This window comes from Sphingobacterium sp. UBA5789 (genome assembly GCF_002418355.1).
GTDB lineage: Bacteria > Bacteroidota > Bacteroidia > Sphingobacteriales > Sphingobacteriaceae > Sphingobacterium.
Window position 1 is genome coordinate 147982 of sequence record NZ_DIDX01000007.1, and the last position, 230686, is coordinate 378667.

191 protein-coding genes, 2 tRNA genes and 2 pseudogenes are annotated in these 230686 nt (G+C 39.3%); 62 read left to right on the forward strand and 133 right to left on the reverse strand.

All coding sequences use genetic code 11. The annotated features are described in order from the left end of the window. The 18 genes from B4B65_RS18040 to B4B65_RS18125 form a co-directional block, all read right to left on the reverse strand. Positions 1-6290 (reverse strand): MBG domain-containing protein (locus B4B65_RS18040; RefSeq protein WP_293917570.1); only part of this gene is annotated, 6290 nt, incomplete at its 3' end. A gap of 36 nt (positions 6291-6326) precedes the next feature. Further along, positions 6327-7256, reverse strand: coding sequence for a 5'-nucleotidase (locus tag B4B65_RS18045; RefSeq protein ID WP_293917572.1), 930 nt, complete (start codon positions 7254-7256; stop codon positions 6327-6329). A 51-nt stretch (positions 7257-7307) separates the two neighbouring features. Continuing rightward, the gene (locus B4B65_RS18050) at positions 7308-7892 is read right to left on the reverse strand and encodes a phage tail protein (RefSeq protein WP_293917574.1); all 585 of its coding nucleotides are present in this window, start codon (positions 7890-7892) and stop codon (positions 7308-7310) included. A gap of 7 nt (positions 7893-7899) precedes the next feature. Then, positions 7900-8490, reverse strand: coding sequence for a phage tail protein (locus B4B65_RS18055; RefSeq protein WP_201678678.1), 591 nt, complete (start codon positions 8488-8490; stop codon positions 7900-7902). Positions 8491-8493: 3 nt separating this feature from the next. Beyond that, on the reverse strand, positions 8494-9093 hold the full coding sequence (locus B4B65_RS18060; RefSeq protein WP_293917576.1) for a phage tail protein: 600 nt from the start codon (positions 9091-9093) through the stop codon (positions 8494-8496). Positions 9094-9100: 7 nt separating this feature from the next. After that, positions 9101-10045: a formyltransferase family protein gene (locus B4B65_RS18065; RefSeq protein WP_293917578.1), complete on the reverse strand. Its 945-nt coding sequence runs from the start codon at positions 10043-10045 to the stop codon at positions 9101-9103. Then, positions 10042-11181: an ABC transporter substrate-binding protein gene (locus B4B65_RS18070; RefSeq protein WP_293917581.1), complete on the reverse strand. Its 1140-nt coding sequence runs from the start codon at positions 11179-11181 to the stop codon at positions 10042-10044. The genes B4B65_RS18065 and B4B65_RS18070 overlap by 4 nt, the downstream gene beginning before the upstream one ends. 425 nt (positions 11182-11606) lie before the next feature. After that, complete coding sequence (locus tag B4B65_RS18075; protein ID WP_293917583.1) at positions 11607-12155, reverse strand: hypothetical protein; 549 nt, start codon at positions 12153-12155, stop codon at positions 11607-11609. A 26-nt stretch (positions 12156-12181) separates the two neighbouring features. Next, complete coding sequence (locus tag B4B65_RS18080; protein ID WP_293917585.1) at positions 12182-13171, reverse strand: phytanoyl-CoA dioxygenase family protein; 990 nt, start codon at positions 13169-13171, stop codon at positions 12182-12184. Next, positions 13149-13700, reverse strand: coding sequence for an adenylyl-sulfate kinase (gene cysC / locus B4B65_RS18085; RefSeq protein ID WP_293917587.1), 552 nt, complete (start codon positions 13698-13700; stop codon positions 13149-13151). Before cysC ends, B4B65_RS18080 begins: the two co-directional genes overlap by 23 nt. Before the next feature lies 1 nt (position 13701). After that, positions 13702-14643 (reverse strand): hypothetical protein, encoded by a 942-nt coding sequence (locus B4B65_RS18090; protein WP_293917589.1) that lies wholly within the window; start codon positions 14641-14643, stop codon positions 13702-13704. A 3-nt stretch (positions 14644-14646) separates the two neighbouring features. Continuing rightward, positions 14647-15324, reverse strand: coding sequence for an aspartyl/asparaginyl beta-hydroxylase domain-containing protein (locus tag B4B65_RS18095; RefSeq protein WP_293917591.1), 678 nt, complete (start codon positions 15322-15324; stop codon positions 14647-14649). Positions 15325-15497: 173 nt separating this feature from the next. Continuing rightward, positions 15498-16067: a hypothetical protein gene (locus B4B65_RS18100; RefSeq protein WP_293917593.1), complete on the reverse strand. Its 570-nt coding sequence runs from the start codon at positions 16065-16067 to the stop codon at positions 15498-15500. 212 nt (positions 16068-16279) lie between these two features. Further along, the gene (locus B4B65_RS18105; protein ID WP_201678668.1) at positions 16280-17749 is read right to left on the reverse strand and encodes a TlpA family protein disulfide reductase; all 1470 of its coding nucleotides are present in this window, start codon (positions 17747-17749) and stop codon (positions 16280-16282) included. A gap of 75 nt (positions 17750-17824) precedes the next feature. Then, positions 17825-19252, reverse strand: a complete 1428-nt coding sequence (locus tag B4B65_RS18110; RefSeq protein ID WP_201678667.1) for a RagB/SusD family nutrient uptake outer membrane protein — start codon at positions 19250-19252, stop codon at positions 17825-17827. Positions 19253-19260: 8 nt separating this feature from the next. Next, positions 19261-22518 (reverse strand): TonB-dependent receptor, encoded by a 3258-nt coding sequence (locus tag B4B65_RS18115; protein ID WP_293917597.1) that lies wholly within the window; start codon positions 22516-22518, stop codon positions 19261-19263. A 166-nt stretch (positions 22519-22684) separates the two neighbouring features. Beyond that, positions 22685-23698, reverse strand: coding sequence for a FecR family protein (locus B4B65_RS18120; RefSeq protein WP_293917599.1), 1014 nt, complete (start codon positions 23696-23698; stop codon positions 22685-22687). A gap of 108 nt (positions 23699-23806) precedes the next feature. Next, positions 23807-24376, reverse strand: coding sequence for an RNA polymerase sigma-70 factor (locus B4B65_RS18125; protein ID WP_293917601.1), 570 nt, complete (start codon positions 24374-24376; stop codon positions 23807-23809). Between the two features lie 215 nt (positions 24377-24591). Here B4B65_RS18125 and B4B65_RS18130 point away from each other — a divergent pair, with 215 nt between their 5' ends. Together B4B65_RS18130 and B4B65_RS18135 are read left to right on the forward strand one after the other, a co-directional pair. Beyond that, a complete protein-coding gene (locus B4B65_RS18130) occupies positions 24592-25233 on the forward strand; it encodes a CatB-related O-acetyltransferase (protein ID WP_293917604.1) in 642 nt (213 codons plus the stop codon). 12 nt (positions 25234-25245) lie between these two features. Then, on the forward strand, positions 25246-25959 hold the full coding sequence (locus B4B65_RS18135) for a DUF2071 domain-containing protein (RefSeq protein WP_293917606.1): 714 nt from the start codon (positions 25246-25248) through the stop codon (positions 25957-25959). A 123-nt stretch (positions 25960-26082) separates the two neighbouring features. On the opposite strand, the gene B4B65_RS18140 is transcribed toward B4B65_RS18135, so the two are convergent. Further along, on the reverse strand, positions 26083-26955 hold the full coding sequence (locus tag B4B65_RS18140) for a DUF808 domain-containing protein (protein ID WP_293917609.1): 873 nt from the start codon (positions 26953-26955) through the stop codon (positions 26083-26085). A gap of 113 nt (positions 26956-27068) precedes the next feature. Between B4B65_RS18140 and B4B65_RS18145 the strand changes: the two genes are divergently transcribed. Further along, positions 27069-27647 carry a hypothetical protein gene (locus B4B65_RS18145; RefSeq protein ID WP_293917611.1) on the forward strand — a complete coding sequence of 193 codons (579 nt, stop codon included), beginning with the start codon at positions 27069-27071 and terminating at the stop codon, positions 27645-27647. A 10-nt stretch (positions 27648-27657) separates the two neighbouring features. Here the strand turns inward: B4B65_RS18145 and B4B65_RS18150 are convergent, their stop codons facing one another. From B4B65_RS18150 to B4B65_RS18175, 6 genes are all read right to left on the reverse strand, one after another. Next, positions 27658-28338: a hypothetical protein gene (locus B4B65_RS18150; protein ID WP_293917613.1), complete on the reverse strand. Its 681-nt coding sequence runs from the start codon at positions 28336-28338 to the stop codon at positions 27658-27660. 248 nt (positions 28339-28586) lie between these two features. After that, on the reverse strand, positions 28587-29861 hold the full coding sequence (locus B4B65_RS18155) for an MFS transporter (protein WP_293917615.1): 1275 nt from the start codon (positions 29859-29861) through the stop codon (positions 28587-28589). A 205-nt stretch (positions 29862-30066) separates the two neighbouring features. Further along, the gene (locus B4B65_RS18160; RefSeq protein ID WP_293917618.1) at positions 30067-30417 is read right to left on the reverse strand and encodes a hypothetical protein; all 351 of its coding nucleotides are present in this window, start codon (positions 30415-30417) and stop codon (positions 30067-30069) included. Continuing rightward, a complete protein-coding gene (locus B4B65_RS18165; RefSeq protein WP_293917621.1) occupies positions 30398-31048 on the reverse strand; it encodes an XAC2610-related protein in 651 nt (216 codons plus the stop codon). The genes B4B65_RS18160 and B4B65_RS18165 overlap by 20 nt, the downstream gene beginning before the upstream one ends. A gap of 18 nt (positions 31049-31066) precedes the next feature. Further along, positions 31067-31765, reverse strand: a complete 699-nt coding sequence (locus tag B4B65_RS18170) for a hypothetical protein (protein ID WP_293917622.1) — start codon at positions 31763-31765, stop codon at positions 31067-31069. Position 31766: 1 nt separating this feature from the next. Next, entirely contained in the window at positions 31767-32984 is a 1218-nt protein-coding gene (locus B4B65_RS18175) for a hypothetical protein (RefSeq protein ID WP_293917624.1), read from the reverse strand. 652 nt (positions 32985-33636) lie between these two features. On the opposite strand from B4B65_RS18175, the gene B4B65_RS18180 reads away from it, so the two are divergent. The 3 genes and pseudogenes from B4B65_RS18180 to B4B65_RS18190 all read left to right on the forward strand — a co-directional run. Continuing rightward, positions 33637-33861: a VF530 family protein gene (locus B4B65_RS18180; RefSeq protein ID WP_293917626.1), complete on the forward strand. Its 225-nt coding sequence runs from the start codon at positions 33637-33639 to the stop codon at positions 33859-33861. A gap of 124 nt (positions 33862-33985) precedes the next feature. Next, the gene (locus B4B65_RS18185) at positions 33986-34435 is read left to right on the forward strand and encodes a KTSC domain-containing protein (RefSeq protein ID WP_293917628.1); all 450 of its coding nucleotides are present in this window, start codon (positions 33986-33988) and stop codon (positions 34433-34435) included. Positions 34436-34719: 284 nt separating this feature from the next. Beyond that, positions 34720-34908 (forward strand): annotated as a pseudogene (locus tag B4B65_RS18190) (OmpA family protein); the annotation flags it as partial. A gap of 141 nt (positions 34909-35049) precedes the next feature. Here the strand turns inward: B4B65_RS18190 and B4B65_RS18195 are convergent. The 6 genes from B4B65_RS18195 to B4B65_RS18220 form a co-directional block, all read right to left on the reverse strand. Continuing rightward, positions 35050-36270, reverse strand: a complete 1221-nt coding sequence (locus tag B4B65_RS18195) for a DEAD/DEAH box helicase (RefSeq protein WP_293917630.1) — start codon at positions 36268-36270, stop codon at positions 35050-35052. A gap of 375 nt (positions 36271-36645) precedes the next feature. After that, on the reverse strand, positions 36646-37980 hold the full coding sequence (locus B4B65_RS18200) for a DUF5125 domain-containing protein (RefSeq protein WP_293917632.1): 1335 nt from the start codon (positions 37978-37980) through the stop codon (positions 36646-36648). An 8-nt stretch (positions 37981-37988) separates the two neighbouring features. Next, positions 37989-39464 carry a glycoside hydrolase family 30 protein gene (locus tag B4B65_RS18205; RefSeq protein WP_293917634.1) on the reverse strand — a complete coding sequence of 492 codons (1476 nt, stop codon included), beginning with the start codon at positions 39462-39464 and terminating at the stop codon, positions 37989-37991. A gap of 39 nt (positions 39465-39503) precedes the next feature. Next, positions 39504-41024 carry a RagB/SusD family nutrient uptake outer membrane protein gene (locus B4B65_RS18210; protein WP_293917636.1) on the reverse strand — a complete coding sequence of 507 codons (1521 nt, stop codon included), beginning with the start codon at positions 41022-41024 and terminating at the stop codon, positions 39504-39506. An 11-nt stretch (positions 41025-41035) separates the two neighbouring features. Further along, entirely contained in the window at positions 41036-44020 is a 2985-nt protein-coding gene (locus B4B65_RS18215; RefSeq protein WP_293917638.1) for a SusC/RagA family TonB-linked outer membrane protein, read from the reverse strand. A gap of 211 nt (positions 44021-44231) precedes the next feature. Continuing rightward, positions 44232-45872 (reverse strand): DUF6377 domain-containing protein, encoded by a 1641-nt coding sequence (locus B4B65_RS18220; RefSeq protein ID WP_293917641.1) that lies wholly within the window; start codon positions 45870-45872, stop codon positions 44232-44234. A 471-nt stretch (positions 45873-46343) separates the two neighbouring features. Here B4B65_RS18220 and asnA point away from each other — a divergent pair, with 471 nt between their 5' ends. Both asnA and B4B65_RS18230 read left to right on the forward strand, forming a co-directional pair. Next, on the forward strand, positions 46344-47351 hold the full coding sequence (gene asnA, locus B4B65_RS18225) for an aspartate--ammonia ligase (protein WP_293917643.1): 1008 nt from the start codon (positions 46344-46346) through the stop codon (positions 47349-47351). Between the two features lie 62 nt (positions 47352-47413). After that, positions 47414-47893: a GNAT family N-acetyltransferase gene (locus tag B4B65_RS18230; RefSeq protein WP_293917645.1), complete on the forward strand. Its 480-nt coding sequence runs from the start codon at positions 47414-47416 to the stop codon at positions 47891-47893. An 81-nt stretch (positions 47894-47974) separates the two neighbouring features. Here the strand turns inward: B4B65_RS18230 and B4B65_RS18235 are convergent, their stop codons facing one another. The 5 genes from B4B65_RS18235 to B4B65_RS18255 all read right to left on the reverse strand — a co-directional run bounded on the left by B4B65_RS18235 (position 47975) and on the right by B4B65_RS18255 (position 58625). After that, positions 47975-49885, reverse strand: coding sequence for a class II glutamine amidotransferase (locus B4B65_RS18235; RefSeq protein ID WP_293917647.1), 1911 nt, complete (start codon positions 49883-49885; stop codon positions 47975-47977). A gap of 156 nt (positions 49886-50041) precedes the next feature. Then, a complete protein-coding gene (locus B4B65_RS18240) occupies positions 50042-51355 on the reverse strand; it encodes an ammonium transporter (protein WP_293917649.1) in 1314 nt (437 codons plus the stop codon). Between the two features lie 199 nt (positions 51356-51554). After that, positions 51555-51872 carry a thioredoxin gene (trxA, locus tag B4B65_RS18245; protein WP_003001286.1) on the reverse strand — a complete coding sequence of 106 codons (318 nt, stop codon included), beginning with the start codon at positions 51870-51872 and terminating at the stop codon, positions 51555-51557. 121 nt (positions 51873-51993) lie between these two features. After that, positions 51994-56418, reverse strand: coding sequence for a DNA polymerase III subunit alpha (gene dnaE, locus B4B65_RS18250; protein WP_293917653.1), 4425 nt, complete (start codon positions 56416-56418; stop codon positions 51994-51996). Between the two features lie 248 nt (positions 56419-56666). After that, positions 56667-58625: a sensor histidine kinase gene (locus B4B65_RS18255; protein ID WP_293917655.1), complete on the reverse strand. Its 1959-nt coding sequence runs from the start codon at positions 58623-58625 to the stop codon at positions 56667-56669. Between the two features lie 267 nt (positions 58626-58892). On the opposite strand from B4B65_RS18255, the gene B4B65_RS18260 reads away from it, so the two are divergent. Further along, positions 58893-59222: a ubiquitin-like protein gene (locus B4B65_RS18260; RefSeq protein WP_293917657.1), complete on the forward strand. Its 330-nt coding sequence runs from the start codon at positions 58893-58895 to the stop codon at positions 59220-59222. A 310-nt stretch (positions 59223-59532) separates the two neighbouring features. After that, on the forward strand, positions 59533-60264 hold the full coding sequence (locus B4B65_RS18265; protein WP_293917659.1) for a sensor histidine kinase: 732 nt from the start codon (positions 59533-59535) through the stop codon (positions 60262-60264). A gap of 1556 nt (positions 60265-61820) precedes the next feature. Here the strand turns inward: B4B65_RS18265 and B4B65_RS18270 are convergent. Next, complete coding sequence (locus B4B65_RS18270) at positions 61821-62621, reverse strand: hypothetical protein (RefSeq protein WP_293917661.1); 801 nt, start codon at positions 62619-62621, stop codon at positions 61821-61823. 132 nt (positions 62622-62753) lie between these two features. Here B4B65_RS18270 and B4B65_RS18275 point away from each other — a divergent pair, with 132 nt between their 5' ends. Next, a complete protein-coding gene (locus tag B4B65_RS18275; protein WP_293917663.1) occupies positions 62754-63008 on the forward strand; it encodes a PLDc N-terminal domain-containing protein in 255 nt (84 codons plus the stop codon). A 45-nt stretch (positions 63009-63053) separates the two neighbouring features. On the opposite strand, the gene B4B65_RS18280 is transcribed toward B4B65_RS18275, so the two are convergent. From B4B65_RS18280 to B4B65_RS18290, 3 genes are all read right to left on the reverse strand, one after another. Beyond that, the gene (locus B4B65_RS18280) at positions 63054-63575 is read right to left on the reverse strand and encodes an OmpA family protein (RefSeq protein WP_003001299.1); all 522 of its coding nucleotides are present in this window, start codon (positions 63573-63575) and stop codon (positions 63054-63056) included. Positions 63576-63655: 80 nt separating this feature from the next. Beyond that, positions 63656-64489 carry a 4,5-DOPA dioxygenase extradiol gene (ygiD, locus tag B4B65_RS18285; protein WP_201678630.1) on the reverse strand — a complete coding sequence of 278 codons (834 nt, stop codon included), beginning with the start codon at positions 64487-64489 and terminating at the stop codon, positions 63656-63658. Beyond that, complete coding sequence (locus tag B4B65_RS18290; protein WP_293917667.1) at positions 64486-66636, reverse strand: glucoamylase family protein; 2151 nt, start codon at positions 66634-66636, stop codon at positions 64486-64488. Before B4B65_RS18290 ends, ygiD begins: the two co-directional genes overlap by 4 nt. Before the next feature lie 204 nt (positions 66637-66840). On the opposite strand from B4B65_RS18290, the gene B4B65_RS18295 reads away from it, so the two are divergent. The 3 genes from B4B65_RS18295 to B4B65_RS18305 all read left to right on the forward strand — a co-directional run bounded on the left by B4B65_RS18295 (position 66841) and on the right by B4B65_RS18305 (position 71885). Then, the gene (locus B4B65_RS18295; RefSeq protein WP_201678629.1) at positions 66841-67794 is read left to right on the forward strand and encodes an acetyl-CoA carboxylase carboxyltransferase subunit alpha; all 954 of its coding nucleotides are present in this window, start codon (positions 66841-66843) and stop codon (positions 67792-67794) included. 633 nt (positions 67795-68427) lie between these two features. After that, entirely contained in the window at positions 68428-69729 is a 1302-nt protein-coding gene (locus tag B4B65_RS18300) for a BamA/TamA family outer membrane protein (protein WP_293917669.1), read from the forward strand. Positions 69730-69803: 74 nt separating this feature from the next. After that, positions 69804-71885 carry a TonB-dependent receptor gene (locus tag B4B65_RS18305; protein ID WP_293917671.1) on the forward strand — a complete coding sequence of 694 codons (2082 nt, stop codon included), beginning with the start codon at positions 69804-69806 and terminating at the stop codon, positions 71883-71885. Here B4B65_RS18305 and B4B65_RS18310 read toward each other — a convergent pair. The 3 genes from B4B65_RS18310 to B4B65_RS18320 are packed head-to-tail and all read right to left on the reverse strand — an operon-like array spanning position 71882 to position 73110. Further along, positions 71882-72223, reverse strand: a complete 342-nt coding sequence (locus B4B65_RS18310; RefSeq protein WP_293917673.1) for a hypothetical protein — start codon at positions 72221-72223, stop codon at positions 71882-71884. The genes B4B65_RS18305 and B4B65_RS18310 overlap by 4 nt on opposite strands. 3 nt (positions 72224-72226) lie before the next feature. Next, entirely contained in the window at positions 72227-72763 is a 537-nt protein-coding gene (locus B4B65_RS18315; RefSeq protein WP_293917674.1) for an RNA polymerase sigma factor, read from the reverse strand. Between the two features lie 8 nt (positions 72764-72771). After that, on the reverse strand, positions 72772-73110 hold the full coding sequence (locus tag B4B65_RS18320) for a DUF6249 domain-containing protein (protein ID WP_201678625.1): 339 nt from the start codon (positions 73108-73110) through the stop codon (positions 72772-72774). Between the two features lie 106 nt (positions 73111-73216). Here B4B65_RS18320 and B4B65_RS18325 point away from each other — a divergent pair, with 106 nt between their 5' ends. Further along, positions 73217-76576: a DEAD/DEAH box helicase gene (locus B4B65_RS18325; RefSeq protein ID WP_293917675.1), complete on the forward strand. Its 3360-nt coding sequence runs from the start codon at positions 73217-73219 to the stop codon at positions 76574-76576. A gap of 62 nt (positions 76577-76638) precedes the next feature. Beyond that, positions 76639-77418 (forward strand): Cof-type HAD-IIB family hydrolase, encoded by a 780-nt coding sequence (locus B4B65_RS18330; RefSeq protein ID WP_293917702.1) that lies wholly within the window; start codon positions 76639-76641, stop codon positions 77416-77418. On the opposite strand, the gene B4B65_RS18335 is transcribed toward B4B65_RS18330, so the two are convergent. After that, positions 77415-78026, reverse strand: a complete 612-nt coding sequence (locus B4B65_RS18335) for a histidine kinase (protein ID WP_293917704.1) — start codon at positions 78024-78026, stop codon at positions 77415-77417. The genes B4B65_RS18330 and B4B65_RS18335 overlap by 4 nt on opposite strands. Positions 78027-78222: 196 nt before the next feature. Between B4B65_RS18335 and B4B65_RS18340 the strand changes: the two genes are divergently transcribed. Genes B4B65_RS18340 through B4B65_RS18350 form a run of 3 tightly spaced genes read left to right on the forward strand, consistent with a single transcriptional unit; the run spans position 78223 to position 83567 of the window. Further along, entirely contained in the window at positions 78223-80709 is a 2487-nt protein-coding gene (locus B4B65_RS18340; RefSeq protein WP_293917706.1) for an SEL1-like repeat protein, read from the forward strand. Between the two features lie 3 nt (positions 80710-80712). Next, the gene (locus B4B65_RS18345) at positions 80713-82488 is read left to right on the forward strand and encodes an HSP90 family protein (protein ID WP_293917708.1); all 1776 of its coding nucleotides are present in this window, start codon (positions 80713-80715) and stop codon (positions 82486-82488) included. An 11-nt stretch (positions 82489-82499) separates the two neighbouring features. After that, positions 82500-83567 (forward strand): hypothetical protein, encoded by a 1068-nt coding sequence (locus B4B65_RS18350; protein WP_293917710.1) that lies wholly within the window; start codon positions 82500-82502, stop codon positions 83565-83567. A 57-nt stretch (positions 83568-83624) separates the two neighbouring features. On the opposite strand, the gene B4B65_RS18355 is transcribed toward B4B65_RS18350, so the two are convergent. Both B4B65_RS18355 and B4B65_RS18360 read right to left on the reverse strand, forming a co-directional pair. After that, the gene (locus tag B4B65_RS18355) at positions 83625-84221 is read right to left on the reverse strand and encodes a DUF502 domain-containing protein (RefSeq protein ID WP_003001351.1); all 597 of its coding nucleotides are present in this window, start codon (positions 84219-84221) and stop codon (positions 83625-83627) included. 52 nt (positions 84222-84273) lie between these two features. Next, on the reverse strand, positions 84274-86715 hold the full coding sequence (locus B4B65_RS18360) for a bifunctional UDP-N-acetylmuramoyl-tripeptide:D-alanyl-D-alanine ligase/alanine racemase (protein WP_293917713.1): 2442 nt from the start codon (positions 86713-86715) through the stop codon (positions 84274-84276). A gap of 72 nt (positions 86716-86787) precedes the next feature. Here B4B65_RS18360 and B4B65_RS18365 point away from each other — a divergent pair, with 72 nt between their 5' ends. Both B4B65_RS18365 and smc read left to right on the forward strand, forming a co-directional pair. Then, complete coding sequence (locus B4B65_RS18365; protein ID WP_293917715.1) at positions 86788-87273, forward strand: regulatory protein RecX; 486 nt, start codon at positions 86788-86790, stop codon at positions 87271-87273. A 116-nt stretch (positions 87274-87389) separates the two neighbouring features. Beyond that, positions 87390-90932 carry a chromosome segregation protein SMC gene (smc, locus tag B4B65_RS18370; protein WP_293917717.1) on the forward strand — a complete coding sequence of 1181 codons (3543 nt, stop codon included), beginning with the start codon at positions 87390-87392 and terminating at the stop codon, positions 90930-90932. A gap of 84 nt (positions 90933-91016) precedes the next feature. On the opposite strand, the gene B4B65_RS18375 is transcribed toward smc, so the two are convergent. The 3 genes from B4B65_RS18375 to B4B65_RS18385 form a co-directional block, all read right to left on the reverse strand. Continuing rightward, positions 91017-92525 carry a carbon-nitrogen hydrolase family protein gene (locus B4B65_RS18375; RefSeq protein ID WP_201678615.1) on the reverse strand — a complete coding sequence of 503 codons (1509 nt, stop codon included), beginning with the start codon at positions 92523-92525 and terminating at the stop codon, positions 91017-91019. Between the two features lie 263 nt (positions 92526-92788). Then, on the reverse strand, positions 92789-93100 hold the full coding sequence (locus B4B65_RS18380) for a DUF3467 domain-containing protein (protein ID WP_201678614.1): 312 nt from the start codon (positions 93098-93100) through the stop codon (positions 92789-92791). Positions 93101-93145: 45 nt separating this feature from the next. After that, positions 93146-94264: a M42 family metallopeptidase gene (locus B4B65_RS18385; RefSeq protein WP_293917720.1), complete on the reverse strand. Its 1119-nt coding sequence runs from the start codon at positions 94262-94264 to the stop codon at positions 93146-93148. 478 nt (positions 94265-94742) lie between these two features. Between B4B65_RS18385 and lgt the strand changes: the two genes are divergently transcribed. Further along, the gene (gene lgt, locus B4B65_RS18390; RefSeq protein WP_293917722.1) at positions 94743-95573 is read left to right on the forward strand and encodes a prolipoprotein diacylglyceryl transferase; all 831 of its coding nucleotides are present in this window, start codon (positions 94743-94745) and stop codon (positions 95571-95573) included. A gap of 48 nt (positions 95574-95621) precedes the next feature. Continuing rightward, positions 95622-96827, forward strand: a complete 1206-nt coding sequence (locus tag B4B65_RS18395; protein WP_293917724.1) for a multidrug effflux MFS transporter — start codon at positions 95622-95624, stop codon at positions 96825-96827. Between the two features lie 62 nt (positions 96828-96889). Here the strand turns inward: B4B65_RS18395 and aroQ are convergent, their stop codons facing one another. Both aroQ and B4B65_RS18405 read right to left on the reverse strand, forming a co-directional pair. Further along, entirely contained in the window at positions 96890-97306 is a 417-nt protein-coding gene (gene aroQ / locus B4B65_RS18400) for a type II 3-dehydroquinate dehydratase (protein ID WP_293917726.1), read from the reverse strand. Positions 97307-97339: 33 nt separating this feature from the next. Beyond that, positions 97340-98980 (reverse strand): gliding motility protein RemB, encoded by a 1641-nt coding sequence (locus B4B65_RS18405; RefSeq protein ID WP_293917728.1) that lies wholly within the window; start codon positions 98978-98980, stop codon positions 97340-97342. Between the two features lie 190 nt (positions 98981-99170). On the opposite strand from B4B65_RS18405, the gene B4B65_RS18410 reads away from it, so the two are divergent. Together B4B65_RS18410 and murI are read left to right on the forward strand one after the other, a co-directional pair. Beyond that, entirely contained in the window at positions 99171-100589 is a 1419-nt protein-coding gene (locus B4B65_RS18410) for a glycoside hydrolase family 125 protein (RefSeq protein ID WP_293917730.1), read from the forward strand. A gap of 55 nt (positions 100590-100644) precedes the next feature. After that, positions 100645-101472 carry a glutamate racemase gene (gene murI / locus B4B65_RS18415; protein ID WP_293917732.1) on the forward strand — a complete coding sequence of 276 codons (828 nt, stop codon included), beginning with the start codon at positions 100645-100647 and terminating at the stop codon, positions 101470-101472. A gap of 568 nt (positions 101473-102040) precedes the next feature. Here the strand turns inward: murI and B4B65_RS18420 are convergent. From B4B65_RS18420 to B4B65_RS18450, 7 genes are all read right to left on the reverse strand, one after another. Continuing rightward, positions 102041-103495: a LuxR C-terminal-related transcriptional regulator gene (locus B4B65_RS18420; RefSeq protein WP_293917734.1), complete on the reverse strand. Its 1455-nt coding sequence runs from the start codon at positions 103493-103495 to the stop codon at positions 102041-102043. Between the two features lie 180 nt (positions 103496-103675). Then, on the reverse strand, positions 103676-104422 hold the full coding sequence (locus B4B65_RS18425) for a succinate dehydrogenase/fumarate reductase iron-sulfur subunit (RefSeq protein WP_201678606.1): 747 nt from the start codon (positions 104420-104422) through the stop codon (positions 103676-103678). Positions 104423-104440: 18 nt separating this feature from the next. Continuing rightward, positions 104441-106357, reverse strand: coding sequence for a fumarate reductase/succinate dehydrogenase flavoprotein subunit (locus B4B65_RS18430; protein WP_293917736.1), 1917 nt, complete (start codon positions 106355-106357; stop codon positions 104441-104443). A gap of 19 nt (positions 106358-106376) precedes the next feature. Continuing rightward, the gene (locus B4B65_RS18435; RefSeq protein ID WP_201678604.1) at positions 106377-107033 is read right to left on the reverse strand and encodes a succinate dehydrogenase cytochrome b subunit; all 657 of its coding nucleotides are present in this window, start codon (positions 107031-107033) and stop codon (positions 106377-106379) included. 13 nt (positions 107034-107046) lie between these two features. After that, positions 107047-108477, reverse strand: coding sequence for an anion permease (locus B4B65_RS18440; protein ID WP_201678603.1), 1431 nt, complete (start codon positions 108475-108477; stop codon positions 107047-107049). A gap of 23 nt (positions 108478-108500) precedes the next feature. Next, positions 108501-109676: a porin gene (locus B4B65_RS18445; protein ID WP_293917739.1), complete on the reverse strand. Its 1176-nt coding sequence runs from the start codon at positions 109674-109676 to the stop codon at positions 108501-108503. A gap of 225 nt (positions 109677-109901) precedes the next feature. Continuing rightward, positions 109902-110261 carry a winged helix-turn-helix transcriptional regulator gene (locus B4B65_RS18450; RefSeq protein ID WP_293917741.1) on the reverse strand — a complete coding sequence of 120 codons (360 nt, stop codon included), beginning with the start codon at positions 110259-110261 and terminating at the stop codon, positions 109902-109904. Between the two features lie 95 nt (positions 110262-110356). Here B4B65_RS18450 and B4B65_RS18455 point away from each other — a divergent pair, with 95 nt between their 5' ends. The 3 genes from B4B65_RS18455 to B4B65_RS18465 all read left to right on the forward strand — a co-directional run bounded on the left by B4B65_RS18455 (position 110357) and on the right by B4B65_RS18465 (position 112382). Then, complete coding sequence (locus B4B65_RS18455) at positions 110357-110995, forward strand: peroxiredoxin-like family protein (RefSeq protein WP_293917743.1); 639 nt, start codon at positions 110357-110359, stop codon at positions 110993-110995. Beyond that, the gene (locus B4B65_RS18460; protein WP_293917745.1) at positions 110992-111801 is read left to right on the forward strand and encodes a DNA alkylation repair protein; all 810 of its coding nucleotides are present in this window, start codon (positions 110992-110994) and stop codon (positions 111799-111801) included. Before B4B65_RS18455 ends, B4B65_RS18460 begins: the two co-directional genes overlap by 4 nt. A gap of 62 nt (positions 111802-111863) precedes the next feature. Further along, entirely contained in the window at positions 111864-112382 is a 519-nt protein-coding gene (locus B4B65_RS18465; RefSeq protein WP_293917747.1) for a ClbS/DfsB family four-helix bundle protein, read from the forward strand. 29 nt (positions 112383-112411) lie between these two features. Here the strand turns inward: B4B65_RS18465 and B4B65_RS18470 are convergent, their stop codons facing one another. The 17 genes from B4B65_RS18470 to B4B65_RS18550 all read right to left on the reverse strand — a co-directional run bounded on the left by B4B65_RS18470 (position 112412) and on the right by B4B65_RS18550 (position 140443). Next, positions 112412-112852, reverse strand: coding sequence for a carboxymuconolactone decarboxylase family protein (locus B4B65_RS18470; protein WP_293917749.1), 441 nt, complete (start codon positions 112850-112852; stop codon positions 112412-112414). Between the two features lie 84 nt (positions 112853-112936). Next, positions 112937-113512 (reverse strand): Crp/Fnr family transcriptional regulator, encoded by a 576-nt coding sequence (locus tag B4B65_RS18475; protein WP_293917751.1) that lies wholly within the window; start codon positions 113510-113512, stop codon positions 112937-112939. Positions 113513-113614: 102 nt separating this feature from the next. Then, positions 113615-117259 (reverse strand): DUF7507 domain-containing protein, encoded by a 3645-nt coding sequence (locus B4B65_RS18480; protein ID WP_293917753.1) that lies wholly within the window; start codon positions 117257-117259, stop codon positions 113615-113617. Positions 117260-117488: 229 nt separating this feature from the next. Next, complete coding sequence (locus B4B65_RS18485) at positions 117489-119465, reverse strand: hypothetical protein (protein ID WP_293917755.1); 1977 nt, start codon at positions 119463-119465, stop codon at positions 117489-117491. A gap of 54 nt (positions 119466-119519) precedes the next feature. Beyond that, entirely contained in the window at positions 119520-121247 is a 1728-nt protein-coding gene (locus B4B65_RS18490; protein WP_293917757.1) for an alkaline phosphatase family protein, read from the reverse strand. A gap of 14 nt (positions 121248-121261) precedes the next feature. Continuing rightward, entirely contained in the window at positions 121262-123259 is a 1998-nt protein-coding gene (locus tag B4B65_RS18495) for a M60 family metallopeptidase (RefSeq protein WP_293917759.1), read from the reverse strand. A 10-nt stretch (positions 123260-123269) separates the two neighbouring features. Continuing rightward, the gene (locus tag B4B65_RS18500) at positions 123270-125060 is read right to left on the reverse strand and encodes a LamG-like jellyroll fold domain-containing protein (RefSeq protein WP_293917761.1); all 1791 of its coding nucleotides are present in this window, start codon (positions 125058-125060) and stop codon (positions 123270-123272) included. A gap of 24 nt (positions 125061-125084) precedes the next feature. Beyond that, complete coding sequence (locus tag B4B65_RS18505; protein WP_293917763.1) at positions 125085-126698, reverse strand: DUF5008 domain-containing protein; 1614 nt, start codon at positions 126696-126698, stop codon at positions 125085-125087. 8 nt (positions 126699-126706) lie between these two features. Then, positions 126707-127432: a hypothetical protein gene (locus B4B65_RS18510; protein ID WP_201678589.1), complete on the reverse strand. Its 726-nt coding sequence runs from the start codon at positions 127430-127432 to the stop codon at positions 126707-126709. 11 nt (positions 127433-127443) lie between these two features. Continuing rightward, entirely contained in the window at positions 127444-129030 is a 1587-nt protein-coding gene (locus tag B4B65_RS18515) for a RagB/SusD family nutrient uptake outer membrane protein (RefSeq protein ID WP_236581958.1), read from the reverse strand. Positions 129031-129049: 19 nt separating this feature from the next. Beyond that, the gene (locus tag B4B65_RS18520) at positions 129050-132220 is read right to left on the reverse strand and encodes a SusC/RagA family TonB-linked outer membrane protein (RefSeq protein ID WP_236581948.1); all 3171 of its coding nucleotides are present in this window, start codon (positions 132218-132220) and stop codon (positions 129050-129052) included. Between the two features lie 17 nt (positions 132221-132237). Then, the gene (locus B4B65_RS18525; RefSeq protein ID WP_293917768.1) at positions 132238-133236 is read right to left on the reverse strand and encodes a DUF5007 domain-containing protein; all 999 of its coding nucleotides are present in this window, start codon (positions 133234-133236) and stop codon (positions 132238-132240) included. A gap of 7 nt (positions 133237-133243) precedes the next feature. Then, positions 133244-133900 carry a fasciclin domain-containing protein gene (locus B4B65_RS18530; RefSeq protein WP_201678585.1) on the reverse strand — a complete coding sequence of 219 codons (657 nt, stop codon included), beginning with the start codon at positions 133898-133900 and terminating at the stop codon, positions 133244-133246. Between the two features lie 11 nt (positions 133901-133911). Further along, positions 133912-135447: a RagB/SusD family nutrient uptake outer membrane protein gene (locus tag B4B65_RS18535; RefSeq protein WP_236581931.1), complete on the reverse strand. Its 1536-nt coding sequence runs from the start codon at positions 135445-135447 to the stop codon at positions 133912-133914. Positions 135448-135469: 22 nt separating this feature from the next. After that, complete coding sequence (locus B4B65_RS18540; protein ID WP_293917772.1) at positions 135470-138442, reverse strand: SusC/RagA family TonB-linked outer membrane protein; 2973 nt, start codon at positions 138440-138442, stop codon at positions 135470-135472. Positions 138443-138785: 343 nt separating this feature from the next. Then, entirely contained in the window at positions 138786-139205 is a 420-nt protein-coding gene (locus B4B65_RS18545; protein WP_003001411.1) for a SufE family protein, read from the reverse strand. Between the two features lie 14 nt (positions 139206-139219). Continuing rightward, a complete protein-coding gene (locus B4B65_RS18550) occupies positions 139220-140443 on the reverse strand; it encodes a cysteine desulfurase (RefSeq protein WP_293917776.1) in 1224 nt (407 codons plus the stop codon). Between the two features lie 190 nt (positions 140444-140633). On the opposite strand from B4B65_RS18550, the gene B4B65_RS18555 reads away from it, so the two are divergent. The 4 genes from B4B65_RS18555 to gap all read left to right on the forward strand — a co-directional run bounded on the left by B4B65_RS18555 (position 140634) and on the right by gap (position 144528). After that, positions 140634-141629, forward strand: a complete 996-nt coding sequence (locus B4B65_RS18555; protein ID WP_003001415.1) for an acyl-ACP desaturase — start codon at positions 140634-140636, stop codon at positions 141627-141629. 87 nt (positions 141630-141716) lie between these two features. Continuing rightward, on the forward strand, positions 141717-142781 hold the full coding sequence (locus B4B65_RS18560) for an AI-2E family transporter (protein WP_201678581.1): 1065 nt from the start codon (positions 141717-141719) through the stop codon (positions 142779-142781). A gap of 115 nt (positions 142782-142896) precedes the next feature. Beyond that, positions 142897-143508, forward strand: a complete 612-nt coding sequence (locus B4B65_RS18565; RefSeq protein ID WP_201678580.1) for a peroxiredoxin family protein — start codon at positions 142897-142899, stop codon at positions 143506-143508. 3 nt (positions 143509-143511) lie between these two features. After that, positions 143512-144528, forward strand: a complete 1017-nt coding sequence (gene gap / locus B4B65_RS18570; RefSeq protein WP_293917781.1) for a type I glyceraldehyde-3-phosphate dehydrogenase — start codon at positions 143512-143514, stop codon at positions 144526-144528. A 136-nt stretch (positions 144529-144664) separates the two neighbouring features. Here gap and B4B65_RS18575 read toward each other — a convergent pair whose 3' ends face one another. The 5 genes from B4B65_RS18575 to proS all read right to left on the reverse strand — a co-directional run bounded on the left by B4B65_RS18575 (position 144665) and on the right by proS (position 150629). Further along, positions 144665-146026 (reverse strand): hypothetical protein, encoded by a 1362-nt coding sequence (locus tag B4B65_RS18575; RefSeq protein ID WP_293917783.1) that lies wholly within the window; start codon positions 146024-146026, stop codon positions 144665-144667. A gap of 220 nt (positions 146027-146246) precedes the next feature. Then, positions 146247-147023 (reverse strand): TIGR02757 family protein, encoded by a 777-nt coding sequence (locus B4B65_RS18580; protein WP_293917785.1) that lies wholly within the window; start codon positions 147021-147023, stop codon positions 146247-146249. A gap of 121 nt (positions 147024-147144) precedes the next feature. Continuing rightward, complete coding sequence (locus tag B4B65_RS18585; protein ID WP_293917787.1) at positions 147145-148290, reverse strand: cystathionine gamma-synthase; 1146 nt, start codon at positions 148288-148290, stop codon at positions 147145-147147. 31 nt (positions 148291-148321) lie between these two features. Further along, entirely contained in the window at positions 148322-149107 is a 786-nt protein-coding gene (locus tag B4B65_RS18590) for an NAD-dependent epimerase/dehydratase family protein (protein ID WP_293917789.1), read from the reverse strand. Between the two features lie 49 nt (positions 149108-149156). Beyond that, complete coding sequence (gene proS / locus B4B65_RS18595) at positions 149157-150629, reverse strand: proline--tRNA ligase (protein ID WP_293917791.1); 1473 nt, start codon at positions 150627-150629, stop codon at positions 149157-149159. Between the two features lie 181 nt (positions 150630-150810). On the opposite strand from proS, the gene B4B65_RS18600 reads away from it, so the two are divergent. After that, a complete protein-coding gene (locus B4B65_RS18600) occupies positions 150811-151935 on the forward strand; it encodes a hypothetical protein (protein ID WP_236581929.1) in 1125 nt (374 codons plus the stop codon). Between the two features lie 77 nt (positions 151936-152012). Continuing rightward, positions 152013-153575, forward strand: a complete 1563-nt coding sequence (locus tag B4B65_RS18605) for an OmpP1/FadL family transporter (RefSeq protein WP_293917795.1) — start codon at positions 152013-152015, stop codon at positions 153573-153575. A 77-nt stretch (positions 153576-153652) separates the two neighbouring features. Here B4B65_RS18605 and B4B65_RS18610 read toward each other — a convergent pair whose 3' ends face one another. Further along, the gene (locus B4B65_RS18610; protein ID WP_293917797.1) at positions 153653-155005 is read right to left on the reverse strand and encodes an NfeD family protein; all 1353 of its coding nucleotides are present in this window, start codon (positions 155003-155005) and stop codon (positions 153653-153655) included. Between B4B65_RS18610 and B4B65_RS18615 the strand changes: the two genes are divergently transcribed. Genes B4B65_RS18615 through B4B65_RS18625 form a run of 3 tightly spaced genes read left to right on the forward strand, consistent with a single transcriptional unit; the run spans position 155004 to position 157394 of the window. Further along, a complete protein-coding gene (locus B4B65_RS18615; protein WP_293917799.1) occupies positions 155004-155798 on the forward strand; it encodes a hypothetical protein in 795 nt (264 codons plus the stop codon). The two genes, B4B65_RS18610 and B4B65_RS18615, sit on opposite strands and share 2 nt — an antisense overlap. A gap of 16 nt (positions 155799-155814) precedes the next feature. After that, positions 155815-156738, forward strand: coding sequence for a DPBB and LysM peptidoglycan-binding domain-containing protein (locus B4B65_RS18620; protein ID WP_201678569.1), 924 nt, complete (start codon positions 155815-155817; stop codon positions 156736-156738). 17 nt (positions 156739-156755) lie between these two features. Then, positions 156756-157394 (forward strand): uridine kinase family protein, encoded by a 639-nt coding sequence (locus tag B4B65_RS18625; protein WP_293917802.1) that lies wholly within the window; start codon positions 156756-156758, stop codon positions 157392-157394. 32 nt (positions 157395-157426) lie between these two features. Here the strand turns inward: B4B65_RS18625 and B4B65_RS18630 are convergent, their stop codons facing one another. From B4B65_RS18630 to B4B65_RS18640, 3 genes are all read right to left on the reverse strand, one after another. After that, positions 157427-161062 (reverse strand): ABC transporter permease/M1 family aminopeptidase, encoded by a 3636-nt coding sequence (locus B4B65_RS18630; protein ID WP_293917804.1) that lies wholly within the window; start codon positions 161060-161062, stop codon positions 157427-157429. Next, on the reverse strand, positions 161055-161939 hold the full coding sequence (locus B4B65_RS18635) for an ABC transporter ATP-binding protein (protein ID WP_293917806.1): 885 nt from the start codon (positions 161937-161939) through the stop codon (positions 161055-161057). Before B4B65_RS18635 ends, B4B65_RS18630 begins: the two co-directional genes overlap by 8 nt. Positions 161940-162268: 329 nt before the next feature. After that, a complete protein-coding gene (locus B4B65_RS18640; protein WP_293917808.1) occupies positions 162269-163504 on the reverse strand; it encodes an MFS transporter in 1236 nt (411 codons plus the stop codon). A gap of 107 nt (positions 163505-163611) precedes the next feature. On the opposite strand from B4B65_RS18640, the gene B4B65_RS18645 reads away from it, so the two are divergent. The 4 genes from B4B65_RS18645 to B4B65_RS18660 are packed head-to-tail and all read left to right on the forward strand — an operon-like array spanning position 163612 to position 165657. Continuing rightward, positions 163612-164145: a DUF4442 domain-containing protein gene (locus B4B65_RS18645; RefSeq protein ID WP_293917810.1), complete on the forward strand. Its 534-nt coding sequence runs from the start codon at positions 163612-163614 to the stop codon at positions 164143-164145. 11 nt (positions 164146-164156) lie between these two features. Then, positions 164157-164588 carry a transposase gene (locus tag B4B65_RS18650; RefSeq protein ID WP_293917812.1) on the forward strand — a complete coding sequence of 144 codons (432 nt, stop codon included), beginning with the start codon at positions 164157-164159 and terminating at the stop codon, positions 164586-164588. Positions 164589-164594: 6 nt separating this feature from the next. Then, positions 164595-165230 (forward strand): SCO family protein, encoded by a 636-nt coding sequence (locus B4B65_RS18655; protein WP_293917814.1) that lies wholly within the window; start codon positions 164595-164597, stop codon positions 165228-165230. 1 nt (position 165231) lies between these two features. Beyond that, positions 165232-165657, forward strand: coding sequence for a c-type cytochrome (locus B4B65_RS18660; protein WP_293917816.1), 426 nt, complete (start codon positions 165232-165234; stop codon positions 165655-165657). A 113-nt stretch (positions 165658-165770) separates the two neighbouring features. On the opposite strand, the gene B4B65_RS18665 is transcribed toward B4B65_RS18660, so the two are convergent. After that, the gene (locus tag B4B65_RS18665; protein ID WP_293917818.1) at positions 165771-166457 is read right to left on the reverse strand and encodes a hypothetical protein; all 687 of its coding nucleotides are present in this window, start codon (positions 166455-166457) and stop codon (positions 165771-165773) included. A 627-nt stretch (positions 166458-167084) separates the two neighbouring features. On the opposite strand from B4B65_RS18665, the gene B4B65_RS18670 reads away from it, so the two are divergent. From B4B65_RS18670 to B4B65_RS18685, 4 genes are read left to right on the forward strand one after another with little or no spacing between them, the layout of a single operon-like run. Further along, positions 167085-167693 (forward strand): TetR/AcrR family transcriptional regulator, encoded by a 609-nt coding sequence (locus tag B4B65_RS18670; RefSeq protein ID WP_293917820.1) that lies wholly within the window; start codon positions 167085-167087, stop codon positions 167691-167693. Further along, complete coding sequence (locus B4B65_RS18675) at positions 167680-168993, forward strand: TolC family protein (RefSeq protein WP_232279630.1); 1314 nt, start codon at positions 167680-167682, stop codon at positions 168991-168993. The genes B4B65_RS18670 and B4B65_RS18675 overlap by 14 nt, the downstream gene beginning before the upstream one ends. Positions 168994-169016: 23 nt before the next feature. Continuing rightward, positions 169017-170165, forward strand: a complete 1149-nt coding sequence (locus B4B65_RS18680; protein WP_201678558.1) for an efflux RND transporter periplasmic adaptor subunit — start codon at positions 169017-169019, stop codon at positions 170163-170165. Between the two features lie 26 nt (positions 170166-170191). Next, positions 170192-173362 (forward strand): efflux RND transporter permease subunit, encoded by a 3171-nt coding sequence (locus B4B65_RS18685; RefSeq protein WP_201678557.1) that lies wholly within the window; start codon positions 170192-170194, stop codon positions 173360-173362. A 278-nt stretch (positions 173363-173640) separates the two neighbouring features. Here B4B65_RS18685 and B4B65_RS18690 read toward each other — a convergent pair whose 3' ends face one another. From B4B65_RS18690 to B4B65_RS18710, 5 genes are all read right to left on the reverse strand, one after another. After that, complete coding sequence (locus B4B65_RS18690; protein ID WP_293917825.1) at positions 173641-174123, reverse strand: ecotin; 483 nt, start codon at positions 174121-174123, stop codon at positions 173641-173643. Positions 174124-174205: 82 nt separating this feature from the next. Next, a complete protein-coding gene (locus B4B65_RS18695) occupies positions 174206-175024 on the reverse strand; it encodes a M48 family metallopeptidase (RefSeq protein WP_201678554.1) in 819 nt (272 codons plus the stop codon). Between the two features lie 45 nt (positions 175025-175069). Next, a complete protein-coding gene (gene plsY / locus B4B65_RS18700) occupies positions 175070-175720 on the reverse strand; it encodes a glycerol-3-phosphate 1-O-acyltransferase PlsY (protein WP_003004220.1) in 651 nt (216 codons plus the stop codon). Between the two features lie 31 nt (positions 175721-175751). Further along, positions 175752-176609 carry a carboxylating nicotinate-nucleotide diphosphorylase gene (gene nadC, locus B4B65_RS18705; RefSeq protein ID WP_293917829.1) on the reverse strand — a complete coding sequence of 286 codons (858 nt, stop codon included), beginning with the start codon at positions 176607-176609 and terminating at the stop codon, positions 175752-175754. A gap of 71 nt (positions 176610-176680) precedes the next feature. Continuing rightward, on the reverse strand, positions 176681-177085 hold the full coding sequence (locus tag B4B65_RS18710) for a DUF4783 domain-containing protein (protein ID WP_201678552.1): 405 nt from the start codon (positions 177083-177085) through the stop codon (positions 176681-176683). Positions 177086-177232: 147 nt separating this feature from the next. Between B4B65_RS18710 and gpmI the strand changes: the two genes are divergently transcribed. The 4 genes from gpmI to B4B65_RS18730 all read left to right on the forward strand — a co-directional run bounded on the left by gpmI (position 177233) and on the right by B4B65_RS18730 (position 181642). Continuing rightward, the gene (gpmI, locus tag B4B65_RS18715; protein ID WP_293917831.1) at positions 177233-178807 is read left to right on the forward strand and encodes a 2,3-bisphosphoglycerate-independent phosphoglycerate mutase; all 1575 of its coding nucleotides are present in this window, start codon (positions 177233-177235) and stop codon (positions 178805-178807) included. A gap of 15 nt (positions 178808-178822) precedes the next feature. Continuing rightward, positions 178823-179371 (forward strand): hypothetical protein, encoded by a 549-nt coding sequence (locus tag B4B65_RS18720; protein ID WP_293917833.1) that lies wholly within the window; start codon positions 178823-178825, stop codon positions 179369-179371. A 198-nt stretch (positions 179372-179569) separates the two neighbouring features. Continuing rightward, a complete protein-coding gene (locus B4B65_RS18725) occupies positions 179570-180760 on the forward strand; it encodes an MFS transporter (RefSeq protein WP_293917835.1) in 1191 nt (396 codons plus the stop codon). 3 nt (positions 180761-180763) lie between these two features. Further along, complete coding sequence (locus B4B65_RS18730; protein WP_293917837.1) at positions 180764-181642, forward strand: DUF72 domain-containing protein; 879 nt, start codon at positions 180764-180766, stop codon at positions 181640-181642. Between the two features lie 82 nt (positions 181643-181724). Here the strand turns inward: B4B65_RS18730 and B4B65_RS18735 are convergent, their stop codons facing one another. The 3 genes from B4B65_RS18735 to B4B65_RS18745 form a co-directional block, all read right to left on the reverse strand. Next, complete coding sequence (locus tag B4B65_RS18735) at positions 181725-182804, reverse strand: tetratricopeptide repeat protein (RefSeq protein WP_293917839.1); 1080 nt, start codon at positions 182802-182804, stop codon at positions 181725-181727. 36 nt (positions 182805-182840) lie between these two features. After that, positions 182841-183467 (reverse strand): hypothetical protein, encoded by a 627-nt coding sequence (locus B4B65_RS18740; RefSeq protein WP_293917841.1) that lies wholly within the window; start codon positions 183465-183467, stop codon positions 182841-182843. A 113-nt stretch (positions 183468-183580) separates the two neighbouring features. Further along, positions 183581-184387, reverse strand: a complete 807-nt coding sequence (locus B4B65_RS18745) for a C40 family peptidase (RefSeq protein WP_293917843.1) — start codon at positions 184385-184387, stop codon at positions 183581-183583. A gap of 125 nt (positions 184388-184512) precedes the next feature. On the opposite strand from B4B65_RS18745, the gene B4B65_RS18750 reads away from it, so the two are divergent. Further along, positions 184513-184986 carry a universal stress protein gene (locus tag B4B65_RS18750; RefSeq protein ID WP_201678546.1) on the forward strand — a complete coding sequence of 158 codons (474 nt, stop codon included), beginning with the start codon at positions 184513-184515 and terminating at the stop codon, positions 184984-184986. A 1-nt stretch (position 184987) separates the two neighbouring features. Here the strand turns inward: B4B65_RS18750 and B4B65_RS18755 are convergent, their stop codons facing one another. The 6 genes from B4B65_RS18755 to B4B65_RS18780 form a co-directional block, all read right to left on the reverse strand. Continuing rightward, positions 184988-186160, reverse strand: coding sequence for an RsmB/NOP family class I SAM-dependent RNA methyltransferase (locus B4B65_RS18755; RefSeq protein ID WP_293917845.1), 1173 nt, complete (start codon positions 186158-186160; stop codon positions 184988-184990). A 26-nt stretch (positions 186161-186186) separates the two neighbouring features. After that, positions 186187-187473: an ABC transporter substrate-binding protein gene (locus B4B65_RS18760; RefSeq protein WP_293917847.1), complete on the reverse strand. Its 1287-nt coding sequence runs from the start codon at positions 187471-187473 to the stop codon at positions 186187-186189. Continuing rightward, entirely contained in the window at positions 187430-188980 is a 1551-nt protein-coding gene (guaA, locus tag B4B65_RS18765) for a glutamine-hydrolyzing GMP synthase (RefSeq protein WP_293917849.1), read from the reverse strand. The genes B4B65_RS18760 and guaA overlap by 44 nt, the downstream gene beginning before the upstream one ends. Before the next feature lie 209 nt (positions 188981-189189). Then, positions 189190-190023, reverse strand: coding sequence for an orotidine-5'-phosphate decarboxylase (gene pyrF / locus B4B65_RS18770; RefSeq protein ID WP_003004260.1), 834 nt, complete (start codon positions 190021-190023; stop codon positions 189190-189192). Positions 190024-190064: 41 nt separating this feature from the next. After that, entirely contained in the window at positions 190065-190664 is a 600-nt protein-coding gene (locus B4B65_RS18775) for a TlpA family protein disulfide reductase (RefSeq protein ID WP_293917852.1), read from the reverse strand. Positions 190665-190679: 15 nt separating this feature from the next. Next, positions 190680-191423 (reverse strand): RluA family pseudouridine synthase, encoded by a 744-nt coding sequence (locus B4B65_RS18780; protein ID WP_293917854.1) that lies wholly within the window; start codon positions 191421-191423, stop codon positions 190680-190682. A 135-nt stretch (positions 191424-191558) separates the two neighbouring features. Here B4B65_RS18780 and panB point away from each other — a divergent pair, with 135 nt between their 5' ends. Next, on the forward strand, positions 191559-192374 hold the full coding sequence (gene panB, locus B4B65_RS18785; protein WP_201678541.1) for a 3-methyl-2-oxobutanoate hydroxymethyltransferase: 816 nt from the start codon (positions 191559-191561) through the stop codon (positions 192372-192374). Between the two features lie 19 nt (positions 192375-192393). Further along, positions 192394-192996, forward strand: coding sequence for a hypothetical protein (locus tag B4B65_RS18790; RefSeq protein WP_293917856.1), 603 nt, complete (start codon positions 192394-192396; stop codon positions 192994-192996). An 83-nt stretch (positions 192997-193079) separates the two neighbouring features. Here B4B65_RS18790 and obgE read toward each other — a convergent pair whose 3' ends face one another. The 4 genes from obgE to B4B65_RS18810 all read right to left on the reverse strand — a co-directional run bounded on the left by obgE (position 193080) and on the right by B4B65_RS18810 (position 195105). Next, complete coding sequence (gene obgE, locus B4B65_RS18795) at positions 193080-194078, reverse strand: GTPase ObgE (RefSeq protein WP_201678539.1); 999 nt, start codon at positions 194076-194078, stop codon at positions 193080-193082. 46 nt (positions 194079-194124) lie between these two features. Then, a complete protein-coding gene (locus tag B4B65_RS18800) occupies positions 194125-194694 on the reverse strand; it encodes an adenylate kinase (protein WP_201678538.1) in 570 nt (189 codons plus the stop codon). Between the two features lie 64 nt (positions 194695-194758). Continuing rightward, a tRNA-Arg gene (locus B4B65_RS18805) sits at positions 194759-194832 on the reverse strand. Positions 194833-195031: 199 nt separating this feature from the next. Next, positions 195032-195105: transfer RNA gene (locus B4B65_RS18810), tRNA-Arg, on the reverse strand. Between the two features lie 183 nt (positions 195106-195288). Here B4B65_RS18810 and B4B65_RS18815 point away from each other — a divergent pair. After that, a complete protein-coding gene (locus tag B4B65_RS18815) occupies positions 195289-196125 on the forward strand; it encodes an alpha/beta fold hydrolase (protein WP_293917859.1) in 837 nt (278 codons plus the stop codon). On the opposite strand, the gene B4B65_RS18820 is transcribed toward B4B65_RS18815, so the two are convergent. Next, positions 196111-196905, reverse strand: coding sequence for a patatin-like phospholipase family protein (locus B4B65_RS18820; protein WP_293917861.1), 795 nt, complete (start codon positions 196903-196905; stop codon positions 196111-196113). The genes B4B65_RS18815 and B4B65_RS18820 overlap by 15 nt on opposite strands. A gap of 124 nt (positions 196906-197029) precedes the next feature. Between B4B65_RS18820 and B4B65_RS18825 the strand changes: the two genes are divergently transcribed. Further along, entirely contained in the window at positions 197030-197629 is a 600-nt protein-coding gene (locus B4B65_RS18825) for a TetR/AcrR family transcriptional regulator (protein WP_293917863.1), read from the forward strand. Positions 197630-197637: 8 nt separating this feature from the next. Then, positions 197638-198270 carry a nitroreductase family protein gene (locus B4B65_RS18830; RefSeq protein WP_201678534.1) on the forward strand — a complete coding sequence of 211 codons (633 nt, stop codon included), beginning with the start codon at positions 197638-197640 and terminating at the stop codon, positions 198268-198270. Positions 198271-198364: 94 nt separating this feature from the next. Here the strand turns inward: B4B65_RS18830 and B4B65_RS18835 are convergent, their stop codons facing one another. Next, positions 198365-199795: a Gfo/Idh/MocA family oxidoreductase gene (locus B4B65_RS18835; protein WP_293917866.1), complete on the reverse strand. Its 1431-nt coding sequence runs from the start codon at positions 199793-199795 to the stop codon at positions 198365-198367. Positions 199796-199971: 176 nt separating this feature from the next. On the opposite strand from B4B65_RS18835, the gene B4B65_RS18840 reads away from it, so the two are divergent. Beyond that, positions 199972-201363: a 3-keto-disaccharide hydrolase gene (locus B4B65_RS18840; protein WP_293917868.1), complete on the forward strand. Its 1392-nt coding sequence runs from the start codon at positions 199972-199974 to the stop codon at positions 201361-201363. 55 nt (positions 201364-201418) lie between these two features. Here B4B65_RS18840 and B4B65_RS18845 read toward each other — a convergent pair whose 3' ends face one another. The 4 genes from B4B65_RS18845 to B4B65_RS18860 form a co-directional block, all read right to left on the reverse strand. Then, the gene (locus B4B65_RS18845) at positions 201419-202342 is read right to left on the reverse strand and encodes a PKD domain-containing protein (protein WP_236581917.1); all 924 of its coding nucleotides are present in this window, start codon (positions 202340-202342) and stop codon (positions 201419-201421) included. Positions 202343-202470: 128 nt separating this feature from the next. Beyond that, positions 202471-203142 (reverse strand): head GIN domain-containing protein, encoded by a 672-nt coding sequence (locus B4B65_RS18850; protein WP_293917870.1) that lies wholly within the window; start codon positions 203140-203142, stop codon positions 202471-202473. A 192-nt stretch (positions 203143-203334) separates the two neighbouring features. Next, positions 203335-203832 (reverse strand): hypothetical protein, encoded by a 498-nt coding sequence (locus B4B65_RS18855; RefSeq protein ID WP_201678529.1) that lies wholly within the window; start codon positions 203830-203832, stop codon positions 203335-203337. A 144-nt stretch (positions 203833-203976) separates the two neighbouring features. Then, entirely contained in the window at positions 203977-205110 is a 1134-nt protein-coding gene (locus B4B65_RS18860; protein WP_293917874.1) for a serine hydrolase domain-containing protein, read from the reverse strand. 79 nt (positions 205111-205189) lie between these two features. Here B4B65_RS18860 and B4B65_RS18865 point away from each other — a divergent pair, with 79 nt between their 5' ends. Beyond that, positions 205190-205768 carry an O-methyltransferase gene (locus tag B4B65_RS18865; protein WP_293917876.1) on the forward strand — a complete coding sequence of 193 codons (579 nt, stop codon included), beginning with the start codon at positions 205190-205192 and terminating at the stop codon, positions 205766-205768. Positions 205769-205811: 43 nt separating this feature from the next. Here the strand turns inward: B4B65_RS18865 and B4B65_RS18870 are convergent, their stop codons facing one another. The 3 genes from B4B65_RS18870 to B4B65_RS18880 form a co-directional block, all read right to left on the reverse strand. Continuing rightward, positions 205812-206480 carry a sterol desaturase family protein gene (locus tag B4B65_RS18870; protein WP_313271040.1) on the reverse strand — a complete coding sequence of 223 codons (669 nt, stop codon included), beginning with the start codon at positions 206478-206480 and terminating at the stop codon, positions 205812-205814. 279 nt (positions 206481-206759) lie between these two features. Beyond that, on the reverse strand, positions 206760-207488 hold the full coding sequence (locus tag B4B65_RS18875) for a DUF3307 domain-containing protein (RefSeq protein WP_293917877.1): 729 nt from the start codon (positions 207486-207488) through the stop codon (positions 206760-206762). Next, positions 207470-208093 (reverse strand): hypothetical protein, encoded by a 624-nt coding sequence (locus B4B65_RS18880; protein WP_201678525.1) that lies wholly within the window; start codon positions 208091-208093, stop codon positions 207470-207472. The genes B4B65_RS18875 and B4B65_RS18880 overlap by 19 nt, the downstream gene beginning before the upstream one ends. A 166-nt stretch (positions 208094-208259) precedes the next feature. Between B4B65_RS18880 and B4B65_RS18885 the strand changes: the two genes are divergently transcribed. Both B4B65_RS18885 and B4B65_RS18890 read left to right on the forward strand, forming a co-directional pair. Beyond that, on the forward strand, positions 208260-208850 hold the full coding sequence (locus tag B4B65_RS18885; protein WP_201678524.1) for a YceI family protein: 591 nt from the start codon (positions 208260-208262) through the stop codon (positions 208848-208850). 162 nt (positions 208851-209012) lie between these two features. Continuing rightward, a complete protein-coding gene (locus B4B65_RS18890) occupies positions 209013-209897 on the forward strand; it encodes a PPK2 family polyphosphate kinase (RefSeq protein ID WP_293917881.1) in 885 nt (294 codons plus the stop codon). A gap of 33 nt (positions 209898-209930) precedes the next feature. Here B4B65_RS18890 and B4B65_RS18895 read toward each other — a convergent pair whose 3' ends face one another. From B4B65_RS18895 to B4B65_RS18910, 4 genes are all read right to left on the reverse strand, one after another. Beyond that, the gene (locus B4B65_RS18895; RefSeq protein WP_293917883.1) at positions 209931-210719 is read right to left on the reverse strand and encodes an SDR family oxidoreductase; all 789 of its coding nucleotides are present in this window, start codon (positions 210717-210719) and stop codon (positions 209931-209933) included. Between the two features lie 18 nt (positions 210720-210737). After that, on the reverse strand, positions 210738-212612 hold the full coding sequence (locus B4B65_RS18900; RefSeq protein WP_293917885.1) for an Nramp family divalent metal transporter: 1875 nt from the start codon (positions 212610-212612) through the stop codon (positions 210738-210740). Positions 212613-212735: 123 nt separating this feature from the next. Further along, a complete protein-coding gene (locus B4B65_RS18905) occupies positions 212736-213122 on the reverse strand; it encodes a hypothetical protein (protein ID WP_293917887.1) in 387 nt (128 codons plus the stop codon). Positions 213123-213180: 58 nt separating this feature from the next. Further along, entirely contained in the window at positions 213181-215703 is a 2523-nt protein-coding gene (locus tag B4B65_RS18910; protein ID WP_293917889.1) for a phosphocholine-specific phospholipase C, read from the reverse strand. A 145-nt stretch (positions 215704-215848) separates the two neighbouring features. Between B4B65_RS18910 and B4B65_RS18915 the strand changes: the two genes are divergently transcribed. The 3 genes from B4B65_RS18915 to B4B65_RS18925 are packed head-to-tail and all read left to right on the forward strand — an operon-like array spanning position 215849 to position 217513. Beyond that, positions 215849-216508 (forward strand): HAD family hydrolase, encoded by a 660-nt coding sequence (locus tag B4B65_RS18915; protein ID WP_201678518.1) that lies wholly within the window; start codon positions 215849-215851, stop codon positions 216506-216508. A gap of 1 nt (position 216509) precedes the next feature. After that, on the forward strand, positions 216510-217268 hold the full coding sequence (locus B4B65_RS18920; RefSeq protein WP_293917892.1) for a sulfite exporter TauE/SafE family protein: 759 nt from the start codon (positions 216510-216512) through the stop codon (positions 217266-217268). Positions 217269-217309: 41 nt separating this feature from the next. Then, entirely contained in the window at positions 217310-217513 is a 204-nt protein-coding gene (locus tag B4B65_RS18925) for a YqaE/Pmp3 family membrane protein (RefSeq protein WP_201678516.1), read from the forward strand. A gap of 139 nt (positions 217514-217652) precedes the next feature. Here B4B65_RS18925 and B4B65_RS18930 read toward each other — a convergent pair whose 3' ends face one another. The 17 genes and pseudogenes from B4B65_RS18930 to B4B65_RS19005 all read right to left on the reverse strand — a co-directional run bounded on the left by B4B65_RS18930 (position 217653) and on the right by B4B65_RS19005 (position 230514). Then, a complete protein-coding gene (locus B4B65_RS18930) occupies positions 217653-219911 on the reverse strand; it encodes a DUF4954 family protein (protein ID WP_293917894.1) in 2259 nt (752 codons plus the stop codon). Positions 219912-219927: 16 nt separating this feature from the next. Next, positions 219928-221766 (reverse strand): glutamine--fructose-6-phosphate transaminase (isomerizing), encoded by a 1839-nt coding sequence (gene glmS, locus B4B65_RS18935; protein WP_293917896.1) that lies wholly within the window; start codon positions 221764-221766, stop codon positions 219928-219930. A 257-nt stretch (positions 221767-222023) separates the two neighbouring features. Beyond that, entirely contained in the window at positions 222024-222434 is a 411-nt protein-coding gene (locus tag B4B65_RS18940) for a hypothetical protein (RefSeq protein WP_293917898.1), read from the reverse strand. Positions 222435-222445: 11 nt separating this feature from the next. Further along, positions 222446-223147, reverse strand: coding sequence for a hypothetical protein (locus tag B4B65_RS18945; protein WP_293917900.1), 702 nt, complete (start codon positions 223145-223147; stop codon positions 222446-222448). Positions 223148-223168: 21 nt separating this feature from the next. Beyond that, positions 223169-223294 (reverse strand): annotated as a pseudogene (locus B4B65_RS18950) (hypothetical protein); the annotation flags it as partial. A 178-nt stretch (positions 223295-223472) separates the two neighbouring features. Continuing rightward, positions 223473-224075 (reverse strand): hypothetical protein, encoded by a 603-nt coding sequence (locus B4B65_RS18955; RefSeq protein WP_293917902.1) that lies wholly within the window; start codon positions 224073-224075, stop codon positions 223473-223475. Positions 224076-224324: 249 nt separating this feature from the next. Further along, positions 224325-224930: a hypothetical protein gene (locus tag B4B65_RS18960; RefSeq protein WP_293917904.1), complete on the reverse strand. Its 606-nt coding sequence runs from the start codon at positions 224928-224930 to the stop codon at positions 224325-224327. Between the two features lie 199 nt (positions 224931-225129). Further along, on the reverse strand, positions 225130-225735 hold the full coding sequence (locus B4B65_RS18965) for a hypothetical protein (protein WP_293917905.1): 606 nt from the start codon (positions 225733-225735) through the stop codon (positions 225130-225132). A gap of 96 nt (positions 225736-225831) precedes the next feature. Beyond that, the gene (locus B4B65_RS18970) at positions 225832-226161 is read right to left on the reverse strand and encodes a hypothetical protein (RefSeq protein WP_293917907.1); all 330 of its coding nucleotides are present in this window, start codon (positions 226159-226161) and stop codon (positions 225832-225834) included. A 32-nt stretch (positions 226162-226193) separates the two neighbouring features. After that, on the reverse strand, positions 226194-226742 hold the full coding sequence (locus tag B4B65_RS18975) for a hypothetical protein (protein ID WP_293917909.1): 549 nt from the start codon (positions 226740-226742) through the stop codon (positions 226194-226196). Between the two features lie 288 nt (positions 226743-227030). Continuing rightward, positions 227031-227225 (reverse strand): RHS repeat-associated core domain-containing protein, encoded by a 195-nt coding sequence (locus tag B4B65_RS18980; protein WP_201681732.1) that lies wholly within the window; start codon positions 227223-227225, stop codon positions 227031-227033. Between the two features lie 187 nt (positions 227226-227412). Continuing rightward, complete coding sequence (locus B4B65_RS18985) at positions 227413-227841, reverse strand: hypothetical protein (RefSeq protein ID WP_201678511.1); 429 nt, start codon at positions 227839-227841, stop codon at positions 227413-227415. Next, the gene (locus B4B65_RS18990) at positions 227823-228179 is read right to left on the reverse strand and encodes a polymorphic toxin type 24 domain-containing protein (RefSeq protein WP_293917911.1); all 357 of its coding nucleotides are present in this window, start codon (positions 228177-228179) and stop codon (positions 227823-227825) included. The genes B4B65_RS18985 and B4B65_RS18990 overlap by 19 nt, the downstream gene beginning before the upstream one ends. A 37-nt stretch (positions 228180-228216) precedes the next feature. After that, positions 228217-228855, reverse strand: a complete 639-nt coding sequence (locus B4B65_RS18995; protein ID WP_293917913.1) for a hypothetical protein — start codon at positions 228853-228855, stop codon at positions 228217-228219. Between the two features lie 137 nt (positions 228856-228992). Then, positions 228993-229427 (reverse strand): zinc-dependent metalloprotease family protein, encoded by a 435-nt coding sequence (locus B4B65_RS21710; protein ID WP_414712297.1) that lies wholly within the window; start codon positions 229425-229427, stop codon positions 228993-228995. A 194-nt stretch (positions 229428-229621) separates the two neighbouring features. Beyond that, positions 229622-229813: a hypothetical protein gene (locus tag B4B65_RS19000; protein WP_236581915.1), complete on the reverse strand. Its 192-nt coding sequence runs from the start codon at positions 229811-229813 to the stop codon at positions 229622-229624. A 188-nt stretch (positions 229814-230001) separates the two neighbouring features. After that, positions 230002-230514, reverse strand: coding sequence for a hypothetical protein (locus tag B4B65_RS19005; protein WP_201678507.1), 513 nt, complete (start codon positions 230512-230514; stop codon positions 230002-230004). Between the last annotated feature and the right edge of the window lie 172 nt (positions 230515-230686).

A 230686-nucleotide genomic window follows, 5' to 3' on the forward strand; every position in this document is an offset into this window, starting at 1 on the left:
AATTTAGCTCCATCTTCATTGCGCACACGAAGTTCACGGGTAACCGCATCAGCTGCGATATAGTTTGCATCTCCGGCCTGCTCTGCACGGATAAGGGCAAGACCTACTCCTCTCACGGTCACCTCCTGATTACCTGTAACTTCAGCAACTAAGGTATTGTCACTGTAGATACGGATCGGCAGCGGACTGTTGCTGGTAATATCAAGTGTCAATTGACCCGCATCGCGGTACACCGCAGGGATTTCTTTGAAGCTGATCACCTGTTTGGCTTTATTGATCTTCAGTGTAGCCTGCAGAGAGAGGTTATTATAATTGATACCTCCGTCTATATTAGCCGTAACCGGATAGCTGCCGGCAGCTGTCTGATTATTACCGGTGTAACTCACGGTTGTACCTGAAGGAAGAGTACCAGTTATAAGAATAGATTTAGAGCTGCCATCGTAAGTGACACTGGCATCGCTTAACGTAATACCTGTAACAGTTGCCTTCGTAATGGTAAGATTGGCTCCTATATAGGTGATCGTGTAGTTAGAAGCGGTCAGATCGTTATTACTGATCGCATACGTTCCTACATTTTCACCAGCTGCACGTTTCAATGTACCCGTCACTACAGTAGCTGCGTCATTGTTGACCATACCTGTCACTTTATAGGTCAGAGCAGGATCTGCTGTTCCAAACACCTTAGTCTTCGCTTCTGCCGTAACCGTTAAGTTCGCTTTAGTGATCGTAAGATCTGCTCCTGCATAAGTAATCGTGTAGTTAGAAGCAGCCAGATCGTTATTACTGATCGCATACGTACCTACATTTTCACCTGTTGCACGTTTCAATGTACCCGTCACTACAGTAGCTCCATCATTGTTGACCATACCTGTGACTTTATAAGTCAGCGCAGGATCTGCTGTTCCATAGACCTTAGTCTTCGCATCAGCCGTAACCGTTAAGTTGGCCTTGGTAATCGTCAGATTAGCTCCTACATAAGTAATCATGTAGTTAGAAGCGGCCAGATCGTTATTGCTGATCACATACGTGCCTACATTTTCACCTGTTGCACGTTTCAGTGTTCCTGTCACAACAGTAGCCAAATCATTATTGACCAGACCTGTGACTTTATAAGTCAGCGCAGGATCTGCTGTTCCGTAAACCTTAGTTTTCGCATCAGCCGTAACCGTTAAGTTAGCTTTAGTGATGGTCAGGTTAGCTCCTGAATAGGTAATTGTGTAGTTAGAAGCGGCCAGATCATTATTACTGATCGCATAAGTACCGATATTCTCTCCGGTTGCACGTTTCAGTGTTCCTGTCACTACAGTAGCCGCATCATTATTGACCAGACCTGTTACTATATAGGTCAAGTCTGGATCTGCTGTTCCATAGACCTTAGTTTTCGCATCAGCTGTGACCGTTAAGTTAGCTTTAGTAATCGTAAGATCTGCACCCACATAAGTAATTGTGTAGTTAGAAGCGGTCAGATCGTTGTTACTGATCGCATACGTTCCTACATTCTCACCTGCTGCACGTTTCAATGTACCTGTTACCACAGTAACTGCATCATTGTTGACCAGATCTGTTACTTTATAGGTCAGAACAGGATCTGCTGTTCCATAAACCTTAGTTTTCGCATCTGCTGTAACCGTTAAGTTCGCTTTAGTGATCGTAAGATCTGCACCCACATAAGTAATTGTGTAGTTAGAAGCGGTCAGATCGTTGTTACTAATCGCATACGTACCTACATTCTCTCCGGTTGCCCGTTTCAATGTACCTGTTACCACGGTAGCCAGATCATTGTTGACCATGCCGGTAACTTTATAAGTCAGAGCTGGATCAGATGAACCGTAAACCTTAGTTTTCGCATCAGCCGTAACCGTTAAGTTGGCCTTAGTGATGGTAAGATCTGCTCCAACATAAGTGATTGTGTAATTATCTGCACTCAGATCGTTATTACTGATCGCATACGTACCGATATTTTCTCCGGTTGTACGTTTCAATGTTCCAGTCACTACGGTAGCTGCATCATTATTGACCATACCTGTAACTTTATAAGTCAGAGACGGATCTGTTGTTCCGTAAACCTTAGTTTTCGCATCAACTGTAACCGTTATGCTGGCTTTAGTGATGGTAAGATCTGTTCCAACATAAGTGATCGTGTAATTATCTGCACTCAGATCGTTATCACTGATCGCATACGTACCGATATTCTCTCCGGTTGCCCGTTTCAATGTTCCGGATACGACAGTAGCCTCATCATTGTTGACCAAACCTGTGACTTTATAGGTCAGAGCCGGATCAGACGAACCGTACACTTTGGTTTTCGCATCAGCTGTAACTGTTAAGTTCGCTTTAGTAATTGTAAGATCTGCTCCAACGTAAGTGATTGTGTAGTTAGAAGCGGTCAGATCGTTATCACTTATTGCATATGTACCGATATTCGCTCCTGTTGCACGTTTCAGTGTTCCAGTCACCACAGTAGCTGCATCATTGTTGACCATACCTGTGACTTTGTAAGTCAGGGTCGGATCATTCGCTCCGTAGACTTTTGTCTTCGCATCGGCTGTAACAGTAATAACAGCTTTTGCCACTGTTAATGTACGACTCACAGGAGTTGCAGGATTATTGTTCTGATCTCCCGCCTGTGTTGCTGTGATCGTTGTTGTACCGGATTTCAATATAGTAGCCTGATTCCCGGTAATACTTACAACTGTAGGATCCACCGCGGTATACGTGATCAATAATCCTCTGTTTGTATGTGTATCTCCGAGATCAAACGATGCATCACCATATGTTTTAGAAGGGATAGCATTGAAACTGATCTGCTGATCATATTTAAATGTGGTAAATTCTTTAACAGCTCCATAGCTAACTATTCCGTTGACAATCGCATACGCTCTGTAACGATACAGTGTATTTACTGTCAAACCACTAATATCTACTGAGAACGTACCACTTCCGCTTCCTCCTATTATTTTAATATTGGATGGTGTTGGTAATGCATTTGTTCCATAGACAATACCTTTTTCTATCACACATGCACCATTTGGAACATCACCTCCAAGCGTGACTGTCTGTGCAGCCACATCTACTGCATCAGATGTCGACACCACCACAGTAGCAGAAGGCTCTCCGACAGTTGTAGTACGTGTTATGAAACATCCGTTATTATCTGTTATAGTAACTGTATATGTACCTGCAACCAAACCAGTCGCTGTTGCCGCTGTACCTCCGCTAGGCGCCCAACTGTAGGTAAGTGTTCCCGTTCCGCCTGATGCTAAAACAGTTGCTGTACCATTAGTTCCACCATTGCAACTTACATCTGATTTACTAATGGTCGCTGTTAAAGCAGGAGGTTCTCCAACCGTAACTGAGGCCGTTGTCTGACAAGCATTCGCATCTGTTACCGTCACCGTATAGGTTCCTGCTATAAGACCAGTAGCTGTTGCCGCTGTACCTCCGCTAGGAGCCCAACTGTAAGTATATGAACTTGTACCACCTGTTACTGCAACAGTGGCTGTACCATTGGTGCCATTAAAGCAACTTACATCTGTTTTGGTAGCTGTTGCTGCCAAAGCTGCTGCAGGTTGTCCGACAGTAACTGTACGGGTGATCTGACAGGCATTCGCATCTGTTACCGTCACCGTGTAGGTACCTGCTGCAAGACCCGTGGCCGTCGCTGCTGTACCTCCGCTTGGTGCCCAACTGTAGGTATATGAACTTGTACCACCTGTTACTGCAACAGTGGCTGTACCATTATTGCCATTAAAACAGCTTACATCTGTTTTGGTAGCTGTTCCCGTCAATGCGGCAGCAGGTTGTCCTACCGTCACTGTACGTGTAATCTGACAGGCATTCGCATCTGTAACCGTTACCGTATAGGTACCTGCTGAAAGACCTGTGGCTGTCGCTGCTGTACCTCCGCTTGGTGCCCAACTGTAAGTATATGAACTTGTACCACCTGTTACTGCAACAGTGGCTGTACCATTATTGCCATTAAAGCAACTTACATCTGTTTTGGTAGCTGTTCCCGTCAATGCGGCAGCAGGTTGTCCTACCGTCACTGTACGTGTAATCTGACAGGTATTCGCATCTGTAACCGTTACCGTATAGGTACCTGCTGAAAGACCTGTGGCCGTCGCTGCTGTACCTCCGCTTGGTGCCCAACTGTAAGTATAACCGATGGTACCACCTGACGCTACAACAGTAGCTGTACCGTTTGTTCCATTAAAGCAACTTACATCTGTTTTGGTAGCTGTTCCCGTCAATGCGGTTGCAGGTTGTCCTACCGTCACACTACGCGTAATCTTACAACTATTTGCATCTGTTACCGTCACCGTATAAGTACCTGCACTTAGTCCTGTAGCAGTAGCTGCTGTACCACCACTCGGTGCCCAACTGTAGGTGTAAGCTCCTCCACCTCCTGAAGCGACGACAGTAGCCGTACCGTTTGCACCATTATAGCAGCTCACATCTGTTTTGGTAGCTGTCCCCGTCAAAGCGGTAGCAGGTTGTCCCACAGTTACTGTACGGGTGATCTGACAATTATTCGCATCTGTAACTGTCACCGTATAAGTCCCTGCTGAAAGACCTGTCGCTGTAGATGCTGTACCACCACTCGGTGCCCAACTGTAAGTATATGCTCCTGTTCCGCCTGACGCTACAACAGTAGCTGTACCGTTTGTACCATTAAAGCAGCTTACATCTGTTTTGGTAGCTGTACCTGTCAATGCGGCAGTAGGTTGCCCCACAGTCACTGTACGTGTAATCTGACAGGTATTCGCATCTGTAACCGTCACTGTATAGGTACCTGCTGAAAGACCTGTAGCGGTAGCTGCTGTACCTCCGCTTGGTGCCCAACTGTAGGTATAACCGCTGGTACCACCTGTTACCGTTACCGTTGCTGTACCATTGCTCCCGTTAAAGCAACTTACATCTGTTTTGGTAGCTGTTGCTGCTAAAGCTGCAGCAGGTTGTCCGACAGTAACTGTACGGGTGATCTGACAGGAGTTCGCATCTGTAACTGTCACCGTATAAGTACCTGCTGAAAGACCTGTAGCGGTAGCTGCTGTACCTCCGCTTGGCGCCCAGCTATAGCTGTAAGAGGTGGTACCACCTGTTACGGAAACAGTTGCTGTACCGTTGCCTCCGCCAAAACAACTTACATCTGTTTTGGTAGCTGTTCCCGCCAATGCTGCTGCAGGTTGTCCCACAGTCACAGTACGGGAAATCTGACACGCATTCGCATCTGTAACCGTCACGGTATAGGTACCTGCTGAAAGACCTGTAGCGGTAGCTGCTGTACCTCCGCTTGGTGCCCAACTGTAGGTATATGATCCTGTTCCGCCCGACGCTACAACAGTAGCTGTACCATTGCCTCCGCCAAAACAACTTACATCTGTTTTGGTAGCTGTTCCCGCCAATGCTGCAGCAGGTTCAGTAATTACAATTGTTTTATTAGCTGTACAGCCCATATTATCCGTAACTGTAACAGTATATGTACCGGCCGTAAGATTGGAAGCGGTGGCTGCTGTTCCTGCTCCCAGAGTCCAGCTGTATGTATATGGGGCTGTACCTCCGCTTGCTACTATAGTAGCACTACCTGTAGCTGTCCCCTTACATGCTACATTTAATTGCGACTGCGTATCAATAGTTATAGTAGGACACACATATTCCAGTTTCCAGGTCAATGCATCCATACACACATATGTAAAAGGTTCGGTCGTACTGATTTCCAGTTCGTCGATAACCTTTGTACTGTTATTAGCTCCGCCAAATGTGGTGAGATCTATAGGTGTAAATCCGTTATTTGTTGCTGTAGACTTAATAAAACCGGTAGATGCAGTAGCTGTAAAAACAGTAGCTCCACCTAATTTACCCGTAATGGTAACAGTTCCTGAATTGTACTGTTCGGCGTTATGATCCGCTAAAAAAAGATAAAACTTTTTCACCGAATACGTTAATCCGGCTTCTATTTTTATAGAAAAACTTTGATCAATAAAAGCCTTTACCGTACCGTCATTGTCAATATACTTATTATCTGGACCAGTTCCGTTCCATCCTGTAACCGGATAAAGATCCTGAATATCAAATTTCCCTGATTCAGCTTTACTAATAATAGTAAATGTCTTTCCTCCACTTGTAAAAGTCGACGCTCCTGCCGCCGCTGATTCAAATGTTTCTGTTATTTCGGTTTGCCCCCAGGCTTTTCCGAAACAGAGTATAAGGGATAACAGGAATAACAGGTATCCCTTTTTCATATCCTTGATACTTTTCAAAATTTCAATGTAATAATTGGAGCTTTTCATTCTCTTGGTTATTTATTTTTCTCAGGTATATGAAATTTATGTGTTTTGTTGTTTTATCCCACTTAACTCCCGATAGATCTCCTTATTCGTTGCGTATTGATTAGCCGGCATGAGATACTGATGATCATAAGTATGCCAGTTATTCTGCGCATCATAATTTAATATGTTTTTCGACAAAAGCTTTCCTTCCTTTAAAGCCTGACTAAGAATGACTTCCTTTCCGGCTTTGTTTTTTAATACCATCGCTCCCTTTACCTTGCCTTCAGCAGAGCTGCTAAGTATCAGATCTACACAATCTGTTTCCTGTGCGAGATCATAGCTGTTCCAGTGATTTCTGTTCATACCCAATTGGGACAGGCAAATCACCAAATCACAGTTTTCCTTCTCTTTAAGACGTTTCCCCAGTTTTTCTACGGCCTCATACGGATGACAAACTTTCACATTATGAATTTCAGCTTTTTGGGCGACTGCAATAATTCCGATTTTCTGTCCTTTAGTCTGAATAATCATATGAGGTGCTATTCTCTGTTGAAGTTTAGCATTGGAAAACTGATAATTACAGTTGATCATTGGGAAATCGATCGTGGAAAGTAAATCTGCGAGTTCCTGTTCGCCTTTGTGCAGATAAATACTACTCAGAGCAGCGGCATGAAAACCGATTTTATTCAACTTCGCTATCCGGGATTTATTTTCTGCCTGATCTGCAGAAATGTCAAATAAATTACCGGCATCCAATAAAAGTCCTAATGTTGGCTCAGCTTCTATGGATTGGAGTATCTCTTTGTATCTGCTCCAAAAGTTTATGGAAGCAAGGTCATTTGTCTGGTATATTATGAGTCTTTTATTATCAGCGAATGAACTGATTTTTTTGCTGGAATTAGCTGCACCTGCAAGAGGCTTGGCAAGCAGGATACTACTCAATAGTACCGAGCTTCTTTTCAAAAACGACCGTCGCTGATTAGTCATGGTAGTTTATATTTAGGTTATTTCGTTGGAGATTCATTTTATATTCAGCTGTTAATTTCTGGCTGGAAAATATCCGTAAAGACATATTATAACATTCATCGCGATACAAGGTTGCAAATTATTATGTGGTGAGTTGCTTCCCTTTACGTCTGTACTAAAGGTTATATTATTAGTTGCTGCTTCAAGTGCGGTATCTGCCGGAGCAGAAATAAATCCCAAAGTTGAGACAAAATTAGGTCCTTGTATGTATCCAGGTCTGGCAATAGACATACCATTGACGGGTGTAGCAACTGTCGCATCTGCAGAACTGATCTTAAGCTTAGGGGCACCATTTCTGGTTACGATATGATTATGCGCATTTATTTCCGGCAAGGTCAGCATAACATTTGCAGCACCACCTTGCTCACCTATATCTCTTGGTGTAAGTCCCGGTCCCGGTCCAGCACCTATCATTGTTCTTCCCTGAAAGTCAGGAAGTCCAAATGTTGTTGTTCCGTTGCCCCCATAATAAGTACCTATAATAGAAAATAAAGCCGTATTAGTTCTGACTGCTATAAGTTGCCCTTGACAAAACGCCCAGTTTTTTGGTGCAAAGGTCCCGGCAAAAAGTCTGATTTCTCCTATTGTTCCGTCCATAATGTTATTAATTTCGTGAAGGATATATTCCTTCAGCACATATAATATAATTTGTTGTTAAAAAAGGTTGCATATTTTCGTGAGGCAAGGAGCTTCCCATCGTTCCCGTAGTCACAGTTAATCCACTCGCATTCAACGAGCTATCACTCATTGTCTTATCCGGATTAGCTGAAGTATATCCCAATGTAGGGGTACTGTCAGCCATCGGTTGCCCCAATTGTGAGCCTGTCGCTGCTGCATGAAGAGTCGCTGCTGCCGGGCTTACTTTTATCGCAAACGGAACATTTGCGGCATTCACTACTGCATTATGCGTGTGTACAGGCAATTGCGCAGACGATAATGTAACTGTCTCCGTTCCCATTACCTGTCCCAGTACAACATTTGTTAATCCAAGACCTTGCCCTGTACCAATAGGTACCCTTCCTCTGAGATCAGGTACGCCAAATGTGTTAACACCATCTCCGCCATAAGTTGTTCCTATCACTGAGTACAAAACCTGATAATCATTTATACTTAATAATTTTCCGTCACAAAAAAACCAGCCAGCCGGAGGAAAATTTCCGGCAAAACCTCTTACTTCTGCTATGTATCCTTCCATAATTTAATTTCTTGATGGATAAATTCCTTGTAAACAAATAATATAATTCATTCCTAAAGCAGGTTGAAAGTTACTGTGAGCATTATTAGTATTGCCGACAGGTGCCAATGTCAATGTCATACCTGTGAGATCTATACTTGCCGGATTTAAGCTGACTGAACCGGCCTGACTGTTGTATCCTAATGTTGGTGTTTTTGCTCTTCCTGCCGAGCGTGCGGGAGCAGCAAGTGACAGTCCGTCAATAACGGTACTCTTATCTGCAATACTTTTACTTACAGTCAGAGGTAATGTTCCGCTTATAATGACCGGATGAGAATGGGCTGGAAGATTACTTTCAAGAAGTGTAACATTTTCTGTACCCACCTTTGAACCTAAAGGTAGTGTCAGACCTGCAGTACCGAAAGCTCCTGTTCCTACCGGAATTCTGCCCCGAAAGTCAGGAAGCTGAAAGTTGGTAGTTCCATTTCCTCCATACGTTGTTCCCAGTAATGAAAAAAGAGCCTGATTTGTACTAATCGCTAAAGTTTGTCCTGCACAAAAAGCCCAATACTTAGGTGCAAAGTTTCCAGCAAACAGCCGTATCTCTGCCATAGTTCCTTCCATAATATTTTTAATTTAGTTGTTGTCCTTTTACTAATCCCATTGTAAATAATTTAGATCCGGAGAAATATCCTTCCTGCATACTGACAGTCAGTATACGCAGATACGCTCCATTCCTACATGCTACAATTACTCCATACAAGCTGTCAGCATATACAATTTCACCAGCTCTATATGTAGCTTTTTCTTCCAGATTAATGATTTCAGCCTCCAGAATCCGTATTTCCTGCCTACCATAAAAAGCAGTTGCTCCTCCGTATTTAGGATTACAGGCTTGTGCCAGAGCCCGGATTTCTGAGGCTGACTGCGCTGACCAATGTATCTGTAAATCTTTCGCAGCAGGCTTTTGATCGAAAGCCTGATCAGTACTTATGTCTTGTTCTCTGCTGGTCAATGTACCTTCCTGCAATCCCTTATACCACTGCTGAATATAGCTTATGACTTCTACTCGTAGCCGGGCACTTAATAATCCATAGTTTTCGGCTGCATGCAAAGGAGTAAACGCTTCTATTACTAAAGGTCCATTATCGATAACTGCCGTCATTTTATGTATACTTATACCTATTTGCTGTTCCTGATTTTTAATCTGCCAGAATAAAGGGTCAGCCCCTTTGTAGACAGGCAAAGTACCCAGATGCAGGTTGTATATGCCATGAGGAGGAAGATCTAGAATATGCTGAGGTATGCAATAAGGAAAAGCAAAGACTAAAGCTACATCTGCTTTTATCACAGCCAGCCAATCCGCCAGTTGTTCTTTCCAGGAAGTAGTATGAATTACCTTGATATGGTTTTCACTGACTCCTGCACTGGCAAAAATCTGTTTGAAATATATCGCATTTGTATCCAGAACTGCAATCCCTGCCAGTATATTTTCCGCAGCTAATTGTGCTGCCGCAGCAGCAGCAATATCTGTGTTACAGATCAGTCCAATGCGTATATTATTTGGAGCGATCATCGGGTCAAATAGCTATTTGTCCATGCTGAATTTATATCTGTCAGCAAACTTAATAATGATTCGTTTCCGGCATCAGGAGGAGTAACATGATAGACTATATTCTTCTCTCCAACTGAATCATCCGCTTTAGAATTTTTCCGGTTTATCACGATATCTGCGGCCAACTCCTTTAGCTGCCATGTCCCTAATAATTCTTTTGATGAGGACTGAAGTTTCTGAACACTTTCTTCCTGACTACTGAATATATTATTAACCAGTATGGCCAGGTTCTTTCCCCAATTACTATATATACTATCTACTGTATCAGCAGACAAAATTGAAGAAGTATACGCTCTTATATTTTCAGGAGTTGAAGTACCGTTATCCAGCAGAAATGGTAATCCTACTAAAGGAATATTAGCATATAAAGAATTTGCAAACGCATCTAAAAAACGGCCGGCCTGCGCTCCGTTTAAACTGGAATATATAAAATCAGGTCTATCGTGCTCCAGTAAGTTGAATAAAGCAGTCATATCCAGACTGCCTTCCTGCGTATTTGAAAGCATATGAAACGATAGCTTACTTTCAGGGCTGTCTTGTTTCATGCCCAGATCAAACATAGCACCAAACGCATATCCGCCATCGTAGAGATCATAAATAAACAATCCCTTTGGACCTAACGTTGAAGCAGTCCAACGGCCCAGCGCCCATACATGTTGCCACACGGACAAACTGTATACGTACAGATAAGCATATTTTTCAGTATAAAGAGGCAGATGCTCTCCCAAATGACAGGCAATAATAGGTTTTTTAAATTTTTCAGAAAGTTTAGCTATGGCTGATACTTCATGTGTCGAGAAAAAACCGATAATGAGATCGACCTCTTCAAATTCAAATAATTTGGAGACAGCTTCAGTATATCTGGCTAAGGTAGACTGCGCGACTAATTCCGTTGAAATCTGAACGTCGGATTCTTTTGTGTTTTCTACAATTGACTTTACTCCGTTTTGAAAATATTTTGCAATCCGCTGTTCTGTATTTACTGGCAGGATCATACCTATATGGAAAGAACAAACTTCTCTTTTAGCAGAAGAATGGCTATGCTCCATTACCGAATGATTATTCATATCAGGAATAAAATCGACAGACTTGTTCATATAAACTCTGAGGTTAATGACCAACATTCCGAATATCAATCCAAGCATCTGCGACGCTCAAAACGATCCCGGAAAACAACGAATAGAAAAATCTATCTGTTAATGATTGGTTTGTTTTTCTATATTATATAGGTATGCGTTAATAATTTTGGTATACAAATATAATATTATTCATTTCACATAATTGCAAATTTTTATATTTTTTATTAAAAATTATTTTTACTAAAAAAATATGCAATTATACTTTATACAATTTTACATAATTGAAGTGTTTCTGAGGGTAAAATCAGGGGGGACAAAAAGAGGACAAAAGGTAAATATATAACCTGCAACCTGTTACCAGGTCCTGCATATACAACCAGTAACTAAAATTATATCTTTATCAGGATGTAAAATATAAGTTTTCACAGCAGAATCTTCCTTAATTATTCACGTATCCACTTTAACATATGCGGATAGGGAGCTACCTGATGAAGCACTGCATTTTTGATTTCGTAGCAGAGTCCGTAATACTGAAGCAGCGGAGTAAACAAGTAATTACCCTGTTCAAAGTTTTCGATGAGCATGTCAGCGTCTCCCTTATATCCTTTATCATGAAAAACAAACGATGCGGGAAGATTCAGAAAGGCACAAGCCGCATAACTCCACGCTATAGCAGATAATTCATAGCCTTCCAATGCATTTTTATCTATATGCTCAAATAAGTCTCCGGATGACAGCCGTCTTTCTTCAGCAGACATCACTGCAATATGACCGGCTTCATGGAGAATATCGCCGGGGTGTAAAAGTTTTGTCCGGTCAATCAGAAGTCGTCCTTTATCAATATATATACCCGGCAAAAAGCTTTCCTGCTTATTTTCCTGCTCCAATACCGGAATCCCGATCTCATTCAGAAAATTAATAACACGTATCGTTTCTTCCTGAAATTCAGTTTCTGTCTGGAAACTATTCAGGTTATCTGCTGTATTTTTCATAAGTATTATAACGTATAAGATCCTTATTATCTGCCGAAGTTAATATATTGTACAAAGCGAGGATTATCAGATTTATTAGCGGTAGCTGCATGCGGAAGGGATTCTATCCACAAAATAAGATCTCCCTTTTTACCACTGATGTGTTTTTCCAGATTTGCACCAGCCAGATATTGCATTGCAGCTTCCGGAGAACCATATTCTTCCAGTAACCGATCAATTTGCTTATGATACCCCGGAACAAGGCTAAATGCTCCGCCATGCTCCGGAACATCATGCAAATAAAGCAGCCCTTGTATATGATAGCGCGGACCTATTGAAAAATCAATATCCCAGTGAATACGACTTCCTCTGAAGGCGTATCCCATACTTTCGGGTGGGTTATATCCTAATGGCAGAATATTAGGAAAGATTGCATCACTTTTGTACAGATCAGCAAATACGGCTCTTACAGCTGTATTGTTTCGGACTTTTTCCACTGCAGCACCAACTGCATCAGGTAACATAATCCCCTGCAGAGCGTATTGTTCCTGATACCAGGTCTCCGGTTTTTCTAAATTTATGGATAATACCGAACAAATATGATCTACAACAGCATCACAGTCCTCTTCGGATACCAATCCCGAGATTTTCAGATATCCCTGTTCTTCCCAATACTTTAATTGTTCTTCTGTCAGTACTTTACTGCTATAATTTTCTGTTTTAACATCCCGCTGTATTTCCCATTCTTCAAATTTCAGGCGTGCACTCTTATAAAATTCCACGCCTTTTTTACATATAATCCATTGCCTGAAACTTTCCACATCTGTATACTCGTTAAACAGAAAATTAATCGTATCAAAAAGCCCAAGCTCAAAAATAGCTAAGAACGCATTTGAAGTGCGTGCAAAAGATTCATCAGTAGCCCTGTTATGTGCTTTTCTTTCCAGATGAAATGCGGAGTAAGCCGATAGAAAAGCGAATGGTTCTTCAGACAATGGCTGTTCGGTTTTGAAATTATTGGGTTCGGAATGATTCATCTTTAACTTTACTATGTGTCAATACAAATACTTTTAACTGTGCAATACATTCTTCAGGAGAAGTATCTGCAGTATCTATTATCAGTGCAGGGTTTTGTGGTAGTTCGAATGTATCGCTCACTCCTGTAAACTGATGCAGTCTATCGGGATGCTCTTCCGGCAACAGTGCCCGCTTATACAATCCTTTAGGATCCCGCTCTATAAGTGTCGGGAGATCACATTTAATATAGACAAGTTGACTGTTATACTTCAGCAAGAGGTTTCTTCCCTCTTCGTAGGGATTGATAGCAGCAACAATAACAACATCATTTTGTTTACTCAGCTCTGCAGCGACGGCCCCCAGTCTTCTTATATTCTCTATACGGTCTGCTCTGCTAAAACCCAGATCTTTACATAAGGTCGCCCGGTAAGTATCGCCATCGACTAAGGCCACCTGGTAATCATCTTCTTCAAGTGCTGTTTTGAGCATTTTGGAAAGTGTTGTCTTACCAGATCCCGAAAGGCCGGTCATTTGGATTAAAAATGCCATATTATTTTTGTGTCAACTGATTCAAGGCCTGTCGATATGCCTTTTGAGTATGTTCAAATGTGCTGGTATTATGCAACGGTTCCTCTGCCTGAAAAACCTGCTCCGGATATTTACTATGATGCATTAGCCTGGAACGCATTCCCTCCAGATCGCCTAATGTATTTCCAATCGCTTCATTAAAATCAGCTATCATTTCCGATACCCCCCATCCATAATCGTAGTAGTAATTGAGAGGGTGGTCCGTATTTTTTATGGTACTGATACCGAAATAGAACTGCTGCAGTACATCGGCAGTAAAGCTATCAAAGTTTTCAAAATGTCCCGGATGTACAGGTACTTTCAATAATTTCTCATTAATATAGCCCGGAATGCAATGTATTCCTCTTCTCTTTTTCTGTGAAGCAATAATAGCCTCCGGCTCTCTTGTCAAAAAATAAAATGGAACGTCCGGGTACCAGCTCCTTAAAAGATCATAAAAATGAATATGCCAGCTATCCAGCTTTATAAAGTATTTTGTCTGAAAAGCTAATCTTTTCTGCCCCATCAGTTTCACTACAGCTTTGAATAGCTGTTCCTTTAACGGCAACAGCGTAAAGTCAAATTCTTCTATTCTTAATATTTCGTCCAGAATAGGTGCTTCCGGTATCACAACATTGCTGTGATCTGTGGCCAAACACTGGGAAAGTAATGTAGACCCGCAGCGCGATACATGAAATACAAATGCAGTAGGTGCTATATTCTCCAGCTCATCTGCTAGCTTCAGAATGTATTCTACAGCACTTTGCGGTTGATATTTTGAACGGTTACGCATATAGATGCGTTGATTTAGGATGGTTTCATCAAAGAAAGATTCCTGAATAATATGATCTGCAAGATCCAGCCAAAGAACTTTCCATTCGTTTTCTTCCCACTTCAGAGAATAAGGGATCCAGTTATACAGCATAGCTCAATCTTCCTCTTTTAGCTGTTTGATAATCTCCCTGGCCGTATCGGTATCCATCAGTTCTAACTGAGCGATCATAGCCAACTTTGTTTTTTCATCATATACAGGTTTTTCATATGATGGTATACCGTGCTCCGCAAAGATATCATCCATATATCCATTGCTCTTTCCATCTATCACCAGATGTACCCGTACGGTATCACTTGCATTTTTGATCCAGTGCACTTTGGAAAAATCAATGTACCAGCAACTCCCCTCTTCCAGCTTCATATCTTCTCCATCCACATTAAACTGTACCAATGGATGTGTTACTACAGGAATATGCAGTCTCAAAGCTCCATCCTGATAACGACAGCCCGGATCACGATGTGGTTTGATCTCACTTCCCGGATAGAGCGCCATTAAACGTATACTTTCTTTTTCAAAATTCCAGCTGTCAATAATGGATTTTACATAAGGCATATGCTGCAATACAGCGGTATCCTGAAAAGTATTGTTGCCCGGATGTGAACGGATATCCTCTTCTTTTCCAGATTCGGATCGTAAAGAAATACATTCCCACCGCCCCTGATAATCATTGGTATTAAAGTGATCAGTCCAAACTTCTTTTAAGCAATAAGCAAGTTCCTTCTGCAACTGTGCAACATCATACTGCACATCAAATTTGATAAAGTTTTTCACGTGATATAAAATCAGGTTAATATTATTCGTCTGTCAACGGTGCTGACGAAGGATATGGTACAGCGAATTTAAGTTATTTCAGCCAATAAATAACTATTAGATAGCATAAATAATTACAGCTATATTATCCTTATGCTGACCGCAATATCAAATAGAAAAAAACCTTATGAATATTACTGTGGCTGTAATACAATTTTGGAATAAGACGTCCGGACATCAGTTGTATCTACCAGCGAAAGGTAATCATATCTGATATGCTTTTGATATTTCATAAAGTCATCAAAATCTCTGAGTTCTGATAATTTAAATGCATTATAGTAATGAATATGATCCCGGATTATATAGGCAAGACTATCATCCTCAAAAGCTATATTCTTAGTTTGTGAATAGAAGACATTTGTGTTATCCAAAATATACTGATCTCCGTTTGATAAGCGGATATACATTTTGTATTTTCCCTTTTCTTCTACGCCATCGTGTTTTTCAGCAGAATTTTCCTTCTCTGTAAAACGCTTGTTTATTTTATTAAAAAGGGATGAGTCGATCTGCAGTTTGCCGAGATCTCTGATCTGCTGTGGACTATTCTGCTCTATTTTTTCAAATTCCGGAACTTCTGCTTTATTCGTCAATGTACCTTCATTTTCAAAATAAATCTCTATAATATCTTGTTTGGAGACTCCATTACAAGCAGAAAAAGAAGTAATACATAATAAAAGAACAAACAGGAAGAATGTATATTTCATAATTGATATGACTTTATATAATAACAGTAAGCAGCTTAATAGGATTAAAGATAGTTAAAATGACTCTTATGATCTGCAAGATCACACAAACTTCTACAGTCACAATAAGAATATGCCTGTCAACAACAAAAGCCAAACCGGATTATCCTGATTTGGCTTTTGAGGCGCACTCTTTTCTGTTTATTCTTATGAAGTTCAACAGAATGTTATTCTTATAACCTATTTTCAGAGTTTTTCAATAATTTATCTAACTGCAGGCGAATCCGCTTATCTGATGGTCGAAGCGCATTGGCATCTACAATATTTCCCTGCGGATCAAGTAGCAGAAATCTGGGTATCTGCAGAATATTCAGAGCCTGGGATACACTTTTATGATTTTCAGGATCAGCCCAGAGCTGTATACCTTCTAATTTCTTATTATCGACAAAATCTTTCCACTTTTGCTGGTCTTTTTTACTGTCAAACGAGATACTTACGAACGTAATCGGTTTATCCTTATAGTCATGTCGCAAGGAGTCAAGAGCCGGAATCTCCTGAATACATGGGCCACACCAGGTCGCCCAGAAATCAACATAGATATACTGTCCCTTCCATTTGCTCCAGGTAATTTTATCTCCTGTAAGATTTTCAAAAACAGCCTGTGGAGCCGGATTACCTTCCAGCATTCCTTCCAGTTTACCATATTTTTCCCTGACACGTTTTGCCAGATCAGGAAACGGACTTTTTGTACCAAACTTATCGTAGAGTTTTTTCTTAAAATTCCCTGCTAATGCAAAAGCATAATACTCATACAAAGGACGCCCCGATAGTTTAGTAGCCACAAAATCTATATAATCATCATCTGTGTCTGCAAGACGATATTCTTCTTTAAAAAGATAGTCCAGAAAGTAAAAATAAGCGATCCCGTTATCATTTCCGGACTGATCCAGTGATACTTCATTCAGAAAATCATAATAACCTGCAGGAGCTGTATAATTATCTTTTCTATAGCTTTCTCTCATCTTAGGATAAAGAAGTCTGGCCAATATAGCATCGCCGTACAACACCGTTTCGCTGGCCTTTTTGAGTTGTTTGGTCAACTTATGTTTTTGAGCGAAATGGGTTAAGAATTCCTGTCTTTTCCTTCTTCTGTCTTCGACATATTCAAGGTATTGTTCCGGCGAATAGTGGAAGTAGCCAAAATAATTTTTAAGGTGTTTATCTTTATACTGGTTGAAATTCCAGTCTTCCTCATTCAGATACAGACTGTTGTCGGCATATTTACCTGTCAATTTTAATGTACCGGGGATATTCGTTGCATCAACCTGTAAAGTTTGTTTGTCGCCCGGCATCAGATAAAAATAGATCATCTGCGACCGGTTTGTATTACTGGAAACAGTCGTATCCCGGCCATCTCCCTTTTTGAGTACAAATGTTTCCTCTACAGGTGTAGTTCCTAATATCAGAAAAGCACGGGCAGGTCCGTTGATTTCAAATTCAAACCGGAATGTGCCGTCTTCCGAAAGCTCTGCATTGATTTTATTTTGTGCAGCCATTACCCTGTACTCCTGCACATTCAGTTCCAGTGTTCCAGCCTTTACTCCTGATATTTTACCGGTCAGCACAGTTTTCCGGGGAGCTGCATTGCTGTTAAAAATTATCGCAATGACACAAATCAGAGATAATAGTATTCTTTTTAACATGATCGTTGGATTGTTTCGCTTATCACGAATAGGATAAAAAGTGTACCGGAAATAATTTCCGGTACACTGGGTTCTTTAGTTTTGTACCAGATTAGGATTGGTACGTAAAGCTACGTCCGGCAAAGGGAAGTAAATAGCTTTTGACTGCCATTTGGGTTTAAGTGCCGGTAATATATCGTCGGCTCTTGTTTTACCCTCCTGTCCGGTTTCACTTGGCCAGCGTCTCAGATCGAGCCAGCGGTGTCCCCACTCCCCGAACAATTCCACACGACGCTCCTGCTCCAGTGCTTTACGTAATGCCCCGGCATCATCGCCCAATGTAAGTCCTTGTAATCCTGCACGCGTACGGATAGCATTAATGTCCTCCTGTGCCAGACTCCATTTATTTTGCATCAGACGTGCCTCTGCACGTATCAGATATTGTTCTCCCAGTCGCAATACCATGGTGTATTCTTTAGCGGGAGTCACTCCTGTACGGATTTTGTATTTGTACGGATAGCGATGCGTCACACCGGCAGCAGTCGTCATACTTCCTACCCAACGGGTTAAACGCTGATCACCATTTTCGAATGCATCATACAGGTATCCCGGAATAAGGCGAAATAGCGGAGCACTGGTCGGTGCTGCAGGAACGATCAGAAATCCTTCCCATGTATTACGGCCACCGGCAGTATTTACAACCTGAAGCTGCCATATTGCTTCCTGATTATTGGCCTGAAATACTTTATCCAGATCTGCTGTCGGCAATAACTTATATTGTGTAGTACCGATAACTTCTCCGGATTCCTTTTCTGCCAGATCCCATTGTTTGGTATAGAGATAAGCACGGGCCAGCAATGCGGAAGCAGCACTTTTATTGGCACGTATACGTTCTCCGTTAGCATCTGCTTTATCTACCTGAGGATAACCCGGAAATAGTTTTTCTTTGGCATCTTTAAGGTCTTCGATAATAGCGGCATAGACTTCTGCCTGAGGTGTTCTGGGTTTAGTATTATTTTCCATCACATTTGTACCCCGAATCAAAGGTACATCACCAAAATAGTTGACCAGATAAAAATAACAGAATGCCCGTAGGAACTTAGCTTCTCCCAATAACTGGCTTTTAACTTTAGGACTAAGATTTGTAGAAGCTTCCAACCCTTCCACACAGAGATTAGCCTGTGCAATATAAGTATAGGGCTGCGACCACAATGTAGTCACATTAGAATTGGAAGACAGTACAGCATTATTTTTAAATTCATCATATGGTGCTGAAGCTACTGCATAGACAAATTCATCTGCTGACATTGCAGGCAGTATCATTGATAGTACATTGGCAAATTGATAATTCAACTGATTCATGCGGGAAAATACGCCTGTCACAGACGCTGTAGCCGTCTTATCGTCAGAAAAAGCCAGTTCAGAAGGCATCTGATCTTTAGGAGGACCTGCGTCCAGATAGCTTTCACAAGCAGTAAGACTACAGATAATAAAGCCAATAAATATATATAGATATGATCTCATGGTCGTAATTAATAAGTGAAACGAATGCCTAAAGTATAATATTTCAATGGAGGTACTACATAACCTCTTGTTTCGGGATCAAAACCATCATATCCAGTGATAGTAAACAGATTCTGCCCCTGTGCATACAAACTGATGCGCTGTGTCTTAAGTACTGATAACAACGAAGTAAAATCATAACTGACCATTACATTCTTTAAGCGGATGAAGGAAGCATCTCCCCATTGTGCGTCAGAATGTCTGTAAAAGGTATTGTATGTCTTATAACCGTCATCTGTTGCTAAAGCTGCAGCTCGTGGAATATCTGTTACATCGCCCTGATTTCTCCAACGTCGCAACGCTGATTTGTCAAAATTGGCCAGTGATCCCAGACTCGCCGGCGACATATATCCGAAATTCAGCATCTCTCCTTCTTGTTTTACAAATTGGAGCAGAAAACTTACATCCAGGTTTTTATACCGGAAACTGTTACTCAATCCACCGAAAAACTTAGGAAGATGCGTCCCCAATACATATTGGTCTCCAAGATTATTATCAACTTTTCCATCTCCATTCAGATCTGCAAACTGTGCAAGACCTGTCTGTGGATCTACACCTGTAAACTGAAAACCGAATACAATATCCAGGGGCTGACCAATGGCAAATCGGCCTTCCTCCCCTGACCCTACAAGTCCGGGATAAGCGACCAGTTTATTGCGTGAGATTGTCAGGTTGGCATTTGTTTTCCATTCAAAATCATCCGTTCTGTAATTGGTAGAACCAATTTCAAACTCCCAGCCTCTGTTTTCAACAATACCAGGCATATTAGCCGTATATCCGGAAAATCCGGTTTGTGGAGACAATGTTGAACTGATAAGCTGATTGTCCGATTTATTGTAATAGTGATTGATATTCAGAGTCAGCCGGCTGTTCCAGAAAGCAAGTTCCAGTCCGCCTTCCAACTTACGGTTTCTTTCCCAGCTGTATGTAGGATTGGCAACACGTGTAGGATACAAACCAGCTACTCCTCCATATGGATAATTCAGATAACTCCAGCTATCCATAAATCCATAATCTCCAATCTGATCATTACCTGTGGAACCGTAACTTCCGCGTAACTTTCCGAAATTCATAAACGGAACGGCTTCCTTAAACCAATTTTCTTCTGTGAATACCCATGCAGCGCCTACAGACCCAAAATTACCTACACGTTTGTCCGGACCAAATCGGGATGAGCCATCACGACGGAAGGTTGCATTCAGTATGTATTTGTTATTATAGTTATAGGTAGCACGTGCGAAAGCGGCCTGATATCTGTATTTGGAATAATTGAATGTACGCGGTCGGATTGTCACAGCTGCATTGATATTATCCAGTTGTGAGTCTGAAGTAAAATCTTCTGCCTGTAAAAACTGACCATCCCGTACACTTTGCTGCCATGTAGTACCTGCCAGAACATCAAAAGTTCCCTTTCCGAGTTGGTACGTATAGCTGGCCTGTGGTTCTATGCTGTACGAAGAGATGCTGCTGTTACCAAAATAGGACATGCTTACGGTAGAGTTTTGCGGATTAAAACTTCTTTTAGGGTACATTTGCAACTGATTCAATGCAGTATGATTATAACCAACCGTAGCAGAAAGATTCAATCCTTTCAACGGGCTGTACCGTATAGTTCCGCTGGACAACAAAGCTTTATTACGAGATTCTGATTTACGATCCAGAAAAGCATATGGATTCTGTATATTTCCGTACCAGTAATAATCACCTGCATCATCATAAATTGGCAAATTTGGGGACAGGTTAAAATACTGACTTATGTCGGTAGCCAATGCATCGTTCAAATCGCCTGTGTAATTAGCTGTTGCAGATATAGAAAACTTATTATCACTCGACCTGTGATTGATCGACAACATTCCGGCTCCTTTCTTATATCCGTTATTTCCGGGCTGTACAGTAGTTTCATTTCTAAATGTTCCACTCATCAGGAAAGTAGTCAGCTCAGATCCTCCTGAAGCCGAAAAATTAGCTTCCGTAAGTTTACCTGTATTTCCCATTAGCAGCTTCTGCCAGTTCTGATCTTCAGTCTGATTCCATTGGAACAGATCAGGAGTTTCAGGGTCGGGAGTTCCACCGGAATTGGCAAAAGCTTCCCGGCGCAATTCCAGGTATTCAGCAGTACTTAACATTTCCAGATTATTGGATACTTTGCCTGCACCAGTGTAAGCATTAAAACTAACCTGCGTTTTACCTGTCTGTCCTTTTTTTGTGGTAATCAGAATGACTCCATTCGCTCCTCTTGATCCGTATATTGCAGTTGCATCCGCATCTTTGAGCACATCAATCCGTTCGATATCAGCAGGATTAATAGCTGCCAGCGGACTTTGTGAACCGTTATCTCCGGTGAATACATTTAAGGATTCAGAAAAATACGGCACACCATCCACAATATAAAGGGGAGCATTCGCATTTTCATTCAGGGAATTAATACCTCTTAATCTCACATTAAAGGAGGCTCCTGGCAATCCATTGGAACTGTTGACTTCAAGACCTGCAATACGCCCCTGTAAAGCCTCTAAAGGATTGTTTACCGGTGCTCGTTGTATAATATCACTGGAAATACCAGCTGTAGATCCGGTACTTACGCGCTTACTTGTAGTACCATAACCTATGACTGTTACTTCATCCAGATTTCCCAGATCAGGTTGAAGACGAAGTTCTATTCCTTCAGCAGATGAAGAAGTATAGGCTTGCTCAAGTAACTGATATCCGACATAAGACACAATAAGGACGGGTTGGGTGGCAGGTGCTCCTGAAAATTCAAAGTAACCATTTCCATTGGTTGATGTCACCAGATTAGTTCCTTTTAATCGTACTGTAACTCCGGCCAGTTTATTACCCTTTTCATCGAGAATATGTCCTTTTACAGGTTGCTGTTGATTGCGAGCTGTAATTTTTTCAGAGCTGTTCCTTTCGGAATTTTCTTTTTTAATAATGATGGTTTGGTTGATCACCTGATATTGTAAATCTGTGTTTTGCAACAGGTCATCCAGGATATCTGCCAGATTGGTACGCTTACCATTTGTATGCACAGTTTTTTGGTTGACATCACTGCTCATATAGGTAAATCTGATTTTCGTCTGCTTCTCCAGCTGACGAAGTGCATCCTTTAGTTTGAGTGTCTCCGACGGCAGAGAAGCTTTTACATCCCTTAGGTTTTGGGCGTTGGAGCTATAGGCTGCGAAGGTCGTGACACATGTCAGTATAAGGGCTAGTAAGGATATTTTCATTAATAATCTCCCATTGCACTCTTTTGGAATTAAATGCATAATTTTGATAACGATTTAGTATGACGTAACTTGTTTATTGAATCCATGAGCCATCTTCGGGGACCAGCCGGGATGGCTTAATTTCATTATAGGTCTTTCTATTTCATAAGCTGTTTTTATTTAGGTGTTAATAAATGATATAGTTTGTTTTATCTGTTTTCAAACGGCTCTCTGTGAGCGCACACAGGATCTCCAACACTTGCAAAGAGCCGCTGTCTTTTCGTACGGATAACGTCACAGCTTTGTCTGCAATTTCCTTTTTCTCTAATATTATTTCGATCTGATAGATGCGTTGCAAATCCAGAAGCACAGATGCTATGCTTTCGTCTTCGTATTCCAGATAACCGTCTTTCCAGTTACCCGCCATCTTATCCGTGAGGATATGTTCTTCCATTTGCTGTACTGGTGCTATGACAGGCACTCTTAATTCCTGATCTTTCTGCAATACAGCAAGTAATTTATCATTCTTACTGACTTTTACTTTGCCGTTTTTAACTGCTACCATGACATCCTTCATTCCAGGATATGCTTTTACATTAAATTCCGTTCCAACCACCGTTGTACTGATGGTGCCGGTATGTACAATAAATGGCCAGTCAGCAGCTTTATGAACTTCAAAATAGGCTTCGCCGATAAGGGTAACTTCTCTGGGTTTACCTTTCTCAAAATTTTGAGGATACTCCAGACGCGATGATCCGTTCAGCCAGACTGTAGTACCATCTGCCAGATGAAGTACTTTATTCTCATCATTTGCAGCTTCTTTGATAACCTGTACATATTCCCCGGGCTTTTCGCTTTCTGTATGTCCCCATATCCGATAAGCTCCCCAAGAGAAAAACAAGACAACAAGAGCTGCCGACAGACCAACCATCCACCTTTTTAAAGAAGATACAGCAGATACTTTATCCGTTGAGGATTGGACTCTGTCCCTATCCGGAAGTTCCATAAGATTACCCTCCGCATCAACAAAAGTGAGAGAAGGATCTTCACGCTTCAGCTCCTCATATAATTCTTTAAGTAATACCGATAATTCGTCATCATATTGCGCACTACGAACAATATCAAAAAACTCAACAAGTTCCTGATGGGTAGCATGATTATAAAAATAACGGCGCAGCAAATAACGAATACGTGTCTTCATATGGGGTGTCTCTAAATAAAGACGGAGCAAGCCTGCCTGTGTCCTATCCGAAGAATTAATTTTTCTCCAATAAAATCACAACACACTGTAAAACAGGAAAATAATTTTTCAGAAAGAAAGGAAATTAGAAAAAACTTTGCGAATGGATTTCATAGCGGCTGATATCTGATTTTTCACCGTATGTCTGGAAATATCAAATTCATCTGCGATTTCCTGATAATTATATCCTTCATCCCGCATCAGATAAATGGCTTTACGTTGTTCCGGAAGATTATCCACAGCCTTACGTAGAATTTCCTTATACTCTTTGTATTCTACCGGAGGAGGCTGATTATCAACTATATTCTGCATAGATTCCCAGATAGCCTGCCTTAACCTTGCATCAGATGCCACTTTACGGAGATGATCCATAATTTTATTTCGAGTCATCGTAAACAGAAAGGATTCTATAGATTTGATTTCGTGGAGCTGTTGACGGATTTCCCAGAGTTTCAAAAATACATCATGCACAATATCATGTGCAACATGTTCTTCTTTACAGGTATTTAACGCTAATCTGAAAAGGGCCTTTTCATAGGTATAGAAAACATCATTGAACAACAATCGCAAAGGTTCTTCTTCCTTTGCACGATACGTATCCCGTGATTTATTTTCATCTGACCTTTTCCCTGTTGACATAATCAAAACAAAAATAGACAATTGTTTAAAATCAATCAACATCAACCCTTAAAAGATTAAATTATATCAAAACAAACAAAGTTTAGCCTGTAATTTTACAATTATATACTTTAATCGGCTCCTTAATAAAAATAATATTCTGTTAATCACACCTGCTTTTCACTTCCTAAACCGTGAATAAAGGGTATATTCGTGGTTGATCTGAATATTATAGCATGAAAGAGGGGAAACAAAAACATTGGTCAATAGTCGAATATTTGCATGAAACCGTAACCAATACCAATATTCATATAAAAGGTACCAAAAGTTATTACAGTGCTGCATGGACAGGATCTTTTGAAGAATCTGTCGTGCGTTATCTCTATGGAGATGCCTACAGTCTGAAAACCTGGGAACCACAGTGGAAAATTGATCAGCTCTATATCGGTAATTACGTATGCATCGGGGCGGAAGTCATTATCCTGATGGGTGGTAATAATACTCACCGTTCGGATTGGTTTAGCTTATATCCTTTCGTGGAAACATTGGAAACATCATATAAAACAAAAGGAGATACACATATCTGTGACGGAGCGTGGCTGGGCATACGATCGGTCATCATGCCGGGTATTCGTATTGGTGAAGGCGCTATTGTGGCCGCAGGAGCTATTGTTACTAAAGACGTAGCGCCCTATAGCATTGTCGGAGGAAATCCTGCAAAACTGATCGGTTACAGGTTTCCGGAAGAAACAATAGCAAAACTATCAGAAATGCAATTGTACTCCTGGCCGGAAGAAAAATTTGAAGCACTGAAATCTTACATCTGCGCTAGTGACATTGATCAATTGGTGAAAGCGGAGCAGGAATATAATCTCTAATACGATTGCAATATGAAAATACCTGTCATACACGGCTATATTGAACGAAGATTGCTTATCAATTATACTGCAGATCCTGAAATTATATCAGGTATCTTACCAACCCCATTCAGACCCAAACTTTATAAAGGAAAAGCGATTGTGGGTATCTGTCTGATTCGATTAAAGCATATAAAACCAAAAGGACTGCCTGATATTTTAGGCATAGGATCCGAAAATGCTGCACATAGAATTGCTGTCGAATGGGATGAAGGAGATATTATTAAAGAAGGAGTATATATCCCCAGACGGGACACTTCTTCAAGGATTAATTCGATAGCAGGTGGGAGAATATTTCCGGGAAAACATCACCTTGCAACGTTTGAAGTTAAAGAAAACCGGCACGCTTATCATATTGATATCTTAAGTTCAGATCAGACCTCTGTATCCATCTCCGCAGAGGTAGCGTCTGCTTTTACTAAAGAATCGATATTCGGTACACTGGATGAAGTTGCTGATTTTTTTGAAAAGGGATGTGATGGATATTCTCCCAATGGGAAAGGCTTTGACGGATTACGACTTCACACGTATCAATGGAAGGTAACACCTCTTACAGTAGGACAGGTATCGTCCAGCTTTTTTGAAAATCAGAGCATATTTCCAGAAAACAGTATTCGTTTTGACAATGCAATCTTAATGGAAAATATTGAGCATGAATGGCACTCTTTACCAGTCAAAATAAAGTAAATCCATTTCTACAAGCGGGACTTATCTTGGTACAAGCGGGGTAAATCCATTTCTATCTTGGTACAAGCGGCACACTTGCACCAGCTTTTGAGAAAGTAGAAAAAGTAAGCTGTACTAAAAAAATTAATCCGCTGTACGGAACATACCGAACAATTTTTTGCCCGCTGTCACTAAAGCCACTACGAGAAGCCCTGCTATCAATCCGATTGATACTTCTTTTACAATGGATGGAACATTCGGAGCTATATGATGTAAATAGTCTATATTATGAACAAAAATCCCACCTGATACCAGGATTAAGGCTACCGTACCTACTACAGCAAGACATTTGATAATAATCGGAAGTGAACTTACCAGCAATTGGCCTACTTTGGACAAGAAACCTTTATTGTTGGAATGCTTGATGAGTTTATAACCGGCATCATCCATTCTCACAATCAGTGCAACGATACCATATACCCCGACTGTAGCCAGAATAGCAACAACAGAAACAGTTATAATCTGCAGTGTCAGACTTCTGTCCAATACTGTACCCAAGGCTATAATGACAATCTCTACAGAAAGAATAAAATCTGTTGTAACTGCAGATTTTATTTTAGCTTTTTCAACATCCCCATTATTCTCCTGCCTTTCTTCAATGACTTCATGGCCTTTTTTGGATCGATGAAAAAAGTATTCAATAATTTTTTCTACTCCTTCATAAGCCAGATAAAATCCGCCCAAAACTAGTATAAACTTAATCGCTACCGGAAAAAACACATTAAGAAGCAAAGCAATGGGAACTATTATGAGTTTATTGATAAAGGATCCCTTTGTGATTGCCCATAGTACGGGCAATTCGCGTGAAGATAGAAACCCTGTCGCTTTTTCTGCGTTGACAGCCAGATCATCTCCTAATATTCCTGCAGTTTTTTGTGTAGCTATTTTACTGGTTACTGCTACATCGTCCATTAAAGCAGCTATATCATCCAAAATCGCAAAAATACCTGATGCCATGTGTTATATTTTAGTTGTACGGGTATAAAAATATAAATTAAATTCATACAACCCGTAATCTGTTTTTTCTTTCTTTCCGGAACAAAATTTCATTGCAAATGTTATTATGTACAATGAAGACTTTGATTAGTTTCCTTTTGAGTTTTATTCTGATACCCGTAGACGCTCAGACTGGTGTGTATCGTCTCAGCAATAAAAACGGGGCATCCTGTACAATAGCAGTCCGCAAGAATAATTCGCAAATAACAGGAGATGTATTTGCGTGGTGGAATACTCCGTCGGGTACACACGGCACATTTAGTGGTCAGGGTACATTGAAAAATAATGTATGCCTGCTGACCTCACAGGAGCAAAGTTCTTGCAAAATAAAACTTGACTTCGAAAAGAACAGCCTGAACGCAGTTTTTTATGATTGTATTGCTGAAAATCTGCCGGCAGATTTTAAAGGTAATTATCAGAAAATAACAACTCAAATACCTGGAGATTACCTGATCAAAACAGATAAAGCTTACTTTTATAAAGCGACCAAAAGTAATTCCCGCCTTCAGACTTATCTCCTAAAAAGTGACAAGGTACATATCGATCTTGAGAATATAATCGATGATAAATGGGTATTCATTAATTATACAAACACTTCAGGAAAAACTTCCAGCGGGTACATGCTTTGGCAGGAAATTAAGACATATCCCTGAAGACTGAAACTTACTGAGGACCTTCATTATCAAAGTCAAACGATTTTTTAATTGCCCCACTCACGTTGATCTGACTTCCTTTGAGTAAGTCCGGATTCACCTTTCCTTGTTTTGAAGCATTAAATTTCAATATTAAGAAGCTGATTGTAGATGTAGAATCCGAAAAATAAGATACCGGAACGGTAAAATTACCATCTGCCGGTATCTTATGGGTTTCTTCTTCACTATACTCGTGCATTTGCTCCAGAGGAGTAGATTTCTTAAGAAGGACACTTTTTGAAACGGACAATTCATGTATTTCTTTCAGATTATTCCATTTTATGTGAAAATCTTTCTCCCGATCAGTCTGTTTATCTGTAACAATATCTTCCTCATTTACTTTCGGAATAAGAGCGACACTGCCTAATGCGTACCATTTACCACTTAGATTTATTGTCAGGTGATACCCTTTATCAACAGGAATATCAGTACTGTAATATCTGGTCTCATTAGTATAATATAAGCCTTGTCTTTTCTGAAGCTCAAGATCTACCCCATTAAGTTTGATCTGCACACTATCATTACTAATGATATCGCCATTTTTGTCAAATAGTTTTACAGAGACTTCATTCTCATTTTTATCTGTAAGGTTTTGTGATATAGCAATATCCGCTCCTATCCATGAAAGATCTGTAATTTTTTCCTTTGACAATTTTGAATCATTACAGGACATAAACAACAAAAGACTGAAAATCAGACAAAAAAGTGATGTAAGTTTTCTGTGTTTATTTTTGTGTAGGGTCATATCAGCATTTCTTTGTCAGCAAAGCATATTATCAATGGATCTAAAATTAGTGATTTTGCCTGATGAATGATATATACACATATAAATTTCATAAAACTAAGAGCTCTTAAAGCTGCTACTCATAACGTATTTAAGATAAATCTGAAAATGATATTTTATACTTTGGAAGTCTGTTGCGATTTCCTTAAATACCTCATATACAATACTAGTCCTGAAAATGCAAAAATCAATACGACAGGAAGAATCAATGTCACCTGAAGTACTTCCGGACCGGCGAGGTTCCTGGCTGTTGAAAATGCAGTAGCTTCCACTGAGCCCTCCACCGCAGTACTGTATTCCTGAAGATCTGCCCCTTCTGGTAAATGTCTGATGATCAAACCATCATAAAAATTACCCATAAAAATCGTATATAGAGATACGGCAAACATACCAGCTCCACCTAAAAGGTTAATTCCCAGCGCCCCCGATTTAGGAATATTTTCCGCTACAAAACCAATCATTGTAGGCCAGAAATAGCATACCCCAATACCAAATATAAGTGCAGCAAAAAACACAGAATTTCCGGACAATGTACTTAACAGATATAACCCGAGAGCTGCAAAAACAGCTGAAAACAGTAAAACTCCCTGTGGAGCCAGCTTTTTTACAATGGGTTTTGCAAAAGCACGCCCCACTACCATAATACCTGTTGTAATTGTCAACAGTAAAATGGCATTGTCGGTCACATTTTTTAGCAGAAGGCTGATCCACTGCCCCGTGAATAGTTCTGTTATAGCGGTCATAAACATACAGACAAACATGAATAAAAATAAAGGACTGAAAACAGCTTTGTACATATCTGCACTAGAATAGCCGGAAGATACGCGCTCCGTTACCGGAAACTCAAGTTTTAAGAAAAGGTAACCATAAATCAAAGTTGGAATCAGCATAGTGGCGACCTGAAATTGCCAGCCTATTCCCAGATGAACAAATAATGTCACCAACAGTGTTCCTATGACAATCCCTCCGGGAAACCATAAATGAAAATAATTAAGACGTGTCGTTTTTTCTTCCGGATACAATGCTGCAACTAAAGGATTACAGGCTGCTTCTACTGTTCCATTGGCAATACCAATCAATAGTGTCGAGAAAAACAAACTCCAATATCCCTGTGCGAATATGGTCAACACAATTCCTGTTAAATGGAATAAAAATGCCATGACCAGTAGACGCTTCATTCCGATGATATCTACTACAAAACCACCGACTACAATAGCAAGCGGGAATCCCCAGAATGCTGTAGCTGTAATCGTTCCGAGTTGTGTAGCATTTAACTGGAAATCTACACCTAATTGATTCATCATTCCGGCGCGTATCCCAAAGGAAAGAGACGTGACCAGTAAAGCCAGACAACTGGCCGTAAAAAGTTTGGTTGATTTAATAGTGCTCATAATTAGTTGTGATTAAGTTGAAGTGAAATTACAAATTTCCACAACGAATTCTATTCTACAGTAAGTAAATTTTAATCACTTTATTGAAAAATATTTTTCAAAACAAACTTAAACACGAAACAAATAGGACTTAGAAGAAATATCTTAAGAGAAATCTTAAAATGAGACTCAGATATAAACAGACTGTTTGAGAAGGACGAAACTTCTATTTTTTTAGTTGTTTACGAACACCTATGCACAAAAGTATAAGTGTAAAAAGGAGTATAAATTCTGCTGTTATCGTATATATATCCTGATCACTCCAATGTTTTGTAAGTACAAAATCATCATATATGGCTTTTTTTATCTTCAGCTTTTCAGGAAAATCCGGAGGCATATCATCCATCCCTAGAGGCGATTCAAAATAGAGCTGTACAGTCGGGCGGTACTTTAAGAAAACACGATATTCATTGAACTCATCATCTTTACTTATTCCGACCATAAGCCAGACAATCACCACTAATAACAATGCAACAAGAAGATAAGCATTAATACCCTTATTTTTCTTTTGTGACATGCAGAATGGTTTTAATTTGTTTTTCAAATTCATCCGAATCACTCTCCGGATCATCCTCAAATGCATCTCCTAACTGATGAATAACATTGTCTTTGTCAATTCTATAAAGAATATAATAGTTTTTCCCGGCATAAGCATAACTCAGAATAACATTATATTCAGGGAGATATTGGGCATTTGGTATCACTTCAAATCCGGGGACTTTCACCAAAGTATGTTTCTGCGGATCTTTTATATACAAATAGTATAATTCATTTGCTCCCCGTGCTCCGGTACCACCATAGATAAGCACGTCTTCCAAACCGTCGCCATTGAAATCTTCAGACCGAAACTCAATCCATTCAGGCAGATAAAGAAGTTCTTTCCATAATACGGTAGTTTTATTATCTGATTCTTTTTGTATGTATAATACTGTATCCTCAACATCCGGATCAAGTGCAACCCTGATAGAAAGAACATAAGAACTATCCTCAAAAGGATAATAATCTGATACGGTATCCGCACTGACATTTATCAAATGATTGTTAACAGATGTGCCCTTACTGGTGAAACGTATATAGTTGTTTACAGTACTTGCAGAAGCACATATAAATAAAAATAAAAGACTTAAGAGAATCGGAAACTTTCGCATAATTTTTCTTAGCTAAGACTATAATTCTGCCAGATAATATAAGTAAGTAACTTTATCCGAGTTATTTTCCTTACTGACAACACGTGCTTTCACGATAATAGTATGGTCATCTTTCCATCTGACTTCTTCTACTGCCCAGTCTTTGGTCTGAAAGCTCATCTTCTCAGATAACAGTTTTTCCGGTGCAGCTGTTTTATTGACACGCAATACCCCCAAAAAGCAGCTGTTATTTTCATATATATAATTATAATAATACAGCAGATAATTTCTCTCAGGAGATGGTACAGGAACTTCTACAGCATCATCACCGATCGAAACAATAGCATACTGATATCCGCTTGTGCTATCTATGAGTATTCTGTCACTGAACCCTATATGCTCGGCTACATGTATACTATTCACCACATACATCCCTAATCTGGGAAAATAACCGGAATACTCATAACCTTTAAAATCTTCTTTGGCCTTATCCGTATACTTCTGCAACCTGACGATTCCCTGCTTTGTAGGCAATAGCATATTCCCTTTCTCTTCCTTCAAAACTAAAGAAGTCGGCTTTATAGCTGGCTTGCATAAGTCATATTTTTCCTTTGTCGATTTTTTAAATTTGATCGTCGGCAGATTATCATAAGTATCTGCATATCCTACAGCTATCTCATTTTTCTTCTGCGCCTGAGCAGTCAGGGATATCAGTAACAATAAAATTAAAATCCTCATATTACTTAAGTTTTTGTTTTAGAGTATAGTATATCTGCCCGTTTAATCGAATCAAATCAAAATTCATGCCTCTGCATACAAAATATTCAACTCTCTGTTCAGCACATTCTTCTCCTCCCCTGTTATGGCTATATACATGGTCTATCTTGAAACGCACAGTATCGCTTCCATACGCAACGGAATAGTATCGTGTACCGTTCCATCTTACACTATCTTCATTAGCACATTGAATTTTAGATGTTTTGTAAAAATGATCTGTTTTAAGTTGATCCTGATCGGGAGTTAATATGCGAATACTCCATTCGTTAGGAGCAGAAAGACTGTTAGCACTGCGAAAACTCTTATTTCCGTCCAATATCCAGGTGGTCAATTCCCTATTATTTCCTGATCTGATGTATCCGTTTTCAAATGTAAATGGGCCATCTGTGGCAGAAAATTGCGTATCCATATCCAGATCTGCTATAATCTTACCTTCTTTGTCCACTTTATAGCTTTTATGCAACGGAGGATTTTTATTTGAACTTTCGGCTAACACGTTAATAATAAGCTCTTTTTTTTCCGGTAAAAAATAAGGCTCACTTGCATGATGCTCTGTCCCTGCATCCAGCAGCAACTTTACTTCCACCCCATCCAGATCAAACTGATTATCTAAAGTTTGGTACAACATAAATCTTGTATCCAGATCAGGTTGCTTGATAAGTTTAGTCCAATACAGCAAAAAAACACTGACGACAAATACTCCGGCAACACCTAATGCAAACTTTATATTACTGTAAAATAACACATTAACATTTAGCTTTTGCAAGTGAAAAGGCCACGACAACCCAATTGCCAGAATAATACTGACACCTGCTATATAAGGAAGATGTAGTCGTAAAAAATGCTTTAATAATGCAGTAAACTGATAGGAATAGCCAAAGCTGCCGATATAAAATATTCCATACCCTAACCAAAACAGCGATAGCAAAACCAGAAAAGGTTGTAAAAAGCGAAATATTAGGTGAGGATAAATAATCTCTGATACAACCAGGTGACCTGCTAATCTCACCATACCTGCACATAAAAGAACGACGACAATACCAACAATCCATCCCAATACTGCTGTCCCAAAACTCAAGAATGTCAGTTGTTGATTCGCATAATACCAATACGTAAAAGTCAGAATAAGCAACGACAAGATCACTGCCTTGATATTAGCCGGAGACATCAGGTTTTCCATTTGATTAGTTAAAAGTTTAATAAAGATAAGTGCTATCCTTCAATAAACTGTATACTCAGCATATAAAACTATCTGCACTCAACAGCTTCTCCCTGTTCATTGACAATACGTCCGGAGAGTTCTTGCTGGCCTATTAAAGAATTAGTTATTCTTAGTGGATTATTTTTATCAAAAGGCTTGATGTAATTGACGATCTTATCAGGGATAGATTTCCATCACTTGCATAAGAAGTATTTGCAAGTAACAATAAGGAAAATCCCCATGAAAAAACTTTTTTTTCTGAATATTGACCTTATAGCCATATTCGGAGGAATAATTAGATGTTTTCATTTAGAACTAGATTTAACAGGTTATTGATACTACTTTTTAGCTGTTAAAATAGATCCAACTTTTTGTGAAATTGTAATTCAGAACAAGCTGTCTAATGCATAAACAGCGCTAAAAGTTTACCTCCTTTCATAAATTTGATTTATCATAAAGATAAGTGGCATTGTAAGACCAGATATCTGTAACAGGTTTATTTGTAATCATAAATATATTTAAAAAAGTTTAATATTAATAAACTTTTAACATTTTAAAAATACAAGTTGAGATAAACAAATCTTAAAGGAAGAATACTTTTTATTTTTTTTATATTCCTTACATTTACGCTATGAAAGAGCAACCCAATAATCCTTTACACGGAGTCCGGCTGGATACTATTATTGAATATCTGGTTGATCATTTCGACGGCTGGGAAGGTCTGGGCAGACGTATCCCAATTCGTTGCTTTAATGAAAACCCCAGCCTGAAATCTTCTCTTACATTTTTGCGGAAAACACCTTGGGCGCGACAGAAAGTAGAAGATTTATATGTACAGATTACCAGTAAAAAATAACATAACCTTCTGTAGTCATTAAAGCCTTATTTGTCGGTATTTTATTTCATTGACTTACCAATGCTACAGGATAATTAGCTTGTGAATAGCAGATTATCGTTAAAGAATGTCTACCTTTGCAGCCATGAAAAAAATTGCAGACTACAGAAGACTTTTGGACGTAGATAAATCGGTTGATCTTAAAACATTAAAATCGACTTACAGAACGATAATGAAAGAGTGTCATCCGGATAAATTTGTGAACGATGAAGAGGGAAGGATAGCCGCTGAGATCAAAAGTAAAGAAATGATAGAAGCATATCATTTTCTAGTCAGTATCTGTCCGGAAACACTGGAAAATCAATTACCTATATATACTTCGACTATAGCCAACTCTGCTATCGCCGATTTTGACTGGAAAGCACAGGTATTGGTTATTACTTTTCATGATGGAAGTCAGTATGAATATTTTGGTGTAGCAAAAAACGATTATATTAAGTTTATTAATGCCGATTCTCCGGGACGTTTTGCAAGAAGACATATTTTTCATTCCTACCCGTACAGAAATGTATTGAAGACTTCTGAACCCGTCTGATTACCCTGCGATCAGTACTTCAAAATTTAAAAAAAAACGCCTTTTAGAAAAAAACTAAAAGGCGTTTTTTTTGACATCTTTCCTTCAAAAAATTTATTAACAGACATCTGCGTTTATCCATCTTCCTACGCTGGATACTGTTTGTAATAACACCATCTCAACTTAGAAATCCCGAATTCAGCGAAAAAAAAACATTAGACAACAATATGTAGTTATATTTCCTCTAAAAAGGACAAGATATTCATTTGTGAAGTATCTAAAGTAGGACTAAAAGCGAATTATAAAGCCATACGGACAGCAGAGCTACAGCTAAATATAACATAAAATTATCTCAAAACAGAGCACAATCTGCCGTAGATTATATAGTAAGTCGCGGAATAGACCGAAACCGGCTTATTGTTAAAGGTTATGGAGAAACTAAATTGGTAAATAACTGTAAAGATGGTATTAACTGTACAGAAGCACAACATTAGGCTAATCGACCTACAGATATAAAAATACTGGATTATTAACTAACATTGAAGGTAAGATCTTTTATATTCTGTTAAAGACTATAAATAAAAACACGAACTTTTATGTCTGTAAAAGTTCGTGTTTTTATTTATCAATTCCTTTTAATCCTGTTTCTTAGCTACTTTCCTGAACGGCTTCTTTTTCCGGTGGAATTTCTTTTTCGCAGGCCGGCTTTTCGGGTCATATACAGGTCCCTCCGAAAATCCGTCAGGTAAAGGTATTTTTTCAATTTCATTACCTATCAATGCTTCAATTCTGCCAAAACGATTCTGGTCTTTCGTATTAATAAACGTTATAGCCGTACCTGTGGTGGCAGCTCTGGCAGTACGGCCTACTCTATGTACATAATCCTCCGGATCCGGAGGTACATCATAATTGATCACCAGACTTATTCCCACAACATCAATCCCTCTTGATATCACATCCGTTCCGACAAGTACACTCAGACGCTTACCTTTAAACTTGTTCATGACCTCTTCACGCTGAGTCTGCTCCAGATCGGAATGAAATGCTTCTGCAGCTATTCCCTTTTTTTGCAATTCATGGGTCAGCCTTTTTACAATTTCCTTCTTAGATGCAAAAATAATAACACTGGAGTAGCTATCATCAGAGAGAATAGTTTTGATCAATTCCGTTTTTTGTTCATCGTACACCAGATAGGCTTGTTGCTTTATGCCGTCTGAAGGTTTGGATATCGCTATATTTATTTCTGTAGGTTCATGAAGAATCTGTTTGGCCAGAGAACGGATCTTTGGAGGCATAGTAGCCGAAAAAAGTAAGTTCTGACGCTTGGCTGGCAAATAACTAATAATCCGCAGAATATCTTCATAGAATCCCATATCTAACATACGGTCAGCCTCATCGAGAATAAGATGTTCCAGTTTAGAAAAATCAAATTTGCCTGATGTCATGTGAGCAATTAATCTTCCCGGAGTGGCTACAATAATGTTTACCCCTTCCCGGATTGCTCTTTTCTGCTGCTCGTATCCCATTCCGTCACCTCCACCGTATACAGCAATAGATGTTGCTCCTGTGAAATAAGCAAGTCCCATAATCTGCTGATCAATTTGCAAGGCTAATTCACGTGTAGGAGCTAAAATCAAGGTATTGACATGTTCCGATTTACGGACTTCAATTTTATGTAATATAGGCAAGAGATAAGATGCGGTTTTGCCCGTACCTGTCTGCGCACAGGCAATAAGGTCTTTATCTTGGAGAATAACAGGAATAGCCTGTTCTTGTATAGGAGTTGCATCAAGATAACCCATACTGTCCAGCCCCTCCTCCAATAGAGGAGCCAAACCAAATTCGGTGAATTTCAAACTTTTATTTTATCGTTATACTGTAAAAACAGCATAATTTAGTGTTTTTTTCTCAAAGAAAGAAATTACAGAAGTATATATAACGGAATGCGTATTTAAAAATTCAAAAACAAACTTTGTTAAATTGTTGGTGAGGACACCAACAGACGCTGACAAGAAAGCAAAAAGCTGGTGCAAGAGTGTTACTCATACTAAGATAATAAAGGCAAAGCTGGTGCGAGCGTGCCGCTCGTACCAAAACCAAATTAAAAAAGTGACAAGCGGAGGCTTCAGCCAGTCATAGCCAGTTCAGCGACACTAACAAAAACAAGATCCCCTAATCTGCCAACCGGCAGATCAGGGGATCTTTTCCTTACTTTCGTTATTCCAAAGTAATTATTTAGCCTGCACAGTCAGCACAGCAGCTGTATTACCTGCACTGACATCCACGGTCAGGACATATGTTTTTCCATCTTCCAGTGTTTTACCAGTCACCAGTCCCAAATTGCCGGAATCTCTTCCGTTAGTTCCATTACCAATAAAAATCAGGTCTCCGGAGGTCTTTATAGCTGCAGCACCAAATTCACCACCCCATCCCTTTTGATGGAAAAATTTAAAGTTGATATTATCAAGCTTGATCGTTTCCTTTCCTTTAAATGTAATCTGATATCTCTTATTTCCGATTGGTGCCAGGCAAAGCGCTTTATCTGTATTCCAGCCAACCTGATTATTTACTACAGACGGTTTCCCTACTCCTTCTCCGATAATCCATATTGCTCCTGTTCCGTCTGCTTTCAGGGAAGCATAATTACTTCCATCCAGCGCTTCGACAATAAAATATTTATTCGGAAAATTGGCTGTAATTCTATAATTACCATTTATGGCATTAAAGGTGAGTTTTCCATTACTATCTTTCGTAAAGAAATCCGGATCTATCCACCAGTCTTTAAGATCCGAAAATCCATCGATAGTTACCTGATCTCCTTTGTTTATGGTCAGATCTGTTCTGAAATTATCATCATTAACCCGATTCAGGACTTTCTGATTAATCGCATAAGCAATAATAAAGGGAGATGCTTCGTAATTAAAGGTATTAAATGCAATAGTATAGGTACCTGATGAGGAGTTGGAAAAAGGAATCAGCGAAGTAGATCCAAGCGCTATTGCATTACTTTCCCATCCAAAGTTTATTTCATTACCATTTGCCCCCACTTTTGGAGCTTTGATGTACCCCTTAACAGAAAACGGAAAAACCTCTGTTGCAGCATATTGATTTGCTGCCTTTTTCTGCATCTTATATTCTTTCCCATCCGTAATCAGAGTCAGGTAAGGAAAATCAGGACGACTCACAACAAGGTCAAGAGATTGCTCTGTAATGGTCTTATTTATATTCTGCAGGACCAGTTTCAAGGTCGCTGTGCCATCAGGTACATTTTTGTAAAACGGGATAAAGATCTTACCGGAATATGTACCGTTATCTTTTGTCCGTATGACCGTTTCAGACACCTGATCATCTGTATAATACAGTTGAGCTTTAAGTGTAGATAAGGGCACAGCAGGATCAGACACCTGTATTTCAAAAGAAAGACTATCACCGAATAAAGCCGTTTTCAGTTCTGATTTCAGCGTCATCACCGGATTCCCGGGAGTTAATTTTTCATCCTTTTTACAGGAATAAAAGATTCCTATGCTATGCAGCAATAAAAATCCCGCTAATATACTTTTCTTCATGATTACTGTTATTTAGAAGTCCAACGATAGGAAACCACTGATTTTGCAGGTACCTGATAACTGAAATGATTCTTATTGTCATTGAATGTAATCGCACGGTTTTCATTTGAATTATTCAATAATACGACAGCATAACTGCCATCTACATTCTGGAATGCAGAATACTGTAATCCATCAGCAGTATATCCGGATGCTCCAATGCGTGTCGCTCCCGGTTTTACAACCGATGACAGATGTCCGATAATGTAGTAATGAGAATTACGGGTAATCGTTTTATAATTCGCCGAGTTGATATCTACAGCACCATAGCAAGTCTGACATCCCCCCTCACGGTTTGGTCCCTTCTCTGTATCCAACATCAGATTCCAGACAATAACCGCTCTGCTCCAGTTATTAACGGTACCCAATGCCACTTCCTGCATATCTTCCATCAACCTTGTAGACAGGTTACGTCCATCATTCCATGTACCTATAGAAGTCTCTGTAAAGATCAACTCTTTATCAGGTCTTTGCTGATGAATATCCAGCAGTTCCGATTTATTACCGCCATAATTGTGATAAGCTGCTCCGGCAAAGTAAGGTGCCGCTTCCTGATCTTTATAGATATTAACCGGGTAATCATTCTGACTCGCAATATTATCATAGTTATAATTATGATCGAAGGCATATATTTTTGTCTGCAGACCTGCAGCTCTCAATTGTGGTCCCAGCGCCTGTTTTACAAAGGCTTTCTGCTCCTCCCAGGTCATATACAAAGAAGCTGAATTACCTTTGTTCAACGGTTCATTCTGAGGCGTAATCGCGTCCACTTTTATTCCCTGAGCCGCCATAGCTTGTAGCCATTTGACAAAGTACGTTCCATAATTCTGATAATGCGCCGGATTAAGCTGACCTCCTGTCCATGAATTGTACGCTTTCAACTCCGTCAGATTGTTTACTTTCATCCAACGGGGACTTGTCCACGGTGATCCTATGATTTTCAGATCGGGATTAATAGCGAGTATCTCTTTTAATACCGGAATAATATAATCTTTCTCTTCCGATTGCAGTCCAAAGTTTTCTATTCCGGGCGTATCCCAGCAGGTATATTCACTCAATGAAAAATCTGAACATCCGATAGCTATACGGATGTAACTCATCCCCATACCCTCCTTATCTGAAAATGTTTCCTTCAGGAAAGCTGTCCGGTCTTCCTTTTTCATCTTCATCAGATTATAACAGGTGGATCCGGTTATTGCCGCACCAAATCCATCCATAGTCTGAAATTTGACGGCAGGATCCAATGTAATCGTATTGGGGGACATATTAAATTTGGTACTGAATGTTTTGTATTCCTTTTGGAAATCATAACTACGATTGTTGGTCGTTATATATACAGTGACATCTCCGCTTTCTGCAGAAGAAGAACCTTCGGAAGGGGTGTAGCTTTCGCGGTTGCATGAGCTTATAGTCAGCAAACACGAAAACAAAAATGTTAGAATCATATACTTATTATTATACTTGTTCATCTTTGATAGAGTTAATTAATATCCCGGATTTTGTACCAGATTCGGATTTTGATCAATTGCTGCCTGCGGCACAGGTAAACGGTATGAATTTGTATTAAACGGATAAACCAGAGGTTTGCGTCCGCTGTCTTTTGCAAATACAGCATTCATAACTTCTTCCACCTTATTCAGTCTGACCAGATCAAACCAACGTTGCCCTTCAAAAGCCAGTTCCAGACGTCTTTCTTTAAGAAGAGCGGTCAACATCGTTTCTTTTGATGCTTTTGCTGCTGTAGTAAGTTTAGGCAGTCCTGCGCGTACACGAATACGATCGATGATCTCAGCAGCAGCTGACAAGTCAGAACTCCCCTGCTGAATCAGCGCTTCAGCCTTCAGCAGCAATACATCTGCATATCTGTATTTGATAATACTGCTATTGGCGGAGCGCAGTTTATACATAAATGGATAATTGCTGGCCGGATAATAATTACTCCATTTGGCTACATAATACACAACAGACTGATTGAACCGTATTTGATCTCCCTCCTCCTGAAAAGCTTTGATCAGATCACGTGAAGGTGTAACCCACTTGGCCCAAGTAAAATTATTATCGTAATTGATCAGATCACGTCCAAACATCCAGGTGGCCCAGTTACCACTCCCCGGAAAAAACTGCGCTTCCAGAATAGATTCTTTTGTATTACGCATTTTCGCGTCTGTATTTCCGGCATTCATTCCAAACAGATCGCTAAAATCAGAAACCAGATCAAATCCGTCTGCAGTTACAGCATCGCAGTACTGAATAGCTTTGGCATAATCACGAAGCGGTTTTTCAACATAGATCTTGGCAAGCAATGTCTTGGCTACAGATTTAGAAAACACCGTTTTGTCTGAAGCAACACTATTAGGTGCATCCTGCAGCGCAGCAAGACAGTCTTTTTCAATTTGTTGATAGGCCTCCTGCTCGGTAGCCTGCTTTGGAAAGTACTGCGGGTAGACCTCTTCGAGTGTCTCTGATGTAATATCAGCTGCTTCTGTCGTAATCACAGGAATGCTTCCCCATATTCGTACCATATCGTACATAATCATCGCTCTGAAAATCATCGCTTCTGCCTTGTATTGCTTGCGTTCCTGTGCAGTGAGCGTATTATCCTTCACACTGTCAATGTTAACAATAAGTCGGTTTGCACGACCTATATCCTGCAAATACCGGTTCCAGTCCCGATTGACTACAGAGTTCGAACCTTCTATGGCATTATTCTCAAACGGAATAACCTCCGCTCCGGTTGTTCCGGCATACGCATTGTCCGCATGTGATTCTGCAATCAGCAACAGATCCAGATACCAGTGTTCCTGTCTGTCTCTCATCTGTTGATAAAGCGTCTTCATATGACTCAATACAGTTGCCTTATCTTTAAACACTACTTTTTTTCCTGTCTCCGTTACTCCTTCAGTGACATCTGAATAGGTATCTAACGGATCTCTGTTTAATGAACAGGACATCATTGTACATCCCATACAGCTCAACAAGAGAATTAATATATATCTTGATATCATAATCTTAACTATTAAAATCCAACATTTAATCCGACTACAAAGGAACGGCTGTGCGGATAAGTTCCCCAGTCAATTCCCTGTATTGCGCCATTATTTCCCCATTGATTGACTTCCGGATCCATTCCTGTATAATTTGTCCAGGTCAGCAGATTACTTGCCGATACATAGGGTTGCAGCTTGCGAATACCGATACGTCTGAGCGACTCAGATGTGATATTATAGCCAAGCGAGATATTCTTAAGACGCAGATAACTTCCGTCTTCAACGAAGTATGTAGAATTTTTGATATTAAATCCGGCTTTAGGGACATCTGTAATCTGTCCGGGGATCTGCCATCTGTCCAGCACACGTGTCGTCTGATTCTTACCATCATACATTCCCTCCGTCTCTATACGGCTGGCATTATAAATATCATTTCCATAAGCGCCTTGTATAAAAATACTCAGGTCTATATTCTTCCATGAAAAATTGTTCGTCATCCCATAGGTAAACTTCGGATTAGGATCTCCGATATAGGTCCGGTCCGAAGGAGATAATCTGCCGTCATTATTGAGATCCCGGTACATCAGCTCACCTGTTTCCGGATTTACACCATCGCTGATATACCCATAAAAACCACCCATTGAACGGCCTGGCTCATTCCGCACAACGGCTTCATTCACAACTCCGCTTGTAACAGCATCATTATAGATCTTCTGCATTTCCAGTTTCTCTAAGCGGTTACGATTAAACGAAATATTGAAATCCGTTTCCCACTTCAGTTCACCTGTCAGGTTCTTACTTCCTACAGTAGCTTCAAACCCTTTATTGATCATTTCCCCTTCGTTACGGGCAATATTACCTACGGCAGCAGAACCAGCCGGAAGTACCAGGTACATCAGCATATCCCGGGTATGTTTATAATAATAATCCAATGCAACATTCACACGAGCGTTGAATACCGACAGATCCACTCCAACATTTGATTGTCTTGTTGTCTCCCACTTCAGATCGGGAGTCCGCAGATTAGCCTGAGATATGGTCGGAAGAGCATTTTGCTGACCTTCTTTGAACCATTCGATCCGGCCAATATCATATCGTTGCAAATAGGCGTAGTCCCCTATCCCCGATTGATTTCCGGTCTCTCCCCATCCTCCCCGGATTTTCAGATCATTCAGCCATTCAGTATCAGACAGAAAATCCTCTGCAGACAGTCTCCATGCAGCAGATACAGAAGGAAATATTCCCCAGCGATTGTCCGGATGTATCTTTGATGATCCGTCTGCACGCACATTTGCAGTGACCAGATATTTACTGTCAAAGTTGTACATGACACGTGCAAAGTAAGACATGATTGCCCATGCTGAAGCACCTGATCCTGTATTATTCCAGGATATTTTATTTGCTGCATTCAGTGTCTGGATCAGATCGTTACGATAGTGAGAGCCATAAATGTAGTTATTGGTATATTTAGAATCCGTCCACGAACTTCCTAACATTGACTCTATATTATGTTTCCCGAAACTCTTGTTATAGGTCAGGACATTATCCCAGGTGAGCACCGTATTCATATTTCGCAAATCCGCTCCTTCTCCAAACTGATTACGTCCCCATGCAGTAGCGATAGGATCCAGAAATCTGGTATTTACAGCATTTCTTCTATCCAGTGTAAAGGAAGACTTAAAGGTCAGTTCAGGCAGAAAAGTGATCAATGCACTTCCACTGGCTAAAAGGCGGTTTTCCTTATCTTTATTATTAGCACTTCTGGCCAGATTTTCCAGCGGGCTGGTAATATTTCCTATTCCGTAAAAATTATTATAATACTGTGCAGGATTCTCCGGATTCCAGATCGGCGCATAGGTAGGTGTATTGATAACAGACAATACCACACCGCCACGATTAGCACCTGTACCTGTAGAAATGCCATTATTAGAATAATCCGAGTAGTTAACATTAGCACTTACATTCAACCACTTACGCACCTGATTATTAATATTAGCCCTGAAATTATACCGTTTAAAAAAAGCAGCGTTTAACACCCCTTTTTCGTCAACATAGCCTGCCGAAAGGAAGTATTTCAGCTTTTCTGTACCGTCAGAGATAGAAAGTTGATAATTCTGCAACTTACCGGTTTTGTAAGCCTCCTTAAACCAGTCTGTCTGGTCTTTTAGATTTGCCGGTAAAGAGACCAACCCGATTTCATTCTGCAAGTCGCGATATTGATCGGTATTGAGTACATCAAATGAATTGGCCACCACATTGTGGGTAAGCTGTGCATTCAGATCTATTTTTGCTTCACCTGCAACTCCGGATTTGGTTGATATCAGAATTACGCCATTGGCGGCTCTGGAACCATAGATCGCTGCGGAGGAGGCATCTTTTAAAATCTGCATACTTGCAATATCATTCGCAGAGAGAAAACGTATATTATCTACTGGTACTCCATCGACTACATATAACGGATCGTTACTACCATTAAAAGAAGTCGTTCCGCGCACACGGATAGACATTTCCGCTCCCGGAGTACCGTTAGGTTGTATAACCGATACACCAGCTGCTTTGCCCTGAATGGCCTGACCTACATTCACAATCGGTCGCTGATCCAGATCTTTTGTTGATACAGAAGAAATTGCAGTGGTGACATCTTTACGTTTGGCGGTACCGTAGCCGATAACAATGACATCTTCCAGCTCATTCATGGCCGACTGTAATGCTACAGAATGTGAAGATGTAGTTGCCGTAATGTTCTGCGGATTGTAGCCGACATAAGTCACTACAAGTACAGCATTACGGGGTACCTTAAGTTCATACCGTCCATCCTGTCCTGTCAATGTACCGTTGGAAGTCCCCTTCTGTACAACTGACACCCCCGACAGCACCTCCTTCGTTTGTGCATCTGTTATGATTCCTCTTACCGTAATACTTTCCTGTGCAAATAACACAGACTGGCATAGTATCAACAGCATCATCGGAAACAGATAGATGAACGACTTACCTTTTTGGATAAAAAGCTTCATAATGTTTTAAAATTGATGATTTATTTGATTGGTTATTATTCCTCATACGATCTGCATAAAGAGCCGACCGTGATATGACCAAAGTTATAAAAGCGGGACTCCGCTTTTAAGAGTGTATAGTGAAAAAGTACTTGAAAACAAATACAAATAACTGAAAATAAACATATTAACAAAATAAATGTATTGCAAAAAGTACCTGTTTAAGAAGCAATTAATGATTATTCCGCACTTTAAGGCCTATTTGACGAACGATATCTTCGAAATCAGCCCGTTCTACGGCAGCCTTATTTCGTACTTTCGTGCGGTAATTGTAGACGGTACGAAGGGAATATCGCAGAAAACCTGCGATCTTGACACTATCAGTTATTCCTAACCGGATCAGCGCAAATATACGGAGCTCTGTATTCAGCAGTTCTCCTTTCTTAGGCCAGATCTGTTCTTCGGCAAGCAACAGACTATTAAAATCCTGAATGAAGGCAGGATAAAGATTGAGAAAAATACGGTCAAAGTTTTTATACAATTCTTCCACCTCATGTTCCACTATTCTGGTAGATTTCAACTGTTCGATCAGTGGTTTGATCTGATTATTGGAAGCCTGTTTGAGTACAGACTTCCGGAGATCTTCCATCTTATCTATATAAGAGGAACACATATCAAAAAAACGTGCAATATATTCTTCCTTGATGTGGTTAGATTCCGACAGATTCATATTGACAACGGAAAGGTCATCATTTAAATCCTTTAACCTTTCATTTGTTTCCGATAATGCCTTCCGGGTCTTCGCCAAATGATTCATCTGTCTGTACAGATATACAATACCTGCAATCAGCACCACAGATAATACACTGATAAGAATGAGATATATTAAAAGAAACTTTTTTTGTTGTTCAATACGCTGCTGATAAGCAGCATTGATCAAAGGATAGAAGGAAGTACCTTCAATAACACGATATCTTACATTCGAAACCATGGCATCATCTATAGCTTTCTCAATAAGCTTAAATGCCCTGTCAAAATCTCCTTGTTCATAATAACTCAATGCCAGATCCTGTAAGGAAGCATTATCCCGTGTGGCATGTTCTATATCTGCACAGGCTGATACAGCATAATAATACTTCTTCTTTGGGATATCATTATTTTGCTGATAAATCAATCCTAAAAAATAGGCTGTCATGGCTTTATTCTCCAGATCATTCTGATACGTATCTAATAATTTCAGCAACATCCCTTCAGCTGCATTTCTGTCTCCTTTAAACAACGTCTGGGTAGCCTTTACGATTGCATACTGCTCAGAAGAACGGTCAAGAACAGAAAGCAATGAATCCCGGTATAATTCACTTTGCTGATAATAGGTGCTCATATTATTACTCTGGCCGTAGTGACTGTAAAAAGAGCTGTATGTCTCATAATATGGAGGCAAAAACTTCGGATCAAGCTTATTCCGATCAATATTCTCCAACAATTTCTTGGATTCAATATAGCGACCAACAGTAGAATACAATGCAGTAAGATCAAGGTCTACACGGATTCGCAATTTATCATCTTTCAATTCATGGGCTAATCTCTGACACTTCACTACATATGCAATCGCTGAATCCGACTGAAACTTTCTGTACCCTTCATAAACCCGGTAATTAGCGTCAAAATATTTTCTTGGTTCCCATTTAACCAATGCAGCCTGTTGCTTCAGACCAGCAATCATATCCTCTCTCTTTTTTACAAAATAATGTTGACGCCGGATCAGATCATCCAGTTTTTTCTCTACATCCGAATACGGCAAAAGATTCTGCTGTCCAAAAACATCTGCAGAAAACAAAAACATCATTGCAAAAAAGAAATATACAATACGCATTAAGGAATTAATCTTTTTGGTTACTCAATAAATGGGTCTGTGTGTATTTACAATAGGGTACTTACACGAATTCGCATCCTTTTCGATATACAATCCTGAATCTCAAGGTTTCACATCTTATAAAGGCCTATATCTACGAAAAATACGCGGAAATGCAACATAAATACATTCAAAGATAGGGATTTTACATGGAGTTTGGTTTTATTAAGTCAATAAGGAAGTATCGTAAAAATCCGGCCTCTCGTTAAAAATTAATCAACAATACAACAGCATTAAAATAATATTATCAACAAAACTTCCATTTGAATTAAATTATAGTATTTTTGTTAACGTAATAATATGAGGTTTCACATCATAAGCGGAACAAAGTAAAACTTAGGTTTGCATGCAATCTACATTATGATCTGGAGATAAATCCACAATCGAATGTCTTTTTTTTAAGAAAAGGCATTTTTAATAAAAATATACTTCATGGAAGGAAGAGAACTACTGAGAACAGAAGTGGCTATTAGTTTTGTAAAAGACACTTTTTCACAACAGTTAAAACACAATTTAAATTTAATACCGATCTCCTCACCCCTGGTGGTACTGGATGGTACAGGTATCAACGATGATCTGAACGGCATAGAACGTCCTGTAGCTTTTCCAATCAAAGCACTGGAAGAGCGTCTTGCTGTTGTCGTACATTCACTGGCAAAATGGAAAAGACTACGTCTCCGTGAACTGGATATGCATGCCGGAGAAGGTATTCTTACAGATATGCGCGCATTACGCCCGGACGAAGATTATACTCCTATCCATTCGATCTATGTAGACCAGTGGGATTGGGAAAAAGTAATTTTGCCCGAACAACGTAATCTGAATTATCTTAAAGAAACAGTCCTGAGGATTTATGAATCTTTAAAATTCACAGAACATCAGGTCGAAAAACAATATCCGGTCATAAAAGCTATTCTACCGGATACGATTACTTTTATCTCTTCGGAAGAATTATTGCAAAAATATCCCTCATTCACTCCAAAAGAAAGAGAAAATGCAATAACCAAAGAATTTGGTGCTGTATTCCTGTATGGCATCGGTGGCGAACTAAGCAATGGTAAAGCACATGACGGACGTGCGGCTGATTATGACGACTGGAGCAGTGCAAATGAAAACGGATACAACGGCCTGAATGGAGATATTCTGGTATGGAATCCTATTCTTAACAGTGCATTTGAACTTTCATCTATGGGTATACGCGTAGACAAAAAGGCATTGCAATATCAGCTCGAAATTCGGAATAACACAGAAAGAGCATCACTTACTTTTCATAAAATGCTCCTTGACGGACATCTTCCTGAATCCATAGGCGGAGGGATAGGCCAATCCAGAGTCTGTATGTTTATGCTAAAAAAATCGCATATAGGTGAAGTACAGGTCAGTATCTGGGATGAGCAGGAAAAAGAAAATCTTAGAATTCAGGGAATCAATATTCTGTAGTCTGCGGTTATAAACAGAAGGCCTGATCCGTTCAGACCTTCTGTCATTATACATAAATACAAATGACCGAAAAAGCAACATTTACCATCAGAGAATACAAGGCAGATGATCAGTCTTCTGTCATTGGATTATTACGTCTCAATACACCCGAATATTTTTCTTCTGAAGAGGAACTCGATCTGATCCATTACCTTCAACATGAAATAGACCACTATTATGTTGTGGAATCTAACGGACTGATTATCGGATGTGGAGGTATTAACTTCGCTGAAGACAAAACGGTTGGAAAAATCAGCTGGGATATTCTTCACCCGGATTTTCAGGGGCAATCCATAGGAAGTGCATTACTGAAATACCGGATAAAGGAATTACAGCAAACCTATCACATTCAGAAAATAACTGTCAGGACATCCCAACTTGTTTACAGGTTTTACGAAAAGAACGGATTTGTACTTACGAAAATAGCCAAAGATTACTGGGCTCCGGGTTACGACCTTTATAGTATGCGATACGATCCGGAAGCACTTCAAAAACAGCTTTAATAAGATTACATCATAACATTAAACAAAAAAAGGTCTTATGCAATGCAGCATAAGACCTTTTTGATAAATTCTTATATTTCTTTAGTTACTGAAATATGCTCTTACATTTTTACCTTCAACCCAGTTCATAAAAGCTTTATTCACAACTTTGTTTCCTCCCGGAGTCGGATAGTCTCCTGAAAAATACCAATCTCCTTTATGATCAGGAATAGCTGTATGCAGGTTATCCAATGTCTGGAAGATAACTTCTACATCTGCTTTTAAATGGTGAGGTTTAATGATCTTTGCAATTTCAGCAGAAATTTCTTCATTTGTAAATGGCGCATAGATTGCCTTTACATAATTCTCAATTTCTTCTTTATCTTTTGTCAGAGAAGCTACACACTTCTGATAAACTTCATCAATAATATGTGCTAGTCCACGTTGCTTTAACAGGTTAATTGCGGCCTCAAATGCTACAAACTCACCCATACGTGACATATCGATACCATAACAATCCGGGTAACGGATCTGTGGTGCAGAAGAAACGATAACAATCTTCTTCGGATTCAAACGATCCAGGATAGTCAGAATACTCTGTTTTAATGTCGTTCCTCTTACGATAGAATCATCTATAGCTACTATTGTATCTTTATCATCTCTGACGATACCATAAGTCGTATCGTACACATGCTGTACCATATCGGTACGGTCTGCATCTTGCGTAATAAACGTTCTTAATTTAGCATCTTTTACATTTAACTTTTCAAAACGTGGCGCCATACTCAGTACTTCTTCCAGTTCTGTGTCGGAAATTTTATCTTCCCGGTTTAATAAAGCCTGTTTCTGAAGATCACGCACATATGCATTCACACCTTCAGTCATACCGTAGTATGAAACCTCAGCAGTATTAGGTATAAAAGAAAATACGGTGTTTTTGATATCGTAATTTATAGATTTCAACACCAACGGAGTCAGGAGACGGCCCAATTCTTTACGTTCCTTGTAAATATCTGCGTCAGAACCGCGGGAGAAGTAAATACGTTCAAATGAACATGATTTTTTCTCAACCGGCTGGCGAAACATCTCTTCTGTGACAGTACCATCCTTTTTTGCAATGAGTGCATGTCCTGGCTTGATTTCTTTAACACTCCCGATAGGAATATTGAAAGCAGTTTGTATTACCGGTCTTTCTGAAGCAACAACAAGTATTTCTTCATCCTGATAATAGAATGCCGGTCTGATACCTGCCGGATCACGCATAACAAAAGCATCACCGTGACCAAATATACCGGCAATAGTATATCCTCCATCCCAGGTTTTGGCAGAACGGGTTAATATTTTGGCTACATCCAGATTTTTGGCGATCAATGAACTGATCTCCACATTAGAGTAGTCTTCTTTTTTAAACTTATCAAATAACTCCTGATTTTCATCGTCCAGGAAGTGTCCGATTTTTTCCAAAACGGTTACCGTATCCGCTTTTTCTTTTGGATGCTGTCCCAGCTCATACAGCTGTTGCAGCAATTCGTCCACATTTGTCATATTAAAATTCCCGGCTACAACCAGATTACGGCTCATCCAGTTATTCTGTCTCAGAAAAGGATGACAGCTCTCAATACTGTTTTTTCCGTGAGTCCCATATCTCAAATGTCCCAAAAGCACTTCACCGGTAAAGCTTACATGCTCTTTCAGCCAGGTTGTATCTTTCGATTCTTTAGGATATGCCTTCTGAACGGCAGCAAATTTCTTCTGAACGTATTCAAAGATATCTGCCACAGCTGATGAACCCATTGCTCTGTAACGGCTGATGTAACGGTTACCAGGTTGCGTATCAAATTTGATCGTTGCAATACCAGCACCATCCTGTCCGCGATTGTGCTGTTTTTCCATTAATAGATACAGCTTATTAATCCCGTAATAGGGCGTACCGTATTTTTCCTGATAATAAGAGAGGGGTTTTAACAATCGAATAAGTGCAATTCCGCACTCGTGTTTTATAGCGTCACTCATAGCTTGATTTGATGACGCAAAGTTACATATTATTTAAGAAAATATTTCATAAAAAGTCTTTCGAAAGTTTCTGTAATGTCATTTCTTATCCGATACAAAATACCCCTGTATATCGGATGATTTACAGGGGATTGCGGATGTTAGTCGTATGCTATATTATAATTTCTCATTATGCTGAGAAAGATCAAGTCCGATTTCTTCTTCTTCTTCACTCACCCGCAACGGAGAGATAAGGTCTGTAAGTTTTAACAAAATAAAAGCCAGGATAAGAGTAAAGAGCGTCGCCCCTATCAGACCGATTACATGTGCAACAAAAAGCGTTGTCTCACCAAAAAACAATCCGTCATGCTCTACAGCTCCGTTTATCGCTTTAGTAGCGAATATTCCGGTAAGCAGCATACCAACCATACCTCCCAATCCGTGACATGGAAACACATCCAGTGTATCATCCACTCGTGATTTAGTTCTCCAGTCTACGACCATGCGGCTGATGAGTGCAGCTACAGCACCAATAATAAGAGAGTGAGGTACGGTTACAAATCCCGCAGCAGGTGTTATGGCAACAAGTCCCACTACTGCACCGATACAGGTTCCCATTGCAGATGGTTTAATACCTCTTGCCGCATCAAAAAATATCCACATCAATGCAGCTGCACCTGAAGCCGCAGAAGTAGTTGCCAGCGCTGTAGCAGCTAACGCATTAGCTCCGAAGGCCGAACCGGCATTGAAACCAAACCACCCAAACCACAGCATACCCGTCCCCAGCATTACATATGTAATACGTGCCGGATTATGTGCATGAAAATCTTTACCCTGTTTAAGATAGATCGCTGCAGCTAATGCAGTCAGCCCTGCAGACATATGTACAACTGTACCTCCGGCAAAATCCAGGACACCAAGCTTGAAAAGCACACCATCCGGATGCCAGGTAGCATGCGCCAGCGGAGCATAAATAAAAATAAAAAACAAACAGATAAACAAAATATAAGAGGTAAAACGTATACGTTCTGCCACAGCACCTGTTATCAATGCAGGAGTAATAATTGCAAATTTGAGCTGATACATGGCAAATAATGTAAATGGAATTGTCGGTGCTCCCGGCCATGGTTTACCTCCTATTACATGCTCAAACATAAAATAGGTACGGGGATCGCCTATAATGCCGCCAATAGAATTCCCAAATACCAGACTGAAACCGAATACAACCCATATTACTGCTACTACAGCCATACAAATAAAACTCTGCAACATCGTAGAGATTACATTCTTCTTTTTCACCATTCCTCCATAAAAATACGCTAAACCCGGAGTCATAATCAAAACCAGAGCAGTAGATGTCAACATCCAGGCGGTATCCGCACCCGAATACTCAAAATCACCCCCACTAACAGGAACTGAAGGAAAAATCAGAGCTAAAATCAAAACCGCCAACATAAAAATCAGCGGAAAAACAGACTTTTTACTTTTCATATTTAATATTACACTTTATAATTATCCAAAAATATATTAATTCATCAAAAAATCAACACAAAAAGTATATTTTTTTCAAAAAATATTTAAAAACACAATCATATTTAAAATAAAAAGCATCAATAAGGATAAAATTAGCAACAAAAAAAAGGAGATGATCATTGATCATCTCCTTTCTGAGATTAAAACCTCTTATTTCTTAAAACTGTTTGTTCAGTTTCTCCGTCAATACTGATTTTGGCACTGCTCCCACTTGTTTATCCACGATCTCTCCATTTTTGAAGAACAATAGTGCAGGAATGTTACGGATACCGAAACGTACCGAAATTTCAGGATTACTGTCTACATCAACTTTTCCAACAACAGCTTTACCTTCGTATTCCTTAGCGATTTCTTCTACAACAGGACCTACCATACGGCAAGGACCACACCATTCTGCCCAAAAATCTACCAATACCGGTTTATCTGATTTTAATACCAATTCTTCAAAATTGCTGTCTGTAATTTCTAAAGCCATAATTATCTTTTTTTTAAATAATGATTTAAATCATTATGAGTTATCTCTTTAATCTATAACAAAGATAAACAACGTCATCTGATTTTTAGTCATCAACGGGTTAAATAATACCTATAGTATATCAATTCAATCTATAATTGACACCTTCAAACTGCTCGATTCCATCTAAAAATTCGTTTGTCAGGTTAATCTTAATAGTTTTTGCCGGCATCTCTATATTAAAGCCTTCCTGTACATCCACAATTTTGAATTTCAACTGACAATTGGCATCCTGTCCCTCTACCCTTGTACCGTCAATTAAATTCTTCATAAACAGTACAAATTCAGAATTGACAACCTGTAAAGGCACCTGTACTGTAAAACTTTTCGCCAGTTTGTCCCGAAGATCAGATAACAACTGAATATTTTTCAGTTCAAAACCCCAATTACCAACCTGCCTGAATCTCTCCTGCACTAAACCCCGGATCTGCACAAAGTAACCTTCCTGCAGGTAGCCTTTAAATTTGACATAATCCTCCCCGAAAACCATCATTTCAAATGAATCTGAATAATCTTCTATAACCAGTATACCAAAGGGTTTACCGTTTTTGGAAACACGATGATTTGCAGCAGCAATGATGCCACCGATAATCACCTCCTTATTTTTGATCTTATTAAACTCCAGCAATACATCCTCCTCTACTTCTGAAGCTTTAACTTTATTAATCAGCTGCAGTTCACTTACGTTATTCTGGCAGAAATGTTTAATCTCAAATTTATAATTGTCAAGCGGGTGACTGGTCAGGTAGATACCGATCACATCTTTTTCGTATTTGAGCTTTTCAATAAGTCCCCACTGCGGACACGGCGCCAGTACAGGTTCCGGAAGCTCAGCACTTCCACCTCCGCCAAACAGGCTCGCCTGCGCTGAGCTTTCATTTTCTTTGTGACGCTGACCAAACTTGACAGCTTTTTCCAGTCCGGTGGAGTTATCTCCGTCCACATGAAAATACTGGGCACGATGGGTATCCTTGAAACTATCAAATCCTCCGGCATAAGCCAGACTTTCGAACGCTTTTTTATTAGCGGCACGAAGATCTATCCTTTTGGCCATATCAAATACGGATTTATAAGGATTGCCTTCACGTGTCTGCACAATGGTATCTACAGCTCCTGCTCCTACTCCTTTTACAGCTCCCATTCCGAAACGGATAGCTCCGATATCATTTACAGTAAACTTATAATGGGATTCATTGACATCTGGACCTAATACTTCCAGCCCCATCCGCCGGCATTCTTCCATAAAAAAGGTTACCTGCTTAATGTCATTCATATTATTGGACAGTACGGCTGCCATATATTCAGCAGGGAAATGCGCTTTCAGATAAGCGGTCTGATAAGCCACCCATGCATAACAGGTAGAGTGCGATTTATTGAAGGCATAACTCGCAAAAGCTTCCCAGTCGGTCCAGATTTTTTCCAGCACTTTAGCATTATGTCCCTTCTCTACCGCCTGTGCTACAAACTTAGGCTTCATCTTATCCAGTACAGCCTTTTGTTTCTTACCCATCGCCTTACGCAATACGTCGGCATCACCTTTTGAGAATCCGGCGAGTTTTTGCGACAGGAGCATTACCTGTTCCTGATAGACCGTAATACCATAAGTTTCTTTCAGATACTCCTCACAGGCATCCAGATCGTATACAATCGGCTCTATCCCGTGTTTACGTTTAATAAAACTTGGGATATACTCCATTGGTCCCGGACGATACAGGGCATTCATCGCAATCAGATCGGCAAACACTGTTGGCTTGAGATCCTTCATGTGTTTCTGCATACCGGGCGACTCGTACTGGAATACACCTATCGTCTCACCACGTTGGAATAATTCATATGTTAACTGATCATCTATCGGGAAATTATCGGGATCAAGATCCAGATTATGTCTCAATTTGACGTTAGCAACTGTATCCTTAATAAGAGTTAATGTCTTTAACCCCAAAAAGTCCATCTTCAGGAGACCCGCACTTTCTACCACGGAGTTATCAAACTGCGTGACATAAAGATCAGAGTCTTTCGCCAACGAAACCGGGACGAAATTAGTGATATCATCCGGCGTAATAATAACCCCACAGGCGTGAATACCTGTATTCCGCATAGAGCCTTCGAGTACTCTTGCCTGCTTGATTGTCTCGGCTTCAAGGCCGGCGCCATCAGCAAGAGAGATAAGTTTATGAACAGCTTCGAGCTCTTCAGCCCGAAGGGCTTCCTTCAATGCTTTTTCATCCATATTGAAGATCTTGCTCAGCTTGAGATTAGGAATCAGCTTGGCAATCTCATTGGCTTCTGCAAGCGGAAGATCCAATACACGGGCTGTATCTTTGATCGAAGATTTGGCGGCCATAGTTCCATACGTAATGATCTGTGCAACCTGAGAAGCACCGTACTTATCAATTACATATTGCATGACCCTTCCCCGGCCTTCATCATCAAAGTCAATATCAATATCGGGCATGGATACACGATCCGGATTCAGGAAACGTTCAAAAAGCAAATCGTACTGAATCGGGTCGATATTTGTAATACCCAGACAATAAGCAACGGCTGATCCGGCAGCAGATCCACGTCCCGGACCTACAGAGACCCCCATATTGCGGGCTTCGGCAATAAAATCCTGAACAATAAGAAAATAACCCGGATATCCTGTCTTTTCAATTGTAGCCAGTTCAAAGTCCAGCCGCTCCCGGATATCATCTGTAATCTCTGCATATCTTTTCTCTGCACCTACATAAGTGAGATGTGCCAGATACTTGTTCTCCCCTCTTTTACCCCCATCTTCATTATCTTCCTGTACCTGGAACTGTTCCGGGATTTCAAACTTAGGAAGCAAAACATCCCTGTTGAGTTTGAAAATTTCTACTTTATCAATAATCTCCTGAATATTGACAATGGCCTCCGGAAGATCGGCGAATACCTTCTTCATTTCAGAAGCAGGCTTAAAATAGTATTCCTGATTGGGCAATCCAAAGCGGAAACCACGACCTCTTCCCTTTGGCGTAGAAAGCTTCTCTCCGTCTTTTACACAGAGTAAGATATCATGAGCATGTGCATCCGCTTTATTGACATAATACGTATTGTTCGTTCCGATGACTTTTACTTCATGCCTGCGCGCCAGAGCAACTAATGTTTCATTGACACGGTTTTCATCTTCCTGTCCATGACGCATAACCTCGATATAGAAGTCTTCCCCAAACTGTTCTTTCCACCAGATCAGTGCTTCTTCCGCCTGATTCTCTCCGATGTTGAGTATCTTATTCGGGATTTCACCCTGTAAATTACCCGAAAGAACGATAATATCTTCTTTGTACTGTTCTACGACTTTTTTGTCAATACGCGGTACATAATAAAATCCTTTTGTATACGCTACCGATGACATTTTTGCCAGATTATGATAGCCATTTTTATTTTTAGCCAGGAAGACAACCTGATAACCATTATCTTTCCGACTCTTGTCAAGGTGATCCTCACAGATAAAGAACTCACATCCTACAATAGGTTTGACTATAATCTCAGTAGGTTCCTCTCCGTTATCTATAAGTTCCTGATTTTTGGTTTCCGCATCCTTATTATGACCGAGTACACGGCTTACAAAATGGAAAGCCCCCATCATATTTCCATGATCGGTCAGGGCTACTGCGGGCATTTTATTTTTAACAGCCGCGTCAACCAGACCTCCTATAGAAATGGTAGATTGTAAAACTGAGAATTGAGAGTGATTATGTAAATGAGCAAATACAGCATCATCCAAGGCAGCCGCAGCTTCCTGATCAATGACAATTTCATCTGCTCCTGAAGTTTGCTGACGGGCTCTGATCTCATCTGAAGCCTTTTTAAGGTTCAGGTGTTTGAGACCTACTGTTTCTATCGGTCCAGGATTGTGCGTTTTAAACTCAACAAAGTATCCGGTATCCTGCTGAAGCTGATCTAATGTAAAAACCTCAAGACGTACTAATTCAAGAAAACAACGGGTCGTTGCTTCCACATCGGCGGTTGCATTGTGTGCTTCGGCAAAAGGAACTCCAAAAAGATAAGTGTGTAATTCCGTCAGATTAGGAAGTTTAAACCGACCTCCACGTCCACCGGGAAGTTTCAGCAATTCAGCTGTTACTTCCGTACAGGTATCCAGCACAGGCATTACAGCCATAGGAGACTCTACTCCGTAACGGTAGAATTCACATCCCATGATATTCACGTCAAACCCTATATTCTGTCCGACAACAAATTTGGCTTTTGCCAATGCTTCATTGAATTTAACCAGTGCTTCCTGAATCGGAATACCACGCTCCTGAGCTAGCTCTGTAGATATACCATGTATCTTTTCAGAGTCATAAGGGATATTAAAGCCATCCGGTGCGATGAGAAAATCTGCATGCTCCACCATATTTCCCATATCATCATGAAGCTGCCATGCAATTTGTATACATCTGGGCCAGTTATCGGTATCCGTAATCGGTGCATCCCATCTTTTAGGTAAACCTGTAGTTTCCGTATCAAAAATTATATACATATCGTCCTTCCTTATCCTTTTCTTACTGCGACCTGAGCAACATAAAATATACAGCTCAAAGCTTCCATGAAGTTACAAAATTACTAAAGATTTCCAGTCATCTCACTTTAAAAAATGGGATATCTTTTATCCTGTTAATCTACAATAAATTATAAGCAAAGGTTCAGGAGTTCAGAAACAAAGCCACAGCATGCAGCAAGACATCACCGACACAGCAACAAACACAGAAGACACTATCTACCAACACCTTACCCCTCACCAAATAACAACTCTATGCTGACACTTGTACCTTCACCCTCAACAGAGCTTATATCTACATTTCCTTTCATGTAGGAAGCACGCATTCTTACATTCTGCAAGCCTATACCTTTCCCCTGCTGCTCTGTTTGACTGACATCAAATCCTGTCCCGTTATCTTCGACAGTAATGAGAAATCCCTCATCATTCTGAAAACATTGTACGATGATTCTCGTCGCATTCCCATGACGGATAGCATTGTTTAATAATTCCTGAATAATCCTGTAAATATTGGATTGTACGCCTAGAGGAGTATCACTTTTTATCTCGTCACATTGCAAATCAATAACCAGACCTTCACGATGTAGAGATGTACATAAATCTTCTAAAGCCACTGTAAGTCCGGAACGAACTAATGTTTCAGGCATCATATTACGGGCAATATGCCTTAGCTCGCTAATACTATTATCCAGTTGTGTACGTATATCGTTAATACTTGTTGTATCAGCTTCCGCTGCGAGTTTATATTTAATACCGACCAATGCACCTCCGAGGCCATCGTGAAGATCACGTGCCAAACGGCTTCGTTCCTGTTCTTCACCGGCCAGCATAGCCTGCGCAAATTTCAATTCCTGCTGTTGCTTTAAGATGCCAAGTTGTTGTTGTGCCTGTTTTTTGTGTTGCTTGTATAAATATATAAATACAGAAAGGACACAGAGTAATAAACAGGCACCAATACCTAGTATCCAGCTAAATAAGAGCTGATTCTTTTGTTGCAGCTGCGTCTGTTGCTTTTCAGCTTCTAACTGAACTATTTTTTTCTCTTTTTCTGCTGTTTTAAATTTAATTTCAAGATCCGCTATTTCTTTCTTCGTGTTTGCTTCATAAATGCTATCCTTTAATGTTGCATGGTTCTTCATCCAGATAAGTGCATTTTTGTAGTCACCCATTTCTTTATAGGTATCAGAAAGATCCAATGCAATTTGCTGCCGGTTATTTGCCATCTCAAAAGGGATATTTTCCATTACTGTATATAACTCTTTCAGCGCAAGGGGGAATTTTCTCTGATTAAAATAGACATTAAAGTATTGATACCTGAGGGTATTCAGCTCATACGGCATATCCAGTTCTGTAGCAACAGCTATAGCTTCTTTAATATATTCTTCTGCTTTATTGTAGTCTTTTCTATGCTGATAGTACATAGATGCTGTTTCTCCCAATATGAGATGCGCAACAGATTTAGGTATAGTGCGCAGTATGGTTTCCGCTTTCCGGATATAAGCTGTGGCTTTTTCAGACTTTTTGGATTCTACATATACACGTGCAAGATCTAACAGTATGATGGCGTATCTGTCTTTTGAAAGGTTATGCTGCTCATAATACCGGATACTCTTTTCGTAATATTCAATCGCCTTATCGTATGTGGCTGTATTTGCAAATGCCATTCCTATGTTTCCATAGGATCGTGCAACCCATTCATAATCTTCTGCCAGTTCTGCTGCAGGAATGGCTTTTTTAATCAGTATTTCTACCATCCCTTTCTTGTCATCTTTGTGATCGAGCATCATCGCATAATTATGCCAGCTCTTGACCTGAAACTCATAGCTTTCTTTGCTTTTATGCTTAGCAAATAAAAGGGCGGCCTGCTTATATAAGTCCATACATTCCTGCGTCTCTCCATCCTTAATAAACAAATAACTTCCTTTATAAAAGGCATAGAGTGCATTCAGATAACTATTTTTTCCGCTTAATTGCCTGGCTTTCTCCAGGTATTTCAAAGATTGCAAGGTATCCTTTTGTTTGACCCAATGATTAGAAAGCAGGTAAGCAGACCGGGCTTTAACACTGTCATTAGGGGCTGTTTGCAGTACTTTTGACAGACTATCGGTATAAATTTTATATTTGTTATCCTGCGCAACAGAATATGTGTATTGGAGTAGCAGTATAATAAAAAGAAGTAGTCGTTTCATAGATAAATTTTTACAGTTGTTGAAAACTGTTGGTTTGAGTTGTTTATTTCCCGCTCTGAATCTTCAAGATAATATGATCCCCTGATGGTATACAGAACAATTTTATTCTGATAGCGAATATAACGCTCTATATACGAAAATTAAAACATTTATATAAAGAGATTAAAATCATATCAAAAAAAATTAAAAAAAAATCAAAAAAAAATTATTAAAAGAAATTTTATTCGTAAATTCATTGTAATTTGTAAATTTAAAAACAATAAATTCATGAAAAAACTAATAAAAACTTACCTAATTATTTTCTTAGCAATTTCATTTACCCCATCATTTGGTTTTAAAAAAAACACATGTAGCTACGTCTCAGAAAACACTTTAGGTTATCAAATTTTCGTAAAAACACTTACGGGCAGAACTTATACCATAAATGTAAATTCTTCAGATTACATATCTCAAATCAAAGCTATGTTACAAACAAAAACCGGTATTGAAGTTTCGAAACAAAGATTAATTTTTGCAAGCAAGCAATTGGAAGATAACAAAACATTAAGCGATTATAATATTGTTAAAGAAAGCACAATTTTTCTAGTTGAACGTTAATGGTTCCACAACAATCATGACTTAACATTTCCTATGTCATTTTTGAAATTAGGAATGAACCATATATTTTTTTCAACATGACCAAGGTGAATTAATACATAGCCAAACAAAAATCTGACTTAACAACCAATTGCGAAATTTACGAACATAATATACTTTCTTTGATAAGCCTTCAACTAAAAGACCCTTCTTTTAGCAAAAAACATAAAAAGTAAAACGACACCAAGTCTGATTGTATTGAATAAAAAGTATATGCAAAAATCTTTCTCATCAGATTTAATTATAAAAAAATCTAATAATAGTCGCTCATATGCCCTTCCTTATTTTAAAAGAACTTTTAAAGGAATTAATGAACTACAACCTATTCTTAGGTTTTGGTTGCATAATAATAACAGTGATAAATTTTTATTTCTGGAAGAAAAGGAAAACTGAAATACTTGCTTTAAAAAATCTTCATTACCAAAATGAACAAAACAGGATGAAACATTTACAATTACGAGAACAGTTCAGCCCTCATTTCTTTTTTAATACATTGGGTTCATTGTTACATTTGATTGATCGAAATCCTGAATTATCAAAAAACCTAATAATCAAATTAACCAAGTTCTATCGAAAATTAACAAATTCTAATTTAGAAGATTTATCTCGAGTAATCGATGAAATAGAATTGGCGAAGGATTATATTTTTTTGCAGAAAATTCGTTTTGGAGAGAGTATACATGAAATTAAATACGATTTACCTAATAAAGCATTAAGCTTAAAACTCCCAAAATTTTCAATACAAATATTGATAGAGAACGCAATTAAATATAGTCAATTTTCTATAGAAGAACCACTTTCTATATACATTTCTTTTGAAGAGCGGGATTCAATTTTAAGAATAGTAAACTCTGTAATTCCACGTTTACCTCACTATCAATATGAAAATGAATATGGCATAGTATTTTTAAGAGCTACTTATGATTATTACAATATCAAAAATTTTAGTTGCCAAATTAGTGAAAAATATTTTTCTATAGTTCTGCCATTTATCAAAAACTAAAATTCTCAACTGTAAATTTGGTATCATTTTAATCGAGAGTTGCAAACTAAAACTCTTTAAATAAACTTTAGAGAGCTTTTCATATTAAAGAAATACCTATTTTGGATAATTCTAATTTTGCCCCTAGTTTATATTATGAGAATATCTGTAACTGCCTTTTCCTTTTTGACGATCTGATAAATATCATCTCTCCATTGTCAAATATTTATTTTTTATAAAGAATTCACCCTGATAAAATTCACCATATTTGATAAATTCCAATCGTATTTAGCGTTCCTTTGAAAATATTTTAGCAACAGCGTACTTCATTAATGAAGTCCATATTTGGATCATCTCTGCATTTTCAGATGTACATAAAGGTGATAATTTTAAGCTCTGCTTCAGATTTTAAGAAAATATTCATCTGCCAACGAAAGAGCTCTTTTATTGAATATTATTGATCCGAAAGCGATATCATTGCCTTTGGCATTTCCTCAAGAATGAATAGAGCGTAGCCATTTAAAATTATATTTATTCGACGCAGAGCCTGAGAGTTAAACTATCTCATCCATAATGATCCATTTTTCTAGAATCGCTTCCCTCTAGTACGTACGACTTGATAACTTTGTACTTCAGATCTATTTTAACCTTGTTAACCAACAAAGCATCCTTTGCTGTCCAAATCTTTTAGCCTACTGTAATCCACACAGCCGTGATCCATTTCTTAACGCTTTCTTTGAAAAAACTACAGCAACCCACACACTAAATATAATTTACCATTCTGTCATTAATCTGCATAAAAAAGGGATACAGCAATCATAGCATAGCTCAAAACAGTATTTAGTCTCTATTACCCATTTGTCACTTCTAAACTTAGTTTAATCAAATACTTGTAGGCATAACGCAATGATATTAGTATCAATTCGATAAACTTTAAGCTTCAGCTTCCGACCTTTGTGCAAATGAACATCCGAAATTTGTCGAATATGCATAATAAAAATCCTTAAAAGCTCATCCCAGTAATGTTTGTTACTAAAGGAAACATTAGACTTATTGAGTACTTTTCTCATTCCTAAATGAATCAGACAACTTGTTTTACTTCGCAAGTTATTACTGATATGTCGGAGTTAGTCAGGTGAAGAAAAATGACAAAAAATCTACTCCAAAAATGAATCCTATTTTTGATACTTTTGCCGTGTTTAGCCAAACAAATGTTTGAAATTTCACAATCAATAGGGGTGACATCTAGTTAAAAACATTAAAATTGACTCTTCTTACAGTGTTGTTGAATTTTACGATTTAAATATTGCCACCTTACTATATCAAAATACCATTAGTAATTAATCGATTAAGACACAAGACATCAGCTATTTACATTAACACTTCATATTATCTTCTATTTTTATTGTTTTCAGTTTCTTTGATTATCTTTTTTACATAAGCTTTTATAACCCACATTATTAACCGAATCACTCCATAAATAACCAGCAAACTTAAAATAGTTCCAATAATTGGCCAAACTGTTATTAACCATAGATCAAAATCACTTCTAGACATATTATATTAATCTGATTTCTTTATCTTGAAACATAATAACTAACCATCTGAGTACTGTAAGGACTACTTTCAACATCACCAAAATAATTAACATAATATGGTCCCATTTTAGCTACTATCCTACCAGATAACGGTATCGAATAAATTGTCCCAATATCCTTAATTAAAACGACCATAGAAACAGTACCAGCAAATGAAAACTGACCATGCGACCCTGTATATAGTCTTTGAAAATAGCTATAACTACTTTCCCATGAAGTAAAAATACGAGGTCCATATAAATTTACATTCATCTCCTTTAACTCCCACTGCTCAAACCAAACAGAATTAGCAGACGATTTCCTTGGACTGGAAGCATGTAGATAACCAGAAATTACAAACCCAACTGGAGATCTCCAAGACCATTCCCGGAATTTAAATATACGACTCGGGATCTCAAATTGAAAATCTATAGGTGCTACGTATCCCCATCTGGGCGAAAATCCTGATTGAGAATTGGAATTATTCGGTATACTCAACGGTTTATTTTCATTCACAACTTCACTCCTTTCTAAGTTTTGAAGGAATAAACGTGCAGAAGCAATATCATTAAACTCTTCGATAATTGAACTATTCCTATCAACCACTCCCTCAATCTTTTTAAGATTAAAATCTGATGCTAAAGTATTGAGACTATCTGCGAATACTTGTGTTAATGTTGTTGAAGCACTGAATAATTCAGAAGCATTTATTCTCTCGTTAATCAATAAATTATTTAAATTCGATTCTTTTTTACACGAAATCAAGGCTAAAACGGCTATCAAGTATATTGAAAATTTCATAATTAAGTTATTTTATATAAATTTATATTTAATTTAATAAAAAAACAAAAAATAATAAATTTTACAAATACATATTTTAAAAACGCATAATAGATTTTTTTACTATCTTTAGGTATAACAATTTTTAACCTTATGAATTTACTTTTTTTGAATATCGGAACGCAGGAGTTGATTCTCATTTTAATGCTGATCTTCATGTGTTTTATTCCAACTATTCTGATTATCATATCATTAATTGACATCCTTAAAAGACAATTTACAGATAGTGGCGATAAAATTTTAATGATTGTACTAGTATTCTTTCTGCCTGTTATCGGATCATGTGTCTATCTCTTTTCGTTAAGACATAAGTATCCTTTAATCAAGGATCAGATCCCTGTAAAATAAAAAAGGGCAGTTTTTCAACTGCCCTTCGGTTTATATCTTTTAATATTATTTCTGATTGAGTAATACGACTTCTACACGTCTGTTCATCTGACGTCCTTCAGGAGTTTTATTATCTGCTACTGGTTTTGCCTGTCCGATTCCTTTGGTGGTAATACGACTTTCGGAGATTCCGGAATCTACTAAAAACTTCTTAACGGAAACTGCTCTTTTATCAGACAACCACAAATTATATTCCGGTGTACCTGTTGCATCAGTATGTCCGTCTACACGGATTTTTGTTTTAGAATTATCTTTCAGCAATTTAGCCAGTTTACTCAGTTCACCTTTAGATTTATCCGTCAGGTAAGAAGAGTTTGTCGGAAATAAAAAGTCAGATGATAATGAGAATTTAATTCCTTCTTCTGTTCTGGAAGCATCTTTAAATTCTTCCTTGACATTTTTCAATCCATCATCTGTACCATCTTTTGACAGCACTGCTCCAGGATTAACAGTCAGCGCCTGTTGCTTACAGGAAAATAAAGTAACAGCACAAAATAAAATCAGTGTAAATATGTTTAATTGCTTCATGAAATGATAATTCTTTTGAATTTTATGATTTTGTTCGATAAATATAACAAAAATAGCGTAATTCCTCAATTAATTCCTGTTTATTGCGATATTTTAAGAGAAGTCATATTCAAAGACCCGCCCACCAGCTTATCGTTAAAAAATGATACTCCTTCATTAGATTGCTGTAAAGATAAAGTGTACAACAACGGAAGATAGTGCTCCGGAGTAGGGATCGCAAGCATTGCTCCTGAACCAAGTTCATCATACCGAATCAGTTTCTGATGCTCTTTGTTATCGATCAGTTTCTTGAATGTATCGTTCATCTGGTATGCCCAATCATAGCCTCCTCCATTAATCATATCCCAGGAAACCATCCGGAGATTATGCACCATATTGCCGCTCCCGATAATCAACACTCCTTTTTTGCGTAGCGCAAGTAATTCTTTACCAAGCTCATAATGCCATGAGGGATGTTGCCTGTAATCGATACTGAGTTGTAATACCGGAATTTTCGCATCGGGATACATATATCTGACGACGGTCCAGGTCCCGTGATCCAGTCCCCAATCATGATCGAGCTCAACCTGTGTATGCGAAATCAGCGATTTTGTTTCCATTGCCAGTTCGGGACTACCGGGAGCAGGATAATTCACAGCAAACAGTTCTTTTGGAAATCCATAAAAATCATGAATCGTCTTCGGTTTTTCCATAGCTGTCACTTTAGTGCTATCCGTATACCAATGAGCCGAAATGACTAATACTGCTTCCGGTTGAGGGATTTCTTTAGCCATACTGCTCCAGTTTCGGGAGAATTCATTGTCTTCGATCCCATTCATTGGCGAACCATGACCAACAAAAAGCACAGGCATTAATTTTGTCTGCTTTTTGAGACTATCTGAAAGATTTTTCAGATCATTTAATCCACTTATCATTTTTTCTCCGTCTTAAACAGTTTGTCTGATAACGCTTTAATTTCCGGTATCTCCCGATACAGTTCCCATATCAAGCCGGAACGCGAATTTTCTATCATTATTGCAACTGTTGCCTGATTTACAGCCAGGTATTCATCAGACACATCATTATCTTTCAGATCTAACCAGGCCCTGAACCCATATTCCGTAAACAGAATATCTGCATATTTTTCGTACAGGGTTTTCATTGCCTTCATACCGATCTCTTTGTCGATAAATAGAGCTGAAGGCCCTACTGCGGGGTTAATACGTGTTAAAGAAACCGTATCTTTTACCTTATAATATCCCCATACATCCGAAAAAGCTGTCCCTACTCCCATTTCATTATCTCTTCTTTTAGCAATACGGATCATATTCCGAACCTCCGTATTGTAATCGAGCAAAGAATCTTTTTTATCCCGGGGATCTAAGGTATAGAACATACGATATACATCTACAAGCGGAACTCCAATATCCGGAACTTTGGTTTGCAGGCCATATTCCACAGTATCTCTTATCATGGATCTTGACCACAGTGTCTGAGAAGTATCTGAAGAATTCTCTTCCAGCGTGACAGAATCTGCAGAAGCTATTTCCCCTACAACGAATCTTGAAAAATAAGTCGGCAATTGATTACTATGGACATGAACATTGCCAAAACCAAATGTATAGGCATCTGTAGAAACAGGATGTGTAGGCGAAGACATCGCCAATAAATACGTATTCAGACTGCTGTTGAAACCGCCTAATATATGTGATCTTTTGGTACTATCTACCGGAGACCAGCTATCCCAAAGCACATTATTATGTTCTCCTGAAGAGAATACCTTCCAGTCAATCCGTTCCCATAATGCTGTTATATTTTCACGAAGTGCTTTTTCTTCAGCCACATCTTCTTTAAAGAAGTATTGCCGCGCAATAAGTAAAGCTTCCATCATGGCTGTGGTTGCTGTCAGACTATATTTAGGTATATGTTGCCTGTATTCTGGCAAACCTGTCCTTCCATCAAAATATTCCGGAAAAACACCGTTTTTGTGTTGCACTTTCTTCAGAAAGTTGACCATTTTTGTGAATCGGGCCAATACGACATTCCGGTTGACAAACTTTCTTTCCGCACCCACAATCAGCGCCATTGCAGCATATCCGGACTCTCTGACTGATACAATTGCCTTATCCTTTCGGCGATATGGCATATACATACCACTGTTAAAGTCAAAATTTTCCAGAAAATAATTTATATGTGCAGCCTGCACGACGTTGAGCAGTTCCTCATCTGACAATTTCTTTGTTTTCACCTCTTTAATGGCAGAAAAAGGAGATTCAATATAATCATAATCTACCCATGCGATCTTATAATAGTACGTTTTATCTATCTCCGGTACACGATCCAGACAGCTTTGCATCTGAATCGGGCGGATCGCTACAGGCTCAAAATTCTCCTTATCCGTTGAACGGTAGATCTTGATATAACGTATACTTGGTGTCAGCGGCAATTGCCAGCTCAACAACACTTGTTTATCATATGCCTTTGCTTCAGATAAGATGGCCGGAGAAGACAATTTAACATTGGATGGATTCCGGGGTAAAAACTCAATCTGATCCAGGAGGATATGATGCGTCTTCGCTGAAGAATTTCCCTGTACAAAACTTACAGATCTAATAGCCCCTTCCTCGAATCCTTTAATCTTATCTACCGGAATTTCCACATTGACCCACATATTAGGTTCAAAATCATCAATAAAATTGGCTAATGAAACAGGTTCAGTTTGTTTAAACCCTTGTTTCAGAAGCACTTTAGGTAATTCTTCTATTTTGGTATCTGCAGTCTGAACATACATCTTAAAAACCAAAACATCTTTTTTAGCTACCTGATAAAAAAACTTCTGACGGCTATACAAGATATCTGCTTCCCAATTTCCGGTTACAGAAGCATGGTATTTCAGAGACAAGGCGTTACCGGGAGTAAAAAAAAGAGTGTCAGACACTAACAGATGTTTACGCACATTCTCGACCCAGCTGCCACCAGAATAATGAACTAAACTCTTTGCATAACTCCCTCCTACAAGACTATTATCAAACACGACTTCCGGATAAGTATCCGCTTTCAATGTATTAGATACCAGCAACATGCAGGTTAATATGAGATAGTAATATTTAATCATAGCAGTAAAATAAACCAAATAGTATAGATGCTTACAAAAACATGAATGTCACTTTGGATGATACAAAAATAACAAATGATATTCATATGGCGTGTCAGAGGAATGTCTACTAAAATTTTAAAATACCTAAAAATACCCTTACCTTAGCCCTCTAATTTTTCATAAAAGTACATGGAAACAACTTTTGATTTTGAAAAACCCATTGCAGATCTGCAAACACAGATAGAGAAAGTTAATCAGGTAGCTGAAAAGACTAAGGTCGACATGAGCGCGACTATACAGGATCTGGAAGCGAAACTGGAAGAAACCAAACTGCAGATCTATAATAATATGACTGGCTGGCAGAAGGTACAGATGTCCCGTCATCCTGAGCGCCCGCAGACTTTCGATTATATTGAGATGATTTGTGAAGAGTTTATTGAACTGCACGGTGATCGTAATGTAAAGGATGATAAAGCTATAGTTGGTGGATTTGCATCTATTGGCGGGGAAGCTGTAATGGTTATTGGTCATCAGAAAGGAAAAAACACCAAAGAACGTCAGTTTCGCAATTTTGGAATGGCTAATCCTGAGGGTTACCGCAAAGCTTTGCGTCTGATGAAAATGGCTGAAAAATTCAATAAACCGGTTATTACACTTATCGATACTATGGGTGCTTATCCTGGTTTAGAGGCCGAAGAAAGAGGTCAGGGAGAAGCCATCGCACGTAACCTGCTTGAAATGTCCGTATTAAAAGTACCTGTTATCTGTATTGTAATCGGTGAAGGTGCTTCAGGCGGTGCATTAGGTATTGGTATAGGTGACCGTGTATATATGCTACAAAACACCTGGTATTCAGTAATTTCACCAGAGTCTTGTTCATCAATTCTATGGAGAAGCTGGGATCACAAAGAGCGCGCAGCAGAAGCATTAAAATTAACCGCTGAAGATATGCTTGGGAACGGTTTGATTGATGGCATTATTGCTGAACCAATGGGTGGAGCACATCAGGATCCGGCTATTGCAGCTGAAAATGTAAAAACTAAAATCCTCTCGGATCTGGCTATTCTTAAAGCGAAGACAGCTGATGTATTAGTACAGGAAAGAATCGACAAATTCAGTAATATGGGTTACGTCGTAGAATAAAAGATACTTTATAACAAACAGAAAGGGGCTATCCAAAGGTTGGATAGCCCCATTTTTATTATTTAACAAACCAATTCCCTCTCCTTTTTAAGGAGAACCTGTTCCGACTCGTCGGAAGGGTTAGGGTGAGGTTTTGCAGTTTTATAATTAACCTCTCTGCCCTTCGGCCATCTCTCCTTTAGAAGGAGAGAAAAGCTGTAAAATACTGTTGGTGAGGATGCTAACTGACGCAAAACAGCTAATAAATCCAATTCCTTTCGTTTGCTGTTGTCCTAACCCGCAGTTGAAACAGATGTAAGCTTATAAACTCTATTAACCTTTTCAACTCTATAAACCCATTAGTCAACCTCTCTGCCCTTCGGGCATCTCTCCTTTAGAAGGAGAGAGAAGTTATAACAAGGTCACTACAATAGAATTGGGCTGTCCAAAAAGGTTGGATAGCCTAATTTTTATGCGATTTAACACGTACGCCCCTTTTTTATTTCTTTCCGAATTTCAACAAACCATAAACCAAATACCATATCAGTTGTTGTACATTATGGAAATCAAATTATTTATATCAGTTTAAACATGAAATCTGTGAAAAAATCATGCCTAATTTTTCACCCTCACTTAAAAAAAATAAACTCCTCTATGCAGCGAGTAGTTATTATATTTACGCTGCTGTTCTTTCATATATCGTATTCCATTGCCCAACATGACACCACCAGCACGGTCAGACTGCGCAAAGACACGTTGGCTGCGACAGACAGTTTGAAGACAGCACCACCTTATCAGGATCACTACGATATCAGCGATCTGTTTCGTACCATTCTTCATCCTAAACAAAAGCCAGATCGTACAAAAAGGCGGTCTCCCATTACATTGATGCCCAACATTGCCTATAATCCGACCATCGGCGCACAGGGAGGCATAAAAGCCGTCGCTGGTAAGGTACTAGGCAATCACCCCAATACCACCATGTCTGTAGCAGCTACTTCAGCTTCTATCACGACAAAAGGCATTATGGTGTTTTATCTGAGCCATAATGTGTTCACTCCGGGCAACACCTGGAATTTTCAGGGGAGTCTCGCCGCTGTACATATGGTGGCACCTGATGCCGGCATTGGTATGAATATGAATGCATGGACAACAGAAGATGAGCGTGTCATTGCCAACCCCGACCGCAAAATATTCGGATCACGATACAATTCCTATATTTTCAATGAAAAGGTATATCGTCAGGTTGCTCACGGATTATTTCTGGGTGCCGGCGTTTCTTTCGATCTTCGAAGGAAAATAGAAGAACCACAATTGGCAAACGGGCCTACACCGCCTTCTTTGTACAGCGAAAAACATGGCTTCAATCCCAAAAAATACAATTCAAACGGATTATTATTCAATGTACAATATATGACGAGGGATAATCCAAACAGGGCTTACAGTGGCATATACTCCGATGTAGGTATACGGGTCAATCAGACCTGGATGGGTAGTTCGAAGAATGCTGTACAATTGGTTACAGATTTCAGAAAATACTTTAGTTTATCTAAGAAAAATCCGGAACACGTATTAGGATTCTGGTATTGGGGTTCTTATAAGCTCAGCGGAACACTTCCCTACTTCGATCTCCCGGGAACGGGAAAAGATACAAACGTCAGGACAGGGCGAGGTTATACTATCGGGTATTTCAAGGGTATATCTTTCGCTTATTCCGAAGTAGAGTACCGCTTCCCGATTACTAAAAACAAGTTTCTGAGTGGCGTGACATTTCTAAATATTCAGTCAGCAAGCGATGAGATCGGCACCCGCCTGTTTCAGCGCTGGGAGCCCGGTGGCGGTGCCGGACTACGTGTTTTATTTAATAAAGCAACCCGAACGAACCTTTGTCTGGACTATGCTTTCGGAAAATATGGAAACAGAGGCTTTTTCTTAGGTCTTAATGAAGCATTTTAGGCCTGTAATTTATAGGCAGAGTTATGATTCTGCCTTGATTTTACTATTTTAGCGACTGCTAAACCGAAAACAGTATGCGATCTTTCCACACGTTGAGTTCCCTTTGTTTATTTTTCCTTACGAATCAGCTTTTTGCTCAGGAAACAAAACTAACAGATACCATTCTCAACAGACTTGCTCCGGTACAGATCAATGCTTATTTCGCCAGTCAACCTCTTTTATCGCTTACTTCTTCTGCAAAAACGCTGGATTCAAGACTTATTTCCAGTCAGAATAACAGTACATTTTTGACGGCAGTCAATACAGTTCCGGGTATCCGCATGGAAGAGCGTTCACCAGGCAGTTACCGGTTAGCGATGAGAGGCAGCCTTATCCGATCCCCTTTTGGAGTACGCAATGTCAAGATATATCTGGATGAGTTTCCGCTGACCGACGCCGGTGGCAACACGTACTTCAATCTGGTAGATCCGGCTTCCGTAAGCAGCATACATATACTCAAGGGGCCTGACGGGTCTGTATATGGTCCAAATTCAGGTGGTGTAATTACGATTACGCCGAATGGCTTTAATACCGGCTCCGGAAGCTCTCTGCTGCTACAAGGTGGCTCTTACGGTTTATTTCAGGAACAGTTATCCACACAGCAACAGGTCAATCCTAACTACCGTTTTGCTATAGATCAGAGTTTTACCCGCAGTGATGGATATCGTCAAAACTCAGCATTAAATAAAAAAACTATACAGACCGCTCATCAATGGGATTATTCTGACAAAGGACAGTTAAAAGCATTTGGATTCTATGCTGATCTTGGATACAGAACACCCGGAGGCCTTACACAAGCCCAGTATGATGAAAATCCACAACTCGCCAGACCGGCAGCAGGACCAAATCCCGGCGCCGCTGATCAAAAGGCGGGAATATACAACAAGACATTCTTTGGAGGTATTTCCAACCGATACCACATCACGACACATCTGACACATGTTGTCAGTATATTCGGCAGTCATTCGGATATCAAAAATCCGTTTATTACCAATTACGAAAAGCGCGATGAGAAAAATATGGGTATCCGTACCTACTTTTCTTATGCAGACAACAACAATCCGCAAGTACACTGGCAAATGCAACTGGGACTGGAAGCACAAAACGGGCGCTATAAAATTGACAATTATAACAATAATGCCGGCGTAGCTACTGATCCGCAAGCCAAAGACGATCTGAAAAACGGCCAGCACTTCTATTTCATACGCGGTCAGGTACTTCTTGCTCAGAAACTGACCATCGAAGGCTCACTGGGGCTTAATTACAATACTGTTTCCTATAAAAATATATATCCAGTACTCTCTGATAAATGGGAAAAAATTGATTTTGAGAATACCTGGATGCCCCGGCTTGCCCTTTCTTATCTTATCACTCCCCAAATGGCTGTACGCAGTTCAGTATCTAAGGGATTATCCGCTCCGACCATTGCAGAGGTTCGTTCTTCAGATAATCTGATCAACCGACAACTGAATCCGGAAACCGGAACGAATTATGAAGCGGGTATCAGATGGGAGACTGCAGATCGAAGAATTATAGCAGATCTTTCAGCCTACTATTACCGGATGGATAATGCTATTATAAGGCAGATCAGGGAGAGTGGAGCAGAATACTACCTGAATGCCGGAAAGACTGACCAGAAGGGAGTAGAAGCGGCTCTGTCAGGCTATCTTATTGCTCCCAGTACATCCGGTTGGTTACATAGTTTATCATTAGGTACTAATCTGACCTACAATGATTATAAATTTCAGGTCTACCAGATTGGAGATAACGATTATTCAGGTAACAAACTTACAGCTGTTCCGGACTGGCTATGGGTCAATCATGCAAATATTCAGTTTGATACACGTATAGAGCTGAATATCATGCACAATTTCACTTCCCGGATCCCGCTAAACGATGCCAATACCGCTTACGGAGCTAAGTACCATTTATTACAAGCCAAACTTGCGTGGTTCTGCCCGATAAACGGGAAATTACAGATTCAGTTCTTTGCCGGAGCTGATAATATTCTGAATCAGAAATACAGCCTTGGTAATGATATCAATGCATTCGGGAATCGCTTTTTTAATGCAGCCCCGGGCAGAAACTATTACGGAGGATTAAAAATTTCTTATTAACTATGCTGCTTTAGTCTGAATAATCTTATAATCCTGTCACAAAACAATAAGATAAGCGTTACATACATCAGTTGGGAGAACAGTACTATTTGTTCTTTTGAAATAGTTGTCCATTTTATTTCATACATATACCCTGCTGCAACGTAATTTATTAGCAGGCCAAATACCGTTCCTGCGAGAAAGAAATATATCCCTTTCATCTTGTCCTTCATAATCTCCGGTGAAGCCATCTCCTGATTCTCTATTCTAGCCATCACCTGATCTTCAAAATCCGAAAAAGGCATTTTCGGAGTACTTTGCTTCATCAGTTGCTGTAAAATATCACGATCCTTTTCCATATTCTACGATTTCATTAGTTTACTTAATATTCCATGTATACGTTTGCGGGCGCGATGTAAAATAACCTTCGCGTTAGACTCCGTCCATCCTGTAATCTGGCATACATCTTTTATGCTCTCCTCTTCCAGATAAAATAAGCGTAAAGCGAGACTTTCATTAACGGGTAAGAGCTGAAGTGCCTCCTCAATGAGTTGAGTCTGCTCTTTTTGCTCCAACTGCCAAAGTGCAGCTTCATCTGCCACAGACAATTCATCCTGTTCAGACAGGGGCACAAACTCTATCTTAAGCCGTCTCAGCTTAGAAAATGCATGATTAACCACAATTCTGTAGAGCCAACTGCTGAATTTAGATTTACCCTGAAAGGATTTCAAAGCATGGTAGCAGCTCACGAAAGCATCCTGAACAACCTCTTCCGCAACAATCTCATTCTTTACGATGCTGATTGCTACGGAAAAGGCCATATCCTTATATGTGGTCAGAAAGTATCTGAAAGCTTCCCGGTCTCCCGCCAATATTTTATCAATATAAACTTGATCCATCCGATTCTTTAAGATGGTCTTTTATCCAGATAATTTGCGACGATCATACCCGCTCCTCCGAAAATTCCTATTATAGCCACAGGAATTGCATCAGAATGAATTTCGACATTAGATTCATTAATAATTCCTACAATCAATAAGCCTACAGCTGAAGCCACAACCACTACTCCTACTTTTAGCCAGTTAGAGCCTTTAAGTTTATTATTGTAAAAATCGCTCAGATCCATCCCTCGCTCGATCAGTGCCATACGTTCTTTATGTCTGGACAGCCAGTAGAAATACAGGGATAAAAATGTACTTAAGCAAAATGCTACGATTATAGTAGCTACCATTGTTTCCTTTTCCATAATTTTTATTGTCTTTGCTCATAAGATGCAACCCAAGCTCCAAAGGTTACATTTTTTTTATTTTTTATTCCTGTGTGCTTCGTACATCTCATTATCTTTGGTTCGTATGTCAAAGCAAGACCCTCGGCTTATAGATTATCATTCGGATTACCATCAATATCTGATTACGGATATCGACATGGATCGAACGGACAGGTACAGCTATTTTCAGGAGATAGACAGCACGACGAATATAGGAATTCCGATTGAAGTAGAACAGCTATCGGTAAATGAAGCCAGATTTCGGATCCGGCTATCCGAGAACGAAGAAACGGTGCTACTGAAGCACTCAAAACCTGTATTATCTATATACTGTTCCTGCCCCGAAAAACAAGGTCTCTGCCGGCACCAACAAGCAGTTTTTGCAACTTTTATCCGACAGGAAGAGTGGCTGACATTCTTTTCTCCGAGCCGGTATCAAAAACGTTTGTCCAAGGTAGCTTTAGCTTACGGTATAGAACAGGAGGATGCTCTGCAAGAGTATTTTGAACTAAGATACATCAACAATTCTATTGAAGTAACAGTTCTTAATGATCACCTTATACCACTGGATAACATAGATTTATTTAATAAAGAAACATTAAATAAATCTGGCGATCCTACAGCTACCGGCCGATTGATTATGGTCATTCGAAAGCATAAATTCTACAAACATTTACAGATTCAGCTTTTTGAATCGGAGGTTACCAAAAACGGCAAACTTAAAAATCCGATCAAACCGGTAGATACATCAGAGCGAATCTGGAAATGCAAAGATATTGCGGAAAGTAAATTCTTCACTGCTATTCGTTTATTAGAACAGAATACACAGGATGCCGCAGACCCTAATCTTCCAAAAGCACTGGAGGCTGTTGTACATAACCCCTTTCAATTAGAGGTATTTGTACACGATGCTTCTTTGTCGGAAAATATACTGGCATCCAGTCTAAATGCTGTATTGCTGAAACAGAGCCCTGTACAAAGCAAGCTCCGTATCAGCAAAAAAGGATCGTTTCTATCGGTAGAAGGGCATCTACTTGTAGGAAGAGAGGAAATCGCGCTGAGCGATGTAAACTTACAGTTTGATTATTTTGCACAAGTCAAACATTCTCTTTACTTTATCCACGACAAGACAGTAAGATCTCTAATACAGATTTTCAAAAACCGCAATAATGCCCTCTGGGTTCATGCGTCCAAGTTTGATTATTTCAGAACACAAATTCTGGATCCGCTTTCTGACCAGGTATCGATAAGCTATCCGGATATACCAAAAGCAAGCAAGAAACAACTGGATCAACATCTTTATTACACGGATACCGAAGCGATTATTTATCTGGATGAATCCCAGGAATATGTCACACTCACGCCTGTCATGCGCTATGGTGATGTGGAAGTACCTGTACGATCCAAACGGAAGATCTTTGGCATCGATGAAGCCGGGCAAAGCTATGTCGTAGAGCGACAACAGGATCGGGAAATGGCACTTTCAGGTCTGCTGATCAGACAGCATCCCTACTTTGAAGAACAGCTGAACGAGTCTTTTCTGTATTTCTATCTTCACCGCAAACATTTCCTGAATGAGGAATGGTTTTTAAATGTATTTGAGGAATGGCACAATCAGGGTATTAAGGTTATTGGCTTTGACACTTTAAAAAATAACAGTATAAATCCTTTCAAAGCAACCATCAACATTGAGGTATTAAGCGGGATCAATTGGTTCAATGTGAATATCAATGTGAGTTTCGGAAGTAAAAAGGCATCTGCCAAAAATCTGGAAAAGGCTGTGCGTAACAAATCCAAATTTGTGGTACTGGATGATGGTACACATGGCATATTGCCGGAAGAATGGCTGGAAAAGTTTAAAGAATATTTTCAGGCGGGTGAGTGGAATGAAGAGGAACAACTTCAGATCGCCAAGACAAATTTCTATGATATTGAACGTTTGTTTGATGTATCTCAAATACATAATTCAGCTAAACAAGAAATTGACCATTTAATAAATAAAGCTAAGAATTTCAAAGATTTAAACACTGTAAACACCTCTAAACATTTCAACGGAATATTACGCAACTATCAATTAGATGGATTGAAGTGGCTCAATTTTCTGGATGATTTCAATTTTGGCGGATGTCTGGCAGATGACATGGGATTAGGCAAGACCATTCAGATTATTGCTTTTGTTCTTTCTCAACGGGATAAGGCCGATCACAACTGCAACCTGCTCGTCCTGCCCAAGACACTACTGTTTAACTGGCAGCACGAACTGGAAAAGTTTGCACCCAGTCTACCCTATTTACTATTAGATGGTACAGACCGCATCAGAAATACCGGTGATTTTGATCGGTATGAACTCATACTGATTTCTTATCACACCCTGCTAACGGATATCAACTATTTAAAGAAATTCAGATTTAATTATGTATTTCTGGATGAATCTCAACAGATTAAAAATCCAAACTCTCAACGCTATAAGGCAGCCTGCCTTTTACAGTCACGTAACCGTATCGTGATGACGGGTACGCCGATTGAAAACAGCACTATGGATCTGTATGCGCAGTTATCATTTGCGTCACCAGGCTTACTTGGCAGCAAAAAGTATTTTAAAGACGTCTTTACCACCCCGATAGATACATTCAGCGACCGTAAGCGCACAGAAATGCTCTATAACAAGATCAATCCTTTTATCCTGAGGAGAACAAAGGCTGAAGTTGCCAGAGAGCTTCCGGAAAAGAATGAACTGATCATCTACTGTGAGATGAAACCTGCTCAACGTCGCATCTACGATCTTTATGAAAAAGAATTCAGAGAATTCATCTCTGCAACGGAAGGTGATGAAATTCGCAAAAGTCCTATGTACGTTCTGAAAGGATTGACCAAACTGAGACAAATCTGTAATTCGACCAAATTGCTAAAAACTGAAGATTTAAGTACTGAAGATAATTCAGCTAAGATAGAAACACTTATAGAACAAATTGAAGACAATATTGCCTACCACAAGATTATTGTATTTTCTCAATTTGTAAGCATGCTTCAGCTTATTCAAAAAGCATTATCCTCAAAAAGCATAGGTGCTTCTATGCTGACAGGAAAGACAAAAAACAGAGAACAGGTCGTGCACAACTTTCAAGAGCAGGAAGATAACCGGGTACTTTTAATCTCGCTCAAAGCTGGTGGTACGGGACTCAATCTGACGGCAGCAAGCCTGGTATATCTGGTAGATCCGTGGTGGAATCCTGCAGTAGAGAATCAAGCCATAGATCGTGCATACCGGATAGGTCAGCAGCAAACGGTTACAGCTATTCGCCTTATCACGCCTGACACTGTGGAGGAAAAGATGATTAAAATGCAACAAAGTAAGAATGAACTGGCTGCTGCGCTGATCGGAAAAGAAGGAAATCCGCTATTACAAAACTTCACAAAAGAACAATTGCTCAGCTTGTTGCACTAACAAGACTGCTTTGGCTTCCGAATATTTTACCTACATTTGTGTATAAAAACAGCCCTTACAATATGATCAAAGCAGTATTTTTTGATATCGACGGTACACTATTAAGTTTCAAAACACATCTCGTTCCTGAGTCTACCGAAAAAGCTATCCGTGAATTACAATCCAGAGGAATTAAAGTAATCATCTCTACGGGTAGATCCATCAACAGCTTAGATCATATCAGATATCTCAATTTTGATGGCTTTATTACATTTAATGGGGGTTATTGTGTCACAAAAGATGATGAGGTACTGTTTAGAAAACCTATTCCACAGGAAGATATTGAGTCTCTGCTCCGTTACGCTATGAATAATGAGCCTGTTAGCTTTTCGCTCATGTCCGAAAATGAAATTTCTATCTTCCATGTCACGCCGGATATACAAAAGATGTATGACCAGCTCAATCTGCCGGTACCTATGCAGAGGAGTTACGACAACTTTGATAAAGCAACTGTTTTACAGACCAATATTTTCATTCAACCGGAAGCAGAAGAAGACTTTATGCGCACTATAATGCCCAATTCTATAGCTTCCCGCTGGACACCTCTTTTCGCGGATGTCAATCCGGTGGGTCAAAGTAAAAAGGTTGGTATCGATGTATTTGTACAACATTTCGGACTTGAACTCCATGAAACTATGTCATTTGGGGATGGGGGCAACGATATTACCATGTTAGCACATACACACATTGGTGTAGCTATGGGCAATGCAAATCCGGAAGTAAAGGCGATAGCAGATTACATTACGGATGACGTAGACAATAATGGAATCTGGAATGCACTGAAGCATTATGATATCATCTAAAGCTGTACCGTCAACGTTGCTTTAAAAGTATTGCTGTTACTATTGAATAAGAGATCATGACGATCCGGATACAGAAATTGTAATCTTTCTCTGAACAGCCTTATAATATCTGTACTCTGCTGATCAGCAATACGGTGATTTACTCTGTTGCTGACTTCCATAATCAGCAGCTTCTGCGATCCGGTTACTTTTATTTTAACCGGATACTTTTCCATAGATGTATAGCCGTTATGAATAGCATTCTGTACAAGTGGCATTAATAGAAAGGGATAAATAATCGCCGATGTTTCTACATAATCAGACTTAAAGCTAACATACAATTCACTTGGTCTAATTTCCTGATAAACTAAGCAGTAATCATTCAGATATTCGATTTCTTTACTAACAGATACAGGCTCAGAATGAATTCTGGATAAACTGGTTTGCTGAAGTTTTGCAAACCGGATTTGCCAGGATTCATTTCTGTTTTCCAAACAGGCGGATGCCCACAAATCCAGAAGTTTCCTATCTACCTGACATTCTAAAAACGACAACTGATTTTCAAAAGTTGACTGCTCATTCCCATCAGCCGCCGTACGATTCCATAACTTATTAAAAATCGAAGTCATATGATCTGTTATTTTTTGTATGGTCAAAATTACTTATTTCTTTTAAAAGAATCCTCAAACAACTCCTGCACCGGATTTATTCATATCTTTTTTCTTAATATTTAGGCAAATAAGAAAATTTTAATTATTTTGAATAAAAGATCACACAAATCGTTATTATATTCAAACCATATTTTAGGACAAAATCGAATTAGACATGAATTTGAACTCCCGTTACGAAAGCATACTTGCTGAGACTGATGTTTCCACTTTGGAAAAATTTGAAACAGATTACACATTTTTACAGCATCCTGAAAACTGGTTCAAAGGCTTGGCTCTTTTAGAAAAAAGCATTGCTCACTTCGATCTGAAGAAAGAAGCTGTTGTCAAACTTTATGAAAATCTTTTTCATGATGGGCTGGATTTCCATTCGTCATACTCACTGAATGATGAAGATTACACTTTTTACTGGAACAAGATCAATGAGGTATTAAAAAATCTGGCGACTCTCTGGCCCGAAACGTATGCACAACTGGCATTTCAATATCAGGAAGCCCGCAGGAACTTTCAAAACAAAGCCAAAGTAGAAGAATACCTGCTGGCAGCTACTCATCACGGAGCAGCCATAGGAAAGCCAGTATATGCTTATTTCCTGTATTATGATTATCTGACTCGACAGGATAAAGAAGAAGCTACCCGCATACTGGAAGAAGACAACAGCGAATGGGGCAAATTGTACCGTGGCTATATCTATCTGGATAAAAAAGCATTTGACAGCATCCCCCCTCTTTTTGAGGAATTGCAGAAAAGTACGGATACCAAAATTGTTAAGAATGGCTACATTCTGGAGGCCTGTTACTATGAATGGCAGGGGAATCCGGAAAAAGCCAAAGAAGTATTCAAGTATTGCATGGAGAACTATTTTTCGGTCTATGCAATGACCCGATACGCTTTAATTAGCTATGATAATAACCCGGAAGAATCCATGAATCTGCTGGAAAAGGCTTCGGTAAGAGGAAATATCGAAGCCATGAATAATTTAGGGCACCTGGCATTTCCTAAGGAGCAGTCTCCAAAAGAAGAATATGAAAAATCATTAAAATGGTTTACTGTAGGTGAGCTGTATGGCAATGCATTTTCAACATATCGTCTAGCATTGATATATCTTTATGTTGAAGCTTACAAAGACACAGCCAGAGGCCTGAAATATCTGGATCAGGCATGCGAGCAGAAGCTAGCGGATGCTTTGGTAGAGAAGGCTGAAATATATCTGGACGATCAAATCGTACCCAAAGATGTAATAAATGCCCGGTTATATTTTGAAAGAGCCACAGAAGTAAACCAAAATCCTTATGCTTATTACCGTCTTGGATATCTTTATGAACTTGGAATGACCGAAGCAGGTGCACCTGAACCCGATAAAGCCCTTCCTTACTATGAAAAAGCTGCTGAGCTGAATCATTTCTACGGAAACAGCAATGCCGGCAGACTACACCGCTACGGTGTAGGAACTGAAGTTGACAATGATAAAGCTAAAACATACTTTGAAAAAGGATTGGAGCAGGGTAATCCCTACTGTATAACCGAGCTTGCTTTCATGTATGAAGATGGCACACTTGAAAAAGATTACGGGAAAGCTTTTGAACTATTCACTTTAGCTTCAGAAAGCAATGGTGGTTATGGATACGCCTGCTACATAAGAGGTCAGTATCTGGAATTTGGTTACCATACAAACGGTGAGACGGATCAGCAAGAGGCTGTGCGCATGTATGAAAAAGGTGCTGAGTTGCAGGAAATCAATTGTATCTACGAGATGGGGCGCTGTTACCGCTACGGAATTATACATGAACAGAATCCGGATCTTGCTGTTTCATACTTTCAGAAGGCTGCTGAAGCGGGACTTCCTAAAGGTATGGTGGAATTGGCGATGTGTTACGATTATGAATTTGGAGTCAGTTTTGATGCTCAGAAAACATTCGATCTTATGAAGGGAGCTGCAGAAATGAACTATCCGTTTGCGCAATACAAGACCGGATCTTATCTGATGCATGGTAGTCTGGGCGAACCTATACTGGCTGACACAGAACAGGCACTTATATGGCTCAATAAAGCTAAAGAAAACAATCAGCCTTATGCTTTCCTTGAATTGGGAGATTATTATTTATATGATTATGATCAGCTCAATGAATACGAAAAAGCCTTGCAGCTCTATCTGGAAGCTTATAACACGTATGAAGTCATATCTGATGGACTGGGTATCTGTTATGAATACGGACTTGGCACTGAGTCTAATGCTTCGGAAGCATTTAAGTATTATGAAATAGCGGCCAATAAGAACAATAAAAATGCAATGTACAGACTTGGTAAATGCTACTTAAGTGGTACAGGTACCCGTAAAAATGAAAGTCAGGCCTATCATTGGTTTGCTACAGCTGCCAATTATGGCGATATCCCATCCCAGTTTAATGCAGGTTTATTACTGCTGAAAGGCTCAGGAGTTGCGGTGAACAAAGAAGAAGGTATAAAACTGATTCGTCAGGCAGCAGAACAAAATCATGCTGCAGCACAATTTGAACTGGGGAATTGTTACCTGATGGGTGACGGTGTGGAAGAAAGCGAACAGCAGACGATGTACTGGTATGAACTGGCCGCAGAAAATGGTCACGAGAAAGCCGAAAAAATAGTGAGAAAGTCAAAAAGATAATTCATGGAAAAAAAAGAGTCATATATTTTCCAGGTCAATCTGAAAGGGATGATTTCTCTCCTTTCAGAGCACCTGTACAGTAATCCGAATACTTTTGTACGTGAATTACTACAGAATGCAGTAGATGCAATCACAGCATTTCAAAATCTGGACGAATCGCACCAGGGAAAGATCACGGTTCGTCTAGAAGACAAAAAGATGATATTCGAAGATAACGGAATCGGACTGACTGAAGCCGAAATTCATAAGTTTATTGCCGTTATCGGAGAGAGTTCCAAAAGAGACAGCATCGATGCACAGGATTTTATCGGAAAATTTGGTATCGGCCTCCTTTCTTGTTTTGTGGTCAGCAATGAGATCGTTCTGGAAACGCGTTCAGCAATGAGTGAACAGGCAATTCGCTGGACCGGACACGCAAATGGAACATATGAGATTGAACATATCACAGAACCCCGGGCCATTGGAACACGTGTCCTGCTGACGCCAAAGAAGGAATGGATCCATCTTTTTGCTTTTTCTTCTCTGGAACAGAATCTCACCTACTACGGCGATCTGCTCCCCATCCCCATCACCTGTATAGAAGGAGATCAGGAATTACTTATCAATCCTGCGGCTGGAAAATGGATGGAACATGATATCAGTAAAGAAGAATTGCTCGAAATCGGAAAAAAAACCTTTCACACCAACTTTATTGATGCTTTCCGTATTGAAGCTCCATCCGGAGGAGTAAAGGCTATAGCCTATATCCTACCCCATAAAGCACAATTTTCAAACCGTCAGCAACACAAACTGTATCTCAAAAGGATGTTTTTGAGTGATGACGACTGCAGACTGTTACCGCGATGGGCATTTTTCATCCGTTGTATTATCAACAGTAATCAGTTGCAGGCCACAGCTTCACGGGAATCATTAATGGCTAATGAGAACCTGAAAGCGACACAAAAAGAAATAGCGGAAGCTATCAAAGACTACCTGCGGAATATACGGACAATAGACAATAAAGTGTACAACGGTCTGATCAACACCCACTATCTGCATATCAAAGCGATAGCCGCAGAAGATAATGATATGCTTCGTGTGTTTCTGGATGACCTGCCTTTTGAGACGAATAAAGGATTCCGAAACTTTAAAAACATCAAAAATTATCAGGATTGCATCTATTATACACCCAATATTGATGACTTCAAACAAATGCGCAGAATTGCAGAATCACAGGGAATACTGGTGATCAATGCAGCATATACATTTGAGGAAGAGTTACTAAAAAAGGCACAATACATTGATACAGCTATTCAGGTAAAGGAAATTACACCACAAGATATCATGGCGCGCTTCCGGGATTTATCTCCCGAGCAGGAAATAGCATATGTAACCTTTATCGATAAGGCTAATGATGTGCTGAAACCTCAAAACTGTGAAGTGCTGATCAAAGCGTACGCACCTGAGGATATTCCGGCACTTTATATCACCGGTACAGATACGATCAAGTCATCATCTGTGAAAAAATCAGCGGCAAATCCTCTTAATGATATCTTAGGTTCATTCGCTGCCAAAAAGAATGAAAACAAACCCTTATTATGTCTCAACGGAAATAATAAACTGATCGGCAACCTGCTTTCCCTGAAAGACGATTATATGATCCGTTCTATTGTTCATATCTTATATGTACAGTCATTGCTTCTGGGTAAATATCCCGTCAGCGACACCGAGATGACACTATTCAACGAAGCCATTAATGACATGTTGGTCATGGGCATTGACAATTTTTTAAATATTTAGCAGACAACAACATGATCTATACATTAGAAATACAAAAACTCTTAAATAAAGCATCTTATCTGGATGATAAAAATAAAGATAAGATCAAATATTTTCTACAGGCCATACAACTGGCGGATGATAATCAGGATATTGAATGGGCATATGAACTGCGCATGCAGTTGATGGATATTGAATGGGAACACACTGACCGCAAGAACTTTCTTCCAACATTCAGCTGGTTGCTAAATGCGTATGATGCTTCTCCTGATGAGTATGATGTCGAAGAACTCCTCTGGAAATACAAATGGATCATCAGCGAAGTGCAGTCTAACCCTGAAATCAGCCTTGCTCATATGGATAATATTATGGACGATTTCAAAAGAAGATCTGAACTTGAAGGATATAATCTCAGAGCCTATCACTCCAAATTATTGCATGAAGCAGCAGAACAGATGGATGTAGAAAAGAGTCGTTATCTGCAAAGCCAGATCAACCTTTTCCCCCGGGATGGTATCAGCGATTGTCAGGCATGTGAACTGGACAGCGAAGTGCTGACCTTACTGCAGGCTAATAATTTTGAAGAGGGGCTGAATAAAGCGCAACCTATCCTCCAGGAACAATATACCTGCGCCCGTGTTCCACTTGTAACCCGAGTGAATATTGCCTACCACGCTTTGATAAATGGCCAGCATGATATTGCACAGCAATACTTAGACCGGGTAATACAGGAATTGTCTGAACGGGAAGAAGACACCTATCTGATTAGTTCATTGGGAGATTTTATGCCGGTCATCTTTGCATTAAAACCCGAATCAGCCTGGAATTATGTCGAACAATTCATTCCATGGACATTGGATACAGATAAAAGCACAAGGTTTTTCTTTGCCAGAGGAATGGCTGAAGCATTAGCTCAACAGCAAGGTAATGAGACTATCAGCCTGAATATTCCTCCGTCACACGCTTTATACAGTCCGGAAAACACCTATACAGTGGATGATATTTATACTTACTATCTGGATAAAGCAAAGTTATTGGCAAAGCAATTTGACCTTCGCAATGAGAATAACAATTTCACTAATCAGATAAAAACAAGATAATACAAAAATGACCCTGCAAATTGCAGGGTCATTTTTGTATATACATTTATAAATATCTTACTCCAAACCGCTTACACCGCCGGAAACAACAAGTTTCATAGCATCTGTAGCGGACATATTCAATTTTTCTACTTTATCAGCCTTAACGATTACAACCTGACCAGCAAAAGAATAGGAATAAGGAAAGTAAACGATAACATCATCCGGAAGATTGAGCTTGCTCAGATCATGCTGCGTCAGAAATCCGATTTTCTTAAGCCCCATATCATTGACAGTAACCAATACCGGCTCATTGAATTTCTTGGCATCCCCGACAAAGGCTTCTGTGAAGTCCTTGATAGAGGAATATAAGGTGTTAAATAAAGGTATACGGTTAATCTGACGTGTAATCCACTGCTTAATCGGATCTGTCACAAAATTTGTGAATATAACACCTGCCAGAACTAAAATCAATATAACAGTTAAGATTCCGATACCCGGAATATACAAGGGATGGCCGCTTTCATCCTCTAAGAAATGTTCAGTCAGATTCAATGTGGAATCTACAGATGCTACAATCCAGACAATCAGAAAAATTGCTCCTGCTAAAGGAACCATGACCAAGGTACCCTTGATCAGATAGTTTAAAAATCCTCTAAAAATTTTTGAAAACATGGCGTATTATACCCTAAAAAATGATTTACAAAGATGCAAAATCATCAGCGCATTATTCGTAAAAATAAACTCTTTTTACCCGTTGTGAAATATTGACCAGCAATTCATATGGAATTGTACCTATACTTTTTGCAGCCTTTGAAATATCCGGAAACACAATGACTTCATCTTCTTCACTTACCCCGGTATCCGTAACATCCAGCATACACATATCCATACAGATATCCCCTACTGTCGGAACCAGAACTCCATTGATCATCATCTTCCCTGCTCCGTTACCAAACCGACGGTCATATCCATCTGCATAGCCAATCTTGATCGTTGCGATTTTACTGTCCCTATGTAATACACCATGACGGTTATAGCCGACTGTCTCCGATGCAGAGATATGCTTAATCTGTGTTACATTGGTCTTTAATATACCTACTGTCTGCAGGTTGAGATCCGTTCTGCTTGCCTCAACACCATACATCCCTATCCCAAGACGTACCATATCAAAATAAGCAGACGGCCAAAGCTCAATACCTGAAGTAGCTGCTATATGACGCAAAAAACGGTATCGTAATTTATCCTGCAGTTTTTCCGTAAACTGATCCAACTTGCGGATCTGCTCAGTTGTGAAAGCATTATCCTCTGGATTAGCAGCTGAGGCAAGATGAGAGAATGCCGATTGCACTCTGACCACATCCTGTTTATTCAAGATATCAATCAGGGCATCTGCTTCGTCTGGCATAAAACCCAACCTGTGCATACCGGTATCTACCTTGATATGAATAGGAAAATTCTTTAAACCTTTGATTTTAACGAATGAAATGAAGGCATTGAGAATACGAAAACTATAGATTTCGGGTTCAAGATTATTATGCACTACGGATTCAAAAGCATTTTCATCCGGACTCATGACAACAATAGGTAATGTAATTCCTGCATTACGTAATTCCACACCTTCATCCGCATAGGCTACGGTAAGATAATCTACCTTATTAAACTGCAAGAGATTCGCAATTTCGAAACTGCCGCTTCCATAAGAAAAGGCCTTAACCATAGCCATTATTTTCACATCTTTGGGTACCAGACCACGATACACATTCAGATTATGCTCCAAAGCATTCAGATTAATCTCTAAGACTGTATCATGAGATTTTGCAACTAAAAGCTTACTGATGTCCTCAAAATGGAACTCACGTGCTCCTTTCAGTAATATAGTAGCATCCCGAAATTCCATCTCTTTAAGATTAGCAATAAAATCTGCTGTAGATACATAGCATTGAGAAGGTACCGCTAATTCTTCAGCGTATTGTTTCAGTACAGGTCCTATTAAGATCAGTTGAGTCAGATTACGGTCTGCAACCAGACGCTTGAGCTTGTTGAGATTTTTTTCATCCGTCAGGGTGACACCCGGAATATCGGATAAGATCAATATACTATTCGCATGCTGATGCTGTTGATTTAAAAAATCCAAAGCAATCTGCAGGGATACCAGATCATTGCTGTAGGAATCATCTATGACCGATGTATTATTTTTGCCGTTCTTCAATTCCAGACGCATCTCAACCGGCAACAGATTCTTGATCCGCTCAGCTATTAAAGCCGTATCGTAACCGAAACGCAACATCACCGCTACACATGTAATGGCATTTTCCATAGCGGCACTGTCGGTAAACGGAACTGAAATACCAAATGTCTTTCCTCCGTGGTATAATGTTACATATGTTTGTCCGTTCTCCGGTTTACGGATAGAATAGACTTCCAGTTGATTATCTTCCTCTTCTCCCCAGGAAAGTTTCCGCGGTTTATAGGGTATCTGCACAGCCTCCAGATATCTGGCCGGATAAATAAGCGTCTCCGCATCTTTAAATAAGCGGAGCTTTTCTTCTGTTTTCTCCAGTTTAGATGCAAATCCTTCCTGATGAGCAATACCGATATTGGTCAACACGCCGTAAGTTGGCTTAATCATAGCTTCCAAACGATCCATTTCACCCACATGACTAATACCTGCTTCGATAATAGCCAGATTATATTGATTGGAAAGATCCCAAAGAGATAAGGCTACACCCAGTTGAGAATTGTAACTCTTAGGACTTCTGTAGATTTTATATTCCGGAGACATCAGCTGAAATAACCATTCCTTGACTATAGTTTTTCCGTTACTACCTGTAATACCAATGACTGGTCCCTGAAATTGTGATCTGTTATATTGCGCCAATGACTGCAGGGCTGTCCATGAATTTTCAACCCAAAGGATATTCGCATCAGGCATCTGTACTTCCTGCTCGGTATCCTTTTCCAGAATAAAATTACGTACACCTTTTTGATAAGCATCCTGAATATAAAGATGTCCGTCCTGACGTCCGGTAAAGGCAAAGAAAATACCTAATTTTTCATGTGCAATCTTTCTACTGTCATATAGCAGGTAATGAATGCTTACTTTAGTATCGGCTAAATAAGATCTGCGGGGTTTTATAATATCCTGAATCTCTGAAATCGTGTACATATTACCTCTCTTTTGGTAGATCAAAGATTGCCATTTTTTCCATAAGTTGGGTATTTTTTTAATTTTTGTAAGATGCAGGACGATGAAAAGAAAAAGAAGATACTGACAGCTCCACAGGCTAAGCTAAAAGCGGAGAGCTATTGTGCTTATCAGGAGCGTGCACAACAGGAAGTAAGAGACAAACTCTATGATTGGGGGCTGCATCAGGAGGATGTAGAGAATATTATTGTCGAGCTTATTTCGGACAATTTCCTCAATGAAGAGCGGTTTGCTCTGGCCTATGCTTCGGGCAAATTCAGAATGAAAGGTTGGGGGAAAATAAAAATCAAACAGGGTCTTACTTTCAAAAAAGTATCACCTCCTCTAATCAAACAGGCTTTAGCATCTATTGATTACGATGAATACCTTTCCCGCCTTGCAAATATCCTGCAAAAGAAAGCAGCTTCTCTAAAAGAGAGCGATCCCTATATCCGTAAAAACAAGTTGGCTCAATATGCTTCGGGAAGAGGTTATGAAAGCACAGAAATATGGGATATCCTAAAAGAAAACATAGATTGACGGTAATATGGATCATATCCTTCAAAAATAAACTTAACTTAAAATCTATGTTACGTGGATATAAACATATTTAGTATTTTCGCACGTTATTTTTTAGAAGAAGTAAATTAAGGAATATGCAGTTAACGAAGTTGGAGATAAAGGGGTTTAAAAGTTTTGGAGACAAAATAACAATCAACTTTAATGATGGTGTGACCGCTATTGTAGGCCCTAACGGTTGCGGAAAATCCAATGTGGTAGATGCTATCCGTTGGGTAATGGGTGAACAAAGTACGAGGGCGCTGCGTTCGGAAAAGATGGAAAACATTATTTTCAACGGTACTAAAAACCGTAAGCCGGCGAATCTAGCCGAAGTATCTCTCACGTTTAATAATACAAAAAATATTCTTCCTACAGAGTTCTCAACGGTGAATATTACCCGAAAACTCTATCGAAACGGAGAAAGTGAATATAGACTGAATGATGTAAAATGTCGTTTAAAAGATATCACGGATCTTTTTCTGGATACAGGTCTTGGTGCTGATACGTATTCCATCATTGAGCTGAAAATGATTGATGAGATCATCAATAATAAAGATAATTCCCGCCGGAATCTGTTTGAAGAAGCCTCCGGTATATCCAAGTATAAGGTGCGCAAAAAGCAAACGCTTTCTAAACTGAAGGAAACAGAAAACGATCTTAGCCGCGTGGATGACCTTTTGTTTGAGATTGGCAAGAATCTGAAGAGTCTTGAAAATCAGGCAAAGAAAGCGGATAAATATTTCCGTCTCAAGGATGAGTATAAAGATACCAGTGTAAGTCTGGCTTATTTTAAACTTGCAGATTTCAGTCAGGACCTGGAAAAGCTGGAAGAACAGGAAGCTGCACAACAGGAAGTAATCCAGCAAAATCAATCTCAGATCGGACTGCAGGAAACAGAACTGCAAGAAAAGAAAAAGGATATTCTTGCTAAAGAGAAAAATCTGTCCGTGCAACAAAAGAGTACGCACGAATATGTCAATAAGATAAGAGCATACGAATCTGAGAAAAAGATCAAAAATGAGCAGATGCGTCATTTGCAGGAAAAAGAAACGAGGCTAAGTACCGAACTGGCAAATGATAAACAACAGCTCAATCATGCGTTCTATAATATTAAGAGACTCAATGAGGAACTCTTTGAGGAACAATCTAAATTTGACAGTATCAAAACGGATCTGGATTCAAACAAGACCGAAGTAGAAGAGCTGAGGGCACAGCAACAGTCTGCTAAAGCGAAACTAGATAGTTTTCAAAAAGAGAGAACCGAGATTCAAAGCCGGATCTATCAGCTGGAAAAAGATATCGCCGTACTCAATATACAAAAAGATGCTCTTCAGCAGGAGTCGCTGCGCAATGTCAGTGATACCGCTTCTAAAGAAACAGAATTAAATCAATTTAATATCGCTGTTGCAGATCTTGAAGGTCGGGTAGATTCTCAGCAACAACAATACGAATCCGCTATACAGTCAGAGAGCGAACTACAGCTACAAATCACTGCTACGGAGTCCGAATTACAGTCTGTAAAGGATGAACTCAACAGACAAAGTCGTATAGCGGATGCTAAACAAAACGAATACAATCTGACGAAGTCACTGGTTGACAATCTGGAAGGATTTCCCGAATCGATCCGTTTTTTACGCAAAAGTGCAGGTTGGAAAAAGCAGTTTCCGCTCTTCTCTGATATTCTTTTTTGTAAAGAAGACTATCGTGTCGCAGTGGAGAATTACCTGGAGCCTATCATGAATCATTATGTGGTAGATTCTCAACAGGATGCAGTACACGCAATCCAACTATTGAGTGATGCTTCGAGAGGTAGGGCTAACTTTTTTGTTTTGGACGCGATCACGTCACATCCTAACGCTGCACCTGTCATTCAGGATGAAAAACTGATCCGGGCTCTGGATGTGATCACCGTAGAAGAAAAGTACAGAACGTTGTGTGAGATTTTACTACAACATGTTTTTATTCTGAAACACGGAGAATCTGCTGATTTGGAAACACAGCTTCCACAGGATGATACTATAATACTACACAAAGAGGGACGATTTGCAAAAAACAGATTAGGCCTTATGGGTGGTTCCGTAGGTTTATTTGAAGGAAAGAGAATCGGAAGAGCCAAAAACCTTGAAAATCTGGCAAAAGAGATCAAAACTTTGAATCAACAGATCGTAGAATTGCAAGACCGTGAAGTAGAACAGTCCGGTAAACTGGTATCTCTCAAAAACAATTCACAACGGGAAACTATAGATGAGTTGCGCCACCAGCTTAACCGTCTCAACAATGAACTGATATCCGTCAAAACCAAACAGGAACAGTATCAGACATTTATTACCAACAGTCATAATCGCAAGCAGGATATTGAAGCTAAGATCACGACCATTACCAATGATCTGTTGACAGCAGACCCTACCCTGCAGGATCTGAAGATAGAGAACCAGAAGAGAGATCTGGAAGTACAGGATTTGCAGGAAAACTTTAATGAAATATCGGAGATCCTGACTGAAAAATCAGCTGTTTTCAATCAACAGAATATTCATTTTCATCAGCAACAGAATAAAGTATCGGGTATTCAGAAAGATCTGGAATACAGAGATGTTCAGAAAGAAACATTTGAAGTCCGGATAGAAAAGAATACTATTGAATACGAACAGGTACAACAAAGTATAAAAGATACCCTCCAGCACGTAGATCATAATGATGAGGATCTGCTGGCTATGTATGCTCAGAAAGAATCATTGGAAAAAGGGTTACAGGAAATAGAAGAAGATTTCTATGCCTCACGCAAAATCATCAATGATCTGGAAGAAGCAATAGCACAGTCGCGCAAATCAAAAGAGCTTACCGATATGCTGATCGGTGAGATTAAAGACAAAAAGACCAAATTACAGATCGATCTGAATGCCCTTCGGGAACGTCTTTCTGTAGAATTCAATATTGACCTCAAAGACCTTCTGGAAACTGAACCTCCGGAAACAAGCCTGTCGCAACAAGCATTGCAGATGACATGCGAAAAGATCAAGAAGCAACTGGATGAGTACGGAACAATCAATCCTATGGCTAAAGAAGCCTATGATGAAATGAATGAGCGATCGGAATTCATTACGAAAGAAAAGTCTGATCTGCTGGAAGCTAAAAATTCGTTAATGGCGACTATCAAAGAGATTGATGATTCTGCCAAAGATAAGTTTATGACAGCATTTACTATGATCCGTGAAAACTTTATCCGTGTATTCCGCTCTTTATTTAATGAAGAAGACAGTTGTGACCTGACTCTTTCTGATCCGGACAATCCACTGGAGTCTGATATAGACATTATTGCACGTCCTAAAGGAAAGCGTCCGCTTTCTATCAATCAGTTGTCCGGAGGAGAGAAGACATTAACTTCTACCGCACTGTTATTCTCCCTGTATCTGCTCAAGCCTGCGCCTTTCTGTATATTCGACGAGGTAGATGCACCGCTTGATGATACCAATATTGATAAATTCAACAATATTATCCGTGAATTTTCTAACGATTCACAATTTATTGTCGTATCGCACAACAAGCGTACAATAGCAAGTACAGATGTCATCTACGGTGTGACGATGGTAGAACAAGGAATATCCAGAGTAGTTGCTGTCGACCTGAGGGATGTCGCTTAAAAAATAAATCTTCACCTCGCATATTTATAAAACATGCGAGGTGAAGATTTTCTATATCAGGACCTGATTATTACTATCCTTCTCTTATTTCAATAGCCGTACGTCGTACAGATCTTTCCTTCTGTCCTTCATAATCTTGACGGTACCATATTCATGCAGATCCCGCAACGCATATAAGTCCACATCCGCGATCAGCACCATTTCAGCATTTGGAGTTGCTTCTGCTTTGATGGCATTATTGGGGAAAGCAAAATCTGACGGCGTAAATACAGCCGATTGAGAGTATTGAATATCCATATTATTGACACGAGGCAAATTCCCTACTGAACCCGCAATAGCCACATAACATTCATTTTCTATAGCACGGGCCTGAGCACAGGTACGTACACGGATATACCCGTTCTGCGTATCTGTCATAAATGGAACAAACAAAATCTGCATACCCTGATCCGCCAGTATCCGGCTCAACTCCGGGAACTCTACATCATAGCAGATCAATAAACCGATTTTACCACAATCTGTATCAAATACTTTGACTTCATTCCCTCCTATCATTCCGTAATATTTAGATTCATTCGGAGTAATATGGATCTTACGATAGGAGTCTACTTTACCACTCCGGTGACAGAGATAGGAAACATTATACAGTTTATTATTCTCATAGACAGGCATAGATCCGGCTATAATATTCACATTATAAGATACTGCGAATTGCTGTATACGATCTACAATATCATTAGTGAGTTCGGCCAGCCTTTTCATTGCTGTCCGTTCAGGAAGATCATTGAACGGGCTCATCAATGGTGTATTGAAAAATTCGGGAAACATTATAAAATCTGCTCCATAATCACTGACTGTATCGACGAAGAACTCAATCTGATCATAAAAAGCCTCGACATTATCAAAGAGGCGCATCTGCCATTGTATTAATCCAAGACGAATAGTTTGTTTGGATGTAGAAATAGAGCGGGAATCGGGTTCGTAGTAAATGTTATTCCATTCCAGTAATACCGCAAATTCCATAGAATCCATATCCTCAGGCAGATAGTTTTTCAGAATCTTCTTGACGTGAAAATCATTGGACAGCTGAAATGTTAACGTCGGATCGTAGATCTCTTTACGTTTTACCTTCTCAATATAGACACGAGGACTCATCTTTTCTGAATAATTATGGTAGTTAGGGATACGTCCTCCTGCTACAATACTTTTGAGATTGAGTTGTTCACACAATTCTTTACGGGAGTCATAAAGTCTTCGTCCCAGACGCAATGCACGGTGATCCGGATGCACAAAAACTTCTATACCGTATAAAGTATCTCCTTCATGTGTGTGTTTACTGAATTTTCCATCATCAATAATGTCGTAGTAACTATCGTAGATATTATTCTTTTTTGAATTAAGGATAATGGATAAAGCACAAGCGACAACATGACCATCAACCTCCACACACAACTGCCCCTCCGGAAACAAATCAATCAGATCAACGATATTCTCCCGGCTCCAGACTTCTCCCATACCCTGATAGGCTTCTTCCATGGAGTTTCTCAAATCTCTATAGTCCTTTTTGGTCAAAGGTCTTACCTGTATATCCATATATATTATTTTTTAAAATTTAATGTAAGTGAAAAGTTAAGATCAGCGATCATACATCATTCAAACAAAAAATAATGCCAACTGTTATCCTAACTTAGCATTTTTTTGAAATTAATCAACTAATTTTCACGAAAGAAAGTCTGAATATCCTGATATAGTGACTGGTACGTGTAGTTTAAATCAGATGGAAGGATAGGTCTGTTTTACAAGCAATTGCTGCCTTTATGCGGAATAAGCGCATAAAGGCAACAAGAGATTTTTAATTATGCTTCTCCTTTTGGAGTTCCAAAATTAAGTGGCAATGTATTATCGTTGGCTTTAATAGGTCCGTTTTGAGCTTCAAAACGGTTAATATTATCCTGCAAAGCACCTAAAAGTCTTTTTGCGTGTTCGGGAGTCAAAATAATTCTGGATTTGACCTTTGCCTTTGGTACACCGGGCATAATACGAACAAAATCCACAACAAACTCTGTAGATGAATGCGTAATAATAGCCAGATTGGAGTATACTCCTTCTGCTGTATCTTCTGTCAGTTCAATACTTAATTCCTGATTCTCCTGATTGTTATTTTCCATTCTTATTGTAATATATGTTTAGGGTTTTATAATATAGTCTTATTATTAACTTTGGAATGTTCTGAAATCCTGTCCTTCTTCTATCGCCAGTACAGTTTCATAGATCAGCCTGATTACATTATCTACATCTTCTTTATGAATCATCTCTACTGTAGTATGCATATAACGCAGCGGTAAAGAGATCAATGCAGAAGGTACACCACCGTTAGAGTACGCAAAGGCATCCGTATCCGTACCTGTATATCTGGAGGACGCTTGTCTTTGAAACGGAATCTGGTTCTGCTCCGCAACCTTGACTAACAGTTTATTCAGATTGATCTGCACTGCAGGTGCATAGGACAATACTGGTCCGCTACCACAAGCCAGATCTCCCTGTGTAATCTTATTGATCATAGGTGTTTGTGTATCGTGGGTTACATCGGTTACAATAGCAACATGAGGTTTGATATAATCTGCAATCATTTCTGCTCCGCGAAGGCCAATTTCTTCCTGCACAGAGTTAACGATATAAAGACCAAAAGGCAATTTTTTCTTATTCTCCTTCAATAAACGCGCTACCTCGGTGATCATGAATCCGCCGGCACGGTTGTCCAGTGCGCGTCCTACATAGTACCGGTCATTGAGGATCATAAATTCATCCTCATAAGTAACGACCGAACCTACGTGAATACCCATTGCCTCCACTTCTTCTTTGCTGGTACAGCCACAATCCAGGAAAATATTTTTGAGAGTAGGCGCTTCTTCCTTTTCTCCCGAACGGGTATGAATAGCCGGCCATCCGAAAACAGCTTTTACGGTTCCTTTATCTGTATGGATATTTACACGTTTGGAAGGTGCAATCTGATGATCTGAACCTCCGTTACGGATAACATAGATCAAACCATCTTTGGTAATGTAGTTTACAAACCAGGAAATCTCATCTGCATGTGCTTCTATAACTACTTTATAAGGCGCATCCGGATTGATAATTCCAACAGCAGTACCATAATTATCAATATAAGTCTTATCCACATACGGTTTCAGATAATCCAGCCACATGCGCTGACCTTCCCATTCAAAACCTGTTGGTGAAGGATTATTTATGTATTTTTCAAAAAAAGAAAGCGACTCTTTTGTCACTATCGGTGTATGTTTTTTTTCTGTTTTTTCACTTTTCTTAGCCATATTCAATTAATGATTTCAGATATTTTTACTTATACAGTAACGTCAGGGCAAAGGTAAAAAAGATAATCTTAAGTTTTCGGAATGGAAACCTGTATTCTGTTTCAATCGTAATCAAAAACAAGGATTATAATCTGCATCTTCTTCCCTGACAGCAAAGCATACTACACTATGCCGGGATGAGAATGTAAAATAATCAAAAATTCAGAATAATACGTTCTTTTCCCCAATTCTTTACGAAAAGAATAATGATAGGAATGTCGCGATCAGCTGTGTGTCCTGTTTTTAATGAGGATGATGTATTGAAAATATTACCCGTGAATCTGAAGTAAGTTCTAACTCACACAGAATAACCCTACTATAACAGAACAAGATAACACCTATCCCACTACGGTTTTCGTCTGCCTTAAAACATTTGGACAAAGCCTTTTAAAAAGGTAGAGAAATACTATCTTTACAGCATCAAAATAGTTCATAACAAATGGAAAATCTTTTCAATATAATCTACTGGGATATTCATCCTGAAATATTTAAGATCGGTTCTTTTGGATTACGTTATTATGCACTGTGCTGGCTGGCAGCATTTGCCATATCGTATGTCCTGATGTTGAAGATCTTCAAAAGAGAAGGCAAAACACAGGAGCAACTGGATCAGTTAAGTATTTATATTTTCTTAGGAACATTAATCGGTGCCCGCTTGGGACATTGTCTGTTTTATGAGTTTGATTACTACAAAGATCATATTATGGAGATTTTCCTTCCTTTCCGCTGGGATGCAAATGGCAATTTCCAGCTGACAGGTTTTGCAGGTTTAGCTAGTCATGGCGCTGCTGTAGGGATATTGACGTCAATCTATCTGTTTGCCAGAAAAACAAAAATCAATTTTATGTGGGTGGCAGATCGTCTTGTGATTGTAGTGCCAATAGCCGGGGCTTTTGTAAGACTTGGGAACTTCTTCAACTCTGAAATGATTGGCCCGCCTACAGATCTTCCCTGGGGCGTGGTATTCAAAAACATTGACAATATTCCCCGTCACCCGGGCCAACTGTATGAAGCATTGGCTTATGTAATTATTTTTATTGTGATGTGGTACCTTTACAATAAGAAAAGCATTCTCAAATCAGGATATCTGTTCGGTATATTTCTGGTGTTATTGTTCGGTGCCCGTTTTGTTCTGGAATACTTCAAAATTGATCAGGAAGATTTCGAAAAGAACATGTTATTTAATATGGGCCAGATCCTGAGTATTCCATTTATTCTTGCGGGTTTTTATCTGATCTTCCGAAAACCAAAAGAAGGTCAATCCAAATAATCATAAAAGCCCTTTTTGCTAAAAAGGGCTTTTTTATTTTTAATATATATGCACAATTTCAGTAAATTCAAACGAAGTACTATTATTTTTATTCTGGGCCTGCTATCAGCAATCGGCCCGTTCTCTATCGATATGTATCTGCCGGCTTTTAAAACCATAGCATCGGATTTTGACACTTCTGTAGATCGCGTACAACTTTCCCTTTCTTCATTTTTTATAGGTATTGCTATTGGTCAGCTCGTATACGGACCTCTTCTTGACAAATTCGGACGTAAGAAACCACTGATTGTGGGAATCAGTCTGTATGTTTTCGCATCCATAATGTGTATTTTCTCCACTAATATTGAACAGCTGATTATCTTCCGCTTTATACAGGCGCTGGGCAGCTGCTCTGGTATGGTCGCTTCGCGGGCAATGGTGAGAGACTATTTCGGACCTCAGGAGTCTGCAAAGATATTCAGCATGCTGATGCTAATAGTGGGCATATCTCCTATTCTGGCACCCAGTGTAGGGGCGTTTGTCATGTCACACTTTGAATGGCATATGATCTTTACCATTCTGACTGTCATGGCGACCCTTATTTTAATCAGCGTTATTTTCTTATTACCAGAATCATTTGCCGGAAATAAAAATCTTTCTTTAGCACCAAAACAGGTAACGCTTAACTTTTGGACGGTTTGTAAAAATCCTCAATTTTTGAGCTTTTGTCTCGTCAGTGCACTCACTGCATCGGCATTATACGCCTACCTGGCCGGATCACCATTTGTCATGCAGGAACTATACGGACTTACAGAATCAGAATACGGAATTGTATTTGCGATAATAGCCTCTGCACTTATACTGGCTACCCAGATCAATCGGATTGCGCTCAACAGATGGTCAAGCAGTGACATATCTAAATTTGCATCACGCCTACAGGTGAGTATTTCCGCATTATTTATTGTTGTAACGTTAGGTGGCTGGATTACTCTTCCTACCATGGTTGGATTTATTTTTCTAATTCTTCTGGCTCAGGGATTTATTTTCCCGAATACGTCCGCATTAGCCTTAGCACCATTCAAAGAACTTGCCGGAAGCGCTTCTGCATTATTGGGTTGCTTTCAAATGGGTATTGGAGCACTGGCTTCCGGAGCGGTGAGTATATTGCATAACAATACCGCGCTGCCCATGGTTATCGTTATGTCTGCATGCTCGTTTTTAGGGCTTATTATATACTTATATCTACCCAAATTACTAAAACCAGCAACTGAATAATACTAAAACGGGCTGTTCTGATAGTCAGAACAGCCCGTTTCATTATGTTATTTATATTACGCCTAGATCAGTCCCTCAATAGCTAAACGATAGCCGTCCAATCCAAATCCACAAATTACTCCTTTGCAGTTCTTGGCCAAATACGATTTATGGCGAAATTCTTCGCGGGCGTATACATTGGAAATATGAACCTCAATAACTGCTGTCTTTACAGCTGCAATGGCATCTCCTATAGCAACAGAAGTATGGGTATATGCACCAGCATTTAACACAATCCCATCGATATCAAAGCCTACTTCATGAATTTTGTCTATAATTGTCCCTTCTGAATTGCTCTGAAAATAGTTCAGCTCCAGTTCCGGAAACCGTTGTTTCAATGTTTCAAAATATGACTTAAAATCCTGATCTCCGTAAATACTCTTTTCTCTCACACCTAAGAGATTAAGATTCGGACCGTTGATTATTAATATTTTTTTCATGTGCTTATGCTATTCCGTAAAGATAGGTTATTCTTAGAAATCTCCATAAAAATTACGGAACGACGACCGCAGTCCTACTGAAATAACACCTGATTTTTGCGTCGGAAGATTTTCGATCTGGCGATAACGTTGGGTATATCCCACTTCAAATCTCAGATTATATTTCGGATTCAGTACATATGCAGCTCTCACATCTCCGTAGTACAGATTATTCTTGACACCCTGTCCGATCGAATTTCCATACATATTCGGGATAGTCTGATAAGATTGGAAGATATCTCCTCCCATATTGATATCCGGATTAGGGTCTGTCCCGAATCTGTTATAAATCAACTGTCCTGAAAAATCAAATCGCTTCCATGAGTAATTCAGCATTCCGATAAATTCTCTGAAATTAGCTCCGGAAGGATGCGCCAGAGGTTCACCATGATTACTATAGTTAGATATAGAAGTAAAGTGCTGATAGGTGTATGGACGTACGGTATTAAATTCTCCCAGAAAATTAAGACTTTTCACACCAAACAGATCAAATCCACGTGCACCGAGCTGTACTCCCCACTTATTGTGGGCGTAGCCATTTCCTTTGAAAAATTCGCTTGCAGTGAACTCCCCAAGTAAGAACTGACCATATACAGTTGCATTGCGCAACACTTTATATTTGGCGTTAAGTCCCAAAAACATTTTATCCGGTGAAGAGGCATTATTAGATTCTACAGCACGCAGAAAGATTATGGGGTTAATGTAGTTAAAATCAAATCCTCTTTTACCGGCTTCATTCTGATTAGCCCAGATCACCGCCTGAAAAAAACCTACTGACAACTTATTTGTCGCATTATAATCTAAATACTGAAATGCTCCCCACTTTATTCCATCCCCGAAACGGCCTCCAGAATTCAGTGAATCCACTCTCGGATTTTTGGGATCTGTCATATAAGCCCATATCGAAGTATACTGCACATTACCAATTTTACCTCTCAGCTTAAGATGCGTATAGTTGGATGAAAAATCTGAAAGTAACAAAGAACGGTAACCGTCTCCGATAAAGTTTTTATCGTATGCCAGTGTGACCTGTAAGTAAGGATTTACATCATAAGTTGCACTTGCAGTTGCATACATCCAGTCTTTGACATTATTAGATTGTAATTTGGTAACTCCCTGTCCAGGAATTAGCATATTCTGCGTCATATAAGTATCCAGATACTCCGGAAACCTTGCCTGATTCTCAAAAGCGTTGGCATAGAATGTAAACTTGTCTCCTATTGTCAGACCTGCCTGCACCCCGCGTGTATTCATCCATGTACTGCGTTTGTCTCCCATCAGATCTTTACCAATCTGAAAATCCGGCATAAAATCAAGGTAAAAAGTATGATCTTCCTTTTCTACCTGTACCAGATGTTCATTAAAAATCTTACGCATAAAGATATTGTCCGAATCTACATGTCCTACATTTTGTAAAGAGTCATACTTAGATAAAAGCTGATCCTTAAATATAAAGGGTTTGGATGAGGTAAACTCTCTGGTATCTGGAGAATAGACGAGTTCGTTGAATTTCTGATAATATTGATAAGAATATGTCTGGTTTCTGACCTGTGCTAATGCAGTATGAGATACAAGTGATAAAGGCAAAACGGCAAAGGTCCAACGCAGCCAGGGTCTGAGTAATGTGAATTTCATATATATATCAAGTTTCAACGGATTCTACAAGCAAAATCCATTCCTAACTGCAAATTAACTAAATATTATTGACTCGATTTCTGCCAATGTCAGTTTTGATAAAGCTAAAACGTATTTGCCACGCTTAAAAAGAAATATATTTTTATTATATTGCAAATTATTACAGAAACTAATTTATAACTCCACCATAATGAAACGAAGAACTTTCATTCAAAATGCCGCCCTTCTGACGTCCGGAATGATGGCCAGTAAACTTTCATTCGCCGAGATGCAAAATTCATTTCCGGTAGTACGTATCGCAAAAGATAAAAGACATTTTTCCAGCAAAGTCATTGAAGATGTGATTACCGAATTCCAAAAAGGAGTTTCGAATAAAGAGATGGCATGGATGTTTAACAATTGTTTTCCAAATACATTGGATACAACTGTTTATCCGGAAAAAGATGGAAATAAACCTCTTACCTATGTGATCACAGGTGATATCGATGCGATGTGGCTTCGTGACAGTAGTGCGCAGGTCTGGCCATACCTCCCTTTTATGAAGCAAGATAAAAATCTTCAGAATCTAATCATGGGATTAGTCCGCAAGCAAAGCAAGTGTATCATTATTGATCCTTATGCAAATGCGTTCTATAACGATCCTACTAAAAAAGGAGAATGGTTCAGTGACCATACGGATATGAAACCGGGTATCCATGAGCGCAAATGGGAAATAGATTCTCTTTGTTATCCTATCCGATTATCTTATGCATACTGGAAGGCTACAAATGACACCACTCCGTTTGATGAGGAATGGGTGAAAGCACAGCAAAATATCTACAAAACGTTTGTAGAGCAGCAGCGTAAAGATAGTGTAGGACCTTACAAATTCGAACGTACAACAGCCCGTGGTACAGATACCTTACAAGTAGATGGATTGGGTTATCCTGTGAAACCTGTAGGGCTAATCTGTTCCAGCTTCCGTCCATCAGATGATGCAACTATCTTCTCCTTCTTGATTCCATCGAATCTGTTTGCAGTAGTGAGCTTGAGACAATCAGCTGAAATCTTACGTGCTGTAAACAAAAATACGGATCTGGCTTCCAAAATGGAGAACCTTGCCAATGAAGTAGAACAAGCTATTCAGAAATATGGTATTATAGATCACCCGCAGTTTGGTCGTGTATACGCTTTTGAGGTAGATGGTTTCGGCAGTCACCTTATGATGGATGACGCCAATGTACCGAGTTTATTGGCTTTACCGTACCTTGGTGCTGTGGATGTTAATGATGAAGTATATCAGCGTACACGTAAATATATCCTTTCTGCAGACAATCCGTTCTTCTTTAAAGGAACAAAAGCTGAAGGTATCGGAGGCCCGCATATCGGTCGTGATATGATCTGGCCAATGTCTATCATCATGCGTGCATTTACTTCAACGAATGATGAAGAGATCCGTACCTGTATTCAGACGCTGGTTCATACGCATGGTGGCACCGGATTTATGCACGAATCCTTCCATAAAGATGATCCTACGAAATTCACCCGTCACTGGTTTGCATGGGCAAATACATTATTTGGAGAATTACTATGGAAAACTTACAAAGAAAAGCCATCTTTGCTTAAGTAAACAGAATATTCTTAAGGTAAAACGCTATTGGGAATATTCTCAATAGCGTTTTTTTATGTCAAATCCCACAGTTCATAACAGTCCTATAGGTGTATTCGATTCCGGTTACGGAGGTCTGTCTGTATTTAAAGAAATCAAAAAGGAACTTCCCGAATACGACTACATATATCTGGGTGATAATGCCCGTATTCCATATGGCAACCGCTCTTTTGAAACCGTATATCAATTTACAAAAGAATGTGTTTTTAAATTATTCGACCTGGGCTGTGATCTGGTTATCTTAGCCTGCAATACTGCCTCTGCAAAAGCATTGCGATCCATACAGCAACATGATCTTCCGCCTGGAAAGAAGGTATTAGGCGTTATCAGGCCAACAACTGAAATAATAAAAGAATATACTACTACAAATAAAATAGGAATACTGGCTACTACCGGCACTGTAAAATCAGAATCCTATAAAATTGAAATCAACAAATTCTACCCTGAAATTGAAGTTTTTCAGCACGATTGTCCTTTTTGGGTCCCGTTGGTAGAAAATAATGAAATAGAAACAGAAGGCGCCCGGTATTTTGTCGAAAAAGATATTCACGAACTTCTTTCTAAATCTTCAGAAATCGATACTATAGTATTGGCATGTACACATTATCCCCTGCTGCTTCCGGTTATCAAGGAATTTGTTCCTCCTCATATTCAGATTATTTCACAAGGACCTATCGTCGCTCACAGCCTCAAAAATTATCTGGACAGACATCCTGAAGTGGAACAAAACTGTTCGAAAGGTTCTACATTGCAATTTTTCACTACAGATGATGCAGCAGGATTTGAAGAAAAGGCAGAAATCTTTTTTGGACACCCGGTAAAAGCCAGTACTATAAAAGTCTGAGCTTTCAACATAATTTCAAGGTGGATCAGAAAGATCCACCTTAAAAAGATATCACAAGAAGTGATGATTTATTTGGGTTAATAATTTGCACTTTAAGACGTATTACAAAAATTCCAATCGCTGCGATCTTCCTTTTTACTTCTACGTTATTTCATGTCTCAGAGGTTGTGTATTCTCCTGCAATTGCCGTTGCCCCGTAATCTTAGGAAAAGGGAATAACCCAATTTGCTGTAGTAATTGAATTTATTCCCTTTTGAGATTTATTAACCAATTACAAAAAATGTACATAACCTTCCGGAAAACTAATTACGGTCGGCCCTTCCCCAAGACTGCACATTCAAGGATAAATGGATGGTTAATAAGTTATCTCCCATTAAAGATGTTGGTTAAATACGATGTAAAAGTACAACGACACTTTCAATTTATCCCCACCCGAAAGTATAGGATTGAAAATAATAACATTTTCAAACAATTGATAATCAACACTTTAATAAAATAACACAAATTAGTCCCCCAAATAGGGACTATTGTTTCTTATTTTCAAATGGTAAAATCCATAAATCAGCGATCAGGCCAGACCTCCTATTTTCTCTTTAAATTTGAGGGCCTGAGTACGGCTTTTTATATCCAGTTTGATATAAAGATTACTGACATGATACTTGACGGTATTTAAAGAAATAAATAATTTCTCACCCAGTTCCTGATTGGACAAGCCTTCCCATAATCCCATCAATACATCCATCTCACGTTCAGTAAGCTGATAGTTTTCTTTTAAAAACACAATGGTATTTTCTTTCAGTACAACTGTTTCTTTCGCTACAGAAAGATTATCCTTCAAGTCATTCAACTGATTGAGGTAAATATTGATCTCATTTCGGCAGCGCTCATTTTCTTCCTGTAAAGCACGGGCTTTAAAAATAATCGCAAAACTGATGCTTATAATTTCAAAAGCACTTACAAGCCTCAATGTGTCCATATTGAAAAAAGACAGCCATGCCTGATTGAAGTTCGTATTCAGTACAAATCCGATTCCGACAAGAAGTATAACTCCAAATGTAAGTACCAGAAAACGTGCATATACATCCTTCCGAAATTGCCTGATTGCTAAGCCTATTGCGAATAAAGTCGCAGCAAAACTTGCAATATTGACTACGCTGATAAAGCCCTTCCATTCAAAAATGACAAAAAGTATCAACCCGACAAAAGACAAAGTCATAAGCGGAGTGACCACTTTCCAATAGTTCTTAAAATTATTACGAAGATCCAGAAAATAGTAGGCGAATAAGCAAGCTAAAGAGGAAGAGAAAGGAACGGAATAGACTACAAAATGTTCTAATACTAATTTGCCTTCCGAAAGAAAATAAAACATACCATCCTCGTAGAAAAACTCTGCAAATACGATCAGTTGAAACAAACAGTAAGTAATAAACCGTCTGTCTTTGAAAATAAGGAAGAATACAAAATTAAAGATGACAGACATAACTGCAAGTCCGTAATACAAACCAATTCCAAATAAATGGGTAGCCTCATGACGGAAAAAAGCACTCTCTTCTTTAACAACAACATGAATACCTTTGTACATGGTACTGTTACTCTTGATATAATAGACAGGTTGATCCGTTGTAAAATGAAATTGATTATATCTGGCAAAAGACTCCGCTTTAGCTGCATGATCGCTATCTGTTACGAGAACTAATTTTCCTTGTGAATACACATATAAAGATGCATCTCTGAAATGTGGCGAAGGAATCTGGAGTATCAGCTCTTTATGAAGCTGTTCTCTGGTTAAGGCTCCTTTGATCCACCAGGATTGACCTCCTATCCCATCTGCATACTGCGTTTTATCCTGATTGAGAACAGATCCAAACGTTAAAGACTGTATTTCCTGAATGACAGAAGCTGGCGCTTCAGTTTCAAGAACAGCTGCATTTACTTTAGTATGCCCCATCAAAAGAGACAACATTAAGGATAGTATAATAATGCAATACGGAAAACGGCAATTAAAAGAATAGATATCTTTCATGTAAGATTGGGTCGATTTTTAATGTTTAGGGTTAAAGGCTTAAATTTAGTGTTTTTTAAATAATCCGGCCCCATCTTTTACGCTTCTCTCAAATATTTACTAACAACAAAAGCAGATTTGATACCTGCTTTTGTTGTTTTGTTTTGTACTTACATTTGGAGAACTAAAGACTTTCAATCCTTATTTTTTATAAAATAAAGCTCTGTTATACTCATAGTTCATACGCGCAATATTTATGACGGATATGCCCTGAGGGCATTCGACCTCACATGCTTCCGTATTGGAACAGTGTCCAAAAAACTCCTGATCCATCTGTTGAACCATATTTATAACCCTTTCGTTTCGCTCTTCCCTTCCCTGTGGTAATAAGGCCATATGTGCAATCTTGGCAGAAGTAAATAAGGCAGCGCTTCCATTTTTACATGTGGCAACACAAGCCCCGCAGCCTATACAGGCTGCTGCATCAAAAGCAGCTTCTGTGGACTGATGTGTTACAGGAATAGCATGTGCATCTGGAGCCTGTCCGGTATTGACAGATACGAATCCACCGGAAGATATGATACGATCGAATGCCGACCGGTCTACCTTCAGATCTTTTTTGATGGGAAAGGCATGCGACCGGAAAGGTTCGATAAAAACAGTTTCGCCATCTTTGAAAGTTCTTAAATGTAATTGACAGGTTGTTGTATTTTCCAGTGGACCATGTGCAATACCATTGATCATCATACCACATTGTCCGCAGATCCCTTCTCTGCAATCGTGATCAAACTCTACAGGCTGATCATTTTCTACAATTAATTTTTCATTTAAGGTATCCAGCATTTCCAGAAAAGACATATGAGGATTAAGATTTTCCAATTCATAATCGACCAGTTTTCCTGCAGAATTACGATCTTCCTGACGCCATATTTTCAAATGTAATTTCATGTTTCAATTGTTAATAGGTTATTTATAACTCCTCACAGTAGGCTGCAAAACTTCAAATTCCAACGGTTCTTTATTCAGTATCGGATCAGCACCTTCTCCATTCCAGCCCCATGCCGAAATAAACTGATACTCTTCGTCATTACGTTGGGCTTCTCCTTCAGGAGTCTGATATTCTTCTCTGAAGTGTGCTCCGCAGGATTCCTTCCGGGTCAATGCATCATAGCACATAAGCTCCCCTATCTCCAGATAATCGGCTACTCTTCCGGCCTTTTCCAATTCGGTGTTCATAGTCGTCAGACTTCCCGGTACATGTACCCGCTCATAAAATTCTTTACGTAATTTCCGGATTTCAGCTATCGCATAATTCAGTCCCTGCTCATTCCTTGCGAGACCGCAATAGTCATAGAGGATTTTACCTAAGGTTTTGTGGTAATAATCCACTGTTCTGTCTCCTTTACTACCGATCAGACGGTCTAAAAGAGATTGAACACCTTTCTCTGCTTCTGAAAATTCAGGTAAGTCAGTCGATATTTTACCCGTATGTATATCTCCGGAAAGATAATTTGCAATGGTATAAGGGGCAATAAAATAGCCATCAACAGAAGCCTGCAACAACGAATTTGCGCCCAGACGGTTGGCTCCATGGTCTGCAAAATTCGCTTCTCCCAATGCAAACAAGCCAGGAATAGTGGTCATCAATTCGTAATCCACCCACAATCCTCCCATAGAAAAGTGTGCTGACGGGGATATCATCATGGGCTCTTTATACGCATCATATCCGGTTATCTTACGGTACATATCAAATAGATTTCCATATTTCTCTTTGATCTTTTCTACACCTTGCTCTTTGATCGCCTTCGCAAAATCCAGATAGACGGCATTCTTGAGTGGACCTATGCCATATCCTGCGTCAATGCGTTCTTTGGCTGCACGGGAAGAAATATCACGAGGTGCCAGATTGCCGAATGCGGGATAGCGTCTTTCCAGATAATAATCTCTTTCCTCTTCCGGGATATCATTGGCCGGACGTCTCTCTTCTGTATCGGTCGGCACCCAGATACGGCCGTCATTACGGAGGGATTCTGACATAAGTGTCAGTTTAGACTGGTAATCTCCCGACTGAGGCAATGAGGTAGGATGAATTTGAGTCCAGCTTGGGCTCGCCATGAGCGCTCCCTTTTTGTGCGCCCTCCATATGGCTGAACCGTTGCAGCCCATCGCAAGAGTTGACAGATAATAAATTTTACCGTAGCCGCCTGTAGCCAGAATAACAGCATGTGCTGCATGACGTTCTAAAACACCGGTATCCAGATTCCGCACTATAACGCCTCTGGCCTTACCATCTGCCACTACCAGATCTAACATTTCATGTCTGGAAAACAACTGTACTGTCTTTTTACCAACTTGTCGCATCAGTGCCTGATAAGCACCTAATAACAACTGCTGGCCGGTCTGCCCTCTTGCATAAAAAGTACGGCTTACCTGTACGCCGCCAAATGACCGGTTATTAAGATACCCGCCATATTCTCTTCCAAAGGGTACACCCTGGGCTACTGCCTGATCAATCAGATGGAGTGAACATTCAGCCATCCGGTACACATTGGCCTCACGTGCTCTGAAATCTCCGCCTTTGAGTGTATCCACAAACATCCGGTATACACTGTCACCGTCATTTTTATAGTTTTTGGCAGCATTGACACCTCCTTGTGCTGCTACGGAATGTGCTCTTCTCGGACTGTCCTGAAAACAGAAAGATTTAACATTATAACCCATTTCTCCAAGTGAAGCAGCGACAGAACTTCCGGCAAGACCGGTTCCGATCACAATGACATCCAGTTTCTTCCGGTTGGCCGGATTGACCAGTTTAGCTGTCTTTTTATAATTTTCCCATTTGTCCTCTAACGGACCCTGAGGTATTTTAGCATCTAAATTCATCCCTAATAAGTGTTAAAGACTAATCTATTGTGAAATAAACATATACCGGCATCAGTGCAAATCCTGCACATATAATCACAGAATAAGCAATACCAGCTATTTTTAACCATTTGATATACTTAGGATGAAATAATCCCAATGTACGGATAGAACTGTATACCCCATGAATCAGATGATAGCATAGCGCAATCATAGACAGGACATATATCAATACATACCACCATTCTCTGAAAGTTGTCACCACCAGAAGATAGAGATCTTTATGTCCGTTATTATCAAGCGGAAGTGTTCCGAATTTGTATACATACCAGAAATTCTGAAAGTGGATCACCAAGAATATCAAAATGATGGTTCCCAGAATACCCATATTACGGCTGTACCATTTACTCGCTCTTCCCCGCTTATCCTGACTATATGATCCTCCGGATTTACGATTGCGGATGGTGATGACCAATGCATCCAGCATATGCAGCAGTATACTGGCATACAGCACATAAGAAACTATTTTGATCAAAGCATTACCGGACAGGAAATGGGAATACCAGTTAAACTGCTCTCTTGCCTGCTCCGCAGGAAGAAATAGCTGCAGGTTTCCCAGAAAGTGAATAATCAGAAAAAAGCACAGGAATAATCCGGTAAGGCACATGACTATTTTTTTAGACAATGTAGACAGCATATCTTTCTATTTATTAATAATAACCTATTACTTTCATCCACAATCCACCTACTGCCATATATATAATCAAGAGGACGATCCCAATCTCCAGACCTCTCAACCACCAGGCTTTAAGCTCAACATATCCGCTTCCGAAAAATACCGGAGCAGGACCATGTCCGTAATGCGTCAATACGCCATAAATAGACCCCATAAATCCCAGCATCATGGCCAGAAGCATCGGAGGTATCCCTAATGACACGCCTACTCCTAACAGTGCTGCATACATTGCAGCCACATGTGCTGTTGCACTGGCGAAAATATAGTGACTAAAAAAATAGACTAATATAATAACCGGGAACGCGACCAGCCAGTTGAGACCGCCGATCTGTACTTTGATCAGATCACTGAACCAGCCTATAAAACCCAGTTCATTTAAAGAACTTGCCATCATCACCAATACGGCAAACCATACAATGGTATCCCAGGCTCCTTTTTCTGATTTGACATCTTCCCAGGTCAGCACCGAGGTCAATAGCAACAGTGTGAGACCGACAAAAGCTGTTGTAGTCGCATCAATAGACAGTGAACCTCCGAAAATCCAAAGAACCAACAGGATAAAGAAGGCCAATAACATCAGCCATTCATTTTTCTTTACGGGTCCCATTTCCTTCAGTTTTTCTGATGCCATTTTCGGGGCATCTCCGGTTTTCTTAAGTTCTGGCGGAAATAATTTGTATAGTACCAGAGGAACAATAAAAAAAGCAACCGCTCCGGGTACAAAACCCGCAATCGCCCAGGACATCCAGGTGATATCAATACCCAGATTTGCCGCAAACTTCTGACACATCGGATTACTAGCAGTACCCGTGAGGAACATGGAGGAAGCGATAAGGTTCATATAATAGCTATTCAGCGTAAGAAAAGCCCCAAGCTTGCGGTGAGTTTTCGGATCATCAGGCAGAGAGCCAAAACTAATTGCCATAGACTTCATAATCGGATAGATGATCCCTCCGCCTCTCGCAGTATTACTGGGGATCGCAGGAGCAAGACAGACATCAGCCAGACCTAATCCATAAGCGAGTCCCAAAGAACTCTTTCCAAATACTTTGATAAACAGAAAAGCGATCCGATTGCCGAGACCTGTCTTGATAAATCCACGTGCAATAAAGAATGAAATTCCGATCAGCCAGATCACCTTATCTCCAAAGCCGCTTAGTGCTTTGACAATCGATGCACTGGCATTACCAGGGGCAAGGACTTGTGTTAATGCCGTAAAACCAATGGCCATCATACACATAGTTCCCATAGGAGCTGCTTTCAGAATAATACCCAGAATAGTGGCTGCAAATATGGCAAACAAATGCCATGCTTCCGGAGTGACACCTTTGGGTATAGGTATAAACCAGATAATGATCGCAACTATAAATGTAATACATACATTCTTAATGTTAATCTCCTTCATATGATTGCGTATAGTTTAGTTTTTTAAAGTCTGCTTTGTACCTGCAAAATAAACAGGTTTCCATTGTATGTAGTCGTATTTTCTATCTGGTGCTTATAGCGGTCTATCTGCATACCCACCTGAATACGTGCGCCGTAATTTTTAAGAAATTCCAGACCAAACATAGGCGTAATAGTTTCCCTCGGATTTTTATCCTTTTTGAAATTGACATCCAGGTATTCATAACGACAGGATACTTCTATTGCACTCAGATTCTTATGTTTGATTTCATACCGCAGATTTGGCAGAAAATAGATACCCCGCATCTGATAATCATTGATATCAGGAGAACGTACATCTTCCCCTAAAGCAAAATACAGGTTGTGATTGACGGCTTGTTTGGCCTCTACCTGCATATCCAAAAACCAGCGGGAAGAAAGAGCGATGTTACTGGTCATATCAGCCCCCAACGCATATACAGTTTTATGGAAAGCATCTCCGACTCCACCGTTTACGCCCAGATTGACCCCATATTTACGGGATAAGCCAAATACCATTCTGGACAGGTACTGTTTTCCGTTGTTATTATCAGAAATCTGATTTTTACCATTACCGTTGACAACGGATAAGGCATACTGGAAAGGCATAGTCCCAAAATGTAAGGTACCGCCTACCGAAGCACCAAGCTGAAAACTTGTCCAGCCGTTCTTACCAAATTCAAAATACTGATTGGACCAGTCTAATGATTTGATAATATCTACAGGATATGTTTCTTCTATTCCAAACCAGGGTCTGAACTGCCCTACCGTCAATGCTATTTTGGGGCTAAAGGTGTATTTGAGGTATGCATTTTCCAGTACTTTTGTCTTCGGATCAGACTTAAAGTCTGCCAGATTTACTAAAGCAACAACTTCAGTACGTTTACTGATCTTAGCCTGGACCTGCGCACGCATATATTTTAATGCAAATGTGTTGTCTGTACCGGAGTGATCTGCATGATGTAAGCCTCCCACGTCTACATCTTTATTGAGACTCGTGGTGAACCTGGCCTGAAACAATCCTTTAAACTGAAATTTGGGGTAATTTTCAAAATCTTTTCCCCATGTACTGTCGGGAACCTGAGCATATACTACACGCACAGAGAGTGCATTAATTATTAAAACCAAAAAGAAAGTACACAAGGCATGCATTTTCATATGAAAAAATAGATGTTTCTTCATTGTACGGTAGTTATGTTAATTGGTATTTGGTATATAAATTACAAATACAAAATGGAATTGTTTCAATTTATTTACAATTCACAAACAATCTTAATAAGAAAATATTAAAATAAGGCTATAAATAATGAGCGGGAATTACAGATTTTATACAAACGGAGAAGTCCAATGTACAAGCATAGCCCTAAAAGGTAATTTGGAAAAAAAGACTTCTAATTGGATATTAAATTAATGATTATCAGTCTCTGCAGTTGGTTTTTCTCTATCAAGCAATACTTTCCCCCAGTCATTCAGCAACCATAAGGCTTCTACTAATTTTTCACCGATTGGTGTAAGCGAATATTCTACACGGGGAGGCAATTCCGCAAACTGCTCTTTCGTCAGTATTCCGGATTGCTCCATTTCTTTCAATTGTTGGTTCAAAACCCGCCGGTCAACCGTCCCAATACCACGTAAAAATTCACTTGGCCTTTTTTTACCTTCATTAATCTGCCATACAATAGGAATTTTCCATTTACCGCTGATAGCATTGACAGCAAATTCTAAGGGACAAATTTTCTCTATAATCGTTGATTCCTTTGTTTTCATAAAAAAGTGACTTTTTTAACCCATAGGGGTAAAATTATGCGGTATTGTCGGAGCCGGAATACTTTTAAATATTTGCAAAAACAATAACATACAATATGAGTAATCTGCACGAACAAACAGCTGCGCTCCGCGCACAAATAAATGCTCAACTTCCGGTTTCCACAGTACAGGCATTTGAAGCATCAGTACAGGATCTGAAAGAGCGTAAAATAGCATCCGGAATAATCCGTACCGGTGAAAAATTACCGGATTTTGAATTGCCAAATGTAACCAATAATACGATAAGTTCTAAACAACTCCTTTCGAACGGCAAACTAATTGTAGTTTTTTTCAGAGGAATGTGGTGTCCATATTGTAATCTTCAAATACGGGAGTTGAACAATAAACTGAATCTCATAACGGATAAAAATGCTACTTTAATAGCTATTTCTCCTCAATCCATATCTCACAACAATAAAATGAGTGTGCAAAATAATCTTCATTTTGATGTCCTGACAGATAAAGATAATGCCTATGCCCGCAAATTGGGTATTACCTTCGAACTACAGGATTTTGTAAAACCTTATTATGAGGAATTGGGAATTGATTTGACAGCGTTTAATGAAAATAACTCGTACGAACTTCCGGTTCCTGCAATATTTGTAGTAGACACCGATCATACGATTATCTGTACATTTGCGGACACAGATTACACCAACAGAACAGATGCAGACCTGCTGATAGCAAAACTATGAAAGACGAAAAAAGAAAAGGGGCCAGATCTGCAAAAGACATTCCTGCAGAAGTTCTGGAACAACTCAACAGCGGATCGATCGAATCCGCTAATCTGACGGAATGGCTCGCCATCGATCAGAGAATATTGCTGGTGCGCGTGCTGTCACAATTGAACAGGGAACATTATATAATGCCTGTATCTGAAGCGATAGATAAACTCCAAAAACAAACCGTAAATACCATTAATGAAACTATCGGGAATACACTACTTGCTCTATCTGTAGCCTATTCAGACCAACACATTCAACAGGCTTTAAAAAGCCATTTCTCAGATATGGTCCGTTGCTGGGCTACCTATCTGACGGATAGTAACGAGAATTTATCGATTGCAGAAAAACTGGAACAGATTCAGTTTTTTGCAGCAGACAGTCATTTTGGAGTAAGAGAAATTGCATGGATGGCCGTTCGAAGCAGTATCATACAAAATCTGGAAGAGAGTATACGGGTGCTAACTGTCTGGACAACTCATGAAAATGAAAACATAAGAAGATTTGCATCTGAATCCATCCGTCCGAGAGGAGTATGGTGTGCTCATATCGAAAGATTGAAGAAACAGCCCGAACTGGGAATGCCTGTACTCGATCAATTAAAATCGGATTCTTCTAAATATGTGAGGGACAGTGTTGGCAATTGGCTTAATGATGCCAGCAAACATAGTCCTGCATTTGTGCTGGATACCTGTTCGCGATGGAAGATTGAAAGTCCGACAAAAGAAACGCTTTACATCTTAAAAAAGGCTATGCGAACATTGGATAAACAAGGCTGATATCTTCCTATTTTTGTATATCTTAAACAGGTAAAAACATCTGATTTCATATTGAAAACCAAATGGCGATTCCAACTAATAAAGAACAATTGCTAAAGGCAATTAAGAGCAATTACGACAAACTACAGAAAGAGTTAACAAATATTTCTTTAGCACATACTACAATTCCTGAACTGGAAGGACATGCTAAAGGTACTTACATGAGTATACAAAATCTTGTTTCCTATCTGATTGGCTGGGGGGAGCTCGTTCTTAAATGGAACAGGAAAAAAGATCTTCAGGAGACAGTAGATTTTCCGGAGACCGGATATAAATGGAATCAGCTGGGGCTACTTGCTCAAAAATTTTACAAAGATTATGAGACTATTCCTTATCCTGAATTGTTAAAACGTCTGGATACTATTGCAGGAGATATTATACAACTCATCACACGTAAAACAAATCATGAATTGTATGAAGAACCCTGGTATGAAAAGTGGACATTGGGTCGTATGATCCAATTCAATACAGCCTCCCCATATACTAATGCAACAGCAAGAATACTTAAATGGAAAAAATTAAAAGGGACAGCAGCACATTAATATATGCTGCTGTCCCTTTTGAATAAAGACTATTCCGGGATCTGGTACTGCATACTGACAGCTATACGATTCCATCCGTTTATTGTCACAATGACCATGAGTACCTGTGCAACGTACTGCTCTCCCAATAATTCTACCGCTTTGAGATAAGTTCCTTCAGAAAGTCCGTGCTCATGAATCAGGGTCACTTCTTCTGTCATACTTAAAATGATACGCTCTTCTTCTGTAAACAAAGTTGTTTCTTTCCAGGCATTCAGCAGAAATATGCGTTGATTTGTTTCCCCTTTTTTTAAAGCATCTTTCGTGTGCATATCAAGACAAAATGCACACCCGTTAATCTGTGAAGCTCTGATTTTAATCAGTTCCAAATGTGTTTTGGACACATCCGAAGCCTGAATATATTGTTCCAAAGCTGACATTGCTTTATATCCCTGAGGTTCTAACTTTGCAATATTAATTCTCTCACTCATAATATGTTAATTAAATAATGATATATCTGTTAATGATTACAAGACAAAGTTAAGTGTTGGATCACACAAAAAACTTAAACCAGTTTAAGTTCGTTTCTTGCGCCTGATCTCACTCAAATATTCAGGTGTAAAGCCCAGATAAGAAGCGATAAGATATTGCGGAATACGCTGTACAAACTGAGGATTGACAAGCTGAAAGTGATTGTAGAGTTCTTCCCGGGAAAAATCATATATATACTTGATACGACGCTGAGATGCAGCATATGCTCTCTGATATATATACCGAAAATAACGTTCTACATCCGGATAACGGGAAAGTAACTTTTCCTGCGATTCTGCATGTATGGCCAGCAGAATCGCATCTTCTACAGCCTGAATATAAAATTCGGTCGGCAGCTGATGTTCATAGGCCATATTATCTGTTATCCACCAGTTCTCAATGGCAAACTGAGTCGTATGCTCGACGCCTTTTTCGTTGATAAAAAACATTCTCATACAACCGCTAAGCACAAAATAGTTGAACTTACAGACCTGACCTTCGACAAGTATATTTTCTTTTTTCTTTACTGTTTTCAGTTCAAAAAAAGATAGTATATCCTGAAATTTTTCTTCGTCAGTTACAATGAATTTCTGCAGATGTTGTTTAAATAATTCAGACATATAGATGATGTTGAGTGTATACAGCAGCCACACTACCTCATCAAATATAGTTATCTCCGGTTAACCGGATCTCCCATTATCTGAAAAAGTTTAAAATAAGATTTATGGTGCCAGTCTTCTTGCAATCAGTACATAACCCGTTTTGTGTTTAGATTCCTCTCCACTTTTATGTGCCGTGACCGTATAAAAATAAGTCTGATCCAAACAACCTTCAGCATTCCAATCGTTCTTATAATTGTCATTCTCGTAGACTATCTTGCCGTATCTGTTGTATATCTGGACCTCTATACGATCATAATACCCTGTTCCAATAACTTCGAATTCATCATTTTTCCCATCTCCATTTGGTGTGAAGACATTAGGTACAAAGAACCCATAAGTCATGATATCTACTGTGGCAATATTAGTCCAATTGCCATTAGCATCCAATACCTGATAACCGAACTGGTCCTTTCCTGTAAAATTCAGTTGAGGAGTGTAAGATACTTTTCCGTTATTCACGACTACTTTACCATATTGTGGCAACGATACAATCTGTATAGACATGGGATCCAATGGAGCATATTCCTCAGGTTTATCATTTTTGAGCACAGGAATAATCATCGTCGTATTATAGCGGACATTAACGGTATCCGATATAGCGACAGGAACTGTTTTCACCACTTCAATATTTACTTTTCCGGGATAAGATTCTAATTTGTACCCATCACTGAAAACATAATAAAACTCATCCGGACCAAAATAATTATGCTGTGGCACATAGCTGATCGTACCGTCTTTTTCGATGCTGATTGTACCATATTCAGGAGCGGTAGTAATCCGGACTGAACTCACATTTACATGTGTACGCTCGATAATATCATTTTTCAGAACTTCCATTTGTAATTTTCGGTTCTGTTTTAGTGTATAAGAATCCGCTACTGCCACAGGTCTCTTCGCGATAGTGATTTCAGTAGCACTGTCATTGTTGTATTCTGTCCCTGAGATATCTTTTACAACACGTCCTTTCTTACTTTCTTTTGCAAACAACAATGCTGAGTTACTGACTTTTCCTTTATCAAAATCTGCAGGAAGCAACTGATACCGGGCAACGTATTGCACAGAATCGTTAGCCCCCAGAGCAACTGAGGAAACCGAGGTTGCTGTCGTAAACAACATAGGGTCTTCCAGCTGCAGATCGTAGATTGCGAATCCGCTTTTATTCCACACTGTAAAAGTGTACTCTAACTGATCCCCTTCAACGAATAACCCTCCGATTCCTGAACCTTTATTCGTGATTCGTTTACGCAAATATACTTCCGGAATACGGTCTATGACTGTCACTGTAGGTTCGTCATCATCAACAGTAGAACCAGAGATATCCTTTACATCAAATCCTCTTGGGTTTTTTCCACTAACATTAGCCGTGTTTGTAATCACCCCCTTTTCAAAATCCTCCTGTGTGATCGTATACGAAAGCGTGACACTACTCTTCGCTCCTGCTGCTAGCACAGCTGGCGCCAGCATAATCTCAGCAGATCTGATAAGTGGATCCTGTATTTTAATATCTTTGACAGGTACATATCCGACATTCTCTACCTGCAGTGTGTATTGTATCGTTTCGCCGACCTGCATATAGGAGTCTTTATTTTCGTCCGTGAAAACCGCTGTTTTCAGCAGTGCCAATTTCCCTCTTTCGTTTAATGGCTCTAATAAAAACACCTGATTATTGATCATAATATTATTACAAGCTCCCCCCTTTCCATTATTGGCACACTCTTCTTCTGCAGTATTCGGCAATAGCTTTAAAATGTCTGTTGAAGTTGCATCAGGATCTGTCATATCCGGCTTACGCATAATAGTAGCTTTGACCGGAATATATCCATAGGTCGCATCCGGAACAATATCTGCCCGTACAGTAAAAGAAAGAACAATTTCCTCTTTATCTGCTAAGGTGAAATAAGCTGCATAATGGTTATTATGAAACAGAGATCCGGATATAGTGCCTGCTCCCGAAACCGGATTTACCTGCTGTATAATTACCCCTTCCGGTAATGTAAAGTGAAACGGGGCTTTGTCAACTGCAGAAGGACCGTTATTTCTCACAGTAACTACATATGTAAAGTTCTCTCCCAATTCTACCTGATTGCTGCTGGTCTCTACAGATACGACTTCCAGATCGGCTACTTTCACGGTTATATCCTGAGTTTTGATTTCAGCAATATTCAGTGCATATGCCCAGGTATCCATAGCTTTCTCATTTCCAAAGCTGAAATTACCGTAATTCTGATTATTATTCCGGTTGACAGTTGCATTCGAATATGTTCCCCAACGATGCCCGTTGATACGGCTGCTAATGCCTTCCAGATTTACTCTTGGGTCACTGTTTTCAGACGGCATTCCTTCACTGACATTGCTGTCGTCCCAATACACAATATCAGATTCGACCGTTTGTAAATCCTCAGAAAGCAATTCCAGGATAATTCCCTGGGGATTGATCTCCATATCGATATAAGGAAAATGCACTTCTCCGCCCAGTAGTTCAACTTTGATTTTTACAGGGTATTTATCTCCTGCAGGAACAAGGTTACCACTCAGGTCACGCCCATTCCAGTACGCATTATTTATTCCCTGTTTTGCTGTAAATATAAATTGTGCATCAGGAAAGGAATGATCACTATCAATACTTGAAATCGTGATTTTATAATTGCCGGCCAGATTTGTCTTGAATTGCACCCATGCTCCTTTGCTACTTACATGATCTGCATTTCCTTCGACACCCGTTACATTTATATCACTTACCTGAGCAGTTATACGATGACGGACCAGCCATGTTTTCTTACCCGGAACAGCAGCAGGAGCCTCTGCAGGCATACTCATATCCGGCAATGTATACATCATCTTATGTGTGACCTTACCGTTAACATCTGCAGCCCGTGGATCAATTACATCGGAAGAACCTGCTGCCGGTACATAATTCAAACTCTTATACACAGACTGTCCATTTGCTCCGGGAAACCCCTTATTATTGACAAATGAAGTAAAGGCTATCCCATTACTACCGTTACCATCGACCCTGTAAACGTATCCATCATCCGTCATGACATAATTTTTTCCATAGAATGCTCCATCAGCATTTGAAAGTCTGCCACTATTAATATACAGATTGAGGACATTGGTATAGACTCTACCCGTTAACCAGGCTGTATTTTCGATATTTCTGACAGATACATCCCAGGCTGCTATATACATTCCGTCTGGTTGTTCCCAATCCACACTTGCGGCAACATCAGGTAGCAGACTGCCATTATCCATATCATTATTTGCTCCTAAAGGTGAAAAGAACTCTACTTTCCAAACGCCTTCTTCATCTACTGCTACTTTATAAGGAGTATAGCCAACATCAGGTCCGTCCAGTTCTGCCCTTCGGGTTCCCTGTCCCTTATCCATAATTCTGCCTGTATTATCTGCTGCAGAAGTATAAGTTTTACCAGATGGACTGGTAACACGGATTCGTCCTTCATATATATTTTGAGCACTTGATGCGGCGGCGATAGTCTCTCCCATACGGACATAGACAAAATGAGTACCAGGTGTCGGAAACGGGAAGCTCGTAGTGGCCTGGCCATTTTCTCCTTTGGACATCATAAAAGCCCGGTTACCCTGTACCCCTGCAGGATACAGATCTTTCGAACCATCAGCGAACGCAGAGGCTAAAAAACTCAGGAATACCAATAGAAAGCAAGCCCTCCATCTTACTCTATTCATGTTTACTTTAGGTTAACGAAGTATATGATAATCAAATGTTAAAGTAAATATAACAGTTATTTTAAATAGTGCAACGGTTATTACAAAAACAATTAGAAATTAAAGAGATTATCCATTACAAGCTTTATACTTCATTAAATATGTAGCCGAAACACTACATTAAAGTGTTGGTAATAAAAAAAGTTCCGGAATTAATCCGGAACTTTTTTTATCTCTATTGATTACAGGATTATTGGATATCCCTGGATTTAATGACCCTGACCTTAGTTCCTGACGCATCGCCTTCCATCAGATACCATGTATTTGTATACGGATTAAACATAATACCCAATACACCGTTAAAACTAGCTGAAGCTGCAGGTCCATTGACACGTCCTGAGGCAGTTCCTGCAATTTCTTTTAATACCGCAGTTCCTACCGGTTGATTGACATCTGTTTTATAAAGTCTGAATGTACTCGGGCTATAGATAAACAAATCTCCATTTGGAGCAATGTCCATACCTCTGGAGCGGTATCCGCTGCCTACAGCAGTAGTAGTATAGAATTTATAATTTTTTGTAGCAATATCGATTACTCCAAACCGGCTTGTATTGCCGGATACAAATAGTTTCTTACCATCAGGTGACAGTTCAAGAGCGTTTCCTAACTGATTAAACCGGGCAACACTACCGATACCTTCCACATCTCCACTTTGTGCCGTTGCACTTCCCGCAAGTAATTCTACACGATTAGTAGCCAGATCGATTCTCCGTATCCTGTTTCCTATCCATTCTGACACATACAATATATTACTATTCTTATCGATTGCCAGACCTGAAGGCCTGTTAAAGGAAGCCGCAGCGCCTATTCCATCAGCATTCCCGGTACTGGCCTGACCTGCTATAGTACTTACTATTCCATTACCGGAAGCATCGAATGTAATTTTACGGATCCGGTTTCCTCCTGTCGCATTGTTATCGGTAAAATACAAATCTCCTTTGTTGTCTACTACAACACCCCATGCTCCGTTTGTCTTCGCATCCGCCAGGTTTCCGTCAACATAGCCAGCTCCACCTGAACCTATCAATACAGAAGCTGTACCAAATCTGTCAATCTTAACAATTTTATTTCCACTTGTTACTGCACCATCGGTGATATACGTATTTCCGCTGACAGGATCAAAAACGGCATCCTGCGGAAATCCAAAAGTTACAGACCCGGTATTGAGTTCAGAAACTTCCAGGTTGGTATAGACTGGTGTCGCATATTTTGGAGTTACATTTTTAAACTCCAGTTCCGTATGATTATTAATAGTATTCTCAGTAATAGGGAATATCTTTTCTCCGAAAAGAGGATATTCTGTAGGGTTTACAGCGACTACTCGTGCCGATCCCCCCAGATATTCAGCATTAAACTGGATGGCAACTGTTCCTTCATTATCGAAAGTATAATCTTTAGCATCTTCATAATTTCCATTTGCTTTTTTCAGTTGTATCCGGATTTTAGCATCCAGATCTGCTTTTAAAGAATAGAAATTTTTACTGTTGAAATAATAATTAAGGGCTCTTTTTGTATTCGCCAGATTCAGATTCAGCGGCTCTTTTGTAACCATCCTCCCTTCGAGAGAGTCAAGTGTATAAAGGTTTTCATTGGCTACAGATTTGACTTTGTAATAAACCGGAAATGCAATATCCTTAAACTGTACACGGCCGTTGCCATCTGTTATCAAAGTATCTACTGCAGAGTAAGATTCTGTTGCACTCTCCCTTACAAAAAGGGCGACCTTATAATTTGCATATGGTGCTTTTGTATCCTTATCTGTTAACGTCGTTGTAATAGAAGATAACCCGAATCTTGGATGACTTTTTAGACCAATTGTATAATCCTTCTTCTCTTCAAGTACCACCTGTACAGTATCTGCAGCATATCTTCCTGTATCCCGGATCACTACCTGTACTTTATTGGGGTATGTGATCTCATAGGAAAACCGGCCTTCGCTATCTGTACTGACTGTATCAATAAATGTCTGTGTTCCATTTGCTTTGGTTTGGCGCTGAAACAAGACTTTTACCCCTTTTAACGGATTATTATCTTCCGTATTGATCAGTTGACCAACAATCTTTCCCCGATCTACCTCCGTAGACTGATTCCATAAATCATTCTTTTTACAGGCGACAAGACTCACGCCCGTAAAAAGTATCATCCACATATATATTCTTCTCTTCATATTAGGTTAATAATAGTGTCGTTATATTATAAACAAGACCAATCCCCGGATTAATTATTTAATAAACTCTGTTTCATACTTTTGCAGCCACGGAGTTCCTTCCAGATTCCAGGAAGCCACGATTGGTATTTTCAGCCAGTACAGGATATTACTCATCAGATCTTTATCATAAGTAAGGTATATATTCGGGTTTTCTTCTGTACTGCAAGACCAGGATTGTGCGAGGTTCCAGGCGAAAGGTGATCCCGGAAACAAAAAGTCGGTTTTCCCGGTATCGTCTTTTCTGTTTTTAAGTACACTTCCAGATCCTTCTCCCATCGGCCAGTATCCAAGCAATTGATTCCAATAGGTATCTGTAGCATCCAGTTCCTGCTTACATGCAAAATCCTTGATATACTGATCCGGAAGATTTACATTGTAATATGCCAGGTTATTCACAAGATTACTGGAAGCACCATATGCCACTCCGCTTTTACCCGGCCCAACGAAAAAGTCTCCCGTACCTGTAATGTTTTTACCTGTCACATCTACAGCCGCTCCCGGTTCACCATCCTGATACACCTTACCATATCTTTTACCATTTTCCGTATACACTTTAATGGCTATGGTATGCCACTGTCCGATTACAAATGTTTTCGGAGAATAGACAAAATATAATGTACCGTCTCCCAGTATGGCTCTGAATTTATTCTCTGACGAGGCAATCATCAGATGCCAGCCTCTGGTGGCACTGTAAGCATGTGTGGTTTTACCCACAATAACGGAGTTGGTTCCGGATTTTGTGATTACTTTAACCTTACACATGATGGTATAATCGCCTGCATTCCCTACGTTGAACTGACCTGCATTTGCATTTAGGATCGTCGGATTGAATGCATTAATAGCATTTACAGTCAAGGAGTTTTTAAGATCAGGAATTTCGAATTCTTTCCCTACAATATCCGGTGAATAATAGATAACAGGCACTTTACGTTCTTCCAGAGATGCACCGCCATAAGTATTACCGCTACCACCATGATTAGATGTGATAATGACCAGCCAGTCTTCTTTTGCATAATCTTTACGCTTTTTAAGACCTGACAAAATCTCACCAATGTATCCGTCAGCTACCGTCACGGCATCTTTATACATAGCACTTGACATTGAAAAAGAGCTCTTAACACCTGCTTCATTTACACCTCTGAAATTAACAACAGCCACGCCCAGATCTGTTTCATTACGTCCTAGTTTGGACAGAATACTATCCTTTGCTGCTGCATCCGAACCGACTAATACATTGCCATCAGCTAATCCAAAAAGGTTTTTTGAAATTAAAGCATTAGGAGTTACAGCATAAGATTTCATTGTTTTGCCGGATTCCAGTATACGCTGAAAAAACGTAACGAAACCTGTTCCGCTCTGAGGGTTGTTTGTACCATGCGGATCATCTTCGTCAAATTCCTCATCAAAATCATCACCTTCGATACCATGCTTATTATGCCCTACTCCACTCACAATAGTCGTCCAGGTAGAAGCATCACCGGTATTGGCATCTGCCAGTGCATTAAAGGAATATTTGCTGTTCGGCAATAAAGCTTTAATATTTGTCGGAACATCCTTTTTCAGTTCAATACCGGACAATCCGTCAACGACAATCATCAAGACTTTTCTTTCTTTCACGAACGGTGTGACAACTTCCTTCTCAAATACTAAAGGAGGATCATAATACTTCTTACAGGATGTCAGACCTGCTACCAAAAGCATCGACATCAACAGGAAATTTGTTATTCTATTACTTTTCATAATTATCCCCTTTCTTATCTATTGTTATAAAATCCTAACTCAGCTATCACCGGAAAGTCTGTGGTCACATACAAGTCCGACTTATTGACTGTAAGTCTGGCATATTTAAATGTTTCAGCGATCTGACCACTATTGAAATACACATATTGTGTTGGAAGATCTCGTGTAACGGTGAAGGTTCCCAATGAACGCCATGATACATTATCATCACTCACTTCCAGTTTGAAATTTTTGACATGATTAGCTGAATTTGCAACCTGACGCTGCGTAAAACTGATACCACTTGCACTGATTGCATTAGTTCCAGTCTGTAAATTAATTACCCACGGACCGTTAGCGACAAAACTGTTAGCAGGGGTACAGGTTGTATTCCAGCAGGCATTCCAGAAGGTGGTCAGATTACCGTCTATTGTATTCTTAGGCTCATATGTTGTATTATAGTTGGTAGCAGTAGCTGTCCATCCGGTTTTTGCAACCTCAACAACATCATAATAAGGTTCTTCGCCTCCACTTTTGGTTACCGGATTGAATAGCCAGAATTTCTTGTTTAGTAACGGAAGTCCCAGTTGAAACTTAACGTAATTACGGGAAACATCACTCACTTTTATACCCCATCCTATCCATAAGAAAGGTTCCATATCCACTTTTGTATATTCACACAGTGCTTCGTAGAAGAAGTCAATCTTGGATTGATCATTGGCCGATTCAAATCTGGCATTACGTGCACGGGTATATAGATAAGTCATAAACTCGTATCCGTATTTTTCGAAGATCTGTGCATACATGATCAGTTTGGCATCATTATGATTTTTTGATAAAGTCGGCATATTAGCCCAAATCTTACGATTAGCATCTGCAGCATCTTTAGGCACATAGTTAATCCATTCCAATCCTGTAGGCCATACTTCCGCTATCTTGGTATGCTGACGGCCGTTAATCATGGCTACTTTAAAGCTGAATAAGTTGTTTGTCACCTCTCCGTTTCCGTCAAAACTCCATACCCGGCCCTGTTGCATATTATGTCCAAGCTCATGATATGTTCCCCAGTTTTGCGTACGAACCGAATTTACAGTCACAGCCTGACCAAAGTACTGATCATTGGCACCTGCACGTACCGGATATCCGGATACCTGCGCTACCCCTGGTTCAAACAATACATCATGTACGATACGCCATTTATTGAATGGTGCACGATGTTTGACATCAGGATTCCCCTCTGTCATACCTGTCCAGTCCCAATAGGCTTCCTTGATCATCTTATCCCAAAGTTCCATCAATTCTGTAGGACTACTGATAGGGAATCTTTTGAGACGTTCTGTCTGTAATGTAAAAACGATACGGTTACCTTCCAATTCAAACCACGGAACTGAAGATTTGTTAACAAGATCTTTCCATTCCTGATCGGTCATTTTCCCTAATTTGAAACTTGGCGCAAGCGTTGTTCCGGAGAAAAGAAGGTCTACAACTCTTCCCAAAGGACGCTCAGGAATAATGTATACAAGTCCTCCGTACAAATTCCGTATATAGTTTTTGCCCGGAAAAAGATCCTTACTTACCACTATTTTTTCGTCTCTTCGCGGGAACTCGATCTTCGTACTTCCAGTATACACATGCGGACCGACCTGTGCTTTAAGACCATACACACCTTGTGGTACATCGATCACAATCAGTTCGCCTGCAGGAGCAAACATACTTGTGCTCTGCCATGCACCTGGAGCTACACTGATCCGCAGATCGGAAGGAGATACTTCTACATAATTCAGATCGATACTGACCTTATAGTTTTCTAATCTCGGTTCTGTAGTTGCTACCACTCCAGGAAACAGCCTGGCCTGCGTAATTTTCGAGTAATCGATCTTAAACCGATTGGTATCGATATTTACATTTACTGTATCTTCATATTCACCGGATGAATATCCGTTTTCAAAATTATAACCGTAGTCTTTAGAACATGAAGCTAAAGAAGCCAGTATATATAAGAATGAAAAACCGTAAAACAATTGCTTTTTCATCGTTCAATAATTATTTGTTTGAAAATATTGGAGACCAACTCTGTGCATCCAGATCGAACTGTGACACTTCTAATATCCCTAACCAGCTGTACATCATCAGAGGTGCATCTACTGTACGGATAACAAATCTTTCCAGGTTATCCGGAACGGTAGGACATAAATTGCCGGCACGTTCTGAAAAACTGTTCCATACAAAAGATCCGTTGAGTATAAAGTTTCTCTTATACGGACTCAAGTCTTTAATCTGTGTACCTTCATCATTGGCAGGCCAGTAACCGATCAGATTAGCATAATAGCTGTCTTTTTGAGGCGTAGAAAGTGTAGTACATGCATTTGCAGCAATGTAATTATCCGGTAATGCAGCATTATAAATCCGGACATCTGCAATAGAATGAACAAATCCTGAATTGTCGCCATAAGATCCTTTTTGATATCCTAATTGTAATGGCATATCCGGAGAAGAAAGGTTGCGGGCAGCAAAATTGGTAAGTGTCTGCTTCAACACCCCATCTCTGAATAATTTGACTACACGATTGGTACCGTCTTTATAGATCTTGGCTGTCAGCGTGTACCAGGTATCCAATTCAAACGGTGCACTATCAAACGCATAATTGGAAGATGAGCTGCTGTTAGATACAAACCGCCAGCCGTTACCACCATTATAAGTGAAGCTCCAGCCTACCGGAAAATTCTGAGCACTGTTCATTTTCCCCACGATAACACCATTTAATGCACTCCCTGTTTTCCCTCCTTTTCCATTCATCTCATGTACCTTAAGCTTAATCTGTATGGTATAATTACCGGCATCTGCTCCTGTTCCCATATCATATAACCGCGCATCAGCAGCTGATACAGCAGCAAAACCCGAATTACCGGTATAACGAACTGCTGAAGAGCTCCAGGCAGGATCGATGGTCTCTATGCGCTCTACTAGTTTGTAAGCAAACTGATTATTATACATCAGGACAAAATTATTGCGATCGGTTTTCGAAAACACACTTCCGTCATCCAGCCCTGGTTTCAGGGTATAAGATCCGCCGTTATTCGATGCGACAATGACTAACCATTTTTCATCTTTATAATTTGGTCTTGACTTGATTGTCTTCATCAGATCACCTAACCGCTGATCAAACTGATGCAATGCCTGAAGATACTGTTCCGAATCAGGACCATATCCATAAGCATCTCCAGCAGTTTTCACATCTTTAAAAGTAGCCACCACCAAACCTGCATCTGCATGATTCAGTTCTGTCTGAGCTCCTGTCAGTACTTCTGTATCCGTATTGACTTTTACATTCTGATCAATATCAGCAGGATTCACAATCCCTTCTACCGTATTATTACTGGTTACAAGAGCTGTACGCAACTTAGTATATTGCTTGATCCGCGTAAAAAGACTAGGGTATTTTGCCAGATTATTACCGGAAAGATTGGTACTGGTTACTTTATGTTTATCTTTTTCTACACCAGTCAACAGATCGGCATAAGTTGTTCCGTCGTTTGGAGACGCCGCACTGACCGAGTTCCAGCTGAACATGGCATTAAAAGTCATCTCAGACAAATTGGGCATTACCCCGTAGTCTGTAGCCTGATTACCGACCACTGAACCTACCGCTCCTTCTACAATAATATAGGCCATCCGAAACTGAGATCCCTTTATATTAAGATTAGGCTCATCATCGCCAAATTGAATTTTATTTTCAAAATCCTTATTACAGGATAGCAGCCCCCATACAGCTGTAGTCAACAGCAGTAGTTGACGGCTATATTTTCTGATCGAAATTGTATTGCTATTTTTCATTTCTAAATCTCTTTAATACTCCTGTTAATCAACAATCGTCATACGTACAATATTTCCGACATTAAGCTGTCCGTTGAAAGAACTGATACTTCCTACCAGCGTGATCGTTCGCTGACCCAAAGAATTGGTTCCTTCCAAAGAATCATAGATACTGCCGACCAGCTTGCCTGTGTTATTATAATCCGCAGCAAGTGTTCCGTCAGGATTAAGGATCAGCAGACCTTCCCGTATCACATCATTGTATTTTGTAAATGTTCCCGAAACAAGGATCAATCCATTCGAAAGCTGTGTGACATAGTTTGGTTTACCTCCGGCAAAGCCATAACTTTTGAAAGAAGGATCAACACTTCCGTCTACATTCAACACTGCAATACCATTTGCAGGTACGCCATTGAACGTATTGAAGCTACCGACGACAATGTATTTATTTCTGGAGGCCGAGTAGAATATCTTCGAAATCCGGTCATCAGCTCCTGAACCGGCTGAAAAACTTGCATCATAATTACCATTTACATCAAGTCTCACAATTCGTCCGGCACTCTGAGTCGTATTGAAATTGGTAAAAGAACCAACCAGCACCAGTTTGCCGTCATTCTGCAAATAACCATCGTTAATCGTACCGTTGACACCAGCCAGTCCTTTAATCGGAAGCGTAGTTTTATTCATATAATAATTAGAATCCAGCACCCCATTCATATCCATACGTACGACTTGCTTTGTTGAAAAGTAATCTGTCAGAATATTATCAAATGTGGAACGTGTATAATAATTGTTGGCATAAGACTGGAAATTGCCGATAGCCGTCACTTTATTATTCTGAACAAACGTCTTCACAACCGAAAGGTCTGTCCCTCCATTAAATGTCGGCGCGATAAGATTGCTCTTTCTCGGATCAGATGTCAGATTAAGAATAGGTACACTCGCTACATCCAGAGCCCCTGTATTCGTAATCCGGGTAATGTTTCTGACAAGATTGATCGTATCGAAATTGGTAAATGCACCGGAGATCAAAAGTGAACCGTTGGCCAGCTCATTGATTGACAAGATCGATCCTTTTACCCCTTCGCCAAATTTCATTCCTTTTACAAAATCTCCTGAACTGGACAGTCGTGCTATACCACCAATTTTGGTAGAAGAGGAAAAACCGTTGTAATCGGTAAAATTACCTCCTATATAAATCTGTCCGTTGCTGAGTTGCTGAATTGAAAAAATAGGTCCGAGTGTACCTGTTCCGGATCTGAATGTCAGGTCAATACCCGCTTTACCTATAATTGGTAATAATGGTCCTGCAAAAATCTGTCCGTTTACGACTACGCGTACACCACCTGTACTGGCATTGGCCGGAACAGTAGACGTTACAGAAGTATCTGTAATATTGACAATACGAGCTGGAATATTATTCATAAACAACTGAATTTCTTCAGGCTTATATTTCAGCAAACCATCAATCTTAAAGGTAACATCTGTACCAGGTCTGGCTTGTGAAGGTGAGGGCAAAGCTTCTCTGAATCCAATACCCAAAGGTTCTGCGCCACCGGCATAAGGATCTGGTCCATATGTTATTTTGTCCGTACAGGAGGCCAGCAGCACAACCACGAACAAGATAATAAAGGAGTAAATTGTATAATTCTTTTTCATATCAGATCTTATTTATAATCAATACCATACTCGATCGCCAGATTGGCAAACCGGTCATATAAAAAACCAAATACATGCCTGTTGTAATTCAATACATGAACCCTTCCGTTAGTCGGCTGAATATTGGAAGAAGCCACAAAAGTATTAACCCAAGAAGATGTCGGTCGGGAATAATCCGGCACATAAGAAAGTAAAATTTGTCTTGGCCCTGCATATTTGATCACAACGCCATTGTTATTGAGATCATGATATACAGCTCCCACATTGATCGGTTGAGTTTCATTATACGTTTCGAAGATCTGCCCGCTGAAAGCGTACAATGCAGTCGTATCTACCTGACGAAAATCATTCAATCCAAAATCACCTTTAATCATATATTCAGATAAGATAGATTTCCAGACCACCGGTTTCACTTCCTGATAACTCTTGATGGTATCCTGTCCTCCTAGATAAAGAACCACATTCAGGTAGTTCAGTGCCTTACGGATCGTCGGATCGGGAGGAGCGAAAAAGGTCAGCCTGTCATTTTTAAAATTATCTTCCATCCCGGCATAGCGGATGATTTGTGTCAGCGTATCAAAGGGATCCTGTGGTTTTTGACCTTTTGAATCCAGATATTGCATCATGTTTCCATTGAATTTAGGATCATGTACACCTGAATCCGAAAAATAATCGTCTTTATTACAAGATGCTAATACAAGCAGTGCGGTAAGTATGTATAGTAAATTTTTCATATCTCTTTCTCTTATTTCCAGTATTCATTTAATGTCATAAAAGGATTGTTTTCCAACGCTTTAGGATCTATAGGCCAGGTCCAGGCTTCCTGCAGATAAGCCGAGTAAGCCATCGGATGCCATGAGTATGCAGCATCATACAACTTGCCTGTGCGTACCAGATCATAATAGTAATGTCCCTCTCCCATTAATTCCTTACATCTCTCCCAGTAAATAGCATCCTGAAGTTTGTTGTCATAGTTATTAGCTTCCGGATAAAGACCCGCTTTAGCACGGGAACGAATCAGGTTAAGCAGCATAGTGGCCTTATCGTCGTTACCGCCCATTGCAGCCAGAGCCTCTGCCTGTAACAGAATTGCGTCTGCATAGCGAAACATAACCTGATAATTACCAATAGACTGAGCCGTATTACCAGATCCGAGGGCTAAATTGAAGAATTTGAAAAAGGTAAAATTACCATTGCCGGAAAACATAAAATTATTACCCTGTTTATCTGTAAACCAACTCTGTATCCTTCCATCGGACTCTCCTTCAGGGTATAAAGTTTTCATATATGAAGATTCATATGCTAACTCACTCTTGTCAGTCGTCGTTGCATTCAGAATGAAATAAGGTGCATGAAGTACGTGTGCGAAATAGGTCTTACGAAGACTACCATACGATTCACCATAGTTTACGTTATTCGGAATTTCAAATAATCCTTCTTTAGAACGACCATTAAAAATCTCTGCTACCCGCTCGATTGGAAGCAATTCATATGCACCATTATTCTCCAATCTCAGTTCATCGCCAAGACGGTCTACCTGTGAGTAGTATTGGTTCGCATTTGGTTTATCAAACCAGGCTAACCACATATTCAGGTGCATCATCAACGTCAAAGCAGATCCTTTCATGGCTCTTACCCCGCGATTGGCCGGATCGTCATATGTCCATGGAAGATCATCTTTTACTTTCTCCAGATCCTCAATACACTTTCTGGCTACTTCTCTATGATCCATACGAGGCAGAGGATCCTGATTGTATGCATCCGTATAATACGGTACATTTCCGAACAATCTGAGCAATACGAAGTAAGACATACTGCGCATAAAAACAGCTTCAGCCTGATATTTACGGACTTGTGCAGGTGTGAAAGAAGGATCATTCTCCGCTACTTTTGGCACTAAGGTGTACAGGATATTGGCGGATTGTATTACTTTATAAACCGGTTTCCAATCTGCGATCTTATCCCACTCTACATTATACGTCCAGAAGCGTTCAGCATCGGTACCCGGTGTAGGGCGGATTGTACTCACCAGTTCTTTAATACTTCCTCTTGAAATGATACGGATATCATTTCTATTCGGATATGTTTCCGTTTTCAGTACCGGAGCATTACGCAGATCACCCATCAGTACCAAAGGACGATCTATTCCGACCCCTACCCGGAACAGACGGTATACCTCTCTGGTAAAAGTCTCTGCATCATTCTGATCTTTCCAGAAGTTATTTCCGGAAAGGCTGTCAATCGGTTCGACATTGAGGAATTTTTTACATCCCAAAAAGCTTATTGTTACCGCTACGATAACTATATATTTAGCAATTCTTTTCCCTTTCATCTTTGACAAATTTTTCATCTTAAAACTGTACATTTAATCCCAGCGTATATGTTCTTTTATTCGGGTAACCGTCTGTTCTGTCATAACCCATATCCGTCACGTTCTCCGGGTTGGGTCCTGAATAATTACTAAAAGTGTATACGTTATTTGCTGTTCCGTACACCCGCAGAGAGGATATTTTATAACGTTGTGTTTTTTCTCTCGGGAACGTATAGGAAAGTGTCACACTATTGATCTTCCAGTAAGATCCGTCCTCCATAAATAAAGTCTGATTAGCACGAAACGGAGTAATAATTCCCTGACGTGTAAACCCATACGGATTCGGATACGCACTTATATCACCGTTATTAAGCCAGAAATTATACTTTTCAAGAGGTAGTAAAGTTGATTTTTCAATACCATTTGTACCTCCCATCAACGGGTTACCATAAGAGTTCATCTGATTTGCCAAAGCTTCATTAATGATATCACGCTTCAAAGTAAAAGAGGTATTGATAGACAAGCTGATTCCTTTATACTGTGCGAATGTGGACAAACCTCCGATGACCTTTGGTTGTGAATTTCCGACCGTCACCAAATCATTCTCATCCAGAATATAATCACCATTAAGATCAGTCCAGTACGGATCTCCAGCCTGGAAATAATAAACAGCTCCGTCTTTGATCATTTTATAAGGTTCACCCGTAGCCGGATTGACTGGTACCGCAGCATCTGTAGCAAATGTTCCACGGTAATCAAACAATACATGCGACATCGTATTACGACCCAGACGGTAAAGCGTATGAAGTTTATTATTTGCATCATACTTCAGATATTCACGGCTATTATCAGGCAAACGGGTCAATACTTCATTATTGATTGCTCCATTCAGACTGATACTCCAGTTCACTTTACTTTGATTTGATAAAGGTCTGAACATGAATGTGAACTCATATCCGTAGTTTACAAAGCTGACTTCATTAGATTGTAAAGATGTAAAACCATTATGATCGGCCAGATTTCTGGACCATAACTGATCGTCCACCTGTTTGTAATAGAACTCCTGGATCGTGGTGATTCTGTTTTTCAGGAATCCCGCTTCTATCGCCAAACTTGAAGAGGTAGTGGTAGAAGGAACTAACTTACTATTGGGCATCTGATTCCAGTTGAAACCGATAGTAGGATTATTGTTGAAAGCTCCTGTGAAAATATATCTTCCGTTTGCATCAAATACAGTTCCCGTAGGTGTAATATTCTTACCCCATCCTCCTCTGAATGAAAGGTAGTCTAACCACTTATCTGTAAAAACATCCATAAAAGGTTCCTTCGCCATATTCCAGCGAGCGGAGATCGATGGATTTTTGACCCATGGTACATCCGGACCTACAGAAGAAGATTTATCGAGACGGTAGGTAAAGTCGATAATATATTTGGAATCATACTGGTAACTGAATGCTCCTGCAAAACCCGCCGAGCGTACATCTGCCAGATTATTCAGCACACCACCCACAGCACTACCGGCATCAAATCCAAAAGGACCTTCCAGCTGATCGTTGGGATACCCGGATTTCCGCTGCGCCTTAGCTTTGAAACTGTTAAGATTCAACTCATTAAATACATAGGTATTGATGAGGTGTTTCTCTTCTGCACCGAAAGCTTTCAGGTAAGACAATTGAAAGAGATTATACATCGAGTTACGCTGAGCATCGTAGTTATAATTCTGAGAGATATTATTATTAGCAATGGCTGGTGTAAAATTATCCGTACGATATGTGATATAGTTATAACTGAAAGAGTTCTTAGCTCTCATGCCTTTGAAAACTTCGTATTCCAGATCCACATTCGCCTTGACATCTGTAGTCCGGTTATCATTTCGTCCTTCCAGTGCAGATACCAATCCTCCTCCTACAATAGAAGAACTAGGCGCGGGCAGCAATGAAGAAGCTGAAGAAGCTTTCGCCACACCACCTTGTGTCACAGAGTTTCCACTTCCGGTCTGTTGCTCTCCAATATTACCGGACATATTTACAAAGAGTCTGAAACGATCAGATTGTCTGTACTCAGAGTTCATACTTAAGGTATAGCGACTGAATCCTGTATTCTGAATAATACCCTTTTCATTGTAATACTGACCATTGATCTTATAATTGAAGTTCTCATCCCCTCCTGAAGCATTCACATTATGCGTCTGGTTATAAGTAGGCTTGTAAAATACTTTCTGCCAGTTGGTGGAGTTATTGAAATATGGGTTCAAACTATCCGAAAGAATCTGATTGTCATAGATTTTATCCCTTCCGGTATAATAATCCACGTCATTTTCCAATACCTGATTGATACGGATGAGACGTTCATCTTTACCTCCCAATACAGATCTTAACTGCGGAGGAACACTGAAAAACTGGTTTGTTGTATATTGAATAATCGGAATCTTGGAGCGTCCTCTTTTGGTTGTAATACGGATAACCCCGTATGCACCTCTGGAACCGTACAACGCTGTAGCTGCAGCATCTTTCAGAATATCCATCGATTCGATATCTTCTGGTGGAATCAACGAAATCGGACTGATACCAGTACCTCCGCTGTTGAATCCATATTGAAAATCAGTGTTATCATCTACAGGCACACCATCCACGATATAAAGCGGAGAAGTAGGTGTAAGGAACGCATCCGAACCTGTTCCTGTGGATGAAATACTATTCAGACCACGGATCAGTACAGAGGCTCTGACTCCCGGCTGTCCTGTCGTCATCTGTACGTTCATACCCGCTACCTTACCCTGAAGTAACTCTGTCACGTTAGAAACAGGATTATCTTGCAGATCTTTACCCGATATAGTTACAGATGCACCTGTAAGGGTTTCACGCTTACGTTGCTGATAACCTTGTACCACTACTTCATCCAATTCATTCTCTTGCTTTTCCATATAAATAGTAAAAACAAAAGCTTTCTTTCCGGCCAGATTTTCTGTGACAGTTTTGAAACCTGTACTGGTAAAAATTAAAATATCATCTACAGGTGCCTGAATCTTAAAAAGTCCTTTTCTATCCGTAGACCCCAGTGCACGTTTCAATTTGGTGGAGCGTATGGTTACATCCCCCATTCCGATACGCGAACTCTGATCCTGGACAAATCCCGAAACTGATATTGTCTGTTGTCCATACAGCAGCCCGGATAACATAAAAATCAAACTTAATAGTATAAATCTTTTCATAATAATACGCATGGCTGTTAATCGTTATCAAATAATGGAGCCTCATTGGAGAAATAATAAATCATTTCCCAATCTCCTTTTTCCAGTATAGTATAGTTCATCCCGATAATTGATATTTCACGCATACCTCCAAAGGCTGTTCTGGTATAACTGAACATAGATCGTGCAAGAGCTCCGTTGTTATATTTAGTATTGATCGTCGGAACCAGAGGAATCGGGTAGGCAACATCATAGCGCACAGAAGAAGAATCTGATGCAAATGTCATATTGAAACCGTGTACCAGTTCCTCCCATTTCGTCGTATTAAACTTGGAAAGCTTGATTGGTTTAAGATCCGGATCAAGAAATTTAAAGGTTAGTGAATTTCCTTCCCCCACTTTATTAAACCATACTTTGATATCCGAACCCGCCATCAGCGTACGGGTAGAGTCGCCTCTCACACCGATTGTCAACATAGGAGATACAGATCCGTTGTCATTATAAGGCTCATAAGAGCGCTCCATTTCCGGCATTAATTTCAAATCTCTGAAAAAACGCTTTCCGCCGTTGCTGCTTACCTCTACATCAAACAGGTAACCTGAATCCGGAAATGTTTTCAGGATATTCGAATTAGCATAAGAGTGCATAATAAAATTACCGGAGTGTTCTCCGATCTCCCATAGCGGACGCATTACCGTTTCCCGTTTAGCATTGATTTGCTCCAGCGATGTTTCCTCTCCGGTATAGCGGTCTTTCCACACAGAAACCGGAAATAATTTTTGCAATTCAGGAGCCGCTTTACCTTCATGTGTACGTACTGCAGAAATGCGGAACGTAAGAGGCAAAGTAGTCTGCCCAGGGTTAAAGTTGCCCGAGAAATAGGTTGTTCTGCCTAATACCGGCTTATATTCGGTACTTGTAAAATTCATATCCAGACTGAAAGCATCCAGATCTTCAGGAAAATTTTTCTTACATCCAATACACACAATAGCAGACAAAATGACTATCGCAATTGAATTGATATATATTCTCTTCATAATTTGATTACTTATTAAAACGTGTCAGGAATTCACCAAAACCAAACTCATGTCCGTTATTCAGAATATGAACTACTCCATTTGAAGTCTTGATATTTACAGCTTGCGTTGTTGTACGTGTCCACTGGCTCTGAAAATTGGAACCTTTGGTATCACTGTAATACACTGTTACCAATCCACCTCCTACAAATCCTGAAGACTCTTGTTTAATCCGTTGAGCATGCATATCCTGATTGTATCGGGCATTGATAAAAAGCCCGTCTACGAAAAGCATAGAATCAGTAGTCACCAGATCTTTGGAAATATACTTGCTGATCAGTGTATCCAATTGTACAGGATCCAGATCACGGATATATAACAAAGGTTTATTTTGTGTTTTCCTAACCAGATTAAGATTGGTGATAGCAGAATGGAAAGAAGAATTGGTTGGTGCAAAAATGGTGGTTGCCGTCGTTGCAATAGAATCTCTTAATGCCGGAAATTTATTCAGCACAGTCAATAAAGAATCATACACCTGAGGTTTAGACTGAAAATATTCAATCGTATTTCCTGTGAAGATATTCTCCTTATTTTCATAGTCATAATAGCCATCTGTCTTGGCGCAGCTCCATAAGGAAGCAGTGACAAGTAGCATAATGACGAATAGTATAGATTGTTGTTTCATAATTCAGGAGGTTATTTCCAATAAGGATTTTGTACTAATTCAGAATTATTTGATAATACTTCAGATGCAATCGGCCAGAAAATTCCTTTTTGATCGATAAGAATATTAAAGGCTGCATCGTTTCTTTTTATCTTTTTGTAGCGAACCAGATCATACCATCTCCATCCCTCGCCCAATAGTTCGCGACGACGTTCGGCAAAGATTTCATCTATCAGATCGGTAGCAGAAGAAGACTCCGAAAGACCACGGCTCTTTCTTATCTGATCCAGTATATTTTTAGCCAGTTCACGCTGTCCCAGTACAGCCAGGGCTTCTGCACGAAGAAGAGCAATCTCTTCCATACGTGTAAATACAATAGCCGAACTGAATAGCGGAAGGGAACCATCCGTTCCGGAAACCCCTTCGCGGATCACTTTGATTTTACTGAATACAGGTCTCACTCCTCCGAAATCTGTAAAATAAGTCGTCTGTACAGTTCCCGCACTATTAATGCTGAAACGTACATCCCCTGCTTCGTGAAAAATCTGGATGATTTGGTCTGCAGGTATATAAATATCAGCAACAGGTTTAGAAACTAATGGCGTAGCCAACGTAAGTTGTTCTAAATGCCCTTCAAATGAAGCCTCACTTGCCGTCCATGAAAAAGGCAAGGCAACTAATTGAGAAGAGTTAGAATTGCTGAAAAATCCTTTTTCAGATGTTAAAAAAGAAGATTCCACATACGCAGCACCCGCTTTATTTGCATTTTTTAAAACATAATCGGCATATACTGAAGCCTCCAGATAATTGCCACTCCAGGCTGCCACATGTGCCAGAATAGCATTTGCGGATACTCTGTTGAACAAGACTCCATTCCATTTGGTCTGATCAAAGCCCATATATTTTTCAGTTGGATAGATCTCATCGAATCGTGAGCCATATTGAAAAGGAAGAATTTCTGCAGCGGCTTTCAGTTCTTTCTCGGCATATGCCAATACTTCCTTCTCAGTCGATTGCTTTACCTTTGGAAAACTGCCTTCATATGACTTATCCCAGATCGGCACATCGCCCCAGGTCCGTGCCAGTAAGTAATAACAGAAACCTTTAATAACACGCATCTGTGCAACATCAATTTTATTGTTTAAGGCTGTGTATTGCTTATCATTGTTAATGATCTCCGGAGATTTTTCTATAAACAGATTGGCAGCGTTGATAACAGCATAAAATTTACGCCAGTTACTCAGTTTCTGAACTAAAGCATAAGATGAGTTCAGTTCACCGTTAATAATCACCTGCAGATCGCGTTTGCCTAATGAAGTAAAATCTCCATTTCTCAACTCTCCATACATCCACTGTGAATTGTTCTCTGCCAAAGCGCTGCGCAGTAAACCATATACACCCAGCATCGACCCGCGTGCATCATTAATATCTTTCCACTTATTCTCTTCATCAACAATATGTTGAGACTCGATATCCAGCATTTTATTACAGCCAACACTTACGATGGTCATTACTGCACCCAACATACATGTGGTCAGAAAACGCTTTTTAGAATATTTAATTTTCATTTTTCTTAACATAACCCAATGATTACAAGTCCATTTTAACACCCAATATGAACGTCTTCGGAATCCGCAGACCTAACCCCGTATCATATCCATAAAAATCTACTAACTCAGGATCTCTTCCTGTATACTTTGTGAGTGTCCACAGATTGCTTCCGCTCACGTACACATAAAATTTTGTAAATCTATCCTTGCTGCGATTCATCAGTTTAGTCATATCATATCCCACTGTGAGATTTCTCAGTTTCAGGAAGGAACCGTCCTCCAGAAACATATCCTGTTCTGCCTGATAAGGCGATACCGGAGACCAGGGATTATATAAAGGATATGCTTTATCATCAAAATTTTTCTCCCAGAATGTAATATCTCTGACCGCTCCTATAGCACTGGATTCATCCTGATTGGCAAAATCGTAATAGCTCGCCGCCTGAGAATTGAGGATATCTTTTTTCAGATTGAAATAAAGAAATGCACTTATATCAAAAGACTTGTATTTGAATTGATTATAGAATCCTCCGGTGTATTTAGGAAAAATATTACCCATTAACTGGCGATCCTTATTATTAATATCATAATCTCCGTTTACATCTATCCATCTTGGATCCCCGCCTTTCATATCGGTACCATTATAAGTCAGGATTTTATAAGTAGACGGATTCACCGGTACGTCCAGGTCATTATTGAAAATTCCCCGGTTCTGCAATAACCAAAAATGATCGATACGCTCCCCTACAGCCAGTTTTCGGGTTCCGATTTCAATTTCCTGAAGACCGTTTGGCAAGGCTTTCAGTTTATTATTGTTATAAGAGATATTAAAGGAACTGTTCCATGAGAAATCGTTTTTAGCAGGAAGGTTAAAATTCAGCGTCAGATCCACCCCTTTGTTATTGACAACCATTCCGCTTTTGCGCTCAAACTGATATCCGGACTCCGCCACGATAGGCACATTAAAGATAGCGTCCTTATTATCTTTGTTATAAAAATCTACCCGGGCTGTAAGCATGTTTTTCAAAAGGGAAACATCAAGTCCTACATTCAACATTTCTGTATAGGACCATGGCAGATCGTAGCCTACCCAACCTGACTGATACGGACGGCTTAATGTTCCTAATCCATTATATGAAAACACTGCTTTATTTCCATCCCAACCCAGTTCAGATGCATACTGAGGTCCTGCCGCATCCCGGTCTGTGGTCGGAATATTTCCAAGGCGTCCATAGGAAGCTAATACTTTAAAGTAATCGAAGAAGTCAGATTTTATAACGTGATTCAGATTATAATCCGCATTGACTGCATACGATAGAAACCAACGTTCAGAAGGTTGTACAGCAGATGAGCCATCATTCCGGATCAATGCTCCGATATTCCATTCGTCTTTGCGGGTATAGTTCAGTTTTCCGTAAAATGAAGCAAGTCTGTGCTGGATCTTGTCTGAATAGTAGTATGGAATAAAACCTATAGACTGCAGATAATTAGCATACTGCGAATTTCCTTCGACAACGTTTACTTTAATAAAATCGTTCGGTCCTCTGTATCCCTGAGCATAATTGTATTTTTGGGCATCAGCCTGATAATTAAATCCTCCTGTAAAACTGAAACGATCCTTATCATTCACATCATAAAAATAGTTCAGCGTATTATCAAATACCATCCGCTCATTGTAACCGAAGTAATTGGAGACATAATTATTCCCAGACATCAACGTTGAAGGCCAGAATACATTTCTTGTATTCTCATTGTAATCCATCATTAACTTCGGAGAGAAACTAAGATTCTTCAGAATGGCAAAATTCAGCGAGAAGTATCCGATAATACTGTTATTGAAATTCTCATCAATAGTCTTATCATACTCCTTCAGATACAAGCCGTACATATCTTTATTGGGAGAGATTGGCGTACTCAGATCCGGCACATAGCGTGTCTCACCAAACCTTTCGATGATCGATTTATTACGATCGCGATCCAGGCGTGTGGCATGTATCATACTGGAAATGGTCAACCATGGCAGAGGAATCATATTAATATAGAATGCCCCCTGATATCTTTTAAACTTCGCTGCATCAGCTGCTCCTGCATCTGAAGTATGTCCTGCGAAAAATCGGAAGTTAGAACGATTTCCTCCACCGACCAGACTACCGTTGAGTGAATAAATCGGAGAAGTTTTATAATACAGATCTGTCCAGTTAGAAGGACCGTAATAATTGACATTGGAAGAATCACTCAGATAAGCAGGATATGAAGCCTGTTGCAGGATATCTGCATAGCGATCATAAAATGGTTTTCGGAAATTCTTTTCAAACTCCCCGTTTATCGTAGAGACGCTTGAAGGAGTTGCAAATCCGAAGTTTCCGTTAACACTGATACGTCTCTCCCCTGCTGATGCATTTTTGGTTGTTATATAAATTACACCATTCGCCGCTCTTGGTCCGTAAATCGCCGCAGTACTGTAATCTTTCAATACATAAATAGATTCGATATTATCCGGATCCAGTACCGTGTTAATATTTGTTGCAGCTCCGACAGGTTGTATTGTATAATTTTGGATATCATACACAATTGCAGGATCCTCTGTCAGCGGAATACCATTCACAACAATCAGCGGCTTATTCTTATTGAAATCTGTCGCATGCAATACAGGTGTAGAAATACCTCTCACAGTTATTCCCTGCTTGATCGTTCCGGGTTCGCCGGAAGATTCCTGAATATACAGTCCCGCAATATTTCCCTTTAGCATCTGTTGAACAGATACAAAAGGTCTTAATCTGGCAGCTTCCATAGCGAGACTGTCCTTTCCCAGATAAGGCTTGGTCGCACTCAGGTCATAAATGAGTACCGAGTCAACTTGCGTGGTATCAACCAGCCCTTTGGAAAAATTGGTTATCCCAAAACCAGTAACTCTCTTACTTGATGCCTTAGTTCCCGGAGAAGCTGAAACGATCCCCGTCAAACATCCACCAATAAGAGAAAAAACCGTAGCAACAACGTATAATTTTTTCATTTAACGGATTTAAAAGATGAACACTTTTACCTAAAAAAACTTAGAGACTTCAAGGTTTATAATGGCTTTTCTCTTCATCAGGTTTATAGCCTTGTTAGTTCTATGTTAATTAATTGGTAGGGCAATATTAGAACTATAGAATGACATCGAAGAATGTCACAAAAACACAACCGTTTGCGTAACTAACTATAACGTTTTCGTGTTTACAACACACTTTTATTTACATAAAATGAACATCCAATATTTTTATTGTTTATAAATTAAACATAAAAGAAATTGAAGGGAGCAAAAAAAAGAGGTTGCGAATAACGAAACCTCCTTTTTCTATAAATGATAGCCTTAGTTAATTTTTTGCATGCAGTGCTACTGCATAAAGTTTCATCTGTTTCACCATGGAAAGTAATCCATTGGCACGTGTCGGAGACAAATGCTCCCGTAAACCGATACGATCAATGAAGTAAAGATCCGACTCCACGATCTCTTTTGGAGTATGTCCTGACAGTACTTTCACCATCAGACTGACCAGTCCTTTTGTGATTACAGCATCACTGTCCGCCTTAAAAATAATCTTGCCGTCTTCCATATCCGGATGTAACCAGACTTTAGACTGACAGCCTTTAATAGTATAATCCTCCGTCTTATATTGTTCGTCTACCAAAGGGAGTTCTTTGCCCAGTTGAATAATATATTCGTATTTCTGCATCCAATCCTCAAAGAATGAAAAATCTTCTATGAGTTCGTCTTGTATCTCGTTGATTGTCATATTTTTTACCTAATTTAAACGAGCATACTTACTGCTCGCTCTACTCCTGCTACCAGCTGATCCACTTCTTCTTTTGTATTATAAAATGCAAAAGAGGCACGTACTGTTCCCGGGATACCAAACTGATCCATAACAGGTTGTGCACAGTGATGTCCAGTACGAACAGCTATTCCCAGTTTGTCCAGAATCACACCGACATCGTAAGGATGCACACCATCTATTACAAATGATAGTACAGAGGACTTATGATCCGCAGTACCGATAATTCTCATTCCCGAAATCGCAGACATCCGTTCTGTTGCATAAGTAAGCAACTCCTCTTCGTATTTAGCAATTTGATCGAGTCCGACAGATTCAATATAATCTATTGCATCACCCAGACAGATACCCGCTTCAATATTAGGTGTTCCTGCTTCAAATTTGAAAGGCAGTTCATTAAAAGTCGTTTTTTCGAAGGTGACTTCTTTAATCATATCCCCTCCTCCCTGATATGGAGGCATAGCATTTAACAAATCTTCTTTGCCATACAGTACACCTACTCCGGTAGGACCGTACATTTTATGACCGGAGAAAACCAGAAAATCTACATCCAGATCCTGTACATCTACGGGCAGATGCTGAATCGCCTGTGCAGCATCAACCAGCACTGGCACACCATGCTCATGAGCAATCTGTATCAGTTCTTTCACCGGATTGATCGTTCCCAATGCATTTGACACATAAGTTAAGGATACGATTTTAGTTTTTTCAGAAAAAAGTGCACGATAAGCATCCATCTCCAGCTCACCTTTCTCATTCATAGGAATAACTTTCAATTTTGCTCCTACTTCATCGCATAACATCTGCCAGGGCACAATATTAGAGTGGTGCTCCATTGCAGATATCATGATCTCGTCATCCTTCCTGATATTAGCTTTACCAAAGCAGGTTGCTACAATATTAATAGCATGAGTAGTACCTGTCGTAATAATAATCTCATGTTCGTGAGCCGCATGAATAAAACGCTGTACCTTACGACGTGTTACTTCAAAGGCATCTGTAGAGATCTGACTCAGGAAATGTACACCACGGTGCACATTACTATTCATATCCGTATAATACCGAACAATAGCATCGATAACCTGCTGAGGTTTTTGTGTGGTAGCCCCATTATCCAGGTACACCAGAGGTTTGCCGTTTACTGATCTGGAAAGAATCGGAAAATCGGCCCTGATTTGGGATATATTGAAATTTTTCAAAATGTATACACGTTTATTAAAGTAGACAAAGTTAATAGTATTTGGACAAAAAATACGTCAGCACACTGTATTCTTTTGAAAATTTGATAGAATTAACGTTCTTCAAAACAATATGATTTGCATCACTTTCCAATCAAATTATGAAATTATTAAAATACAATTAATCATTATTTAGTTACCTTTGTATGCTATGCAAGAATTAAACCAACAAATACCAGAAGGATCCCGTAAAGAGGTCATGACTTATTTGGAGCCATTCATGCTGAATGAGATGAGCGAATATTTAAAGCCTGTTGAAGAAATGTGGCAACCGGCAGATTTTTTGCCTGATGCTTCCAGAGATACATTCTTTGAAGAGGTAAGAGACTTGCAGGAAAGTGCCAAAGAACTTTCTTATGATTTAGTTGCAGTGCTTATCGGCGACACCCTTACTGAAGAAGCTCTTCCTACCTACGAATCATGGTTGACTATGGTGGATGATGTGGAAAAAAATGAGCAGGGAGGATGGATGAAATGGGTGCGTGCATGGACTGCCGAAGAAAATCGCCACGGAGATCTGTTGAATAAATATCTTTACCTTACCGGACGGGTGAACATGAAAGAATTTGAGCGTTCGGCTCAATACCTTATACAGGATGGATTTGATATCGGTACAGGAAGAGATCCCTACCGTAACTTTATTTATACCTCCTTTCAGGAAATAGCAACTAACGTATCACACCGCAGAGTAGCCGGTTTGGCAAAAAAACACGGAGATAAACTTCTGGCAAAAATGTGTGGGGTCATTGCTTCAGATGAAGCCAGACATGCTAAAGCATATATGTCTTTTATTTCTCAGGCACTTGTGGTAGATGCAAGTGAAGTGATTCTGGCATTTGAAGATATGATGCGGAAAAAGATTGTTATGCCCGCTCAGTTTTTGAGAGAATCCGGAGAACCTCAGGGAGAGGCTTTTGCACACTTCTCTGATGCTGCACAACGACTAGGTGTATATACCGCAATAGATTATGTAGATATCCTGAAAGAATTAAATACAGACTGGAATATTGATAAACTGACCGGACTGAATGAACAGGCAGAAAAAGCAAGAGATTATCTGCTTAAATTGCCGGATCGCCTGCTCCGGTTGGCAGACCGCATGAAAACACCGTTAAAAGAATATAAATTCAAATGGATTTACGGATAAAACTTTAAAAAGCGCTAATAATTTAGCGCTTTTTTTATTTGTTAAACTATTTTATGATATTTATTAAAAAATAAACCAGATCTCAGGATGAAATACAAGCAAATACATAACAATTCTATCAATCAGATTATGCTGATTATTATTATCATCCTGATCTGCATACTTATCTTCACCAATCTATCTTACTATCTCCCTGGATTTCTGGGTGCCATTACCTTATATATTCTCTTTAGAAATGCCTATTTCAAAATGACAGAACAGCGAAAATGGAACAAATCGCTCGTCAGCCTGCTCATGGTACTTCTTACAGTTGTGTTTATTGTCTTTCCGACTTGGGGAATTATAAACTACATCACACCGGAGATGACAAATCTTGTTGGCGATAAAAATGATATTATCAAAAATTTCAATTCAATAAAAGATTATATAGCAACTGTACCTTTACTAAAAAATGTTGACCTCTCTGAAGAAGCTTTGCTGAATGTATTACAAAAACTTACCCGCTACCTTCCGAGTATTCTCAATTCTATCGCTGAAGTAGGTGTTAACCTTCTGGTATCTTTATTTGTACTGTACTTTATGCTGGTGCACTCCAAACGGATGGAATCAACCATATATCATGCTATCCCCTTTTCACCACAAAGTAAAAATGAACTGTGGACGGAGGTCAATATGATGGTTCGATCAAATGCCATTGGAATTCCCATACTGGCACTCTGTCAGGGCTTTGTAGCTATGATAGGATATTGGTTTCTGGGTGTTGACAATCCTATTCTTTGGGGAGGAATGACAGCTGTATCAACCATAATTCCGGTATTGGGAACAATGACCGTATATGTACCACTGTCTATATTCCTGTTTGCCAATGGTCAGATCGGCAATGGTATAGGACTATTGCTGTATGGATTTATTGTGATTGGTGGTATTGACAATGTACTTCGCTTTACGATCCTCAAAAAATTGGGAGATGTCCCTCCGTTGATCACAGTATTCGGAGTATTGCTCGGATTGAAACTTTTTGGAATGCTGGGTGTTATTTTCGGCCCCCTTATTCTCTCCTCTGTAGGTGTATTACTCAAGGTCTACAGCAATGAATACGGGCGCTCCAACAGTGGGATACCTGATGCCTCAGAAGACAAAACGCAGCCCTGAAACAAATACCATTTTTGAAAAGAACAGCCTACTGTCATATAACAGTATTCTTACTTTTAAACTTATATTTTTTTCATAGTTTTGAAGCCATAATATCATTAAGAGCAATATCCATATGAATAAGAAGTTAGTTTTAGGAGCGATGAGTATGCTTACAGCAACTCTGCTTTTCTCTTGCAATTCAGAAAACAAACAAGCTACACAGACATCCTCTGAGCAGGAAGCTGCACCTTCAGCAGATCCACATGCCGGGCAGGAAGCACATACTCCCGCTCAGGCTGCTCCACCGATGACAAAAGAAATCGCAAAAGTATTACCTGCAGATTTCACATTTTACAAACTGAAATCTGGTATCAGCTTTGGAAAAGCAGATCTTGCAAAAGATAAAAACTCCGTATTCGTTCTTTTTGATCCGGGATGCAGTCACTGCCAGCATGAAGCAACTGCGCTTTCCGATAATTACGACAAAATAAAAGGGGTAAACGTTTACTTCGTTTCTATGAATGACCCTGCTTTAATGGCTTCATTTTTTGATACATTCGGACCAAAATTAAACGGTAAATCAAACGTAGAGCTACTTTATGACCGTAATCAGGAGTTTATCCAAAAATTCCATGTTCCTTCGCAATTCCCGGCTAATTATATATACGGTCCGGACGGACAGCTTAAAGAACATTGGGAAGGCGACAAAAACATTAACGAGATTATTGCAGCTTACACAAAATAACGCATGATCAATATTGCGATCAATGGATTTGGAAGGATAGGACGGCATACACTTCGAAACATTCTGCTTAGAAATGTTGGGAAACAATTGTGCGTGGTTGCTATTAATGACCTGACAGACACCAAAACGCTAGCACATCTTTTCAAATATGATTCGGTACATGGTCCTTTTCAAGCTACTGTTACGTATGATGAAAATCATCTGTTTATAAACGGACAACAGATAAAGGTCAGCAAAGAAAAAAATCCGGAGCTGCTTCCCTGGGAAGCACTTGCAATTGATATCGTTATTGAATCTACAGGACATTTTACCTCCGGAGAGCAGGCGGCTTTACACCTGAAAGCCGGAGCAAAGAAAGTTATTATATCTGCTCCTTCATCAGACAAAGAAATTCCTACTATAGTTTTGGGCATCAATGATCAGTCATTCGACCTATCAGCTCCCATACTCTCCAATGCCTCCTGTACAACGAATAATGTGGCGCCATTGGTGAAAATTCTGGACGAAAACTGGGGGATTGAAGACGGATATATTACAACCGTACATTCTATGACCGGTGATCAGAATCTGCATGATGCTCCTCATCGTGACTTACGTCGTGCACGTGCAGCCTCTTCATCCATAATACCAACAAGTACCGGTGCTGCCAAAGCTATCACCAATGTATTTCCACATTTAGAAGGCCGTCTCGGAGGTGCAGGAATACGGGTTCCGGTATTAAACGGATCCCTCACAGACTTTACCTGTACACTAAAAAAACAGACTACAGTCGAAGAAATCAATGCAAAGTTTCAAGCTGCTGCAAATGGCTCATTAAAAGAAGTATTGTATTATACCGAGGATCCTATCGTATCCGTAGATATTATAAACAATCCCTATTCATGTGTCTTTGATTCACAACTGACCTCCATTGTTGGCGGATTGGTGAAAGTGGTCGGCTGGTACGATAATGAATTCGGATATTCCAACAGACTCGTCGATCTGTTGTTAAAAATAGACTCAACAACTGCTGCAGGATAATAAACCTATAGCAGTTGTTTTCAAACTTACACTTACACCACCCGATCTTCTATTGGTACAAGATTTTAGTTAAAGAGTTGACAAGATCCGCCCCTTAGATTTGCATTAAATCCTGAGTCAGGTGCAGATTGCATTCCTAAATATTCAATTCTACTTTGGCCGCATAAATACGTCCCGGATCACCAAACAGGGCTATACTCTCCACTACTACAGCAAAATTATTTTTAACTTTCCCGTTGAAGACCTCTTTTCCGTTAAGCCTGACTTTTACTGGTTTAGTAAAATCTACTTTATCCACATAAAGATCAATTTTTCCGGAAACGGTACCTTTCACTTCTATTGTAGTGATATCATAATTGTTTCCGCTTTTTTCAATTTTAAAAGATTTCCTTCCTCCCTCTTTACTCAGACCATCCAGTCTCACATACCCAAAACCTTTTCTGTAAGCACCGTCCGTATCATAATACATAAATGACAATACATCAGGATAAGTCACTCTTTTGCTTTGTTTGATCAACCAGGGAGTCACATCATAATAGTTGATACCATGCCCCTTACCAGGTTGAATGGTCACGACATGGTTAAAATAACCCGGGTTAGCCAAAGCAGCACTATCAAGCCTGTTCTTCCAGGAAATTCCCATTTCATTACGACCGAATCCGCGATCAAACTCTCCTACTTCAATGCGAACGGATGTATTTCTTAAATTCTCGATCGGAGCTGCTTCTTTAGTTTCCGGACCGGCCATAGGCCCTAATCCTGCGAAATAATCTGCATAGAAAGTTCCCATTCTAAAACTTCCGTATCCTCCTTCCGAAATCCCCAATATATATGTTCTATCCGGGTCTATTTCATTTGAAAGTACAGCCAGTTGCCAGGCTCTCAGCCAGGTAACTTGTTGAGGCTGATAATACCATCTTCCTATTCTGTCATCTGCCATCCGCGGCACAAAATAATATGCAGGACTATCCTGATAAGCATTCCCCAGTTTTTGGGCAGCCATCCATTCATAAGCGTTTGTTTCAGAATCCCATGGCTCCGATAATTCGCTGTATCCTCCGCCTCCGTGTAGATTTATAAAAAAAGGATAACCGGAAGCAGGTTTATCTCCTTTCACAAAGGTTTTTATTTTCATGCGCTGTCCCTGTGGAATATTCCAGATAAATTCTGTTCCATCCTTGCCCGCAGGAACAAACGTTGCTAATCTATCCTTATTGGCATCCTTCCAAAGTTCCCAGATTGTTTCCTTTTCCAACTTTAAAAGATGCGTCGGAATAGTTTGATTATAATAAACAGGTTCTATTTTTTCCAGATTTTCCGTTTCCAGATTCCGTTTAAAGTAATCTAAAAAATAAGAAGAACTTGATTTTTTCAGGGTTGATTTTTGGTTTGTAATCTGTAATTCTTTTCCCTGTTGAGCATATAAATTATGCATACCATAACTTACAATAAGAAATAACAAAGCCCCTTTAAAAACTGGTTTCAATTTTCTACTCATGGATATTAATAATAGTTAGTGTTATTTGGTTTTAAACAATTATCCGTAAAAGGATAATGTTAAGAATACTGATCATGCTCACATATCAACATGAAATTCAGATATATTTAGCTAATATACAGATTTTTAAAAATATTCAAAAGCTTAAATATCCTTTAAAAAATTTGTCACCCCAATGGATAGAGTTCCATATCACAGCAATTAAGAATCCTTAAGATTTTTACATCTCCCTCTCTACTCCCAATCCAAACAATGCAAAATCATATTTAACAGGATCCATAGGGTCCAGTAACCGGAGATTGTCGGTAAGCTCCAGAGCCGTTTTCCAATTCACTTTATCAAGCGTAATCAACCCGAATTTACGAGCCACTCTTTCGACATGAAGATCGCACGGACAAATCAGATCCTTTGGATGAATCCGGGTCCAGATTCCAAAATCAACACCGTTATTATCCTGACGCACCATCCAGCGCAAAAACATATTTATACGCTTTACCGTCGATTTTTGTACAGGAGCACTGATATGTTTTCTTGTACGTAAAGGAAAATCCGGAAGCGAGAAGAAATAATCCTTAAAAGCATTCAGTGCTTTCTCTACTGACACTTCTTTTGCCTGCTCCTGTCCAATCAAAAAAGCATCTTCAAGAGAATCAAATACTGAAAAATGGTACTTGAAAAAGTTGATAAAATACAATAGGTCTGTATCGTTAAAGGTACGGTGTTTAAATCCCAGCAACTGTTTCAGGTCAGTCTCTTCATGCTGCTGTATAAAATCAAAAGGTGCCCCATCCATGCGCTCAATCAGCTCCCTGCATTTATTAATAATAGTCTTACGCTGTCCCCAGGCCAGAATAGAAGCAAAAAAGCCCATGATCTCAATATCCTGTTTCTGAGAAAATAAATGAGGAATACAGATAGGGTCATTAGGAATAAAACCAGGCTGATTATACTGTTCAACCTTTAGATCCAAAAATTCTTTTATATTAAAATCAGACATGATCACGTAAAAAAAGGCTGTCTCCAATTCAATCTCTTACCTAACAACATTTCTGTCCTATGATTGGGAAACAGATCGGCTATGAAGAGATACTTTTGAGACAGCCCTGAAAAAAATAATATTAAGCCAATGCTTGTTTCAGATCTTCAATCAGATCATCAGCATCTTCTATACCAACCGAGAGGCGGAGCAGATTATCAACGACACCGACCTTTTCCCGTGCTTCCTTCGGAATAGAGCCATGTGTCATAGTTGCCGGATGATTTATCAGCGATTCTACTCCTCCCAGTGATTCAGCAAGCGTAAACACCTTGAAGCGGGAAGAAATACGGAAAGTTTCCTGCATATCCGCCCCCTTCAGTACGATAGAAATCATTCCTCCGAAATCCCGCATCTGTTTTTTAGCGATCTCATGTCCCGGGTGATCTTCAAAACCCGGCCAGTAGATTGTTTCTACCTTAGGATGATTTTTCAGAAATTCAGCAACCTTACGCCCGTTGGCACAATGAGCCTCCATACGAAGATGTAAAGTCTTGATACCACGAAGTGCCAGAAAAGAATCCTGAGGGCCGGGAGTACCTCCACAGGCATTATAGTAAAACCATAACTGTTTGTATACTTCATCATCATTCAGGATCAGCGCTCCCATGACTACATCAGAATGTCCGTTAATATATTTAGTAGCAGAATGCATTACAATATCTGCTCCCAGATCCAGGGGATTCTGTAAATAAGGAGAAGCAAATGTATTATCTACTACATATAAAGCATTGGCGGCTTTGGCAATCTGACCGATAGCTTCGATATCTGCCAGCTTCAGAGTAGGATTTGTTGGTGTTTCTACCCAGATCAGTTTTGTCTTATCCGTTATGGCAGACTGTACAGCTTCTGCATCAGAAGTATTGACAAATTTGAAGGTAATACCATATTGTTCATATACTTTCGTAAATATACGATATGACCCGCCATACAGATCGTCACCTGTCACTACTTCATCCCCCGGTTTCAACAGTCTCAGCACACAGTCTGTAGCAGCCATGCCGCTGGCAAAAGCCAGACCGTGTTTTCCGTTTTCCAGCGCTGCCAGGCAATCTTCCAAAGCTTTACGTGTAGGATTAGTCCCCCGGGAATACTCAAAACCCTTATGATCTCCGGGAGAAGCCTGCTGATATGTAGAAGTCTGATATATAGGAGTCATCACGGCTCCGGTTGTCGGATCTGCGTGCTGACCGGCATGAATCGCTTTTGTTGCAAATTTATAAGCCATTATTCTGTTTGTTTAGTGAAATGTAAATTTATCAAAAATCTAACGGAGAAGGGAATTTAAAAGTATAATTCAGTTCATCCTGAAGTAAAGATCCGTGTACCTTTTTTTGAAAAGAATCTTCATCCCGAAAAGCTTCAGGAACGGCAAAACCATACTTTTGAGCTGAGGCTAAGATAACATCATGTTTCAGAGGATGAGCAGGAGTAACTACATTATAAAGTCCCTTTTTAAGATCAGAAGCAAACCCCAGACAGATCAGTGCAGCTACATCTTCCAAATGAACAAAATTGCAAAGCTGCCCTCCGGTTGTACACACCTTATGCTGGAAATATTTGGCAAAAATCCGCTCTTTGCCAAACAAGCCCCCTAAACGGTAAACAATCACTCTGCTAAGCCGCTGTACCGATTCTTCAGCCATTAACAACTTTGCATCAAGCTCATTTCTGTCCCACCCCTGCTCAAACATATTTCTGGAAACATCCGGATAAATTCCCACAGAACTGAGAAAAATAAGTTTATTATAAGTCAGTTTCGAAACAAATCCGAATACCCGATCAAATCTTTTGGCCAGGGTATCTTCATCGTGTCGCTTAGTAGCGGGTACACTAACCAGTATGTAATCAAAGCTTTCCGGAAAATTACCCGGAATAGCATTGTCATCATCAAAATTATGTACAAAAGCAAAAATACCATCGGACAACAGCCGATGGTATTTTTCTGATGAGGTAGTAGATGCCCATACTTCATGCCCTTCAGCAATCCATAATCGGGCGACATACTCACCCACCCAACCGCAACCCAATATCAGGTAACGCATATATCAGTATTTTAAAGAAGTAAAACTTCCTGTTTTCAATCAATTCTTATTAATAAGCTTTCGCAAATAAAACTCTCTTGTTAGAAGGCTTACCGGTAAATATACAGACTCCTTCTTCTTCTTTCGCATCTAAAGGCACACAGCGAATAGTCGCTTTAGTTTCTTCTTTCACACGTTTTTCAGTTTCCACAGTTCCGTCCCAATGACAGGAAATAAATCCGCCTTTGTTTTCCAATACATCTTTAAATTCTTCGTAAGAATTCACTTCAGTAATATGATTATCCCTGAAAGTTAATGCTTTCTGGAAAATATTTTGTTGAATGGTATCCAGCAGACCTTCGATCAAACCTGATAAACCTTCCTGAGAAACCGTTTCTTTGGTTTGTGTATCCCTGCGAGCCAGTTCAACAGTACCATTCTGCATATCACGTGCGCCAACTGCTACACGCAAAGGCACCCCTTTGAGTTCCCATTCTGCAAATTTGAAGCCCGGACGTTGTGTATCACGGTCATCGTATTTAACAGAAATATTTTTTGCTTTCAGCTCGGCATTTAATCCATCCACGAAAACATCGATATTTGCTTTTTCCTCATCCGTTCTGTAAATAGGAACGATCACCACCTGAATAGGTGCCAGCATAGGTGGCAACACCAATCCCTGATCGTCCGAATGCGCCATAATAAGTGCACCCATCAAACGGGTTGACACTCCCCATGAAGATGCCCAGACATGTTCCTGTTTACCTTCCTTAGACGTAAACTTGACATCAAAGGCTTTAGCAAAGTTCTGTCCCAAAAAGTGAGAAGTTCCCGCCTGCAAAGCCTTACCATCCTGCATTAGCGCCTCAATACAATAGGTATCCAATGCTCCGGCAAAACGTTCATTTTCAGTCTTTGTACCTTTTACTACCGGAACAGCTAGATAGTTTTCTGCAAAATGAGCATATACACCCAACATTTTTTCCGTTTCTTCTATGGCTTCCTGACTTGTAGCATGAGCAGTGTGTCCTTCCTGCCACAAAAATTCTGCTGTACGCAAAAATAAACGTGTACGCATTTCCCAACGCACAACATTCGCCCACTGATTTACCAGAATCGGCAAATCACGGTAGGATTCTATCCAACCGCGGTATGTATTCCATATAATAGTTTCTGAAGTCGGTCTTACAATAAGTTCCTCTTCAAGTTTTGCGTCCTCATCAACAATAATATTTCCAGACCCGTCATTCTTCAGGCGGTAATGTGTAACTACGGCACACTCCGTTGCAAACCCTTCTACGTGAGAAGCTTCCTTAGAAAAGAAAGACTTGGGGATAAATAAAGGAAAGTAAGCATTACTGTGACCGGTATCTTTAAACATCTTATCCAGAATCGCCTGCATACGCTCCCAGATGGCATATCCGTATGGCTTGATCACCATACATCCTCTTACCGCAGAATATTCGGCCAGATCCGCCTTGATCACAAGGTCATTATACCACTGCGAATAATCTTCTGCTCTACTTGTAATTCCTTTACTCATATATGTATTTCTTCAAAAATTTGTAACATTATGGGATTAATTTCCGTCTCCATAAGTAGTGAATGGATTAAAATCCGTAATTTTAAATTATTTTACAGGACGCGTTAAACTAATCACTTAATTTGGCGTCTAAGATAATAAATAAGACTGTAATTGTCGAAGGTTAACTGGTATGGAAATCATGAAAAAAAATAGATTATTATTCGGTGGGTTGGCAATAGCCGCGGTCATAGCACTTGGCTCCTGCTCAACCAATAAGCAAATCACCTATAGAGATGATGTCTATAATAACCAATCTAAGGCTCAGAGAGTGTATCAGAGTCCGGATTATTATTATACAGACGGAGATCAATATGCACAGGATGATTCCTATTATGCGGACGAATATTCGGACGATGAATATAACAACGGATATGATGACATGGGCGAACTGGAATATGCAAACAGAATCAACAGATTCTATTATTCTTCGCCGGGCATGTCATACTACGATCCATGGTTTGATCCATGGTACGGATATAGCGGATTTGGATTAGGCCTTGGTTGGGGCTGGGGTGGCGGATGGTCACTTGGCTTTGGCTGGGGAGGTGGTTTCGGTTGGGGCGGAGGCTTCGGCTGGGGTGGCTACCCTTACTATGGATACGGTTATCCGGGCTTCGGATGGGGTAACTACTGGGGATATAATTCCTACTATAACTCATGGGGTCATCCTTACTATGGTAACGGGCATTATGCAGGCAATTACCGTGTAGCATCCAACCGTTCAACAGCTTACCGCAATAACTATTCTAATGTAAGAACTTCTTCTAGAAGTGCATCTTCAGGAAGAAGCAGCAACAGAAGCGGCATCGCTGTAAGCAGAGATGCGAATGGCAGAATCACAGGTACAAGCTCAGGAAGATCATCACGTTCGACCAGCGGCAGATCTGCGGTTAGCGGTTCTGACAGAAGCAGCTCAGGAAGATCAGGGACTGCATCTGGAAGATCCGGAACAGCAAGAGATAATAATGCGATCTACAGAGATACAAGAGATATTAACTCAGGCAGAACCAGCTCAAGACAAGGAACTTCAGAACGCGTAGCTCCATCTACCCGCTCTACATCTCGTCCGGCTGACACCAGATCAAGAGAAACATCTTCAGGTCGTTCTTCTTCAGGCAGAACATATGATCAACCGGCATCCAGACCGTCATATACACCATCGCCATCTTCGGGCAGATCTGCATCACCTAGTATGGGTGGCGGAAGCTCCAGATCAGGAGGAGGTTCATCCGGCGGAGGCTCTGGACGTTCCGGAAGACGTTAAACCATAAACAAACGTACTAATAGTCAATATGCTCTTGCGTATTGACTATTATTTTGCAATAAATACTTCATTTACGTATGAATATCAAACATTTACTACTTTCATCATTTTTCCTTTGTGGAATAATAGGAACGGCACATGCGCAATTTGAAAAAGAAGCACTTCTTTTTTCTCAGGAATACCCCGGAGGAACAGCACGTTTCAAAGGTATGGGTAATGTACAGACCGCTTTAGGAGGCGATCTGAGTTCCATATCCGGCAACCCTGCAGGTTTAGGATTTTACGGACAGTCGGACATAGGTGTCACCTTTAATTATTTTAATAATAACAGCAAGACAAACTATTTCGGTCAGTCCAATAGTCAGAATCAGGGACGCTTTTTGATTGATAATGCTGGTGTGGTCTTTCATTTTCCTTCAGCAAGAGGATTGGGAGCAGATCTGACAGAGGGATGGCTTAATTTTAATGTAGGATTGAGCTACGATAAGACAAATAATTTTCGCAACAAGATTCTGTATTCAGGAACAAATAATGAAAGCACCAAAGGGCAAACATTAGCAGATCTTATGTATACACAGGATGATACTCCTTGGGGAAAAGATCTGTATAGGTCATTCTTTATGGAGGGCTATCCGGATATTAATGACAGAGGTTATTTTCCTCTGGCAAAAGAAGGAGCGGATAAATATCAGCAAAATAATGTTCTCGAAAAAGGAGATCGTTCAAGAACAACTCTTTCTTTCGGAGCGAATTATAGTAATAAATTCTATATAGGGGCTTCTTTCTCGATGGTTTCTTTCAAGTATGAGACTGCTCAGAAGTTTACAGAAGAAGGATCTACCAAAAGCAGCGAAGAAATCAGAAGTAGAAATCCAAACTCCCCATATCTTGACCCTACCACAGCAGAAAGTAAATATGTAGGAATCAAATATGCACTGGATGATTACTACAATCAATATACAGAAGGTTCAGGAGTAGATTTTAAATTAGGTATGATATACAAACCTGCACAGGACTGGAATCTGGGATTGACTATCAAGACGCCAACCTGGATAGCTGTACAGGATAATACAAATTCCTATACGGATATCTATTATACAGGTGGAACTACTGCATTAGACCCATATAAATCAGACTCTTACAACACTGAGGATGATATCAACATCATTACGCCGTTTCAATATAGTCTGGGTATTACAAAATTTTTCCCCAGAGGTCTTATTACGGCAGATGCAGATCTGACGGACTATTCTACAACCAAATTCAGATCACCAAACCGTTATAATCCACAGATGGAAGTTGATATGGAAAAATCTGTTAAAGGGATGTACAAAGCGGCAATAAATGCCAGAATTGGTGGAGAATACCTGATCACCAATATCATAAGTGGTCGTGCCGGATTCAATTATTATGGTAATCCATATAAAAACGCAGACTACAGCCACTATACAGGTACTTTAGGTCTGGGTGTAAAATTATCCAGTTCTCTCTATATGGATGTAGCGGTAGTACACAATATGCTGAAATACTACGAAAGTCCATATACTTTTGAAGAAGTATTCTGGGAGACTCCCAATCCTGTAGCGGAAATCAAAAACAACCGCACGAATGCAGTATTGACTTTGGGTGCAAAATTCTAAATCAGAGCTTACCGCTATAAAAAAGGCTCGGATTCTGAAGAATCCGAGCCTTTTTTATACTATTCACGTTGAGCTATTTATCCCTTTAGTTCTTCTATCTTACGGACGAAAAGGTTATAATTTTCATGTTTCTCTACATATATAAGATCTCCTGCATCTATAAATCCATCCAAAGCAACCGCATCATACCATACTCCATCTATTTCTATCTTGCCGGAAGGACGGAGAACAGTCTTTGCAACACCTTGCTTATGCAAAAGGTTCGCCTTTGATACAGAAGAAGTATATCCCTGATCTGACTTTTGTTCATCTTCCAGTACAAGTCTCTTGAAGGCAGAAGATTTTAAAATATTCTTACCAAATATCACCATTAATATTACAGCCAGAAACATCGAGCCTATTACAATAAGAAAAGAATTAAACAGCATACCCGGATGTGCAAGTTTAAAATCAAAATAATCATTAGATACCATACTGAATGCTAATCCGCAGACCAGACAAATAATACCCAATATACCTGTAACCCCGAATCCCGGAATCACAAAGATCTCTAAAGCGATGAGTATAACACCTATAAAAAAGAGTGCGATTTCCCAATGTGCCGCCAATCCTTCCATATAAAGCGGAGCAAAGAATAATGCAGCTGCTATAAGTGCAACAGCCAGAGCAAATCCGATTCCCGGAGTCTGCATTTCTGCATAAATACCTCCGATAATCAAGAGAATAAGTGCTCCGCTCACGACCGGATTGATCAGAAAACCAATGATATTGTCAATCATTCCGACTTCGTGCACAGTGACAGAGGGTTTACTAATCCCTAAGTCAATAAAGATTTCTTTATTCGCGGATACTTCTGCTTTAGCCACACCAGCCTTCACAGCTTCATCTGCGGTCATAGTAAGCAATTTACCATCTGGTTTCAGGTTTGGAATAGAGACCGAAGGATCGACAAAAGCCTCTGCAATCTTCGGATCTCTGCCCTTTGCTTCAGCTGTAGCACGCATCAGTCCTCTCATATAAGATTGATATTTTTCCGGCAGTACCTCCCCTTTTGCGTCCACAACACTGGCAGCTCCTATACTCGCTCCCTTTTGCATATAGATATAATCCGACGCCATAGCAATCAAAGCTCCTGCAGATGCTGCATTATGATTAATATATACAACAGTCTTCATCGGGGAGTTAAGCAGCCTGCTTCGTATAGAATCGGCATAATTGACTGCTCCGCCAAATGTGTTTAACTCTACTAACAGATAATCCGATTTGAGCTCTGAAGCTTTTTTAGATGCTTTATCAAATGTACGCCATGCGGCAGGGCCTATTTCATCATGGATACGAACATGATACACTTCCTGTGCCTGTAATGCTGTTATTGCAAAACATGACATCAGAAATAGTATGGTTAAAAAGGTTTTCGTAAATTTGTTCATGTATTCAATCATTGACTGGTTGAAATTTGTGTTGAGCGTAATGGTTAAATATACAATTAATAAAGTATTTGCGGAAAGTTTTTCGGATCCTATCTGGAAAATTGAAGCCGACTCCAATACCCGGATACTGGCTGTGGAAACCCGCGATCAGGAAAGCACATTGCCCGCTTTTCATGTCATCAGCTTTACGGGCACCCGATTATTAGACAACTTCCGGCTAAAAACTAAAGAATGGACGCTGGCAGATATTCAGGGGGACTATTTAATTCTCAAAAAATTAGGTACCAATACCCCTTATGCAGCAGGAATTACCGTATTACATATTCCGTCGCGTACCATCACCCAACAATGGCATCAGTATTTGCTGATTGATATTTTTAAAGGTTTACTCAAAGTAAGACATCATACCATCAGTTCGGGCTTTGAAGAATATATTTCCCTTTCTACCGGCACTCTGTTACAAAAACCGGATGGTGAAATTCAGTATTGCACTAATCATATCAGCTTTCCATTAGCCTATAACGGAACCTTACCGGATTTTTTACAATCGACAGCATACGAGGATACAATGTGGATCAGCAAGGTCAGACAACGTTATCTTTGGTGCTACCATACCCGCAAGGAGGATAAATTTGACCTGAATATCTGTATATCCGATCAATACAGAGAGATACACCGGTGTTGCCTGCTGGAACAGAATTCTAAAATGATTCCTCAGCCTTATTTTCAAATTGACGATCAAATATTTCTTATGACCTATAATAAACAGGAAATTGTTTCGTATTTAGTATAATTGCATAATTTTTATCATGAACAAACTATTGAAATCATCTCTTTATAAGAAGATAGCAGTAATTGCTTTTGCTAGCTTTTCTATTTCGAATCTGCACGCATCTTCGTGGAAAACAGATTTTAGTCCAAAAGACTCTATAGGCGTTGAAAATGTCAAAGGAGAAATTTATATCCTTCATAAAGTTGAACAAAAAGACACCTATTATAAATTAGGTCGCCAATACAATGCCATAGTGAAAAATATTATGGCGGCAAACAACAGCAAGGATTTGCGTCCGGGAGATACAGTCAAAATTCCTACCGGCCGACCTTTTCAACAAACTGCTAAAGCTGTCACACAACCTGAAAAATCAAAAAATGCAGGCAATCCACAGCAGCAGACTCCACTTACAGAATATAAAGTAGGGAAAAGTGAAACATTATATGCAATCTCCAGAAGATTCGGGGTATCTGTGGATGACATCAAAAAACTGAACAACCTGTCTTCCAATTCACTGAAGGAAAATCAAATATTAAAAATTCCAAACAGTACTCCTACACCTCCGAAACCGGTAGAAGAACCAAAGATCGTCCTGACACCTATAGATACGACGCGTGTAGATTCTACTGAAAAAGACTCTTCCTACAATGAAATCTCTGCTAATAAATATGGCATCCGCGAGAAAAAAGAACGCGGTATTGCGGTATGGATGAGTAATCTGAATTCGGATGGAAAGAGCAACCTTGCCCTTCATAAAACAGCTCCTATCGGCACTATCCTCAAAATCACCAATCCGATGACACATAATGTCACTTACGCTAAAGTAGTCGGAAAGTTTAATGACAATGCGGAAACGGAAAATGCCATTGTCGTATTATCCAAATCTGCAGCTTCCTACATAGGTGCTTTGGATAAGCGTTTTTTGGTAGAAATAAATTATGGTGTACCTTTGGAAAATTAAACAGTATCATATCATAAATGAATAACAAACCCTTCGTCATAGGAATCGCGGGAAGTAGCGGTTCGGGTAAAACATTTTTCTTAAATAGTTTCCTGCAACATTTCTCAAAAGATGAAATCACTCTCATCTCACAGGATGATTACTATATTCCGGCAAATACAAAGACTCAGGAAGAAAACAGATTGTACAATTTCGACATTCCAACCTCTATTGACAGATCCGCATTTTATAGCGACATCAAGGATCTGTTTGATGGAAAAACCGTTTTTAAGGAAGAGTATACGTTCAATAATCCGGCACTTACACCCAAAATGCTGGAAATCAAACCGGCTCCCATTCTGATTATCGAAGGCCTGTTCATATTCTATTATACAGAAGTCAATGAATTGCTGGATATGCGTATATTTCTCGATGCAGAAGAATCTGTTGCTCTGGAGAGACGATTGAGAAGAGATCTCATAGAACGTGGATACGATGAAGATGATGTACGTTACAAGTGGGTAAATCATGTCGTACCGTCTTACAATGAATATTTATTACCCTACAGAGAATTTTGTGATAAAGTAATCATCAATAACATTGATGATCCGGAACCCATCCGAATGGTGACAGATGAAATCTGTCAGGAGGTGAAAGATAAAATAAAAACAATATAAAAAAAGCGGCTTCGCCGCTTTTTTTATGCCCATTATATTGATTTTCTGTTGTCATCAGAGTTTGTATCGATCAGTTTATTGTATGGATCTATTCCAACTGCGATTGGCTTTTCATTCACAATGATAGACAGTTTATTATTCACCTGACCTATCTTATGCTTCTTCACATACAATTCCTTCTGGTCTTTATTATCCTTGCTTGCTTCGCCAAATACACCGACCTCAATAAAATCCCGTAAAGGCAGCGATCGGATCTCTCCCTTTTTGGATTTAGGATGTGCAGCAGAATTACTGTCATCATATATCCGTTTGCCGTTTTTATCTACTCTGTACTTAGCCACCTGAAAAGCAATATCTACCTGATATTTTCCATTAGCTAACTTTTTACTCGATACATTTTCGACCTTATTTTCATAAAAAGTAATGGTCTCGAACATATCTTTTATTAAATATTGTAATGAATCAGGAGTAGCTTTTCGCAAATGATCTACAAACTCCAGTGAAGTAGTATAAGGCGGATTTTGAAAGGCTGTCTGTTCCAGATACCCTTTTACAGTTCCGTTAAATACCGCTTCGCCCAGATAATCACTCATCGCATACAATACCAGTGAACCCTTCTGGTAATGAATATACTGTTGATTCTCATTGTACATCAATGGTTTCTCACCAAGCCGTTCAGCACTTCGTCCTTTCAGATAACTATCTAATGCATCTTTCAGAAATTTGCGCATCTGCCCTTTACCGTACCGTTTCTCCAGTACTTTCAGAGAAGAATACTCCGACATACTTTCGGACATCAGTGTTGCTCCCTGTACATTTGCACCTACCACCTGATGCGCCCACCACTGATGTGCTATCTCATGCGCCGTGACAGCATAGGGATAATCTACTGCATCATGATTCTTTTCATCTACATCAGCAATAAAACCAATGGCTTCTGAAAAAGGTATGGTATTCGCAAAAGACTGAGCAAACGTACCTCCGGTATGCGGAAATTCAATAATCCGCAATTGCCGGTGTTGATACGGACTATATTCTTTGGTGTAATAATCCAGTGAAGCTTTACTGGAAGCCAGCATGCGATCCAGATTGTATTCATGGCCCAGATGATAATAAACCTCCAGATTGACATCTTTCCACTTATCTCTTTTAACCGCATAACGCGCAGAGTTGAATGCATAAAAATTAAGCATCTCACTGTCCATCTTATACTGGTAGTATTTACGGCCATCTTTTGTCCATTCTTTCACCAGATATCCTGGAGCAATAGCCAACTGATCTTCATCTGTACCTATAGTTGCTTCAAAACGGATCCAGTCCGCATCATTAGAGATATAATTGTTCTGCCGTGCACGTTGATCCGTAGGTTTCGCCATTCTATCTTTGGCCAGTAATCCATATTTGATACGGATATCATTATCCACCAGTTCGGATTGATCAGAATAACCTATTCTTGGAAACATCATATTATTAATAAAGGTTCCATTTCCCTTTACAGGTGAATTTTCATGAATCCAGGTATTAGGTTTGTTCTTTGTTTCGAAAGTCAGCAGAACTGAATCTCCAGGTAGTAAGGGCTGCTGTAATTTATAGATATTAAAATTATACACATCATCTTCTGAAATAAGCTTCACAGGAACATTCCAGTTGAAAGTATATTCGTAATCATTATAATTAACAAATATAGTATCTATAGACTGCGCTGTTTTATTTTTGAGTACATATGAAGCTTTTGCTTCAAATGATCTGGATGAAGGAAAAAGATCCAGATTAAATTTTACGTCCACAACACGAGGTTGGGCACGGTACTGGTATTTTTTGTATTTCTTTTCCCATTGTACAGCTTGCTTTTCAATATCCAGCGCTTTGTAGTACGGATTCTTTACGTTATCCTCATAATAGATCGCTGATCCGATACTTAAAAATCCCAGCAGACATACAGCCAGTATAACACCTTTGCTTATATCAAGATTGGATTTCAACATATTCCATCTTTCCTTTGCTCCGGAAAATATGCCTCTTCTCCAAAGTAACAAGCCCGTAATCAACAGTAAAACCGCAAACAGAAACCAATAAAACTTGTAAGTCAGAAATGGCAATATAAAGCCAAAACCATCCATATCCGAATATTGCAGATTAGGGCCTTGATTAAACTTAAAGATATCCTGTTCGATTCCTGCAAAGGAAAGAAATGGCAGGCCTATATAAAGAATCAATAATACAAAAAAGCCACTCAGATAACTTTTAAATAAAGTATGAACAAATACAGCTAAGAAAAGCCAGATAATATTGCTTAACATACCAAAGACCATCAAGGTCATAATGTATTGTCCGATCTCAAATTTATAATACTGGTAATACGCCTGATAAGCTATACAGGTAAGGATCACAAGAAGCATCAGAAACAACTGCATCTTGATAATAGCAATGACTTTGGATAACAGTAATGTCCAGTTTGGAACCGGCGTAGAATCGATCAGACTCCCCATTCTTGAAATTTCTCCGCGATGTAGCAACAGACCTGAAAAAAGGAAAGTCAGGATCATCATGAAAAATTTGAACGTAGAGCCCGGTATCATAACCATTTTCCAGGTCACAGGATACGTAGATGTTCCAAATATTTCTCCGAAAGTAGACGCCATCAGAAGCACAAATAAAATTCCGATCAGAGATATAATCAGAAAAACCGGATTTTTAACGATATACCTGAAGTCATAATTGGAAAGAGACCATGTCGTTTTCAGATAGTGCCCTATAGAAAAACGGTAGTTTACTTTTGGCAGATCAACTTTAAAAATGCTCCCGAAATTATTCTTAGTAACCCGCTCGGACTTCTTGCTCTTGACCAGAGAAAGTCTGCTCTGTGAAAAAGAAAAGAATGTATAAAAGCCGCCAATAAATAATGCAGAAACAGCCAGCCAAATCAGTCTGTTGTAGATGACAACCCCTTCAAAAGGAAGATTATTTACGTTCTTCTCTTCGGGCGACCAATACTGGGTGTAATATGTGATAGCAGACTCTCCGAATGGGTCAAGAAGCGCACCCCAGTAACGATTGTCAACATTGCTGCTCAGGTTGTGAATCACCCCTTGCAGCACCATCAGAATCAGAACGGCCACAAACCCTACATAAACATTCCGGGTGAGCGTGACCAACACCAGAATAATAGAACTGATAAAAATCAGATTGGGAATGATGAGTACAAGATAAGTCTGAAAATAGGCAAAAATATGATTAGGCCCGAGCAGTTCCTGATTGATTCCGGGTATATACTGCGCGACGATAATCCCTAAAGTACAAGATAGAACTACAATCAGAACAACCAGCAAAGACCCGAAAAACTTCCCTAAAAGGTAATCCGTCTTTGTAAAGGGATAACTGAACAGAATCGTATGAACGTTATACTGAAAATCCCGGTATATAGAAGCCCCAACAATGGTCGGAATCAGAAAATAGATCAGGGCAGACATACCATTGATCATATCACTGATGGCCAGAGGCGAGTTCATATAGGTATTGGATGAAGTAGTCGCTGTAATACCATCAAATATTCCCAGTGACATCAGCATAATCAACAACGCCAATCCAAAAAACAATGCCATATAAACATAAATAGCAGCGTTTTTGAACCATCGTTTAAATTCGAAATTAAAGATAGTACTAAACATGACGCTGATCTTTTTTAAGGGCAACAAAATAAACATCCTCCAGTTGAACCTGTGCTTTTACAAAAGTTTCATCAGGTACACTGTCACTATACACACGGATATTAAGCGTATTATCCTGATTGTAATTGGTTGAAATAACATTAAACTTCCCGATATATTCATCCAGTTGATCACGGCCGATAATACGTACCCAGATCTTGTCATCCAGTTGGCTGATGGTATCCTTTGGTGTACCCTGAAGCAAAATTTTACCTCCGTTAAGGATGGCCAGTTCATGACATAATTCCCGGACATCATCCACAATATGTGTAGAGAAAATTACGGTATGATTTGTCCCGATTTCACGAAGGACATTCAGAAAACGATGGCGTTCAGCCGGGTCCAGACCCGCTGTCGGTTCATCAACAATAATTAATTTCGGGTCATTCAATAATAACTGAGCAATACCAAAGCGCTGTTTCATACCACCTGAATAACCGCTTACACTCTTATTACGCACATCCCACAGGTTAGTAACTTCCAGTACACGTTTGATAATTTTTTCACGATCTGCACCTGAGGAGATCCCTTTAAGGCGGGCAAAATATTGCAGAAGCTCCTGAGCGGAGAGGTTAGGATAAACGCCGAATTCCTGAGGAAGATATCCTAATACCTTGCGCAGTTCCATTTGATTCTGCAGCACATTAATATGATCAAATTGAATACTTCCCGAATCAGGCTTTTGTAAAGTAGCAATAGTACGCATCAGGGAAGACTTACCCGCTCCATTCGGACCAAGCAGGCCGAACATTCCCGGAGTAATCTCCAGATTGACATGATCCAGCGCTTTCACGCCATTAGAATACGTTTTACTAAGATCTTGGATTGATAAATTCATAAAGCAGTTAACTGTTAATATTTAATTGGTAGCGTTATTATACATTTTGTTACAACATACATAAAAAAAATCAGACAATACGCGCTAACTCGCTGAATTGTCATATTTTAAAATATTATTTATAACAAATCTAAACAATATTTATCTTTGCAGTATGATCGATCGAGAAAATCAAATAATGCTTGATTTATGTGCCCCGGAATTACAGATGGATGATCTTCATAAAAGATTAAATCCGGCAACAGGCTTTTCTTGCTGCGTATTTAAAAAATGCTGCAAAAAATACAAAAGAGGTAGCAGGTGCAAGAAATGTCCAAAAAAATAGCGAACTATTCCTCAATATAATCCAGATCCCTGGAAAAGCTTTCTTTTAATTGTGTCAGTGCAAATATGGCAATTCCCGAAAGGAGAAACACCATGATCAGAGCTGCTGTTACGATTCCCCAAAGATCTACAAAATATCCATAGAGCAATGTGGATGGAATAAGAGCTCCCCTCACAAAGTTAGGTGCAGTAGTTGCTACCGTAGCTCTCAGGTTAGTTCCAAACTGTTCAGCAGCAATCGTCACAAAAGTCGCCCAATATCCTACTCCCAGCCCCATCAGAAAAGCCAATCCCAGAAAGGTAGGTTCTGTCAGTCCTTTACTATTCAGATACCAGCAAGAACTTATAATGATAAGTATCTGGCATATAAAAACAACTTTTTTACGGGATTTAAGCCATTGTGCCAACAGGCCGGCGATAAAGTCGCCAAGTGATATTCCTAAATAGGTAAACATAACTCCTTTTCCTGCACTCAATACTACCGGAGACCCTAATGCCTTTCCGATTTCGGGCGATTGTGTAACCAGCACACCTACTACAAACCAGATCGGAAGTCCGATACACATGCAGTACAAATACCGCTTAAACCGCGCCGTATTATTAAACAACATCCGAAGTTGCCCTTTCTGCACATTAGCAGAATTCATATTATGAAACAGCCCCGATTCAAACACTCCAACACGCAACAACAATAGCAGTAACCCCATTCCTCCACCTACAAAATAAGCGGTCCGCCAATCAAACAATTCCGCCACAAAGTAGGCCAATATAGCACCAAGTACACCTACACCGGCTACGATCATTGTCCCATAGCCTCTTTTCTCTTTACTCATACTCTCACTTACGAGTGTAATACCTGCACCCAGCTCTCCGGCCAAACCAATGCCTGCAATAAAACGAACAATCCCGTATGTGGTTACATCATGAACAAATCCATTTGTAATATTCGCAACAGAATACAGTAAAATAGAACCGAAAAGAACTTTCAGTCGTCCGTATTTATCTCCGATAACGCCCCAGATCACACCTCCAATCAGCAGCCCTCCCATTTGCATATTCAACACAAACTCGCCTTTGCTTCGCATATCAGCCTCTGCGACTCCGATATCTCCAAAGGACTGCACCCGAACTATGGAAAAAATAATCAGATCATAGATATCCACAAAATACCCTAAGGCTGCTACGAAAACAATAATCCATACACGTTTATTAGGGAGCACACTTTGCTGTAGTTCAGACATGGTTTGGTTAATTTAGAAAAGCGAATTTAATATAGTTTTCATTTTAATGCAAGATATTCCCGATAAGTTCGCCTTCCTCTCATTTTTGTGCTATTTTTGTAAATACTATGCTGACATTGCGTCCCAATATGCTCAAATGGATACTCCGTAGTTATCCGCCTTTTCTATTCCAGCGGATCTGGATTCAAAAGATCCTCCCGGACTATAGCGGAGCTGATGTCAAGATATTCAGAAGCCTCTTTAATATTAATGGCAACAGAACAATATTCGGAGGTACTATATTTGCAGCCACAGATCCTTTACATCCGCTTCTCATAGATCAGATATTTAAGGCAAAAGGCTACAAAAAGACAGTAGTATGGGTCAAATCTGCACGTATAGAATATAAAAAGCCAGGAGACGGAAATCTGTATATATCCATACGCATCTCGCAGGAGGATATCAGTGAGGCTCTTCGCTCTATTCAGGATGAAGGAAAAATTGTCAAAATATTTACCATAGAGATTTATGACAAGCACCGTAATCTTTGTGCCGTTTCCAATAATGAGATATACATTCGTAATCTCCTTCATGAATCCACGCAAACATCTTCATCGGAAGAAATAAACACTTCAGAAATAAATATTAATTCCATAAACTAAAAATAATGTATATGAAAAATTTTGCCTATCTATTAGTAGCAGGATCCGTTTTTGCCTTCTCTTGTCAGAATTCAGGAGATCAAAAAAAAGGTGGTGATATCGAAACTATAAAAAAAGAAGCTATCGCTATACATGATGAGATCATGCCGCAAATATCAACTTTTGATAAAAACACTGTTCGTATAGATTCAATACTGACCAATATTGCTGCATTAAAAGCTAAAAATACTGCACTTGATACTGCAGCAGCACGAACTGAATTATCTGCTCTCAAATCAAAACTGGAACAGGCTACCGGCTCTATGGAAGACTGGATGATGGAATATGCAGTAGATAGCACAAACCTAGAATACCAGCAAAAAGAACTGGAGAAAGTAAATACAATGAAAAAGCTATTTACAGATGTATCCGCAGAAAGCAAAACCATATTAGGCAAATACTAAACGACTATGAGATTACTCTATACATTGACGCTGGCTGCCGGTCTTTTTCTGTCCGCTTGTTCAGGTAATGATGCCAAACTTCCGATCTACGGAGACAGAGAAGCTGTGGAAAAGACCGTGGATGGTAAAGTCGTTATTGATACAGCATATCATACTATTCCTGCATTCAGTTTTCTAAATCAGGATAGCGTACTGATAACGGATAAGAATTTTGACAATAAAATATATATTGCCAACTTTTTCTTTACGCATTGCCCAAGCATCTGCCCTACTATGCAGCGTAATTTATTGAAAGTATACGAAAAATATAAAGGAGACGATCGGATAGCCTTTCTTTCACATAGTATTGATTTCAAATATGATCATCCGTACATATTAAAAGCATATGCTAATAAACTGGGTGTAACGAATGATCAGTGGCAATTCGTTAACGGGTCTAAAGCAGACATATATGGCATTGCTAATGATTATCTTGTATTTGCAAAAGAAGACAGTAATGTACCGGGAGGATATGATCATCAGGGATATCTGGTGATTGTCGATAAAGAAAAGCGTATCCGTGGTGCTTATGACGGTACAGATTCCGAACAGGTAGACAAATTATTAAAAGATCTGGAGATCTTATTCAAAGAATACAAGTAACATGAAATTTTTGACCATATTGAGCTGTTTAGCAGCAGTCTATCTTATCAGTCTGTTTAATGCCTGTCAACCTAATGTCAGCATTCAGACAGCTCAATATGCCGTCAATGGTCAAAAACTATATACAACGCACTGTCAGAATTGTCACGGTGCAAAAGGAGAAGGTCTTGGAAAGCTGTATCCACCCCTTACAGACGCAAAATATTTCCAGGACAACCGCAATATATTGCCTTGCATCATAAAAAATGGTATCTCCGGACCCATAGAGATTAACGGAGAAACTTTTAATGAGAAAATGCCAGGCGTACCCGAACTGACGGAGGTTGATATCGCATATATTCTAACCTACATCACGACAACATTTGCACAGGAGACTGAAAAATACAGTCAGGAAGAGGTTCGTACAAACCTGCAGAATTGTAAATAAGCAACCAAGATGCAATGCTCTATTACAGCATATGTGAATTTCATTATCCGTATTAAAAATCTACATAGACAAAAATTTGCTAAGTACTTCCAATAATCTTTGGTTAGCTGTGTTTATTTATCACCCACATAATTAGCCGCATATATGGCTTCATTTCCGCTCTCCTGCACAAAATCTTTATAGGAATAATTCTCACTTTTCTGATGGGAAGATTCTCTTCTCTCCACGTAATCCTTATAAAACTTAAAGTAACTTCCCTGGGGAGATTCTTTCATTAATTCTCTATTTGACTTATCAATAACAAAAAGCATACAGGTACTTTGTACGTTATTTGGAAGATCCGGATGATGCTGATCATTCATGACGCCAAAGAAAAATATCCGGCTATCAGCTTCCCAGATACGACAGCTTATCTTTTGGTCTTTGTAATAAAAGTCAGTTTTACCAAAATGCTCTGCCATAAACTCTTCTAAGGCTTTAGTTTCTTCGGTTGTATGAATATTGACCTGATAAGCCCCTATGTTTTTCTGAAGCGGATCTTCGAAAAATTCAACATAATTGGCAAAAAACAGATCTTTATTGTATCTGCTGATATTTCCGGATAACTTTACATCACCAAAAAATAAAACTGTATCTTTTTCGGAACTGAATTTTTGAATCTCTCCCTCGAGGTACGTCTTATAATCCTTAGTTTCTACACCAACACTATTCAATTGTTCTTTTTTAACCGGAAAAGACAGATTCAGTAAATTAAACTTATCCTTCTGTTTACAACTTATGAAAAATACAAATATGCTCATAAGTAGTAAAGTACTGTGCCTTAAAGCTTCTTTTACCTTTATTTTATATACATTTTTGAATAGAATCACCCGTTTCAATTTTAAGATTAAATAATTTGTTTATAAAAACCCTATCAAATATAGCTCAAAGATGAATACCCTATATAAAGGTAATTTAATATACAGTAGAGCAATACGTTTCAGCATCTTAACTCAAAGCTAAGTTCGCAATATATAGAACCAGAATGGTATTTAATAAACACATACAGAAAAATCCGAAGGAAAAAACAGAAGTAAATACTCTCAATCAAGAGCAGATTTTGGAAGAATTCAGGACATAAAAAAAGGTTTCCAAACGGGGAGAGTGGAAACCTTTACTAACCAATTATAAACCTAAATTATGATACTGCAAAGGTACAGCTTATTTCAATTCACTCCAAATGTTTTTTTTAAATATTTTCAGGACTACGGTTTCTTTCTGTCAAGGTAGAGTCATATACAATTATTATTACTCCAAAAACAGCCTAAACGTTACAATTGGCCTATAAATAAAGAAATTGTTAAGAAATCTTAAATTCTGTTAAAGATGATCTTTATAACATTATTTTGACATTTTGTGAAGGTAATTTTATCTACATTTGCAACCGAATGAACGTTCGGTTTAGAGATATAAATGAAAAAAAGGCTGCTATCTTCAATACGACTATAGCACTTATAGGTGAACATGGATTCCATGGCACCTCTATGAGTATGATTGCAAAATCTGCTCAGGTTGCTACAGGTACTATCTATCATTATTTTCCATCTAAGGACTGTCTGATAGAAGCACTTCATCTGGAATGTAAAAAATTTTTGAATGCACACATTTTTGAAAACATCAGTAATATTAAAGATTATAAAGAAAAATTTTTTACCATATGGAAGAGATTTATTCATTACGGAGTAATGCAACCGGACATGTTTGGCTTTCTTGAGCAGTTCTATTCCTCTCCTTATATGGAGAATATTAAAGAAAAATACAGGCATAGCGCTATTAGTGAAAACAATATACATGATTTCCTTGTTGAAGGAGTTAAATCGAAACAACTTAAAGATTTAGATATCAATATATTATTAACCTCCTACATTGGAGTCGCTACATCTACTATCAGAATCATATTATACGCAAAAGTAAATTACACAGAAACACACTTCGATCAGTTGATTCAGATTGTTTGGGATGGTGTTTCAAATGAAAATAAATATGAAGTCCAATAAAATTATATTATCCATCCTAGCCACCACTGCCCTTTTCAATTGGGCGTTTGCACAGCAAGTGCCTCAAAAGGCTACTCTGCAACAGCTTATAGACTATGCGCTGCAGAACAAAATTTCTATCAAACAAGCCGAAATAGATGAAGCCATCGGTGAGAAAGATATAGATATCTCTCTTTCCGGCTGGTATCCACAATTGGCATTGACCGGTAATTATAATCATAACCTTAAAATACCAACCAATGCTTTTGGCGGACAAACTGTTGTCATGGGACAGAAAAACTCAAGTAACCTGACGCTGCAGGCCGATCAGCAGTTACTGAATCCTGCCCTTATGCAGGCTTCTAAAGCCGCTGAACTGACCAGACTCTCCAACAAACAGAATACAGAAAATGTCCGTATCAATACTGTAGTGGATGTCAGTAAAGCATATTATGATATTCTGACAAGTGAAGAGCAAATCAACATTGTCAGGGAAAATATCATCAGACTGGACAAACAATTGAAGGATGCGCAAGTGAGATATGAAGTAGGGCTGGTGGATAAGACGGACTTCAAACGTGCCCAAATAGCGCTTAGTAATGCCAGAGCGGATGAAAAACGAACAGTTGAACTGCGCAAATATAAGTATGATTACCTGAAGCAACTTTTGGCTCTGGATATAAAAGATCCGCTGACGCTATCATTTGACAATGCGAATATGGAGACTGAAATACTTTTAGATACAACAGGAGGATTGGATAACAGTAAGCGTATAGAATTCCAGCAATTAGAAACTGCGAAAAAATTGCAACAGTTAAATACGCAGTATTATAAATGGACTTACCTGCCTAGTCTTAGTGCATTTATTAATTATGGACTTGATTACCGTAATGATAAATTCGGAGACCTGTATAATGACAGCTTTCCGAGATCTACTGTAGGTCTTAATCTGACTTTTCCTATCTTCCAGGGATTTAAAAGAAAAAATCAAATCAACAAATCCCAACTTCAGGAAGCAAGGATAGATTGGGATATTCAGAATCTGAATAACCAGATCAGTACGGAGTATTCACTTGCTCAGGCTTCTTACAATGCAAATCTGAGTGACTGGAAAACATCAAAAGACAATGTTGACCTTTCCAAAGAAGTCTATAACACAATCAAACTTCAATATGATGAAGGGATCAAGACTTATCTGGATCTGATGACAGCAGAGACTGATTTAAAAACAAGTCAGCTCAACTATCTGAATGCCTTGTATGCATTATTGTCCAGCAAACTGGATGTTCAAAAAGCATTGGGAAATATACAAACGAATTAATCACTTAAGAAATCGACAATATCATGAATAAGAGACATTTATTAACGGCATTTTTTATTGGTTCTGCACTTGTGTGGCAATCATGTGGGAATAAGGATGCTAAACAGCAAGGCGCTGCACAGGCACCTGCTGAACGGGTAGTTCCGGTTACTACAGCTGTTGTTAACGAAGAAATTGTAACAGGTAATATTACTTATCCGGCTTCTGTCGTCGCATTGAATGAAACAGAACTACGTGCGGAAGTTAATGGTTATATCACTAATATATATGTTGCTGATGGAGCTGTTGTTTCAAAAGGACAGAAATTATATGAAATTGACGGTATACGCTATACTGCCGCAGTAGATCAGGCAAAAGCGAATCTGAATATCGCACAGGCTAATTATGACCGTGTACAGACCGATTTGAAACGCTACGAAAAACTTGCTCAGCAGGATGCGATCGCTAAACAGACATTAGACTATGCTAAGACAGACCTGGCTAATCAACAAGCGCAGGTGGCTTCTGCAAAAGCTGCGTTGACAACAGCTAATACAAACCTGGCAAGATCAGTAATCAGAGCTCCTTTTGCCGGAACGGTAGGGATTTCACAGGTACGTGCAGGAGCATTGGTCTCTGCCGGAACTACATTACTGAATACGATCTCATCTAATGATCCTATCGCAGTAGAAATTCAGGTAAACGAAAAAGATATCAGCAAATTCACAGCACTTAGAAATAGCCACAAATCATCCGCTATTTCGTTAACCTTGCCAGATGGAACTGAATATCCTGAACATGGAACCATTCACACAGTTGACCGTGCTATTGACCCTAATACAGGAACATTAAAAGTACGGGCGGCATTCAGCAATGCAAACAGAAGTCTGGTAGCCGGCATGAACCTGACACTTAGTATAAAACAAGAGTCTGCCAGCAATGAGCTTGTTGTCCCTTACAAAGCTGTAATGGAACAACTGGGAGTCTTCAATGTATACGTAGTAGGTGACAGCAGCAAAGCTGAGATCCGTCATGTCGAACTGGGAACCAAAATTGGTGACCGAATTGTAATCAAAAAAGGAATTACTCCGGGTGATAAAGTAATTATTGAAGGAGTAATGAATCTCCAGCCTGGTGTTAAAGTAACTGAAAGTAAAGGAACAGAGAATGGTGCAGCTCCTAAAAAAGGGTAATACGATCCTCATTTAACGATTAATATATGATTTCAGAAGTTTTTATAAAAAGACCCATAACGGCAATCGTAATATCAATATTGATTACGATTCTGGGAACGATATCCGTTGCCACACTGCCGATAAGTCAATACCCTTCCATTGCTCCTCCGACAGTATCCGTTACCGCGAACTATACAGGTGCCGATGCGCAGACTGTAGAACAAACGGTAACCACTCCTATTGAGAGTCAGATCAATGGTACTCCGGGGATGATCTATATGTCCTCAAACAGTACCTCAAACGGTCAGTCGCAGATCACTGTAACCTTTGAAGTAGGTACAGATATTGATATTGCTACACTTGACGTTCAAAACCGTGTAGGTATTGCAGAACCATCCTTACCGGAAGCTGTAAGACGTCTGGGTGTAACTACACGTAAAGCAAATACAGATATCCTGATGCTGGTTTCTCTAGTTTCTCCTAAAGGAACAAGAGATGATAAATTTCTATCCAACTATATCAACCTGTACATCAAAGATGCGATTATGCGTGTTAAAGGTGTGGGTGATGCGACTGTATTCGGACAGCCATTCTCTATGCGGGTATGGTTAGATGCAAACAAACTGTCAAACCTTGGACTTACACCTGCTGATGTATCAAATGCTATTCAGGAACAGAATATCCGTATGCCGGGAGGTAGTGTGGGTGGACGCCCTCAGGAATCTTCTACCGTATTCGAGTACCCTATCCTGACAGATGGAGATCTTTCCAATGTAGAAGACTTTGAAGACATCATTGTCAAAGCCAATACAGACGGATCTATTGTATTGTTGAAAGATGTAGCTCGTGTAGAGTTGGGACAATTCTCTTACAGTACTTCTACCAAGACAGATGGAATGGTATCTACCGGTATGATGATCAATCAGACTCCGGGAGGTAATGCCGTGGAAACAGCTGCAGGTATCTACAAAGCATTGGAGCAGTTGAAAAAATCATTTCCGGATGATGTGGATTACGTTGTAGGTTATGAAACCATTTCCGTTGTAAACGCATCTATCGAATCGGTTATTCACACCCTTTTAGAAGCCTTATTATTAGTAACTGTGGTTGTATTTTTCTTCCTGCAGAGCTGGAGAGCAACATTAATTCCAGTACTGGCAATCCCAGTTTCTATTGTGGGAACATTTATATTCTTCCTGCTGTTTGGTTTCTCTATCAACAACCTGACAATGCTTGCATTCGTACTTGCAATCGGTATCGTAGTGGATGATGCCATCGTCGTCGTGGAAGCTGTCCAGCATTATATAGATCATTATAAGCTGGATGCCAAAGAAGCAACCCGTCGGGCGATGAAAGATATTACGGCTCCAGTTATTGCAATTGCACTGATTCTTTCTGCTGTATTCGTTCCGGTAGGATTTATCCCGGGAATGGTAGGTAAACTCTATCAACAGTTTGCCATTACAATTGCCGTATCTGTAATGTTATCTGCATTTATAGCTCTTACCCTTACTCCTGCCTTATGTTCATTGATGCTGAGACCAACATCCGTTAACAAAGAAGCCAGAGGATTAAATAAGTTTTTCTACAAATTCAACGTATGGTTTGAAAAAGTAACAAACAAATATTCCAAAGGTGTACAGCAATGTATCCGTAAGGCACCTCTGGTACTGATTATCCTCTTATGTATTTTTGTGGGAACAGGCTGGATGTTTAATGCCAAACCTACAGGCTTTATTCCTTCAGAGGATGGTGGTATGTTCTTTGCCGGGGTTACATTACCTGAGGGAGCATCATCTGCCCGTACAAATGAGGTACTGGATGAACTGGAAGCTGACTTAAAGAAAGATTTCCCGGAGATCAATCACGTAACAACCATTTCGGGTATCAATATCCTTAACCGTGCATTTAAACCAAACGGTGCGACACTCTTCGTTTCCCTGAAACACTGGAATGACCGCAAACGTACAGCAGCAGAGATTACCGGTGCTATTATGCAAAAATATATGGGATATCAAAAAGCCCGTATTCTTGCGGTAACACCTCCTGCAATCCCTGGTCTTGGTACATCCGGAGGTTTCTCTATGATGTTGTTAGATCAGCAAACTGTAGATATCAAAGAATTTGAAGGTGTTGTAGGTAAATTCTTAGCAGCCGCTAATCAGCGTCCTGAGATCGGTATGGCCTATACCCTGTTCAGTTCGAACTCGCCTAACTACAAACTTCACGTAAACCGTGAACAGGCGAAAAGAATGGGTGTTCCTGTTTCTAATATCTATTCGACTATAGCAGCTTACCTTGGTAGTAGTTACGTCAATGATTTTACGAAATATGGTCGTAACTTCCGTGTGGTTACACAGGCAGATACAGCATATCGCATGGGCATAGAAGATATCAACAAACTATATGTGCGGAATGCAGCCGGATCTTCTGTACCGATGGCTACATTAGTCAGTTATGAACTGACAACCAGTCCATCAATTGTCAATCACTATAATATCTTCAGAAGTATTGAGGTATCGGGTAGTGCGGCTCCCGGATATAGTTCCGGAGATGCATTAAAAGCATTAGAAGAAGTCGCTGCACAGACATTACCTAATGGCTATGACTATCAGTTCTCCGGATTGAGTTTGCAGGAGAAACAATCGGGATCACAGACGATTATGATCTTTGCACTCTGTATACTCTTTGTATTCTTACTTTTAGCATCCTTATATGAAAGCTGGTCAGTACCATTCTCTATCCTCCTATCTGTACCTTTAGGGGTATTCGGAGCGATTCTGACATTGATTCTGATTCCGCGACTGGATAATAATATCTTTGCTCAGATTGGTCTCGTTACGATTATCGGTCTTGCCGCTAAAAATGCGATTCTGATCGTAGAGTTTGCCAAAGAGCGTGTCGATATCGGTATGAATCTGATCGAAGCAACATTAGATGCAGTCAAATTACGTTTACGTCCGATCATCATGACATCACTTGCATTTATTCTGGGGATTATCCCACTGATGCTTTCCACTGGTGCGGGTGCTGTATCACGTCAAACAATTGGATGGACGGTATTCGGAGGTATGGCTGCAGCTACATTCTTAGCTATATTTATTGTACCTGTGCTATTTGTCGTCATTACACGTATGGCATATGGCAAGAAAAAATTAGCCGAACTTGAAGCTAATTTTGATGAGGAAAAAGCTAAAAATCTAAGTGCCCATTAAACAATTAATAGTTCTTATAGTTTGCAGAAGCCTGGTCGTTAAAGATCAGGCTTCTGCTGTTTTAAGTACAGTGAAAGGTGCTAGAGTAAGGTTCTGAACTTTATAATTAACCTCTCCTATTATATCCTCTTTGTACAAACAATTCCTTCTCTTTTTTAAGGAGAGGGTTAGGGTGAGGTTCCTGAAAGTTAATACGGATATATACCATTCAAAAAAACAGGCTGTATCAAATAAAGATTTGATACAGCCTATTTATCATTTATCTAAGAAAGAATAACTTATTTCACTGTTTTACCAATGAAAGTCTCTTCATCTGTTGTATAAATCTTATACCTGACTTCATATCCTTCCGGAGCATAGATTACAATGGGCAATCTTCCGTTGTAGCGAGCCATTTTACTTTCAGAAGAAACAAACTGCTGAATTTTCTTAGCATCCGGACAAGCCATCATTGTACTACGGACACTTCCATTTGTAGTAAACACATAATAGTTGTATCCCCAGCCCTGTAAATCCTTCTCTTCAAACTGACCCGCTAAACCGTAGCTATTACATCCGTCAGTTTCCATTACTTTTCCAACAAAAAATTCTATTTTCTTTAAGTTATCCTTATCAGAATGTGGTACATCAATGATATATTGCACCTGTCCTTTCTCCGCTTTCGGGAACATACTTACAGAAGAACTTACAGATTGCTGTGCATATACACTTGCCGTTCCTAATGAAATCAATACTGTTAAAAGTTTAAAAAATTTTATCATAACACTTATTATTTATTATACTCTTATAACGGTTTCCGGATAGAAAAAGCTACAAAAAAAGCCGTCAGATGACGGCTTTTTTTTATAATTTAAGTACTCTTTGTTTCTTATAATATTTGTTTGCTTCAGGCAGCAGTTTTTGTATATCTGAAATACGTCTGGCATCACTGGGGTGCGTACTCATAAACTCAGGAGTACCCGGGCCTTTTCCGTTTGACATTCTCTCCCAAAAACCTACTGCAGTCTGCGGATCATATCCGGCCATTGCCATAAATATCAATCCTAAACGATCGGCCTCAGATTCATTACTTCTGGAATACTTAAGCATACCTAACTGTCCTCCTACTCCATACAGTGTACCTACAACATTCTGTACAATTGCACTTTTACCTGAAGTAGCTGCACCTACAACCTGTCCTCCTGTCTGTAGTAATATCTGATTACTCATCTGTTCACTGGAGTGTTTAGCGATTGCGTGTGCAATCTCATGTCCCATTACAGTAGCCAGTCCGGCTTCATTAACAGTAATAGGCAGGATACCTGTATAGACGGCCACCTTACCACCAGGCATACACCAGGCATTGACCTCATCACTTTGAATAAGATTAAACTCCCAGTTGAAATTATATTGATTTGCTATTCCCTGAGCAGTCAGATAGCTATTTACGGCTGCTGCTATATTGTTTCCTACTTTTTTTACCATTGCAGCATTACCTGTTCCGGTAATTACTTTTGTAGAAGCCGAACCTAAAAATTCTTTATAGGAAGCGGCAGCCTGTTGCTCTACCTGACTATCGCTGACAAGACTTAATTGTTTGCGTCCAGTCAGAGGCACTGTAGAACAGCCTGCAAGTGTAGCCCCGACTAAGAGCATGCTAGTATATTTGTATAGATTATTCATGGCGTGTTTGTTTACAGAAATACTTCTCAATTCTTGTGCCTAAAATCAAGTCTTATTTTTTTTCTTAAACAAATAAATCTTGGATTCATGTCCTTTGAGAAGTCGTTCAATATTTTTCTGATGGGTAATCAGAATAAGTGCACAAATAGCTATTCCATACAATAAAACGGAAGGAACTGACGTATGAAAAATAAAAGCAATGCTAAAAGGAAAGGTAAAACCGGCAAGTATAGAACTCAACGATACATAATGTGTAATCAGTAAAGTAAGAATAAATACACTTACACAACATAAAGCTGCTGGTAAATGAATGGCCAGTACCATTCCAAATAAAGTGGCTACACCTTTACCACCTCTGAAACCCGCAAAAATAGGAAACAAATGTCCCAATACAGCAATTACCCCTAAAGCCAGTTGAAAGTTAACAAATTGAGGGGCTTCCGGCATGCCTACAATAGTAGGATCCAATAAATGTGGCAGATTCGTGGCTGTCCATCCTTTTAGAATATCTATAAACATGACAGCGCTACCTGCTTTTGGTCCCAATACACGAAAGGTATTGGTCGCTCCGGCATTCCCACTCCCATATTCTCTCACATCCACACCATAAAATGCCTGTCCCAACCATACAGCTGTAGGTATGGAGCCAAACAAATATGCCAATATTACGATACCTAACAGGTAAATTGAAATCATTACTTTCTTTTAATAGATAGTCCTAATATAATTAAATAAGTTTAGCTTTAAGACTTAGGTCAAGACTTTTCACGGAATGGGTCAAAGCTCCTACAGAAATATAATCTACCCCTGCTTCTGCATATGCACGTATCGTATCAATAGTAATTCCACCTGAAGCTTCCGTAACCAATCTGCCGTGAATAATATCTACAGCTTCTTTTACCTGTTGCGGTGTAAAATTATCCAACATTACGCGATCAACGGATCCGAATGTCAGTACTTCATCCAGTTCCTTAAGATTGCGTACTTCTATTTCTATCTGTATTTCTTTTCCTAATTGCTGGCGGTAACTTTCCGCAGAAGTAAGTGCTTTGGTAATACCTCCTGCATAATCAACATGATTATCCTTGATCAGAATCATATCGTATAATCCGAAACGGTGATTTACACCACCACCGATCTTCACTGCCTCTTTTTCAAGGAAACGCAACAAAGGAGTCGTCTTACGGGTATCTAAAACTTTTGTTTTTGTCCCTTCCAGTAACGAAACATACTCGTGTGTGCGGGTAGCGATTCCACTCATCCGCTGCATCACATTCAACACAAGTCGCTCAACTTTAAGGATACTATGTATGTCTCCCTGCAGATAAAATGCGATATCTCCTACCTTGACAGCACTCCCGTCTGTTAATAATGTTTTGATCTTTAAGGCAGGATCTGCTATTTCAATAAGTTTACGGGCAACTTCCACACCAGCCAGAATTCCATCTTCCTTGACCAACAATTTGGCTTCTCCCTGCTGTCCAGCGGGAATGGTTGATAATGTAGTATGGTCACCATCGCCAACATCCTCTTGTAAGGATTCCCTAACAAAAACAGCTAACTTTTCGACAAATTCTTTATCCATATTATAATAACGCACGATAAGGTAGCACGAAGATGAGGAAATAAATTAAATTCTAAAAGAAATTAACAAATCTATTTTACAGGAACAGGCTCAAACCGTATCTCTGATATATAAAGGACATCGTTATTTTCGATTAATTTAGTGAAGACCCGGTATTGCTCCCGTTGAGTCTTTAACGAAAATACATAATATGCATTTGAAGAATTGGAATTCATTTTTTGCATAATCCGTGCAGAAGAAGGCTTATTTTGTCGGAAGAACTCATTTAATATCAATTCGGCCTGAAATTTGGAATAAACACCGTCTTCCTGTTTCACGGCAACGCTCACTGTACTGGCAAAATTCCTGGCCAGATCCTTGGAATTACCGGCCCGGAGACTACTTAAAATATCCTCCGCAATATCCTGTCCCCACCCTCTGGCAAAACTGCTCAGGAATGAAAGAACTATTGTCGCCATTATAATCCATTTCTTCATTACACGCTTATATTTAACGGAAAAATATTAATAATTAAGTAATTAAATATCAATTTAACCCAAAGACACTTTTCTCAATTTGTTGTGCACCAAAAGTATGCCATTAATTTAAAGTTTGCCAATATTAACATTTCAAATTCAAAAAACATGAATTACATTAAAAAAAAGACATATAATAAGTTATATTTGTATGTGAGTACAAAAAAAGTAGCGCTATTAATCCTGGACGGACTGGGATATGGCAAACAAGATGATTCAAATGCGGTAATAGCCGCAAATACCCCATATTTAGATTATTTATTAAAGACATACCCTAATGCTAAATTAGAAGCTTCAGGAGAGGCTGTCGGACTGCCGGAAGGACAGATGGGTAATTCTGAAGTAGGACACATGAATCTGGGTGCAGGACGTGTGGTTTACCAGGAATTGGGCCGTATACACAAAGCTGTCCGTGAAGGAGTTTTTAATACCCATACCGTTATTCAGGACGCATTTAAATATGCGAAGGAGAATAGTAAAAATGTACATTTTATTGGTCTTTTATCTGATGGTGGTGTACATGCACATACCAAACATCTGAAAGGATTGTGTGATGCAGCCCAACACGCCGGGTTAACCAGTGACCAGGTTTTTGTACACGCCTTTTTAGACGGCCGTGATACAGATCCAAATTCCGGTATAGGCTATGTTAAAGATCTGCAGGATTATTTAATACATTCTACAGGTACTCTGGCTTCAGCTATAGGTCGCTATTATGCAATGGACAGAGATAACAGATGGGAACGTGTAAAGGAGACATATGACCTGCTGGTCAATGGTACAGGCACAGCTCCCCATAATATTATCGAAGCTATTCAGCAATCATATGACAACCAGATAACGGATGAGTTTGTAAAGCCTATCGTGATCACCAATGCTGATGGTACACCAAAAGCTGTGATCAAGCCGGGCGATGTTGTCATATGCTACAATTTCAGAACAGACCGTGGCCGTGAAATTACCATTGCACTTACGCAAAAGGATTTTCCGGAATATAACATGCATGCACTGGATCTTTATTATGTAACGATGACATCGTATGACGATACATTCAAAAATGTTAAAGTAGTTTTCCAAAAAGATAATCTAACTGCAACATTGGGAGAAGTATTGGAGAAAAATAACAAAACACAAACCCGTATTGCTGAAACAGAAAAGTATCCCCATGTTACTTTCTTTTTCTCCGGAGGTCGTGAGAAAGAATTTAACGGAGAACACCGTTTGCTGATTCCTTCGCCAAAGGTAGCGACTTATGATTTACAACCTGAAATGAGTGCTCAGGGAATTACGGATGCTATCGTAAATGATATGGAAACACAACATCCTGATTTTATCTGTCTCAACTTTGCTAATCCGGATATGGTCGGTCACACCGGAGTATTCGAGGCTGTAGTAAAAGCTGTGGAGACAGTGGACTCCTGTACTAAACAAGTGGTAGAAAAGGGGCTTACACTGGGATATTCTTTCATTATAATTGCAGATCATGGTAATTCGGAATTTATGATCAATGAGGATGGATCTGTCAATACAGCACATACCACCAACCTTGTACCTTGTATACTGATTGATCAGGATTACAAACATGTAAAGGATGGCAAGCTTGGAGACATCGCCCCTACTGTATTGAAAATATTAGGTGTAGAGATTCCGGTAGAAATGTCAGGTGATATACTGGTTAGTTAATCGTACAGCATAGAAATGAATAATCTTGTATATAAAGTACTGATGGTGATAGGATGCGGTGCTTTATGCTTAACGAGCTGTAGTCAGCCTGCTTCTAAAACAAATAGCGGAAGTGACCAGTATTACTTTTCACTGGATAGTTTTTTTCGTTCCGAAACCTCAAGGTTACAAAAAGAGAATCCGCTCATATCCAAGACGGTTGCTAAGGATGATGAAGAGGAAAGTAAATCCGTAAAAATTAAGAATTGGGAGAATGAACTTTCAGCCTTTACCTCTTCAGATATCAATAAAAGGGCGAATGTAGGATTGTATAAAGTAGAAAACAGAGATTGTGATATTATCTATACTGCTTTACAACCAGGCCTCTCTGTCCAGAAGATTATTATAAGAGAAAATCATCAGGGTGAAGTGAAAGCTATTCAGATTGAAAAGATCACGAACAATATCTTATATAGCACGGAAGAAAATCTGACTTACACAGTAGATTCAGCTTATGTAATAGCTAAAAAACAGCACATTAAACTGATGGGAGAGAATAGCTACCATGTATCAGGTAAATTCTAAGTCCTGATCCTTCAAGTAAAAATTTATGAGAGCCTTCCTGATCCGGGGAGGCTTTCTTATTTAATCTTAAAACTTCACCTATTGATATTCTAACTTTACTTTAATTGGACATTTTAAATAGTAATTTTATCAGCTCAAACGTCAGCTTTTGCTGATTTGCCGTCCGGCACCTGAAAAACAGAATTGAAAAACAAAAACATGAGTATTAATACAAAATCCCAACTTACTCCTTCTCTCCTATGGCTCATGGCTATAGGAAGTGGACTGGTAGTCGCAAATAATTATTATAATCAACCTTTACTCGCTCTGATGGCGAAAGATTTTGAGGTGTCAGAAGCCAGGATCAGCAATATCGCTATGTTGACGCAAATCGGCTATGCTTGCGGACTTCTGTTTATTGTTCCTTTGGGGGATATGGTCAGACGTCGTAATCTTATCCTGATTGATTTTATATTTATTATTGCCTCGCTTATCGGAATGGCGATGACTAAATCTGTTGACTGGTTGTTTCCGTTGAGCTTTATGGTAGGTTTTACATCTGTAGTACCTCAGATTTTTGTTCCCATGGCAGCAGAGCTGGCCAGTCCTGATAAAAGAAGTTCGGCTATAGGAATGGTCATGAGTGGTCTGCTGATCGGGATTTTACTATCCCGAGTTGTCAGCGGCATTATAGGGGATTATTTCGGATGGCGGGAAATGTACTGGGCTGCTGCAGGCTGTATGGTCGTATTAGGTATACTGATCGCTGTTAAACTTCCGGGAAACAGCCCATCTTTTACCGGCTCCTATAAGGACCTGATGAAGTCATTAGTCCGGTTGACACGGACACAGCCCGTATTAAGATTAGCGGCATTCAGAGGAGCAATGGGATTTGCGGGATTCAACGCATTCTGGACTACACTTGTTTTTCATATGGAAGGAGCTCCTTTCCACGATGGTCCTGCGGTGGTAGGTTCGTTTGGCCTTGTGGGAGCTGCCGGAGCTTTGGGTGCTGCCTTTGTAGGCCGATTTACAGGAAGATTTACTTCTTTTCAGATTATTCTGTACGCAATTATTATGATGATTGTAAGCTGGATTGTCTTTTACTTTGGCGGCTATACCTATGTGGGATTGATCATTGGAATTATTTTGGTAGATTTAGGTCTGCAATCGATGCATATCATGAATCAGTCCAGCTATTTTGCACTCAATCTCGGAGCAAATAACAGACTGAATACGGTATATATGGTCACCTATTTTATAGGCGGATCAACTGGCACCTATCTGGCTGCACAGGCCTGGAAATATCAGCAATGGACAGGTGTGGTAGTCGTTGGTACTTTTTTTACCGCATTAGCATTGGCAGCACATCTGTTATTTGATAAAAAGATTAATAATAAAACAGTATAGCATATGAAATTTGGTCAGGTAAATAATCCGGAAGATATAGATTTTTCTCTTCCTTCTACTCCTCCTGAAACACTGGAAGTACTGAGTAAGGGAGATAACAGCAAGCCATTTGAAGTGTATATAGGTTGTGCAAAATGGAATAAAACAGATCTGAAAGGTTTCTATCCACGTGGTACAAAAGACGAATTAGCGTACTATTCTACTCAATTTAACAGCATTGAGCTTAATGCTACTTTTTACAATTCTCCTTCAAAAGAACAGGTGGAGACATGGAAAGAAAAAACTCCTGCAGATTTTAAATTCTTTCCAAAAATTCCGCAATCCATCAGTCATTACAGCAGATTGCTTAACACCAGTGAGAAAGTAACCGCCTTTACAGATGCTGTTGCACTGTTTGAAGAAAAACTGGGCATGGTTTTCCTGCAGATGATTGATAATTTCAAACCGAAAGATTTTCAGCGTCTGGAAGATTTTGTCCGTGAATTTCCGAAGGGCATTCCTCTGGCTGTCGAGGTACGTAATGCGGAATGGTTTTCAGATCCAGAAGTGCGGGAGAAACTTTACAAGACTTTACAGCAATATCAGGTATCCAATGTATTGGTCGATACTGCAGGGAGAAGAGATATGTTGCATATGCGCATGACCACACCTACAGCATTTATCCGATATGTAGGAGCCAATCACAGCAGTGATTACAGCAGACTGGATGAATGGATAGAGGTAATCAAAAAGTGGCGGTCAGCAGGATTAGAGAAGTTGTATTTCTTTATTCATCAAAATATTGAAGTGGAATCTCCCCTTCTCGCCAATCATTTTATCAAAAAACTGAATGATGCCTTTGATCTGGATATCCGCAGTCCACAAAAGAACGAATTATTTTAATGCTATTATTAGCCAAATGGTGCTGATACAAAAAAATCCTTGCTTGAGAATACAGCAAGGATTTTTTATAGTGGAAGTTCGATTAACCTTCCTGCTCTAATTCTTCAAATTTCCTGAGATCTATACGTGCTCCTTCTTCATCTCCCAGCTTTTCTTTCACGGAAGCCCGATATTGGTACAGATCAGAATAATGCGGATTGAGACGTATAGCATGATCATAATCCTGCAAAGCCCCTACCCAATCTTCCATTTTCTCCAGCAGCTCTGCACGTAAGGTATAGGGATAAAAATCTTCCTCTGTGAGACTGATCCATCGGTCATAATCCAGTTTAGCTAATTGCAGATTTCCAGTCTTCTCATACAGGGTTGCCCGCTCTTCAAAAACAACAGCATTATTCTGCTGCAGATTTTCCGCATACCTGAAATCTTCTAAAGCCAGTTCACTCATTCCAATTGCTACAAATAATTTAGCCCGATATATATACGCCTGAAAATTATCCGGTGCTAATAAAATTGCCTTGTCAAAATCGAATAAAGCATCGTCATAGCGCAAAAGCCGGGTCTGCAATGCTCCCCGATATACATATAATTCAGCAAGTTCAGGTTGTAAGGAAATAGCAAGTGTATAGTCGTCCAAAGCTCCCCAATACAAGAATGAATATACTTTCTCCAGCGCTCTGTTGATCAAATGATTGACTTTAGAAGGTTCCTGCTTGACCAGTAGATTCAGTTCGCTCAGCTGATCATTATTATCAAGATGTTCGTGTTCGAATTCACGTTGCTCCAGCCACTCAAAAAAGGAATAATAATTGAAATCAAGTTTTTTAGCCACCTGATAATCATAAAAAGCACCCTCATCGTCTCCCATCAGGGAATTCAACAAGCTGCGGCAAGCATGAAAAAAAGGCTGTTCTGCAAAATCCTCAATCCCTTTTGTATAGTAGCCATGTGCTCCTTCCAGATCGTCTTTGGTATAACAGTTTATAGCTGATACGGCCAGAGAAATCGCAGGAGAATCAACCATGCTAATACGATACTCTCTTTTGTTTTCAGGTAGAGGAAACAGATATAAACCCGTCAGGAGAAAAGATATATTCTGATCCAGACCTAAATGCTTGAATTGTTTTTTCAATCTTAAAATTTGATCATCCAGGTTATCCATACTTCAAAAATACTCAAAACTTTTGTAAGAAAGTTCTTAATTCATATAAAACGAAACACGTATTGCTGCACCTTTACGGCCTTTATCATATAAATAAAAGCCTTCTCTGATCATGTTATCCACTTCCGGAGAAGGTGCGGTAATCTCATAGTAATGCACAGTATCCTTATTGTCATCTATTTCCGTTCTGCTCAGTTTGTACTGCTTGTTATCTACTATTCGCTGATAATCTTCGCCATAACCTTTTCCGAAAAAGGAAGAGGTAATCCAGACCATTTTTTGAAGCAATTCGGATGTATTTTCAAATGGAATATCTGTTTCCAGATAAGCATCATATATAAAATGATCGCAACCTCCAATCATCAGTTGCAGACGGTCGCCATTACGCAGGTTGACAGTAAGCTGATGAGCAGTGGTATCCCAGCTACCTTTGAGAGCAGGATCAAATTCCAAGACGGCATCCTTTGTCAATCGTTCCATATCATTGTCGAAGATGCAGTCATCTACTGCAGTTGCTATCGTATCCTTTTTAGCTATTGAATCTGCTTTTAAGGCAACAGCCGTATCCGATTGACTTGCATTCTTAATATTACTGTTAGATTGGCACCCTGCTAAAAAGCAAATACCTGTAAGAAGAAAAGGCACTATAATTTTAAAATTCATTCCAGTCAAATGATGTAATTTTTAAATAAAAATTCCTGATTATTTATTGTACTAAATATTTTATCATTAAAATCAGTGATAAANNTTTATCACTGATTTTAATGATAATAATGTTATATATATCGTTTTACAATGCGCAGCCTGTGCGTGTATTTATTCCAGTCCTTATTAAAAATCCCTTCAGAATCCATCTTATCAATTCTTATTTTGGCAGAGGCATGAATAATACGTTCACTATCCAACATAATACCGACATGAGTAATTCGCCCTTCTGCATTATCAAAATAGGCCAGATCTCCGGCTTTTATTTCAGGAAGAAAATCTACAATAGTCCCCTGCTCAGCCTGTTGATATGCATCTCTGGGCAATTGCAGATTAAAATGTTTGTACATTAATTGCGAGAACCCGGAGCAATCTATACCAGCCTTTGAACGCCCTCCCCACAGATACGGAACGGCTTCGTATGCACGGGATATTGCGGCTATTTCTGTCCCGAAGGAATTCGTATCCGGTTCAAATACATCACCTTCAATATTATAGTTCACAGCACCGATTTTCATTGTATTATCCTGACCGGTATACACGTAAGTACCATGGACTAATTGTATGCGTACAAAGCCTGAAACAGCATAAGCCCCTGATAGTCCCACCAACAGACGTTTTGAAGAATAATGTGAGCTGTACTCCTCTATTGAGACATAGGCAAACTGTCCCAACTGTAACCAGCCCTCATAACTATCGAGGTCTGTTTTTATATATGCCCAGTCTGCGGTTTCTTCCAGAACCTCAAAGCATTCTCCAAACAATAATTGTGATACCATTTCACTGCGATGTGCAGCTTCTGCCCTCAAAGGTACAATAGAAAGATTACAGATTCCAAAAGCCATAATATCAATAGTCTGTAGAACAGTACTAAACATACAGTTATCTTGATACCGTATATCTATGTTTGTTCATTGCTAAAAACAAATTATATAGATATGAAACAAAATGCTTATTTCATATGTTTTATTCCTACGAAGATAATCCTTTAAAACGAAATATTATGACTACAGTACATCCAAAATTCCAACGTGTTCTTGTAGCGATCGACGATAGTCCTTGCTCATTAAAAGCTATTGAGTATGCAAAAGAAGTTACTAAATTATTAAAAACTTCTATTGCTTTAGTTACAGTAGTTCCACCCGCGACACCAGCGAGCTATGGCGCAGATCCGCTTTTGGGACAACAACCGATTATTGTACCTGAAGTTACGGAGATACAGGAAAAATCAGCTCAGGAATTTCTGGAAAGAATAAGCCGGGAATTTGAAGAAGCGAATGAAGTTTTTGTGTTCAACAAGGTGGGCTCTGTCAAACAGGAAATCCTCTCTGTAGCACAGGAATGGGCTGCTGATCTGATTATAATGGGCTCAAATGGCCGTACAGGATTTGATCATTTTATTTCAGGAAGTGTATCTGAAGGTGTAATACGCAAATCATTATGTCCGGTCATGGTGATTCCGGGAAAAGCAGAATAAGTTACTTTTTACGTAACCGGGCCGCAAACATGGTGTCGGCCTGCTGTTCGTACCCCTTCAATGTAACCATTTCCTCGAGCTCACAGCCCAGATGTTCACAGATAAAGTTAACGACGTCCTCATTCTCTTCTTTAAAAACAGAACAGGTGATATATAACAAGGTTTTACCCGTTTTGAGGTGACGTAATACATTCTTCGCAATCTGACGTTGCAGTACGGAGAAATTAGCGATAGTGGATTCCTTAAACTGCGATATCATCTCCGGCGTTCTTCCCCATGTACCAGAACCGGAACAGGGCGCATCCAGAATGATGCCATCAAACAACTCTTTATTTAGTATCGTTAACGGATCATGTGTAAGATCAATAACCTTTTTACGGTAATTTTTGATTCCGGCCAAATCAAAACGCTCATCCAGATTACGGAGTATACTCATACGGATATCAGACACCAGTAATTTTACGGATGGATATTTATCCAGAAAAAGAAGAGCCTTTCCTCCCGATGCGGCACAGGCGTCCCACCAGCTTTCACCATCTTTTGCTTCTATCAGATCAATCGTCTTTTGGGAAGACAGATCCTGTACTTCATAAAGTCCGGATAATCCTTTCAACTGCTGCAGATTTGTTCCGTTACGTAAGGCTAATGTCTGTGGACGAACATTCTCAAATGCAACTCCTGCTTCTGTAAGGATATGCTTTACTTTAGCTTCTGATCCTCTTTTCAATCGGATAAACAGATCCGGTTGTATCAGTTGACTTTGCAGGAACAGCTCTGTATCAATAGGAGCTGACAAATGTTGTTGTAAAGGAAATAGGTCTGAGCGGTTTATCAAATCCTGGCTAACCAAAAAATCGATCTTATCGGAAACAGAATCTCCTAATCGTGAAGTCCAGTCAGGTTTGTAATAAGAAACGACCGTACTCTCTGTCTCACACAGAAATTCAGCAAGCACAACCCGATCTGTAACCGAAAGTTGTGACGCTGCTTTACCTAATCTGAAAAAGTTATAGCAAAGCCTGGAAGTCATCCGTCTATCGGATGACCCCATCTGCTTGTTATCTTTAAAAAACTGTGTTAAAAACCTTGAGAACGGTTCTTTATTCGGATATGAAGACAGCGCACGTTCAAAATTGCGAATTTGCTGCCCTATACGTCTTACGTTGACCTCCATTAGCTTACCCAATAGTATAAGGGTTATTATTTTGATTGAAATGCACCATTACGGTACACTAAGAAACCAACCGCATTGTTGACATATCCCCATGCAGCATTATACTGAAATTTAAAGGAATTAGACAATCCGTCAAATTCTTCACTTTCTACATGTGAGGCGTAATCTTTACCATATTTGGCAATCAGTCTTCCAAAGTATTGAGCGGCATCATACCCTTTAAATGAATATTCTGATGGCTCTACTCCATAAGTATCCTTATATGTTGTCTTAAATTTACGCACGGCAGATGAATACGAAGAAAGTACAAATGAAGAACTGATCGTTATCGAATAGTCATCAACATTACTGAATGCCTTAAAGTCAAACTTATCCCATGTCGGATGTCCGAAAATCGCAAATTTGTAAGGTGATTCCAGGTTTTTAGCATCCAGATTACTCAATAATGCTCTAAGCTGTACTGCACTTGTAGTACCTGTGACAATAATATTTTTACCTGTCTGTGTCAGTGACTGATTCAGTTGATCTATGCTCGTCACCGAACGTACATCCAGTTTTTTCTTTGCTCCTGCTATTTCTGTATCAAATCCTGTAAGGAACTGTTTGTGGTCTGCATCTCCGGTATTGTAGACAATGACAACATCTCCGGTATTGTACTCCTTGATAATCTCTTTTGCCATCTCCCGCATATGTACGCGTATCGGCGGAGTCAGTGACACAAGGTTAGGATTATTAAATTCTGTAGGCATAGTAGCTGCCAGCGGCGATACCTGCAGAATTTTCCTGTTTACAGAATTTGCACCGAAAGTTTTAATCTCTTTAGGATAAACAGGACCTACAATCAATGAAGCATACTGCACATCATCGGATTTGGCAATCGCTGTAGTACGTACCACATCATCCCGGGAATCCAGCACATTTAAGGTAAAATTGGTTCCTTGCTTTGCCAGATCATCTAATCCGGTCTGAAATCCCTGATAAAAGTCCAGTGCCAATGCTGCACGCTTGACATCATTTTCAGATAAAAGATTGGTATTGACAGAAGTCAGCTGGAAAGGAAGAATCAGGGCTATCTGATTTACCATAGCCCTTTTTGCTGCCGCCTTTTGCTCTGCCGGTGACAATTCTTTTACCGTGGTCTTATCTTTATCCTTTTTCTCTGTTGCAGCACCTGTATTTCCACCTTTATAATCAGGTGAACGAAGTACGCCAGTTGTCTTAGGAGAACATGATGTAACAGCCAGTAAAAGTGCTGCTAACAACAGTAAATTATTCCCACTCAATCGTTGCCGGCGGTTTGGAACTGATATCATATACAACTCTGTTGATTCCTTTAACATGATTAATGATTTCGTTAGAAATTTTTGCCAGAAGATCATATGGCAAGTGAATCCAGTCTGCAGTCATACCGTCCAATGAACCTACAGCACGCAAACTTACCACATGCTCATATGTACGTTCGTCTCCCATTACACCTACAGATTTCACCGGAAGGAATATGGTTCCTGCCTGCCATACTTTATCGTACCATCCGGATTCTTTCAGATTACGGATGTAGATATCGTCTGCCTCCTGTAAGATACGTACACGATCCGGAGTAATATCTCCCAGAATGCGTATTGCCAGTCCCGGTCCCGGAAAAGGATGTCTTCCCAGAATAGCCGGATCTACATTCAATGTTTTTCCTACTTTACGTACCTCATCCTTGAAAAGTGTTTTCAGTGGTTCTACAACCTTTAACTTCATAAAGTCCGGAAGACCACCCACATTATGATGTGATTTGATCGTCGCTGAGGGGCCTTTTACTGATATAGATTCAATGATATCAGGATAGATTGTACCTTGTCCCAACCATTTAGCCTCTACTCCTTCAGGTAATTCTTTTTGAATCTCTTTTGCCGCTTCATCAAAAACATCTATAAAGGAGGCACCAATGATCTTTCTTTTTTGTTCAGGCTCTGAAATGCCGGCCAATCTGCTATAGAATAAGTCTTTAGCATTGATTCCTTTAATATTCAGTCCCATATTTTTATACGAATCCAACACCTGCTCGTATTCGTCTTTACGAAGTAATCCGTGATCCACGAAAATACAGTGAAGATTTTCACCGATTGCCTGATGCAATAATACGCCTGCTACAGTAGAATCGACACCACCCGAAAGTGCTAAAATCACATGGTCATTACCTAATTGTTTTTTAAGGTCTGCAACTGTAGTTTCTACAAAAGCATCAGCAGTCCAGTCCTGTTCGCATCCACAGATATCAACCACAAAGTTTTTAAGCAATACCTGACCATCAGTGCTGTGTGTCACTTCAGGGTGAAACTGAATACCAAAAGTCTGTGTACCTTCTACCTGATAAGCTGCTACTCTTACTTTATCTGTACTGGCAATAATCTTAAAGTTTGCCGGAACATCTTTGATCGTATCTCCATGTGACATCCAGACCTGGGACTGGGTCGGTACTCCTACCAATAATGGATTAGCATCATCTACAAATTGTAAATTAGCACGTCCGTACTCTCTGATTTCCGAAGGTAATACCTCGCCTCCGGATTGCTGTGCAATATATTGTGCTCCATAACACACTCCTAATAACGGAAAACGGTCCTGAATAGATTTAAAATCTATTTGTGGTGCATCTTCCTGGCGTACCGAGTACGGACTCCCTGAGAAAATAACACCTTTTACTGTTTCATCAAATTCTGGAAGATGATTAAAAGGATGGATTTCGCAATACACACTTAGTTCACGCACACGTCTGGCAATCAACTGTGTATACTGTGAACCAAAATCAAGAATAATAATTTTTTCTGGCATGGGCCAAAGTTACGGATTTGTACTGAAATATGATTCTATAAAAACAATATAACGACAAAAGTAGTTTGAAATTATCTGTTTACCGCTGAGATGTTTATCAGCAACATATTCAGAAAGCAGAATCGGTTTATTTTTTTCTTTAAGAAAGGAAAAACACAAAAAAAGCTGCTTTATATTTTAAAGCAGCTTTCTGTATACTTTTTTATAACTTAAATAATGCCATGTAGCACTAATTGCTGCTCCATCTCTTTCTGAAGAATCAATGCCTCTTCTCTGGCACGCTCGGCGAAGTCTTTTCCATTTGACGCATAGATAATACCACGAGTACTATTAACCAGTAATCCACAATCCTTATTCATACCATATTTACAGACATCTTCCAGACTTCCTCCCTGTGCACCTACACCCGGTACAAGCAGAAAATGATCCGGTGCATGCTCACGTATCTTGATAAATCCTTCACCGCGGGTTGCACCTACTACATACATAATCTGCTCGTCCGATCCCCAGGTATTTACTTTATCCAATACTTCTTCAAACAACTGTTTTCCGGAGGAATTGGTGAAATTCTGAAAATCCAGACTTCCCGGATTAGAGGTAAGTGCCAATACTATAGCCCATTTACCTTCAAAATCTAAAAATGGTGTGACCGAATCTTTACCCATATAAGGAGCAATAGTAATCGAGTCAAAGCTCATACCCGAGTTTTGCTGATCGAAAAATGCACTTGCATACATTTTTGACGTATTACCAATATCTCCACGCTTGGCATCTGCTATACTGAAACAATCCTGAGGCAAAGCTTCCCAAGTCTTGCGCAGAGACTCCCAACCCTTTACTCCATAGCTTTCATAGAAAGCAATATTAGGTTTATACGCTACACAAAGATCCTCTGTCGCTTCTATAATGGCTTTATTAAACGTAAAGATAGGATCTTCATTATCCAGTAAATGTTCAGGGATCTTAGTCAGATCTGTATCCAGACCTACACACAGAAATGAACGCTTTGTTTTGATTTGTTGAATGAGCGCTGCTCTGGTCATATTAAAAATTCAAAGTAAAAATTGAAAAGTAAGGAAGGATCTTATTTATTAATCAGTTCCTGTATAAAATCCACAACTTCTTTACGGCTGTAATCAGCCATTCCTTCATGTCTGGTTACTATTTCTCCTGCTTTATCCAGTATCAATGTGGTTGGAATAGAACCTCCTAACCAGGTCTGCGGAATCTCTCCTGCAGGAAAGTGTACAGGCATTGTCAGTTTTTCTTCCTGCATAAACTGCTGTGCTTTCTCTGTATCGTTTTCTATTTCTACTATCAGAAAAGCTACTTTATCGTTGTTTTTAAACTTGTCATACAGCTTTTGGATAGACGGCATTTCTGCTTTACACGGAGGACACCAGGTTGCCCAAAAATTAACAAACACCACTTTTCCTTTGAGATCATGCGTCTGAATAGTTTTGCCTGAAGCATCCACAAAAGCAAGGTTAGGTTCTCCTGCTTTTACAGCATTGGCCCCTTCAGGTATGGAGTCAGGTGTTTTCGGCACTTCAAGCTTAGGTTTGAACAGGCCTATCTTCATAAGTCCCTGCTGAAAATAAGCACGACTCGTCGGCCACACCAGCAATGCGATCAGCACAACGAAAACTACATTAATTACAATTTTTTTAGTTTTTGGATTCATCACAAAATAAATAACTTAAGCATCAAATTTTTCTAACTGTTTGAGTAAGATAGCGAAATCCTTTGGATATTCGGCCTCAAACTCATAAGACTTATCTGCAACTTTAAAACGCACCTTTTTGGAATGTAATGCAAAGCGTTTCATGATGGGTTGTTCTTCTTCGTCCTTTGACAATGTAAATCCACGCTTTTTGATTTGAGAAAGATAAACCGGTTTTCCTCTATACATACTATCTCCTACAATCGCCGCATGTTGTGTCGCCAAATGGATACGAATCTGGTGCATACGTCCCGTAATCGGTTTGCACTCCACTAACGTAAAGTGCTTAAAGTATTGTATAGAATTAAAGATCGTCTCAGCAGGTTTACCATTATATCGGTCAATGGTTACATTCTTATTTCCCTGATTAAGAATCGGGAGATCTATTTTGAGATCCTGGAAAATATGAGTTCCTTCTATAATAGCATGATAGGTTTTATCTACCCGTCTTTTTTCAAATTCTATAGAGATCAAACGGTAAGTTTCAGGGTTTTTAGCGATAAGAAGTATACCAGACGTCTCCTTATCCAGCCGATGACAAATCTGTGCCTCGGCATAGTATTTCTTAGCCAGACGCAGTATATTGACTTCTCCGCCTTCACGCTCGTCAAGCGAGGCTATAAAAGGAGGTTTATTGATTACAATAATATTTTCATCTTCATGAATGATCAGATCAGTGAACTTCGGAAATTTAAAGAGTTTAGCTTCGCTTTGCTTCATCCTGCAAATTTACAAAATACCTTTGAGATAGCTGCGATTTACCTTTGCGCATAAGGTCGACAAGCATTTATTAGGGTTTTAAAACATAGTTTTGCTTAAAATTTCTATACTTTTGTTTCTTCAACAAACGAAGACATGTCTGTAAACAAAGAAATTACACGAATCACGACTTCTACCATTCAGGAATTGAAGAACCGTAAAGAGAAAATTGCGATGCTGACCGGCTATGATTATTCCATAGCACGTGCACTGGATGAGGGAGGAGTTGAAATCATTTTAGTTGGCGATTCTGCTGCTAATGTATTTGCCGGTTACGAAACTACATTGCCGATGACACTGGACAACATGATTTATCATGCTTCTGCGGTAGTAAGGGGTACAAAGCGTGCGATGGTTGTCGTAGATCTACCTTTCGGAGCTTATCAGGGCGATATCAACGACGCTTATAAGGCTGCTGTTCGCGTCATGAAAGAATCCGGAGCACATGCACTTAAACTGGAGGGTGGTGTAGAAATAATCGAAAATATCCGTAAAATAGTTGAGACGGGAATCCCGGTTTGCGGGCATCTGGGACTTACGCCACAGTCTATTTACAAATTCGGAAATTTTGGTGTAAGAGCTAAAGAGGAAGCGGAAGCAGAAAAATTAAAAACAGATGCATTAGCGCTTCAGGAAGCAGGTTGTTTTGCTGTTGTATTGGAAAAAATACCAGCCAAACTGGCGGCAGAAGTATCGGCTTCTTTACATATTCCTACTATAGGCATCGGAGCAGGAAACGGATGTGACGGTCAGGTATTGGTCGTAAATGATATGCTGGGATTAACAAAAGGTTTTAAACCTAAGTTTTTACGTCAGTATCTTAATTTGTATGAGGAAATGACGAAAGCCTTTGGACAATATGTCGCTGATGTCAAATCTGTAAATTACCCGAACGAAAACGAACAATATTAATTATACTATTTAAGCAAAGATGTTCAAATTTCTGATCATACTCGGATTGATAGGACTGGTGATCTACTTTATTTCACGTAAACTATCCGGCTTAACAGCCTCTCCTTCCGGTGCCATCAGAAAGGGGCAGTTTCTGCTTATGCATACACCTACAGCTTTGATTACGAAGGTTTCAAAGAAAACATTTGTCAATGTAGGCATTGGTATCATTTTGTTACTTATTGTCATATTGCTGGCTGTTAAGATCAAAATACTATTGTTTCTGCTGCCTATCAGTTTTTATATGATCGGACAACTTTTTGTACTGACCAACCATGTCAAGGCTGCGCGAAATCAACAAATCTGGTTTGATCCTCAACAGGAAGAAGTTATTGTCGAAAGCGTGAATAAACAGACTATACGATTCAAGCTCATGACTGATGTCAAGGCAGTTCAACAGGTAGAAGCAGTACAGCATACAAACGGAGTAGTATTTGGTTATTACCGCATGAAAACTACAGCCGGTATTGTAGAAATACCCTATCTGGTTATGAAAAACGAATCCGTTGATCAGAGCTTTACAAAAGCAGTGCATAAACACTTCTCCCCTTCTGTACAGAAAAGATTATTCCCGATTATGTAAATACAGCTATCGTGAAGAAGAAAAAAATAAGGGTTCATTTTAATTAAAATGAACCCTTATTTTTTATGTTGATGAATCAGCAATTATGAATTGATTGCTTTCCAGATCATATCTTTTAGTTGAAGAATATTTTTACCGGTAATAGATGAGATAAAAATATAAGGAATATTATCCGGCACCTGAGCCTTCATTTCATTTTCCAGTTCTTCATCCAGCATATCAGATTTAGTAATCGCCAGTAATTTGGGCTTATCCATCAATTCAGGATTATAAGCTGTCAATTCCTTCAAAAGAATATTATATTCTTCAGCAATTGTGCGGTCTGTATCTGCAGGAACCATAAAAAGCAAAACTGAATTTCGCTCTATATGGCGTAAAAAACGGTATCCTAATCCTTTACCTTCCGAAGCTCCTTCGATAATTCCGGGAATATCGGCCATTACAAAAGATTTATTATCTCTGTAGCTTACAATCCCCAGATTGGGCACCAATGTAGTAAAAGGATAATTTGCAATTTCGGGTTTTGCAGCTGACACTACCGATAGCAATGTTGATTTACCTGCATTCGGGAATCCTACCAGTCCTACATCGGCCAGGACTTTGAGTTCCAGAATTACCCATTGCTCCATTCCCGGTCTTCCCGGTTGAGAAAATCTTGGTGTCTGCTGTGTTGCAGACTTAAAATGCCAGTTCCCCAATCCACCGATACCACCTGCTGTCAGAATTTTTGTTTCACCATCTTCTGTGATATCAAACAAGACTTCACCTGTCTCAGCGTCACGTGCGATAGTACCGAGTGGCACTTCCAGTATTTCATCTTTCCCGTTAGCTCCGGAGCGCAATGCGCTACCTCCCGGATCTCCGTTGGATGCAATAATATGTTTTCTGTATTTCAGGTGGAGCAGTGTCCACAACTGACTTGTTCCTTTGAGTATAATATGCCCTCCACGGCCGCCATCACCTCCATCAGGACCACCTTTGGCAGTATGTTTATCCCGATGCAAATGCGCTGAACCAGCACCACCATGACCTGATCGGCAACACACTTTCACATAATCTACAAAATTTGATCCCTGAGCCATTTATTATACTTCGTTAAGCTAAAAAAGAAAAAATACTAATAAACTATTAGTATTGGTCAATAATTTGGGTCAGTTCCCCAAAAATAGAGTCAATATCTCCGATTCCGTTTACCTTAGAAAGCTTACTTTGAGCTTCATAATAAGGTAATACAAGAATAGTTTTTTCGAAATACTCTTCTATGCGTTTTGTCAGTTTATCTGCCGCATCATCTGCACGTCCTGAAATCTCTTGTCTCTTAGCGATACGCGCTTTTAATTCATCTTCGTTGACATCCAGTGCAATTACTCCTGTGATAGAAGAATTGTTAGATTCAAGGAAGTTGTCCAAAGCCTCAGCCTGCGCTACAGTGCGCGGAAATCCATCAAAAATAAATCCTTTTGCATTCGGATTTTTTTGAATTTCTTCTTCCAGCATTGCTATCGTTACGGAGTCAGGCACTAAGTTGCCATCTGCGATGATCTGACTAACCTGTTGGCCTAATGTTGTCTGGTCTTTGATATGAGCACGGAAAAGATCACCTGTTGAGATATGCACCAATTGGTATTTATCAATAAGCTTTTGTGATTGAGTGCCTTTGCCCGCACCTGGAGGACCGAATAAAACAAGGTTTAGCATAGTTGTAATTCCGTAAAAAATAAAAGCCTAATCTTGTTTTTGATTAGGCTTGGAGTTTAACAAGTGCGCTCAAAGGGAGTCGAACCCCTAACCTCCTGATCCGTAGTCAGGTGCTCTATCCAATTAAGCTATGAGCGCGGCAACCAACACTTCCCGACTTTATGCCTGTTCTGTTTTGGTGATGCAAATATAGGGAAATTCCATCTTCACACAAATTTTTTTTCATTTTAAAGTAGAAGACTCCGTCAATTGATAAGAATTACCATAATAATCCAATTGTTACATATCTGCTAAAAACTAAGGAGATGAAAGAGAGAGGAATGGTAGATAAAATGTGTGCGCTCAAAGGGAGTCGAACCCCTAACCTCCTGATCCGTAGTCAGGTGCTCTATCCAATTAAGCTATGAGCGCAGTTCCTTTGTGTCCCGGGGAAAACCCCCGTTTTGTTTTGGTGATGCAAATATCGTTACTTTTATCTTATTTCCAAATAAAAATATTCATTTTTAGTATCTGCAGGAATATAATTCTAATTATCTTATTGATTTTATTATATTTATGTTGAAATATTTTTTTCATAATATACATTCCCCATACATGACAGAGCGAAACTTTAAGAGCAGCAAGATCCGAATTGGTGATATCAGTATCTCATACTATATTAAACCAGCACTAACATCAGAATCATCCGAGACTATTATTTTTATCCATGGATTTCCTTTTAATAAGAAAACCTGGAAAGCTCAGCTTGAGAGTTTAGCAGACAACGTAACCGGAATCGCTGTAGATGTACGCGGGCATGGCAATACCACCGCAGGACATGGTTTTTTCAGTATAGATGTTTTTGCAAAAGACCTTGTCGTATTTATTAAAAAGTTAGATATCGAACAGGTGACTTTATGCGGTATATCCATGGGCGGATATATTGCACTAAGAGCACAGCAGTTAATCCCAAACCGAATAAAAGGTCTGATCCTGTGTGATACGCACGCAAGAGCTGATGATAACAAAGGGAAACAAAAAAGATTTGATTCCATTCAGGCTATTTTACAATATGGAAGAAGACCATTTGCAATAGGTTTTGTTGAAAACGTCTTCTATAAAGATACCATCCATAACAATCCTGAAGCTGTAGAATTGATTAAAAGCAGTATCCGCCGTAACAGTATAAGCAGTATATGCGCGACACAACTTGCATTAGCCAGTCGTACGGACACTCGTGATACGCTGGGGGCCATTGATATTCCAACACTCCTCATCAGAGGGGCAAATGATACGATCACTCCAAAAGAACTCATGGAGGAATTAGAAACAGCTATTCCACAGGCTTCCTATGTAGAACTTGAACTTGCAGGACATCTTCCAAATCTGGAGCAACCTGAGCGATTCAACAGTCTGCTCCATGAATTTTTGAGAAATTTACAAATCAGATAAAGCATTTTCGGTCAGCAAAGCTCCCTTTTCGATCAGATACTCGGAGCGGTCGTAGTCCCATAGTCCTGAAATATTATGGGGTATGGTGACTACATAATCCGGCTTGTACAAAGCAATGCTTTGTGCAGCCAGCTGCCGTCTCATTGCGTAATAAGCATGCGTTAGTACACCTATTGAATTTACTTTTTCAGGCTTATTTTTTGTCTGTGCAAATTCGGGGTCAGGCTGTCCGTCCAGATTTACAGCAACTACCAGATTATGCTTGTGTTGCACATGATTAATGGGTAAAGGATTAAGTACACCGCCATCTACCAGAAACTGTTCATCAATACTAACAGCTGTAAATACAGCGGGAATTGCTATAGAAGCACGTATAGCATCGTACATACTACCGGTCCGAAATATGACATCCTGCTCTTTTTTTAGATCAGTTGCCACTGCTGTATAACGTATGGGCAAATCTTCAATATTTATATCCGGCACAATCTGTTTGATCGCCTCAAAGATGCGTATACCCTTCATGACACCTGAACCAAAGTAAGTGAAATCCATAAGTCTGAAAATTTCACGTTTACTAAGGGTCTTCAGCCAATCCTGAAAATCGGATAGTTTCTGCTGTGCATACACCCCTCCTACTAACGAACCGATGGAACAACCAACAATCTCATCTATCGTATACCCTTTGGCTTCCAGTGCATGGATAACCCCAATCTCTGCAATCCCTCTGGCACCTCCACTTCCCAGAACCAAAGAAACATGTTTTTTCCTTGCTGCATTCATAACGCTAAAAATACAATATTTAAGCAGAAAGAAATTGTCATTAAAAAGTCTAAAAACAATAAAGTGTTTAAACATTTAAAAATCATTGTTACTTTTGCTAACACTGTTAACTAAATGTTTAGACATGGGAATTTCAGAACGAAGATTTCGGGAACAAGAACAACTGAAACAGCTTATCATAGAGCAGTCATGGAGTATTGTAACGGAGGAAGGATGGCCAGCACTCTCTCTACGTAAGATTGCGGATGCTATTGAATACAGCGTACCTGTTATCTATAAGCACTTTAGCAGTAAAGATGACCTGATCGAATATTTTACGAAAGAGGGATTCCGTTTACTGGCCGGGGAGCTTGCTTCTGCTATCAGTCAGGACGATACAGCTGAATCAAAAATCCGCCATATTGCTGAAGCTTACTGGTCCTTTGCTTTTACACATCAGAAGTATTATGAGATCATGTTTGGTCTGGGTATACCGACATGTGAAGCTATACAGACTGTACAGGAGAAAAGAAAAACTTCAGAAATCTTATTGACAGTCATAGAAGAGGCTATTTTGCAGAGTAAACGCACTGACACCGATAAGTATTTAAAAATGAAAACTTTTTGGTCTATTATGCATGGCCTTGTTGCTATTGAATTATTATCATCCAATCAAAAATCAATCGAACCATCTGCAATACTAAAAGATGCTGTGGATGGATATATCAAATCATTAATTAATTAAACAAAAAGATGAGTTTATTAGAACATTTAAACTGGAGATACGCTACAAAAAAAATGAACGGACAAAAGGTAGCACAGGAAAAAGTAGATTACATTATCGAAGCAGCACGCCTTGCTCCTACTTCTTCGGGTTTGCAACCGTACAAAATCATTGCGATCTCTGATCCGGAACTGAAAGCAAAGATCCAGCCTATAGCCTACAATCAATCTCAGATTGTAGATGCTTCGCATTTATTGATATTCGCTGCTTATGATGAGTATACAAAGCAACGTGTCGATGAGGTATTTACACAACAGGAAGTTGAGCGGGGATTACCTACAGGATTTGCAGATGACTATAAAAATCAATTGTTCAGTTCGCTTTCCGCACGTGAACAACAGCAACAATTTGAGCATGCTGCGCGTCAGGCTTATATTGGATTTGGTCTTGCTATTGCTGCTGCTGCAGAACAAAAAGTGGATGCGACTCCAATGGAAGGATTTGTCAATGAGCAATTGGATGATTTATTAGAGTTGAAAAAATACGGTCTTAAATCTGTTACTATCCTGGCATTGGGATACCGTGACACTGAAAATGACTGGTTGGTAAATATGAAAAAAGTAAGAAAAGAGGTGAAGGACTTTGTGATCAGTCTGGATTAATACTTTATTCAATTACAAAGTAAAGGCGTTCTTTTATCAAAGAACGCCTTTACTATTCTATAAAATCAGGGAATAAACAGTTTATCCTGACGTATTAGATTTTATAATATTGTTCCCATCCTTTTCTTGGCGGAGGTCCGGCAAGTAAACTATTAGCAACCTTATTGTTTGTGATTTTTTTGCTTTTACGGTCAAATTCCAGTTTTGTTCCCAATTTCTGAGCCAATACTCCCAAACAGAAGACCTGGCTTAACGGTCCTGCTATATCAAAAGAAGATCTTGTCTTTTCTTCGCCTTTACAGCTGCGTATAAAATTAAGGAAATGATTGGATGGACTCGGAGGTACTTCCGGAAGTTTTCCGGCCATCGCCAGTGCCTTTTCCTCCGGAATAATAGATAGCGTACTACCGTGTGATCCACCTTTGAAGGTGAGATTTTTACTATAGATAATCTTACCCGGATTAAGTTTTGCAGGTTCAATTTTACCCGTTGTCGGAGGAGGAATATTTGGATCTAATCCGGATACGCCATATCCTTCCGGTATTGGTGGCAGATTGTTGACACCATCGTACCAGGTAATATCCAGTGCCGGCATATCTCCCCGCTTAGGAAAGCGGAATGCCAGTGTAGTGGACATCGGAAAGAAAAAGTCATTATGACCATCCAGATTAACAGGATTCACCTCATAAGGCAATCCCAGATCCAGAAACTCATGTGCTGTATCCAGTATATGTGCACCCCAGTCTCCCAAAGCGCCCATTCCGAAATCAAACCAGCATCTCCATTGCCCGTTGACAAAATCCTTATTAAAATCATGTCCCTGAGTTGCCATCTGCCACAATTCCCAATCCAATGTTGAAGGCGTTGGTTCTTTGGGTGGAAACGATTTGATATTTGTATCCCAGGTATGCCAGCGTCTCGGAGCATTCATATGTGCGGTGATTGCTGTTACATCTTTAATAATTCCGGCTTCCTTCCAGGCTTTAAATTGAAAATAATTAGCTTCCGAATGTCCCTGATTACCCATTTGTGTTACAACCTTGTTAAACCTGGCAGCCTTTTTCATCATTAATTCTACTTCCTGAAAGGTTCTTGCCATGGGTTTTTCTACATACACATGCTTTCCAAGGTCTATAGCCATCATCGTTATCGGAAAATGAGAAAAATCAGGAACCCCTATGGACACTGCATCGATCTGATTACTCATTTTATCAAATAATTGTCTGAAATCCTGAAAACGGGGTACATCAGGAAATTGCTGAAGAATAGGAAGCGTATGCGGAGCACCCATGTCTACATCGCACAGAGCAACAATATTAACAAGTCCTGTCTTGTAAAGATCCTGAATAATATCTGCTCCTCTGTTTCCAATACCAATACAGGCCAGATTAATCCGTTCATTAGGTCCCGCTAATTTTACAGGTGCCGAAGCCGCTAAAAAAGATGGTAAAGCTATCGTAGCTCCCGATAACAGCAGACTATTGCGCAAAAAAGCCCGTCTGGAAAAAGAGTTTGTATTTTTCATGATTTAAGATTACAAGTTTATAATTAAGAGTTTGTCCAGGTTTACAGAGACAAAAATTAAATTTACCCCTCTAATTTAATTACTTTTTGTTAATTTTACATAAAAACCAAAATAAAATTAACAATTTTATAACGCCAAAATAAACTTTTTAAAAGGTATCACAACCCTAAACTATTATGACACACGCAAAATTAAGTTCTATTTCAAAAGTTCTGCTCGCTACAGGATGTCTGCTTGCATCCACCACATTTATCACACAGGCTCAGCAAAATAAAGTTACTCCCATTTTCGACGGTAAAACTCTTGCCGGTTGGAAAACTGTCGGAGGTAAAGCTCCCTATATCGTAGAGAATGGTGTTATCGTAGGTACGATGACAAAGAAAACACCTAATTCATTTCTAGTAACTGAAAAAGAGTATGGCGACTTCATACTGGAACTGGAGGTTAAACTTGAAGGTGACAATACCAATTCCGGCATACAGATCAGAAGCCACATTGACCCGCAGGCCAATGACGGGCGCGGCCGTATGTATGGCAAGCAGGTTGAAGTGGATCCAACCGCAAGAGCCTGGACAGGAGGCATCTATGATGAAGCGCGAAGAGGCTGGCTTTATCCGCTGGATCTCAATCAAAACGCTAAAAAAGCATTCCGTAAGAATGAGTATAATGCCATTCGTATTGAAGCGATCGGTGATGAAGTGAGAACCTGGGTAAATGGCATCCCTACAGCAGCTGTCATCGACACCATCGATCAGACTGGCTATATAGGTCTGCAGGTACATAATATCGCAGATGCAGATGACGGCAAAAAAGTATATTTTAAAAATGTCCGGATTCAGACAGAAAATCTAAAAGCTAAAGCATTTCCAAAAGATATCTATATTACAAACCTACACCTCAACCAGCTTTCGCAGTCAGAGCAAAAAAACGGTTATAAGTTATTATTTGACGGGAAGAGCACAGCGGGATGGCATAGCGCACGAGGCAAAGAATTTCCTTCAAAAGGCTGGGAGATCAAAAACGGTAATATTTCCGTACTGCCGTCTACAGGCGGTGAGTCTACAAATGGAGGTGACATTGTTACTGATGCGCAGTATAAGGCCTTTGACTTGTCTTTTCAGTTCAAGCTTTCTCCGGGAGCTAACAGCGGAGTCAAATATTTTGTCACTCTTAACGAACAAACATCAGGCTCAGCTATAGGTTTAGAATATCAGGTGCTGGATGATAAAGAACATCCTGATGCTAAACTGGGAAAAGACGGAAACCGTACGCTTGCTTCACTTTACGATCTGATCACTTCCAAAAAGAATGCAAGGGCTGTAAAACAAATAGGAGAATGGAACACGGGACGCGTCGTTGTTTATCCCGACAATCGGGTTGAACATTACCTCAACGGTGAACTTATGGTATCTTATGTGAGAGGTTCTAAAGAGTATCTGGATCTGGTAGCAGGAAGTAAATACAAAGACTGGAAAAACTTTGGTCAGGCGCCACAGGGACATATCCTTTTGCAGGATCATGGCAACAATGTCTCTTTTCGATCTATTAAAATAAAAGAGCTGAAGTAAAAAATACACTTACATTCCATAGACCTGCGACTGAACTCAGGTTTATGGAATGTTTCTATTTATGTTGTGTCACAATCAAAGATTGATAACAAGTAGAATTCGGCACTCTCATCAGAAGTATATTATCAATCTTCACTCCACCTCCAAACGTGAGTCCTATACAATAGCTGTAGATATCTTGTTGCTTGATTGCACCACCACTTTTGATAGTTACTCCTGTACGTTCATTTTTACAAAAAAACTTACTTAAAATATAGCTGTATCTCACATTGAAATCTCCTCCATCAGCAATAGCCTGCAATTGTGCTTTCAGATCATCTACTGCAACTTTCTGCACCTGATTTTCGGCTGCCAGACTATCCAGACTATCTGTTTTGGCTCCATCTATTTCTATGGTATGATAGGTATAAGATAAGGTTTTGTCCGATTTAACTTTTACACGATACCTTCCCGGTTTGGAATAGGTATATTGCGCAACCTTGCCGATAACATCGACCTTACCGCTTTCACCAAACTGCCACTGATAGATTTCTCCCGGACCATCTACTTCCAGCCTTACCTCTTTTAGAATAGTTCCCGTTGATGGACCTGATACCTGTAAAACGCTGTCTACGACTTTAGCTACAGAATCTTTTACCGTTACAAAAAATTGTTCGTGTAGATTGTCATTGACGACCAGACGTACGACATAAGTTCCGGCTGATTTATATCTGTATTTACCATCCTGCTGAGTAGACACATCGCCATTTCCAAAATCCCAGTGCCATTTTTGTGCACCAACTGTATTATCGATATAGATCAGATCCTGATTGAGTGTCATATCCTGATTAAAGACCTTGGCTCTGATTTTTTTTTCAGGTTCCATAAAGATCTTCATAACAAATACCGTAAGCGCAACCAATAGCACTGCTCCTACTGCACTAATGATCAGGTAGCTCTTAATATTAAATTTGTCATCAGAAGATTCTTCTCTTGTCACTATTTTACCTCCCTCAAAGGTTATAATAAGCAATAATACAGCTTATCTGCGAATATTATATGATCAGAACAGGGATCACATGCTTTATATTTAAACAAACGAACAGTTATCCGGATTGAATTGTAGTATTACTTGTATTCTATAGTTCCGCCCGCGAGTTTTTTCTCGTTACGCTGAGCCGGATTGCCATATACATGAATGATACCTCCAGCCCTTACCTGTGAATCAATAGTTTGCTTTACATTTACTTCGCATTTTCCCCCACCATTCACCGTAACTTTTGCATTTTCTGAGACCAGGGATCGTCCTTCATAATTACCTCCGAATGTCAACTGAACTTCCTGGCGTGGTGATTTGCCGCCCGCCTGTACAGTACCTCCTTTACTCGCACTGACTTTGATTTCCTGACCTGATACATTCAGACTTAACAACCCTCCTTCTGAAGCCGACAGATTTAGCATATTCCGGCTTAGAGCCTGATCATCATTTACCTTCACACTCGCCCCCTTCTTTGCGGTCAATTCACTGATATCATTTCCATACACTTTAATATGTATTCCCTCTCCATTCATCATGTTTAATGTATTCATTTTAAGCCGTAGTGTTCCATTCTTCTGAATGACATCTACTTCATTAGACGGATTTCCTGAAATAACTACTTTATATGTACTGCTGTTAATCAGTTCAACACTGATCTTATCCGTAACTTCTACTTTAGCAAAAGGACCGACTTCTCTCGTTTGCGCCATACCCACTTTGGCCAACATAAACAAAAGGCCGATTACGATTATTTTTTTCATGTTTCTGTAATTTAAATTCTGTAGAATAATGATCTAAATGAATATTGCATTTGTTATTATTCGACTACTTTACGGTAAAGATAATACACTGCATATTATTCCATTCAATACGTTTGAATATAGCAAATAGTACTCCAAAAAGTATGTTTTGAAACAATTTTACGATAGGTAAACAGAAAATCAGAATTACGTTTATCTTCCCAATAGAGCCAACTCTTCATTGGTGTACATATTGGCTCCTTTTAAATAATTAAAGATCAATTGCTTTACGTCATTATCCTTCATTTTATAGAGGTTATTCATGACAAAATCCTTGTCTGTCTCTATATTATCATGGTAATTGAGAAACTTGGGAATATAAAACTGTATACACAACCGGATAAAACGTAATTCAATATTTTGTGGATTTTTCTTAATTACATCTTCCAGCACCTTTCTTCCTCCTTTAAAATAACTCATTTTTTTGAAAGGATTGCCCGTGTGATTAGCCATAAACATATGATATGCGGCATAATAGCCCAACTCTTCAGGAGATTTGGCATTCTTTTTCAACATCTCCAGATGGTTCTTACAAAGATCTTCATTTTTAACACCTTTATTGAAATCTTTTCTCACCTGATCCAAATCCACTTTCTGGGCATACGCCGACTTTGCAACGATCAATAAAGCTATTAAAATGAGTTTATGCATAATAGTTATAATTTACGTTATTAAATACGATATCATTTCTGCGTAACGCAGAATTTTAACAATATTAAGATATTGATATTTTCTAAAAGTTACGCCAGTGTAAATGTTAAATTCAAATTTCGCGCCAATCAGCGGAGTACAGGCCTATTTAATAAAATCCTGATATAACACATTTACAATTTCCTTTAACATCATGTTAAATCCTGATGTTTCGGATAGCCTGCACCCATTTGTAATAACGACAAAACCATATTTATGTTTTGGATTAAAGAACATGGTGCTGTATAATCCGTATGCTGAACCTGTATGTCCCGTAAGATGTACCTGAGGGATAAGACTATCTGTACTCCAAAGTGCCAGACCGTAATTTTCCTCATCACTACGTTTTGTCTGCATGGCTACTGCACTACGTTTGCTTATTATTTTTTTGCCGTTGCCACGTCCGTAATTCATGTGCATGATCATATACCGTGCAAGATCTCTTGCTGAAATTTTCATACCCCCGGTCGGTGAAAACAAAGGAGTGGAATGTCCCAACTCATAGCTACTTATTTCTTCGCTGCGCGGATTATACGCTGCAGGTTGTGGCACAAATTTGGCATCTTCATTAGCGTATAGTGTCGCAAATCTGGAACGATCCAGAGCATCAACATAATAACCTCCGTACAGATCCAACGGACGCAAGATGTGTTCTGCTACATACTTATCAAAACGCTGACCTGATATTCTCTCAATTATAGCGCCAACCATATTAAAATTGAGATTACAATATTGATAGCCTTTACCGGGAGCATACGCATTGTAACTATCCGACCAGTTTTTATTCTTTTGCGGATTGATGACATCCAGATCGAAATATCCGTTGTTATCATTGATTCCTGATGTATGTGACAACAACATTTCCAATGTTATAATCTGCTCCGGAAATCGGGGATTACGTACAGGAAAACCGATCAACTGACTGCAGTCATCCTTTAAGGACAAATGACCGGCCTCAATAAGTTGCATAACAGCAGTAGCTGAAAATGATTTTGAGATAGAAGCGATTCTAAACAATGTAGAGTCATTCAGGACATGGTGGGTATCCCGATCCTGATATCCATAATTGTTTGTGAACACAATCTTATTATCTTTCACAACGACTGCGGCCACTCCTACTGCCTGATATTTTTCAGCAATCTGCTGAATAGATTTGGCCGTTATGGAATGCTGGGCGTAAATACTTGCTGAAGAAAAGATAAAAAGCAGAGGTAAGATAATTTTTTGAATATCAGACATAGGGTTTGGGTTATAATCTCATCTAATTTACATATTTTTATATATCTGATCCATTTTATGCTAACCATAGGCTAAAAATATGTTAAACTCTGAAACCTATTCCTATCCGGATAAATTCACGGATATCCTTCTTCGAACGCGCAATTCCGGCTTCAATATGGCCAGTGATATTCATACCGGCTCTTTATTAAAGACGCTCGCTGCCTCCAAACCGAATGCCCGTTTTTTAGAACTTGGGACAGGTACAGGCTTATCTACTTCCTGGCTGTTATCCGGCATGGATGAACGTTCTGCATTGCTGTCTGTGGATCATGATCCGGCTTTTTTAACAATCGCGCAGGAATATCTGTCTTCAGATCCTCGTCTTACATTAGTACAACAGGACGCCGGAGAATGGCTCCTTGAGAATAAAGAATTAAAATTTGATTTTATTTTTGCGGATACCTGGCACGGAAAATTTCTGGAACTGGAAACATGTCTTGCTATGCTGGATAAAGGAGGCATTTACTTTATAGATGACCTCTTACCGCAGCCCAACTGGCCGGATGGACATGACCAAAAGGTTCGTCATCTGATTCGTGACCTGGACAACCGGGCTGATCTCAGCCTTGCACGTCTTCACTGGTCTACTGGTGTGATCGTTGCTGTGAAAAGATAAAAAAGAACGGTAATGTTTTTTTGCATTACCGTTCTTTTCTACTTTACGAAAGTTGTTCCTTTTCTGTTTGTTGCTTTTCCTTTTCTTTTTTCTCTTCAAACCCGGAGTCAAACACGACATCCCATACAGCAGAACTTACTCCGAATCCTTTTTCAGGATCCTGATAATGGTGTAACATATGATGTTGTTTGATACGCTTCATAATACCACTTTTGAAATTGGCATGATGCATAGCATAATGAGATTCGTCATAGATAAGGTAACCAATCATAAAACCAGCAAAGAATGCAGCTAATATAAATTGATTACTAAAAAATAAGCTGAACATAAAATAAACCAGTGTTGCCAATGGAATACTTGCTGACAACGGCATGACCAGACGAAGACGATCTTTAGGATAATCGTGGTGAATACCATGAAAAATCCAATGAACACGTTTTAAAAGCTTTCCTTTTGGATGATAATGAAAAACCCAGCGATGCAGGGCATACTCAAAAATAGTCCAGAAAGCGAGCCCGAAAACAAAATACCCGATATACATCCATACACCCATTTCACCCGGCCCCAGGGCCTTCCATGAAAAATAAATGATTACGGGAAGATAAAATATAATCGGTACAGAATAGTGAACCTTAGTCAATGATTCCAAAAAATCATTCTTAAACATTCGTGTGGATTCCGTAGAATTTGATATGTAATTTTTCTTTGCCATTTCCTTTTTGATAAGAATCTAAACACTAAAATTTGAACAACAAAGCTACAATTCTGACTTTATAATGAAAATCATCAAAAAGTCAGATTGTCTGCTTAATCTGCAAATATAAAGATTTATTTAAAACAAATTACCGAAGTAAGCTGTATTTGGGAATTATATAATAGAATGGCAAAATTAAATAATATCGTTTAACGGCATCCTGAGTATAACAAGCAAGAATCTGTCAGATGCAGGGAATCAATTTTAAGAAGGCTATTTTTGTCCGTAAATAAGATATTATACCATTCTTAGCAGCCATTTGATCAAAAAGCCAATTCCTATAGCCATCACAAAACTGGCCAATGTACCTACGAGTACATACTCTGTGAATTTTTTATCTTTTGCATTGGCTAAATCTCCAAATCTGAAAATTGACTTCGCTGCTAACAGAAAGCCTATTCCTTCTAAAAAATTAATATTTACAAAAAACACAATAAGAAGACGCTCAAGCACTCCTATAATCCATCCTGCATCGATCAATGAATCTTGCCTTTGGGCATTGACCTCGGCAGATTGATTCCATTTGCTGAAAAAGACACGAAGTACGATAGGAGAAACAAATGCGGTCAACAAAAATCCAATCAGAAGTATCTGTGTCTGTACAGACCATATTGCAGATATAAAACTCTCCGGAATACCATAGTGACATCCAAGTACAGCTGCAAGTACTGTCAAATGGAGTAGCTGATCAATGCTGAACAGTAATAATGGGTTGCTGTTCATTTTACGTTCCAGAGAAACCTTAAGGCTGTCAATTGCAAGGTGAGACAACACAATCACAGCTATTGCCGGCCACCAGTGTGATAAATCTCTAACAAAAAACAAGAATAATAATGCCGCATGAACACCTACATGATAAAAAATGTAACGGATGTGATGCGCTCTTCCATCCACCCATTTTTTTGGCTGGAAGACAAAATCGCCCAATATATGAGCTACAAGTAAGATCAGTCCTGTATATAACATTTTTTAAGTATTTGTTCCGTACAATAATCGATGACACGATTTATTTTAGAATATCCTGCTTTGTTGAGTTCTGTACTTACCTGACTTTGATATTTCCGGTTCAACACTGCAGCAAGTTCATGTTGGTTCATACCCGGATGCAGAAGGCTTACAGCAACTGCTTCAGCCATATTTTCGGTCCACCTTCCTGCAATTTCCATACTTAATTGCAGCATCAGCTCTATCCCTTCATCCAGATCAGACCAGGGACTTCTAATGGCTACCGTTTCTTTCTTCAGCGTATCAAATCGTTCTCCGGCAAATAAAAATGCGTCCCCCGCTGATGTCCTCACATGTGCATCCTGATAATCGACCGTTCCGATACCCATAGTCATCCGTACATCCAGATTTTTCAGGCTCTTAATCTTCGCTTTAATATAAAAAAGATGATGTATAGCCTGTTCTAATTCTACCTCTGCCTGAAAACTATCTCCTCTGTAAATATCATAACGGCTACTGATATGCTTCAATGCATCATCCAGAACCGGCATCCATATCGCTGCATCCACTTTTCTTGAATCTATCAAATCTCCTGTTATAACCGCTATTAACTTCTTGTCTTTCATAATATTACTACCACTATCAACAAATATAGTGATAAATACAAATATCACTATATATAATGATTATTTTATTTTAAAAACAAATCATTAGGATATTTGATTTTAATTAAAGACATTTGCATACTTTCAAAAAATATATGTTATAACACTTATTTAAATATCAATTATCATGAAAAAACTATTTCCTCTTTTCATTGCATTATTTGCCGCAATGAACGTTACAGTTGCTCAGGTGAAATGGGCTGTAGACCCTGCACACACTAATGTACGTTTTACAGTTGAACATTTAGGTATCAGCTTTGTTGACGGAGAATTTAACTCATTTGAAGGTTCTGTCGATGCACCTACAAAAACGGGATTTGAGAATGCAAAGGTCGATTTCAAAATCAATGTAAACAGTATCGATACACGTATCGAAGCCAGAGACAAGCATTTGAAATCTGATGATTTCTTCAATGCAGAGAAATATCCTACTATTACATTGAAATCGGTATCCTTAAAGAAAGATAAAGCCGGCAAGTTAAAACTAGAAGCTGATCTTACTATTCGTGATGTCACTAAACGCGTTATTTTTGATGTAAAACAAAATGGTCAGAACATTACGGATCCATGGGGTAAAACACGCGCAGGTTTTACAGCTACTACTAAAATAAACCGTCTGGATTACGGGATCAAATACAATGACAAACTTCCTTCAGGAGTAGCTGCTGTAGGTTCGGATGTAACGATCACAGTGAATACTGAACTGGTACAACAATAATCCTTTCTGCTCCTTATTATAAAAAGTCTTTACTCCTGACGGGTAAAGACTTTTTTGTTTACCAAAACTTATAGAAAAACCATCTTAACGATTTAAACTATTTGCTACAACCCTCAACGTTTATGAACAAAATTTAATATTTTTATAAGAAACGTCAATAATATGAGCCCGAAAACGAATTATTCCAAAAGGCTTCAGGCCTCTAAAAATTTCAAGATCAGTGATCATTCCACAGATATTTCAGAAGAAATTAGTGTAGATGAGGCGACAGCCAAATTAAAAGATGTACGCAAAAAGCTCAGCAAATTACAGGATGTCATGTATGCTCATGATAAGTATAATGTATTGGTATGTCTGCAGGGTATGGATACTGCAGGAAAAGACAGTCTGATAAGGGAAGTATTTGCAAAGTTCAACGTAAGAGGTGTGGATGTACAAAGTTTCAAGACTCCTTCGGAAAAAGAACATCAGCATGACTATCTGTGGAGACATTATATCGCATTACCTGAAAAGGGGAAATTCGGGGTATTCAACCGTACACATTATGAAAATGTACTGGTGACACGTGTGCATCCCTCCTATTTGTTAAGTGAAAATATTCCGGACATCCGGGAAGAAAAGGATGTGACGAACGAACTATGGCAGAAACGCTATGAACAAATCAATAACTTTGAGAATCATCTTATTGAGAACGGCACTATACTTTTCAAATTTTTCCTAAACCTTAGCAAGGATGAACAGAAAAACAGACTATTGAGAAGATTGGAAAAAGAAAAACACCAATGGAAATTCTCACCCGGTGATCTCTCAGAACGCCAGCTATGGGATAAGTACATGGAATACTATGAAGAGGCAATACAGCACACTTCTAAAAAGAAAACCCCCTGGTATATCATTCCGTCTGATTGTAAAGAAACAGCCCGTTATCTGGTCGCACAGATTATGCTGGAAACATTAGAACAGTACACCGATATCAAATACCCTGAGTTAAGTGAAGAAATTCAGGGACATATAAAGAAATATAAGAATCAACTCGAAAGCGAGTAAGTATATGGGGAGACAGATGACAGGAGCTGTTGGCTACAACATTCCTGTCATTAATCCTCCGTCCAGCTGAATGGCTGTCCCTGTCAGATAAGCGGCATGATCTGACGCTAAAAAAGCAACCAGCGAGGCATATTCTTCAGGCTTACCCAGTCGTTTCATTGGAATAGCATCTATTCTTTTGGCTTTTACTTCTTCAAAGCTTAACTGCATCTTCCCGGCCTGAGTCTCCATGAGGCTATTTAACCTATCGGTATCAAAATAACCGGTCAAAACTGTATTTACCGTAATTTGCTGAGCTGCAACTGCTCTCGAAAGCGATTTACTCCAGCTTACCAGCGCCGTACGCATTGTATTTGAAAGTACAAGTGTATCCTGAGGTTCTTTCACAGTCATGGAAGAAACGTTAATGATGCGTCCAAACTGATTCTTTTCCATATGGGGTAATGCCTGAAGTGTGGTATACACCGCATACTGGAATAACAAATCGAAAGCCTGCTGATAATCCTCTGTTACTTTATCCTTAATTCCTCCTGCAGAGGGGCCGTTAGTATTATTGACCAGAATATCTGTTTTTCTGGTGGAGAAGAAGGCAGCAATCTTTTCTTTTGCCTGATCAAATAAACTGAAATCTACAACCAGGTGATCATGCTGTTGTCCCTGAGTAGTATCGAGTATCTCCTGCACTGCTTTTAATTTTTCTTCATTGCGTGCGACAAGAATCACACTGGCTCCACACTCGGCCAATGCAATTGCGATGGCTTTACCGATACCGGAGGTGCTTCCCCCTACCATAGCTGTTTTTCCAATCAGTGATATTTTCATAGTCCTTTGTTTATAATATTATTGTGCAATAAAGACAGGAATCTTAACTGCATGCCGCAGCTTATTTACGGTTTCTCCAAATACAAAATCTTTTACTCCTGTATGTCCGTGGCTTCCTACAATAAGGAGATCACTATCGTGTGCCAGACAAATATCTGCAATAGCTTTTACCCGGTTGTTATAACCTAATTCATATTCCACAGCATATCCTTTATCTTTAAAGAATTCCACGTACTTCATCAGGCGTTCCAGATCTTTCCGGGATTCATAATCTCCGGATTCACCTCCGGTATATTTCACGGATGCACTTTCTACAATATGCACCAGTACAAAACGGGTACTCTTATCGGATAACTGCAAAGCATACTCTACGACTTTGGTATCTGAGAAGGAGAAATCCAGCGCGACCACAATATGATGAAAAGGATTAACTTCTCTAAACACGAGTTCCTCAAACGGAGGATGTACCTCTACTGTTGTAGGTCTGCGTTTATGCCATATCGGATAGAAGAATGTCATCAGTAATAATACGGCTAATCCTATACTTCCGGAGATAAGAGCAATGGTCCACCAGATATTATCCAGTTCGTCAATCCATCCCTTTACTTCTTCATAGACCAGCTGAAAATTGAGTACAGCTATAATTATTGCAATGGTCCATGCCATTATACGCACATAGGGCTTGATTACAAATTCGCCCATCTTTTTCCGGTCACTCACAAAATGAATCAGCGGTACGACTGCAAACGCCAGCTGCATACTTAATAATACCTGACTAAAGATCAGCAATGATCCGACTTGTCCTTCTCCTGCAATCAGGATAACCAGTACAGCCGGAACAATAGCCAGCAATCTGGTGATAATACGTCTGAGCACGGGACTGATCCGCAACCGCAGGTATCCTTCCATTACAATCTGTCCGGCAAGCGTACCTGTCACCGTAGAACTCTGCCCTGCCAGAATAAGTGCAACTGCAAATAATTTAGATGCCCATTCGGTACCTAATGTAGTTCCCAAAAGATGATAAGCATCTTCCAGATCAGCTACCTGATGCATACCGTTTTTATGGAATACCGCAGCTGCAAGAATCAATATGGCTGCATTAACGAAGAAAGCCAGATTAAGGGCAATAGCACTATCGAAAAAATTATACTTTAAGGCTTTCTTGATAGACAGGCTGTCCCTCGGAATCTTGCGGGTCTGTACAAGGGCTGAATGCAGATAGAGGTTATGCGGCATTACTGTAGCTCCGATAATACCTATACTGATATATAGTGCTGCGCTGTTTGGAATAGAGGGTATAAATCCCTTTGCAACTTCTGTAAAATCCGGCTTGGCAAAAAACATTTCTACCATAAAACACATCCCGATCATAGATATCAGCCCGATAATGAACAGCTCCATCTTACGCATCCCCAGTTTCTGCAGATACAGCAACAGAAAGGTATCTGCAAAGCTGATCAACACTCCCCATAGCAGATCGATACCAAAAAGCAAATTAAGACCTATTGCCATCCCCAGTACTTCCGCCAGATCACATGCTGCAATAGCAATTTCTGCCAGTACATAGAGTGCAAAATTCATTCTTTTTGGGTAAGTCTCTCGATTACACTGCGCAAGATCCTTTCCGCGGACGATTCCGAGTCTTGCACACAGACTCTGCAGCAATAAGGCCATGATATTACTCATCAGTAAGACCCAAATCAGCGTATATCCAAACTGGCTTCCGCCGGCCAGATCTGTAGCCCAGTTACCGGGGTCCATATATCCGACACTGATCAGATAAGCCGGACCGAAAAAACTAAGAACTCGTTTCCATTTGGTTTTGCCTTTTGTCACGTCCACACTTTCGTGGATATCGGCTAAAGATTTATGTTGCGGATCATCATGCATAGTGTCAGTAGACTGCCTTATTGAAAGGTTATGTTGTAAATATAAAAATTTAACAATACAACTGACAACAGAAGATAACAAAATGAACAGGCTCTTATTTTGAAATAAGAGCCTGTCATCTATTTAATCATTTTTTGGATATCCTTCCTCATCGAGATCATCTCTCAGATCTTCATCTGTCCGGGAGAGTTCCTCATCTTTACGGGAGATCCTGAGATGATTTGCATCAGTCTCATGCATTCCTTCCTTTTCCCAGTCGTCTGCTTCCAGATCATCTTCATCCGCATATTCATCCCCGACAAAAGGATTCGAATCGTCATAGGTAGAATCATCATCTTCCGCTCCTTCTGCAAGTGTATCATAGTCTGCAGGATGATCATAATCCGGATCGTCATCATCCACATCCAGCTCGTAACTGTCCTTTTCTGTATTATAACTCAGGTTATTGGCCAGATTATCTTTTTCTTCATCTGCTTCACCTTGCTTATTGTTGTCTTCCTTATTGATCATAGTCTTATCTCCTTTCGTATAAAAGATAACAAAATGATTAGCCAAATAGTTTTTCAGATCAGGATAATAATGGATCCGTTACGGTTTCATTCCCGGATTCAATACGTCCGGCCATATGCCGTTCAAAGTTTTTATAATCAGGCAATGTGAGTTTCAGATCGTACCAGCTTCCGGATGAGGACAGATCCAGAGATACCTGAACTTCTGTCTTGCCGGCAATCTCCCGCTCTATATTTACATCCTTATAACTTTTGGATACCAGATGTATACGTAAAGGATTCTTTCCCTGATTTTCGATCAGCACGACAGCATTTCCTGTCACTGCTTTTGTCATACTCTTTTGTTCAGGAATTATCTTCACCAGCAATTGCGGATCTGATGATTCACCTGAAAATGCTCTGTAAAAGCCATTTGGCCCGTGTACACGTAATGCATATTTATTGTCTTCAAATGAAGTTACAGGCCATTGGTATTCCAGGCGGTCGTTGGCTTTAACGGCAAAATTCCAGTTTCGGCAGATTTCAGTCTGCTCTCCCTTAGACTGTATATATTTTCCGGGAGCATATACAGTAAGCGGAACACCCGCTGTACGTGCACCAAAAATAGTTGTAGAAACTTCCATATGCATAATAAACTGCCCGCCATCCACTTTACCAAATACATCATACTGATACGGAAGAGCTGCTGATCTTCGTTGTCCTTTCTCCTGAAGACGGTTAAATTTACTTATAGTATGTTTTTGCTGTACAGCTTTGATTTCCGCTTTTGTCAACTCTTCGAACCCTGAAGGATCCTCTTTAAACTGGGCATTATAGATATTTTCAATGTATTGGTTTCTGTTTAGAAACGGAAGCTGATCTTTCGCTGACTCGAAAGGCGTAAATGCAGATGTCAGGTCCCCACATATGGTTCTTCTCCATGCACTGATGTTATCCAGATGAATGGATTTATTATACTTTGCATTAATAAATTTTTCGAGGAACTGTAATGATGAGGTATGATCAAATACCTGAGAACAGACTTTACCGCCTCTGCTCCACGGGGAGACAATATACATCGGAACCCGAAATCCTAACCCTACAGGTGCTTCCCTGGCCTGCTTTTTAGGAATTCCCTGTTTCAATTCATTTTCCAGACGTACATGTTCAACTTCTGTATCTATCCCGGCAGAGCATTTACCGGTTTCAGGTTTATTATTATCCGGAATTGAAAAAGGTGGAATATGATCATAATATCCGTCATTCTCATCGTAAGTAATAATAAATATGGTTTTCTTCCAGACTTCCGGATTTTGGGTCAGAATATCCAGCACTTCAGATACATACCAGGCTCCGTACCAGGGTGCACTGGGATGATCCGAAAAATTTTGCGGGCCAGCCAGCCAGGAGACTGCCGGCAGTTTGCCGGCTTTAACATCTGCCCTGAATTGATGCAGGATATCTCCTTTTGGCACTTCTACCTCCCGCAGTTTTCCGCTTTCATTAAAGGTCAGCTTTTCTAATGAACGAAAGTCTGTATCTTCCTTATTCGTGACAAATGCACGCTGATTAAGAGATTTTTCAAATGCGCTCAGCTTGTTGTATTGCTCAGCACTATACATTTTCAATTCTTGTTCAGCTTTATTCAATGCCTCTTGCTTATTCCTGAGACTTTCTCTTATCCGTGCAGATTCTTCCGAAGAAGAAGGACTAGCCTCTTCCAGTTTACCGATTTCTCCCGGTAGCTTCTCTACTTGTTTCCTTAAATTATCCAGATAAGAATCCTTGAATTTGACATGATATGCTTCGAAAAATTCTAAAAGATTACAACCAAAATTAGATAACCAGGAGCGCTCCTTACCTGCAAAACCTCCTCCACAACTTGTTTCGTTCTGATAAAATTTCCATGCCACTTTATTTTCTTCCAATAACTCCGGAAATGTTTTCCATGTATGCTTTCCATAAGCGTAATCATCATTACGGATATTTACTTTTTGCAAACCATCGAGTTCCTGGGTAATCTTTCCGGTCCAGAAAAAAGAACGGTTTGGAGTGGTACTGGTCATACCTGAACAGAAATTCTGATCACAGACTGTAAATGCATCTGCAAGTGAATAATGAAAAGGAAGATCTTCGCGTGAATAATAACCCAGTGTCAGCGGCATATCTGCATATTTCTTATTCCCGGATCTTTTTGATGTCAACCACTGGTCATACTTACCGCCATTAAAAGCATCTACCTGACTGGCTCTTGAATGTGGCAGGGAGCCTATCCAGGTCACTTTGCTGCCCATAAGATTTAACCGGAATGGTGCATAGGTTTTCCCAAGGTGATCTGTCTGAAACCATACCGGATTCTGATCAGGAAGCGTTACCACCCGAGGGTCATTAAATCCCCTTACACCTGACAGACTTCCGAGTGTATGATCAAAAGATCGGTTTTCCTGCATTAGAATAACGACATGTTCCGCATCCAGATAGGTACTGCCGGGATCCGGATCAATCGCTAATGCTCTTTGAATAGATGCGGGCATAACGGTTGCAAGACCAGCTACTCCCGAGAAAAGGATGGACTTTCGGATAAATTCTCTTCTGCTTTCCATAGAAGGTAATAAGTTGATGTATTAAAAGGTAGGATAAATCTACATATATTTTAAAAGAACATAATGCAGGACTTTGTAATAGTTGTGTGACTGATTTTGACGTTTTTATCACAATGTGCTTTGCTAAAAATTCTATCTTTGCCCCATGAGTCAGTATGCCGTAATATTTGATATGGATGGTGTCATTTGTCACACAAATCCCTATCATGCTAAAGCCTTCGAGGCATTTTTTAATAAATATAATATCGAAAGCAGCGAACAGGAATTTCAGGATCATATGTATGGCAAGCACAACAGCTATATTATGAGCCATTTCTTTAAAAGACCTGTAGAGGGGGAAGAACTTCTGCGTCTTGAATTTGAAAAAGAAGATATGTTCAGACAGATTTATAAGTCTGAGATTACACCGATAAGCCGATTTCCTGAATTTCTGGATGAACTCAAACAGGAAGGTTTCAAAACGGCTGTAGCCACTTCGGCTCCTAAAGCCAATCTGGATCTTATCGTAGAAGGTTTGCAATTCGGCCCTAAGATGGAATCAATGCTTTCCAGTGAAAATGTCACAAAGCACAAGCCTGATCCACAGGTATATCTGTTAACGGCTGAAAGATTAGGAGTAGATCCATCACAATGTCTGGTGTTTGAGGATTCCTATTCCGGTATTTCAGCAGCTTTGAATGCAGGCATGAAAGTAGTAGGAGTATTGAGCTCACATACACGCGAACAGTTGCCACCTTGTGATGCATACATCTCTGATTATACCGAAATCACTGCGCAGAAGGTAAAAGAGTTGATCAATAGCTGATATGCAGGAAGCTTTTGATCTGGTGCACTCTCCCTATCATTGGGCATTGTACTTCTTTTGTGCAATGCTCATCGGAATGTCCAAGACAGGTGTACAGAATATTGGTACACTTGCTGTACCTCTGTTTGCTTTTCTGTTCGGAGCGCGCTATTCTACCGGAATTGTACTGATTTTACTCTGTATGGCCGATCTGATTGCAGTGATCTATTACCGAAAACAATTCCGGTGGTCGGAGATTAAAGGAATGTTGCCTGCTGCTTTTGTCGGGCTATTGGGCGGTTTATTTCTGGCCAATAATATGGATGACCAGTTATTCCGCATATTAATGGGAATATGTATCCTGAGTGGTGTAGGTATTATGATCTGGATCGAAAAGAGTAAATCGGTCTCGAATGTAGCTGAAAAGAGCTGGTACGCTCCGCTATTTGGATTTATTGCGGGATTTTCAACTATGATCGGAAATGCTGCAGGACCAGCTTTATCGGTATATCTGTTGTCCCGAAAATTACCTAAATATGCCTTTGTCGCTACAGGAGCATGGTTTATTATGATATTAAACTACACTAAGATTCCCTTGCAATTATTTGTATGGCACAATCTTTCCTGGGCAGGGATTATTCTCAATATGTTCGCTATTCCTTTTATTCTGTTAGGTGGCTATCTGGGAATCCGTATTATAAGGGTACTTCCGGAAAAACAATTCCGGGTACTGGTTATGGCTTTGGTAGCTGTTTCGGCCCTGCTGCTGATCATATTGTAAATTATACTTATATTTACCTATAATTAAAAAAACCTTATATTATGATTTTAATAGCCGTATTATTGCCCTGGCTTTCTTTTTTTCTGAGAGGGAAGATCTTTTCAGGTATATTATGCCTGATTCTGCAATGTACATTGATCGGTTGGCTACCTGCAGCAATCTGGGCTGTAGCTTCACGTGTAGATGGCAAAAATGAAGCGCGCATCCGTTCTATGCAACGCAATTTTAACAGATCAAACCGCTGATAGTGTTGATTTTTTCAGAGCATCTGAATCCTCACCCGGATTGGAACAGGTATCAGTAGCCAACCCGGATGAGAACCTCAAACCACTATTCCAGTAGTCCTGATTAAAGTTATCTTTTCTTCGAACCTACGTGTAGTCATCAGGATTTCAGCTGTGCGATCTTATCCGCAATACGCTGGTGGTAATAATTAAACTCGTCTTTTTGCTGCCTGATAAAACTATTGTTTTCCAAAGCTCCGACTACTTTATCCATTTCCTCTTTTGAATCATAAACCATCATCCTAAATGAATTCTGGTAGTCCTTAGCCCGTGTCTGATATATTTCATCGGTAATCCATTGCTTGATTTCCAATGCTTCTTCAAATAATGAAATCAGTTGCTCTTTTGTAATTGCAGCAACTTTCTGATGATTCAGTTCTGCCAGTGCCGACACTGCATGTATAGTTTTATCCTGTACATACTGGTCACTTTGCGCAAAATAATAGTCATGGACTTCGTCCCAGGAATTAAGTTGATCCGTTTTGAGCTGATGAATCAGCTCCTTGTATCTCGATACCGGAATTAACTGACCTCCGATATTCACCCAGTTTTCTCTTTCCCATGATACGTCCTGCAGAAGTAACTCAAGTGCAGACTCCATCTGATCACTGTAAGCAGCCAATGCCGATGCACTGTAATAGCGGATCAGTTTTTTGAACAGATTATATCCCTGTCTTACTTTCATAAGCTGAACCTTTCGTTTGGAATTTTCAAAATGATCCAGCAGAATATCCAGATGACTGATATCTTCATCTGACTCTAAAATTTCTGTTCCCCGCAGTATCGCTTCCTGATCTGTTAGTATTTCAGTGGAATAATAAGCCTTTGCTACTGCTACTTTCATGATCTGCAATGATTCGAAAAGTTCATTGACCGTGTCAGGTGCCAGAATATCATATTCATAATATTGCTTCTTTTCTGATCGTTTATCTCTGGCTTCGTATTTACTTGGATTGCGCGCTAAGGCATACATATTATGCAAAAACCAGTAGCCGGGTACAATAATAAGCCGGTCTTCTGTCGTATGGTTACTCACCAGAGAGAACGGGATACGGATATCCATTTCGTACAGAAAGTCTCCCTTTACAATCAGGGTATAAGATGCAAAACGGGAGTTGTGTTTAAGACTCACGCACAGTCCGGGCCAGAATCCTCTTCCGGCTACAATCTCTCCGTCGGGTGAACGGGAATTATGATTGGAACCTACTGTGGCACCGGCTGCCATATTACTTTGTCCCATAATCAGGGATGCGCAGAGGAATGAATTGTTGTGATGCTGTTCATGAGCCGGAAAGATCAGGGAATTCAGCACTTCACAACAGGAAATTGTGGAATTCTCACCTAAAAAAGAATTAATCAGTCGCGCACCGTATTTTAACTGGGAATGAGCAGCAAGAATAAACCGTACAGCTTTGACACCATAGAAGATCCTGCAGCCTTCTCCGATAATCCCGTTGACCAGCTCACAGCCCTCTCCGATCTGTGTAGGCGCAGTCTCGGAAGAATGAATGGTGACATTTTTTAATTTATTGACTCCTTTGATGTACGCTTGTCCGCCAATTCTGACGTCTTTTATTACCTGACAATTTTTGATAACTGTGCCGGTATCGATCGTACTGTATGTCCCTCTTTTGGGAGTATGACGTGCATTGGTCATTTGTTCCAATTTGGACTGAAAGACCTCATCATCCCGATGGCGTGTCCACAAATAAGCATCACTCAACAGCATTCCGTCAAACGGCCATACTTTACGCCCGCCGTTTTCATTGCGAAGCTCTAATGCGACGCGTACATCAGGAGACTCCCCGGTACGCAAAATACCATTTCCAAACTTTGCTTTTGAACTGGTCTGCATTTCATCGATATTGGAAAGGATGACCTCATCTGCAATAATAAAATAAGACATATAGGACACTTCATGAATGGCTACATGATTACCAATATCACAACTGACTATGGTCGAATGATAGATTCCTGTTGGCAGTCGCAATTCCCGGTAATCCAGATAGATCGCCTCCATATCTCCGATACGATTCAGGCCGTAGAATCTACACCCGCGAATCTGTTCGGGAATAAAATGATCTGTGATCAGGATATTAGACCAGTTATCAGTGGTATTACCATTGCTGCGTAGGATTTGGATCTGCTCTTGTGTCAGATGATGAAACCGGTCACTGCGTGGTAATTGTTCATAACGTAATTCATACTCGTCCTGTCCGGGTGCCAGATATTCGGCTTTTATAAATTGTTGTCCCAGGTTGGAAAGCTGACCTTTTTGTATTTTATTCATATAGAAGGAAAAATAAAAATCAACAAAAGCGTCCAGAATACTCATCCGGACACTTTCGCTTCTATTCACAGGGTAGTTATAGTCGTTATTCTACAGTTACTGATTTAGCAAGATTTCTGGGCTTATCTACATCCAGACCTTTTAGCACTCCCAGATAGTAGGAAAGCAGCTGCAAGGGGATTACGGACAGTATTGGTGCAATAATCTCATCTGCCTCCGGCACAATCATGACCTCTTCCGATAATGTTGGTGAGATCACATCTCCTTCGGTAATGACAGAAAATACTCTTCCTTTACGTGCACGGATCTCCTGCATATTACTGACGATCTTTTCGTGATAAGCATCTTTAGTAGCTACAAATACAACTGGAAGATGCTCGTCTACCAATGCAATTGGTCCATGTTTCATTTCCGCTGCCGGATACCCTTCCGCATGCAGATAGGTGATTTCCTTTAGTTTTAAGGCTCCTTCGAGTGCTATAGGAAAATTGTATCCTCTTCCCAGGTACAAAAAGCCTTTAGCTGAAGTGAGTTTTTCGGCAAGACGCTCTATATCGGTATGGTTTTTCAGGACATCACTGACTTTCTGCGGTACAGCATTCAGTTCTATAAGCAGCTTCGCAAACCGCTCATCTGTGATCGTCCCTTTTATTTTAGCAATTTTGAGTGCCATCATGGTGAGCACAGTAAGCTGAGCTGTAAAAGCTTTTGTACTGGCTACACCGATCTCCGGACCGGCATGGGTATACGCTCCTGCATGTGATGCTCTTGCGATTGAAGATCCTACTACATTGACTACACCCAGGATAATCGCTCCTTTGGATTTCGCTGTCTCGATGGCGACCAGCGTATCGGCGGTCTCTCCACTTTGGGAAATAGCGATAATAACATCTCCCGGATTGATAATGGGATTGTGGTATCTGAATTCTGAAGCATATTCGACTTCAACATTTATACGGCAGAGTTCTTCGATAATATATTCAGCAACCAATCCGGCATGCCAACTGGTACCACAGGCTAATATGATAATACGGGGAGCCCGGATCAGTGCCTCTGCCTGTTCCTCGATCCCTTTCATATGAATATCCATCTGTACCAGATCCAGGCGCCCTCTCAGGCAATCATAGATCGTTTGTGGCTGCTCAAAGATTTCTTTGATCATGAAATGTTCGAATCCACCTTTTTCTATAGCCGAAAGTTCCAGATCAAGCTTTTGCACATATGGCGTGATCCGCTCGTTGCCCAGATTTTTGAGAATCAGTTCGTCCGGTCTTACAATGGCAAGTTCATAGTCGTTGATATAAACCACTTCTTTGGTGTACTCCAGCATCGGAGAAGCATCTGAAGCCAGATAATGTGCGTCTTTGCCAATACCAATAACCAGAGGACTTCCCTTGCGGGCAGCAATAATGGTATTGGGATCATCCTCATCGATGACGAGAATAACATATGCCCCTACTACTCTTTTCAGTGCAATACGGATAGCTTCTTCCAAAGAACATTCATTATTGATCCGGATATCTTCGATAAAATTGAGCAATACTTCTGAATCGGTATCACTATGAAATTCATAGCCTTTTTTGATCAGTTCAGATTTGATCTGTGCATAATTCTCAATAATTCCGTTATGCACCAAAGCCAGTTTTCCTGAAGAAGACACATGTGGATGCGAGTTGCGGTCTGACGGCTCACCGTGGGTTGCCCAACGGGTATGTCCTATTCCGATCGTGCCACTGATATCTTTACCAAGTGCCTCTTCTTCGAGTTCGGCTACTTTTCCTTTTTTCTTATACACCCCCAGCTTTGTTTGCTGGTGAAGTGCAATTCCTGCGCTGTCATAACCTCGGTATTCCAGTCGCTTCAGCCCTTTAATAATAATGGGGTAGGCATGCTGATCGCCTACGTATCCTACAATTCCACACATAAATTGATTAATATTCTCATAAAGTCTGCCCAAAAATATAAAATTAGCGCAATCGATTGCTTAACATTAACAACTTTAATAAACTTTTAACGGATTACTTCAAATTAAGCCGGTTTTTGGGGACGGAAATGTGTAACAAGGAGGGCATTCATAAATGGAAAATCGAATCCATTGAGTGATTTCATCAAGATATCAAATGCTGAATATCAATTTTAACATTCTACTAAGTATGATAATAGGAAATCTTGCTTAATACTTTATCTATATTGACCCCAATTTATCTGAAATTTTAAGTAAAATGCAAATACAACAAACATAATGACAAACAATACTAAACCAAATACTGCCCAGCTACCCTTTTTATTTATTTCTTTAGGTAATGATTCAAATTCTTTAGTGTAAACTTTCCAAACATCATTATGAATAAAGGTGAAATAATTAAATATGACCACAATTAAACCAATAAATATAAAATCACTCTTTTTAAGGTAAAAATATCTATTGATAAAAATATTATAATACACAATAGTTCCTATCAGAAGCCATATTTCAAGTACAATAATAATAATCCCCGCTTTCCAATCACTTAACCACCGTGAGGGAGCGGATTCAGACATTTTATAAAACTTGTAGAATAGATAATAATATGCTCTTTTCATTCTGTTCATTTACTTCAATTTTATTTCGAACCCAAAGGTACAAGCCTAATATAATATGGGCCATCATTTGAGATCCTATCTAATTGAAACTGTATTTTATTTTGTTCGTAAAAAAAACCTGAATCGACACCATTTCCCCATCCCCCAGGAAAAAAATTATCAATTAAACCATAAGCTATGCCTTCAGGAGGATTGATATACATACTATAAGCCGTTACTCCTAAATTCAGAACGGCCTTATCAGGATGTACTGCATTTTCTGACGTAGGTTTTTCGGTATATTCATAAACTCCATATGCATCTGCTATTATTCCCAATCCAGTTCCTAAATTACCTAATCCCTTACCAACTTTCCCTATATTAAAGGACCTAGTGTATTGATTTCCCGACCAAGCATTGCGATAGTAATTAGGGCTAATACCTCTTTTAGTGGTAGACAACCTGAAAGAGCCTGGTGTATTCTCAATAGTTGTTGCAGCTAAACCAGCACCAAAAAGCCATTTATCAAAATTTGACTTATTGTAATTAAGATCATGTGTAAAACGGCCCCAATCAAATCCACTTCGCCATTTTTCAGGAGGATCTTGTTCATCCTGATCCAAATATTCATTTTTCAATTGGCTGAACATAGCTACAGCATCTTCTTTGGTATACTTGAATCCTCCTTCGATTTCCTCAACAGCCATCCCATCGGGATCAATAAACCTGATCGGATTGTTCATCGTATAATTATAAGTGGACCACAGTCTGTACTGGTCCGCCATCGGATCCACGACATTCCATCTTCCAATCACAGGATCGTAGAATCTGGCTCCATAGTCTAACTGGCCGCCTAACTCTACCTGTTTCTCTTTGCCAACACTTGTCAGCCCACTGGCTGATAAAGATACTTATTATTTCCATATACAGGATTTGGTGATTTCTGTAAACCAAACGGATAGTAGTCATCTCTTTGCAGTACCTCTACAGCATTTGTACTCGGGTTCCGGTAGATGGTAGCTCTGATAACTTGTACACGAGCGATACGCTCGCGCCAACGGGGGGAATTTATTCAATCAATTTCCCGTCTTTTGAAAAACGGGATTTCTTACCGTATAACCAAACATATCTCCCGTCATTAAAAGGAAAATACTTTGGTATCTTCCCCGTTTTTATACACTCATCAAACCATTTTTTATATTCCGAAAAAACCAATTTAACTTTCTGAGGACAATCGTTTATCTCCACATTCTCTATATTATCATACAGTACTGGAGCAGGTGAATAATAGTCAGTATACGTTCCGTAAGCAATACGATTAACAAAATACAAAGAACTTATTTCTAGTGTATAATATTTTGATTTTGGTGAAAACCTTATAGCCCTGGCATCGTTAGCGTAATAAACAGGAAATCCCATTCCAGGGTGTCTTATTGTATCTCCTTCAAATTTTAATAAGCCTTTGATCAACTCCAGTTTTTCCAAATCCGTCAGATTATTCTTGAAACCGTCAATTGCATTAAAAAACACTGTATCAATACCTTTCTTATACCATATGCTAAGATATGCTTTATTATCTTGCATAATCATTTTTTCCACATGAGGTTGTCCCATACAGTAACTATTAATAAGCATAAGGGCAGTAATTAAATACAATATTCTATCTTTCATACCCGATCGCATCTATTATTTTCTGTTGAATTCACAATTATATTTCCATCCATACCCTTTACTAATTTCGCACTATAACCTATTACTTTGATCGGATTATTCGAAGCATATTGATAAGGACTTATTGCGTCATACACTTCAGCATATTATATTTATCCTTCACATTATAACATCTAATCATAAAATTATCGGATAAGAGGCGGATAGCTGTTATCTGACACTGTCATCGAATTTATTATTAATACGAATTTATTCGATCAAATTCCCATCTTTTGAAAAACGGGACTTCTTACCGTATAACCAAACATACCTGCCGTCATTAAAAGGAAAATACTTTGGTATCTTCCCCATTTTTATACACTCATCAAACCATTTTTTATATTCCGAAAAAACCAATTTAACTTTCTGGGGACAATCGTTTATCTCCACTTTCTCTATATTATCATACAGTACTGGAGCAGGTGAATAATAGTCAGTATATGTCCCGTAAGCAATACGATTAACAAAATAAAGAGCATCAATCTCTATTGTAAAATATTTGGACTTTGGAGAAAATCTAATATTATTTCTGGCATTATCTCCAAAATATAAAGGATGAACCATTCCAGGGTGTATTGTTGTATCTCCTTCAAATTTTAATAAACATTTAATCAACTCCAATTTCTCCAAATCCGTCAGATTATTCTTGAAACCTTCAATTGCATTAAAAAATACTGTATCGATGTCTTTCTTATACGATATGCTAAGGTATGCCTTATTATCTTTCTTAATAATTTTTTCCACATAGGGTTGTCCTATACAATAGCTATTAATAAGCATTAGGGCAATAATTAAATATAATATTCTATCTTTCATACCAGATCGCATCTATTAATTCCTGTTGAATTCACAATTATATTTTCATCCTTACACTTTACTAATTCGCACTTTAATCTATTATTTTGATCGGATTATTCGAAGCATATTATATTTATCCTCCACATTATACAATTATCAGATAAGAGGCGGATAGCTGTTATCTGACACTGTCATCGAATTTATTATTAATACGAATTTATTCGATCAAATTCCCATCTTTTGAAAAACGGGATTTCTTACCGTATAACCAAACATACCTCCCGTCATTAAAAGGAAAATACTTTGGTATTTCCCCCGTTTTTATACACTCATCAAACCATTTTTTATATTCCGAAAAAACCAATTTAACTTTCTGAGGACAATCGTTTATCTCCACATTCTCTACATTATCATACAGTACTGGAGCAGGTGAATAATAGTCAGTATACGTTCCGTAAGCAATCCTATCAATATAATAAAGAGCATTAATCTCAATTGTAAAATATTTGGACTTTGGCGAAAATCTAATATTATTTCTGGCATTATTTCCAAAATATAAAGGATGAACCATTCCAGGATGTATTGTTGTATCTCCTTCAAATTTTAATAAACATTTAATCATCTCCAGTTTTTCCAAATCCGTCAGATTATTCACATATCCCTGTGTTGCACTAAAAATTACTGAATCTACATCCTTATTATATGATACTGTAAGATATGCTTTATTATCATGCATAATGATTTTTTCCACATAAGGCTGTCCTATAGAGTAGCTATTAATAAGCATAAGGGCCGTAATTAAATATAATATTCTATCTACCATACCAGATCGCATCTATGATGAAACTAACCATTTTTCATAAAAATCATATATTTTTTGAACAAGTTTTCATTTAAAATGACCTTTTCTTTAGTATGCTTATAATATGGGACGAATTGAAGGATAACCATTTATAAGCATCATTGAAAAAGAAGATAGAGCTTCTATTTGAACTTCCAATCCACGGGTTATTTGTTCCCCTACAGAAGGTCGAAATTTATAAAACTTATTACTTGTTTTAATATCGCCTACAAACGTTAAGTATTCAGCTAAAATAGATATCTTGTCTTCCAAAGAATAATTTTGAAATAATTCCCTATCATCAGTAATATTAATGAATCCATTAATTGAATCAACACGAATATCCCCTCCTGTTCTAATAACATAAATTTGATCCTGAGAATTTTTTGAAAAAATCTTAAATATCATCTCTGCTCAGAAATGTAATGAACTAAACCATCTTATAAATCTTTTTTTATTAAAATTTCAATATTATCTACATCATCTTCTCCAAGCCACATGTAATCAGAACCTTTCAAAGGCCAAGTTATATTTGAAAATCCGTTTCTCTTCATCTCTTTAAACCATTTCTTATATAATTTATAAACAGCGTCTATGTCTTTTCTCTCAAAATTACAATCTTCTCCTGTACGCCTATTTAGTATTACAGGAGATATAGCTACATTTTCATCAAATAGGTAACTTGTCAGTGAATACAATGCCTCAATTTCGAGAGGAAATTTAATTTTCTCCCTTGATATTTTAAGCCTATTTTGGATTCTCCCATATGCTTGAGAATACATCCTGATACTAAGCTTATCGTTCTGATAAAAACATAGATATTCTTCTAATAATTTTATCTTTTCAGATTTTTTTAGATTGCTTTTTCTCATACGTACCCTATCATTTTCAAAAAAAAATTCTTCTGATTTATAAGGGAATGAAGCATTTATGTAATATTGGCTTTGTCCGTTTTTCTCTGTTTCGGAAACAAGAGAAAGGTACTTCATATCGCTACAATTGATTGAATGTATAGAGCAACGCATTTGTAAAGCAGAAAATAATATTCCCAATGCAATCATCAAGTAAAATTTAATTATTTTGCGTCTCATTGTTTTTGAAGTAAGATTTTTTTGCAGATGTAGAACCTTTTTGAGCAATCAATCTACGACTAAGTGCCAAAGTAACCTGAGATGAAGACGTATATCCAGAACCCGCTTTCTATACTTTACCTGTAATATTGATAGTATATTTTGAATAATGTCATTTCCTTTTTGAATAGGATTAGAGGATGTAATTCAAATACTATCTCCATTAATATCAATATTTTTTATGAGGCCTAGTCCTGCATAAGAATAAGGAGAAATATCAAAATATTTCTCAACAAATCTATCCGCCGCATTCCATCTTCCAATCACAGGATCATAGAATCTGGTTCTATAGTCCAGTTCGCCGCCTAGCTCCTCCAGCTTCTCTTTCCCAACACTTGTCAGCCCACTGGCTGATAAAGATACTTACTATTTCTATATATCGGATTTGGAAATTTCTGCAAGCCAAACGAATAGTTATCATCTCTTTGTAGTACCTCCACTGCATTTGTACTCGTGTTCCGGTAGATGGTAGCTCTGATACTTGTACACGAGCGATACGCTCGTGCCAGCGGGTGGCCCAACGGAGGTTCTAAAGTTCAACTATCAACTCTACTGCAAACACATTTAACTGTATTCCACTATAAAAATTTATATAGTAAAACGATCGCCCAAAGCTATCAAACTCAGTTAGACCATTACTATTTTCAAACCGACCTCGATATAACAGGTCAATTGTCTTAAAATCATTAAGCACACCTTCATCAACAACAAATGAACAAGTCTGCATTACAGAATCAGTAAACACTAAATCAACTAGCTCATGACTGGACTCAGTTTTCATATTGACACGCTTAAAAGTAAGACGACATTCTTTATCTTCTACTTTGTACTCTAATCTAACGCATTCATAGTCATTATGCAGATCCAAATAAGTATCACCCAAGTCCACCTCTGCAATGTTTCTAAATAATTCAGATTGAGGCAAACTGATCTTTCTCTTTACTGTTTCTCTAGCCATTTTCTTACTGCTCTAATTTCTTGTTGGGTCATTGAAACGGTTTCCTTACTCGCTCTAATTATACTCTTCACCTCTCCATTGACCATATTCTTATTATAAACTTGTTTATGTGGTATCTCTATTCCTGCGTGCGCTCTGCCCTTTAGATCAAATCTTATTTGCTGTTTTGGCGTTGACAACGTAACAGAATTACGCCTGCCTATTAATGTTCCTGAGATTTTTTCTGCTTGCGTAACCAAAGATGGCTTAGCAGCAACTTTAGACACATCTTGAACAACATGAGCAACATTGGAACTCTTTGACAAACTTTTAACAATATCTGCCGCAGATGATGTCACTCCTGGCGTCTTAGTTAAAGCGCACCTTTATTCTCTATTAATTTACCTTAACCAATGATTCATCGTTAATAAAAATTACTGGAGAAAAGCTTTTAGTTTCTAACAGATAATAATATTCATAGAATTCAGCTCTATTTTCAAGCTTTTTCAGTCTAGTCATATTATACCTCTCCATATAGGTTGAACCAGAATACTTAAAAGGTACAATAACTTTACCCCAAATACCGTCTATAAATGTAATACTTAACTCTTTATTTGAGTCTTTAACCTTAAAAAAAACACTTTGCTGATTCAAATAATCTTCAAAAGAATTATTCACACAGTCTTCCCATTCCAATTGTAATGGAGAATTTAACGCTTTCCGCAAAAATGTGTTTATTTCAACAGATTTAATTTCTTCCATAAAAGAAGTCGGAATAAATAAGTCATTGTGTACCGGTTGACATTCTCGCTGATAAACCGAAAAAAAACTTTCGTCTTTAAATTTTTTCAATGGAACAAACGTAAATTTACGAGGGATATCGGATCCCTTTCTTATCGTTTCTTGTTGCCCTTCAATAATTAAGTAACCTTGCACTCTTACCTTTTCTACGGCAAAAGAAGACTCTTTTTGTTGTCCTGTCACTGTTAAGGGAATTGAGCAGATAAATAAATAGAATATAAATAAATTTTTCATATCATTTTTCTTTATAAATTGCTCCTGGGGTACCCAGATCTTTATGTTGGATAATACGCTTTACCTCTTTTGGCGATAAATACATAGACTCTAATGATTTAGGATTACTTACTCTATCCATTATCGTCCGAATACCATTACCGTTTAGAGGGATAACTATAATTGTATACTCCTGTACCACCCGCTCCAATAGTATTAGACCCTCTTCCTATTTCATTCATATTCATTTGATTCATTATACTACCTGGATCCCCATGACTTGCTCCTAAGTTATGTCCTTTCTCATGAACAAAAGTCCCTGCGATTAGTTTATTTCGATCCCCTACGGGATTACTGCATAAGGTACTTTCAATCATCTCTTTATTTATCTTAATTGTGGTTCCTGTTGCATTTCCGAAATCCCCTTTTCTCGACTGCCCATTACTAATTATATTTCCATATTGACGTTCTATCCCATCAATTTCAATTCTATCTTTATAAGCAATATCATAAGTACTTCCAATATCTTCGGCACCAATTTCGCTCGCTTTAAGTTCAATAACAGTGTAATATGAGTTACCATCTTTATCTATAAAACTATGAGCCTTTCCCCATTATTATATTGGGCTACAGCTGCATTTAATCCTTTGATCTGATCTTCATCTAAATCATAATAGTAATAGTTTGCTTTTACTCTAAATGGATCATCTTTAGTACCAGACCCTGTCACAATTCCATCTTTACCATTAGGATCTATAACTTTAATAGGATTATTAAAACCATAAGATTAGGGAGAATGTGCATCATACAAACTTGCATGAGGATTTACCACATTCCATCTTCCAATTACCGGATCATCCGCCAATAGGCGGACAGGTGTCATCTGGCTCCATAGTCCAGTTGGCCACCTGACTCCTCCTGCTTCTCTTTGCCAACACTTGTCAGCCCACTGGCTGATAAAGATACTTATTATTTCCATATACAGGATTTGGTGATTTCTGCAAGCCAAACGGATAGTAATCATCTCTTTGCAGTACTTCCACTGTATTTATTTGTAGTCGGATTCCGGTAGATGGTAGCTCTGATAACTTGTACACGAGCCATACGCTCGCACCAGCGGGGGGCCAACGGAGGGGGGGAATTTAAAATCTAATTTTAGAGAGTCAGTTATTTGTTGATATCCTTAGGACCCATATTTTTATATTCTTCCTCTATTTTCTCCAGATAAAAAGAGGATTTCGGGGGTATAGTGTCATCCCCAAAAGCTTCATGAATACTATATTTTGCGTTATCATATCCCAATTCATATGCCTTAAGGAGGTAAAATTTAGAAAAATATTCGGTAAGACGATCATTACTATACATCTTTATACCATTTATAGTTATTGAGGTATTTAAGATGATATATAGATTTTCGTAAGCTTCAGGACATTGGTATTTATTTGCCATTATTAATGAATAATAATAAAGCTCATAGTTTTTTATTTGCTCAAAAAACTCTGTAGCTAACACATGATAGGCCTCAAAATCACCTTCATTAATTGCTCTTCGGCATAAAGAATCCAATGTTTTTTTGGGCAACATCTCTTGTTTAGGAGAATCAATTATCACACGATCCTGATTCCTATTGTTGCAACTATAGAATAGCCATATAAATAAACTGTATATTAATATTTTCATTAAAGCTTTTCTTTAGGTAAATTTCTTACTACTCCCGGTGCATTATAAATCGTTGAACGCTTAAACTTTAAATCACCATCTCTAAATTTTAAAAATCAGACATCTTCCTTTAGACTTTCTATTTATTTTAACAAAAACAACCTCTCCGAAATAGATAATAATGGTTAAAACA

Bases quoted from the DNA above. Each gene is read 5' to 3' on its own strand.
- B4B65_RS18045 (WP_293917572.1), bottom strand. From the start codon at position 7,256: ATGACTAATCAGCGACGGTCGTTTTTGAAAAGAAGCTCGGTACTATTG.
- B4B65_RS18050 (WP_293917574.1), bottom strand. From the start codon at position 7,892: ATGGACGGAACAATAGGAGAAATCAGACTTTTTGCCGGGACCTTTGCA.
- B4B65_RS18055 (WP_201678678.1), bottom strand. From the start codon at position 8,490: ATGGAAGGATACATAGCAGAAGTAAGAGGTTTTGCCGGAAATTTTCCT.
- B4B65_RS18060 (WP_293917576.1), bottom strand. From the start codon at position 9,093: ATGGAAGGAACTATGGCAGAGATACGGCTGTTTGCTGGAAACTTTGCA.
- B4B65_RS18065 (WP_293917578.1), bottom strand. From the start codon at position 10,045: ATGATCGCTCCAAATAATATACGCATTGGACTGATCTGTAACACAGAT.
- B4B65_RS18070 (WP_293917581.1), bottom strand. From the start codon at position 11,181: ATGAACAAGTCTGTCGATTTTATTCCTGATATGAATAATCATTCGGTA.
- B4B65_RS18075 (WP_293917583.1), bottom strand. From the start codon at position 12,155: ATGAAAAATACAGCAGATAACCTGAATAGTTTCCAGACAGAAACTGAA.
- B4B65_RS18080 (WP_293917585.1), bottom strand. From the start codon at position 13,171: ATGAATCATTCCGAACCCAATAATTTCAAAACCGAACAGCCATTGTCT.
- cysC (WP_293917587.1), bottom strand. From the start codon at position 13,700: ATGGCATTTTTAATCCAAATGACCGGCCTTTCGGGATCTGGTAAGACA.
- B4B65_RS18090 (WP_293917589.1), bottom strand. From the start codon at position 14,643: ATGCTGTATAACTGGATCCCTTATTCTCTGAAGTGGGAAGAAAACGAA.
- B4B65_RS18100 (WP_293917593.1), bottom strand. From the start codon at position 16,067: ATGAAATATACATTCTTCCTGTTTGTTCTTTTATTATGTATTACTTCT.
- B4B65_RS18105 (WP_201678668.1), bottom strand. From the start codon at position 17,749: ATGTTAAAAAGAATACTATTATCTCTGATTTGTGTCATTGCGATAATT.
- B4B65_RS18110 (WP_201678667.1), bottom strand. From the start codon at position 19,252: ATGAGATCATATCTATATATATTTATTGGCTTTATTATCTGTAGTCTT.
- B4B65_RS18115 (WP_293917597.1), bottom strand. From the start codon at position 22,518: ATGAAAATATCCTTACTAGCCCTTATACTGACATGTGTCACGACCTTC.
- B4B65_RS18120 (WP_293917599.1), bottom strand. From the start codon at position 23,698: ATGAAGACACGTATTCGTTATTTGCTGCGCCGTTATTTTTATAATCAT.
- B4B65_RS18125 (WP_293917601.1), bottom strand. From the start codon at position 24,376: ATGTCAACAGGGAAAAGGTCAGATGAAAATAAATCACGGGATACGTAT.
- B4B65_RS18130 (WP_293917604.1), top strand. From the start codon at position 24,592: ATGAAAGAGGGGAAACAAAAACATTGGTCAATAGTCGAATATTTGCAT.
- B4B65_RS18135 (WP_293917606.1), top strand. From the start codon at position 25,246: ATGAAAATACCTGTCATACACGGCTATATTGAACGAAGATTGCTTATC.
- B4B65_RS18140 (WP_293917609.1), bottom strand. From the start codon at position 26,955: ATGGCATCAGGTATTTTTGCGATTTTGGATGATATAGCTGCTTTAATG.
- B4B65_RS18145 (WP_293917611.1), top strand. From the start codon at position 27,069: ATGAAGACTTTGATTAGTTTCCTTTTGAGTTTTATTCTGATACCCGTA.
- B4B65_RS18155 (WP_293917615.1), bottom strand. From the start codon at position 29,861: ATGAGCACTATTAAATCAACCAAACTTTTTACGGCCAGTTGTCTGGCT.
- B4B65_RS18160 (WP_293917618.1), bottom strand. From the start codon at position 30,417: ATGTCACAAAAGAAAAATAAGGGTATTAATGCTTATCTTCTTGTTGCA.
- B4B65_RS18165 (WP_293917621.1), bottom strand. From the start codon at position 31,048: ATGCGAAAGTTTCCGATTCTCTTAAGTCTTTTATTTTTATTTATATGT.
- B4B65_RS18170 (WP_293917622.1), bottom strand. From the start codon at position 31,765: ATGAGGATTTTAATTTTATTGTTACTGATATCCCTGACTGCTCAGGCG.
- B4B65_RS18175 (WP_293917624.1), bottom strand. From the start codon at position 32,984: ATGGAAAACCTGATGTCTCCGGCTAATATCAAGGCAGTGATCTTGTCG.
- B4B65_RS18180 (WP_293917626.1), top strand. From the start codon at position 33,637: ATGAAAGAGCAACCCAATAATCCTTTACACGGAGTCCGGCTGGATACT.
- B4B65_RS18185 (WP_293917628.1), top strand. From the start codon at position 33,986: ATGAAAAAAATTGCAGACTACAGAAGACTTTTGGACGTAGATAAATCG.
- B4B65_RS18200 (WP_293917632.1), bottom strand. From the start codon at position 37,980: ATGAAGAAAAGTATATTAGCGGGATTTTTATTGCTGCATAGCATAGGA.
- B4B65_RS18205 (WP_293917634.1), bottom strand. From the start codon at position 39,464: ATGATTCTAACATTTTTGTTTTCGTGTTTGCTGACTATAAGCTCATGC.
- B4B65_RS18210 (WP_293917636.1), bottom strand. From the start codon at position 41,024: ATGATATCAAGATATATATTAATTCTCTTGTTGAGCTGTATGGGATGT.
- B4B65_RS18215 (WP_293917638.1), bottom strand. From the start codon at position 44,020: ATGAAGCTTTTTATCCAAAAAGGTAAGTCGTTCATCTATCTGTTTCCG.
- B4B65_RS18220 (WP_293917641.1), bottom strand. From the start codon at position 45,872: ATGCGTATTGTATATTTCTTTTTTGCAATGATGTTTTTGTTTTCTGCA.
- asnA (WP_293917643.1), top strand. From the start codon at position 46,344: ATGGAAGGAAGAGAACTACTGAGAACAGAAGTGGCTATTAGTTTTGTA.
- B4B65_RS18230 (WP_293917645.1), top strand. From the start codon at position 47,414: ATGACCGAAAAAGCAACATTTACCATCAGAGAATACAAGGCAGATGAT.
- B4B65_RS18235 (WP_293917647.1), bottom strand. From the start codon at position 49,885: ATGAGTGACGCTATAAAACACGAGTGCGGAATTGCACTTATTCGATTG.
- B4B65_RS18240 (WP_293917649.1), bottom strand. From the start codon at position 51,355: ATGAAAAGTAAAAAGTCTGTTTTTCCGCTGATTTTTATGTTGGCGGTT.
- trxA (WP_003001286.1), bottom strand. From the start codon at position 51,872: ATGGCTTTAGAAATTACAGACAGCAATTTTGAAGAATTGGTATTAAAA.
- dnaE (WP_293917653.1), bottom strand. From the start codon at position 56,418: ATGTATATAATTTTTGATACGGAAACTACAGGTTTACCTAAAAGATGG.
- B4B65_RS18255 (WP_293917655.1), bottom strand. From the start codon at position 58,625: ATGAAACGACTACTTCTTTTTATTATACTGCTACTCCAATACACATAT.
- B4B65_RS18260 (WP_293917657.1), top strand. From the start codon at position 58,893: ATGAAAAAACTAATAAAAACTTACCTAATTATTTTCTTAGCAATTTCA.
- B4B65_RS18265 (WP_293917659.1), top strand. From the start codon at position 59,533: ATGCCCTTCCTTATTTTAAAAGAACTTTTAAAGGAATTAATGAACTAC.
- B4B65_RS18270 (WP_293917661.1), bottom strand. From the start codon at position 62,621: ATGAAATTTTCAATATACTTGATAGCCGTTTTAGCCTTGATTTCGTGT.
- B4B65_RS18275 (WP_293917663.1), top strand. From the start codon at position 62,754: ATGAATTTACTTTTTTTGAATATCGGAACGCAGGAGTTGATTCTCATT.
- B4B65_RS18280 (WP_003001299.1), bottom strand. From the start codon at position 63,575: ATGAAGCAATTAAACATATTTACACTGATTTTATTTTGTGCTGTTACT.
- ygiD (WP_201678630.1), bottom strand. From the start codon at position 64,489: ATGATAAGTGGATTAAATGATCTGAAAAATCTTTCAGATAGTCTCAAA.
- B4B65_RS18290 (WP_293917667.1), bottom strand. From the start codon at position 66,636: ATGTTGCTGGTATCTAATACATTGAAAGCGGATACTTATCCGGAAGTC.
- B4B65_RS18295 (WP_201678629.1), top strand. From the start codon at position 66,841: ATGGAAACAACTTTTGATTTTGAAAAACCCATTGCAGATCTGCAAACA.
- B4B65_RS18300 (WP_293917669.1), top strand. From the start codon at position 68,428: ATGCAGCGAGTAGTTATTATATTTACGCTGCTGTTCTTTCATATATCG.
- B4B65_RS18305 (WP_293917671.1), top strand. From the start codon at position 69,804: ATGCGATCTTTCCACACGTTGAGTTCCCTTTGTTTATTTTTCCTTACG.
- B4B65_RS18310 (WP_293917673.1), bottom strand. From the start codon at position 72,223: ATGGAAAAGGATCGTGATATTTTACAGCAACTGATGAAGCAAAGTACT.
- B4B65_RS18315 (WP_293917674.1), bottom strand. From the start codon at position 72,763: ATGGATCAAGTTTATATTGATAAAATATTGGCGGGAGACCGGGAAGCT.
- B4B65_RS18320 (WP_201678625.1), bottom strand. From the start codon at position 73,110: ATGGAAAAGGAAACAATGGTAGCTACTATAATCGTAGCATTTTGCTTA.
- B4B65_RS18325 (WP_293917675.1), top strand. From the start codon at position 73,217: ATGTCAAAGCAAGACCCTCGGCTTATAGATTATCATTCGGATTACCAT.
- B4B65_RS18330 (WP_293917702.1), top strand. From the start codon at position 76,639: ATGATCAAAGCAGTATTTTTTGATATCGACGGTACACTATTAAGTTTC.
- B4B65_RS18335 (WP_293917704.1), bottom strand. From the start codon at position 78,026: ATGACTTCGATTTTTAATAAGTTATGGAATCGTACGGCGGCTGATGGG.
- B4B65_RS18340 (WP_293917706.1), top strand. From the start codon at position 78,223: ATGAATTTGAACTCCCGTTACGAAAGCATACTTGCTGAGACTGATGTT.
- B4B65_RS18345 (WP_293917708.1), top strand. From the start codon at position 80,713: ATGGAAAAAAAAGAGTCATATATTTTCCAGGTCAATCTGAAAGGGATG.
- B4B65_RS18350 (WP_293917710.1), top strand. From the start codon at position 82,500: ATGATCTATACATTAGAAATACAAAAACTCTTAAATAAAGCATCTTAT.
- B4B65_RS18355 (WP_003001351.1), bottom strand. From the start codon at position 84,221: ATGTTTTCAAAAATTTTTAGAGGATTTTTAAACTATCTGATCAAGGGT.
- B4B65_RS18360 (WP_293917713.1), bottom strand. From the start codon at position 86,715: ATGTACACGATTTCAGAGATTCAGGATATTATAAAACCCCGCAGATCT.
- B4B65_RS18365 (WP_293917715.1), top strand. From the start codon at position 86,788: ATGCAGGACGATGAAAAGAAAAAGAAGATACTGACAGCTCCACAGGCT.
- smc (WP_293917717.1), top strand. From the start codon at position 87,390: ATGCAGTTAACGAAGTTGGAGATAAAGGGGTTTAAAAGTTTTGGAGAC.
- B4B65_RS18375 (WP_201678615.1), bottom strand. From the start codon at position 92,525: ATGGATATACAGGTAAGACCTTTGACCAAAAAGGACTATAGAGATTTG.
- B4B65_RS18380 (WP_201678614.1), bottom strand. From the start codon at position 93,100: ATGGAAAATAACAATCAGGAGAATCAGGAATTAAGTATTGAACTGACA.
- B4B65_RS18385 (WP_293917720.1), bottom strand. From the start codon at position 94,264: ATGGCTAAGAAAAGTGAAAAAACAGAAAAAAAACATACACCGATAGTG.
- lgt (WP_293917722.1), top strand. From the start codon at position 94,743: ATGGAAAATCTTTTCAATATAATCTACTGGGATATTCATCCTGAAATA.
- B4B65_RS18395 (WP_293917724.1), top strand. From the start codon at position 95,622: ATGCACAATTTCAGTAAATTCAAACGAAGTACTATTATTTTTATTCTG.
- aroQ (WP_293917726.1), bottom strand. From the start codon at position 97,306: ATGAAAAAAATATTAATAATCAACGGTCCGAATCTTAATCTCTTAGGT.
- B4B65_RS18405 (WP_293917728.1), bottom strand. From the start codon at position 98,980: ATGAAATTCACATTACTCAGACCCTGGCTGCGTTGGACCTTTGCCGTT.
- B4B65_RS18410 (WP_293917730.1), top strand. From the start codon at position 99,171: ATGAAACGAAGAACTTTCATTCAAAATGCCGCCCTTCTGACGTCCGGA.
- murI (WP_293917732.1), top strand. From the start codon at position 100,645: ATGTCAAATCCCACAGTTCATAACAGTCCTATAGGTGTATTCGATTCC.
- B4B65_RS18420 (WP_293917734.1), bottom strand. From the start codon at position 103,495: ATGAAAGATATCTATTCTTTTAATTGCCGTTTTCCGTATTGCATTATT.
- B4B65_RS18425 (WP_201678606.1), bottom strand. From the start codon at position 104,422: ATGAAATTACATTTGAAAATATGGCGTCAGGAAGATCGTAATTCTGCA.
- B4B65_RS18430 (WP_293917736.1), bottom strand. From the start codon at position 106,357: ATGAATTTAGATGCTAAAATACCTCAGGGTCCGTTAGAGGACAAATGG.
- B4B65_RS18435 (WP_201678604.1), bottom strand. From the start codon at position 107,033: ATGCTGTCTACATTGTCTAAAAAAATAGTCATGTGCCTTACCGGATTA.
- B4B65_RS18440 (WP_201678603.1), bottom strand. From the start codon at position 108,477: ATGAAGGAGATTAACATTAAGAATGTATGTATTACATTTATAGTTGCG.
- B4B65_RS18445 (WP_293917739.1), bottom strand. From the start codon at position 109,676: ATGAAGAAACATCTATTTTTTCATATGAAAATGCATGCCTTGTGTACT.
- B4B65_RS18450 (WP_293917741.1), bottom strand. From the start codon at position 110,261: ATGAAAACAAAGGAATCAACGATTATAGAGAAAATTTGTCCCTTAGAA.
- B4B65_RS18455 (WP_293917743.1), top strand. From the start codon at position 110,357: ATGAGTAATCTGCACGAACAAACAGCTGCGCTCCGCGCACAAATAAAT.
- B4B65_RS18460 (WP_293917745.1), top strand. From the start codon at position 110,992: ATGAAAGACGAAAAAAGAAAAGGGGCCAGATCTGCAAAAGACATTCCT.
- B4B65_RS18465 (WP_293917747.1), top strand. From the start codon at position 111,864: ATGGCGATTCCAACTAATAAAGAACAATTGCTAAAGGCAATTAAGAGC.
- B4B65_RS18470 (WP_293917749.1), bottom strand. From the start codon at position 112,852: ATGAGTGAGAGAATTAATATTGCAAAGTTAGAACCTCAGGGATATAAA.
- B4B65_RS18475 (WP_293917751.1), bottom strand. From the start codon at position 113,512: ATGTCTGAATTATTTAAACAACATCTGCAGAAATTCATTGTAACTGAC.
- B4B65_RS18480 (WP_293917753.1), bottom strand. From the start codon at position 117,259: ATGAATAGAGTAAGATGGAGGGCTTGCTTTCTATTGGTATTCCTGAGT.
- B4B65_RS18485 (WP_293917755.1), bottom strand. From the start codon at position 119,465: ATGAAGAGAAGAATATATATGTGGATGATACTTTTTACGGGCGTGAGT.
- B4B65_RS18490 (WP_293917757.1), bottom strand. From the start codon at position 121,247: ATGAAAAGTAATAGAATAACAAATTTCCTGTTGATGTCGATGCTTTTG.
- B4B65_RS18495 (WP_293917759.1), bottom strand. From the start codon at position 123,259: ATGAAAAAGCAATTGTTTTACGGTTTTTCATTCTTATATATACTGGCT.
- B4B65_RS18500 (WP_293917761.1), bottom strand. From the start codon at position 125,060: ATGAAAAATAGCAATACAATTTCGATCAGAAAATATAGCCGTCAACTA.
- B4B65_RS18505 (WP_293917763.1), bottom strand. From the start codon at position 126,698: ATGAAAAAGAATTATACAATTTACTCCTTTATTATCTTGTTCGTGGTT.
- B4B65_RS18510 (WP_201678589.1), bottom strand. From the start codon at position 127,432: ATGAAAAATTTACTATACATACTTACCGCACTGCTTGTATTAGCATCT.
- B4B65_RS18515 (WP_236581958.1), bottom strand. From the start codon at position 129,030: ATGAAAGGGAAAAGAATTGCTAAATATATAGTTATCGTAGCGGTAACA.
- B4B65_RS18520 (WP_236581948.1), bottom strand. From the start codon at position 132,220: ATGAAAAGATTTATACTATTAAGTTTGATTTTTATGTTATCCGGGCTG.
- B4B65_RS18525 (WP_293917768.1), bottom strand. From the start codon at position 133,236: ATGAAGAGAATATATATCAATTCAATTGCGATAGTCATTTTGTCTGCT.
- B4B65_RS18530 (WP_201678585.1), bottom strand. From the start codon at position 133,900: ATGAAACAACAATCTATACTATTCGTCATTATGCTACTTGTCACTGCT.
- B4B65_RS18535 (WP_236581931.1), bottom strand. From the start codon at position 135,447: ATGAAAATTAAATATTCTAAAAAGCGTTTTCTGACCACATGTATGTTG.
- B4B65_RS18540 (WP_293917772.1), bottom strand. From the start codon at position 138,442: ATGAAAAAATTATACGTTGTTGCTACGGTTTTTTCTCTTATTGGTGGA.
- B4B65_RS18545 (WP_003001411.1), bottom strand. From the start codon at position 139,205: ATGACAATCAACGAGATACAAGACGAACTCATAGAAGATTTTTCATTC.
- B4B65_RS18555 (WP_003001415.1), top strand. From the start codon at position 140,634: ATGCAAGAATTAAACCAACAAATACCAGAAGGATCCCGTAAAGAGGTC.
- B4B65_RS18560 (WP_201678581.1), top strand. From the start codon at position 141,717: ATGAAATACAAGCAAATACATAACAATTCTATCAATCAGATTATGCTG.
- B4B65_RS18565 (WP_201678580.1), top strand. From the start codon at position 142,897: ATGAATAAGAAGTTAGTTTTAGGAGCGATGAGTATGCTTACAGCAACT.
- gap (WP_293917781.1), top strand. From the start codon at position 143,512: ATGATCAATATTGCGATCAATGGATTTGGAAGGATAGGACGGCATACA.
- B4B65_RS18575 (WP_293917783.1), bottom strand. From the start codon at position 146,026: ATGAGTAGAAAATTGAAACCAGTTTTTAAAGGGGCTTTGTTATTTCTT.
- B4B65_RS18580 (WP_293917785.1), bottom strand. From the start codon at position 147,023: ATGTCTGATTTTAATATAAAAGAATTTTTGGATCTAAAGGTTGAACAG.
- B4B65_RS18585 (WP_293917787.1), bottom strand. From the start codon at position 148,290: ATGGCTTATAAATTTGCAACAAAAGCGATTCATGCCGGTCAGCACGCA.
- B4B65_RS18590 (WP_293917789.1), bottom strand. From the start codon at position 149,107: ATGCGTTACCTGATATTGGGTTGCGGTTGGGTGGGTGAGTATGTCGCC.
- proS (WP_293917791.1), bottom strand. From the start codon at position 150,629: ATGAGTAAAGGAATTACAAGTAGAGCAGAAGATTATTCGCAGTGGTAT.
- B4B65_RS18600 (WP_236581929.1), top strand. From the start codon at position 150,811: ATGAAAAAAAATAGATTATTATTCGGTGGGTTGGCAATAGCCGCGGTC.
- B4B65_RS18605 (WP_293917795.1), top strand. From the start codon at position 152,013: ATGAATATCAAACATTTACTACTTTCATCATTTTTCCTTTGTGGAATA.
- B4B65_RS18615 (WP_293917799.1), top strand. From the start codon at position 155,004: ATGTATTCAATCATTGACTGGTTGAAATTTGTGTTGAGCGTAATGGTT.
- B4B65_RS18610 (WP_293917797.1), bottom strand. From the start codon at position 155,005: ATGAACAAATTTACGAAAACCTTTTTAACCATACTATTTCTGATGTCA.
- B4B65_RS18620 (WP_201678569.1), top strand. From the start codon at position 155,815: ATGAACAAACTATTGAAATCATCTCTTTATAAGAAGATAGCAGTAATT.
- B4B65_RS18625 (WP_293917802.1), top strand. From the start codon at position 156,756: ATGAATAACAAACCCTTCGTCATAGGAATCGCGGGAAGTAGCGGTTCG.
- B4B65_RS18630 (WP_293917804.1), bottom strand. From the start codon at position 161,062: ATGTTTAGTACTATCTTTAATTTCGAATTTAAACGATGGTTCAAAAAC.
- B4B65_RS18635 (WP_293917806.1), bottom strand. From the start codon at position 161,939: ATGAATTTATCAATCCAAGATCTTAGTAAAACGTATTCTAATGGCGTG.
- B4B65_RS18640 (WP_293917808.1), bottom strand. From the start codon at position 163,504: ATGTCTGAACTACAGCAAAGTGTGCTCCCTAATAAACGTGTATGGATT.
- B4B65_RS18645 (WP_293917810.1), top strand. From the start codon at position 163,612: ATGCTGACATTGCGTCCCAATATGCTCAAATGGATACTCCGTAGTTAT.
- B4B65_RS18650 (WP_293917812.1), top strand. From the start codon at position 164,157: ATGAAAAATTTTGCCTATCTATTAGTAGCAGGATCCGTTTTTGCCTTC.
- B4B65_RS18655 (WP_293917814.1), top strand. From the start codon at position 164,595: ATGAGATTACTCTATACATTGACGCTGGCTGCCGGTCTTTTTCTGTCC.
- B4B65_RS18660 (WP_293917816.1), top strand. From the start codon at position 165,232: ATGAAATTTTTGACCATATTGAGCTGTTTAGCAGCAGTCTATCTTATC.
- B4B65_RS18665 (WP_293917818.1), bottom strand. From the start codon at position 166,457: ATGAGCATATTTGTATTTTTCATAAGTTGTAAACAGAAGGATAAGTTT.
- B4B65_RS18670 (WP_293917820.1), top strand. From the start codon at position 167,085: ATGAACGTTCGGTTTAGAGATATAAATGAAAAAAAGGCTGCTATCTTC.
- B4B65_RS18675 (WP_232279630.1), top strand. From the start codon at position 167,680: ATGAAGTCCAATAAAATTATATTATCCATCCTAGCCACCACTGCCCTT.
- B4B65_RS18680 (WP_201678558.1), top strand. From the start codon at position 169,017: ATGAATAAGAGACATTTATTAACGGCATTTTTTATTGGTTCTGCACTT.
- B4B65_RS18685 (WP_201678557.1), top strand. From the start codon at position 170,192: ATGATTTCAGAAGTTTTTATAAAAAGACCCATAACGGCAATCGTAATA.
- B4B65_RS18690 (WP_293917825.1), bottom strand. From the start codon at position 174,123: ATGATAAAATTTTTTAAACTTTTAACAGTATTGATTTCATTAGGAACG.
- B4B65_RS18695 (WP_201678554.1), bottom strand. From the start codon at position 175,024: ATGAATAATCTATACAAATATACTAGCATGCTCTTAGTCGGGGCTACA.
- plsY (WP_003004220.1), bottom strand. From the start codon at position 175,720: ATGATTTCAATTTACCTGTTAGGTATCGTAATATTGGCATATTTGTTT.
- nadC (WP_293917829.1), bottom strand. From the start codon at position 176,609: ATGGATAAAGAATTTGTCGAAAAGTTAGCTGTTTTTGTTAGGGAATCC.
- B4B65_RS18710 (WP_201678552.1), bottom strand. From the start codon at position 177,085: ATGAAGAAATGGATTATAATGGCGACAATAGTTCTTTCATTCCTGAGC.
- gpmI (WP_293917831.1), top strand. From the start codon at position 177,233: ATGAATTACATTAAAAAAAAGACATATAATAAGTTATATTTGTATGTG.
- B4B65_RS18720 (WP_293917833.1), top strand. From the start codon at position 178,823: ATGAATAATCTTGTATATAAAGTACTGATGGTGATAGGATGCGGTGCT.
- B4B65_RS18725 (WP_293917835.1), top strand. From the start codon at position 179,570: ATGAGTATTAATACAAAATCCCAACTTACTCCTTCTCTCCTATGGCTC.
- B4B65_RS18730 (WP_293917837.1), top strand. From the start codon at position 180,764: ATGAAATTTGGTCAGGTAAATAATCCGGAAGATATAGATTTTTCTCTT.
- B4B65_RS18735 (WP_293917839.1), bottom strand. From the start codon at position 182,804: ATGGATAACCTGGATGATCAAATTTTAAGATTGAAAAAACAATTCAAG.
- B4B65_RS18740 (WP_293917841.1), bottom strand. From the start codon at position 183,467: ATGAATTTTAAAATTATAGTGCCTTTTCTTCTTACAGGTATTTGCTTT.
- B4B65_RS18745 (WP_293917843.1), bottom strand. From the start codon at position 184,387: ATGTTTAGTACTGTTCTACAGACTATTGATATTATGGCTTTTGGAATC.
- B4B65_RS18750 (WP_201678546.1), top strand. From the start codon at position 184,513: ATGACTACAGTACATCCAAAATTCCAACGTGTTCTTGTAGCGATCGAC.
- B4B65_RS18755 (WP_293917845.1), bottom strand. From the start codon at position 186,160: ATGGAGGTCAACGTAAGACGTATAGGGCAGCAAATTCGCAATTTTGAA.
- B4B65_RS18760 (WP_293917847.1), bottom strand. From the start codon at position 187,473: ATGATATCAGTTCCAAACCGCCGGCAACGATTGAGTGGGAATAATTTA.
- guaA (WP_293917849.1), bottom strand. From the start codon at position 188,980: ATGCCAGAAAAAATTATTATTCTTGATTTTGGTTCACAGTATACACAG.
- pyrF (WP_003004260.1), bottom strand. From the start codon at position 190,023: ATGACCAGAGCAGCGCTCATTCAACAAATCAAAACAAAGCGTTCATTT.
- B4B65_RS18775 (WP_293917852.1), bottom strand. From the start codon at position 190,664: ATGAATCCAAAAACTAAAAAAATTGTAATTAATGTAGTTTTCGTTGTG.
- B4B65_RS18780 (WP_293917854.1), bottom strand. From the start codon at position 191,423: ATGAAGCAAAGCGAAGCTAAACTCTTTAAATTTCCGAAGTTCACTGAT.
- panB (WP_201678541.1), top strand. From the start codon at position 191,559: ATGTCTGTAAACAAAGAAATTACACGAATCACGACTTCTACCATTCAG.
- B4B65_RS18790 (WP_293917856.1), top strand. From the start codon at position 192,394: ATGTTCAAATTTCTGATCATACTCGGATTGATAGGACTGGTGATCTAC.
- obgE (WP_201678539.1), bottom strand. From the start codon at position 194,078: ATGGCTCAGGGATCAAATTTTGTAGATTATGTGAAAGTGTGTTGCCGA.
- B4B65_RS18800 (WP_201678538.1), bottom strand. From the start codon at position 194,694: ATGCTAAACCTTGTTTTATTCGGTCCTCCAGGTGCGGGCAAAGGCACT.
- B4B65_RS18815 (WP_293917859.1), top strand. From the start codon at position 195,289: ATGACAGAGCGAAACTTTAAGAGCAGCAAGATCCGAATTGGTGATATC.
- B4B65_RS18820 (WP_293917861.1), bottom strand. From the start codon at position 196,905: ATGAATGCAGCAAGGAAAAAACATGTTTCTTTGGTTCTGGGAAGTGGA.
- B4B65_RS18825 (WP_293917863.1), top strand. From the start codon at position 197,030: ATGGGAATTTCAGAACGAAGATTTCGGGAACAAGAACAACTGAAACAG.
- B4B65_RS18830 (WP_201678534.1), top strand. From the start codon at position 197,638: ATGAGTTTATTAGAACATTTAAACTGGAGATACGCTACAAAAAAAATG.
- B4B65_RS18835 (WP_293917866.1), bottom strand. From the start codon at position 199,795: ATGAAAAATACAAACTCTTTTTCCAGACGGGCTTTTTTGCGCAATAGT.
- B4B65_RS18840 (WP_293917868.1), top strand. From the start codon at position 199,972: ATGACACACGCAAAATTAAGTTCTATTTCAAAAGTTCTGCTCGCTACA.
- B4B65_RS18850 (WP_293917870.1), bottom strand. From the start codon at position 203,142: ATGAAAAAAATAATCGTAATCGGCCTTTTGTTTATGTTGGCCAAAGTG.
- B4B65_RS18855 (WP_201678529.1), bottom strand. From the start codon at position 203,832: ATGCATAAACTCATTTTAATAGCTTTATTGATCGTTGCAAAGTCGGCG.
- B4B65_RS18860 (WP_293917874.1), bottom strand. From the start codon at position 205,110: ATGTCTGATATTCAAAAAATTATCTTACCTCTGCTTTTTATCTTTTCT.
- B4B65_RS18865 (WP_293917876.1), top strand. From the start codon at position 205,190: ATGTTAAACTCTGAAACCTATTCCTATCCGGATAAATTCACGGATATC.
- B4B65_RS18870 (WP_313271040.1), bottom strand. From the start codon at position 206,480: ATGGCAAAGAAAAATTACATATCAAATTCTACGGAATCCACACGAATG.
- B4B65_RS18875 (WP_293917877.1), bottom strand. From the start codon at position 207,488: ATGTTATATACAGGACTGATCTTACTTGTAGCTCATATATTGGGCGAT.
- B4B65_RS18880 (WP_201678525.1), bottom strand. From the start codon at position 208,093: ATGAAAGACAAGAAGTTAATAGCGGTTATAACAGGAGATTTGATAGAT.
- B4B65_RS18885 (WP_201678524.1), top strand. From the start codon at position 208,260: ATGAAAAAACTATTTCCTCTTTTCATTGCATTATTTGCCGCAATGAAC.
- B4B65_RS18890 (WP_293917881.1), top strand. From the start codon at position 209,013: ATGAGCCCGAAAACGAATTATTCCAAAAGGCTTCAGGCCTCTAAAAAT.
- B4B65_RS18895 (WP_293917883.1), bottom strand. From the start codon at position 210,719: ATGAAAATATCACTGATTGGAAAAACAGCTATGGTAGGGGGAAGCACC.
- B4B65_RS18900 (WP_293917885.1), bottom strand. From the start codon at position 212,612: ATGCATGATGATCCGCAACATAAATCTTTAGCCGATATCCACGAAAGT.
- B4B65_RS18905 (WP_293917887.1), bottom strand. From the start codon at position 213,122: ATGATCAATAAGGAAGACAACAATAAGCAAGGTGAAGCAGATGAAGAA.
- B4B65_RS18910 (WP_293917889.1), bottom strand. From the start codon at position 215,703: ATGGAAAGCAGAAGAGAATTTATCCGAAAGTCCATCCTTTTCTCGGGA.
- B4B65_RS18915 (WP_201678518.1), top strand. From the start codon at position 215,849: ATGAGTCAGTATGCCGTAATATTTGATATGGATGGTGTCATTTGTCAC.
- B4B65_RS18920 (WP_293917892.1), top strand. From the start codon at position 216,510: ATGCAGGAAGCTTTTGATCTGGTGCACTCTCCCTATCATTGGGCATTG.
- B4B65_RS18925 (WP_201678516.1), top strand. From the start codon at position 217,310: ATGATTTTAATAGCCGTATTATTGCCCTGGCTTTCTTTTTTTCTGAGA.
- glmS (WP_293917896.1), bottom strand. From the start codon at position 221,766: ATGTGTGGAATTGTAGGATACGTAGGCGATCAGCATGCCTACCCCATT.
- B4B65_RS18940 (WP_293917898.1), bottom strand. From the start codon at position 222,434: ATGAACAGAATGAAAAGAGCATATTATTATCTATTCTACAAGTTTTAT.
- B4B65_RS18945 (WP_293917900.1), bottom strand. From the start codon at position 223,147: ATGAACAATCCGATCAGGTTTATTGATCCCGATGGGATGGCTGTTGAG.
- B4B65_RS18955 (WP_293917902.1), bottom strand. From the start codon at position 224,075: ATGAAAGATAGAATATTGTATTTAATTACTGCCCTTATGCTTATTAAT.
- B4B65_RS18960 (WP_293917904.1), bottom strand. From the start codon at position 224,930: ATGAAAGATAGAATATTATATTTAATTATTGCCCTAATGCTTATTAAT.
- B4B65_RS18965 (WP_293917905.1), bottom strand. From the start codon at position 225,735: ATGGTAGATAGAATATTATATTTAATTACGGCCCTTATGCTTATTAAT.
- B4B65_RS18970 (WP_293917907.1), bottom strand. From the start codon at position 226,161: ATGATATTTAAGATTTTTTCAAAAAATTCTCAGGATCAAATTTATGTT.
- B4B65_RS18975 (WP_293917909.1), bottom strand. From the start codon at position 226,742: ATGAAGTACCTTTCTCTTGTTTCCGAAACAGAGAAAAACGGACAAAGC.
- B4B65_RS18985 (WP_201678511.1), bottom strand. From the start codon at position 227,841: ATGGCTAGAGAAACAGTAAAGAGAAAGATCAGTTTGCCTCAATCTGAA.
- B4B65_RS18995 (WP_293917913.1), bottom strand. From the start codon at position 228,855: ATGAAAAATTTATTTATATTCTATTTATTTATCTGCTCAATTCCCTTA.
- B4B65_RS19000 (WP_236581915.1), bottom strand. From the start codon at position 229,813: ATGGAAATAATAAGTATCTTTATCAGCCAGTGGGCTGACAAGTGTTGG.
- B4B65_RS19005 (WP_201678507.1), bottom strand. From the start codon at position 230,514: ATGAAAATATTAATATACAGTTTATTTATATGGCTATTCTATAGTTGC.